This is a genomic window from Flavobacterium panacagri (assembly GCF_030378165.1).
GTDB classification, from domain to species: domain Bacteria; phylum Bacteroidota; class Bacteroidia; order Flavobacteriales; family Flavobacteriaceae; genus Flavobacterium; species Flavobacterium panacagri.
In genome coordinates, this window is sequence record NZ_CP119766.1 from 2,595,218 (window position 1) to 2,825,903 (window position 230,686).

Annotated in this window: 209 protein-coding genes and 1 pseudogene (1 of these 210 only partly in view); 76 read left to right on the plus strand and 134 right to left on the minus strand. The window is 32.9% G+C overall.

Features of this window, described 5'->3' with window-relative positions; genetic code table 11:
* The 3 genes from P2W65_RS11555 to P2W65_RS11565 all read left to right on the plus strand — a co-directional run.
* Positions 1–1,006 carry the 3' portion of a glycoside hydrolase family 10-like protein gene (locus P2W65_RS11555; RefSeq protein ID WP_289665702.1) on the plus strand. Its footprint begins 476 nt before the window's first position, so the window shows 1,006 of its 1,482 coding nt (coding positions 477–1,482); its start codon lies beyond the left edge, outside the window; its stop codon occupies positions 1,004–1,006.
* 10 nt (positions 1,007–1,016) lie between these two features.
* Complete coding sequence (locus tag P2W65_RS11560; protein ID WP_289665703.1) at positions 1,017–2,321, plus strand: serine hydrolase domain-containing protein; 1,305 nt, start codon at positions 1,017–1,019, stop codon at positions 2,319–2,321.
* A 227-nt stretch (positions 2,322–2,548) separates the two neighbouring features.
* Positions 2,549–5,452: an FAD-binding and (Fe-S)-binding domain-containing protein gene (locus P2W65_RS11565; protein ID WP_434783362.1), complete on the plus strand. Its 2,904-nt coding sequence runs from the start codon at positions 2,549–2,551 to the stop codon at positions 5,450–5,452.
* Positions 5,453–5,592: 140 nt separating this feature from the next.
* On the opposite strand, the gene P2W65_RS11570 is transcribed toward P2W65_RS11565, so the two are convergent.
* Positions 5,593–6,750: a Gfo/Idh/MocA family protein gene (locus P2W65_RS11570; RefSeq protein WP_289665704.1), complete on the minus strand. Its 1,158-nt coding sequence runs from the start codon at positions 6,748–6,750 to the stop codon at positions 5,593–5,595.
* Positions 6,751–7,135: 385 nt separating this feature from the next.
* Here P2W65_RS11570 and P2W65_RS11575 point away from each other — a divergent pair, with 385 nt between their 5' ends.
* Both P2W65_RS11575 and P2W65_RS11580 read left to right on the plus strand, forming a co-directional pair.
* The gene (locus tag P2W65_RS11575; protein ID WP_289665705.1) at positions 7,136–9,070 is read left to right on the plus strand and encodes an amino acid permease; all 1,935 of its coding nucleotides are present in this window, start codon (positions 7,136–7,138) and stop codon (positions 9,068–9,070) included.
* A 141-nt stretch (positions 9,071–9,211) separates the two neighbouring features.
* The gene (locus tag P2W65_RS11580) at positions 9,212–10,309 is read left to right on the plus strand and encodes a DUF695 domain-containing protein (protein ID WP_289665707.1); all 1,098 of its coding nucleotides are present in this window, start codon (positions 9,212–9,214) and stop codon (positions 10,307–10,309) included.
* A 252-nt stretch (positions 10,310–10,561) separates the two neighbouring features.
* On the opposite strand, the gene P2W65_RS11585 is transcribed toward P2W65_RS11580, so the two are convergent.
* Positions 10,562–11,791 (minus strand): aminotransferase class I/II-fold pyridoxal phosphate-dependent enzyme, encoded by a 1,230-nt coding sequence (locus P2W65_RS11585; RefSeq protein WP_289665708.1) that lies wholly within the window; start codon positions 11,789–11,791, stop codon positions 10,562–10,564.
* Between the two features lie 355 nt (positions 11,792–12,146).
* On the opposite strand from P2W65_RS11585, the gene P2W65_RS11590 reads away from it, so the two are divergent.
* From P2W65_RS11590 to P2W65_RS11610, 5 genes are all read left to right on the plus strand, one after another.
* Positions 12,147–12,605 (plus strand): Lrp/AsnC family transcriptional regulator, encoded by a 459-nt coding sequence (locus P2W65_RS11590; protein WP_008462051.1) that lies wholly within the window; start codon positions 12,147–12,149, stop codon positions 12,603–12,605.
* A gap of 112 nt (positions 12,606–12,717) precedes the next feature.
* Positions 12,718–12,963: a hypothetical protein gene (locus P2W65_RS11595; RefSeq protein WP_289665709.1), complete on the plus strand. Its 246-nt coding sequence runs from the start codon at positions 12,718–12,720 to the stop codon at positions 12,961–12,963.
* Positions 12,944–13,243 carry a type II toxin-antitoxin system RelE/ParE family toxin gene (locus P2W65_RS11600; RefSeq protein ID WP_289665711.1) on the plus strand — a complete coding sequence of 100 codons (300 nt, stop codon included), beginning with the start codon at positions 12,944–12,946 and terminating at the stop codon, positions 13,241–13,243. The genes P2W65_RS11595 and P2W65_RS11600 overlap by 20 nt, the downstream gene beginning before the upstream one ends.
* A 368-nt stretch (positions 13,244–13,611) precedes the next feature.
* The gene (gene lpdA, locus P2W65_RS11605; RefSeq protein WP_135221143.1) at positions 13,612–15,015 is read left to right on the plus strand and encodes a dihydrolipoyl dehydrogenase; all 1,404 of its coding nucleotides are present in this window, start codon (positions 13,612–13,614) and stop codon (positions 15,013–15,015) included.
* Positions 15,016–15,175: 160 nt separating this feature from the next.
* The gene (locus P2W65_RS11610) at positions 15,176–15,721 is read left to right on the plus strand and encodes a lipocalin family protein (RefSeq protein ID WP_289665713.1); all 546 of its coding nucleotides are present in this window, start codon (positions 15,176–15,178) and stop codon (positions 15,719–15,721) included.
* A gap of 59 nt (positions 15,722–15,780) precedes the next feature.
* On the opposite strand, the gene P2W65_RS11615 is transcribed toward P2W65_RS11610, so the two are convergent.
* Positions 15,781–16,155, minus strand: a complete 375-nt coding sequence (locus P2W65_RS11615; RefSeq protein ID WP_179006764.1) for a DoxX family membrane protein — start codon at positions 16,153–16,155, stop codon at positions 15,781–15,783.
* A gap of 211 nt (positions 16,156–16,366) precedes the next feature.
* Positions 16,367–17,263 (minus strand): DUF4349 domain-containing protein, encoded by an 897-nt coding sequence (locus P2W65_RS11620; RefSeq protein ID WP_289665715.1) that lies wholly within the window; start codon positions 17,261–17,263, stop codon positions 16,367–16,369.
* Positions 17,264–17,537: 274 nt separating this feature from the next.
* Here P2W65_RS11620 and P2W65_RS11625 point away from each other — a divergent pair, with 274 nt between their 5' ends.
* The 3 genes from P2W65_RS11625 (at position 17,538) to P2W65_RS11635 (ending at position 22,345) form a co-directional block, all read left to right on the plus strand.
* On the plus strand, positions 17,538–18,824 hold the full coding sequence (locus P2W65_RS11625; RefSeq protein WP_289665717.1) for an anthranilate synthase component I family protein: 1,287 nt from the start codon (positions 17,538–17,540) through the stop codon (positions 18,822–18,824).
* 120 nt (positions 18,825–18,944) lie between these two features.
* Positions 18,945–20,255, plus strand: a complete 1,311-nt coding sequence (gene tilS, locus P2W65_RS11630; protein WP_289665719.1) for a tRNA lysidine(34) synthetase TilS — start codon at positions 18,945–18,947, stop codon at positions 20,253–20,255.
* Positions 20,255–22,345: a protein-disulfide reductase DsbD family protein gene (locus tag P2W65_RS11635; RefSeq protein ID WP_289665721.1), complete on the plus strand. Its 2,091-nt coding sequence runs from the start codon at positions 20,255–20,257 to the stop codon at positions 22,343–22,345. The genes tilS and P2W65_RS11635 overlap by 1 nt, the downstream gene beginning before the upstream one ends.
* A 392-nt stretch (positions 22,346–22,737) precedes the next feature.
* On the opposite strand, the gene P2W65_RS11640 is transcribed toward P2W65_RS11635, so the two are convergent.
* The 3 genes from P2W65_RS11640 to P2W65_RS11650 all read right to left on the minus strand — a co-directional run bounded on the left by P2W65_RS11640 (position 22,738) and on the right by P2W65_RS11650 (position 28,740).
* Complete coding sequence (locus P2W65_RS11640) at positions 22,738–24,054, minus strand: ammonium transporter (RefSeq protein ID WP_091496157.1); 1,317 nt, start codon at positions 24,052–24,054, stop codon at positions 22,738–22,740.
* Positions 24,055–24,395: 341 nt separating this feature from the next.
* On the minus strand, positions 24,396–25,703 hold the full coding sequence (locus tag P2W65_RS11645; RefSeq protein WP_289665724.1) for an amidohydrolase family protein: 1,308 nt from the start codon (positions 25,701–25,703) through the stop codon (positions 24,396–24,398).
* Positions 25,704–25,740: 37 nt separating this feature from the next.
* A complete protein-coding gene (locus P2W65_RS11650) occupies positions 25,741–28,740 on the minus strand; it encodes an amidohydrolase family protein (RefSeq protein ID WP_289665725.1) in 3,000 nt (999 codons plus the stop codon).
* A gap of 135 nt (positions 28,741–28,875) precedes the next feature.
* Between P2W65_RS11650 and P2W65_RS11655 the strand changes: the two genes are divergently transcribed.
* Positions 28,876–29,856: a Gfo/Idh/MocA family protein gene (locus tag P2W65_RS11655; RefSeq protein WP_289665727.1), complete on the plus strand. Its 981-nt coding sequence runs from the start codon at positions 28,876–28,878 to the stop codon at positions 29,854–29,856.
* Positions 29,857–29,875: 19 nt separating this feature from the next.
* Here the strand turns inward: P2W65_RS11655 and P2W65_RS11660 are convergent, their stop codons facing one another.
* A complete protein-coding gene (locus P2W65_RS11660; protein WP_289665729.1) occupies positions 29,876–30,967 on the minus strand; it encodes an ankyrin repeat domain-containing protein in 1,092 nt (363 codons plus the stop codon).
* 192 nt (positions 30,968–31,159) lie between these two features.
* Here P2W65_RS11660 and P2W65_RS11665 point away from each other — a divergent pair, with 192 nt between their 5' ends.
* A complete protein-coding gene (locus P2W65_RS11665; RefSeq protein ID WP_289665732.1) occupies positions 31,160–32,695 on the plus strand; it encodes a YifB family Mg chelatase-like AAA ATPase in 1,536 nt (511 codons plus the stop codon).
* Between the two features lie 76 nt (positions 32,696–32,771).
* Here P2W65_RS11665 and P2W65_RS11670 read toward each other — a convergent pair whose 3' ends face one another.
* The 23 genes from P2W65_RS11670 to gltB all read right to left on the minus strand — a co-directional run bounded on the left by P2W65_RS11670 (position 32,772) and on the right by gltB (position 56,095).
* Positions 32,772–33,641, minus strand: coding sequence for an alpha/beta hydrolase (locus tag P2W65_RS11670; RefSeq protein ID WP_289665734.1), 870 nt, complete (start codon positions 33,639–33,641; stop codon positions 32,772–32,774).
* Positions 33,641–34,027, minus strand: a complete 387-nt coding sequence (locus P2W65_RS11675; RefSeq protein WP_289665736.1) for a hypothetical protein — start codon at positions 34,025–34,027, stop codon at positions 33,641–33,643. Before P2W65_RS11675 ends, P2W65_RS11670 begins: the two co-directional genes overlap by 1 nt.
* Positions 34,028–34,130: 103 nt before the next feature.
* Positions 34,131–34,631 (minus strand): SRPBCC family protein, encoded by a 501-nt coding sequence (locus tag P2W65_RS11680; RefSeq protein ID WP_289665738.1) that lies wholly within the window; start codon positions 34,629–34,631, stop codon positions 34,131–34,133.
* A gap of 48 nt (positions 34,632–34,679) precedes the next feature.
* Entirely contained in the window at positions 34,680–35,177 is a 498-nt protein-coding gene (locus P2W65_RS11685) for an SRPBCC family protein (RefSeq protein ID WP_289665739.1), read from the minus strand.
* Positions 35,167–35,493, minus strand: a complete 327-nt coding sequence (locus tag P2W65_RS11690) for an ArsR/SmtB family transcription factor (protein ID WP_091496143.1) — start codon at positions 35,491–35,493, stop codon at positions 35,167–35,169. The genes P2W65_RS11685 and P2W65_RS11690 overlap by 11 nt, the downstream gene beginning before the upstream one ends.
* Before the next feature lie 151 nt (positions 35,494–35,644).
* Positions 35,645–36,832: a hypothetical protein gene (locus P2W65_RS11695; protein ID WP_289665742.1), complete on the minus strand. Its 1,188-nt coding sequence runs from the start codon at positions 36,830–36,832 to the stop codon at positions 35,645–35,647.
* A gap of 234 nt (positions 36,833–37,066) precedes the next feature.
* The gene (locus P2W65_RS11700) at positions 37,067–37,825 is read right to left on the minus strand and encodes an ankyrin repeat domain-containing protein (RefSeq protein WP_289665744.1); all 759 of its coding nucleotides are present in this window, start codon (positions 37,823–37,825) and stop codon (positions 37,067–37,069) included.
* Between the two features lie 15 nt (positions 37,826–37,840).
* Positions 37,841–38,548, minus strand: a complete 708-nt coding sequence (locus P2W65_RS11705; RefSeq protein ID WP_289665745.1) for a M949_RS01915 family surface polysaccharide biosynthesis protein — start codon at positions 38,546–38,548, stop codon at positions 37,841–37,843.
* 25 nt (positions 38,549–38,573) lie between these two features.
* Positions 38,574–39,062 carry a YegJ family protein gene (locus tag P2W65_RS11710; protein WP_289665746.1) on the minus strand — a complete coding sequence of 163 codons (489 nt, stop codon included), beginning with the start codon at positions 39,060–39,062 and terminating at the stop codon, positions 38,574–38,576.
* Positions 39,063–39,107: 45 nt separating this feature from the next.
* Entirely contained in the window at positions 39,108–39,815 is a 708-nt protein-coding gene (locus P2W65_RS11715) for a PA3715 family protein (protein WP_289665747.1), read from the minus strand.
* Positions 39,812–40,549 (minus strand): hypothetical protein, encoded by a 738-nt coding sequence (locus P2W65_RS11720; protein ID WP_289665748.1) that lies wholly within the window; start codon positions 40,547–40,549, stop codon positions 39,812–39,814. Before P2W65_RS11720 ends, P2W65_RS11715 begins: the two co-directional genes overlap by 4 nt.
* Positions 40,550–40,568: 19 nt before the next feature.
* Entirely contained in the window at positions 40,569–41,558 is a 990-nt protein-coding gene (locus P2W65_RS11725) for a hypothetical protein (protein ID WP_289665749.1), read from the minus strand.
* Between the two features lie 57 nt (positions 41,559–41,615).
* Positions 41,616–42,086, minus strand: coding sequence for a DUF1572 domain-containing protein (locus P2W65_RS11730; RefSeq protein WP_289665750.1), 471 nt, complete (start codon positions 42,084–42,086; stop codon positions 41,616–41,618).
* 47 nt (positions 42,087–42,133) lie between these two features.
* Positions 42,134–42,685, minus strand: coding sequence for a hypothetical protein (locus P2W65_RS11735; RefSeq protein WP_179006841.1), 552 nt, complete (start codon positions 42,683–42,685; stop codon positions 42,134–42,136).
* 15 nt (positions 42,686–42,700) lie between these two features.
* On the minus strand, positions 42,701–43,267 hold the full coding sequence (locus P2W65_RS11740) for a hypothetical protein (RefSeq protein WP_289665752.1): 567 nt from the start codon (positions 43,265–43,267) through the stop codon (positions 42,701–42,703).
* Between the two features lie 70 nt (positions 43,268–43,337).
* Positions 43,338–44,105: an ankyrin repeat domain-containing protein gene (locus P2W65_RS11745; protein WP_289665754.1), complete on the minus strand. Its 768-nt coding sequence runs from the start codon at positions 44,103–44,105 to the stop codon at positions 43,338–43,340.
* A gap of 124 nt (positions 44,106–44,229) precedes the next feature.
* Positions 44,230–45,390: an acetyltransferase domain-containing protein gene (locus P2W65_RS11750; protein ID WP_289665755.1), complete on the minus strand. Its 1,161-nt coding sequence runs from the start codon at positions 45,388–45,390 to the stop codon at positions 44,230–44,232.
* A 241-nt stretch (positions 45,391–45,631) separates the two neighbouring features.
* Entirely contained in the window at positions 45,632–45,994 is a 363-nt protein-coding gene (locus tag P2W65_RS11755; protein WP_289665757.1) for a hypothetical protein, read from the minus strand.
* Between the two features lie 57 nt (positions 45,995–46,051).
* Positions 46,052–46,504 (minus strand): hypothetical protein, encoded by a 453-nt coding sequence (locus tag P2W65_RS11760; protein ID WP_289665758.1) that lies wholly within the window; start codon positions 46,502–46,504, stop codon positions 46,052–46,054.
* A gap of 82 nt (positions 46,505–46,586) precedes the next feature.
* A complete protein-coding gene (locus P2W65_RS11765) occupies positions 46,587–47,633 on the minus strand; it encodes an acyltransferase family protein (protein ID WP_289665759.1) in 1,047 nt (348 codons plus the stop codon).
* Between the two features lie 361 nt (positions 47,634–47,994).
* Positions 47,995–49,218, minus strand: coding sequence for a diaminopimelate decarboxylase (lysA, locus tag P2W65_RS11770; protein ID WP_289665760.1), 1,224 nt, complete (start codon positions 49,216–49,218; stop codon positions 47,995–47,997).
* Positions 49,219–49,954: 736 nt separating this feature from the next.
* Positions 49,955–51,409, minus strand: coding sequence for a glutamate synthase subunit beta (locus tag P2W65_RS11775; protein WP_289665762.1), 1,455 nt, complete (start codon positions 51,407–51,409; stop codon positions 49,955–49,957).
* Positions 51,410–51,577: 168 nt separating this feature from the next.
* Complete coding sequence (gene gltB / locus P2W65_RS11780) at positions 51,578–56,095, minus strand: glutamate synthase large subunit (protein WP_289665764.1); 4,518 nt, start codon at positions 56,093–56,095, stop codon at positions 51,578–51,580.
* Positions 56,096–56,511: 416 nt separating this feature from the next.
* Here gltB and sucC point away from each other — a divergent pair, with 416 nt between their 5' ends.
* Entirely contained in the window at positions 56,512–57,705 is a 1,194-nt protein-coding gene (gene sucC / locus P2W65_RS11785; RefSeq protein WP_179006863.1) for an ADP-forming succinate--CoA ligase subunit beta, read from the plus strand.
* A gap of 414 nt (positions 57,706–58,119) precedes the next feature.
* Here the strand turns inward: sucC and P2W65_RS11790 are convergent, their stop codons facing one another.
* Positions 58,120–58,917: a DUF5694 domain-containing protein gene (locus P2W65_RS11790; protein ID WP_289665766.1), complete on the minus strand. Its 798-nt coding sequence runs from the start codon at positions 58,915–58,917 to the stop codon at positions 58,120–58,122.
* 220 nt (positions 58,918–59,137) lie between these two features.
* On the opposite strand from P2W65_RS11790, the gene P2W65_RS11795 reads away from it, so the two are divergent.
* Together P2W65_RS11795 and P2W65_RS11800 are read left to right on the plus strand one after the other, a co-directional pair.
* Positions 59,138–60,178: a sensor histidine kinase gene (locus P2W65_RS11795; protein WP_289665768.1), complete on the plus strand. Its 1,041-nt coding sequence runs from the start codon at positions 59,138–59,140 to the stop codon at positions 60,176–60,178.
* 3 nt (positions 60,179–60,181) lie between these two features.
* Positions 60,182–60,889, plus strand: a complete 708-nt coding sequence (locus tag P2W65_RS11800) for a LytR/AlgR family response regulator transcription factor (protein WP_289665769.1) — start codon at positions 60,182–60,184, stop codon at positions 60,887–60,889.
* 300 nt (positions 60,890–61,189) lie between these two features.
* Here P2W65_RS11800 and P2W65_RS11805 read toward each other — a convergent pair whose 3' ends face one another.
* The 4 genes from P2W65_RS11805 to P2W65_RS11820 form a co-directional block, all read right to left on the minus strand.
* Entirely contained in the window at positions 61,190–61,654 is a 465-nt protein-coding gene (locus tag P2W65_RS11805) for a DUF1456 family protein (protein WP_289665771.1), read from the minus strand.
* 97 nt (positions 61,655–61,751) lie between these two features.
* Positions 61,752–62,774: an aminotransferase class I/II-fold pyridoxal phosphate-dependent enzyme gene (locus P2W65_RS11810; protein WP_289665772.1), complete on the minus strand. Its 1,023-nt coding sequence runs from the start codon at positions 62,772–62,774 to the stop codon at positions 61,752–61,754.
* A gap of 2 nt (positions 62,775–62,776) precedes the next feature.
* Entirely contained in the window at positions 62,777–63,787 is a 1,011-nt protein-coding gene (locus tag P2W65_RS11815) for a dipeptide epimerase (protein ID WP_289665773.1), read from the minus strand.
* Between the two features lie 28 nt (positions 63,788–63,815).
* Positions 63,816–64,613 carry an alpha/beta hydrolase gene (locus P2W65_RS11820; RefSeq protein WP_289665775.1) on the minus strand — a complete coding sequence of 266 codons (798 nt, stop codon included), beginning with the start codon at positions 64,611–64,613 and terminating at the stop codon, positions 63,816–63,818.
* Positions 64,614–64,670: 57 nt separating this feature from the next.
* Here P2W65_RS11820 and P2W65_RS11825 point away from each other — a divergent pair, with 57 nt between their 5' ends.
* A complete protein-coding gene (locus P2W65_RS11825) occupies positions 64,671–65,072 on the plus strand; it encodes a TerB family tellurite resistance protein (protein WP_289665777.1) in 402 nt (133 codons plus the stop codon).
* Here P2W65_RS11825 and uvrB read toward each other — a convergent pair.
* The 12 genes from uvrB to trmD all read right to left on the minus strand — a co-directional run bounded on the left by uvrB (position 65,069) and on the right by trmD (position 78,621).
* On the minus strand, positions 65,069–67,060 hold the full coding sequence (gene uvrB, locus P2W65_RS11830) for an excinuclease ABC subunit UvrB (protein ID WP_179006882.1): 1,992 nt from the start codon (positions 67,058–67,060) through the stop codon (positions 65,069–65,071). The genes P2W65_RS11825 and uvrB overlap by 4 nt on opposite strands.
* 46 nt (positions 67,061–67,106) lie before the next feature.
* The gene (locus tag P2W65_RS11835; protein ID WP_289665779.1) at positions 67,107–68,045 is read right to left on the minus strand and encodes an alpha/beta fold hydrolase; all 939 of its coding nucleotides are present in this window, start codon (positions 68,043–68,045) and stop codon (positions 67,107–67,109) included.
* An 85-nt stretch (positions 68,046–68,130) separates the two neighbouring features.
* Positions 68,131–68,367 (minus strand): uroporphyrinogen decarboxylase, encoded by a 237-nt coding sequence (locus tag P2W65_RS11840; RefSeq protein WP_289665780.1) that lies wholly within the window; start codon positions 68,365–68,367, stop codon positions 68,131–68,133.
* Between the two features lie 133 nt (positions 68,368–68,500).
* Complete coding sequence (gene rlmF / locus P2W65_RS11845) at positions 68,501–69,589, minus strand: 23S rRNA (adenine(1618)-N(6))-methyltransferase RlmF (protein ID WP_289665781.1); 1,089 nt, start codon at positions 69,587–69,589, stop codon at positions 68,501–68,503.
* A 146-nt stretch (positions 69,590–69,735) separates the two neighbouring features.
* Positions 69,736–70,398, minus strand: a complete 663-nt coding sequence (locus P2W65_RS11850) for a thiamine diphosphokinase (RefSeq protein ID WP_289665782.1) — start codon at positions 70,396–70,398, stop codon at positions 69,736–69,738.
* An 89-nt stretch (positions 70,399–70,487) separates the two neighbouring features.
* Entirely contained in the window at positions 70,488–70,934 is a 447-nt protein-coding gene (locus P2W65_RS11855) for a DinB family protein (RefSeq protein ID WP_289665783.1), read from the minus strand.
* Between the two features lie 43 nt (positions 70,935–70,977).
* Positions 70,978–71,463 (minus strand): GyrI-like domain-containing protein, encoded by a 486-nt coding sequence (locus tag P2W65_RS11860; RefSeq protein ID WP_353511554.1) that lies wholly within the window; start codon positions 71,461–71,463, stop codon positions 70,978–70,980.
* Positions 71,463–72,284, minus strand: a complete 822-nt coding sequence (locus P2W65_RS11865; protein WP_289665784.1) for a DUF4249 domain-containing protein — start codon at positions 72,282–72,284, stop codon at positions 71,463–71,465. Before P2W65_RS11865 ends, P2W65_RS11860 begins: the two co-directional genes overlap by 1 nt.
* Positions 72,285–72,314: 30 nt before the next feature.
* Positions 72,315–74,693, minus strand: a complete 2,379-nt coding sequence (locus tag P2W65_RS11870; protein WP_289665786.1) for a TonB-dependent receptor — start codon at positions 74,691–74,693, stop codon at positions 72,315–72,317.
* Between the two features lie 144 nt (positions 74,694–74,837).
* Positions 74,838–77,057: an NADP-dependent isocitrate dehydrogenase gene (locus P2W65_RS11875; RefSeq protein ID WP_289665788.1), complete on the minus strand. Its 2,220-nt coding sequence runs from the start codon at positions 77,055–77,057 to the stop codon at positions 74,838–74,840.
* A 281-nt stretch (positions 77,058–77,338) separates the two neighbouring features.
* Positions 77,339–77,689, minus strand: coding sequence for a 50S ribosomal protein L19 (gene rplS, locus P2W65_RS11880; RefSeq protein ID WP_111423834.1), 351 nt, complete (start codon positions 77,687–77,689; stop codon positions 77,339–77,341).
* Positions 77,690–77,940: 251 nt separating this feature from the next.
* A complete protein-coding gene (gene trmD / locus P2W65_RS11885; RefSeq protein WP_289665789.1) occupies positions 77,941–78,621 on the minus strand; it encodes a tRNA (guanosine(37)-N1)-methyltransferase TrmD in 681 nt (226 codons plus the stop codon).
* Positions 78,622–78,883: 262 nt separating this feature from the next.
* Between trmD and P2W65_RS11890 the strand changes: the two genes are divergently transcribed.
* The 8 genes from P2W65_RS11890 (at position 78,884) to P2W65_RS11925 (ending at position 84,627) form a co-directional block, all read left to right on the plus strand.
* Positions 78,884–79,222: a hypothetical protein gene (locus tag P2W65_RS11890; protein WP_289665790.1), complete on the plus strand. Its 339-nt coding sequence runs from the start codon at positions 78,884–78,886 to the stop codon at positions 79,220–79,222.
* Between the two features lie 84 nt (positions 79,223–79,306).
* The gene (locus tag P2W65_RS11895) at positions 79,307–79,843 is read left to right on the plus strand and encodes an NADPH-dependent FMN reductase (protein ID WP_289665791.1); all 537 of its coding nucleotides are present in this window, start codon (positions 79,307–79,309) and stop codon (positions 79,841–79,843) included.
* Between the two features lie 31 nt (positions 79,844–79,874).
* The gene (locus tag P2W65_RS11900; RefSeq protein WP_289665792.1) at positions 79,875–80,747 is read left to right on the plus strand and encodes a sugar phosphate isomerase/epimerase family protein; all 873 of its coding nucleotides are present in this window, start codon (positions 79,875–79,877) and stop codon (positions 80,745–80,747) included.
* A gap of 14 nt (positions 80,748–80,761) precedes the next feature.
* Positions 80,762–81,619, plus strand: coding sequence for a Zn-dependent protease (locus P2W65_RS11905; protein ID WP_289665793.1), 858 nt, complete (start codon positions 80,762–80,764; stop codon positions 81,617–81,619).
* Positions 81,620–81,621: 2 nt separating this feature from the next.
* Entirely contained in the window at positions 81,622–81,963 is a 342-nt protein-coding gene (locus P2W65_RS11910) for a cupin domain-containing protein (protein WP_179006914.1), read from the plus strand.
* A 142-nt stretch (positions 81,964–82,105) separates the two neighbouring features.
* Positions 82,106–83,260 carry an MFS transporter gene (locus tag P2W65_RS11915; protein ID WP_289665794.1) on the plus strand — a complete coding sequence of 385 codons (1,155 nt, stop codon included), beginning with the start codon at positions 82,106–82,108 and terminating at the stop codon, positions 83,258–83,260.
* 42 nt (positions 83,261–83,302) lie between these two features.
* Entirely contained in the window at positions 83,303–84,235 is a 933-nt protein-coding gene (locus P2W65_RS11920; RefSeq protein ID WP_289665795.1) for a peptidylprolyl isomerase, read from the plus strand.
* A 92-nt stretch (positions 84,236–84,327) separates the two neighbouring features.
* Entirely contained in the window at positions 84,328–84,627 is a 300-nt protein-coding gene (locus tag P2W65_RS11925) for a c-type cytochrome (RefSeq protein ID WP_289665796.1), read from the plus strand.
* A gap of 104 nt (positions 84,628–84,731) precedes the next feature.
* Here P2W65_RS11925 and P2W65_RS11930 read toward each other — a convergent pair whose 3' ends face one another.
* The 3 genes from P2W65_RS11930 to P2W65_RS11940 all read right to left on the minus strand — a co-directional run bounded on the left by P2W65_RS11930 (position 84,732) and on the right by P2W65_RS11940 (position 87,079).
* Positions 84,732–85,127 carry a GreA/GreB family elongation factor gene (locus P2W65_RS11930; RefSeq protein WP_289665797.1) on the minus strand — a complete coding sequence of 132 codons (396 nt, stop codon included), beginning with the start codon at positions 85,125–85,127 and terminating at the stop codon, positions 84,732–84,734.
* A 377-nt stretch (positions 85,128–85,504) separates the two neighbouring features.
* The gene (locus P2W65_RS11935; RefSeq protein WP_289665798.1) at positions 85,505–86,059 is read right to left on the minus strand and encodes a thioredoxin family protein; all 555 of its coding nucleotides are present in this window, start codon (positions 86,057–86,059) and stop codon (positions 85,505–85,507) included.
* A gap of 126 nt (positions 86,060–86,185) precedes the next feature.
* Positions 86,186–87,079, minus strand: a complete 894-nt coding sequence (locus P2W65_RS11940; RefSeq protein WP_289665799.1) for an alpha/beta fold hydrolase — start codon at positions 87,077–87,079, stop codon at positions 86,186–86,188.
* 131 nt (positions 87,080–87,210) lie between these two features.
* Between P2W65_RS11940 and P2W65_RS11945 the strand changes: the two genes are divergently transcribed.
* A complete protein-coding gene (locus P2W65_RS11945) occupies positions 87,211–87,546 on the plus strand; it encodes a tRNA-binding protein (protein WP_289665800.1) in 336 nt (111 codons plus the stop codon).
* A 79-nt stretch (positions 87,547–87,625) separates the two neighbouring features.
* Here P2W65_RS11945 and P2W65_RS11950 read toward each other — a convergent pair whose 3' ends face one another.
* The 4 genes from P2W65_RS11950 to P2W65_RS11965 all read right to left on the minus strand — a co-directional run bounded on the left by P2W65_RS11950 (position 87,626) and on the right by P2W65_RS11965 (position 91,386).
* Complete coding sequence (locus tag P2W65_RS11950) at positions 87,626–88,174, minus strand: RBBP9/YdeN family alpha/beta hydrolase (protein WP_289665801.1); 549 nt, start codon at positions 88,172–88,174, stop codon at positions 87,626–87,628.
* Between the two features lie 25 nt (positions 88,175–88,199).
* Entirely contained in the window at positions 88,200–89,024 is an 825-nt protein-coding gene (locus P2W65_RS11955) for an alpha/beta hydrolase (RefSeq protein ID WP_289665802.1), read from the minus strand.
* A gap of 146 nt (positions 89,025–89,170) precedes the next feature.
* On the minus strand, positions 89,171–89,539 hold the full coding sequence (locus P2W65_RS11960; protein WP_091496046.1) for a PUR family DNA/RNA-binding protein: 369 nt from the start codon (positions 89,537–89,539) through the stop codon (positions 89,171–89,173).
* Positions 89,540–89,607: 68 nt separating this feature from the next.
* Positions 89,608–91,386, minus strand: coding sequence for an ABC transporter ATP-binding protein (locus tag P2W65_RS11965; protein WP_289665803.1), 1,779 nt, complete (start codon positions 91,384–91,386; stop codon positions 89,608–89,610).
* 204 nt (positions 91,387–91,590) lie between these two features.
* Here P2W65_RS11965 and P2W65_RS11970 point away from each other — a divergent pair, with 204 nt between their 5' ends.
* The 3 genes from P2W65_RS11970 (at position 91,591) to yajC (ending at position 94,240) form a co-directional block, all read left to right on the plus strand.
* Positions 91,591–92,697 (plus strand): Glu/Leu/Phe/Val family dehydrogenase, encoded by a 1,107-nt coding sequence (locus tag P2W65_RS11970; RefSeq protein ID WP_289665804.1) that lies wholly within the window; start codon positions 91,591–91,593, stop codon positions 92,695–92,697.
* Positions 92,698–92,975: 278 nt separating this feature from the next.
* Complete coding sequence (gene nusB, locus P2W65_RS11975; RefSeq protein ID WP_289665805.1) at positions 92,976–93,887, plus strand: transcription antitermination factor NusB; 912 nt, start codon at positions 92,976–92,978, stop codon at positions 93,885–93,887.
* A 77-nt stretch (positions 93,888–93,964) separates the two neighbouring features.
* Positions 93,965–94,240 carry a preprotein translocase subunit YajC gene (gene yajC / locus P2W65_RS11980; protein WP_091496041.1) on the plus strand — a complete coding sequence of 92 codons (276 nt, stop codon included), beginning with the start codon at positions 93,965–93,967 and terminating at the stop codon, positions 94,238–94,240.
* A 248-nt stretch (positions 94,241–94,488) separates the two neighbouring features.
* Here the strand turns inward: yajC and P2W65_RS11985 are convergent, their stop codons facing one another.
* From P2W65_RS11985 to P2W65_RS12010, 6 genes are all read right to left on the minus strand, one after another.
* Positions 94,489–95,076, minus strand: a complete 588-nt coding sequence (locus tag P2W65_RS11985; RefSeq protein WP_289665806.1) for a YdeI/OmpD-associated family protein — start codon at positions 95,074–95,076, stop codon at positions 94,489–94,491.
* Position 95,077: 1 nt separating this feature from the next.
* Positions 95,078–96,355 carry a peptidase T gene (gene pepT / locus P2W65_RS11990; protein ID WP_289665807.1) on the minus strand — a complete coding sequence of 426 codons (1,278 nt, stop codon included), beginning with the start codon at positions 96,353–96,355 and terminating at the stop codon, positions 95,078–95,080.
* Between the two features lie 117 nt (positions 96,356–96,472).
* Entirely contained in the window at positions 96,473–97,612 is a 1,140-nt protein-coding gene (locus P2W65_RS11995) for a formylglycine-generating enzyme family protein (RefSeq protein WP_289665808.1), read from the minus strand.
* 100 nt (positions 97,613–97,712) lie between these two features.
* Positions 97,713–98,696: a DUF6515 family protein gene (locus P2W65_RS12000; protein ID WP_289665809.1), complete on the minus strand. Its 984-nt coding sequence runs from the start codon at positions 98,694–98,696 to the stop codon at positions 97,713–97,715.
* A gap of 88 nt (positions 98,697–98,784) precedes the next feature.
* A complete protein-coding gene (locus P2W65_RS12005) occupies positions 98,785–100,002 on the minus strand; it encodes an OprO/OprP family phosphate-selective porin (RefSeq protein ID WP_289665810.1) in 1,218 nt (405 codons plus the stop codon).
* A gap of 38 nt (positions 100,003–100,040) precedes the next feature.
* Positions 100,041–100,637, minus strand: coding sequence for a hypothetical protein (locus tag P2W65_RS12010; protein WP_289665811.1), 597 nt, complete (start codon positions 100,635–100,637; stop codon positions 100,041–100,043).
* Between the two features lie 291 nt (positions 100,638–100,928).
* Between P2W65_RS12010 and P2W65_RS12015 the strand changes: the two genes are divergently transcribed.
* A complete protein-coding gene (locus tag P2W65_RS12015) occupies positions 100,929–101,963 on the plus strand; it encodes a quinone-dependent dihydroorotate dehydrogenase (RefSeq protein WP_289665812.1) in 1,035 nt (344 codons plus the stop codon).
* Here the strand turns inward: P2W65_RS12015 and P2W65_RS12020 are convergent.
* The gene (locus P2W65_RS12020; RefSeq protein ID WP_289665813.1) at positions 101,949–102,662 is read right to left on the minus strand and encodes a DUF3307 domain-containing protein; all 714 of its coding nucleotides are present in this window, start codon (positions 102,660–102,662) and stop codon (positions 101,949–101,951) included. The genes P2W65_RS12015 and P2W65_RS12020 overlap by 15 nt on opposite strands.
* On the minus strand, positions 102,659–103,273 hold the full coding sequence (locus tag P2W65_RS12025; protein WP_289665815.1) for a hypothetical protein: 615 nt from the start codon (positions 103,271–103,273) through the stop codon (positions 102,659–102,661). Before P2W65_RS12025 ends, P2W65_RS12020 begins: the two co-directional genes overlap by 4 nt.
* A gap of 208 nt (positions 103,274–103,481) precedes the next feature.
* Between P2W65_RS12025 and P2W65_RS12030 the strand changes: the two genes are divergently transcribed.
* The 5 genes from P2W65_RS12030 (at position 103,482) to guaB (ending at position 108,503) form a co-directional block, all read left to right on the plus strand.
* On the plus strand, positions 103,482–104,348 hold the full coding sequence (locus tag P2W65_RS12030; RefSeq protein WP_289665817.1) for a hydroxymethylglutaryl-CoA lyase-like TIM-barrel protein: 867 nt from the start codon (positions 103,482–103,484) through the stop codon (positions 104,346–104,348).
* Between the two features lie 13 nt (positions 104,349–104,361).
* Positions 104,362–104,688, plus strand: coding sequence for a hypothetical protein (locus P2W65_RS12035; protein WP_179006960.1), 327 nt, complete (start codon positions 104,362–104,364; stop codon positions 104,686–104,688).
* 117 nt (positions 104,689–104,805) lie between these two features.
* Positions 104,806–105,357 (plus strand): hypothetical protein, encoded by a 552-nt coding sequence (locus P2W65_RS12040; RefSeq protein WP_289665820.1) that lies wholly within the window; start codon positions 104,806–104,808, stop codon positions 105,355–105,357.
* Positions 105,354–106,754: a DUF5723 family protein gene (locus tag P2W65_RS12045; protein WP_289665822.1), complete on the plus strand. Its 1,401-nt coding sequence runs from the start codon at positions 105,354–105,356 to the stop codon at positions 106,752–106,754. Before P2W65_RS12040 ends, P2W65_RS12045 begins: the two co-directional genes overlap by 4 nt.
* 276 nt (positions 106,755–107,030) lie before the next feature.
* A complete protein-coding gene (guaB, locus tag P2W65_RS12050; RefSeq protein ID WP_289665823.1) occupies positions 107,031–108,503 on the plus strand; it encodes an IMP dehydrogenase in 1,473 nt (490 codons plus the stop codon).
* A 75-nt stretch (positions 108,504–108,578) separates the two neighbouring features.
* Here guaB and P2W65_RS12055 read toward each other — a convergent pair whose 3' ends face one another.
* The 20 genes and pseudogenes from P2W65_RS12055 to P2W65_RS12150 all read right to left on the minus strand — a co-directional run bounded on the left by P2W65_RS12055 (position 108,579) and on the right by P2W65_RS12150 (position 130,561).
* Positions 108,579–109,718, minus strand: a complete 1,140-nt coding sequence (locus P2W65_RS12055) for an FAD-dependent oxidoreductase (protein WP_289665824.1) — start codon at positions 109,716–109,718, stop codon at positions 108,579–108,581.
* A 67-nt stretch (positions 109,719–109,785) separates the two neighbouring features.
* Positions 109,786–110,376: a TetR/AcrR family transcriptional regulator gene (locus tag P2W65_RS12060; RefSeq protein ID WP_179006970.1), complete on the minus strand. Its 591-nt coding sequence runs from the start codon at positions 110,374–110,376 to the stop codon at positions 109,786–109,788.
* A 142-nt stretch (positions 110,377–110,518) separates the two neighbouring features.
* Positions 110,519–111,403 carry a L,D-transpeptidase gene (locus tag P2W65_RS12065; protein WP_289665826.1) on the minus strand — a complete coding sequence of 295 codons (885 nt, stop codon included), beginning with the start codon at positions 111,401–111,403 and terminating at the stop codon, positions 110,519–110,521.
* Between the two features lie 89 nt (positions 111,404–111,492).
* Positions 111,493–112,431 (minus strand): alpha/beta hydrolase, encoded by a 939-nt coding sequence (locus tag P2W65_RS12070; RefSeq protein WP_289665828.1) that lies wholly within the window; start codon positions 112,429–112,431, stop codon positions 111,493–111,495.
* Between the two features lie 50 nt (positions 112,432–112,481).
* Positions 112,482–113,279: a DUF4261 domain-containing protein gene (locus P2W65_RS12075; protein ID WP_289665830.1), complete on the minus strand. Its 798-nt coding sequence runs from the start codon at positions 113,277–113,279 to the stop codon at positions 112,482–112,484.
* Positions 113,280–113,384: 105 nt separating this feature from the next.
* Entirely contained in the window at positions 113,385–114,848 is a 1,464-nt protein-coding gene (locus P2W65_RS12080; protein WP_289665831.1) for a tetratricopeptide repeat protein, read from the minus strand.
* An 87-nt stretch (positions 114,849–114,935) separates the two neighbouring features.
* A pseudogene (locus tag P2W65_RS12085) lies at positions 114,936–115,300 on the minus strand (NUDIX domain-containing protein); the annotation flags it as partial.
* Positions 115,287–116,780, minus strand: a complete 1,494-nt coding sequence (locus P2W65_RS12090; protein ID WP_289665833.1) for a S41 family peptidase — start codon at positions 116,778–116,780, stop codon at positions 115,287–115,289. The gene P2W65_RS12090 and the pseudogene P2W65_RS12085, both read right to left, overlap by 14 nt.
* Before the next feature lie 38 nt (positions 116,781–116,818).
* Positions 116,819–117,403 (minus strand): NUDIX domain-containing protein, encoded by a 585-nt coding sequence (locus P2W65_RS12095; protein WP_289665835.1) that lies wholly within the window; start codon positions 117,401–117,403, stop codon positions 116,819–116,821.
* A gap of 51 nt (positions 117,404–117,454) precedes the next feature.
* Positions 117,455–118,726 (minus strand): adenylosuccinate synthase, encoded by a 1,272-nt coding sequence (locus P2W65_RS12100; protein ID WP_289665836.1) that lies wholly within the window; start codon positions 118,724–118,726, stop codon positions 117,455–117,457.
* 100 nt (positions 118,727–118,826) lie between these two features.
* Positions 118,827–119,285, minus strand: coding sequence for a Fur family transcriptional regulator (locus P2W65_RS12105; protein ID WP_029268726.1), 459 nt, complete (start codon positions 119,283–119,285; stop codon positions 118,827–118,829).
* An 88-nt stretch (positions 119,286–119,373) separates the two neighbouring features.
* The gene (locus P2W65_RS12110) at positions 119,374–121,596 is read right to left on the minus strand and encodes a RelA/SpoT family protein (RefSeq protein ID WP_289665839.1); all 2,223 of its coding nucleotides are present in this window, start codon (positions 121,594–121,596) and stop codon (positions 119,374–119,376) included.
* A gap of 275 nt (positions 121,597–121,871) precedes the next feature.
* On the minus strand, positions 121,872–122,660 hold the full coding sequence (locus P2W65_RS12115) for a TrmH family RNA methyltransferase (RefSeq protein ID WP_179006986.1): 789 nt from the start codon (positions 122,658–122,660) through the stop codon (positions 121,872–121,874).
* Between the two features lie 168 nt (positions 122,661–122,828).
* The gene (locus P2W65_RS12120) at positions 122,829–123,758 is read right to left on the minus strand and encodes a DUF2167 domain-containing protein (RefSeq protein ID WP_289665841.1); all 930 of its coding nucleotides are present in this window, start codon (positions 123,756–123,758) and stop codon (positions 122,829–122,831) included.
* Between the two features lie 42 nt (positions 123,759–123,800).
* Positions 123,801–124,880, minus strand: a complete 1,080-nt coding sequence (locus tag P2W65_RS12125) for an alkaline phosphatase family protein (RefSeq protein WP_289665842.1) — start codon at positions 124,878–124,880, stop codon at positions 123,801–123,803.
* A gap of 148 nt (positions 124,881–125,028) precedes the next feature.
* A complete protein-coding gene (locus P2W65_RS12130) occupies positions 125,029–126,360 on the minus strand; it encodes a DUF58 domain-containing protein (protein ID WP_289665843.1) in 1,332 nt (443 codons plus the stop codon).
* 113 nt (positions 126,361–126,473) lie between these two features.
* Positions 126,474–127,487, minus strand: a complete 1,014-nt coding sequence (locus P2W65_RS12135) for an AAA family ATPase (protein WP_289665844.1) — start codon at positions 127,485–127,487, stop codon at positions 126,474–126,476.
* A 109-nt stretch (positions 127,488–127,596) separates the two neighbouring features.
* Positions 127,597–128,802 carry a DUF4350 domain-containing protein gene (locus tag P2W65_RS12140; RefSeq protein ID WP_289665845.1) on the minus strand — a complete coding sequence of 402 codons (1,206 nt, stop codon included), beginning with the start codon at positions 128,800–128,802 and terminating at the stop codon, positions 127,597–127,599.
* Complete coding sequence (locus P2W65_RS12145) at positions 128,795–129,571, minus strand: DUF4129 domain-containing protein (protein ID WP_289665846.1); 777 nt, start codon at positions 129,569–129,571, stop codon at positions 128,795–128,797. The genes P2W65_RS12140 and P2W65_RS12145 overlap by 8 nt, the downstream gene beginning before the upstream one ends.
* 9 nt (positions 129,572–129,580) lie before the next feature.
* Positions 129,581–130,561, minus strand: coding sequence for a stage II sporulation protein M (locus P2W65_RS12150; RefSeq protein WP_289665847.1), 981 nt, complete (start codon positions 130,559–130,561; stop codon positions 129,581–129,583).
* A 20-nt stretch (positions 130,562–130,581) separates the two neighbouring features.
* Here P2W65_RS12150 and P2W65_RS12155 point away from each other — a divergent pair, with 20 nt between their 5' ends.
* The 8 genes from P2W65_RS12155 (at position 130,582) to P2W65_RS12190 (ending at position 137,639) form a co-directional block, all read left to right on the plus strand.
* Complete coding sequence (locus P2W65_RS12155) at positions 130,582–131,325, plus strand: RDD family protein (protein ID WP_289665848.1); 744 nt, start codon at positions 130,582–130,584, stop codon at positions 131,323–131,325.
* Between the two features lie 100 nt (positions 131,326–131,425).
* Positions 131,426–132,274 (plus strand): hypothetical protein, encoded by an 849-nt coding sequence (locus P2W65_RS12160; protein WP_289665849.1) that lies wholly within the window; start codon positions 131,426–131,428, stop codon positions 132,272–132,274.
* A 14-nt stretch (positions 132,275–132,288) separates the two neighbouring features.
* Entirely contained in the window at positions 132,289–132,699 is a 411-nt protein-coding gene (locus P2W65_RS12165; protein WP_289665850.1) for a PH domain-containing protein, read from the plus strand.
* Between the two features lie 50 nt (positions 132,700–132,749).
* Positions 132,750–133,352: a trimeric intracellular cation channel family protein gene (locus P2W65_RS12170; protein ID WP_289665851.1), complete on the plus strand. Its 603-nt coding sequence runs from the start codon at positions 132,750–132,752 to the stop codon at positions 133,350–133,352.
* Between the two features lie 6 nt (positions 133,353–133,358).
* Positions 133,359–134,306 carry a GNAT family N-acetyltransferase gene (locus tag P2W65_RS12175; RefSeq protein WP_289665853.1) on the plus strand — a complete coding sequence of 316 codons (948 nt, stop codon included), beginning with the start codon at positions 133,359–133,361 and terminating at the stop codon, positions 134,304–134,306.
* On the plus strand, positions 134,303–135,403 hold the full coding sequence (locus P2W65_RS12180; protein WP_289665854.1) for a DegT/DnrJ/EryC1/StrS family aminotransferase: 1,101 nt from the start codon (positions 134,303–134,305) through the stop codon (positions 135,401–135,403). Before P2W65_RS12175 ends, P2W65_RS12180 begins: the two co-directional genes overlap by 4 nt.
* A 39-nt stretch (positions 135,404–135,442) precedes the next feature.
* Positions 135,443–136,906: an oligosaccharide flippase family protein gene (locus P2W65_RS12185; protein ID WP_289665856.1), complete on the plus strand. Its 1,464-nt coding sequence runs from the start codon at positions 135,443–135,445 to the stop codon at positions 136,904–136,906.
* Positions 136,893–137,639, plus strand: coding sequence for an acyltransferase (locus P2W65_RS12190; protein ID WP_289665857.1), 747 nt, complete (start codon positions 136,893–136,895; stop codon positions 137,637–137,639). The genes P2W65_RS12185 and P2W65_RS12190 overlap by 14 nt, the downstream gene beginning before the upstream one ends.
* Positions 137,640–137,706: 67 nt before the next feature.
* Here P2W65_RS12190 and P2W65_RS12195 read toward each other — a convergent pair whose 3' ends face one another.
* Complete coding sequence (locus P2W65_RS12195; protein WP_289665859.1) at positions 137,707–138,606, minus strand: glycosyltransferase family 2 protein; 900 nt, start codon at positions 138,604–138,606, stop codon at positions 137,707–137,709.
* A gap of 45 nt (positions 138,607–138,651) precedes the next feature.
* Here P2W65_RS12195 and P2W65_RS12200 point away from each other — a divergent pair, with 45 nt between their 5' ends.
* The 3 genes from P2W65_RS12200 to P2W65_RS12210 are packed head-to-tail and all read left to right on the plus strand — an operon-like array spanning position 138,652 to position 141,238.
* Positions 138,652–139,749: a glycosyltransferase gene (locus P2W65_RS12200; protein WP_289665860.1), complete on the plus strand. Its 1,098-nt coding sequence runs from the start codon at positions 138,652–138,654 to the stop codon at positions 139,747–139,749.
* The gene (locus P2W65_RS12205; RefSeq protein ID WP_289665862.1) at positions 139,722–140,156 is read left to right on the plus strand and encodes a sugar 3,4-ketoisomerase; all 435 of its coding nucleotides are present in this window, start codon (positions 139,722–139,724) and stop codon (positions 140,154–140,156) included. Before P2W65_RS12200 ends, P2W65_RS12205 begins: the two co-directional genes overlap by 28 nt.
* Positions 140,153–141,238 carry a glycosyltransferase family 4 protein gene (locus tag P2W65_RS12210; protein WP_289665863.1) on the plus strand — a complete coding sequence of 362 codons (1,086 nt, stop codon included), beginning with the start codon at positions 140,153–140,155 and terminating at the stop codon, positions 141,236–141,238. Before P2W65_RS12205 ends, P2W65_RS12210 begins: the two co-directional genes overlap by 4 nt.
* Before the next feature lie 103 nt (positions 141,239–141,341).
* On the opposite strand, the gene P2W65_RS12215 is transcribed toward P2W65_RS12210, so the two are convergent.
* Positions 141,342–142,202, minus strand: a complete 861-nt coding sequence (locus P2W65_RS12215; RefSeq protein ID WP_289665864.1) for a glycosyltransferase family 2 protein — start codon at positions 142,200–142,202, stop codon at positions 141,342–141,344.
* Positions 142,202–142,885: a cell division ATP-binding protein FtsE gene (locus tag P2W65_RS12220; protein ID WP_289665865.1), complete on the minus strand. Its 684-nt coding sequence runs from the start codon at positions 142,883–142,885 to the stop codon at positions 142,202–142,204. Before P2W65_RS12220 ends, P2W65_RS12215 begins: the two co-directional genes overlap by 1 nt.
* 292 nt (positions 142,886–143,177) lie before the next feature.
* Between P2W65_RS12220 and P2W65_RS12225 the strand changes: the two genes are divergently transcribed.
* The 11 genes from P2W65_RS12225 (at position 143,178) to P2W65_RS12275 (ending at position 161,644) form a co-directional block, all read left to right on the plus strand.
* A complete protein-coding gene (locus P2W65_RS12225) occupies positions 143,178–146,192 on the plus strand; it encodes a tetratricopeptide repeat protein (protein ID WP_289665867.1) in 3,015 nt (1,004 codons plus the stop codon).
* Positions 146,193–146,378: 186 nt separating this feature from the next.
* Positions 146,379–147,242 carry a PhzF family phenazine biosynthesis protein gene (locus tag P2W65_RS12230; protein WP_289665868.1) on the plus strand — a complete coding sequence of 288 codons (864 nt, stop codon included), beginning with the start codon at positions 146,379–146,381 and terminating at the stop codon, positions 147,240–147,242.
* A gap of 146 nt (positions 147,243–147,388) precedes the next feature.
* Entirely contained in the window at positions 147,389–149,143 is a 1,755-nt protein-coding gene (locus P2W65_RS12235; RefSeq protein ID WP_289665870.1) for a TonB-dependent receptor, read from the plus strand.
* Positions 149,144–149,276: 133 nt separating this feature from the next.
* Positions 149,277–149,807, plus strand: a complete 531-nt coding sequence (locus tag P2W65_RS12240; protein ID WP_289665871.1) for a GNAT family N-acetyltransferase — start codon at positions 149,277–149,279, stop codon at positions 149,805–149,807.
* Positions 149,808–149,872: 65 nt separating this feature from the next.
* Positions 149,873–150,322 carry a hypothetical protein gene (locus tag P2W65_RS12245; protein WP_179007051.1) on the plus strand — a complete coding sequence of 150 codons (450 nt, stop codon included), beginning with the start codon at positions 149,873–149,875 and terminating at the stop codon, positions 150,320–150,322.
* 513 nt (positions 150,323–150,835) lie between these two features.
* Positions 150,836–152,512 (plus strand): asparagine synthase B, encoded by a 1,677-nt coding sequence (gene asnB / locus P2W65_RS12250; RefSeq protein WP_289665873.1) that lies wholly within the window; start codon positions 150,836–150,838, stop codon positions 152,510–152,512.
* A 316-nt stretch (positions 152,513–152,828) separates the two neighbouring features.
* Complete coding sequence (gene asnB, locus P2W65_RS12255) at positions 152,829–154,445, plus strand: asparagine synthase B (protein WP_289665874.1); 1,617 nt, start codon at positions 152,829–152,831, stop codon at positions 154,443–154,445.
* A 292-nt stretch (positions 154,446–154,737) separates the two neighbouring features.
* The gene (gyrB, locus tag P2W65_RS12260; protein WP_179007060.1) at positions 154,738–156,678 is read left to right on the plus strand and encodes a DNA topoisomerase (ATP-hydrolyzing) subunit B; all 1,941 of its coding nucleotides are present in this window, start codon (positions 154,738–154,740) and stop codon (positions 156,676–156,678) included.
* Positions 156,679–156,788: 110 nt separating this feature from the next.
* Positions 156,789–157,724, plus strand: coding sequence for a malate dehydrogenase (gene mdh, locus P2W65_RS12265; RefSeq protein WP_179007063.1), 936 nt, complete (start codon positions 156,789–156,791; stop codon positions 157,722–157,724).
* A gap of 225 nt (positions 157,725–157,949) precedes the next feature.
* Complete coding sequence (gene secDF, locus P2W65_RS12270; RefSeq protein WP_289665876.1) at positions 157,950–160,943, plus strand: protein translocase subunit SecDF; 2,994 nt, start codon at positions 157,950–157,952, stop codon at positions 160,941–160,943.
* 86 nt (positions 160,944–161,029) lie between these two features.
* Entirely contained in the window at positions 161,030–161,644 is a 615-nt protein-coding gene (locus P2W65_RS12275; protein WP_289665877.1) for an acyloxyacyl hydrolase, read from the plus strand.
* 58 nt (positions 161,645–161,702) lie between these two features.
* Here P2W65_RS12275 and lgt read toward each other — a convergent pair whose 3' ends face one another.
* From lgt to P2W65_RS12300, 5 genes are all read right to left on the minus strand, one after another.
* The gene (gene lgt / locus P2W65_RS12280; RefSeq protein WP_289665878.1) at positions 161,703–162,662 is read right to left on the minus strand and encodes a prolipoprotein diacylglyceryl transferase; all 960 of its coding nucleotides are present in this window, start codon (positions 162,660–162,662) and stop codon (positions 161,703–161,705) included.
* Positions 162,663–162,723: 61 nt separating this feature from the next.
* Complete coding sequence (gene yidD, locus P2W65_RS12285; protein ID WP_289665880.1) at positions 162,724–162,972, minus strand: membrane protein insertion efficiency factor YidD; 249 nt, start codon at positions 162,970–162,972, stop codon at positions 162,724–162,726.
* Positions 162,973–163,077: 105 nt separating this feature from the next.
* Positions 163,078–164,559 carry a cysteine--tRNA ligase gene (gene cysS / locus P2W65_RS12290; RefSeq protein ID WP_289665881.1) on the minus strand — a complete coding sequence of 494 codons (1,482 nt, stop codon included), beginning with the start codon at positions 164,557–164,559 and terminating at the stop codon, positions 163,078–163,080.
* Between the two features lie 133 nt (positions 164,560–164,692).
* Positions 164,693–165,364: a GTP cyclohydrolase I FolE gene (gene folE, locus P2W65_RS12295; protein ID WP_091495932.1), complete on the minus strand. Its 672-nt coding sequence runs from the start codon at positions 165,362–165,364 to the stop codon at positions 164,693–164,695.
* Between the two features lie 185 nt (positions 165,365–165,549).
* A complete protein-coding gene (locus P2W65_RS12300) occupies positions 165,550–166,746 on the minus strand; it encodes a pyridoxal phosphate-dependent aminotransferase (protein ID WP_289665883.1) in 1,197 nt (398 codons plus the stop codon).
* 123 nt (positions 166,747–166,869) lie between these two features.
* Here P2W65_RS12300 and P2W65_RS12305 point away from each other — a divergent pair, with 123 nt between their 5' ends.
* The 5 genes from P2W65_RS12305 (at position 166,870) to P2W65_RS12325 (ending at position 174,681) form a co-directional block, all read left to right on the plus strand.
* Positions 166,870–168,195: a PDZ domain-containing protein gene (locus tag P2W65_RS12305; protein ID WP_289665885.1), complete on the plus strand. Its 1,326-nt coding sequence runs from the start codon at positions 166,870–166,872 to the stop codon at positions 168,193–168,195.
* Positions 168,196–168,330: 135 nt separating this feature from the next.
* On the plus strand, positions 168,331–170,955 hold the full coding sequence (locus P2W65_RS12310; protein ID WP_289665887.1) for a T9SS type B sorting domain-containing protein: 2,625 nt from the start codon (positions 168,331–168,333) through the stop codon (positions 170,953–170,955).
* Positions 170,956–170,985: 30 nt separating this feature from the next.
* Positions 170,986–171,912, plus strand: coding sequence for a PorP/SprF family type IX secretion system membrane protein (locus P2W65_RS12315; protein ID WP_289665889.1), 927 nt, complete (start codon positions 170,986–170,988; stop codon positions 171,910–171,912).
* A gap of 10 nt (positions 171,913–171,922) precedes the next feature.
* The gene (locus P2W65_RS12320; RefSeq protein ID WP_289665890.1) at positions 171,923–174,052 is read left to right on the plus strand and encodes an OmpA family protein; all 2,130 of its coding nucleotides are present in this window, start codon (positions 171,923–171,925) and stop codon (positions 174,050–174,052) included.
* Between the two features lie 146 nt (positions 174,053–174,198).
* Positions 174,199–174,681, plus strand: coding sequence for a hypothetical protein (locus tag P2W65_RS12325; RefSeq protein WP_289665892.1), 483 nt, complete (start codon positions 174,199–174,201; stop codon positions 174,679–174,681).
* Positions 174,682–174,805: 124 nt separating this feature from the next.
* On the opposite strand, the gene P2W65_RS12330 is transcribed toward P2W65_RS12325, so the two are convergent.
* Positions 174,806–175,186: a DUF1573 domain-containing protein gene (locus tag P2W65_RS12330; RefSeq protein ID WP_289665894.1), complete on the minus strand. Its 381-nt coding sequence runs from the start codon at positions 175,184–175,186 to the stop codon at positions 174,806–174,808.
* A gap of 241 nt (positions 175,187–175,427) precedes the next feature.
* Here P2W65_RS12330 and P2W65_RS12335 point away from each other — a divergent pair, with 241 nt between their 5' ends.
* The 3 genes from P2W65_RS12335 (at position 175,428) to P2W65_RS12345 (ending at position 181,729) form a co-directional block, all read left to right on the plus strand.
* Positions 175,428–178,061 carry a valine--tRNA ligase gene (locus P2W65_RS12335; protein ID WP_289665896.1) on the plus strand — a complete coding sequence of 878 codons (2,634 nt, stop codon included), beginning with the start codon at positions 175,428–175,430 and terminating at the stop codon, positions 178,059–178,061.
* Positions 178,062–178,392: 331 nt separating this feature from the next.
* Positions 178,393–179,418 (plus strand): hypothetical protein, encoded by a 1,026-nt coding sequence (locus tag P2W65_RS12340; RefSeq protein WP_289665898.1) that lies wholly within the window; start codon positions 178,393–178,395, stop codon positions 179,416–179,418.
* Positions 179,378–181,729, plus strand: a complete 2,352-nt coding sequence (locus tag P2W65_RS12345) for a hypothetical protein (RefSeq protein ID WP_289665900.1) — start codon at positions 179,378–179,380, stop codon at positions 181,727–181,729. The genes P2W65_RS12340 and P2W65_RS12345 overlap by 41 nt, the downstream gene beginning before the upstream one ends.
* 48 nt (positions 181,730–181,777) lie before the next feature.
* Here the strand turns inward: P2W65_RS12345 and P2W65_RS12350 are convergent, their stop codons facing one another.
* The 6 genes from P2W65_RS12350 to P2W65_RS12375 form a co-directional block, all read right to left on the minus strand.
* Positions 181,778–182,404, minus strand: coding sequence for a putative polyvalent protein kinase domain-containing protein (locus P2W65_RS12350; protein ID WP_289665901.1), 627 nt, complete (start codon positions 182,402–182,404; stop codon positions 181,778–181,780).
* A gap of 59 nt (positions 182,405–182,463) precedes the next feature.
* Positions 182,464–183,780 (minus strand): APC family permease, encoded by a 1,317-nt coding sequence (locus P2W65_RS12355; protein WP_289665903.1) that lies wholly within the window; start codon positions 183,778–183,780, stop codon positions 182,464–182,466.
* A 144-nt stretch (positions 183,781–183,924) separates the two neighbouring features.
* Positions 183,925–186,153: a TonB-dependent siderophore receptor gene (locus P2W65_RS12360; RefSeq protein ID WP_289665905.1), complete on the minus strand. Its 2,229-nt coding sequence runs from the start codon at positions 186,151–186,153 to the stop codon at positions 183,925–183,927.
* Positions 186,154–186,385: 232 nt separating this feature from the next.
* Complete coding sequence (locus tag P2W65_RS12365; protein ID WP_289665907.1) at positions 186,386–187,111, minus strand: DUF4198 domain-containing protein; 726 nt, start codon at positions 187,109–187,111, stop codon at positions 186,386–186,388.
* A gap of 223 nt (positions 187,112–187,334) precedes the next feature.
* Entirely contained in the window at positions 187,335–188,486 is a 1,152-nt protein-coding gene (locus P2W65_RS12370) for a PepSY-associated TM helix domain-containing protein (protein WP_289665909.1), read from the minus strand.
* Between the two features lie 77 nt (positions 188,487–188,563).
* On the minus strand, positions 188,564–190,882 hold the full coding sequence (locus P2W65_RS12375) for a TonB-dependent receptor (protein WP_289665911.1): 2,319 nt from the start codon (positions 190,880–190,882) through the stop codon (positions 188,564–188,566).
* Between the two features lie 253 nt (positions 190,883–191,135).
* On the opposite strand from P2W65_RS12375, the gene P2W65_RS12380 reads away from it, so the two are divergent.
* A complete protein-coding gene (locus P2W65_RS12380; RefSeq protein WP_289665913.1) occupies positions 191,136–192,296 on the plus strand; it encodes an MFS transporter in 1,161 nt (386 codons plus the stop codon).
* Between the two features lie 196 nt (positions 192,297–192,492).
* Here P2W65_RS12380 and P2W65_RS12385 read toward each other — a convergent pair whose 3' ends face one another.
* The 4 genes from P2W65_RS12385 to P2W65_RS12400 form a co-directional block, all read right to left on the minus strand.
* Positions 192,493–192,996, minus strand: coding sequence for a DUF6265 family protein (locus P2W65_RS12385; protein WP_289665915.1), 504 nt, complete (start codon positions 192,994–192,996; stop codon positions 192,493–192,495).
* A 324-nt stretch (positions 192,997–193,320) separates the two neighbouring features.
* Positions 193,321–193,779: a hypothetical protein gene (locus tag P2W65_RS12390; RefSeq protein WP_289665917.1), complete on the minus strand. Its 459-nt coding sequence runs from the start codon at positions 193,777–193,779 to the stop codon at positions 193,321–193,323.
* 34 nt (positions 193,780–193,813) lie between these two features.
* Entirely contained in the window at positions 193,814–194,290 is a 477-nt protein-coding gene (locus tag P2W65_RS12395; RefSeq protein ID WP_289665919.1) for a DUF6265 family protein, read from the minus strand.
* A gap of 306 nt (positions 194,291–194,596) precedes the next feature.
* Positions 194,597–196,906 carry a type IA DNA topoisomerase gene (locus P2W65_RS12400; protein ID WP_289665921.1) on the minus strand — a complete coding sequence of 770 codons (2,310 nt, stop codon included), beginning with the start codon at positions 196,904–196,906 and terminating at the stop codon, positions 194,597–194,599.
* A 226-nt stretch (positions 196,907–197,132) separates the two neighbouring features.
* Between P2W65_RS12400 and P2W65_RS12405 the strand changes: the two genes are divergently transcribed.
* Positions 197,133–197,924: a DUF5995 family protein gene (locus tag P2W65_RS12405; protein WP_289665922.1), complete on the plus strand. Its 792-nt coding sequence runs from the start codon at positions 197,133–197,135 to the stop codon at positions 197,922–197,924.
* Between the two features lie 9 nt (positions 197,925–197,933).
* On the opposite strand, the gene P2W65_RS12410 is transcribed toward P2W65_RS12405, so the two are convergent.
* Positions 197,934–198,347, minus strand: coding sequence for a DUF3997 domain-containing protein (locus P2W65_RS12410; RefSeq protein ID WP_289665923.1), 414 nt, complete (start codon positions 198,345–198,347; stop codon positions 197,934–197,936).
* Positions 198,348–198,425: 78 nt separating this feature from the next.
* Positions 198,426–198,860 (minus strand): copper resistance protein NlpE N-terminal domain-containing protein, encoded by a 435-nt coding sequence (locus tag P2W65_RS12415; RefSeq protein ID WP_289665924.1) that lies wholly within the window; start codon positions 198,858–198,860, stop codon positions 198,426–198,428.
* Positions 198,861–199,370: 510 nt separating this feature from the next.
* Between P2W65_RS12415 and P2W65_RS12420 the strand changes: the two genes are divergently transcribed.
* On the plus strand, positions 199,371–199,748 hold the full coding sequence (locus tag P2W65_RS12420) for a GreA/GreB family elongation factor (RefSeq protein ID WP_289665926.1): 378 nt from the start codon (positions 199,371–199,373) through the stop codon (positions 199,746–199,748).
* Positions 199,749–199,860: 112 nt separating this feature from the next.
* Here P2W65_RS12420 and P2W65_RS12425 read toward each other — a convergent pair whose 3' ends face one another.
* The 9 genes from P2W65_RS12425 to P2W65_RS12465 all read right to left on the minus strand — a co-directional run bounded on the left by P2W65_RS12425 (position 199,861) and on the right by P2W65_RS12465 (position 208,416).
* Positions 199,861–200,625: a hypothetical protein gene (locus P2W65_RS12425; RefSeq protein WP_289665928.1), complete on the minus strand. Its 765-nt coding sequence runs from the start codon at positions 200,623–200,625 to the stop codon at positions 199,861–199,863.
* Positions 200,626–200,746: 121 nt separating this feature from the next.
* A complete protein-coding gene (locus P2W65_RS12430; protein ID WP_289665930.1) occupies positions 200,747–202,645 on the minus strand; it encodes a phospholipase D-like domain-containing protein in 1,899 nt (632 codons plus the stop codon).
* A 412-nt stretch (positions 202,646–203,057) separates the two neighbouring features.
* Positions 203,058–203,357: a hypothetical protein gene (locus P2W65_RS12435; protein WP_289665932.1), complete on the minus strand. Its 300-nt coding sequence runs from the start codon at positions 203,355–203,357 to the stop codon at positions 203,058–203,060.
* Positions 203,318–203,887, minus strand: coding sequence for a hypothetical protein (locus P2W65_RS12440; protein ID WP_289665934.1), 570 nt, complete (start codon positions 203,885–203,887; stop codon positions 203,318–203,320). Before P2W65_RS12440 ends, P2W65_RS12435 begins: the two co-directional genes overlap by 40 nt.
* A 20-nt stretch (positions 203,888–203,907) precedes the next feature.
* Complete coding sequence (locus P2W65_RS12445) at positions 203,908–204,384, minus strand: DUF3592 domain-containing protein (protein WP_289665936.1); 477 nt, start codon at positions 204,382–204,384, stop codon at positions 203,908–203,910.
* Positions 204,385–204,499: 115 nt separating this feature from the next.
* Positions 204,500–205,030, minus strand: a complete 531-nt coding sequence (locus P2W65_RS12450) for a hypothetical protein (RefSeq protein ID WP_289665938.1) — start codon at positions 205,028–205,030, stop codon at positions 204,500–204,502.
* 55 nt (positions 205,031–205,085) lie between these two features.
* Positions 205,086–205,790 (minus strand): hypothetical protein, encoded by a 705-nt coding sequence (locus P2W65_RS12455; protein WP_289665940.1) that lies wholly within the window; start codon positions 205,788–205,790, stop codon positions 205,086–205,088.
* 648 nt (positions 205,791–206,438) lie between these two features.
* Complete coding sequence (locus tag P2W65_RS12460) at positions 206,439–207,149, minus strand: hypothetical protein (protein ID WP_289665942.1); 711 nt, start codon at positions 207,147–207,149, stop codon at positions 206,439–206,441.
* Between the two features lie 172 nt (positions 207,150–207,321).
* Positions 207,322–208,416 (minus strand): phage tail-like protein, encoded by a 1,095-nt coding sequence (locus P2W65_RS12465; protein ID WP_289665943.1) that lies wholly within the window; start codon positions 208,414–208,416, stop codon positions 207,322–207,324.
* 270 nt (positions 208,417–208,686) lie between these two features.
* Between P2W65_RS12465 and P2W65_RS12470 the strand changes: the two genes are divergently transcribed.
* Together P2W65_RS12470 and P2W65_RS12475 are read left to right on the plus strand one after the other, a co-directional pair.
* Complete coding sequence (locus P2W65_RS12470) at positions 208,687–209,079, plus strand: helix-turn-helix transcriptional regulator (RefSeq protein ID WP_289665945.1); 393 nt, start codon at positions 208,687–208,689, stop codon at positions 209,077–209,079.
* An 18-nt stretch (positions 209,080–209,097) separates the two neighbouring features.
* A complete protein-coding gene (locus tag P2W65_RS12475; RefSeq protein WP_289665947.1) occupies positions 209,098–209,355 on the plus strand; it encodes a hypothetical protein in 258 nt (85 codons plus the stop codon).
* Positions 209,356–209,435: 80 nt separating this feature from the next.
* On the opposite strand, the gene P2W65_RS12480 is transcribed toward P2W65_RS12475, so the two are convergent.
* From P2W65_RS12480 to P2W65_RS12520, 9 genes are all read right to left on the minus strand, one after another.
* Positions 209,436–209,912: a hypothetical protein gene (locus tag P2W65_RS12480; protein WP_289665948.1), complete on the minus strand. Its 477-nt coding sequence runs from the start codon at positions 209,910–209,912 to the stop codon at positions 209,436–209,438.
* Positions 209,913–209,965: 53 nt separating this feature from the next.
* Positions 209,966–210,634, minus strand: a complete 669-nt coding sequence (locus tag P2W65_RS12485; RefSeq protein ID WP_289665950.1) for a hypothetical protein — start codon at positions 210,632–210,634, stop codon at positions 209,966–209,968.
* Between the two features lie 191 nt (positions 210,635–210,825).
* Entirely contained in the window at positions 210,826–211,146 is a 321-nt protein-coding gene (locus P2W65_RS12490; protein ID WP_289665952.1) for a hypothetical protein, read from the minus strand.
* A gap of 128 nt (positions 211,147–211,274) precedes the next feature.
* Positions 211,275–212,339, minus strand: a complete 1,065-nt coding sequence (locus tag P2W65_RS12495) for a restriction endonuclease (RefSeq protein ID WP_289665954.1) — start codon at positions 212,337–212,339, stop codon at positions 211,275–211,277.
* A gap of 195 nt (positions 212,340–212,534) precedes the next feature.
* A complete protein-coding gene (locus P2W65_RS12500; RefSeq protein ID WP_289665956.1) occupies positions 212,535–213,095 on the minus strand; it encodes a hypothetical protein in 561 nt (186 codons plus the stop codon).
* A gap of 383 nt (positions 213,096–213,478) precedes the next feature.
* On the minus strand, positions 213,479–213,922 hold the full coding sequence (locus tag P2W65_RS12505) for a hypothetical protein (protein WP_289665958.1): 444 nt from the start codon (positions 213,920–213,922) through the stop codon (positions 213,479–213,481).
* Between the two features lie 248 nt (positions 213,923–214,170).
* Entirely contained in the window at positions 214,171–215,463 is a 1,293-nt protein-coding gene (locus tag P2W65_RS12510; RefSeq protein WP_289665960.1) for an SIR2 family NAD-dependent protein deacylase, read from the minus strand.
* Positions 215,464–215,660: 197 nt separating this feature from the next.
* Complete coding sequence (locus tag P2W65_RS12515; protein ID WP_289665962.1) at positions 215,661–215,846, minus strand: hypothetical protein; 186 nt, start codon at positions 215,844–215,846, stop codon at positions 215,661–215,663.
* A 70-nt stretch (positions 215,847–215,916) separates the two neighbouring features.
* Positions 215,917–216,684 (minus strand): hypothetical protein, encoded by a 768-nt coding sequence (locus P2W65_RS12520; RefSeq protein ID WP_289665963.1) that lies wholly within the window; start codon positions 216,682–216,684, stop codon positions 215,917–215,919.
* A gap of 172 nt (positions 216,685–216,856) precedes the next feature.
* On the opposite strand from P2W65_RS12520, the gene prfA reads away from it, so the two are divergent.
* Positions 216,857–217,933 (plus strand): peptide chain release factor 1, encoded by a 1,077-nt coding sequence (gene prfA / locus P2W65_RS12525; protein ID WP_289665965.1) that lies wholly within the window; start codon positions 216,857–216,859, stop codon positions 217,931–217,933.
* A gap of 769 nt (positions 217,934–218,702) precedes the next feature.
* The gene (locus P2W65_RS12530) at positions 218,703–220,034 is read left to right on the plus strand and encodes a DUF5723 family protein (RefSeq protein WP_289665967.1); all 1,332 of its coding nucleotides are present in this window, start codon (positions 218,703–218,705) and stop codon (positions 220,032–220,034) included.
* Between the two features lie 470 nt (positions 220,035–220,504).
* On the opposite strand, the gene P2W65_RS12535 is transcribed toward P2W65_RS12530, so the two are convergent.
* The 11 genes from P2W65_RS12535 to P2W65_RS12585 form a co-directional block, all read right to left on the minus strand.
* Positions 220,505–220,876, minus strand: a complete 372-nt coding sequence (locus tag P2W65_RS12535) for a hypothetical protein (RefSeq protein ID WP_289665969.1) — start codon at positions 220,874–220,876, stop codon at positions 220,505–220,507.
* 32 nt (positions 220,877–220,908) lie between these two features.
* Positions 220,909–221,265 carry a hypothetical protein gene (locus tag P2W65_RS12540; RefSeq protein ID WP_109192512.1) on the minus strand — a complete coding sequence of 119 codons (357 nt, stop codon included), beginning with the start codon at positions 221,263–221,265 and terminating at the stop codon, positions 220,909–220,911.
* 44 nt (positions 221,266–221,309) lie between these two features.
* The gene (locus P2W65_RS12545) at positions 221,310–221,594 is read right to left on the minus strand and encodes a YtxH domain-containing protein (protein WP_091491518.1); all 285 of its coding nucleotides are present in this window, start codon (positions 221,592–221,594) and stop codon (positions 221,310–221,312) included.
* Between the two features lie 51 nt (positions 221,595–221,645).
* The gene (locus tag P2W65_RS12550) at positions 221,646–221,798 is read right to left on the minus strand and encodes a lmo0937 family membrane protein (protein WP_109192514.1); all 153 of its coding nucleotides are present in this window, start codon (positions 221,796–221,798) and stop codon (positions 221,646–221,648) included.
* 39 nt (positions 221,799–221,837) lie between these two features.
* Positions 221,838–222,485: a porin family protein gene (locus tag P2W65_RS12555; protein WP_289665974.1), complete on the minus strand. Its 648-nt coding sequence runs from the start codon at positions 222,483–222,485 to the stop codon at positions 221,838–221,840.
* A 32-nt stretch (positions 222,486–222,517) separates the two neighbouring features.
* Positions 222,518–223,087, minus strand: a complete 570-nt coding sequence (locus P2W65_RS12560; RefSeq protein WP_289665976.1) for a DUF4142 domain-containing protein — start codon at positions 223,085–223,087, stop codon at positions 222,518–222,520.
* A gap of 278 nt (positions 223,088–223,365) precedes the next feature.
* Positions 223,366–225,150, minus strand: coding sequence for a sensor histidine kinase (locus P2W65_RS12565; protein ID WP_289665978.1), 1,785 nt, complete (start codon positions 225,148–225,150; stop codon positions 223,366–223,368).
* 10 nt (positions 225,151–225,160) lie between these two features.
* Positions 225,161–225,610: a response regulator gene (locus P2W65_RS12570; protein ID WP_091491512.1), complete on the minus strand. Its 450-nt coding sequence runs from the start codon at positions 225,608–225,610 to the stop codon at positions 225,161–225,163.
* Between the two features lie 21 nt (positions 225,611–225,631).
* Positions 225,632–226,183, minus strand: a complete 552-nt coding sequence (locus P2W65_RS12575; RefSeq protein ID WP_289665981.1) for a helix-turn-helix domain-containing protein — start codon at positions 226,181–226,183, stop codon at positions 225,632–225,634.
* Between the two features lie 157 nt (positions 226,184–226,340).
* Entirely contained in the window at positions 226,341–226,526 is a 186-nt protein-coding gene (locus P2W65_RS12580; protein WP_091491509.1) for a CsbD family protein, read from the minus strand.
* A gap of 166 nt (positions 226,527–226,692) precedes the next feature.
* Entirely contained in the window at positions 226,693–227,166 is a 474-nt protein-coding gene (locus P2W65_RS12585) for a Dps family protein (RefSeq protein ID WP_289665983.1), read from the minus strand.
* 236 nt (positions 227,167–227,402) lie between these two features.
* Here P2W65_RS12585 and pyrF point away from each other — a divergent pair, with 236 nt between their 5' ends.
* Both pyrF and P2W65_RS12595 read left to right on the plus strand, forming a co-directional pair.
* Entirely contained in the window at positions 227,403–228,224 is an 822-nt protein-coding gene (gene pyrF / locus P2W65_RS12590; protein WP_289665985.1) for an orotidine-5'-phosphate decarboxylase, read from the plus strand.
* 126 nt (positions 228,225–228,350) lie between these two features.
* Positions 228,351–229,151: an ABC transporter substrate-binding protein gene (locus P2W65_RS12595; RefSeq protein WP_289665987.1), complete on the plus strand. Its 801-nt coding sequence runs from the start codon at positions 228,351–228,353 to the stop codon at positions 229,149–229,151.
* Positions 229,152–229,325: 174 nt separating this feature from the next.
* Here the strand turns inward: P2W65_RS12595 and P2W65_RS12600 are convergent, their stop codons facing one another.
* Positions 229,326–229,697, minus strand: coding sequence for a hypothetical protein (locus P2W65_RS12600; protein WP_289665989.1), 372 nt, complete (start codon positions 229,695–229,697; stop codon positions 229,326–229,328).
* Between the last annotated feature and the right edge of the window lie 989 nt (positions 229,698–230,686).

Genomic DNA, 230,686 nt, shown 5'->3' on the forward strand with positions numbered 1-230,686 from the left:
TTTTAATCCGGGTTACAAAGAAACCAGAGATTTTGTGGCTTCTGTAGTAGGCGAGATTGTTCGAAATTATGATATTCAGGCTGTTCATATGGATGATTATTTTTATCCATATAAAATAGAAGGACAAGAATTTCCAGATGAAAAAGCTTTCGCTAAAGAACCTCGTCAGTTTAAAGACAAAGACGATTGGCGAAGAGATAATGTTGATTTAATCATCAAGCAAATCAGAGATACTATTATTGCCAATAAACCAGAAGTTGAATTTGGAATTTCGCCTTTCGGTGTATGGCGTAATATTGCGAAAGATTCTCAAGGTTCTAATACCAAGGCAGGAGCGACTAATTATGACGATTTATATGCCGACATTTTAAAATGGCAGAAAGAAAACTGGATCGATTATGTAACACCGCAGTTGTACTGGCATATTGGTTTCGACAGGGCTAATTTTGAAGTTTTGGCAAAATGGTGGGCAGAACATAAATATGGTGCAAACGTTTATGTTGGTCATGGCGATTATAAGATTTCAAATACCGCAAAAGAGCCAGAATGGAGAAGTCCAGATCAAATTGTAAAGCAGATAGAGATGATTCGCAAAATGCCGTTAATAGACGGTTCGATGCATTTTACAGCAAATTCATTTTTCAAAAAAGGCGATACGTTAAGAAATGCTCTTGTTGAAAAACCATATAAATACATTGCCCTAACTCCTGAAGCAAACAGAATTACAAGAATAAAACCAAATGCGCCAACCAATGCGGTAATTGCTAAAAAAGGCGATACAGCAGTTTTAAGCTGGAAAGCCGAAATGCACGATAAGAAATATGTAATTTATAGATTTCCAAAAGGGAAAATTACAGATTTCTCCAATTCGGCAAATATTTATTACGTGACTGCGCTTACAAAATTGGAAGTTCCAAATCCTGATTTAGAGAATTATGTTTATGCTGTTTCAGCTTTAAGTCAGACACAGACAGAAAGTATTCCAGTAGAATTTACAACAAAATAAAAATGTAATAATGGAAAATAGAACATTTAAAATTGTATTCGCTTTTTTGATTTTTTTGGGAATCAGCAGTTATGCGCAGAAAAATTCCAAAAAATCTTTTGATGTAAAACGAAATGAAGTTTATATCGATTCAATGATGACCAACGCGCTGGAAAAAGGATTCTTTCCTGGAGCTCAGGTTATGATGGGAAACAAGGATGCTGTTTTTATTTCGAAAAATTATGGTTTTCAGGATTATTCAAAAAAACAAGCTGTAAAAAATGAGGATGTTTACGATCTGGCTTCGATGTCTAAAGTTTTAGGTGCAACGTTAGTAACCATGCGTTTGGTGGACGAGGATAAAATAAAATTGACGGACAGAGTAGGCGATGCAGTACCTTTTTTTAAAAATACTCCAATTGCAGATTTAACACTTTTTGAATTATTAACACATACTTCAGGATTAAAAGCCAGCATTACTTTTTATCAAAGTCTGCTTTCAACACCTGATGGAGCCCCGCTTTTGAGTGATAAAAAATCCGCAGAATATCCGGAATTGTTTGATACCATGTATGTAAACAAGAATATAATTTACGATGTCAATTATCTTTCGTTTACACCCAAAGAAAATTGGATTCAGGTTTATAAAAATATGTGGCTGAATCCTGAATTTCACAAAACAGTTTATGATCAGATTGCTAATGCAAATGTTAATCCGCGAGGAAAATATGTGTACAGCGATTTGAATTTACTTTTGGTAAAGGAAATGATCGAAGCCAAAACAGGAAAGAAATTAGATCAATTGACTAATGAAATTTACACAGAATTGGGTATTTCTAAAATTGGATACAATCCTTTAAAATGGACATCTATTGAAAATGTAATACCGACAGAATTGGATAATTTCTTTAGAAAAGACACTATTAGAGGTTATGTTCACGATGAAGCCGCAGCGATTTTTGGAGGTGTTTCAGGAAATGCAGGTTTGTTTGCCAATGCTCAATCCATTTCTGTTATCTGTCAGATGTTATTAAATGATGGGAAATTTCAAGGGAAACAAATTCTGAAAGCAAAAGTAGTAAAGGAGTTTACGCAATCGCCTTTAGCAAAAGGGGGCATCTACCGCGGACTTGGTTTTGACAAAAGAAAACCAGATGAATTTTTCAAAGCAGATGATTTTGGTCACACAGGTTTCACAGGAACTTTTTTCTTTATGAACCCAGACAATAACAGATTTCTCATTGTTCTAACCAATCGCGTAAATCCAACAAGAACCAACAGAATAATGTACAAGGATGATTTTATGGCAAAAATCTGGAAGCAGATTAATAAGTAAAAGTTTTTTTTGCCACGAATTCACGAATTAATTTGAAAATCTGTACGTGAAAATAATTTTGAATTACACCAATTTATTTGAAATAATTCGTGAATTCGTGGCGGAAAAACTTTGATTCATACTTTTATTTTAATCACATATAATAGAATATAACTATTGAAATTACAGTAATTTTGTAATCTCATCAACAAAAAATAAATCAGTTTTAGACAACAAATTAGAATATAATGTCAAACCAAGAGTTACAGCAGTTATCCGAATCATTAGAAGGAACACTTTTATATGATGATCTTCATAAAACACTTTATTCTACCGATGCATCAGTATACAGAATTAGGCCAAATGCTGTTGCATTACCAAAAACTACGGCAGACATCAGTAAATTAATTCAATTTGCGTCGAAACACAATATTTCTGTTACGCCAAGAACAGCCGGAACTTCATTGGCAGGTCAGGCAGTTGGAGACGGATTGGTAATAGATGTTTCGAAACATTTCACTAAAATACTTGGATATGACGAAGCAAAGAAAACCGTTACGGTGCAGCCAGGTGTGATTCGTGATGAACTGAATTTATTCTTAAAACCTTATAATGTATTTTTTGCTCCAATCACTTCGACTTCAAACCGAGCTATGATTGGCGGAATGGTGGGGAACAATTCTTCTGGAACCACTTCGATTCGTTACGGTGTAACGCGTGATAAAATTGTTGAGGTAAAAACGATTTTGAGTGACGGAACAGAAGTAGCTTTTGGCGAACTGACTTCTGCTGAATTTATGGAGAAAACGAAAGGAGATACTTTAGAAAATAAAATCTACAAAAGCGTTTACGACGAACTTTCCATAAAAGAAAATCAGGAAGAAATTATAAGAGAATTTCCAAAACCGGAAATTCACAGAAGAAACACGGGCTACGCTGTTGATATTCTGCTAAAATCAGAATTATTTGGAGGAACTGAACCAACTGTAAATCTTGGAAAATTACTTTGCGGAAGTGAAGGAACTTTAGCTTTTACAACCGAAATCACTTTAAAAGTAGATGATTTACCGCCAGCACATAATATTATGGTGGTGGCACATTATCATACTATTCAGGAATCATTGGAATCAGTTGTCGTGGCAATGAAACATCATTTGTACACTTGTGAAATGATCGACGACACGATTTTAGATTGTACTAAAACGAATCGAGAACACATTAAAAATCGTTTCTTTTTAGTTGGAGAACCAAAAGCGATTATGTTGTTTGAAGTGGCGTCGCACAATTTGGAAGATGCAGAAAAACAAGCGAATGCTTTAATTGCAGATTTAGAGAAACACAATTTTGGTTACGCCAGTGTCAAAATTTACGGAGCAGATATTGATAAAGCTAACGAACTTAGAAAAGCTGGATTAGGTCTTTTAGGAAGTATTGTTGGAGACGATAAAGCAGCCGATTCTATCGAAGATACAGCAGTTGAATTAAGTGATTTGCCAGCTTATATTGCAGAGTTCTCAGCTATGATGTTAAGCCACGGACAAGAAGCGATTTATTATGCTCATGCTGGAGCAGGAGAATTACACCTTCGTCCTGTTTTGAACTTGAAAAAAACATCTGACTTAAAATTATTCAGAACCATTGCGACGGATGTGGCGCATTTGGTTAAAAAATATAGAGGTTCATTAAGTGGCGAACACGGAGACGGAATTGTACGTGGTGAGTTTATTCCGTTTATGATTGGGGATAAAAATTACGAACTACTGAAACGACTTAAATTAGCGTTCGATCCAAACTCAGTTTTAAATATAGGAAAGATTGTCAATGCTTTGAAAATGGACGAAAATCATCGTGTGATTTCGGGAAGGGTAGAACCAGATATTAAAACGTTTCAGGATTTTTCAGATAGTTTAGGAATTTTACGTGCTGCGGAGAAATGCAACGGTTCAGGAGATTGTCGAAAAATGCCGTCGGCAGGAGGAGCAATGTGTCCGAGTTATCGAGCAACTAGAAATGAGAAAGAAACCACTCGCGCACGTGCAAACGCTTTAAGAGAATATTTGACGTATTCTGAAAAAGAAAACAAATTTGACCAAAAGGAATTATACGAAGTTTTTGAGTTGTGTGTAAGCTGTAAAGCTTGCGCAAGCGAATGTCCAAGTAACGTTGACGTTGCGACTCTAAAAGCAGAATTTTTATATCAATACCAAAAAGCAAATGGATTCTCAACTCGAAGTAAAATCTTTGCCAACAATGCCAAACTGAATAAAATGGGAAGTTTGTTCCCGTCAATTACGAATTTTATTTCGAATCAGTCCTTGGTTAAAAAATCAATGGGAATTGCTCCTGAAAGACAGGTGCCGCTTTTAGCGAAAAAGACTTTTAGAAAATGGCATCAAAATCATAAACCAACAGCTGCAGATTTTCTAAATGGAAGATTGTATTTATTTGTAGATGAATTCACGAATTATTACGACGTAAACATTGGAATTGATGCTTTCGAATTATTAACCAAATTAGGGTATCAAGTTTTGGTTGTAGATCATGAAGAAAGCGGTAGAACGTATTTGTCAAAAGGTTTTTTAGAAGAAGCCAAGAAAATTGCCAATCATAATGTAAATGTGTTTAAAGATTTGGTTTTAGCCAATGCACCTTTAATTGGAATTGAACCTTCGGCTATTTTGACTTTCAGAGACGAATATCTCCGTTTGGCAGATGATAAAGAAGCTGCGGAAAAATTAGCTCAAAATGCGTTTACAATTGAAGAATTCTTTAAAAAAGAAATCATAGACGGAAAGATAACTCCAGATTCATTTTCAGAGGAAACGAAAGAAATTAAAATTCACGGACATTGTCATCAAAAATCTCTAAGTTCTGTTGAAGCTACTTTTGCCATGCTGAATTTACCTAAAAATAATACAGTTACTATTTACAATTCAGGTTGCTGCGGAATGGCAGGTTCATTTGGATACGAAAAAGAGCACTACAAAGTGAGTATGCAGATGGGAGAAGATACTTTATTCCCGAAAGTGAGAAACACTGCAGAAAATGTAAAAATTGCCGCTGCAGGAACCAGTTGTCGTCATCAAATTTATGATGGAACAAAACGTGAAGCACAGCATCCGGTTAGTATTTTGAGAGATTGCTTGAAGTAGATTTAACTGGAAAGAGCGCTAAGAATTACGAGAAAAGGACGCAAAGTTTTTCTCTCGCAGATTTGGCAGATTGAGCAGATTTATTTTTGTATAATCAAAAATCCGCGGAATCTGCCAAATCTGCGAGAGAAATATAACTATTACAAACTTATTTTTTTGCCTGTTTCAGCAGCTTTATAAATTGCATTAATAATCCTAACATCTTTGATGCCTTCTTCGCCAGTAATATGATTTGGAAGTTTTTTATTGGCTAAAATAACTTTACAAATTTCATCCATTTGGGTTTGCTGTTGGTTGATAACGGGGAAATTAAATGGTTTTCCATCAGATCTTTTCCCTATAAAAGGGCCATAGCTCACAGCAGGACTCATCTCGAAGAAACCTTCATCTGCAGCAGCGTAAAATCTATCAATGCCAAAGCCACAAGAACTGCTGCAATTCGCAACAGCACCGCTTGGGAATTCCATTTGCCAAGTGATATTTTCCTCAACTTGAGAAAACATATTTTTATTATTGACATGTCCAAATTGTGCCGTAACTGAAATTGGTTCTTCGCCTAAGACATAACGCGAAACCTGAATGCAATAAATTCCTAAATTAATCAAACAACCGCCTCCAGCCCATTTTTTAGTCAGTCTCCATTCGTTACGGGCATTTAAATCGACTGGTTTATTTATGTCACGAACATCATAGGTACTATAGCCCAGTCCAGTTTCTATGTAACGAACCTGTCCCATAACCTTTTCTTGTCCCAATCGTTTTATCTCTAAATGATTTGGTTCATAATGCAAACGATATCCCATTGCTAATTGCACATTATTATCATTGCAAACTTTAATCATTTCTTCACAATCTTCGGCTGTAATTGCCATTGGTTTTTCAACAATAACATGTTTTCCAGCCTTTGCTGCACGAACAGTAAATTCTTTATGCAATGCATTTGGAGTTACAACATAGACTAAGTCAATGTCTTTGTTTTTGACAATTGAGTCAAAATTTTCATAATTGTAAATATTTTTTTCAGGAATATTGTATTTCTTCTTCCATGTTTCAGCTTTAGCGGGAGTTCCAGTAACAATTCCGGCAAGTTGACAATATTCAGAAACCTGAAGTCCCTCAGCCAGTAAAGAAGCATAGTTTCCTAAACCGCATAAAGCAATATTTAATTTTTTTCCAGTGTAAGGCACATGAGTTTTTTCTGTTTCAGTCATAAAAGAAGGAAGTGTGGTCATTACTACCGAAGCGCCAACACCCAGACCAAATATGTTTACAAAAGAACGTCGTGAAATTTTTTCCATAAAATGATTCTTTAAAATTAAATACTACTTAATTAGTAAGCTCATTTTGAGAAATGTTACATTTGTTATTAATTTAACCGCAAAGGCGCTAAGAATTACGCAAAGTTCACAAAGAATTTTTTAGCCACAGAATTTATGGGTTAAATAGGTTAAAAAAATCGGTATTAATTTGTGAAATCAGAGGCAATAATTAATTAGAGAAAATTCGTGAATTCGTGGCCAAAAACCTTTTCGCTTATCGTCTTTGTGGCAGAAAAAATAATTTGTGAATTCGTGGCAGAAAAAAATCACGTTTCATAAATTTGATTTACCGATAAAATTTGCATTATTTGCAAAATAAAACAAAAACGACTGAATTAAATTAATTTATAACAGCAAAACATATATGGCATTTTCAAGTTTATTCCGAAAGAAAACAGTGCAAGATATTCTGAAGCAGGTTGCACAGAACGAAACAGACGGTCATAATGCATTAGGAAAACATTTGACTACAAGAGATTTAACAGCTTTCGGAATAGCGGCTATTGTTGGAGCAGGAATTTTTAGTACAATTGGAAAAGCCAGTGCAGATGGTGGCCCAGCGGTAATCTTTTTATTCTTATTTACGGCTTTAGCATGTAGTTTTGCCGCTTTCGCTTATGCCGAATTTGCGTCCATGGTACCCGTTTCAGGAAGTGCCTATACCTATTCGTATGTAGCTTTTGGAGAATTAATTGCCTGGATCATTGGTTGGGCATTAATTATGGAATATGCCGTCGGAAATATAACCGTTGCCATATCGTGGAGTGATTATTTTACAGGATTACTCCAAAGTGGTGGTATTCATTTACCGCAATGGATTCAGATGGACTACCTAACGGCTTCAAACGGATTTAATGATGCCGAAGCTTTAATGCGAGGCGGAAAATCATTCGGAAATTTAAGCACAGCTTTACAACAGGCACACACAGCCTGGACAACAGCACCAACAATTGGATCTTTCCATTTTGTAACCGATTTGCCAGCTTTGTTTATCATTATCTTGATTACAGCTTTGGTGTATAGAGGAATGAAAGAATCTCGTAACGCCAGTAACTTAATGGTTGTAGTAAAACTTTGTGTGGTACTTTTGGTAATCGCAGTGGGAATATTTTATGTAGATACAGCAAATTGGGATCCGTTTGCGCCAAATGGAGTTGGAGGAGTTTTAAAAGGAGTTTCTGCCGTTTTCTTTGCTTATATTGGTTTTGACGCGATTTCAACCACTGCCGAAGAATGTAAAAATCCACAGCGTGATTTACCACGCGGAATGATGTGGGCGATTATCATTTGTACAATACTTTATATTGCCATTGCTTTAGTTTTAACAGGAATGGTAAAATATCACGAATTAAATGTTGGAGATCCTCTAGCATTCGTTTTCGATAAATTAGACTTAAAATGGATGTCAGGAATTATTGCGGTAAGTGCAGTAGTGGCAATGGCGAGCGTTTTATTGGTTTTCCAAATGGGACAGCCTCGTATCTGGATGAGCATGAGTCGTGATGGTTTACTGCCAAAGAAATTTTCTACCGTTCATCCAAAATTCAAAACACCATCTTTTGCAACTATTGTTACAGGTTTTGTAGTGGCAGTTCCAGCATTATTCTTAAACTTAACAATGGTAACGGATTTATGCAGTATCGGAACTTTATTTGCCTTTGTATTAGTTTGTGCAGGAGTTTTGGTTTTACAAAACAAACCTGAAATTCCGAGAGGGAAATTCAAAACGCCTTATGTCAATTCAAAATTCATTTTGCCAGTTTTAATGATTGCAGGCTTGTATTATGCTTTTGCTTTCAACAACAAAGCAACAATGGCGTTTATCAATAATGAACCACAGATTTATGATGCGACTTCGATTGTAACCTCTTTAGATAAATCAGAATCTGAGAAAGTTTTCAAATATTTAGAAAGCATCGAAGTAAATAATAAAACGGCTGAAACATCAGATTTAGAGCATTTATTAGGACAATATCAAGATGACGAAACTAAATATGCTGAAGTTGTAAAAGGATTGCCAATTGCGGACTCTGCGAAATATGAATCAGGTTTTAGCTTATTCAAACACAAGATTCCAATGTGGATTTTCTTATTTGTTTTGGTTGGATTAGCGGTTTGGGCATTCAGAAAAAATCTGTCTTTGATTCCGCTTTTGGGCTTAATATGCTGTTTGTACATGATGGCTGAATTAAGTGTATGGAACTGGATTTATTTTACAGTTTGGTTAATAATCGGATTGCTGATTTATTTTGGCTACAGCCGAAAAAACAGTAAACTGAATACTGAAAATATAGTTTAAAAAGTAAAATTTTTATAGAAAAGCCGTTCTAAGTACTTCAGAACGGCTTTTTGTTTTTTGTATATTTTTGTAGAAATATTCTTATTTTTTAAAAGTTTTTTTATTAGGTTTGTTTTTTGTGAATTTTAATTTTTTTTAGATATGAATTTTGTGGATAAGTTGTTGGGCAAAAAAGACTCTTCAATAGATGTTTATAGTGATTTTTGGAATTGGTTTTCGAAAAACGAAAAGCAATTTTTTGAAATTGTAAAAAAGGGTAAGAACATAAATAAAGATTTCTTTGACAAACTAGCTCCTAAACTAGATAAAATTCATGAAGATATTTATTTTGTAACTGGAATGTTTGATGATCAAACAGCTGAGTTAATTTTGACTCCAGATGGAGTACTTCAAAATATTTATGTAATAGAAGAATTAGTAAATGCTGCTCCACAAATGGAGGGTTGGAAAATTACGGCTCTTAAACCAGCATTAGATATTGATGATGTAAGAATAAGCTATGAGAGTTTTGAATTTGATAAAAATAATTTAAAATTTTTCGCTAACCTGCATAAAGACTATCCTGATGAAATCGATTTGACAATAGTTTATGACCATTTTTCAAAAGATAAAAAAAAGTTAGTAACTAGTGGAGTATATATTTTTCTTGACAATTATTTAGGCGAATTGCATTCTGTTACCTTAATAGATAATATGAAAGTGGTTGGGCCAAATGATATTTCTGGAGAGTTAATTCCAATCGAAAAGCTAAAAGATTATTTGATATGGAGAGAAAAAGAATTTGTAGAGAAATACGAAGGTACTAGACATAATACAGAAAATGATGGTTATTCAAGTTTTGAAGGGACTACAAAAGAAGGTGGAGTCGTCATAGCAATAGTTAATAGAGATCTTCTAACATGGGATAAAAAAGCATCTCATCCATGGTTGTTTTTAATTACAATTCCTTTTGATGGAAGTAACAATAATAATGGAATGCCAGATCAAGACACTTATCAGTTGTTAAATAAAATCGAAGATGAAATAACATTCCAACTTAAAGATTTAGATGGTTATCTAAACGTAGGAAGAGAAACCTTAGCCAATAAAAGAGAAATCTATTTCGCCTGCAAAGACTTCAGAAAACCGTCAAAAACAGCAGACCAAATAATTAAAAAATACAGTAACTCGTTAGATATAAGCTACGAAATCTACAAAGACAAATATTGGCAAACGTTTAGACATTACGAGCCAAGATAAAGTACAGAAAGCCGTTTTGATAACCTTCAAAACGGCTTTTTTATAAAAAATCCGCTTAGAGAAAAATCTCCAGCGGATTCAAACAAGCTAATAAAAAATGTGCAAATTTATTTATAGAGGAATGTTTATTTTTATTTTGAATAATTTTTCTCGCGCAGATTCCACAGATCTAGCAGATTTTTTTTTATAGTTTCTATATAAATCGGCATAATCAGCCAAATCTGCGAGAGAAAAGTTTTAGTGAATCTCTGTTCAAACTTCTTGGAGAATGGCTACGGAATTCAAAACTCCAACTTCAACCATACAAGCCCTCATCATTTCGTAAGTACGCTGAATATCATTATCCAAACCAATAGAAAAACGAATCAAGCCATCTGTCAATCCCATTTCTTTCTGTTCTTCCAACGGAATCTCGCTAGAAGTTGAAGTCCCAGGCGCGCTGAATAATGTTTTATAAAAACCTAAACTTACCGCCAGATATCCAAGATTTCGTTCCTGCATTAATTCCATTAATTCATTGGCTTTTTCCAAAGAACCAACGTCAATCGTCAGCATTCCTCCAAAACCATATTCAGGATTAATCATTGTTTTGTATAATTCATGGCTTGGATGGCTTTTTAATCCTGGATAAACCGTTTTTAAACCGTCTTTTTCAAATTGATCAGCCAGAAAATGTGCATTATGACTGTGTTGTTTAATTCGGATATGAAGTGTTCTAAGGTTTTTCATCACACTTGCAGAACGCAAACTGTCCATCGTAGGCCCTAAAAGCATGCTCGCACCAGAATTTACATTTTTCAACGAATTAATAAATTCTTTCGAAGCGCAAGTAACACCGCCAACCGTATCACTACTTCCATTAATGTATTTGGTCAAACTGTGAATTACAATATCAGCGCCTAATTTTGCTGGAGAAACAGAAAGTGGCGAAAATGTATTATCGACAACCAATTTCAAATTATGCTTTTTAGCAATTTTAGCCAAACCAGAAATATCCGCCACTTCCAAAAGTGGGTTACTAACCGTTTCGCAATACAAAACTTTCGTTTTTGGCGTAATCGCAGCTTCAACAACATCCAATTTAGTAATGTCAACAAAGCTCGTTTCGATTCCGAATCTCGGTGCAAAATTTTTCAGGAAAGCGTAAGTCCCACCATAAATAGTTCGGCTCGAAACGATGTGGTCGCCCGCACCGCAAAGCTGTAATAGAGTAGGCGTAATTGCTCCCATTCCCGAAGCCGAAACATTTGCTGTTTCTGTTCCTTCCATCGCTGCCAAAGCCTGATCTAAATACAAATTACTTGGCGACGAATGACGTGAATATAAATAACATCCTTCCATGTTTCCTTCAAAAGTATCAAACATGGTTTTAGCCGAAAGAAAAGTGTAAGTCGAAGAATCAGAAATTGACGGATTCACACCGCCAAATTCACCAAAGTATTGCAAATCCTGAATTTTATCTGCTGGGTTAAAATCGTTCATTAGTTTTTAGTTTGTTGTTTGTTGTTTGTTGAAATTGCTATTGAAATTGATTTTTGAAATTGAGATTTTTTAGGAGCTATTTCCTGCTATCCGTTTCAATCTTTTGTGTCTCGTTAAAGAAACGAGACACAAAAGGCTTTCCACTTCTATCAGGGCTAGGGCACTCATTTTCAAAAGAAATTCTATTCAAAATAAGATCTAATTAGAAAATTAATCAACTATAAAATTGATAATTAGATTTTAAAACTATAAAAATGTATTTATAATGATTTTTAATCTAAATTTGATATAAGAAATATAGTTTAGTAGATTTTCTTTCATCTCAGCAACAAACCAAAAACTATAAATAGAAACCATGACTTTAGACGCCATAGATAAAAAACTGCTCGTTTTACTACAAACCGATAGTAAAAAAACAACCAAAGAATTATCATTAAAACTGGATCTTTCTGTCACAGCGGTATACGAACGAATCAAAAAACTAGAACGAGAAGGCATAATAAAAAACTACGTCGCATTAGTCGACAAATCTAAAATCGAAAAAGGATTTGTAGTTTTCTGCCATTTAAAATTGATTCAACACACCAAAGAATTCCTAACCAAATTCGAAAGCGAAGTCATCAAACTAAACGAGGTTTTAGAATGCCATCATGTAAGTGGCGATTATGACTATATTTTGAAAGTTCTGGTAAAAGATATGGAAGCTTACAGAGAATTTCTAGTAACCAAACTAACTTCACTACAGCATATTGGAAGTACGCAAAGTATGTTTATGATTAGTGAAGTGAAGAATTCGACTGTAATTTCTTTCTAAGATGCTAAGGTTCTAAGTTTTTACTTTGAGACTTTGTGCCTTTGTGGCAAAAAAAAGTTTTAACAGAATTGAATCATTATAAATCTTAAATTTGAGTTTAAATAAAAGCAAAATGGAAACGAAGGAATTAAGACGTAAGCTTATAAAAGATTTTGGAAAATTTATTGACGACGATTCTAAATTAGAAATTTTGGAAAGCGTTTTCGATGCTATAAATCATGACGAAAAAGATTCAATTGTTCCTGATTCACATTATAATTTAGTTGCTGAAGAAAGAGAAAAATATCCGTCTGGAGAAATACAGGCGAGTTCTTGGGAAGAAACAGAAAAGCGATTGAATGCGAAATATGGTTTTTAAAATCAAAATTTTACCATTAGCAGAAAATGAAATTGATGCATCTATTGAATTTTACGAAAGCAGGAGTAAAGGTTTAGGAAAGCACTTTCTAACTTATTTAAGATCTTATCTCAAGGTTTTAAAAACAAACCCAGAATTATTTGAAATTAAAAGACAACCGGGCTACAGAGAAAGGACTTTGGTTAAATTTCCATTTGTTATCATTTATGAGATTATAGGAAATGAAATAATTATTTATTCAGTATTTCATACTTCAAGAAATCCAGAAAGAAAACCTTAGTAAAGAGGCCCAAAGTAACAGGTAGAAAAAGATTCAAAGGTTTTTTTGTAGAGATGCACTGCAGTGCGTCTACGTCCAGTTTGTCATCCTGAGGAACAAAGGATCACACACGAAACTCTACAAAGATTGGCGATCTTGCATGCGGAGCTTCTAGTGTGATCCTTTGTTCCTCAGGATGACAAGCTTGTGGATAAACTTTGTGGCTCTGCGTCTTTGCGAAACAAAAAAACAAAAAAAAACTTTGTGCCTTAGAGCCTTCGTGGCAGAAACCCATCGCCTCAAATTTCACACAAAAAACATTGAAAATTAAACTTTAAACAAAACTTTATTGCTTAATTTTGTAACCGCTAAAATAAAAACAAAATACTATGAGTTCATTTGACGTAGTCATTATAGGTTCAGGTCCTGGAGGATATGTATCAGCAATTCGTTGCGCACAATTAGGTTTCAAAACTGCAATTGTAGAAAAATATAATTCATTAGGCGGAACTTGCCTTAACGTAGGTTGTATCCCTTCAAAAGCATTATTATCTTCTTCACATCATTATTCAGAAATCGCTCATTTCGCAGATCACGGAATCGAAGTTTCTGGCGATGTAAAAATCAATTTAGAGAAAATGATTGCCCGCAAACAAGCTGTTGTTGATCAAACTGTAGGCGGAATCAATTATTTAATGGATAAAAACAAAATCACTGTTTTCAATGGTTTAGGATCTTTCGTAGATGCAACTCACATTGCTGTTGCAAAAGCTGACGGAACATCTGAAACTATCGAAGCAAAATATACTGTAATTGCTACAGGATCAAAACCATCTTCTTTACCATTCATCAAAATTGATAAAGAAAGAATCATCACTTCTACTGAAGCTTTGGCTTTAAAAGAAGTTCCAAAACATTTAGTAATCATTGGTGGTGGAGTTATCGGAATCGAGCTTGGACAAGTTTATCTTCGTTTAGGCGCTCAGGTTTCTGTAGTAGAATTCATGGACAGAATCATTCCAGGAATGGACGGTGCTCTTTCTAAAGAGTTGACTAAAGTATTGAAAAAACAAGGAATGAAATTCTATGTTTCTCACAAAGTAAAATCAGTTGAAAGAAACGGCGATGCTGTTGTGGTTCAGGCTGAAAATGCAAAAGGAGAAACTATTACTTTAGAAGGAGATTATTCATTAGTTTCTGTTGGTCGTCGTCCTTACACAGACGGATTAAACGCTGATAAAGCAGGAGTAAAAATCTCTGACAGAGGACAAGTTGAAGTAAACGATCATTTACAAACTAATGTTCCAAATATCTATGCTATTGGAGACGTTGTTCGTGGAGCGATGCTAGCACATAAAGCAGAGGAAGAAGGAGTAATGGTTGCTGAAATTTTAGCAGGTCAAAAACCACATATCGATTATAACTTAATTCCAGGTGTAGTTTACACTTGGCCAGAAGTTGCAGCAGTTGGACAAACTGAAGAGCAATTAAAAGCGGCTGGAGTGAAATACAAATCTGGAAGTTTCCCTTTCAAAGCGTTAGGACGTGCAAGAGCAAGTGCTGATTTAGATGGATTCGTAAAAATCTTGGCTGACGAAAAAACAGATGAGGTTTTAGGAGTTCACATGATTGGTGCTCGTACAGCAGATTTAATTGCTGAAGCAGTTACGGCTATGGAATTCAAAGCTTCTGCTGAAGATATTTCAAGAATGAGCCATGCGCACCCAACTTTCGCGGAAGCGGTAAAAGAAGCAGCATTAGCAGCAACTGAAAACAGAGCTTTACACGTATAATTTACGCTTAATACTATTTCAAACCCCGTTAGAATTAATATCTAACGGGGTTTTGTTTTGGACTAAATTTAATGCTTGAAAAATATAAACTTGAATAAAAATTTTGTAAATTAGATGTGAGATTCTGATGTTATCTTTATGATAATAAAAAGATTACATCATGAAAAATAAATATATAGCTCCTGTTTTACTTGGAGCAACAATCGCTTTCCTATTGTATTCCTGTAGTAGTTCGACTATTCCTAAAAATGCAACAGCAGTTGTTGATTTTGATAAAGCCAAATATTTAGGCAGATGGTACGAAATAGCAAGGTTAGATTACAAATGGGAAAGAGATTTAGATAATGTTACTGCCGAATATTCTCTTAACGAGAATGGAACCATAAAAGTCGATAATAAGGGCTATAATGTCAAAAAAGACAAATGGGAACAAAGCATCGGGAAAGCTAGATTTGTCAAAAAAGACAATATTGGTATGCTTAAGGTCTCATTTTTTGGTCCTTTTTATTCTGGATACAATGTAATCGCAGTAGACGATGATTACAAATATGCTCTTGTTGCTGGAAAAAGTTTGGATTATATGTGGATTCTTTCCAGAGAAACCAAAATGCCGGAAAGCATAAAAGCTGATTTTTTAATTAAAGCTCAGGAAATAGGATACAATGTATCTAATTTGGTCTGGGTAAAACACGATAAAGCACATTAAACAATAAACCCGACAGCTCTTTAACTGTCGGGTTTATTGTTTTTTTGAAACGGTTTAAATCAAGGTGTAAAAACACTTTTATAATTATCCCAATATCTGTATATCAAAAATATATTGCCTATGAAGAGCAGAACCGCAATAGGAAGACCTTCTGGCGCTAAGAAATAGTTGATAAAAAGGATATTGATTGTGATTGGTAAAATCAGAATATTGGCAAGAGTTACAAAACGACCGCTGACGAAGGCGAGTCCGCAAAGTAATTCTACTGATTTTGCTAAAGGCATTAAATATGTCGCAGCCATTAAACCAACATTAAAGGCTTTGAAATTTCCGGTGGTTTCCGGTTCGGGCATCAGGTGGAAAAAATAACTGATCGATGCAAAAAGCAATAAAAGACCAATTAAAACACGGACAATAATGGTGGCAATTTTCATATTACTTAGGATTTTTTAAGGTTAAAAAATATAATTAAGTTATTGGAAAAGATGCGTGTTCAAGTCTCAAATTAAAATCACAAATTATATTTTTTGTGGTCTGTTTTTAAGAAATTTACAATCAAATCAGGTTAATTTTGGTATTAATCTAATTGTATATCAAATATAACGAATTTTTTCTTATTAAACAGTAGTGTTTTTACCATTTTTCTTATTTCTTAAGGTATCTTTTGTAGAGAAAAAAACCGCCTAAACCAATAAGAATAATAGGCCACAGATTAAGAATAAAAATTAGAATAGCTTGCAAAATATTCAAGCCACTTTTTAAAGCATCGATAATTTGAATTCCTAAATTAGGTTTGTAATAGGTGCTGTCTTTTTCACTTGCAATGATTTCCTGTTTTATAGTTTCGTTTTGATAAAGCTGCAATGTTACAGTGCTAAAATTAATTTGATCTTGCAATGATAAATTTGCTATTGTGCGGTTGTCGCTAGCTTCTTTTTGATTGGCTAAAGTATTTTCGGCATCTATAATATCATTTATTTTTTTGCCTTTAGAATCAATTGCATTTTCGACTCTTTGTGCAGAAACAGTACTTCTTTTTTGAGAAAGCTCATTAGCGAGAAATTTTAGTGAAACATCATCCGCTTTGATGATTCTAAAATCTAAAAAGTCAATTTGTTTGGCAATGCTTTTAATAATAGTATCGAGTTGGGTGTTTGGAACACGAATGGTAATATTGTTTTCTACAGCATATTTAGTAGTTTCTAATGTACTGTCCTGACTGATCTTAGTTTTAATCTGATCGATAATATTGCTTTGAAGATTAGTATAAGTAACAAAACCTCCAAATTTTTGAACTGCATTTTCAATTGCATAAGTAGATTTGACGACATTTTTGACTTTAAATTTTAGTTCAGCTGTTCGAATAAATTTCTGTTTGCTGTCTTTTTTTTCCACTGCGGCCGATGATGATATGGCTGTGCTGTCTGATAACATTTTGGAGTCTGAAGTTGTTTCGGCAGGATTATAGTCTGCTTTTTTACAAGAAAGTAATATTAAAGTAATCATCAAGGAAGTCAATCCTAATTTTGCAATTGTTTTCATAAAGGTTTTAAAATTTGATTAGTAAATGATATTGTACCTGTTATTCAGGTTAACTTTTTAAGCGACGGATTAAAAGGTTTTCAATGATTTTATTTAAAGCTTAAAAAATAATCTGCGTCATTTTTTAATGAGTGAGTTTTTAAATAAAACGAAAGAAAAGTTTTAATAATTAGCACTAATTCGATATACTAAAAAGTGTGCCAATATTTTTTTCGTATTACTTTATTGAAGGATATTTTTTGTCGTAATTTTGAAGTTTAAAATTTATTCGTTTTTGAGAGTATCCATCCATAAAAATATTACCAATCCCGAACTGTTTAAAGAACAGCTTTTAAATTGGGCACAGCAGTTTCGAGAAGTCGTTTTTTTAGACAGTAATTCCTATCCACAACAATATTCTGATTTTGATTGTCTATTGGCTGTTGATGCTTTTACGTCTTTAAAAACAGATTATTATAATGCTTTTGAGGATTTAAAACAGTATCAGCAAAATACAAAAGACTGGCTTTTGGGATATCTTTCTTATGATCTTAAAAATGATGTAGAAAACCTTCAGTCCAATAATTTCGACGGATTAAATTTTCCCGATTTGTTTTTCTTTCAACCTAAAAAGATTTTTATTCTGAAGGGAAATCAGCTTGAAATTCAATATTTAATGTTTTGTGATGATGAAGTCGAAGAAGATTTTGAAGAAATTATAAAAATTCAAAACGAAACATTTGTCACACTAAACGGAGTTGAAGTGCAACAACGTATTTCTAAAGATTTATATATTGAAAAAGTAAATAAAATGCTGGAACATATTCATATTGGAGATATGTACGAAGCTAATTTCTGCATGGAATTTTATGCTGAAGATGTAGTTATAAATCCGTTGGAAAAGTTTCAGAAACTGAATGAAATTTCAAAAGCACCTTTTTCGGTTTTCTTTAAAAATCACAAACAGTATTTACTTTCTGCTTCGCCGGAGCGTTATATTAAAAAAGTGGGAGATAAAATTATTTCCCAGCCAATTAAAGGAACTTCTAAGCGTTTTGAAGATCCAGTTGAAGATGAAAAGTCAAAAGCAATTTTGGTTTCAGACGAAAAAGAACGCGCTGAAAATATCATGATAACCGATTTAGTTCGAAACGATTTATCGCATACAGCACAAAAAGGTTCCGTTGAAGTCGAAGAACTTTGCGGAATTTATTCGTTTCTGCAGGTACATCAAATGATTTCTACGGTAACTTCAAAATTGGATCCGCAATATTCGGCTGTAGAGGTATTGAAAACAACATTTCCAATGGGAAGTATGACTGGTGCGCCTAAAATTTCGGTAATGCAAATAATTGAAAACTTAGAAGAAACAAAAAGAGGATTATACAGCGGTGCCGTAGGCTATTTTACGCCGACAGGGGATTTTGATTTTAATGTCGTGATCAGAAGTATTTTATACAATCAGGAAAATAAGTACGTTTCATTTTCAGTTGGAAGCGCCATAACAGCACAATCTGTTCCTGAAAAGGAATATGAAGAATGTTTATTGAAAGCCAAAGCAATGCACGAGGTTTTACAGTAATTTTTTTGCGCCACGAATTATTCTCAAAGATTATCAAAATAATTCGTGAATTCGTGGCAAAAAAACTCGCTTAACATTTCATTTAAAAATAGATCGAATTTAATTTTTTACTTTTATCGGATGTTTTCAAAATTTCAAAGCCATATCATTTCTAGGTTTCCATTCTTAGCCGAAAAAAAGCTTTTTCTGGCTGTAAGCGGTGGATTAGATAGTATGGTTTTACTGCATTTATTGCATAAACTGCCGTATGAAATTGCGGTTTTGCATTGTAATTTTCAGCTTCGCGGATTAGAAAGTTTTGGAGATCAGGAATTTATTCAAAACTATTGCAAACAAAATAATATTCCAATTTTTACCACACATTTCGATACAGAGGCTTTTGCTAAAGATTATAAATTGTCTACTCAAGTTGCGGCAAGAGAACTTCGTTACAGCTGGTTTTATGAAATGTTAGAAGAAAAAAACTTCGATTATATTTTAACCGCGCATCATGCCGATGATAATTTGGAAACTTTTATAATCAATCTAACCCGCGGAACTGGTTTGGAAGGTTTAACTGGAATTCCAGAACAAAATGATAAAATCATTCGTCCGCTTCTGCCGTTTTCTAGAGATGAAATCTTGAAATATGCAGAAGAAAATGAAATCGAATGGCGTGAAGATAGCAGTAATGCTTCAACAAAATATTTAAGAAATAAGATTCGTCATAATTTGATTCCCGTTTTAAAAGAAATCAATCCTAACTTTTTAGATGCTTTTCAAAAAACACAATCGTTTCTTCAAGAGTCAAAAGAAATGGTGGAAGATGCTTCAATTATGATTTATCAGCAGGTGGCAAAAGAAGCAGAAGAAGATATTCATTTCGATTTAAATCAATTGAAAAAACTACCTAATTATAAATCGTATCTGTATCAATGGTTAAATGAATTTGGTTTTTCTGCTTGGAAAGACATTTATGATTTAGTCGAAGGACAGTCGGGAAAACAAATCTTTTCGGGAGAATTCAGGTTGTTGAAAAATAGAGAAACATTGATTTTAAGTCCATTTTCTGAAACATCAGAAAAAGATGAATATCAAATTAATGAAAACGATACAGAAGTTAATTTTCCCTTAAAAATGTCTCTTTGTAACGTTAGTCACATAACATTAGATTCAAATAAGGTTATATTTGTCGATGCCGATAAAATCCAGTATCCTTTAATATTACGTAAATGGAAAGATGGCGATGTTTTTCAGCCTTTCGGAATGAATGGGAAATCAAAAAAAGTTAGCAAGCTTTTTAAAGACGAAAAATTATCATTGATTGAAAAAGAGAAAATCTGGCTTTTATGTTCTGATGATCAAATAATTTGGGTTGTTGGAATGAGACAGGACGAACGTTTTAAAATAAAGAAAACCACAAATAATATACTAAAAATAGAATTGCAATAATGAACTTTACTCAAACTCTAAAGGACAATCAGTTTAAAAACGTTTGGACTAAAACTATTTTACTTTTCTTGTTTTTCTTTGCTTTTGCAAATAGCAACGCTCAAATATTAGAACCAGTAAAATGGACATCTAAAATTGAAAAGAAAGGGAATAATGCTGTATTAATTTTCGACGCAGTTATCGAAAAAGACTGGCATATGTATTCACAATTTACTCCAGAAGGCGGGCCTCTTGCTTTGGAAATTACTTTTAAAAATCAAAAAGGAAATTACGAATTAGTTGGAAAAGCAAAAGAAGGAAAAACGAAAACTTCTTTCAACGATGTGTTTGGTGTAGATGAAACTTATTTTGAAGGAAAAGCTCATGTAGAGCAGGAAATAAAAATCATTAATCCAAACTTAAAAACGGTTGATGTAGATTTTGATTTTCAGGTTTGTAAAGAAGTCTGCATCAATTCGAGCAAAAAATTCTCGATTGCAATTCCGCCCACCTTTAAAGTAGAGGATGTTCCAGTTGTAAAAGAAGATAAATTAGACGAAACTAAAACGGTTGGAATTGCAGTAGATACTGTAAAACCAGTTGTCGCAGAAACAGCAAAATCTGATGTTAAAAAAGCAGATAGCGAAGTGACTTCCAAAGAAGAAGTTCCTGCTCAGGCACCTGCAAGAAGTTTATGGTCTATATTTTTTATCGCATTTTTATCAGGATTCGCAGCATTGTTAACACCATGTGTTTTCCCAATGATTCCTATGACGGTAAGTTTCTTTACTAAACAAAGTAAAAGCAGAGCAAAAGGAATTAGAAATGCTATTTTTTATGGACTTTCAATTATTGCTATCTATGTAATTTTAGGTTTGATTGTAACCAAAATATTCGGAGCCGATGCTTTAAATGCTTTATCGACAGATGTTTGGTTTAACTTGATTTTCTTTGTAATTCTAATCATTTTCGCGACTTCATTCTTAGGAGCTTTCGAAATTATGCTTCCAAATTCATGGGCTAATAAAGCAGATCAGCAAGCGGATAGAGGCGGAATAATTGGAATATTATTTATGGCTTTGGCTTTAGCAATTGTATCTTTTTCTTGTACAGGACCAATTGTTGGGACTCTATTGGTTGAAGCTGCTTCAAACGGAGGAATTGCACCAGTTGTTGGAATGTTAGGATTTTCATCTGCATTAGCACTTCCATTTATGTTATTTGCAATGTTCCCAGGTTGGTTGAATTCATTACCAAAATCAGGTGGCTGGTTAAATACTGTAAAAGTAGTTCTAGGATTTTTAGAATTAGCTTTAGCATTCAAATTCTTATCAAATGCCGATTTGGTTTTACAGTTACATTTCTTAGAAAGAGAAGTTTTCATTGCAATTTGGATTGCTATTTTTGGAGCACTTACATTATATTTATTCGGGAAAATTACATTACCTCACGATAGCCCGATACAGCATATTTCTGTTGGAAGATTGTATTTAGGATTGTTAACTTTAGTGTTTACAATGTATTTGATTCCAGGACTTTGGGGAGCGCCATTAAAATTAATTAGTGCTTTCCCACCGCCACCGCAATATAGCGAAAGTCCGTTTGGAGTTGGAGGATCAGGTCATGCAGCTGTAAATACTGATCCCAAAGGTTTACCTGCAGGAGCAGAATTAGGCCCACATGGAATTATGGTTTTCCATGATTATGAAGATGGTTTAGCTTATGCAAAAGAAATCAATAAGCCAATCATGCTCGATTTTACAGGTTATGCTTGTGTAAATTGCAGAAAGATGGAAAATAATGTTTGGTCAGAACCAGAGGTTTTGCCAATTCTTAAAAATGATGTTGTGTTAATTTCGCTTTATGTTGACGATAAACGTGAGCTTCCAAAAGAAGAACAATTCACTACAGCTGCAGGAGATAAAATTATTACAGCAGGAGATAAATGGACAGATTTTATGATTTCTAAATATAAAACGAACACACAGCCTTTGTATGTGATTACAGATTTAGAAGGAAATAATTTAAATAATACTAAACCAACAATCAGTTACGTTAGTACAGAAGAATATCTGCAATGGCTGAAAGAAGGGATTTCTAATTTTAAATAATGTTTTTAGAATATAGAATATAGAATATAGAATATAGAATATAGAATATAGAATTAGAGCTTTATTCTAGCAAATTAATTTTTCTTTGGGGGTTAAAATTAATTCAAATAAAAAGGCTGTCTCGATTTTTGAGACAGCCTTTTTTGCATAATTATTTTGTTCGCATTTAAAGAAAACTATTTACTTCGATTTGTTATTCGGTAGGACTGTTTCATTGATGAAAAAAGTAAAACAAAAAGAGTAGTTCTTGATTTTTAGAATATCCTTTTGGCTATATTTTAATGAAAACCATTTAAATCGATTGTCATTTCATAGGAATATTTCATCGGTAACTAAAAAGCGCTCTAAGTAATTAGAGCGCTTTTTTAAATATGAATATGAAAATTAATATCTTATAAGAATTCTCCGTGTTGAGAGATATCTAATCCTAAGTCTTCTTTTTCTTCAGTAACTCTTAAAGGAGTAATTTTGTTTACGATAAAGAATAAAACATAAGAAGCAACAAAAGCAAAGATCGATACCACAACTAGAGCAGTTAATTGGTTTAGGAATAAAGTTGGTGTTCCGAAGATTAAACCTTGGTTATCTCCAACAGCTGGGTTGATCGCTTTTGATGCAAAAACTCCAGTTAAAAGCATACCAACCATACCGCCAACACCGTGACAAGCGAATACATCTAGTGCATCATCAATTTTTCCTTTAGGGAATTTGCTTACTACAAGGTTACTCACAATTGCAGAGAATAAACCGATGAAGATAGCGTGAGAGATACTTACGAAACCAGCTGCAGGTGTAATAGCAACAAGACCTACAACAGCTCCGATACAAGCTCCAAGAGCAGATAATTTGTGTCCTAAAATTTTATCAAGGAATACCCAAGCCATCGCAGCAGCAGCAGCAGCAACAGTAGTTGTACCTAATGCTTGTGCCGCAAGACCGTTAGCTCCTAATGCAGATCCAGCATTAAAACCAAACCATCCGAACCAAAGTAAACCAGTGCCTAATAATACATAAGTAATTCTCGCAGGGTTAACTTTTTGAACTTTTCTTTTTCCTAAGAAGATTGCTCCAGCCAACGCAGCCCATCCGGCACTCATATGTACTACAGTTCCACCAGCGAAGTCAAGAACTCCCATTTTGAAGAAAATTCCATCAGGATGCCATGTCATGTGAGCAAGTGGAGTGTATATGAATAAGATAAATAAAACCATGAATAATAAATAAGCCCAGAAACGTACACGTTCTGCAAAAGCACCTGTAATTAATGCAGGAGTAATGATAGCGAATTTAGCCTGAAATAATGCGAATAATATAAAAGGAATAGTTGGTGCTAAGCTCCAAGCTGTATTAGTTCCAACTCCCTGAAAGAATAAATTATAAGATGGATTTCCGATAATTCCTCCAATGGTTGGTCCAAAAGCTAATCCAAAAGCAACAACAGTCCATAAAATAGTAACAATTACCATTGCCATAAAACTTTGAAGCATAGTACTAATTACGTTTTTCTTACCTACCATTCCTCCGTAGAAAAATCCTAAACCGGGAGTCATTAACAATACAAAAGCAGTTGCAACGATCATCCAAGCCGTATCTCCTGTATCAAATTTTACAGCTTCAGCTGGAATTGGGTTATCAGCAATGATAAAATTTGAAATAAAGGTTAGTACCAAAATAGTGATAAGAATCACACTTAAAATAATTTTTCGCATAGTTATTTAGTTTTAAAATTTTTGATAAAAGTATAAAATGATTTAATACCCCCTTAAAAAATATGGTTTAGTGTTTAATTTTTGTTAATTTTTCATTTTAACCCCCTCTGTTTTGAGTGTATCTGTTAAAAATGACTTAAATTTTACAATTTCTTAATCGAAAATAGAGCTAGTTTGTGTTTTTTGATGTTTTTAGAGATTAAATGAAGGTAATAATGAAGAGTTTTTGGTTAATTGTTGAAGTATTCTTTGTGATTTTCTAAAAATGATTATTTTTATAAAAGAAAATGGCATCAAACGAATAATTCGCCTGATGCCATTTCTTAAATTGAAATTTATAACTATTTCTGATTGTATTTTGCCTTGAACTTATCGCTAAGTTTAACCTGAAAAGTTTCTAAATTGATGTTTCTTCCTTGAATAAAAGCTGTAGAGAGTTTGTTTGTTCTCATGTCCAGAGCATCGCCTTCAGAAATAAATAAAGTAGCATCTTTGCCTGTTTCCAAAGTACCGCATAAAGTATCAATCCCTAAAAGTTTTGCGGTATTTGATGTTATTAATTGTACTGCTTTTTCTTTGTCTAAACCAAAGGCTGCACAAGTTCCAGCAAGAAAAGGCAGGTTTCTTGCACTCATACGTTCCATATCACCGCTGTTTTCTAACCCAACTAAAATGCCTTTGTCTGTTAGTATTTTGGCCATTTTATAAGGTAAATTAACATCTTGATCTGCACTTGTAGGCATGTCGTGAACACGTCTTAGTAATACGCCAACATTATGTTTTTGCAGTGTCGAAGCCGCTTTGTAAGCTTCAAAACCGCCTATGATCACAATCTTTTTTATACCATTATCAACAGCTAACTGAATAGCATCTACGATCTGTTTTTCTTCGTCTGCGTGAATGTACAATATCTGTGTTCCATCAAACAATCCTTTTGTAGCTTCAAGTACAATGTTTCTTTCTTTAGGAGCGGTTTGATTATACGCTTTAGCATTTACAAAAAAAGCATTGATTTCTTCAGATTGTTTCGGATAATCTTTATTGGCCTCAATAATTCCAGGTTCAAACCAGTTGCCAGATCTTTTAAAACTAGAGGGAAAATTAAGATGAATTCCGTCATTTTCTTTCAAGATAGCGTCTTTCCAGCTCCATGCATCTAATTGTACAATTGAAGATGTTCCAGAGATTCTTCCGCCTCTTGGAGTAACTTGTGCAATTAAAATTCCATTAGGACGAGCGGTTTCTACAACTTTAGATTCAGAATTATAAGCAATAATACTTCTAACATTCGGATTAAAACTTCCAATTTCTTCTTCATCACTAGAAGCTTTTACTGCATCAATTTCTACTAAACCAAGAGTCGAATTAGGCGAAATAAAACCAGGATATACATGTTTTCCTGCTGCATTAATTGTAGTATCATAAGCATTATCGGCTAATCTTATTGTTGACGCATCGGCCACTAATGTGAGTTTTCCATCTTTAAATCCAATAGCGCTGTTTTCAATAATATTTCCGTTTCCTAAGTGTGCGGTAGCATTTAAAATTAAAACCGATTTAGATTGTTTTGGAGCAGGTATCTGCTGTGCATTCAGCTGAACTGAAGCAAAAAATAGTAAAAACAGCTTAAATATATTTTTATGTGTCATCTTTTCTTTATTAATCATTATGAATTTTCTAAAGTTTCTACCATTGTTCTAAAGTATCACAGTGGTATTCCTTTTTCTCTTTTTTGGTTGGTTGCTGTGTGTTGTTTCCTTTATTCTTTTCTTGCAGCATTTGCCCAATTAATTCATTTCTTTCTTTGCTGATAGCTGTTTGTTTTTCTGCATCTTTTTCAAGGTCAAAATATACTACGCCCTCAATAATTGTTTTTTCAGCCTTAGCATAAATAGATAACGGGTTTTCGCTCCATAAAACAACATCAGCGTCTTTGCCTACTTTTAAACTTCCTACTTTATCATCGATATGTAATAATTTTGCAGGGTTAAGTGTAACAAATTTCCAAGCATCTTCTTCAGAAATATTTCCATATTTTACTGCTTTTGCAGCTTCTTGATTCAAACGTCTAGACATTTCTGCATCATCGGAGTTGTAGGCTACAACTAATCCTTCATTATGCATAATTGGTCCATTGAACGGAATGGCGTCATTTACTTCAAATTTATAAGCCCACCAATCTGAGAATGTGGAAGCCCCAACACCATGTTCTTTCATTTTATCTGCCACTTTATATCCTTCCAAAATATGAGTAAAAGTATTGACTCTGAAATTGAATTTTTCAGCAACATTCATCAGCATTAAAATTTCAGATTCAATATAAGAGTGACAAGTAATAAAACGTTCCTTGTTGATGATTTCAGCCAAAGTTTGTAATTCTAAGTCAACTCTTGGCGCTTTTCCTTTTTTATTTCCCGAATTGAATTTTTTCCAATTTTCATCATATTCTTTTGCTAATTGGAAATAATCTGTAAAAACCTGTTCGACACCCATTCTAGTCTGCGGAAAACGAGTAGGATTGTCGATTCCCCAGTTGGCTTGTTTTACGTTTTCACCCAAAGCAAACTTGATAAATTTAGGCTGGTTTTTATATAACATATCTTCTGGAGCTGAACCCCATTTCCATTTTACAATTGCAGAACGGCCTCCAATAGGATTTGCTGATCCGTGTAATAACTGCGAAATAGTAACGCCTCCAGCTAAATCTCTGTAAATATTAATGTCTTCAGAATTTACAACATCTTGAATCGTTACTTCGGCAGTAGAATTATGGCCGCTTTCATTTACACCTTTTGAAATGGCAATATGCGAATGCTCATCAATAATACCGCTTGTAATATGTTTTCCTTTAGCATCTATTACAGTGGCAGATGCATCAGAAAGATTTTTGCCGACAGCAGCAATTTTTCCATTTTTGATTAAAACATCGCTTTCTGTTAGAATACCTTCTTTTTCATTTGTCCAAACGGTAGCATTTTTAAATAATAAAGTCTGGGCAGTTTGTTTTTTTGTGTCTCCAAAAGCCACGTTTGGATAGGTTACTGGCATTATAGGATTTGGTTTCTCTGCTTTTGTCGAATCTTTGACAACTGTAAAAGGACTTGTTTTTACAGCATTCCAAACCAATTCTTCTCCGTTAGACAAAGTCGCCTTACCAGATAAATTCTGCTGATTTTCAATAAATCCAGTCAAACGTGTAAAGCTTGAATTGATGGTGTCGGCAGGTTTAATTACTAGTGTAATCCAGTTTTTAGCGATTGAGAAAGTACTTTTAATCTTTTTTGAATCGGCTGTTGTAATTTCAGATTTCTGAGCTTCAGCAGTTCCATCGATTTTCCATTTATAAGTATCCTTGCCAACTGTTAAATCATAATTACCGCGAATATCTTTGGCATTAAGATCATTTACTATAAATTTAGATCCTTGAACCCAGTTTTCGTATAAAACCGTTTTTTCGTCAAAAATTTCTCCAGAAGTAATAATAAAGTTGGCATAACTTCCCGTTTTTAAACTTCCTATTTCATTGCTTTTTCCTAAAAGAGCAGCAGGAATTGTTGTTAAGGATTCTAAAGCCTTTGTTTTGTCAAAACCATATTTAATAGCTTTTAACAAGTTAGGCTTAAAGTCTTCTATTTTTTTCAGTTTATCTGTAGTTAATGCAAAGATAACTCCGTTATCAGACAGGACTTTTAAATTAGTTGGTGCTTGGTTCCAGAAACGCATATCCGCCAATTCAATTTGATTGGATAGATACGGATTTGAAACATCATAAGCATCAGGGAAATTTACTGGAATAATAAATTTAGCATTCGTGTTTTTGATTTCTTCTATTCTTTCAAATTCGTTTCCGCTTCCTTTTAAGATATAATTTAAGCCAAATTCTTTGGCAATTTTATTAGCTCTTAAGCTGTTTAATTTGTCTTCTGTAGCGAATATTTGTACTAGTTTTTCATTAGCTGCCAATGCTTCCAATGATAAATCTTTAGTTTCAGAGTTTCCTTTTTTATACCAATCTAAATCCAGATACATTTGACGCAGTAAAGCCATCATTCCCATTAAAGAACTTGGATAGGCTTGATTGGTCAAAGCGCTTTTTGTAAAGGCAAAATGATTGGTAAGTTTATTAGCAATGATTTGTTTGCTGTTGTCTTGATTGTTTAAGGCAACCAAAACACCAGTTCCTTGAGCAACTCCATCAGGAATATGTGTCCCAACAACTCCAAAGCCAGCTTTTAGCAATTCATCTGCTTTGGGCTGATCGTATTTAAAAGATTCATACCCATTTACTTCAGGTCTGATGCTTTCATTCCAATAATAACCAGATTTTTTAGTATCATAAGTTTGATTTCGGCTTCGTCCTGGCGACATGTTGTTTTTGGGGTTTTCAATTCCAAAAGAAGTATAAATATCAATAAAAGACGGATAAATTGTTTTTCCTGTAAGATCAATAGTGATACTGTTTTTAGGAATGGTGATGTTGGTTCCAGCAGCAATTACTTTTCCGTCTTGAATAAGTAAAGTTCCTTTTTCAATTTTTTGACTTGGAGTGACATAAATTGTGGCATTGGTAAAAACGGTGTAGTTTTTATTTTTGTTATGCACACTTTCATTAACCGGAAAGTAGTCTTGAGCATACGTTTTTGTTAAAAAAACGCTCAAAAAGAATAGTAGTAGGGCTTTTTTCATATAGTATTTACAATTTTGCTGCTAAAAATATGAAATATATGTTATACCAGTTTTATTTTTTTGTAAATGGTTTTTCGATTATTTTTAGAGAATTGATTTAAAAGCATGTTTATTAGTAAATCCGAATCTGATTAAATGAAAAAAGTAAATAAGATAAAGTGGGGAATTATAGGTTTAGGAAATATCGCAAGCCAGTTCGCAGCTGATTTATTGCTGTTGGAAGACGCGGAACTTACAGCAGTTGCTTCCAGAAATTTTACCAAAGCGGAACAGTTTGGAGAAAAATTTAATGCCTCAAGAATTTATAATTCATACGATTTGATTTTAGAAGATAAAGAAGTTGAAATTATATATATCGCAACACCTCATAACTCACATGCCGAATTAGCAATAAAAGCTCTGGAAAAAGGGAAACATGTTTTATGCGAAAAACCTATGGCTTTATCGTATGAAGATGCTGAGAGAATGATCACGGCGTCTAAAAAACACAATAAGTTTTTTATGGAAGCATTTTGGACACGTTTTATTCCATCTATTCAAGATGTTTTAGAAAAGGTAAAAAGCGGAGCAATTGGAAACATAAATTATATAAACGCCGATTTTGCTTTTTACGGAAGTGAAACCGAAAACAAAAGGCTTTTTGATAAAGAACTTGGTGGCGGTGCTTTGTTTGATATTGGAGTTTATCCTTTATTTCTCTCTTATATATTATTAGGAAATCCAAAGGAGATTATAGCAAAAGCAATCATGCATCAAAACAAAGTTGATTTACAGACTTCTATAATCTTGCAATATGAAAATGCCCAATCAATTCTGCATGCTTCTATTGTTTCAGATTCTGAAATGAAAGCTTCTATCAGCGGAACAAAGGGAAAATTTCATTTAAATTCTCCTTGGTACATAGCAGATGGATATTCTTTGTTTGAAAATGGAGTAGAAGAAGCAGTTTTTAGTCTGCCGGCTTTAGGAAAAGGATATACACATGAAGCGATAGAATGCCATAATTGTATTAGAAATAATAAAATTGAAAGTGAACTTTGGTCACATCAAAACAGTTTGGATTTGAGTAAGATAGTTGAAGAAATTAAAACACAAATCGGATTAAGTTTTGCCTAATCCGATTTAGAATATTCTTTTACTTTAATAGTGCTGCTATTTCATGCTGGTTCATCATAACGGCAAGTGAAAGTGCGGTATGACCTTGGGTAGAAATTGATTTATCGGCGCCGTTTTCTAGTAAAAATTTTACCATATCAATGTATCCTCTTTCGGCAGCTCGGTGTAAAGCCGTAAAGCCTCTGTAATCTTGTATGTTAACTAATGCACCCGATTTCAGAAGTAATTTTAGTTTATCCATTTTATTAGATTGAACGGCATTCATTATCGGAGTTGCACCTTCGCTAGTCAATGAATTTGGATTGGCTCCTAATTCAAGTAATTTAATCAAAGAGTCATTAGTTTCAGGAGCAATTGACCAATGCAAAGGTGCTAATCCATCTCCTGCCAAAGTTTCTAATGAAGTTCCATTATTAAATTGGTTTTCGATCTCATTTATTTCTCCACGTGCAACAGCTATATGAAGTAAGGAATGACTGCGTAAAGGAGAATCTGATGGAAAACTTTTATCACGATCAAATATCCCTACTTGAGCCATATTCCCATAAGTTGAGAATGCCCATTTAGCAGTATAGTCAAGATCACTTTTAAAGGATTTTGGTATGGGAGCAGGAATTACTTCGCCAATCGCATGGCTGATCAAAAGAAAATTCAGAACGGCTTGTGTAAATACTGGACTTTCGTTTTCAGTAAATTCTCCAGTAATGGATTCTATTATAAGTTCATTATTTTTTTGAGTGGTTTTAGCAACAACAAAAACTTCTCTGAGCCAGCTTCGAATAAAAATCAAATATTCACCATCAAAGTAAATTGCCCATTTGTTTTCCATTGTATAGGGCGTAAACAAAACTCCAGGATAAAGTGTTTGATCAATTTTATAAGAGAGATTTGTGACTATCGTCTTTTCATTCTGAGGACGTTTGCCAAAAAAAGAAGTACCGCTTTCGCCATTATAGGAAACAGCATTCTGAGCCATTATTGGATTCTCTGAAGTCGAAATCATAGTTTGTGTAAATGGCCGTAAATCTAAAAGTTCACAACCCCAAGGATTTTCTTCTGCCTTGATCCATGCTAATTTTGTTTCGTTTGATTCTTCTTGTGAAAGTGACATTTTTTAAGTTTTAGTTTATAAAAGAGTTGGGTTAAAAAAACTAATATAGTAATTAAAAATTATAATGAGCCATCAGAGAATTAGTTAAAATAATAATATTGACAAGTTCTTAAAAGTAATAAAATATTTACAAATAATAATGATTTTGTATTGTCTTTTGAATACTTTTACATTTTTTATAAGAATTTATTTATGTTAGTAAAAGTTTACGGAAGTGCCGTTTTTGGAGTAGAAGCTACTACCATTACCATTGAGGTTCATATGGATAAAGGGATTGGTTATCATTTAGTAGGATTGCCGGATAATGCTATAAAAGAAAGCAGTTTTCGAATCGCAGCGGCTCTTAAAAATAACGGTTATAGTCTGCCTGGAAAAAGAATCACAATCAATATGGCACCGGCAGATCTAAGAAAAGAAGGTTCTTCGTATGATTTGACTTTGGCAATGGGAATTCTGGTTGGTTCAGATCAAATAAAAGCTCCAGAAATTGAACGTTATATTATAATGGGAGAACTTTCTCTAGATGGAAGTTTACAGCCTATTCGTGGAGCACTTCCAATTGCAATTAAAGCAAAAGAAGAAGGGTATAAAGGCTTCTTTCTTCCCATTCAAAATGTAAAAGAAGCAGCAATTGTTACGGGACTTGAGGTGTATGGTGTTACCAATCTTAAAGAGATAATCGATTTTTTTTCTGGAAAAGGAATTCTCGAGCCAACTGTTATCGATACAAAAGCAGAATTCTACAAAAGTTTAGATTTTCCAGAGCATGATTTTTCGGATGTCCGCGGACAGGAAAGTATCAAGCGTTGCATGGAGATAGCGGCTGCTGGAGGTCATAATATTATTTTAATTGGTCCGCCGGGAGCAGGAAAAACAATGCTTGCCAAGCGAGTTCCAAGTATCCTGCCTCCAATGACTTTGCGTGAAGCGTTAGAAACGACCAAAATTCATAGTGTAGCAGGAAAACTAAAAGAAGTTGGTTTGATGAATCAACGCCCATTTAGAAGTCCGCATCATACGATTTCTAATGTAGCGCTGGTTGGCGGAGGAAGTTATCCGCAGCCGGGAGAAATTTCGATGGCACATAACGGTGTTTTGTTTTTAGATGAACTTCCAGAATTTAAACGAGATGTCTTAGAAGTGATGCGTCAGCCATTAGAAGATCGCGAAGTGACTATTTCGCGTGCTAAATTTACCATTACTTATCCATCTTCATTTATGCTTGTGGCAAGTATGAATCCAAGTCCAAGTGGTTTTTTTAATGATCCGAGTTCGCCCAATACGACTTCTCCACATGATATGCAGCGCTATATGAGTAAAATTTCGGGGCCTTTATTAGATCGAATTGATATTCATATAGAAGTGACACCAGTTCCTTTTGAAAAATTAGCCGATGACAGAAAAGCAGAAAGCAGCGTCGAGATCCGCAAACGTGTAACCGCAGCAAGAGAAATACAAACCAAACGATTTGAGGTTGTAGAAAATGTGCATTACAATGCTCAAATGAGCAGTAAACTAATCAGAGAATATTGTGTTTTAGATGAAGCTTCAAAAGAACTACTCAAAACGGCTATGGAAAGATTAAATCTTTCTGCCCGAGCGTATGATAGAATTTTAAAAGTTTCCAGAACAATTGCTGATTTGGACAATTCAGAAAGTATTGTTTCGCATCATATTTCAGAAGCAATTCAATATAGAAGTTTAGATAGAGAAGGATGGTTGGGGTAAAATTTTTACTTTTGAGATGAAAAATCTGAGATGCCAATATCTTCATTTCGCATCTCAGATTTTTAATATATAAGGACTATTTGTTATTTTGAGGATAAAAGAATTTAAAAGAATTGGCTACTGCTGGATGCAGAATAGTTCCATGGTTTTCTTCAGGGAAATAGTCGAAATAGACTTTAATGTTTTTACTCTTAGAAGCTTTAATTTTTTCTGCCAAAACATTAGCATCAACTTCCATAACTCGCGGAATGGTTGTTGGTGTTAATCCTTCCTTTCCAACGGCGATATAAATGTCAGTTTGCTGATTGAAATTTTCCTTCAGGATTTCAGAATCTAAATCTAATAAAGAACCATTATTCCACCAAATACTTGGGCTTACAATAACATATTTATTAAAAAGAAATGGTTTTTTAAGTAAAATTTCGGTTTCTAATAATCCGCCTAAAGATTGTCCTATTATGGTTTTTGATTCATTAGTCTTGTATTTTTTATCAATAAAAGGCTGTAACTCTTTTTCGATAAATGCAATGAACTGATCAGAATGACCAGTAGTTGGAAAACGGGTTTTATCATTTTCAATGCTTGTCGGAAATGTAAAATCCCTTCTTCTGTCCACAGTTGCAATTCCCACTACAATAGATTTTGGAACCTGATTGATCCATTCAAAACTATTAAACTGAACTAGACCGGAAATATGAATAAAATCTTCATTTGCAGAACCATCCAATAAATAGATTACGGGATATTTTGTAGATTCTGCTGGATTGTAACCTTCAGGAAGATAAATGTTTAAAATTCTTTTTTCATTTAATTCTTTGGATTGAATTTCATCAATAACACCTAAAACAAAAGGTTTAGAAGTTTCTGTGGATTTATTTTTATTTTTTTGGCTGAATGCTAAACTAGAGGTAAAGAGTAAAAAGGAGAGGATAATAAGTTTGTTCATTAATTTTTAAAATTTTGTGGTATTGATTCTGGTCGTACTTCTTGTTCTGCTTTATGGTAGCTGTTTCTATTTGTAGTTACAATTAAAACTCCAGCTTCAGCATAATTTCCATAGATACTAATGCCAGCTTGTTTTTCAAGAGCAATAATTTTTTTGATTTCAATTTTTGAAAGTGCAAGTTTTTCTTTTTCTAAATCCTCATAACGATGCGGAATACCGTCAACAACCACTATTGGATGATTTGTAATTTTCCCTGCCTTGGCAAGTTTTGAAATAGAATCCGAAAGAAAGACTCTGTCTTTGCCTTTATCTGCAAGCTCATATCTATTTTGAGAAAAAACTGTAATTGAAATCAATAAAAACAAGAAAGTTATGAGTTTAATCATAGGTTTCAGTTTTTTTTTAAATTATAAAAACAATTTACAAATCGAAAATACAAAAAAATCCTGCATTTCTGCAGGATTTAACAAGTTGTATTGATTATTAATTTTAGGCTTTTTCAGCAAAAATAACATCCAGACCTTCCATAGCAATCGTAAAACCTTCTTTAAAGCCCATTTGAATAATCATTTCCAGATCAGAAAGTTTTTCGTGTTTGATTGCAATGTCAACAAAAGTCGAATTTCCTTCTTCAGAAAATGTCACATCCCAGTCAGAACGCGGAAACTCTTCATTCAAATTTCCTTCGCTGTCACAAAAAGCATCCAGCCATTTTACATTTGTTTTCGGATGGATAGAAGTATAATCGGCAAGAGCCCAATGTTCTTCACCTTCAGGGCCAACCATCGCATATAATCTTCTTCCGCCTTCTTTAAATTCCATACTTTTTGTTCTGGATTTCCATGGAGCAGGTGCCCACCACTGATCTAGAATTGCAGCTTCTGTCCACGCAGACCAAACATTTGGCAAGGATGCACTGAATTCTCGTTTTACATTTACAGTATTATTTTCTTTATCTACTGTAAAATTCATTAAAAGATTTGATTTCATTTTTCTTTAGATTTTAAATTCATTAAAAAATTAGCTTATTGAATCATTTTATTTTGCTTCGAGAATTTTGTCGAGAGTTTGCAACGTCATGGTAAAGCCTTCTTTGAATCCCATCTCGATTACTTTTTCCAATTCGGCTAAACTGTCTCGTTTTATGGAAATGTCAACAGTCGTTAAATCGCCATTTTCAGAAAACGTTAAATCCCAATATGAACTTCCAATCTCAGAATTCGGATTTCCTTCAGCATCACAAAAAGTAGAGGAATGTTTGAAATTGGTTTTCGGAGAAATCGAAGTATATTCAAAAACAGCCCAGCGTTCTTCTCCTTCCGGACTTACCATGGCATACAATCTTTTGCCTCCTTCTCTAAAATCCATAAATTTTGTTTTGGATTCAAATGGAGCAGGCGCCCACCATTTATCCAGGATTGAAGCTTCTGTCCAAGCAGACCAAACGTTTGGCAATGATGCGTTAAATTCGCGTTTGATGTTCACCCTTTTATTTTCCTTGTCTACAGAAAAATGCATTAAAAGATTAGATTTCATTTTCTTTAGATTTTAAATTAAGTAATACTTGATCCAGCTGATCAAAACGCTGTTCCCAGATTTTCTTGAATTGTTCCAGCCAATGATCTATTTCTTTCATTTTATCAATTTTGAGCTGATAATAAATTTCTCTGCCCAATTTTTTTTCTTCCAATAAATCACATTCATTTAATATTTTAATGTGTTTAGAAACAGCTTGTCTTGTGGTTTGAAATTGTTCTGCAATCGCATTAGGTGTCAATGCAGTCGAAGAAATCAAAACTAAAATCGCTCTTCGCGTTGGATCGGCAATTGCCTGAAAAACATCTCGTTTCATTGTTGTAAATTTATTACGCAACTAATCAGTTGTAAATATATGCAACTTTTTGGTTGCGTAATCAAAAAAAAGAGTTTTTTTTAAGAAAAGAACTTAAACAAAAAAAGGCGCATCAAAATTGCGCCTTTTTCTAGAATTATATGTTACATAATTATCGTCTAAATTTATTCTTGACAATAATATCTTTAAGCTTAGCTTTCAAATCTTCACCTGTATCAAAAACCATTTGTTCATTGTTCGGAAACGGAACAGCACGTTTAGAAAAATAGTTTTGATAATTATCTTCGCAGGCATTACGGTCTCCTTTGTAATTAGAATAAATATTCTCGAAAACAAATTCGCTGCTAATTGGAAAAGTCTGAACCAGCTGATTCGTTTTCAAATCTACATAATCAATTTTTGCTGTTACCTGACAAGATTTAAATTGTCTGAATTCATAAACCGTAGCACGAAGAGTTTTAATATTATCAACTTTAATTTCCTTACCTAGACTATCTTTCACAGGTCTTCTACGACTGTCCAAAAGTGTTTTTACGCCATCTTTTACCTGTCTTTCTTTAATGAATTCTTTCTCTTTAATCTGTTCTGGCGAAATCAAAATATCTCTAAAATTAATAATCAGACTATAATCGTAAGTTGTATTTTTTTGTCTTGTGCTATGATAAACTGTCCATTTATCATTTAAACCATAGGTTTTAAAATCCAATAAACCCTCCTGAAGTATTTTCGGAATCACCATATTGGTTTCGTTTTTCGCATAAACATCTACAAAATCTGTCCCTTTAAAAAGAGCATCATCCATTAATTTCTTGGTGTTTTTATAGCCAGGATTGATGCTTTCCAAATAAGCAAAATCATCATAAGCTTTTCTAAAATCCATTTTATTGTTCGATTTCAAAAGAGCAGAAGCGTTTTCATACAAATATTTTGATAGTACATTTTTACTGTTTACAATCTGGTCTGAATAGTTGTCAAAAGGGAAATAGGCATTTTTGCCTTGCTTGATTAACTTCAAAGGTAAAATAGGTCTGATTTTTTCCTGACGATTATGCAGTTGTAAATAAGTATTATAAATACGTTCAGCATTAGCTGGATTAGCATCTTTAGAAAGCATTTCCAAATCACGTAAATCTCTTTCTTTCGCTTTAGCAAAAGCTTCTTCCAGCAAATAAACATAATCTTGCTTTCCCTTAGAATCTTTGTTGGATCTTAAGGCTTCGACAGCACGATCAATTGCACCATCATAGTTTCCATCACTTATAAGCGCTTGAGTTGTTTTTACGCCACAAGAAGAAAGAATCAAAAAGAATATAGAAAAGAGTAAAGTAGTTTTTTGCATAGTGTTTCTTTTGAAGGTGTAAATATATTTCATTTAACTTTCAACAACTATGCCTTTTTTAATTTTTTTTAAGGAGCAGAAACTATCATTTTCAGAAGAAATTTCAGTCCCGCTTTCGCCTTTATCTCTCCATTTCATTACGAGGATATCGGCTCTATCGGGGCTAGATTAGAACATTTAGTTTTTATAATAAATATACTGGCTGAATATTTAAAATTAATTTGAGATCTTTCTTTATTTAAGCAGTTTGATAATCTCTGTTAGTTTCATTTTAGTAGCAATCTGAATAGGTTTTTTACCATACGAAATATCGTCTCCAGCATCAAAAGTTTCGGGTTTATTTTTGTCAGCTCCTTTTTTCAGAAGGTATTTGACCATTTCGGTATTTTTGTTTTTAACAGCAATTATTAAAGCAGTTTGCCCGTCATAATTATGAGAGTTGATTTCTTCTTTATCTAATTTCAACGCATTCAAAACCTCATAATCCGATTTTCGAACCGCTTGTTCAAACACCCAAAGTTTTCCTCGAATGTCTCCTTTTTCCTGACTGGCACCTTTCAATAATAATAATTTAGCAGCATCATAAAACTGATTAAATCCGGCAGTATTAAAAGCTTTGTTAGAAATAGAACCGCCTTTTTGAATTAGATAAGATAAAATTTCAAGAGTTCCTTTTTCGGCTGCGACTTCAACAGCTTGAGAATTTGAACTGTTGATATTGGCTCCTTTTTCAACTAATGCTTTTACAAGCTCTAAATTGTTTTGCCAGATTGCTGCTTGCAGTGGTGTTACTTTATTCTGTGGTTCATAATTGGCTGGAAATTTTGTACCAATCATTTTAAGGGCTTTTGGAGTATCATTTGCAAAAATGGCATCATAAAATTCTTCCACCGTTTCTCTTGAAAGTACAGCCGATTTTGTTTTGGTCTGTGAGACCGATTTACTTCCAAAACATATCGTCAGAAATAAAAAAAGTATTTTTATATTTTTCATTTGTATTTTATGTTTTTAATTATCCCAAGTTTCAATCAAATTATCCTTCCATAATTTTTGGGCAAATTCTTTAAAGACATTTGGTGCTTTTTTAAAATTTTCATCCAGCTTGTATTCTCCTCCGCTAAAATGCTGTTTTCCATTATCCTCAATACCATCCATAACTTTATTAGTTCCTCGCATTGCATATTTCTGATTTCCTTCGTACATAATAACTTTCATGTTGGACGGACTTACATCACCGTGGCAGACCGTTTTGTACATCAACCAAGTTTCGGCAATTCCGTTATGGTTCAAATCAGTAACCTGAAAAGTGTTTTTGACAAACGAAGCCACAATATCTACAGGACAATCTGAGATATAATCGTAAACCCGCCAGGTTTGTTTGACTTTATTTCCCGAAACAATGTAATGATATGCAAATAATTCGGCATCAGAACCGTCAGAGTCGTGCTCAAATTTGGGATTAATATGATAACCTGTTTCAGTTGTAATTACAATATTATCGCCTAGTTTGTCTTTCCATCGAACGGCATTTTTGATAAAACCTTCGTACTTAATTGAAGCTGGAAATTGTGTAGAATCAATTTTTTCAACCTTTAGAATAAAAGGAGTTTCTTCTGTTGTCGCCTCTTTTAAGGTAACTGTGTTTTCTTCTTTTTTGTCTGATTTACAGTTTGAAAAGAAAAGAAGAAATAGAAATAAAAATGGAATATTTTTCATGCAATAGTTTTCAAAAGCCAATAAATTAATCAATCTGCATACCGCTTTCTTCGTCAAATTGTTTTCGTTCTTCTTCGCTCATTCTGTTTCGAAGCACTTTTATAGTATAACCGCCATATAATTTTCCATTTTCAATATACATCCAATCACTAATTTTTGATGGATCAACTTCTATTTGATCACCAGATCTATACTCTTTAACGTATTCAGGATCATTGTTTAAAATCCCGGAGTATTTACCATTTTTTAATATCACATCTCCAACCCACATATGTTCGATTCCGCTTGAATTTGAAAACTGAACTTTCAAAGCCTGACTTTCAGCTTTAGGATTTGTTAATCCAGAATTAAAACTATCTAAAGTTTCATTTGCTTTTAATATTGCAGCATTCATTTCTTCATCTTGACTTTCTACGCCATAAATTGGCGGTTCGTTTTCTCTTTCAATTTTATTCGATTCTTTGCAGCTTATTAGGCAAAATAGACTTATTAAGATTACAATTTTTGTTTTCATGTGTTTAGTGGTATTTCGTTAGGCTTAAAGGATAATTGTTTTGCTTTATTTGTATTCTTTTCCATTAAAAATCAATTTGACAGTTTCTTTTTTAATTGTTTCTTTAGACACACAATCCTCATCTTTAAAGGTGTTTTCTGTTTTAGTAATCTTTGTTTTTATAATAAGATTATTAAAATTATTGTTTTGTAATGTATCAATATCAATAGTAGAATCAATGTCTTCAAATTTGCCATCACACTTCATATCCCACTCACCGCCATATTTATAAATTCTATAATTATGAAGCACAGGTTTTAAAGTGTTTTTTTCGACAATATACAGTGATAAGTTGGTTTCGCTGTAGGGGTTAGGTTGGCTCTGTGTACGATAATCTGCCCTGATTCCAAATGCTCTTGTGGTTTTGTTTAGATGATACAAACCAGTATCAATAGTAATGTCGGTTAAAATTAGAGCATCAGATGTCCAGGCATTGGGTTCAATAAATTTGGAAATTATTTTTCCTGTCTCATTATCGATTATCAATATATAAGCGTCCAATACGAAAGAACCTTCTTCTATAGCAGAAGCATATTTTGGAATGACTAAAACGCTTTTACCTTTATCGTATGGTAATACTTTTTCAGTAAAAAGTTCAATTCTTATTTGGCTTTCTTTTAGTTTTAGCTGTTTCAGAACTGTGTTTAGATGATCCCCATTCTGTGAAAATAAAGACTGTACACAAAGCAATAAAGTGAAGAGATATCTCGTCATGATTTTGTGTTTTCTATATTTATTAATTCGAATCTTTTCATTTCTGGGTTAAATTCATAATTTAAAGTGTTTCCTTTAAAACAACTTTTGGCTTCTTCTAATAAAGAATTAGTGATATGTATTTTTTTTGTTCCAATAAAATCATACTCAAAACCGATGTAATTGTCTTTAAAGTATTCAAGGCATTTTTCATCGTTTTCATTAATAAGTAATGTTGTAAAAAACTGATCAAATACATCTTTGAATGGTATATAAATTAATTCTCCATTTAGATACTCGAAAGCCATAAACTCATTTCCATCACCTACTTTATCATCCGTTAGGACAATGTAATTATTGGGCTTTATTTTGTAGATAGACAAAATCCAGCTTCCATCTACAACTCCAATGTGAAGTGTATTAGGAGCTATAAGTGCGATACTGGAAAAATGATCTTTTGGCGGAAGTGTATAATTGTTTTGTTTTATTTTTTGGACATATTCGATTCTATCTGTTTTTTTCCATTCCCAGCTTCTCATACAACTGTCTGGAAGAATAGTAAGAATATTTAAGAGGTTTTTATGCTCGAGATAATTTATTTTTAAAGTATCAGGCTTTTCAATATCATCGTTTTCTGTTTGTACTTTTAAGGTGTCTTGCCCTTTTTGATTCGTAATTTTTGGGCCATTTTTTTCTTCATTCTTTTTGCAGGAGAATAAAAACAGAATTAATAGTAATAACGCTGATTGTTTCATTAGATTTTCTCTTTGTTTTTTAAAATTCATATTCCTCACGTTCTTTTTCATATTCAGAAGTAAAGACGCCGCTTACTTGTTCGCTGTATTTTTCTACCCATTTTTTATAATAGTACTGAACATGTAAAACATTGTTTTTAAGTGTAAGTTTTGAAAAAGGCTTTCCAAGTTGTGGAATCTCTTTTAACCCAAAAGTTTCATCTGTGCCATTATCAAATTTACAATCCATTTCTTTGGCCCAGATCATTTCAAATTCGGTATCGCTTATTTTACGAACCGGATAAAAGTAAACGCACTGTCCGTGATATTCAAATGCCAATGACTTGTTTCCAATATTTAGCGCAACCATATCATTTTTCCATCTCCCAGTAAAATCATTTGTTTTCTGAAAACTTTCGACAAAACTATCATAATCAAAACCTTCCAAATATGATATTTTCCATTCGTTGTTTTCTTTTACAGCTTTAACATTATATACAGTTCCATCGCCCCAGCTCCAATTGTAGAATGCTTTGTTGTTTTCTATTGAAAGGTGCATAATCCAGATTTTATCTAGAAAACGATCGGGCTTATCTTGACAATTACACCACGGACTCGCTCCTGTACCAAATGGAGGAAGCTCGCCAACATTCCATTTTAAAGCGCCACTTTTAAATTCACTGTCAATTTTTAATGCGATTTTATTATAGTTATCAATAAAATCTTTTGAAAATAAATGAGTGTTTTCGAGTTCTTTAAGTCTGGCTTTATGAAGCTTCATATCAATTCCGCTGTAAATGCTGTCGACATTTTTATCTTCAACAGGGCTAAAATCACTGCCGGTACTTTTTTTCTCTTCCCATTCGTAAAGTTTCTTAGTTAATGCTAATAAAGCTATACTGTCATTTTTAGAATCTACAATATTGGTTGTGTCTTCAACAGCATTATTTTCTTTTTTCTGAGATTGTTTGTCTTTCTTACAGCTTATAAATACTAGTAATAAGGATAAAAGTAAAATTAGGTTCTTCATTTTTTTAACTGGGAGGGCTTATAAAAATTAATAATTCGTTTGTGTTTTGAAGAACTGTTATTGATTAGTCAGTAATTTTTTTATCAAAACAATTTGTCCTAAATGATAATAACTGTGCTCAATCATAGCGTCGATATTTCTTTGGTAGCTTCCATACTTTTCGTCCACAAAAAACTGATTTAGTTTCTCGTCAGACATTTGTTCAACAAAAGAAGCAAACTCTTCGGTTGCATTCCAAAATCGTATCAAAAACATTTCCCAGTTTTCTTGTGAAGAGATAGGAGGAAAGTTAAAACTGAATTTGTCTTTTATGTCAAGTGTTCCGCCTTTAAAAACATTGTTTATTCCTTCAATATAATAATGAATATGTTGTGCCAGAAGCGCAATGGTATTTAAATTCTGAACAGTAGTAACAGCAATTTTCCAATCTAGATTTTCGAGTTGGTCTTTGTAATTGGTATTGGCAATCCAGGTTCCGTTTAAAATAGTTTCTCTAAAACGATTGGCAATTTCTAATGCATTTTTCATTTTTCAATATTTTAGAATTTTATACAATTTTATAGAATTAGAAAAATTTATTCTTGCTGAATCCAGTCGTATTTTCCATTCTTTAGGTAAATAATACCGCCTCCGCAGCTTTCTTCGGCATGAATAAAGATTCCATCATTTGGGAGTCTTATTTTGTCCTCTTCTTTTATTTCTTCATCTCCCATAATTTCACCATCATCATTTACATTGTTCCAAACAATTTCTCCTTTTGGCGCTTTTTCAAATATTCCGGCCCAGTCGATTTCGTCAAATCCCTGATTTAAAACATTTTTTCCTAATCCAAGATAATCCGTTTTTTTTCCGTTTCCATACGTTATTTTCAAACCACTTTTGTAGGTATTTGTACTTCTAACGATTTCTACAATCTCGTTTTTCCCGTCACCATCCAAATCGCAAACGATTTGATTGATTTTATGTTTTTTAGAAATTATAATAGTATCCGTTTCCTCTACTTTAGTTTCAGGTTTTGGAGCAATTTGTCTGGTATCTTTTTGAGTAATTTGTGGCTTCTCGGTTTGGGTTTCCTTTTTACAAGAAATAAGAATTAAGGCAGATAGAAACAGAATGCTAATTTTCATAATTTAAGATTTTTTTCAGTATTCAAGATAAGAGTTTATACGATAATAATAGCGGTCTTTAATTTTAATAACGGCGCTGGGTGTATCATCATCGTTGTCCTCAATTTTAAATGTCTGAAGAGGTTTGGTCGTATAAATAATATTATGTTTAAAAAGTGTGTATCCAGCCTCTTCGTCCTTCGTGTTGCTTCTCATGTAATAATCAGCTGCGCTGTATGGTTCAAATATAATAGTGGTGTCCTTGCCTTCAATTAACATGTTATAAAGGCTTTCGCCAGAAATAAATCGCAGTTTTAGCCTTTCTTTTTGTATTTGCCGGAGACTATCAATAATACTATATTTTATCATAAGAGAACCTCTGTTCTTTTTGTTCGGATGATTTATTTCGTGATAAATCTTGCTCCAGTTTTTCAGAATTAACTGTGTAGCTCTTTCATACCCAGCAATGTTTTGAATTTCTTTTTGAATTGGAACCAGATCTCCTTCATAACCTTCTTTATCTGGGTTTTTTGTGTAAACATTATTAAAAATTATGATAATGATGAATATAGCTGTAAGTACAATTATTGTTTTTTTGTTCAATTTTTGATTATCATTTTAAACGCGTATTGTGATAAGCGATGATTAGAACTGGTTTTTTATTCAAAAAAAATTATTTCAGCAGTTTTGCAATTTCTGTAAATTTCATTTTTACAGCAATTTGAACAGGTTTTTTTCCATACGAGATATCGTCTCCAGCATCAAATGTCTCCGGTTTGTTTTTATCAACACCTTTTTTTAAGAGGTATTTTACCATTTCGATATTATTCTTTTTTACAGCAATTATTAGGGCAGTTTCTCCATCATAATTATTAGAGTCTAGTTCGGCTTTATCTAACTTTAAGGCATTCAAAACCTCATAATCCGATTTTCGTACAGCTTGTTCAAATACCCAGAGTTTACCTCTGATATCTCCTTTTTCCTGATTTGCGCCTTTTAAGAGCAATAGTTTTGCACAGTCATAAAAATGACTGAAACCTGCCGTATTAAAAGCTTTTGAATTGGTTATATTACCTCCTTTTTGGATTAAATACTGAACTATTTCTAAGGTGCCTTTTTCAGCTGCAGTTTCAATATAAGATTCATCACTTTTTGGCTTATTGATAACTGCTCCGCCTTCTACAAGAGCTTTAACCAGTGTGAGATTATTTTGCCAGATCGCCGCCTGCATTGGTGCTATTTTATTGCTTGGCTCATAGTTTGCTGGAAATTTAGTGCCGATCATTTTTAATGCCTTTTGTGTATTATTGGCAAAAATGGCATCATAAAATTCTTCAACAACTTCTCTTGAAGGTACAGTTTGTTTTGGTTTTGACTGAGAAAAAGAAGCGTTTAAAGCAGAAAGAAAAACTGTCAGAACAATTAATTGTAGTTTTTTCATTGTAAGTGATTTTGGCTTAGAAAATTCAAAATGCTAATATAAAAAAATACGTACAAAACATAATTATTTTTTTACTCTTTTAATAAAAAAGTAAAGCTTGCAATTCTTAATTTTTGAATTGATTCTAAATGTACTTCAACCACCAATGCTGATTTTCAGCTTTATATTTTCCATACCATTGACAAGGTTTGTATAGAAGAGCCACAACGAAAATCCAAATGAGATAAATTGTCCACAGAGGGAAACCGCTTTTCATTCCTTTTGGTCTTCCAAAAGTTCCTGTTTCAAATTCAAATTGCGAAAAGCTGAAACCTTGCGTAAAAAGCATAAGAAGTGTTAGGATATGAATGACATAAAAATGAACTACAAAATAAAACAAGGGTACTTTGCCATAAACTAAAGTGACTTTTTGGATTTTGTTTGAGAAGTTTTCAGCAACGGCAAGAAGTAAAAACATAATGCCTAAAGTAACCAAACAGAATAGGAGTGAAGGCGGATATTTAGTCACATTCATAAATGACAAAAAGGTAAAAACAGCATTTTTTTGTGTTGTCCATAAAGCAGGATCTCCGTAAATATTCACTAACCGAATTATAGTAAATAATGCTAAAGCACTCCAACCAATTTTTGCGAATAGTTTTTTTCTTTTCTCTTTAGACAATTCAAAGAATTTTCCTGTGGCAAAACCAAACAACATAATTCCGAACCACGGAATTGGCGGATAACCCATAATGAATGCTCGTCCAGAAAACGGAAACACAACCGGACTAAAAAGCGGCGCTAAAACAGCTTTAAGAATCGAATTTTCGGCAAAAGGAATAATCGGTAGAAGATTGTGGAAAAAGAGTATTAAGAGTCCAATAAAACCTAAAGTTTGAGAGCGAATTTTCAGCAACAAGCTTAAAGCAATAAATCCAAAACCTATTGTGGCTATTACTTCAAACAAAAGGGAATGAAAACCAATGTCAAAGAACAATCCAAAATTGACAATGGTAAATTCGAGCACAAGTAACCAAAGCCCTCTTTTGAATAAAAACTTTCTCGTTTCGGCCAAATCTTTTTTGCTCTGAAGTGAAAGATAAACTGAAGTTCCAGCCAAAAAAACAAATGTTGGTGCGCACAAATGGGTAATAAAACGCGTAAAAAACAACAAAGGCGAAGTAGTCGATAAGTCGGTTGGACTTTGTGTAATCGAATCAACATGCATCAAATCTCGAACATGATCCAGAGCCATAATAATCATTACAATTCCTCGAACAATGTCGATTGATGGTTGTCGTTTCATAAGTTTGATTTTTAACTGCTTATGAGTAAATCTAGTGATTTTTTTTTAAATGTTTTTATGCTCATGAAATACATTAAGTTTTAAAGAAATAGTTTTAAAATGAATAGCCTCCAGCTTTAGCTGGAGGAATATGTAGAAAAAGAACAGGGCTTTAGCCAAACTTACAAGTTTTTGGCTAAAGCCCTATTCGAAAGATTTTTATTTACCTCCATCTAAATCTGGAGTTAATTGATATTGATTTTTAGGATTTCCTAATCTTCACTTGATACACAATTTCCCAAAAAATTATAGAGAAAATTGCATTAGCAAATATGGCAGTCTTTACTTGATATGGATCGTAATCTATCAATAAATGCAGATTGGTAAACTGTAAAGCCAAAAATAACGATAGAGCGGAAATTCCAATAGCAAAAATAATATTTAAAAGCGGTTTCCATTTTAAGGCTAAAAAAGCATAAATAAGATTAAAAACAGCAAAACCACAACCTAAAGTGATGTATGGATCTGTTTTTAACTTTTGCCCTATAGAAAGAAAAAAGGTAGTCGAAGTTAGGTATAAAAAGAAAAGTATAGAATAAATTAGAATTCGTATTTGTGGTTTCATTTTGTAATGTTTTTATGAAGCAAAATTAAGCATTTAAAATGAAGCGAAGATTAGGATTTACTCTAAAATAGCCTCTACTTTAGTTTCAGATTTTTCCTTTAGCGGACTATCCGCCTTCAAACTCCAAATCACTAGGAATTTACCTTTCGCAATATATTCTTCCGGATGTTCAGCGGTTGGTTCGCCAGCTTTTCCCCAAAGTAAACCTTGCAGGAAACGATCACCTTTGAAAACATGATCAAATTCAAAATACATAATAGAACCACGGTCTGCTTTGCTTTTAAAACTTTGAATTGCTTTACTTTTTACGGTTCCCACAATGTTGCTATACGTTTCAATATCGTTATAAAACGAACAGGCTTGTGGCGTAATGCAAACATTACCGTCGCTTACCATATAACCGCCTTTTGGAATTTCTTTTGGTTTTAGTTTTAAATCGGCGATGGTTTGGCTGAATAGATTAATTGTTGATAGGACGAATAATGTTGTTAGGAAAATTGTAGGTTTCATGATTTTGGGAATTTGGTTTTTAGTACTAAATTAATTTTTTTGTAGCCATCTACAATCAAAAAATATAGAGTTTATTTCTTTGTTATTTTAATTTTGGCTGTCTATAATTCTTAATTAGATTTCTCATTGGTTTTTCAAAATACAAATAGCTTATAATAGATGCTAGAAGTAAAATGACTAATCTGATAAAAAAAGTTAAGCTGTAGTCTTCTTCTCGATCTGTTCCTAAAAACTTAGTCAATCTAAAATCTGAAAAAATTGTCCATACGGGAAATTGAAGGATATAGATTCCAAAACTTATTTCGCCTAAAAAAACAAATTCTTTTCTGCTAAAAAACGTAGTTAATCCGTCTGTACTTAGCGAAATAAAAATAATTAAAGGAATGAAAACTATGGCAAATAAACCATTATGAAAGTCTAGTTGTGTTGGAAATCGTAACGCCAAAACTAGCATTAGCAAACAAATTAATATGGGAATTAAATAATTTCCTTGTTGATTTTTAAGTTTTTGAATATAAAAAAGACCTGCCAGATTTCCTATCAAGAACGTATTTAAATACATCACCGGATGATAAGCAATACTATTTGGAGGAAAGTTTTTTATGGAAATAATGCTATATATTAAGCAATTGAAAACGATAATACTGATAATCCAAAATAAGATGATCCATATTGCATTTGTTTTTAATTTTTGTTTTGAATAAAATCTGTTTGCAAAGAAAGGAAAAGTTATATAAAAGAATAATTCAGCAGATAGCGACCAACCTGGCGGATTTATTTTTGGAGCTTGACCTGGTATCCAAGTCTGCAACATTGAAAAATGTATTAAAACATTCGAAAAATTAATGTTTATAAAGCGATCTGAAGCAATAACTAACAATGCAGCAAACACATACAACGGATAAATTCTAGCTAATCTGTTTTTTATATATTGAAAAAAGTCTATTTTTTCTAAATTCCCATATGAGATGATCATTACAAAACCCGACAACATAAAAAAGTAGCTTACGCCAACGCTTGCTTGTTTGAAGATAAAATTATCCAATAAAAAAGTCTTTGTTCCGTAATGAAAAATTACAATTGAAATGGCAGCAATAAATCTTGTAAATGTTAGTTGTTGAATTTTCAAAATCGATTATAAATTTAGTTTTGGGTATTATAATAAATTGCAAGAAGACAGCAAGAGTTTTTATAAGACATTTTTTTTACAATAAAAGTTCTGTAAAGCTATATTTTGCTGTGCTAAAATATTACATTATTAAATAGAAATAATGAAAAAAGTATATAATATTTGTGGCTTTGAATTATAATAGATTATTCCAATTATTCTTAATCTTGTCATTCCAAATGAAAAATTTTGGGGTACTTTGTGAGTATTGAACTTATCTCAGCCTAAAAAAACAAATAATCTAAACTCAAAAATCTACAATAAAAAAATCCCGCCTCAATTAAGAAACGGGACTTCGATGATATTCCTTTTTTTTCTATTGTTAAACCGTAGCAGCAACTTCTTCTGGTAACGGAATTTGATTTTTAAGTAAATCTTCGAATGTTTCGGCTTGGCGAATTAAGATTCCCTTTCCGTTCATCCAAAGAACTTCAGCTGGTTTGTATCTTGAATTATAGTTCGAAGACATTGAGAAACAATATGCTCCTGCATTTCTGAATTCTAAAATGTCACCTTCTGTGATTTCTGCTATTCTGCGGTTGTTGGCAAAAGTATCAGTCTCGCAAATGTATCCTACAACTGAGTAAAAACGCTCTTTTCCTTTTGGGTTAGAGATGTTTTCGATATGGTGTGAAGATCCGTAAAACATTGGACGGATTAAGTGGTTGAAACCACTATCGATTCCAGCGAAAACTGTTGAAGTCGTTTGTTTTACTACGTTTACTTTTACTAAGAAATGACCTGCTTCACTTACCAAGAATTTTCCTGGTTCGAAAATCAACGTTAAATCTCTTCCGTATTCAGCACAGAAAGCATTGAATCTTTTAGATAATTTTTTACCTAATTCTTCGATGTCTGTTTCGATATCGTCTTTTTTATAAGGCACTTTGAAGCCACTTCCGAAATCTAAGAATTGTAAATCTTTGAAATGTTTAGCTGTATCAAATAAAATTTCAGCAGCATACAAGAATACTTCGATATCTAAGATATCTGATCCTGTGTGCATGTGAATTCCAACAATGCTCATTTTTGTATTTTCGACAATTCGCAAGATATGCGGAATCTGGTGAACAGAAATTCCGAATTTACTATCGATATGTCCAACAGAAATATTTGCATTTCCACCCGCCATTACGTGTGGATTGATACGAATACATACTGGAATATGTGGATGTTTTGTTCCGAATTGCTCTAAAATAGATAAATTGTCGATATTAATTTGTACACCCATTGCGGCAACTTCTTCGATTTCTTCAAGAGAAACGCCGTTTGGTGTAAAGAAAATTCTTTCGGGTTCATAGCCAGCGTGAAGCCCTAACTGAACTTCCTGAATTGATACAGTGTCTAAGCCAGACCCCATGTTCTTTAATAACTGTAGAATCGCAACGTTTGACAATGCCTTCATGGCGTAATTAACTCTTAAGTTCTCCACCTTAGAGAAAGCTTTAGTTAATCGGTTGTACTGTGATTGGATTTTTTCAGCATCGTAAACATACAATGGACTTCCAAATTGGTCTGCTAACTGCAGTAAATCTTTTGCTTGCATTTTTAAACTTATTTTGAGCAAAGTTATTACACTTTTGATTACCAGCAAATAAAATGTAGAAAAATAACAAATTGTAACAAATTGTTTGTTTTTAAACAAAAAGTTGCTGTTTTTGGAATTTTGTAACCTTTTTAAAGATACTGAGGTTCTAAGATGCTAAGATACTAAGTTTTTTTATTGCCACGACCCGAGCGATAGCGAACAGGCGAAGCAATTCACGAATTTAGCTAATTCTTAAATGCTGTTGAAATTAATTTTTTTGCAAAATATTACACGAATTAAAATGCATTTCTTTTTTATTGCAAATTTTTAAGAGAAGCCAAATGTTTGAGTTTAGCCCCGATTACTTCACTAAAAATATATTTTAATTTGTGTTCAGTGAACTTCGTTTGAGGCGATATCCTCGCAGTGGAACGGAGAGATATAGCCGAAAGCGGGAACTTATGTTTATTAAGATGCCAATTGTGATGCTTTAAAATGAGAAAATTTTTCCGCCACGAATTATTTTAATTTTTATTCTGAATGACTATTGGCGTGTTTAGAATATAATTCGTGAAATTTAAAGAAAAGAATAGTTTTAAACAGCATATATAAATTAGAGTAATTCGTGAATTGCTTCGCCTGTTCGCTATCGCTCGAGTCGTGGCGAAAAAAATAATCTGTGACTAAAAAAACAAAACCCCTGAATAGTAATTCAAGGGTTTGTTGGTAGTATGTGTTGTATTTTGTTTGGTTTTTATAGGCTAGGAAGATCTCCTTTTCCTTTAGTAGGCAAGTTTGTAGATCCCATAAGGAATAAATCTACTTCTCTTGCTGCTTCGCGACCTTCTGAAATAGCCCACACGATTAATGATTGTCCTCTTCTCATATCACCTGCAGTGAAAATGTGAGGTACATTTGTCTGATAGTTATGCGCTTTGTAGTTGCTTCTCATATCAGTTTCGATTCCTAATTGTTCGCTTAAAGTTTTCTCCGGACCTGTAAATCCAAGAGCCAATAAAGCTAAATCACAAGGCCAGATTTTCTCAGAACCTTCTTTTTCGATTAATTCAGGACGTTGACCTGGAGTCATTTTCCATTGCACTTCAACTGTTTTTAATCCAGTTAATTCGCCTTTATCGTTAGAAATGAATTCTTTAGTATTGATTAACCAGTTTCTGTCGCAACCTTCTTCGTGAGAAGAAGATGTTTTCAACTGCAACGGCCAGAAAGGCCAAGGAGTTGACTCGCTTCTTCCAACTGGAGGTTTTGGTAAAATCTCAAAGTTAGTTACTGATTTAGCTCCGTGTCTGTTTGAAGTTCCAATACAGTCAGAACCAGTATCTCCACCACCAATAACGATTACATCTTTACCAGTTGCTTTAACCTGATCTGGGATTGATTCTCCAAATAAAACTTTAGTTTGCTGTGTCAAGAAATCCATTGCTTGAACAACGCCTTTGCTTTCGATTCCTTTAGTTGGCAAGCTTCTTCTTTCCGTTGCTCCTCCGCATAAAACGATAGAATCGAATTGGTTTAATTCTTCAACACTGAAATTAACACCAACATTTACGTTGGTTTTGAAAGTGATTCCTTCTGCTTCAAGAATAGCTACACGACGATCAATAATTCCTTTTTCTAATTTGAAATTTGGAATTCCGTAACGTAATAGACCTCCAATTGCGTTGTCTCTTTCAAAAACAGTAACGGTGTGACCCGCTCTGTTTAATTGTTGAGCAGCCGCAAGACCTGCAGGTCCTGAACCAATAACGGCAACTGTTTTTCCAGTTCTTGTTTTTGGTGGCTGTGGTTTAATCCATCCTTCAGCAAAACCTCTTTCGACAATGCTTTTCTCGATGTTTTCGATAGAAACCGGATCTTTGATGATTCCTAATACACATGATTTCTCACATGGAGCAGGGCATAAACGACCTGTAAATTCAGGGAAGTTGTTAGTAGATTGTAAAATCTCTAACGCACTCTGCCATTCTTCCTGATGCACCATGTCGTTGAAGTCAGGAATTAAATTTCCTAATGGACAACCACTGTGGCAAAAAGGAATTCCACAGTCCATACATCTTGATCCTTGTTCTTTTAATTTATCTTTTGGTACCGGAATAGTAAATTCGTTGTAGTTCGAAACACGTTCTGCTACTGCTAAATTACTTTCGTCGGCTCTGTTATATTCTTTAAATCCGCCTATTTTACCCATGACATTTTAATTAAATGTAAATGATCAATTCTAAAGTTCTAATTTTTTTAACCGCAATCCCGATAGCTATCGGGAGCAAAGGCTTTTTGCTTTTTTGAGTGTTTTAAGTTCGCAAAGCTTTGCGGTTAAGTTTTAATCTAAAATCTGAACTCTAAAATCTAAAATCATTTATCCCGCTATTAATTCTTCTATTTTTTTCTCTTCTGCAATTCTTTGTAATGCTTTTTTGTAATCCGTTGGCATTACTTTTACGAAGTGCTGTTGTTGGTTTTCCCAGTCTGCTAAAATTCTTTTTGCTAATGGACTGCTGGTGTACAACGAATGATTTTTGATCAGTTTTCTTAGTTTCGTAAGATCTTCTTCTTCCATTGGATCGAATGCAACCATTTCCATGTTACAAACGGTAGAATCGAATTTCTTATTTGGATCGTAAACATAAGCTACACCACCGCTCATACCAGCTGCGAAGTTTCTTCCTGTTTTTCCTAAAACTACTACTGTACCACCGGTCATGTACTCGCAACCGTGATCTCCAATTCCTTCAACAACTGCTGTTGCTCCAGAATTTCTAACACAGAAACGCTCTCCGGCCATTCCATTAATATAAGCCTCTCCGGTAATAGCTCCGTAAAGGGCAACGTTTCCAATAATGATATTGTCTTCAGGTTTGAAAGTTGCAGTAGGAGGTACTTTTACAATTAATTTTCCTCCAGAAAGACCTTTTCCTAAATAATCATTACAGTTTCCGTGAATTTTAAATGACAATCCGTTTGTTGCAAAAGCACCAAAACTTTGTCCGGCAGAACCTTCAAAATCAACTAAAATAGTGTCATCAGGTAATCCTTGTGCGCCGTAGATTTTTGAGATTTCGTTACTCAAAATCGCACCTACAGAACGGTCTGTATTTTTAATTTTAAAGGTTACTCTTGTTTTCTCTTTTCTATAGATAGACGGAATCGCTTCTTTGATGATATCAAAATCCAATACATTTTCAAGTTGGTGATCTTGAGTAGTTGTATTATGATTTGGCTCTGTTTTCGCTTTTTCCGGTTTGTATAGAATTGATGACAAGTCTAAACCATTTGCTTTATAATGTTTGATGGCTTTGTTCACATTTAATTTTTGTGACTGGCCTACCATTTCTTTTAAAGTTCTGAAACCTAACTGCGCCATGATTTCTCTTAACTCTTCAGCAATAAAATACATGAAGTTGATTACGTGCTCTGGAGTTCCTTTGAAATTTTTTCTCAATTCAGGATCCTGAGTTGCAATACCAACTGGGCAAGTATTTAAGTGACAAGCTCTCATCATGATACATCCAGAAGCTACAAGCGGAGCAGTTGCAAATCCGAATTCTTCAGCTCCTAATAAAGCTGCAATCGCAACGTCACGACCTGTTTTTAACTGTCCGTCACACTCTAAAACTACACGGCTTCTTAAGTCGTTAAGAATCAAAGTTTGTTGTGCTTCAGCTAAACCAAGTTCCCATGGAATACCTGTATGTTGTAAAGATGTTAATGGTGCAGCTCCCGTTCCTCCGTCGTAACCTGAAATTAAGATTACGTCAGCTTTTGCTTTGGCAACACCGGCGGCGATGGTTCCAACTCCAACTTCAGAAACTAATTTTACGTTAATACGAGCTTCACGGTTTGCATTTTTCAAATCGTAAATCAACTGAGATAAATCCTCAATTGAGTAAATATCGTGGTGAGGAGGAGGCGAAATTAAACCTACATAAGGCGTAGAGTTTCTAGTTTCAGCAATCCAAGGCACAACTTTTTCTCCAGGCAACTGTCCACCTTCACCAGGTTTTGCTCCTTGAGCCATTTTGATTTGGATTTCTTTAGCGTTTGTCAAATAGTTGATCGAAACACCAAAACGTCCTGACGCCACTTGCTTAATTGCAGAGTTTCTAGAATCTCCGTTAATTTCTTTTTGGAAACGTTTTGGATCTTCTCCACCTTCTCCAGAGTTACTTTTTCCGCCAATTCTGTTCATGGCAATCGCTAAATTCTCGTGTGCTTCTCTAGAAATAGATCCGTAAGACATTGCACCCGTTTTGAATTTCTTTACAATTTCTGTCCAAGGTTCTACTTCATCAATAGAAATTGGATCTAAATTATTAAATTCAAATAAACCTCTAATTGTCATTAAGTTTGAGCTTTGCTCGTTAACGGCATTAGAGTATTCTTTATAACTTTCTGGGCTGTTTAAACGAACCGCTTGTTGTAATTTAGAAATAGTGGTTGGGTTGAACATGTGTTTTTCGCCACCACGTCTCCATCTGTAAATACCTCCAATTTCAAGAGAAAGCAAGTTTGCAATTTTTGAATTTGGGAAAGCTTTTTGGAAACGTTTTTTAACCTCTTTTTCCACTTCCATTAAACCAATACCTTCAATTCTTGATGGCGTGTAAGGGAAGTATTTAGATGTAAATGTTTTGTTTAATCCTAAAATCTCGAAAATCTGAGCAGCTCTGTACGAATGTAAAGTAGAGATACCAATTTTGTTCATGATTTTTACGATTCCTTTTGCAATCGCTTTGTTGTAGTTTACAACAGCGTAATCCGCTTTTACTTTTGTAATGAAACCTTTTTCAACTTGATCGTGAATGATTTCGTTTACCATGTAAGGGTTGATGGCACTTGCACCGTATCCAAACAATAAAGCAAAATGATGAGGTTCTCTAGGTTCAGCAGATTCGATGATGATTCCGAATTTAGAACGAACCTGTAAAATGTTCAAAGAGTGATGAATATAAGAACAAGCCAATAACATTGGAATTGGAGCTAATTCTTCGCTCACACCTCTATCAGATAAGATAATGATGTTGCATCCTTCTTCAACTGCTTTAAAAGTAGCCTGAACACATTTTTCAAGAGCACGCTCTAAACCGTTAACTCCTTTTTCTATTTTATATAAAGTAGAAATAGTAGCCGATTTGAAATCTGGGTGATCTATATTTCTGATTTTATCCAAATCTTCGTTAGAAACAACTGGGTTTTGGATTTTTAATTTTTTACATTGTTTCGATTCAATTTCGAAAATATTGAAATCTCCGCCAATCGCTAAACTGATATCAGTAATAATTTCTTCACGAATACCATCCAACGGCGGGTTAGTAACCTGAGCAAACAATTGTTTGAAGTAATTGTACAACAATTGAGGCTGATCAGATAAAACAGCTAAAGGCGTGTCATTACCCATAGAACTGATTGCTTCAGCTCCGTCGCTACCCATTGGGTTGATGATCGTTTTTAAATCTTCAATTGTGTAACCAAACAAACGCTGTCTTGTTAAGAAATCTAATTTTTCAACAGGAGTAGGGTTGTTTGTGTAAGGAACACTAGCTAATGGCAATAAGTTTTCGTCAACCCATTGCTGGTAAGGACGTTTTGTAACTATCGCTTTTTTAACTTCTTCGTCTTCGATGATACGACCTTCGTTCATATCAACCAAGAACATTTTTCCTGGCTCTAAACGTCCGTGCTGAATTACATCTTCTGGATCGATATCTAATACACCAATTTCAGATGACATAATTACGAAACCACTCTTAGTTAAAGTATAACGAGAAGGACGCAATCCGTTTCTGTCTAGTAAAGCTCCAATTACGTTTCCATCTGTAAACGGAATAGAAGCAGGGCCATCCCAAGGTTCCATGATACAGGCATTGTACTCATAGAAAGCCCTTTTCTCAGGAGACATAGTTTGGTGTTTTTCCCAAGCTTCAGGAACTACCATCATCATTGCCTCTGGAAGCGAACGGCCAGTCATTAATAAAAGTTCAACCACCATATCCATAGAAGCAGAATCTGATTTTCCTTCTAAGATAATTGGGAATAATTTTTTGATATCATCGCCAAAAACTTTGCTCTGCATAAGCTCTTCACGAGCACGCATACGGCTTACGTTTCCACGAAGTGTATTGATCTCACCATTATGACACATGTATCTAAACGGCTGAGCTAAGTCCCAAGATGGGAATGTATTGGTAGAGAAACGTTGGTGTACAAGTGCTAAACGCGTCACCAAGTCTGGATCTTTCAAATCTATATAATAACGGCTGATGTCTTCCGGCATCAATAGACCTTTATATATTATAGTAGTTGTCGATAAACTAGTAAAATAAAACATGTGGCTTTCAGAGGTTTTAGATCCTCTTACGGCATGTTCAGCAATTTTTCTAGCTGCAAAAAGTTTTGCATTAAATTCTTGTTCAGTTAAATCTTGTCCGTTTTTAGAAACGAAAACTTGTTTAATTGTTGGTTCTTTTTCTGCGGCAATTTCACCTAAATTTTCAACGTCAACTGGCACATCTCTCCAACCTAAAACTTTTAAGTTTTGGTCTTTAATAGTTGCCTCAAATGCATTAATACAAAAAGAAACCTGGTTTTTGCTTTTTGGTAAAAAAACCATTCCTACTGCATACTCACGCGCTTCTGGGATTTCAAAGTCACATACTTTCTTAAAAAAATCATGAGGAATGTCGAATAAAATTCCGGCCCCGTCACCAGTTCTTCCATCAGAACTAACGGCACCACGATGTTCCAATTTAATTAAGATGTCTAATGCTTTGTGAATAATATCATTTGACTTAATACCATTCAAATTACAAATAAATCCTGCACCACAATTGTCGTGTTCAAATTCAGGCAGATAAAGCCCTTGTTCTTTAACTCTCATTCTTGATATTTTTTCTACAAAAATAAAGATTTCGTTAAACATAATGTAGTGAAATTATATATTCGCTTTCATTTTTATAGTAATATTAGAAAAAGGGTTCTTAAATAATAATATTATTAAAGAAAGCATTGCGAATTATCAAAATCATAATTAAGGATAAAATATATTAAGAAAAATCGTCGGTTAGGTCTTGAATCCAGTGAATTTTTTGTTAAATATCAAACGTTTTGCGCAGTTTGTGTTAACATTAACAAATTATTCCGTTAACGATTTGTTTGCTTTGAAAAAATCTCAACGCTCAATACCTACATATAACATTTATTTAATTGAAAAAGATTTTCCTATTAAGTTGTTATTTGTTACTTTTGTCGCACTTTTATTCTGAAATAAATTCAGAACCAGACAAATTCTATATTATGAACATACACGAATATCAAGGAAAAGAAATTTTAGCGAGTTACGGAGTACGCGTACAACGCGGAATTGTGGCTAACAATGCGGTTGAAGCTGTAGCTGCTGCAAAACAATTAACTGCCGAAACTGGTACAGGATGGCATGTAATAAAAGCACAAATTCACGCAGGTGGTCGTGGAAAAGGTGGTGGAGTTAAGCTGGCAAAAAACTTACAACAAGTTGAAGAGTTAGCAGAACAAATCATCGGAATGCAATTGATTACGCCTCAGACTCCGCCAGAAGGTAAAAAAGTAAACAAAATTTTAGTAGCTGAAGATGTTTACTATCCTGGAGAAAGCGAAACTTCTGAATTTTATGTTTCTGTTTTATTGAATAGAGGTACAGGACGCAACATGATCATGTATTCTACTGAAGGAGGAATGGATATCGAAGAAGTTGCTGAGCACACTCCACACTTAATCTTTACTGAAGAAGTTGATCCTTCTGTAGGATTACAAGGTTTCCAAGCAAGAAGAATTGCTTTCAATTTAGGTCTTTCTGGAAATGCTTTCAAAGAAATGGTGAAATTCATCGATGCACTTTACAATGCTTACATTGGTTCTGATGCTTCTATGTTTGAAATCAACCCAGTTTTAAAAACATCTGATAACAAAATCTTAGCTGTTGATGCTAAAGTTAACATCGACGATAACGCTTTATACAGACAACCTAAATATGCTGAAATGAGAGATATCCGTGAGGAGAATCCAATCGAAGTTGAAGCTAAAGAAGTTGGTCTAAACTATGTTGACCTTGACGGTACTGTAGGATGTATGGTAAACGGAGCTGGTCTTGCAATGGCAACTATGGATTTAATTAAATATGCTGGTTTTGAGCCTGCTAACTTCCTTGACGTAGGAGGAACTGCTGACGCAAAACGTGTTGAGACAGCTTTCAGAATTATCTTGAAAGATCCAAACGTAAAAGCTATTTTGATTAACATCTTCGGAGGTATCGTTCGTTGTGACCGTGTTGCTCAAGGTGTTGTTGACGCTTACAAAAACATGGGTGACGCTATTAAAGTGCCAATTATTGTTCGTTTGCAAGGAACAAATGCTGAAATTGCAAAAGAATTAATTGACAATTCTGGTATGCCAATCTTATCTGCAGTTCAATTTCAAGAAGCTGCTGACCAAGTTAAAGCTGCTCTTTCTTAATTAGAAATAAGAAATCAATTTATATTAGAAAATCCATTCCGAGAGGAATGGATTTTTTTTGTTTAACCGCAAAGCACGCAAGGATTTTTACCAAGTATTGTGAGTACAAATGCAAAGTTCGCAAAGCTAAATCAATAAAATTTTGCGAATTCTATTTAAATATAGCCCGTGGTTTCAACCACGGGAACGTTATGTAATGTGTAGATTGTAATATGCATTGTGTCCCGTGGTTGAAACCACTGGCTATATTGAAAAATGGATTACTTGTTATAGTGCAAAGCCATATGTTGAAAATAGCCACGAATTCACAAATTTTATTTTTGATAATCTTTGAAAATAAAATTTGTGAATTCGTGGCAAAAAAACTTTGTGAACTTTGCGTAATCCTTTGCGTGCTTTGCGATTAAAAAAAAATTATTTCAAAACAGTTGCCAAATCTACAATTTCGAATGTAGGATCATGTTCTATAAAGCCTCTAATAATCGCAGCATGACCAGCGCCAACTAAAATCATTATTTTATTATCTGTGCTTTCCGTCAATTTCTGAATTAAAGAATACATATATAAATTTCTTTTGTACCAATTTGAAACTAAAGATGGCCCTGAGAAATCATCTGGATTTCCTGCTCTGTTTGCTATTTCCAAATACCATTGAAGATTTTCATTTTCGGCTTGTTTTGTATTGTAATACAACATCATTTCCTGTAACGAGCTTTTTCTAATTCTTTCGTTATGTTGTTTTTCAAAATTTTGAGTCATCAATTTATTTTTCTCCATTAAGTCCTTTTGGTTTGCTTTTTCCATTGCCATCATTAAACTATCATACGGAAAAGAAGTATAAAGATTCATCCCATATAATTTTTTATGATTCAGTTTCTTAGCAGTGCGAAGTGCTAGTTGTGTTATTTCGTTTTTGTTGGTTTTAAAAAGACTATCGGTGTTTTTGTTGTACAACTTATCTAAATCGGATTGTTTACTAAATTCCCATTCTACAAATATTTTATCAGGCCCAAATTTTTTGATTTTGTCACTCATTGTTTCGAGTTCTTTTTGACTTTTTTCAGACATGATATTGAAATTATTTAGCTGAGCAACATCAAGACCTGGATTTGCATAATGAAAAGTTCCAACCAATAAGATCTGTTTTTTCTTGGTTTGAGCAGAAGTTAAGTTTAATGTAATAATTGCTAGTAATAAAATGATTTTTTGCATGATGTTTTGTTTTAAATTCATGGCAAATGTATCAGCAGATTTTAAGCTTTATTTTCATTTTTGATGAATACTGAATTTCATTTGACTAACTATCAAAATATGGCTTTCAAAATGTTTGTGTAACGTTTTGAGATGTTCATCATTAAAAAAATGAGGTTTCATATAAATACCATTTTCTTTTAAAGTCATAATCGTATTTTTGATCTTACAATTGATTTATATGAAACTTAAAATACCTTTTTACTACCATATTATTCTTTTCCTCGGATTGTTTTTGACCTATTGTCTTTGGGATTACGGAATAAATAACCGAATTGCAATGATACAGCAGACTGAGCTTTATTTATGGGTCATGTCTACCTTTATGTTATCTGTTTTTGTAGTTTATATATTGAACTTCTATACCGTTTGTGATTGGTTTCTGAATAAAAAGAAAATCCACTTTTACTTTTTAAGTATTCCAGTTTCTTTGCTGATTTTTGCAGGTGTGAGATATTTTTTGCAGGAAATAATTATGTTCAAAATTACTGGAGAGCATAATTATTTTGAAGAAACCAGAGAAATAACCTATTATATAAAAGATAATTTTTTTTATGGATTGCCAGCTATCATTCTTAGTGCCTTAAGTTATTTATTCTGGCAATCTCAATACTCTCAGAAACAAAATCAGGAATTGCTTTTGGAGAATAAAAAAGCAGAATTTCAAATGTTGAAAGCACAGGTAAGTCCGCATTTTTTATTTAATACGCTGAATTCGTTTTACAGTCAGTTGGTTTTAAAAGAAGATGAAATGGCGGATGATATTTTGGTGCTTTCTGATTTGCTTCGATATGTAATTACCGAAACGGACAAAGATGAAGCGGTACTTTCAAAAGAAATTCAGTTTATTCAGAACTATATTCATTTACAGAAAAAACGTTTTGAAGATCAGTTGTATCTGGATTTTTCTGTTGAAGGAGAATATTCAAATGAAAGAATACTTTCTTCGGCTTTAATTCATTTTGTGGAGAATGTTTTTAAACATGGAAAATTTAATAATAAAGAAGAAAAAGCTATTATTTCAATTCGAATAAAAGATGATTTTCTAGAAATCTCAACTTTCAATTATTTCATTGAAGGAGAAAATTATTCATCTACAGGAATTGGTTTTGATAATTTGACAAAAAGGTTAGAATACATGTATAAAGACCAATTTATTCTTGAAAAAACAGAAGAAAATAATACCTTTAAAACCTACTTAAAAATACCACTAAAAAAATAATTTATGGCTTTTAAATGCATTATTGTAGATGATGAACCGCCTGCAACTAGAATATTGGAAAATTATATTGGAAAAGTAAATTTTCTTGAAAAAGCTGGAGTCTTTAATGATTCGTTAAAAGCATTAGAATTCTTAAATAAAGAATCTGTTGATGTGATTTTCCTGGATATTCAAATGCCTCAGTTAACGGGTTTACAGCTTTCAAGAATTATTTCGAAGAATATAAAAATCATTTTTACGACAGCTTATCCTGATTTTGCTTTAGAGGGTTTTGAGTTGAATGCAGTAGATTATTTGCTGAAACCCATTTCGTTTGAACGTTTCTATCAAGCTGTTTCAAAATTGAATTCTGAGCCTAAAATAGAAATTTCAAATCAAAGTAATCTGCCTGATTTTCTTTTCGTTAAAACAGACGGAAAAAATAAATTTCAGAAAGTATTTTTGACGGATATTTTATATGTAGAAAGTCTCCAGAATTATGTTTGTATTCACACTTCAAAACAGCAGATTATAACGCATTCATCCTTGAAAAATGTAATTGAATCGCTTCCGGATAATGAGTTTATCCAGATCCATAAATCGTATGTTGTTTCACTAAAACATATCGAATCAACGGATAATTTTTCTGTTTTTATTAATGGAAAAGAACTGCCGATTGGAGCAACGTTTAAAGATGCCTTTTTTGATAAAATTGAAAAGAATAAGATATAGATTTTTTTTACCGCAAAGCACGCAAGGATTTTTATAAAGGATTGTAGCCACAAACGCAAAGTTCGCAAAGCTAAATCGATAAAATTTTACGATTTTTATTTCAGCATAACCCGTGGTTTCAACCACGGGTACACAACGTATATCACGAAATGTATTTCTGGACGTTCCGGCGGTTGAAACCGCGGGCTATATTTCAGAGTCAGATCGTAATTAGAGTCTTTTTAAAACACAAAATTCGCAAAGCTTTGTGAATAAAACTTTGCGAACTTTGCGTAAATCTTAGCGTGCCTTGCGGTTAAATTACTTTTTATTTTTCCCGTTTTTAAAAACCACTTTTTCTACAACAACTGGTTTTCCATTTCCTTTTGGGAATGCTTTCTTTTTAGGCTTTCCAGTTGATGAACCTGATTTTGATGCACTTTGATCGCCTCTATATTTTTCTGAATCTTTTGGCGTGGCTTTAAATTCTGGCCTTTCTTTAGAAGTTTCTTTCTTCGGAATTTCAGCTTTATGCTTTGCTAAAACTTCATTTGGATTTTTAGGATTTTCTTTAGTTCCTCTTAAATGAATTACTAGTCCGTTTAAGAAGTTTCTTAAAACCTGATCGCCGCATTCCATATAATTTGGATGATCTTCGGCTCTAAAAAAAGCACCCAATTCTGATTTTGAAATTCTGAAATCTACTAATTCTAAAATTTCAACTATTTGGTCATCACGGAGCATCAAAGCCACGCGAAGTTTTTTAAGTATATCGTTATTTGTCATTGTTTATTTTTTACAAAGGTACGGTTTATTTTTTAGCCACGAATTCACGAATTATTTTTGATAATCTTTTGAGAATAAAAAAAATGTGAACTTGTAGCTAATTTTTATTTAAAACGCTAACTAATTTATCCAAATCTTCTTTTAAATGATTGGCAGTAACAACAATTCGATTTAATGGTTCAGCTTCTTTTTTGTATCTAAAGCTGGCAATAATGATTTTTTCCTGTTTTAGTTTTTCAACTAACTCATTGGATAATAAATAAATCAGTGGATAAGTTTTATCAAATTTTACATTGCCGTCTTTAACTAAAATCGAATCAATGTAATTTAAATTATCGAGCAGTTTTTGATGTTGCATATTATAAATTGCTGAAGCATCAGAAAGTGTTTGCACAAAAGCAGGATTCATTCCAGCAGCGCTCGTAAAAGTTTCCAGTTCTTTTATTTGATTAATGAATTCTAAATCTCCTGCAATAACGCCGCCGGTTAATCCAAAAGCTTTTCCTAATGAAGAAACCATTATTTTTCTTTTTAGAGGAAATGAAATTGATGAGTAGATTCCACAGCCATTTTTATTAGTAATTCCTAACGAATGTGATTCATCAATTACTAAAGTAATTTCTTTGCTTTTTGAAATGTTTTTTAAAAAAGATAAATCGGCAGGTTTTGTTTCAAAAGAAGGAACACCGTCGGTTAAAATTGTTATTCTTTCAGTTTTTGAGTCTAATAAACGATTATTTAAATTTCCATTTAAGAATACAGGAAGACTATTTTCAGTTTGAATAGCGTTGTGCGTATCGTTCAAATGAAAAAAACAATCGGTTTGTTTTTTCATTAAATCAACAACCAATTTTCCAGCAAGCATTCCAGAAGAAACAGTAACAGTGCTTTCTGAGCTAATATGAGAAGCTAAAAAGCTTTCGCCTGCATCATAAGCGGTTAATTGGATATTCGCAGTTCTTGAGCTTCCGTAAGTAGTTCCCCATTTTAAAATGTTTTGAACGACTAAATTCTGAAATGATGCATTTGTTGGAAGTCCCAAATAGGCAGTTCCGCCAAAATACAAATACTGTTCTTGGTCAATTTCAATAATGCGATCGGGAAATTTATCGACTTTCATTTTTATAAAAGTGTAACTCCTGTTCCGTTTAAATCAGAATAGCTGACAACGCCATCTTTTATGGTTACTCCGGTTGCAATATCTTCTGCTAAAAGAAGTGCTCCATCCATATCGACATAATCGAGTTGAGGGAGCAAATGTGCAATGGCAGAAATTCCAACAGTCGATTCTGTCATACAGCCCACCATTGTTCTTAATCCTAGTTTTTTAGCTTCTTCAATCATGCGTTTTCCGGGAGTTAAACCACCACATTTAACTAATTTTACATTTACACCATGAAAATGATTATGACATTTTTGAACATCTTCTTCAATAATACAGCTTTCATCTGCAATGACAGGAAGAACAGAATGTTTGAAGACTTCTTTGTGACCTTCCCAATTATCTGCTTTCATAGGTTGTTCTAAGAATTCAACACCTAGTTTTTTTAGTTCAACTGCGTTGTTTATTGTTTCTTCAACACTCCAGCCACAGTTCGCATCGATTCTAAAAACGGCATTGGTGTGTTTACGAAGTTCTTTTACAATTTCAATATCTTCTTTGGTTCCTAATTTTATCTTATAAATCGGCCAAGGAAGTTCCTGCATTTTAGAAACCATTTTATCTATAGAAGCAATTCCGATTGTATAATCCGTCATCGGATTTTTTTCGGTTGTGTAATTCCACAATTCGTAAAGTTTTTTGCCTTTTTTGCGAGCATACAAATCATTATAAGCCAAATCTAAAGCGCACAAAGCAAACATATCATCTTGTAAATACGGATGCATTTTGTCCCAAAATATTTCTGGAGTTTCATTTTCTATACTTTCAATAACACTTCTGATTTTTTCTAAATCCTGCATCATCATTGGAACTGTAATGTTGTAATACGGATTTGAAGTCGCTTCTCCAAAACCAGAAAAACCTTCGCTTTGTAATTCCACAATTAAAGAAGGCTGAAAATCTATAGATTCTCTTGAAATGGTAAAAGTATGTTTGAGTTTGAGATTGTATTCTCTTAAAATTAGTTTCATTTTTATAGAAGTATTTTTTATTCGTTAATTAATAACCCAGCCAAAGCAACGCTTCAACAAAATGATCGCGCCAAAGTTTTTCGTTATGTTCTCCGCCTTTTACAATTTTAGTTTTATCAAGATGAAGGCAATAACAGCGTTTGGTGTCTAATAAACGTTTCATCTTGTTTAAATCGTTTACCATATCGTCACTTTCTTTATCGCCACACAGGAAATAGATTTTAGTCTTAATTTTAGGCTGTTTTTCTGTAAAAGTATAAATCTCGGGAGAAAACCAAAAAGAAGGCGAAAAAACACCCGCTTTTCCAAAAACTTCAGGATATTTTAAAGCACCATAATAAGAAACTAATCCGCCCAGAGAACTTCCAAAAAGAATGGTGTTTTTGGCTTTTGTTTTGGTTCTGTAGTTTTTGTCAATATAAGGTTTGAGTATTTTTACAATGAATTCTAAATAATTATCGGCATTTCCTCCGCCGTATTTTTCATTTTTAAAAGGAGTCAATTCGTCAATTCGTTTTTCATTTCCATGTTCGATTCCTACAATAATTACAGGAGCTTTCAAACTGTCTAATTTTTCGTCAACATTCCATTCGCCAGAAAAAGAAGTTTTGGCATCAAACAAATTTTGAGCATCATGCATGTAAATAACGCTGTACTTTTTTCGAATGTTTTTAGAATAATTTTCGGGAAGGTAAACCCATATTTTTTTTGAAGTATTTAATTGAGGCGCTTCAATTGTAAAAGTAGATACATTTTTTGAAGCAGTGTTTTGTGCTTTGCCAATAAGAGTAAATAGAAGTAAAACTGCCAAGAAAATCCTCTTCATTATCCGTGTTTTGTATTTTTATTTAAAAGCAATATTTTAGCTAAAAATAATAAATTGATGAATACAGAAGCAGAAAAAAGAAGTTTACTTTTAGAAATGATTACGCTCGCCACTGTAGATGGACATTTGCATAAACGAGAGCTTGAATTTTTAAGAATTGTCGCTGTTGAGTTGAATATCACAGAAGAAGAATTTCAGGATTTATTTCATCAAGAGGCAAAGTCACTTCCGATACCGTCTGAGATACAACGCATCAATCAATTTTACAGGCTGGCTTTACTAATGCATTGCGACGGTATTTTGCACGAAAGAGAATTTCAAACCATTCAGCAGATTGCTTTACAGATGGGATTAAATATGTCTGCTGTAAAACGAGTTTTAGAAATGATGAAAAAAGCTCCGAACACAGTAATTAATCCAATTGTATTAATGGAAATTTTTCAGGAACAGCACAATTAAGCAAGCTGTTCCTGTAGTTTTTTGATTTCGTCACGAAGTTTAGCAGCTTGTAAGAAGTCTAATTCTTTAGCAGCTTTTTCCATTGTTTTACGCTTTTCGCGAATCATTTTCTCCAATTCGGCTTTAGATAAATAAGCTGTTTCAGGTTCTGCCGCCACAGGAATTGGATGGCCTAATTCATATTCCACCAAAGGATTTTTCGTAAAGGCACTGTCGATTTTTTTGTTTAAAGCCTGAGGAGTTATATTGTTTTGAACATTGAAATTAATCTGTTTGGTTCTTCGGTATTCGGTTTCGTCAATAGTACGCTGCATACTTGCCGTAATTTTATCAGCATACATAATTGCTTTACCATTTAAGTTTCTTGCCGCACGTCCGATAGTCTGTGTTAAAGATCTGTGATTTCTCAAGAAACCTTCTTTATCCGCATCTAAAATCGCAACAAGAGAAACTTCAGGTAAATCCAAGCCTTCACGAAGTAGGTTCACTCCAATTAAAACATCAAAAAGACCTTTTCTTAAATCCTGCATGATTTCAATTCTTTCCAAAGTATCCACTTCAGAATGTATATAACGGCATCGAATATTTACTTTTGTCAAGTATTTAGCCAATTCTTCTGCCATTCTTTTAGTTAAAGTGGTTACCAAAACTCTTTCGTCCAATTCGCAACGAACCTGAATTTCTTCAATCAGATCATCAATCTGATTTAAACTTGGTCTCACTTCAATAACGGGGTCTAACAAGCCAGTTGGACGAATAATCTGTTCGACATAAACACCGTCTGTCTTTTGCAATTCATAATCAGCTGGAGTTGCAGAAACGTAGATTACCTGATTTTGCAAAGCTTCAAACTCTTCAAATTTTAAAGGTCTGTTGTCCATTGCGGCAGGTAAACGGAAACCATATTCCACAAGATTTTCTTTACGACTGCGATCGCCTCCGTACATAGCATGAACTTGAGAAACCGTTACGTGACTTTCGTCAATAATCATTAAATAATCACTTGGAAAATAATCTAATAAGCAGAAAGGTCTTGTTCCAGCTTCACGTCCGTCAAGGTAGCGCGAGTAATTTTCAATTCCAGAACAATAGCCTAGTTCGCGAATCATTTCTAAGTCAAAATTGGTTCTTTCTTCCAGACGTTTCGCTTCGAGATGTTTTCCTATTTCTTTAAAATAATCTACTTGTTTGACCAAATCCTGTTGAATCTGCCAAATAGCACCTTGTAAAACTTCAGGAGAAGTTACAAACATATTGGCAGGGTAAATAGTCAATCTTTGAAATTTCTCTATTACCTGTGATGTTTTTGCATCAAACGCTTCGATCTCTTCAATTTCATCTCCAAAAAAGTGAATTCTGTATGCATCGTCAGCATAGCTTGGATAAACTTCTACAGTATCTCCTTTTATTCTAAAAGTTCCCGGATTAAAATCGGCTTCAGTTCTGGCATATAAACTCTGCACTAAACTGTGTAACAATTTAGTTCTGGAAATAACCTGATCTCTTTTAATTTCGATTACGTTTTTCTGGAATTCAACGGGGTTTCCAATACCATACAAACAAGAAACAGAGGCTACGACCAAAACATCACGACGTCCCGAAAGTAGGGAAGATGTGGTGCTTAAACGCATTTTTTCTAATTCTTCATTGATAGACAAATCTTTTTCAATGAAAACTCCTGTCACAGGCATAAAAGCTTCTGGCTGGTAATAGTCGTAATAAGAAACGAAGTATTCAACCGCATTATTAGGGAAAAACTGTTTGAATTCAGAGTACAACTGTGCCGCCAAAGTTTTGTTATGAGCCAAAACTAAAGTCGGTCTTTGTACTTCTTGTATCACATTGGCAACCGTAAATGTTTTTCCGGAACCTGTAACTCCTAATAAAGTTTGATATTTTTCTCCGTCGACTACGCCTTGCGCCAATTTTTGTATGGCTTGAGGCTGATCTCCTTTTGGACTGTATTCTGAAGTTACGTGGAAATTCATTTGTTGCTGATGAAAATTAGGTTTGTAAAGATACGAAGTTTGTACGCTAATCTAAAAAATTAATAACGGCATCATTAATGATTTTAGGCTGGTCGATTGTTAAAAAATGTCCAGCATCTTTTACTGTTTTGGTTTTACAATTGACCAGATATTTTTGTGCTCTTTCTAAACTTTCTTCCGAATTAATTACATCTTTATCTCCAATTAAAACCAAAACTGGATTTGTAATGGATTCTAATTCTTTTTGAGAAAAAGGCATCATTTTAAGCATGCTTGAATTCGATTTTGAATATTTATTGGCTAAATAAAACTGTCTTTTATAAATAACACTAATGTTTTCCGGATGTGTAGAAAAAGTCTTTAATGTTTTTCCGAATTTCTTTTCACTTGGAAAAAGTTTCAGCATTAAAGCCGAAGTCGTTTTTCCGACTTGATCAATAAATTTAAAAGTCTGCGCCGGACTTAATAAAACGATTTTATCAATAGAATTTGGTTTTTGAGTTGCTAATAATGTAGCAATCCAGCCACCTCTTGAAGCACCAATAATATCAAATTTCTTTAATTTATAGTGATCAAAAACTTCATTGTAAAAAGCAAGAATATCTTTTGATGAAAGTGGTTTTGCTGTTAAATTGGATTTGTTGGGTTCCATTATAAAATCAATGGCATAGACCCGATGATTTTTGGTAAAAGCTTTAATATTTGGATACCACATCGTAGAGCTGGCGTCCATTCCGTGGAGTAAAACCAGATCTTTTCCATTTTTAGGGCCAGCAATAATAACATGTGCTGTTCCAAAAGTTGTCTTTACATCTTCTTCTGTATAAGGAATATTCCAAAGTTTTAGGGCTTTGTCGTAGGCAGTTTGGTATTTCTGTTCTTCGCTTTTGGTTTTAAAAACATAATCTTCAAATTTTACTTTTTTAGAAGCACAACTTGTGATTAAAAATAATACGATAATTAGTCTGGAATATTGTTTTAACATAGTAATAAAAATCTGTTTTAAGCTTAAAGTTACGATTATCGTAAGCAGAAAACGTATCAGAATTTTATTTTAAAATATCATAATTTTAAGATTTTTCGTTTTTGGAAGTCAGATAATAAATCTGTACAAAAGCTAAAGTGGCATTTGGAATAATTACCGGCCAAAGCCATTGATGGAAATCTCGATAATCGTTTAGAAAGATGCCATAAATAACAAAGCAGATACAGCCAAACATATTAATAAATCGGATTGTTCTAAGGTTTTTCAATAAGAAACCTCCAACAATAAAAACAGATGCGAGATAACCAATGTATTCTGCCATAATCTTGATTTTAAATAGTTTACAATAAATGTAGCAAAAGCTAATAATAAAATCAAGGTTTTGTTTTGGAAATCAATAGTATACGTTTTTTAGAGTAATGAATGAGAATGGAATTTTTAGAAACGCTACTAAATTATTTTTTCTTCCATTGTTCAATTTTATCTTTGATTTCAGAATGTGAATAAGATTTTCCTTTTTTTATATCTTTTTCGGCAGAATTTAGATCGATATTATATTGATCTAAATCGTTGATTTTAGTATTGGTTAGGTTTTTTAAAACCCAAGACTTTTGTTCAGTAATACTTAAAAAACTCCAAGCCACAATACGACTCGTTTTTTGTCCCTGCGACATTTCGATTGTTTTTACCGAAAGAGCATTTACTTTTTGCAACGTTTTATAAATAGATGAAAGATTTTCTTTTTTAGAAACCAAAGTCGTAAACCATAAAACCTGTGAAGTGTATTTGACACTTTCGTAAATCATTTGGGTTATAAAGCCGATTTCGCCGCCATTGCACCATAATTCGGCATTTTGACCACCAAAGTTTAAAACAGGATTGATGTTTCTTTTTTCTTTCGGATTAAGATTAGAAACTTTTCGAGAAGTGCTTTTGTTCGTTTCTTCGGCTGAAGCATGAAAAGGCGGATTGCACATCGTGAAAGCAAAACGATCTTCGGGTGTGATAATATTTTTAAAAATAAATCTCGATTCTGTCTGCTGTTGTAAACTTATTGAATCTATGAGTTTTGGATTGGCTTCGATAATTTTACTGCAATTTTCAATCGCTTTTTGATCAATATCGGTTCCAACAAAACTCCAGTTGTAAATCGAATTTCCTAATATCGGATAGATTAAATTAGCACCTGTTCCGATGTCTAGACCTAAAACATGAGGCGTTGCAGGAATTTGATTGTTGTTGCTTTGTGCTAATAAATCGGCTATATAATGAATATAATCTGCTCGTCCAGGAATTGGCGGGCAAAGATAATTTTTAGGAATATCCCAGTTTTCAATTCCGTAATACGTTTGAAGTAAAGCTTTATTCAAAGTTTTTACGGCAAGCGGATTACTAAAATCAACCGTTTCAATTCCGTGTTTATTGACAGAAACAAAAGCTTTTAATTCAGGACAATTAGAAATAAGTAATTCAAAATCATAACGCGAACGATGAAGATTTCTTGGGTGTAAATTGTCTTTTTGTGAACTGTTTTCTGCTTTCATTTCTATTGATTTCCGTGCAAAGATAGGTATTCCTTTTCTTAGAAAATTATATTATGAAAACGATTGCCCTAGCCCTGATGGAAGCGGCATCCTTTTTCTGGCTTCTTTAGCCAGGAAAAGATATAGCGGACAGCAGGAAATAGCTGCTAATCAAAACACTCCATTAATAGTAAATCACCATTTGTATGTGAAATAGTTACAATTCCATCTTTTTCTACAGAGTTGCTGCTTCCGGTTCTATAACCCATTGTAAGCGTGTCATTGTTTAATTCGTATTTTAAATTATGAGAATAAATTCCGTTTACCACGCCAATTGGAATTAATGAAATTGGAGTTTTGGCGGTATACCATTTTTCAAATTTGGAAGGTAAAAGAAATATTTTAGAATGATCGTCGAGAATTACAATCTTTAATAAATTGCGGTATCGAACAATATTGGTAAGATTTGTAATCGTATGATCGGCACGTTTTCCAGTTGCCCAAACTACATTTACGGCTGGAATTTTTCTTTCAATTAAATAATCAAAAGCTTTTTCTAAATCGGTTTTGTCTTGGTCTGGTGTGTGAACGATTTCGATTGGAAATTGCGATGTTTTATAGATTTCTGGATCAAAGCCACGATCAAAATCGCCCAAAAGAACATCGACTTTTATGCCTAATTCAATCACTCTTTCAATAGCCGAATCTAAAACTACAACCAAAGGCGACCACTCCAACAATTGTCCTAATAATTCAGGGTCACATGCGGCTCCGTTGGCAATTATTAAGGCAGGTTCCTGATCGTCTCGGACTATATGATGTGATGACATAAAAGTATTTTTGAATGTGGTGCAAAGGTAAGGTTTACAATTTTAGATTTCAGATTTTAGAATTTAGATTTTTTTGAGAATCTTTAAACTCAGAAATCCAAAAGTCTTCTGTGGTAATTAATTTGCCCTAAATGATAAGCCAAATGAGTAGCAAGATGAACGAGAAAAAATCCAGTTGTCATTTCTTTTTCAAAAACAATCTGAGGATAAATTGATTCTAAATCTGCTTCTGTTAAAGTATCTAGGGCATTATTTACTACAATGATTGTGTCTTCGATTTTCTGGATTAATTCTGATCTTGGAATATCTTTTAAAGAAAATTCTAAAGGACGATTTCTAATATATCCTGTTTTTCCAATTTCTGCTCCAATATAAGTATTTAGGTTTCCCATTAAATGAAGACAGAGATTTCCTGCTGAATTGGATATGTTTTTATCGATAATCCAAATAGAGTTCTCATTTTCATAAGATTCAATTTCGAATTTTAGTTTATCCAAATCTCGATTGAAAAGTATTTTTAAGGTATGAATTAGCATATTTTTTTAGCTGTAAATTAAGAAGAATATTTGGAGCAGAAAATCAATTTCTGTTTTTTATTGGAATCCATACTTCTTCTTCCGAATTAGGATCATCTTTTTTGTATTTTTCATCCATTACGGCAAAATGGGGTCTTTCATCTACCACATATTCTGAATTTGGAAGCCATTCTGCAAAAATATGATGATACGTTTTATGAGCTTCGGTTGCAGGTCCCAAATGAAGAAAAACAGCGTATAAACCAGTTGGAATAGTTAAAGTTTTCATTTCTTCGGGGATATTTTCAAAATCAGAAACCTCTACAGCTGCCCATTTTTCAAAACTTTCGTTAGGATCAAAATTGTCAAAATGATTTTCGTTATAAACTTCTAAAGAATATAAATTAGCATTTGTGGCATTTTTTATTTCTTTTCTTTTTGGCATAAAACCGTTCCATAATTGAAACGTTTTATTTTCGATAAAAGACATTTCAATAGAGTGGCCGATAAGCTTTTTTTCGGCTAAGGTTTTGATAAGTGGCTGTATCATTATTTTATAGTATATTTTTGTGAATGGGTTTCGCTAAGGGAAAAATAACCTAAAGGGTAATTATCCTTGTTTGTTGTATTGATAATATTTCCTCTTACGGTGGCAGGAGGCGACTGAAATGGACCGCCGACATTTGTTCCAGCAATACTTACGAGAATGTTCATATAATTGTAGTATTGTTTAGAAATCCCATAATGCGTTACTTCAATTTCGTCGCCTGCTTTTAATTCATCATCGTCGACACTGCTGTACGTTTCATTTCCTTGATAAAATTTGTCTTCTGAGACATAAAAATTGGCAGTTACTTTGCTGGAATAAAAATATTTAAACATATAATAATTTTCTTCGTCACCAGGATCTGTAAAATAAGATCTTATTTCGATGTCTTTTCCGGTAAAACCGCCATCATTTTTTTGTTCTACTCTTGTGATTGGAGTGACTGATTTTAGGGTTTCTGTTGCTGTGTAAGTGTTGCCATCATTTATAACCGTTAGCGTGTATTGCTCGTTAAGTGCTGGCCTGAAATTGCTGCAAACATAACGGCCAGATTTGTTAAGTTCAGCAAAATTAAACTTTTGGTTTCTGCTGTTTCTGATATACACTTCAGCTCCCGAAACTATGGGGATCAAACTATCAAAATAACCCGTTGTTGTGGTTAATTTTATAACCTGCTGTCTGCCAGTTGAACCTTTTTCCCAGTTTATAGAAGCTTCAATTACCAATTTTGGAGAAGCGGTATCTAAATCGACATCAACAACATCTTCACAGCTTGTCGAGGTGAGAGAGACAAAAAATGCGATTAAAAAAACTAATTTTTTCATGCGTATATTTTTAGTGCCTAAATTGATTTTTTAAAATTTAAAATTATAACTTACCGCTGGAACTACTCCAAAAATAGACAATTGCACCGCTTCGTTGACTCCTGTATCTGCATTTTGACGAAAGTTAATTGAAGCCGCATTCATTCGGTTATAAAGATTATAAATACTGAACACCCATTCGCCTTTCCAATTTCGGTCTTTATTTTTTCTAGGTGTCAAAGTTGCAGAAATATCCAAATGATGATAAGCCGGAAGCCTGTTTTCATTTCTCAAGCCATAACTGGGAACCACAATTCCAAGATATTCGTACTGCCCATTTGGATATGAAACGGGCTGTCCCGACTGTAAAGCAAAATTAGCCCCAAATGACCATTTTTCATTTAAATTATAAGCGGAAGTAATGGCTAAATTATGAGTTTTGTCGTAAGCAGAAGCGTACCACTGACCGTTATTGATTCCTGTTTCTTCTGGTGTTCTGCCAGGAGTCTGTTGTTCAGATTTGGAAATGGTATAAGCTATCCAGCCGTTAAACTTTCCTTTGTTTTTCTTAACCATAATTTCCAATCCATAAGATCTCATTTGTCCATTTAGAATAACCTGTTCGACCGCATTATTGGCAATTAAATCGGCTCCATCAATGTAATCAAGTCGGTTTTGGATTTCTTTGTAGTAGGTTTCTACTTCTAATGAATAAGAACCATTATAAATATTTCTGAAATAACCAAGGGCTACTTGATCTGCAAGCTGTGGTTTGATATACTGATCACTCGGCATCCAAACATCCAATGGAGTAGGAGAAGAAGTGTTTGAAATTAATTGAAGATACTGTGCCATTCGATTGTAGCTTGCTTTTAGCGCCTGATCTTCATTTAATTGATAAGAAATAGAAAATCTGGGTTCAAAATTATTGTAACTCTTAATCGCTTTATTTTTACCAAAATATTTTGTAGAAGTTGGCGTACCTTTCTCATAAATCTGCATATCTGTATTAAAAGTTACGGCCTGATTGTTTTCGTAATAATTGATGGTTGATGCGCCTAATCTGTAAAAAAGGCTGTAACGCAATCCATAAGAGATATTGATTTTATTAGAAAGCTGACTTTCGGCATCTAAATAAACAGAAGGTTCAAAAGCATGTTTTTTATCTAGCTGATCCGGATTAATTCCAGAATCTTCTCCTGTTGGTTTTATGGTTCCTGGATTAAATTCATAATAAGTTCCATTTAATCCGTAATTCAGTTTGAATTTGTCAGACAGATAATGCTTAAAATCGTATTTGATATTGTAGTTTTTAATACCAGAATCCCAGTTGAAACCAACATAATCAAGGTCTAATCCGTAATAATAATCACTGTAAATTAAAGATAAGTTGGCAAATAGCTTATCAGAATACAAATGATTCCATCTCAAATTTAAGATCGAGTTTCCGTAAGTATTGGTGAAGCTTTTATTTAAGCTGAAAACATCGCGTCCAAAATAACCAGATAAATATAAACTGTTGTTATCGTTAAGTTTGTAAGTCAATTTAGTATTTAAATCATAAAAGTATGCTGAGTTGTCTTTATCTTCTTCAGAAAATTTTAGAAATAAATGAGCATAAGAAGCTCTTCCGCCAATTAAGAAAGAACCTTTATCTTTCACAATTGGCCCTTCGGCAAGCAGACGACTCGAAATTAACCCGATACCGCCATTCATATGGAATTCTTTACTGCTGCCGTCTTTTTGGTAAATATCCAAAACAGATGAAGCTCTTCCGCCGTATCGCGCCGGAATACCGCCTTTGTACAATTTTAAATCTTTAATGGCATCTGGATTAAAAACGGAAAAGAATCCGAAGACATGCGAGGAATTAAATATTGTGGCTTCATCTAAAAGTATTAGGTTCTGGTCTGCACCGCCTCCACGAACATTAAATCCTGAAGCGCCTTCGCCAGCATTGGTTACACCTGGAAGCAATAAAATAGATTTCAAGACATCTACTTCTCCCAAAACAACAGGCATTTTTTTTATGGTTGAAATAGAGAGTTTATTAACGCTCATTTCGGGCGACTTCACATTTGTTTTTCCTTTATTTTCTGTAATGACAACTTCCTGAAGCTCTTCGCCAGAACTGATAGAAAAGTTGGTCTTTGTATTTTTATTTAGAATAATAGTCTTTTGAATGGTCTGATATCCTACATAACTGATTTCAATTTCATATTCTCCTTTAGGTGCAGAGAGCGAATAAAAGCCATATTCGTTTGTGGTGGTTCCAATTTTTAGGCTTGGGATGTAGAGGTTAACGCCAATTAAAGTTTCGTTATTTTTACTGTCAATGATTGTACCGCTTAACGTAAATTTTTCCTGAGAGAAAGAACTGAAAATCGTTAAAATAAAAATAAAAAAGGTGCAGGTACTTTTAATAATCATTGCATTGATTTTGATTTACATAGATAATCAATTCTCGCTAAATATTTCTTCGAAACTACTGTTAAACATAAGTTAAGATAAAAAAAGGACAACCTTTAGAGTTGTCCTTTTCGTGTTTATTCTAAAAACGCAAGTGCGTCTGAATTATTTAATTTTTGCAATAATTGCGTTGAATGTTTCACTAGGACGCATTGCTTTACTTACTAACTCTGGAGTTGGCTGGTAATAACCGCCAATATTTTGAGCTTTTCCTTGAGCACCAATTAACTCAGTATCAATTTTAGCTTCATTAGCTTCAAATTCTGCTGCAATTGGAGTAAAGATCGCTTTTAGTTCAGCATCTTTAGTTTGAGCGGCTAAAGCTTGAGCCCAATAGAATGCTAAATAGAAATGAGATCCACGGTTATCAATCTGACCCACTTTACGAGCTGGAGATTTATCATTTGCTAAGAATTTATCATTAGCCTGATCTAAAGTTTCAGATAAAACAATCGCTTTTTCATTGTTTAAAGTTTGTCCTAAATGTTCTAATGAAGCACCAAGAGCTAAAAACTCTCCAAGAGAATCCCAGCGTAAGTATCCTTCTTCTGTAAATTGCTCAACGTGTTTTGGAGCAGAACCTCCAGCACCAGTTTCGAACAATCCGCCACCGTTCATTAAAGGAACGATAGACAACATTTTAGCAGAAGTTCCTAATTCTAAGATTGGGAATAAATCTGTTAAATAGTCACGTAAAACGTTTCCTGTTACAGAAATAGTATCTAAACCTTTGATGATTCTGTCTAAAGTAAATTCAGTTGCAGCAACTGGGTTTAAAATACGGATGTCTAAGTTTGTAGTATCGTATTCTTTAAGGTATTTTTGAACTTTTACGATTAATTCTCTATCGTGTGCTCTATTTTCGTCTAACCAGAAAACAGCAGGAGTATCAGATAAACGAGCTCTGTTTACAGCCAATTTAACCCAGTCCTGAATAGGAGCGTCTTTTGCTTGACACATTCTGAAAATGTCATTAGCTTCAACGTTTTGTTCCATTAAAACAGTTCCGTTTGCATCAATAACACGAACAACTCCGTCAGCTTTCATTTGGAAAGTTTTGTCGTGAGATCCATATTCTTCAGCTTTTTGAGCCATTAATCCAACATTTGGAACACTTCCCATTGTTTTAGGATCAAAAGCACCGTGTTTTTTACAGAAATCAATAGTTGCTGTGTAAACTCCAGCATAAGATCTGTCAGGAATAACAGCAAATGTATCTTGTGCTTTTCCTTCTTTGTTCCACATTTGTCCAGAAGTACGAATCATTGCCGGCATAGAAGCATCAACAATTACGTCAGATGGAACGTGTAAGTTTGTAATTCCTTTATCAGAGTTTACCATTGCTAAAGCTGGTCCATTAGCGATTGCTTGATCGATAGCCGCTTCAACTTCTGCCTGCTCAGGTCTTCCAGCGATTTTAGCGTAGATGTCACCTAAACCGTTTCTTGTGTCAACATTTAATTCTGCGAATAAAGTTTCGTATTTTTTGAAAACATCTGCAAAATATACTTCAACGATAGCGCCAAAGATAATTGGATCAGAAACTTTCATCATAGTCGCTTTTAAGTGTACAGAAAGTAAAACTCCTGCAGCTTTAGCTTCAGCGATAACATCAGCAGCAAAAGCTTTCAATTTGCTTACGCTTAAAACAGAGCTATCAATGATTTCGCCTGTTTTTAATGGAGTACTTGCTTTAAGAACAGTTGTAGTTCCGTCTTTAGCAACAAATTCGATTTTTACATCATTTGCTTCATTTACAGTTAATGATTTTTCACTACCGTAAAAATCACCACCTGACATAGAAGCCACTTTAGTTTTTGAGTCAGCAGACCAAGCACCCATTGAGTGTGGATTTGCTTTTGCAAAGTTTTTAACTGCTCTTGGGGCTCTACGGTCAGAGTTTCCTTCACGTAAAACTGGGTTTACAGCAGAACCTAGAACTTTTGCATATTTAGCTTTGATTTCCTTTTCAGCATCGTTTTGAGGATCTTCAGGGAAATTTGGTACATTGTATCCGTGCGATTGTAATTCAGCAATAGCCGCTTTTAATTGCGGTACAGATGCTGAAATGTTTGGTAATTTGATAATGTTAGCTTCTGGCTGAGTTGCTAATTGACCTAATTCTGCCAATGCATCTCCAGTTTTTTGAGCATCAGTCAAAGATTCTGGGAAGTTTGATAAAATTCTTCCTGCCAGCGAAATATCTCTGGTCTCGATTTCAATTCTAGCTGTAGCTGTAAATGCTTGAACAATTGGTAACAAAGAGTAAGTGGCCAATAACGGCGCCTCATCAGTTAAGGTGTAAAAAATTTTTGATTTTGTCATTTTCTTTTTTTTTTATAATCGTATCGTCAGGAGTTAACGATGGCAAAGATATATTCGGCTCAAAATGAGCGGAGCAAATATAATAAAATCACAACGAAATCGGTTGAGTTTTCGCGAGAAAAGGCGAAATTAACAGATTGTTATTTCATATCCGATATATTGCTAAATCGATGATTTTGGTATTAAAAAATTACGGTTTTGATATTGGTTAAAAATAAGGCATAAAAAAAACTCGTTTCAAATGGTATGAAACGAGTTTTTTATAACAACTAGATAAATGATTATCTTCTTTTATCTTTAATCTTAGCTTTTTTACCAGTAAGTTGTCTGAAGTAGAAAATTCTAGCTCTACGTACAGCACCTTTCTTGTTGATTTCAATTTTTTGTAAAGCTGGTAAGTTTACTGGGAAGATACGCTCAACACCAACAGAACCAGACATTTTACGAATAGTAAAAGTTTCTGTAACACCAGAACCTCTTCTTTGAATTACAACTCCTTTAAAAAACTGAGTTCTTGTTTTTTCACCCTCTTTAATTTCGTAGAAAACAGTAATTGTGTCTCCAGCTCCGAAATCTGGGAAATCTTTTTTAGCAACGAATTCGTCTTGAACGAATTTTAATAAATCTGCCATGATAATTTAAATTATGGTTTTATATAAGATCAACATTCACGGATCTCGCCAGAGGTTGGTCAAATTCGGGTGCAAATGTAGATAAAAAAAATTAAATTCCAATAAAAATAAATCCAAATTTTATTTTTTTAAAATGCTGATAAAATGGGAGTTAAGTGTAGTTTGCAGTGTTCAGTTTTTTAGTATTCAGTCTGTTGAGGTAGTTTGCAGTAATTCTGAAAACTGAATACTAAAAAACTGAACACTGAGTACTATTTATCTTCCAGTAAATCTGGCCGTCTATTTTTAGTATGTTCAAACGCCATATCTTCACGCCATTTATCAATTTTTGCCGCATGTCCGCTGGTTAAAACTTCTGGGACTTTCCAGCCTTTATAATCTGCAGGTCTCGTGTAGATTGGACCTGATAATAAATTGTCTTGAAAACTATCTGTCAAGGCTGAGGTTTCATCACTTAAAACTCCAGGAATTAATCGTATTAAGGCATCAGATAAAACTATTGCGCCTAATTCTCCTCCAGACAAAACATAATCGCCAATCGAAATCTCTTTCGTAATGAAATGATCTCTAACTCTTTGGTCAACACCTTTATAGTGACCACATAAAATAATAATGTTTTCATACATTGACATTTTGTTGGCCATTTTCTGATTTAGTGTTTCTCCATCGGGTGACATATAAATTATTTCGTCGTATTCACGCTGGCTTTTTAAATGCGTAATACAATCGTCAATAGGCTGAATTGTCATAACCATTCCAGCTCCACCTCCAAAAGGATAATCATCAACACTTTTTTGACGATTAGTGCTATAGTCACGAAGATTGTGAAAATGAACTTCAACCAAACCTTTATCAATGGCACGTTTCATAATCGAAGCCTCAAAAGGGCTTTTTAATAATTCAGGCAAAAGTGTAATAATGTCAATTCGCATTTTTTATTCAATAGTTTTCTTGTTGGCAAAGATACAAAGTTAATTTTTGGAAATTTTCAAAGATTTATAAGTTGCTTTTTGTCAGTATGTTATAGGATTTTACATTAATCCATGCATTTCATCGTATAAATCGTGCACTTTATCGGATTTAATGTTGTAATAACATTTTAGCTGGTTTATTTGGTAGAATAGTGTTAAATTTATAGGAATTTACTACTTAATCTAAAAACTACCAGACTTAATTATGAAAAAAACTTTACTATTGCTCGTTATTGCAGTTTTGCATACTTCGTGTTCCAGCACTAATAAAACCAATGAAAAATGGCTTGGAGAGACCAGGCAGAAACTAATGAGGAGTTGGGGGCCTCCCGTGAGAATACTTCATGATGATCAAGACAATGAAATACTTCTTTATGCTGATCAAGTTTTTACAAAAGATCATAATGACGATGCGGGAATTGCAGGTCCATCTTACTGGAAATATGATTATATGTATGTTAATAAAGAAGGGAAAATTTATTTATGGCATAGTGAAAATCAAAAATTCCCTCCACAGTCAGTTGACTCAAAAAATTTAGCGGGTGTAAATTCTAAGAGATAAAAACATTTTGTTTCAGATTTACATTCACAAATAAATAGTATTTTTAAAGTATCGCTTTAGAAATACTATTTATATTTTATAACAATGCCTTCAACAAAAATAAAGATACTTGCCATAACGGGAAGTACTAGAAATAACTCCAGTAATTTTAAAATTCTGCAATACATTTCCAATCATTTAAAAGCAGAATTTGAAGTTGCAATATTCGAGAATATTGCAACACTTCCTCATTTTAATCCAGATTTGGATACCGAAAATCCTCCGCAGGAAATAATTTCATTCAGAAATAAAATAGAACAATCAGATGGTGTTTTAATTTGCACGCCCGAATATGTATTCAGTCTGCCCGGAAGTCTTAAAAATGCTTTCGAATGGTGTGTTTCTACAACAATTTTTTCAAATAAAATGACTGGCTTAATAACAGCTTCAGCTTCTGGCGAAATGGGACACGAGCAGCTTTTGTTAATTATGACAACTTTGGGAGCTAAATTTGATGATAAAACCCAGCTTTTAATTCAGGGTGTTCGAGGTAAAATCAATGTTGACGGAGAAATTATAGGAGAAGAAACAAAACATGCACTTCAAAATTTTATAAAAAACTTTGAGAATCATTTTTTATGATAAATTTACTTTCTGAAACTTATCTAACCACATGATTACAAGAAGAAATTTTATAGTAACCACAGGACTTGCCACAACTGCTGTTTGGGCTCGGCCATCATTAGCATTTTGTATGAGAAAAAAAGAAATAGGGCTTCAATTGTATACCCTTCGCAAAGAACTTCCAAAAGATGTAAAAGGAACTTTAGAGAAAGTAGCAAAGGCAGGATATACCACAGTTGAAACGTATGGCTTTTCAACTAAAGATCAATTTTGGGGATTGACTCCTAAAGAACTTAAAAAGATTTTGGATGATAATGGTCTTAAAGCGTTAAGCGGCCATTATAATTTAGGGAGTTTTTTATATGATGGAAATAAAGACGAATTAATTGCGTCGATAGAAGCAGCAAAAATTCTAGAAAGCGAATTTTTAACCATTCCCTGGATTGATGAACCTTTTAGAAGAAATATTGACGATTATAAAAAGATTGCCACTCGACTAAATGAAGCCGCAGTCATGTGCAAAAAAGCAGGTTTGAAACTGGCTTATCATAATCATGATTTTGAGTTTCAAAAACACGATGGAACTACGGGTTACGAGATCTTATTAAAAGAAACAGATAAAGATTTGGTTTATTTCGAATTGGATTTATATTGGGTAATTCATTCAGGAAATGATCCTTTAAAATTATTCAAGGAAAATCCTGGACGTTTTAAAATATGGCACGTGAAGGATAAAGACAAAAACAGCAATGATTTAAATACAGAAATAGGTTCTGGAACCATCGACTTTAAATCTTTGTTCCAAGAAGTAAAACAATCTGGAATGGTTCATTTTTTTGTAGAACAGGAAAATAATTTTGCGAAAGATTCTTTTGAATCGATTAAACAGAGCTGCGATTTTATCTCTAAAAACATACTCTAATTAAATTTTTATTTATGAAGAAAGTCCTTTTGCTTGTAGCAGTGATTCTTTTGTCTTGTCAATCTGAGAAAAAAGATTACTTTGATAGTATCGCAGAAAATGACGTTAAACTTTTTCCTCCAAAGCCCGGTGATTGGTTGTATTCACATAAAGAAAAAGGACAAACTTTTGATCAATTTACTAAGTCTAAACATATAGTTCCAACAAAAGAAAATAATATAATTTATTTAAAGCCAATAGGTGGATTTGATTCCTTGCAAGTTAAACAAATTGAATTGGTTCGTCAATATCTAAAAATATTTTTTCAGCTTGAAACCAAAGTTCAGGAGGAAGTATCAAATGATATTATTCCGAAACATGCGAGAAGAATCGGTTCAGAAGGGCAAGATCAATTTTTAGCGGGTTTTATTTTGGATAGTGTTTTGAAAAAAGAAAGGCCTCAGAACGGAATTGTATTAATGGCTTTAACAGAGAAAGATTTGTATCCAAAACCGGAATGGAGTTTTGTTTTTGGCCTGGCTTCTTACAGAGATAAAATTGCCGTAAGTTCTATTTATAGAATGCAAAAAGAAGCCGATTTTAATTTAGGTTTAGAAAGATTATTGAAGATATGTTCTCACGAAATAGGTCATATGTTTGGTCTTTATCATTGTATTGAGGCTAATTGCGTTATGAATGGAACTAACAGTATGTCAGAAACAGATTCTCATTCTATTAGATTATGTTCGCTGTGTCAAAGAAAATTGAATTCAGGAATTAAATACGATAATCTAAAAAGACTAAAAGAATTAGAAAAATACTTTAAAGAAAATAATTTGACCAATGGATTAACTCTAATGGAAAAAGATTTCGAAAAAATTAAAAATAAATAGAAATGAAAACAAGTAAAGAGTTTTTAAAAGGAGATGAAATAGAGTGGGAAGTAGTTGGAGAAGGAATCAAACGCAAGATTTTGGCTTTTGATGAAAGAATAATGCTTGTCAATGTTCATTTTGAAAAAGGAGCAATAGGTGTTTTGCATGAACATTATCACACACAAGTTACTTATATAGCGAGCGGAAAATTTGATGTTACCATAAATGGAGTTACGCAGGCTTTAAAAGAAGGGGACAGTTTTTACATTCCTCCTCATGCAATTCATGGAGTTGTATGTCAGGAAACAGGAATGCTGACAGATGTTTTTAGTCCAGCTAGAGAAGATTTTTTGAATTACTAAACGGTTCAAAATCAATTGAAATTTGATCTCAAAATTCTGATCTAATCTTAAAATTAAAAATTTTATAACTTTTTTAAAGTTTCAATTAAGATTAGATCGGTATTTTTGCAGCATGAATTTATCCAAAACAAATGTACTTTTTATGGCAGTTTGCACTGGTCTTATAGTTGCAAATCTTTATTACTGCCAGCCTTTGATTGTTTTAATTGCCAACGAATTTAAAATTCAAGAAGCCAATGCCGGAACTATAACTTATTTAACTCAGGCAGGTTATGCAATTGGTTTATTTTTTATGGTGCCTCTTGGTGATAAAATAGAAAGAAAAAGGCAGATTTTAATGACCACTTTTGCAACAGTACTTGCTTTGCTGATTGCGGCCACAGCCAAAAGTTTTCTAGTCTTGCAGATTGCTTCTTTATTAATTGGAATTACTTCCATTGTACCACAGCTTATTTTACCATTAGCAGCTTCTTTGAGCGCGCCTGAACAACGTGGAAAAGTGGTTGGAACAATTATGAGTGGTCTTTTAGTTGGAATTCTGCTTTCACGAACTTTAAGCGGATTCATCGGTCAGGTTTTAGGCTGGAGATCGATGTTTTATATTGCCGCAGGAATTTGTCTTTTGATCTTTTTTGTCATTCAAAGTAAATTTCCAGTTAATAAACCGCAGTTTCAAGGAACTTACGGACAGTTAATCAAGTCATTATTTACTCTTATAAAAACACAGCCGGTTTTGCGTGAAGCAACGGCAATCAACGTTTTTAGTTTTGCTCAGTTTGGAGCTTTTTGGACTACTATGGTTTTATTGCTTTCAGGCGAACCGTTTAATTTTAATAGTGCAACAATTGGTTTATTCGGAATTGTTGGTGCTTCAGGAGCTTTAGCAGCGCCTTTAGTTGGGAAATTAGGAGATAAAGGAAACTCAAGAATTGCAGTTGGTTATGGTATTTTATTGGTTTTAATCAGCTTTTTGATTTTCTATTTTTCAATTGAAAGTGTAATCGGAATTGCAATTGGAATTGTGTTTATTGATATAGGAATTCAAGGTGTACACATTTCAAACCAAACCCGTGTGTACTCTTTGCTGCCAGAAGCTAGAAACAGACTGAACACTGTATTTATGTCACTTACCTTTTTAGGAACTGCAGTGGGATCTGCTTACGGACTATTATTATGGAAATTGGGCGGATGGCATGCAGTAACTATTGGCTGTATGGTATTGTCTTTACTATCATTAACAGTTTACGGATTGACTTATAAATCAAAATCTAAAAGGCAGAAAGCGCAAATGGATTAAAAAATTAATTTGTAAATTTGCGTTCAATTAAAAAATAACAACATGGAAAACGGAATATACGCTAAATTCAACACTAGCAAAGGTTCGATTTTAGTAAAACTAACACACGATTTAACACCTGGAACTGTAGGTAACTTTGTGGCTCTTGCAGAAGGAAATATGGAAAATAAAGTAAAACCTCAAGGACAAAAATTCTATGATGGTTTAAACTTTCACAGGGTTATTGCTGATTTCATGATTCAAGGTGGATGTCCTAAAGGAACTGGAACTGGAGATCCTGGATACAAATTTGATGACGAATTCGTGCCAAGTTTAAAACACGATCGTCCAGGAGTTTTATCTATGGCAAATTCAGGACCAGGAAGTAATGGTTCTCAATTTTTTATTACTCACGTCCCAACTCCTTGGTTAGATGGAAAACACACTGTTTTTGGTCATGTTATCGAAGGGCAAGATGTTGTAGATGCTGTTGCTCAAGGTGATACATTAGAAACTTTAGAAATTATTAGAGTAGGTGAAGAAGCTCAAAAATGGAACGCTATTGAAGCTTTCATTGGTTTAAAAGGGGCTCGTCTAAAAAGAGAAGCGGCTTTAAAAGCAGAATCTGAAGCAAAAATGGAACAATTAGCCGCTGGTTTTGATAAAACAGAAAGCGGTTTACGTTATAAAATGATTCAAAAAGGAGAAGGTAAAAGAGCTGAAGCTGGAAAAACTGTTTCTGTTCACTACGAAGGTTCTTTAGAAAACGGAAAAGTTTTTGATTCCTCTTACCCACGTAAAAAACCAATCGAATTCAAATTAGGAATCGGACAGGTTATTGAAGGATGGGACGAAGGTATTGCTTTATTACAGGTTGGAGACAAAGCTCGTTTTGTAATTCCATCTGATTTAGCTTACGGACCATCTGGTGCAGGAGGGGTTATTCCGCCAAATGCAACTTTAGTTTTTGACGTTGAATTAATGGACGTAAAATAAGAATTTAGAAGCAATTTAGTATTGTTTTAAATAGCAATCCCATATACCACGGTATATGGGATTTTTTTATATTTACTATAAAAACAAAGCTGATGAAAAATATTTTAATCGTTGCAGGGCTTGCATTATTTATGGTTGCTTGCGGATCTCAAAAAACGGCAGCCGTTGCTTCGACAACTGCTGAACCATCAAAGACAGTTGCATTGACTCCTGAATTAGAAGCAGGTAAAAACATGTATGAGAACAATTGTGCAAAATGCCACAAATTGTACGATCCGAAGAAATTTACAAAAGAAGAATGGGCTCCAATTTTAGTAAGAATGGGGAAAAAAGCGAAATTAGACGAAACCCAATTAGCATCTGTTACAGATTACATTCATTCGCAACTGTAGTTTGCGTTTTAGAAAAAGCATAAAAAAACTGTTCAGTCGAACAGTTTTTTTATTTTCAAATAGATATAAAAAAAACACCGTCAAAGAATGAGGTGTTTAAAAAGTTAGGAATGCGAAACAGCCGAATTATCTACAGCTACTACTTTTAATGTCTTAATACCAGCCGGCAGTTCCCAATCTACTTCGTCGTTTTCCTTAAAACCAATAATAGCTACACTTAAAGGTGCTAGAATTGAAATTTTAGATTGTTTGATGTCTGCAGCAGATGGTAAAACAATTTGAATTTTCATTTGCTTGTTAGCTTTTACATCTTCAATTGTTACAATCGAATTAATTCGGATTACAGAACTGTCCAGTTCGCTTTCTTTACTGATTATAGCGCGGTCTAATTCCTGCGAAAGCTGATTGGCTTCTTTAGTATTGGTTGAGTTTTTACTTTTTAAAATCAATTCTCTTAAAAATTGATAATCTGATTTACAGAAAGTGGGTGTGGGTTTCATATCTATATTGAATTTATTGTTATACTTTTTAAGTAATTTTTCTTCTTATAGGATTTATAAACAAATGCATTGTAGTCTTAAAAAAGACTGTTAAATGAAATTTTTAAATTGGAAAAACAAAAAAATATCTGACCAAAATTGATTTTTGTCAAATAAAGAAATGTTTAAGCTTGATGTAAATCCTCCGTCAAAAAGAAGAAAACTGAAGTAGACGGAGGCCTAATTAATAAAGGCCTTATTATGTGAAATAATTACAGCATCAAGCGGTTTTGCAATGCAAAACGACTTTATAGAGGCTGTAAATGGTATTTTATTTCCCATAAGGATGATTAAATTGATCTACAAAGATAGGGAATCTTTTTGGATTTAATGCGTATTTACTTCCATTTTATGCCGCAACCCAAACTTGGCTTTTGCGGTTCTTTTAAACTTCTGTTATAAATTAAGGCATCTATAGCGCCTCTTAGATCGCTTCCGCTAAGCGGAATTCCGTTGCCAGGTCTTGAATCGTCAAGCTGTCCGCGGTAAAACAAACGGTTTTGATTATCGAACAAATAAAAGTCTGGCGTACAAGCTGCCTGATAAGCTTTTGCCGTTTCCTGTCTTTCGTCGTACAGATATGGAAAATCTATTCTGTTTTCCAGAGCAAATTTGGTCATTAGCTCTGGAGAATCCTGCGGATATTTTACAACATCATTGCTTGAAATAGCGATTACTCCAATTCCCATAACGCGATAATCATTAGCAATCATAACCACTTCTTGAATAACATGATGCACAAATGGACAGTGATTGCAGATAAACATAACTAAGGTTCCTTTTGACCCTTTCAAATCTTCAAAAGTTAAAGTGTCATTAGAATTGGTATCTTTTAAATAAAAATCAGGTGCAATTGTGCCTAAAGGAAGCATTGTCGATTCTGTACGTGCCATTTTATTACAAATTTGATTTTCAAAAATAGCTTTAAAAAACTGTAAATAAAAGCGCACAAGAATAAAAAATATCCAAAGAAGCAGTTAGCTTTTCGAGCTTGCTCTTTGGATACTATTTTTATTTTTCTAAGAATTTAAAAATTGTAGTAAATCCTCATTTAGTTTTTCTCTTTCGGTATAAAATAAACCATGCGGAGCGCCTTCATAAACAATGAAGTTGTTATTTTTGATACCTTCAGCTGCTTTTTTTGACGTTAAATCCATTGAAACTACTTTGTCGTCATCTCCATGAATAATTAAAGTTGGAACTTTTATAGAACTCAACTCATCTCTAAAATCAGTTGTGTTTAAAGAGGCGGCGCATTGTAATGTTGCTCTAGGTGAAGCTGCTGAGCATAAATTTCTATAGTATTCTAATAGAGGGTTGCTTACAGGCTTATTGATGATGTTTACGCCAAAAAAGATTTTGCCAAAATTGTCCAGAAAACCAATTCGGTCTTCTTTTATGGATGTGGCTGTATTTTCGCTTTTTTCTACTGGTCTTCCATCAGGATTGTCTTCCGTTTTTAATAAAAATGGAATGATAGATGAAATTAGGGCAGCTTTTGTGATTCCTTTTCCGTGATGTCTGCTAAAGTAACGAACCACTTCGCCACCACCCATTGAGAAACCAACCAAAGTTGCTTCTTCTAATTGAAGCTGTTCGATAATTTCGCTTAAATCATCTGTCAGAGTATCAAAGTCATATCCGTCCCAAGGCTGGGAAGATTTTCCAAAACCTCTTCTGTCATAAGCGATAACTCTGTAATTATTCTGAACTAAAAACTCAATTTGATATTCCCACATTTCATTAGACAAAGGCCAGCCGTGAATTAAAATTACGGGTTTTCCTTTGCCATAATCTCGAACGTAAAGACGAACGTTTTGAGCGGTTTCTATATATTTATCAGTATTGTGATGTTTTACATCAAAGTCGTAATCTCTAAGAGAAGGATTGGCATTCATTAAACTATTTTCCATTTTGTATCTTTTTAATGTTAGTTTTTCTCCATATTCCGTAAAATTAGAGGTGAATGCCAAAAAAAAGATTATAGAATTAATCCCGATCATTACAAAATTAATAGGTTTGTAAATCTAACAACATTATAAAGATGGATTTAACCTGGAACGAATTTGAACGCACAGACATGCGCGTAGGAACTATTTTAGAAGTCAATGATTTTCCTGAGGCTAGAAAACCAGCCTATCAGTTAACAATAGATTTTGGCTCAGAAATCGGAATTAGAAAATCATCAGCGCAAATAACCAAAAGATATAAAAAAGAAGATTTGATTAATCGGCAAATTGTGGCGGTTGTTAATTTTCCTCGAAAACAAATTGGAAAATTTATGAGTGAATGCCTAGTTCTTGGAGCTGTAGGAAAGGAAGGAGATGTGATTTTATTAGCTCCGGATTTTAAAATAGAAAATGGATTACGTATAGGTTAGTGTTCAGTGTTTAGGTTTTTAGTGTTCAGTTTGCAAGAGTTTAATTATCGTTACTGAACACTAAAAATCTGAACACTGACTACTTTTTAATATTCTCAATTAACTTCTGTAATAGCAACTGTCCTTCCTCCCAATATTTTAAATCAGAATCAGAATTAATGTGTCCTTGCTGACCGATATTTACAAAATCACTCCCCCATTGCTCAGCGAAGTATTTTTTTCTTTCGAAAGAAGCATAAGGGTCATTTTCGCTTGCTACAACTACAGACGGAAAAGGTAATTTGTAAAGTGGAATCGGAGAGAAGTTTCTTGTGCACTCTGGTGTGTGTTGAGGTGAATCGACATCAGCAGGAGCAACCAAAAAAGCACCAATTATATTTGGATTATTATATTTTTCTGCCCAATGTAAAACCAATGAAACAGCCAGACTATGCGCTACAAGAACGGTTGGTTGGTCTAGTTTTAAAATGTTTTCGTTTAAGCGCGCAAGCCATTCTTCTCGAACAGGCTCGTCCCAATTGTCTTGTACAACGCGAATCGAGTTTTCGAATTTTTGATGCCAAAAGGTTTGCCAGTGTTTTTCTCCAGAATCTCCAAGTCCTGGTATAATTAAAAGTTGTGTCTCCATTGCCGTGGAATTTTTTATTTAGTGATTATTTTTTAAGTTCTTTTAAAATTCGGTTTACTTCATTAACTAAAAGTGGAAAAGCAGGTTCTGTCATGCCGTGACCGTAGCCGTCCAATTCGTAAAGTTTGGTTTGTTTGTGTCCGTTCAGTTTCATCATTCTTGCCATATAAGCGTTTTCTTCGTAACGTCCCAGCATTTCTAATTCACGATCTCCAGTAATTAATAACAAAGGCGGAGCATCGCCGCGAACATGAAATAAAGGAGCAAAAGCATCAATTGTAGGCTGTTTTTCCGGAATTCCGTTTTCTCTTCTAATTTCAAAATGCGTAATGCATTGTCCGCTAAACGGAATAAGTCCCGCAATTTGATTGGCATCGATATTTTCTTTTTGAAGCCATTTTTTATCTAAACCAATCATCATTCCTAAATAACCTCCAGCAGAATGTCCGGAAACAAAAATCTTTGATTTGTCTCCTCCATAATTGGCAATATTGTTAAAAGTCCATGCAACGGCAGCCGCCGCGTCTTCAATCGCTTTTTCGGCTTTTGCTTTAGGAGATAATCTGTAATTTACTCCAATAATTGCAAAACCTTTGTTTTTTAAAGCTTCAGGAATTTCTTTGTTGCCACCAGTCAATCCGCCCCCGTGAAACCAAATAATGGTTGCGAAATCCTTTTTGTTTTTAGGGTAATAAATATCCAGTACGCATCTTTCATTGATATACTTATCTGATTTATTTACAGACGTACTATAATATTGAATGTTATTTTTCGTTTCATATTCTATATTCTGAGCAGATAATGAAACTCCGTAAAGAAAGAAACTTAGAAGAATAATTAATTTTCTCATTTTTTATATGGTATTGTTGAATTTATTCGATTAGATAGAATCTAAAATCTGAAGTCTAAAGTCTAAAATAATAAATTAATATATAAAAAAAGTCCAAAATGCAGAACAATTTGGACTCGTACTTTATAATAAAGTTTTATTTTGAATTAAATATCATCAAAATCAATATCTGTAAAACTAGATCTTGGAGATTCAGATTTATCTGAACTATATTCTTTTTTAAAATCTTTTTGATGTCTTTCAGAAATTACTTCTTCGCCTTTGTGGTTCAAAACATAAGAAGTCATTTCCTCTAAAATTTCTGCGAAAGCACTAAAATCTTCTTTGTACAAGTAAATTTTGTGTTTTTTGAAGTGAAAAGAACCATCTTCCTCAGTAAACTTTTTGCTTTCGGTAATAGTAATATAGTAATCATCGGCTTTGGTAGCTCTCACATCAAAGAAATAAGTTCTTCTTCCTGCTCGTAATACTTTAGAAAAAATCTCTTCTTTTTCTAACATGTCATTTTCTCTCATAATACGTTCTATCATTTTTGGAATTAATAGTACTCAAAAATCATAAAAAATTATCTATTACGCAACAATTAAAGTAATTCTTTTTCCGAAAGTTGTTTTAAATATAACGATGCATAATATCCCTCCTGATTTATTAATTGATTATGAGAACCTTGTTGAATAATCTTACCATCTTCGAGTATAATAATTTTGTCTGCATTTTTAGCAGATGATACTCGATGACTCACAATTATGGTTGTTTTGTCTTTCGAAATCTCAAACAAATTGTTTAAAATCATTTCTTCGGTTTCAGTATCAACGGCAGATAAACAATCATCAAAAAGTAAGATTGCAGGGTTCTTAATAATCGCTCTAGCAATCGAAACACGTTGTTTCTGACCTCCCGAAAGTGTAATCCCTCTTTCTCCTAAAATGGTGTCGTATTGTTTGTTAAAGGCAATAATGTTGTCATGAACCACTGCATTTTTGGCTGCTTCAAATACTTCTTCGTCAGTGGTATTCTGGTTTCCGAATTTAATATTGTTTTTGATAGTATCAGAAAATAAGAAAGCATCTTGAGGTACAATTCCGATATTGTTTCGAAGATCATTTAGGTTTAAAGTACTGATTTCGTTTTCGTCAATTTTAATTTCTCCTTCAGTAACGTCGTACAATCTAGAAATCAAAGAAAGTATTGTCGATTTTCCGGAACCGGTTTTTCCTAAAATGGCGAGAGTTTCTCCTTTTTTAACGGTAAAGGAAACATTTTTTAAAGCTTCGATATTGGTATCTTGGTAAGTAAAAGAAACATTTTCGAAAGTTATATTTCCTTTTATATCGGATGAATTTTCATTGTTGTTTTTAATTTCCGGCTCGATTTTCAAAAATTCATTCAAGCGTTTTTGAGAAGCTTCGGCTTCCTGAACCATTGATGAAACCCAACCTAAAGAAGCAACCGGCCAAGTCAGCATGTTCACATATAAAATAAACTCAGCGATGGTTCCAATGTTTGGGATACTTCCGTTGATGTACATTACACCTCCAAAATAAATTACAACCAAATTACTGATTCCAATAAGCGCAATCATCAATGGGCCAAATAAAGATTGAACTCTTGCCAGACTTAAACTTTTACGTTTGCTTTCTTCTGCAAGATCAACCATATTATTCTGATGCTGATTTTCTAAAGAATACGCTTTGATTACACGAATTCCTGAGAATATTTCCTGAGTAAAACTTGAAACCTTAGAAAGGTACTGCTGAAAAGTAGTGCTTCGTTTATTGATTTCGGAACTTAGCTTGAAAATGCAATAAGAAAGAATCGGCAACGGTAATATGGTATATAAGGTAAGAAGCGGCGATACATTATACATATATAATATAACAATCGCAAAACGTATTGCTGTATTAATAGTATACATAACAGCCGGCCCAACATACATTCTGACTTTTGAAACGTCTTCACTGATTCGGTTCATTAAATCTCCGGTTCGGTTTTGTTTGTAAAAAGTCTGCGAAAGATTCTCATATTGTCTGAAAACTTCATTTTTCAAATCAAATTCAATATGGCGGGACATTACAATTAAAGTCTGACGCATCAAAAATGTTAAAAAGCCGGCTACAATCGTTGTGCCAATGATTAATAATACGTTATGGATTAAATCTTGGCGATAAGAAGCAATTATAATCTCTGATTTTTGGTTGGCAATCGGAAGTTTATCAAAATTCTCAATGGCGTTTAAAGACTTACTAATAAGCTTTGGAGTGTATAATGAAAATATTTGTGCGATTATAGTGGTTAAAATTCCAAGTGAAAAACTGTATTTATATTTGATGAAATATTTGTTTAAATAGCTTAATTCTTTCATTTTTTTAAGAAATCTGATATTGAATTGATTTGAATTTAAGAATTATTATTAAATAAAATTATAATAACTTACGATTTAATCAAAACAATTATATTGTAATATTGTTATTTTAAAGATAAAAAATTAGCACATGTGTATTTTTTAATTAAGTTTGAGTTGTCTTTTTGACGAATTCATAATTTTAACCTAATTAATACTAGCGCTATGGATGCAACTTTCGCAACTGGAAAGGAACTTCAAAAAATGGATCCTGTTTTTGGTCAATTATCTTTTGACGATCACGAACAAATTGTATTTTGCAATGACAAAGATACAGGTTTAAAAGCAATTATTGGTATTCATAATTCGGTTATGGGGCCAGCTTTGGGAGGAACCAGAATGTGGAATTATAACACAGAATGGGAAGCTTTAAACGATGTTTTACGCCTTTCTAGAGGTATGACGTTTAAATCGGCTATTACTGGACTTAATATTGGTGGAGGTAAAGCTGTTATTATCGGTGATGCTAAAACACAAAAAACACCTGAATTAATGCGTAAGTTTGGTGAATTTGTTCATTCACTAAGCGGCAGATATATTACGGCAGAAGATGTCGGAATGGAAACTAAAGACATGGATACTGTAAGAGATGTTACGCCTTATGTTACAGGTATTTCTGAAGAAAGAGGTGGTTCTGGGAACCCTTCGCCTGTTACAGCTTACGGGGTTTATTTAGGTATGAAAGCGGCAGCTAAAAGTCAGTTTGGAACTGATGTTTTAGAAGGAAAAAAAGTTTTGGTGCAAGGAATTGGACACGTAGGCGAAACTTTGGTTGAGTACTTAACTAAAGAAGGAGCGCAGGTAACGATTACGGATATTAACGAAGAAAAATTGTATCAAGTTGCTTCAAAATACAATGCAACAATCTACACTGGCGAAGATTTATATACTGCTGATGTGGATATCTACGCACCTTGTGCTATGGGAGCAACAATCAATGATAATACAGTAAATAAAATTAAAGCTAAGGTTATTGCTGGTGCGGCCAACAACCAATTAGCAGATGAAAATGTTCACGGTGCGATTTTACAAGAAAGAGGAATTTTATATGCTCCGGATTTCTTAATCAACGCTGGTGGAATCATCAATGTTTATGCTGAATTGGCAAACTACGGTAAAGCTGAAATCATGACAAAAACAGAGAATATCTACAATACAACTTTAGAAATTATAGATTTTGCTGCTAAAAATAATATGACAACGCATAAAGCGGCACTTACAATTGCTCAAAATCGTATCGATCAAAGAAGAATCGAGAACGCGGCTAAGTAATTAGTGTTCAGTGTTCACTTTTTTAGTGTTCAGGTAAAGTCTCAATTTACAGTTTGATCTGTAAATTGAGACTTTTTTTATCAGTACAATAAGACTGACCACTTAAATTCTGACCACTGCATACTTTAACTGACCACTAAATCCTGAAAACTGACTACTAAAAAGGCGACTTTTTTACGAATTAATTTTAAAATACGCATCTAAAGTTATACTTTTGCAGACTAATTTTTAAATGTTCTTACGAGGTGGTAAATAGAAGACACATACGCGTTAAAGTAATGCAATCCATTTATGCAATGCATCAAAGCGGTTCTGATAATATGGAAAAAGAAGAAAAATTTCTTTTTTACAGTATTGATAATATTCAGGACTTATATCTTATAATGCTTTCTTCATTGATAGAAATTTGTAAAAAAGAAGCCGTTTATTTACATCTGTCAAGTAAAAAACATCTTGCTACTGCAGCAGAACGTAATCCAAATGAAAAATTTGTAAAGAACAAGATTTTTCAACTTCTTGCCGAAAGCAACTCTCTTAGCATCGCTTTAGAAAATCGTAAAATCAACAATTGGTCATTAAATGACGATTATATTATTTTGCTTTTAAATGATGTAAAAGCAAGTGATATCTACAAAAAATACATGTCGAATAATGTCAATACGTTTGAAGAAGACAGACAGTTCATCATTGATTTGTTTGAAAACGTAATTGTTCCAAATGAAAAATTATATGAGTATTTAGAGGATGATAAATTAACTTGGGTTGATGATATTCCTGTTGTAAACACTCATATCATTAAACAATTGAAAGCGATTAAAACCGAAGAACCGGACGATTTTAGAGTGCCAAAATTGTATAAGGATGTTGAGGATAAAGATTTTGCTAAAGATTTGTTTAGAAGAACTGTTTTAAATGAAACGGCTTTTGCAAAAGAATACGAAGATAAAACACCAAACTGGGACAGCGATCGTATTGCAGAAATCGATACTATTATCCTGAAAATGGCGATTTGCGAGTTTCTTAAATTCCCATCGATTCCAGTAAAAGTAACTCTTAACGAATATTTAGAAATTGCAAAAGAGTATTCTACTCCAAAAAGCAGTATTTTTATCAACGGAATTTTAGATAATCTGGTAAAAGAGCTTACAGCTAATAAAAAGATGCTGAAAACAGGAAGAGGATTGATGTAAAATCTGGAAATTCCAAAAAAGAAAAGACAAATTCCAAAAAGAAAATATTAATTATAAATCAAAAACAAATTTAAATTATGGGACAATTATCTCAATTTGCGCCATTTCTTTTAATGTTCGTGGTACTTTATTTTTTCATGATCAGACCACAGCAGAAAAGAGCTAAAAACGAAAAAGAATTTGAAAGCAACCTTAAAGTAGGGGATAAAATAGTTACAAAAAGTGGTTTTCACGGTAAAATTGCTGAATTAGCAGAAACTACTGTTGTAATCGAAACGATGTCTGGAAAATTAAAATTAGAGCGTTCTGCTATCTCTTTAGAGTTGAGTGCCGCTTTGAATAAGAAAGCATAATTTTAAAAAAAAATACAATATTTAAATCCCAAATTCCAAATAGGAGTTTGGGATTTTTTTTGCGTCTTGTATTGTCATTTCGACCGAAATCGCACTCGCTTATCGACAAAGATTGGCGAAATGTTTTGCGGAGTTTCTCTTGTGATTTCTCCCTTCGGTCGAAATGACAATACTTTGCTCATAAAGAAAAACCTTAGTAAAAGTTTTAAACTTTTACTAAGGTTTCGTTTTATAGATTGGAATTTCTACTACCTGTATTTATCATTCAATCCAACATTTGCCAAAATCATCGGAACCACTTTCTCAATTCTTGCGAGTTTTGTTTTTTCTTGTTTAGCAGATTCAATATATTCTAAAAACTCGTATTGTTTATAAGGTTTGAAATTCTCAAAAGCTTCTTTTAGAGCCGGATTTTGTTCCATTTCTTTGTTTAGCAATTCTGAAATGATGACTTCTTTTTTAGAAGGTTTTATTGCTTTTCCCTGCTTTTCGATTTCAATCGCTTCTAAAATATATTCAAGAACTTCTTTTTCGTTTACTTCTTCTTTTGAAGTAAAACGCCATTGACGCATTGATTTTGTTTTATCTTCCTGAGCATTGATGAGTCTCTTTTTTTCATCTTTCAGAAAGACACCATTTAAAAACCAAATCGCAAAATAATTTTTAAAACCTCCAATTCCGATAACATTTTTCTTGTTGTAAACATAAATTGGGCCTCCCCATTTTATGGTTTCGACCAGTTCGGTTTTATCAATAATAGATTTCAGGAAAAGAAGTTCTTCTTCCCATTGATTGACTTTGTCCCAAACATGTTTTTTATCAGAATCTGTTTCCACTTTATCTTTTTCTTTTAGTTTTTTCAGGTGCGTCAAAAATCCCAGGAATAGCAGTCAATTCAGCAATTTTTACAATTACGTTTGTTGCTTTCTGAATGCTTTCAGCAGGTACGTATTCGTATTTTCCGTGGAAATTATGTCCTCCTGCAAAAATATTCGGACAAGGTAATCCCATAAATGATAATTGAGATCCATCAGTTCCGCCGCGAATAGGTTTAATGATTGGTTTGATGTTTAATTCTCTCATTGCTTTTTCGGCAATATCCACAATATGTTTTACCGGAAGAACCTTTTCTTTCATGTTGTAATATTGGTCTTTTACAACGGCAATTACAATATCTTCGCCAAATTTTTTCGCAAATCTTTTATTGAATTTCTTCGCAATTTTATGAATCAATTCTTTTCGTTTTTCGAATTTCTTTTTGTTGTGGTCACGAATAATCAATTCTAAAACCGTTTCTTCTATGTTTCCTTTGATGTGATGTACATGAAAGAATCCTTCGTAACCTTTGGTCTCTTCTGGAGTTTCTCCTTTCGGTAATTCATTGATAAATTCATTAGCCAAAAGCATCGAATTGATCATTTTTCCTTTTGCATAACCAGGGTGGACACTTTTTCCTTTGAAAGTAATTTTAGCTCCAGCAGCATTAAAATTTTCATATTCTAGCTCTCCAATCTGGCTTCCGTCCATTGTATAAGCCCATTGCGCTCCAAATTTTTCCACATCAAAATGATGAGCGCCACGTCCGATTTCTTCATCAGGAGTAAAACCAATTCTGATTTTTCCATGTTTAATTTCTGGATGCTGCATTAGATATTCCATTGCCGAAACAATTTCTGTAATTCCAGCTTTATCATCGGCACCTAACAGCGTCGTTCCGTCAGTTGTAATGATGGTTTGTCCTTTATATTGCAATAAATCTTTGAAGTAGTTTGGAGATAAAACGATGTTTTTCTCAGCGTTCAAAACAATATCTTTTCCGTCGTAATTTTCAACGATTTGAGGTTTTACATTAGCTCCGCTGAAATCTGGTGAAGTATCAAAATGAGAAACAAAACCAATGGTTGGAACCTCATGATCTACGTTGCTTGGAAGCGTCGCCATAATATAGGCTTTATCATCTATAGTAACCTCTTCAAGTCCGATTGCCTTTAATTCTTCGACTAATTTATTGGCAAGATTCCATTGTTTTTGAGTGCTTGGTGTTGTTTGTGAATTTGGATCTGATTCAGTATCAATTGTTATATAACTGATAAAACGATCTATGATATGTTGCATTTTTTTAGATTTTTAGCAAATATAGAAAAAAAATCTGCTGTGAAATTTAGCTTTATGGATCTGTTTTAATAAAAAAAGGGATTCGCTACAGAATCCCTTTCGACTATTTTGAAGTTGTTATATGCCTTTTACGCATCTAAAACCAACATGATTTGCAGCAGATCTAATTTCGCCTTTTCCTCTAGTTCCAACCATGTAGCGAGTGCAATATTGGTCAGTACATAAAAAGGAGCCGCCTCTATGTACTCGTTTTATTTCTGTAGGATCATTAGGGTCGTAATAAGCCTCTGGGCCTTTAGGGTTTTTAACTGTTTTGCCAGTTTCAGCTAATGATTTATAATAATCTACGCTGTACCAATCGTTTACCCACTCCCATACATTTCCGGCCATATCATATAAGCCATAAGCGTTAGGAGCAAATTGAGCTGTTGGTGCAATTCCTTTAAATCCATCTTCGCCTGTGTCTCCATCTTTAATAGGGAAGTGGCCTTGATAAATATTGGCTTGAAATTTTCCGTTTGGTTTTAAAGTATTTCCCCAAGCATATAGATTTCCCGTTTTACCACCGCGCGCTGCAAACTCCCATTCCGCTTCTGTAGGAAGTCTTTTTCCTGCCCATTTTGCATAAGCTGCAGCATCTTCGTAGACGACATGAACAACAGGATATTTTTCTTTTCCTTTGATGGTACTTTGAGGGCCTTCAGGATGTCTCCAGTCAGCACCAGGCTCGTAACGCCACCATTGCAAGAAATTATTAAAATTAACAGCAGATGGAGTAGGTGTAAATACAACAGAACCTGTTATTAAATCTTCTTCACTTGCCGTTGGAAATTCTTCTTTAGTTGGTTTTTGTTCTGCAACAGTTACATAACCAGTAGCTTTTACAAATTTTTCGAATTCTTCGTTAGTGACTTCTGTTTTATCCATATAATAACCATCAACATATACACGATGAATTGGAGCAGCATCTTTGGTAACACCTTTTATACTGCACAAACTTTCGTCTTCAACATTACTTCCCATAGAGAATTCTCCACCTGGAATCCAAACCATTCCTTCTGGTGTTTTTCCAGATGGTTTGTTTTTGTTTTCGATTGTTGGCTTAAATACAGATGGTTCTGAAGTATTTGGAGTTTCATGACAATCTGCAGTTGCTGCTATTTCTTTTTTAGGTACAATTAGTTTAGTGTAACCGTAAGCGAGTGAAATAATGGAAATCGTCAGTATAGCAAAAATCCAAAAGGTTTTATTTTTCATGGTTAATAGTTTTGATCTGAAATAATGGTTGTCAAATAGATGGGGTAAAATTATGAAAATAACTTTTAATAGTATATTAATTTTATAGAATTAATAAATATTACTTGTCTTTCTCAACAAGAACAACTTCGTATTTGTTTTTTCCATCTATTTGGACAGGTTGATAATACGTTTCTCCAAATTTGATGTATTTGACATCGCCAACTGTAACTTCTTCACCGCCTTCTGGTAAATTTTCTACAATTGTGCCTGCCGTTGGAGCGACTACAGTATACTTTTCGCCATCTTTTTCATAATAAGTGCCACCGTAGTAATAATTATTTACTGTTCCAGTATTAACAGTTTGTGCTCCGCTGGGGATATTGTTTACAGTTCCTCCTACAGGTGCGGGTACTGCCGTATAGCCTCCATTTGATGGCGCATACCAAACTCCTTGATCATAATGATATTGAGTGCTTTCTACGCTAACTACAATTGCTGTTACGGCTAATGTAGCAACGAAAAAACCCCAAGGATGCCAGACTGGTCCCCAATAAAAAGGTCTGTATGGATGATAATAATAAGGATGGTAGCCGTAATATCGATAACCGCCATATGCATAAGGAGGACGAGTATAAACAACTGTATTTCTTCTTACAACTGTATTGCGATTATTGTTGATTGTAATATCTCTGCTTCGGTCTACATTTCTAGTATTGCCACTTATGTTGGTGTTTCTGTTACCAGTTCTATTATTGTTATTTCTATTGGCTGTTGCAGGTCTTGCTGTTTTGTTATTAGAATTAGCAGGTCTGGTAATTTTATTGTTAGAATTGGCAGGTCGTTGTATGCCACTACCGTTTGAACCAGGTCTTGTGGTTTGTGCAGGTCTTGCAGTTTGTACAGGACGAGTTGTTTGTGTGGGTCTTGCATGTGTTGCACCGCCAATATTTCCACCTCTATTGATACCGCCTCCGCCACCACGATGAGCGGCACCTCCGCCACCGCCTCGGCGCTGTGCAAAGCTATCTATTGAAATAAGGAAAAATGTCCCAATCAGGCACATAAGTGCCATAGTTCTTATTGTTTTGGATATGTTTTTCATTTTCAGCGATTTAAGTGAATTAAAGTTATGAAAAAAAAGGTTTCGTTTTTTGAAATAGGTCAAAAGTTTGATTTAGCTTTTTTTTGTTTTAAAGTGAAATATCCCATTGTATTCTAAAACGCCAGCCCTGTTCCAATGGCAACGTTTTATCTTGAAAACTGAAATAACTAACCTCAGACGTAAGTTTGTTTTTATGGCCTTTAAAAAACCAGTTAAAAGCCAGTGTCGATTCGTCTTGTCTATTCTGTCTTATGGAATAATCTGGCCGGTAAGAGGCATGTCTTCCAGCCATTTCCAAATGTTTGGGCCACCAATGAAACACATTATGAAAGAAGAATCCAGCCTGAACATAATAACCTTTCATTACGGTCATATCATTATTGTTGTATTTATCTATAATTTCTTTGGTATGCCATTCGCTTTGCCAAGAAAAACCTTTGTACATAAAAGCCGTTTCTAAATTCCACTGATTGACTCTGTATTGCCCGGGAAGACCATCTTCAAATCCGTCTAGAGAACCTCCTCCAGCTTGAGAGAAACGAGTGTAAGGGCTTCGGTTGGTTATGGCAGAAAAGGCAATAATTGGAGTTGGTTTTTCGTGAAATTCTAAATCACAACCTTCAAAATCCAGAAATCTTCCTAGAAAATTCCATTGTGCTCTTCCAAAATACATTAGATTATTATCGTCATTGGAAGTGCTTCCGCGTCCTGTTCCTGTTAAAGCCGCGAACCAATAATTAAAATTGGCAATGCCGTTTCCTTTTAGATGACCGTACACTTCGGCTCCTAATTGTCTGTCAACCGTAAAAGGTCTATTAATAAGAGATCGTTCCACCATTTGCTGTTCGCCACTGCTAATGAAGCGTTCGCGGGTAAATTCTGTTTTCCATTGTCCGACTTTAAAACTTAAAAAATCCCATTTTTCAATCATAATTCTAAAATCAAGTAAATTAGACTGACTCAATTCATATTCCCAATAATACTTAAGCCAAGGTTCAAAAGCATGACCGCCGATTTTTAAGCGGGCACGATTTATTTTAAAAGTAGTTTTCGCATCTTGACTGTAATCATCATAAGTGAGAGGATCAGTGTCGTAAGGAGTAGAAAAACGAAATTGTAAACGGCTTTGAAGCTGAAATAAAAATTTATTATCTCTAGTTTGTAATTCAATTCCTTTACTTCCATATCGAACATTCATCAGTTTTGTAGTGTCTTTTTCTTGTTGAGATATTCCTCTCCAACTGATAAGAAGCAGTGCAAGTAAAAGAAACGCTTTAGGATGAATTGTTTTTTGCGAGTTGGACATAAGTTTATCGGATTGTATTTCTAACTTGTTTTATAAATCTATTCTTTTCCAAAGTTTTTGGCAATTCCTAATCCAATTCCCCAGCTGTCGTAAGCATTCCATTTAAAGTCATAACTTACTGTGCCGAAAATTTCCCAGCCTTTTGGCAGTTCATAACCATATTCTGCTCCAGCGCGGGTTAAGAAAAAATTTTCTTCTTTTGCAAATTCTCCTCCAAAACCTAAAAGAAAACTCCAGTGTTCATTTGGTTTATAGATTCCCATTAGAGCAGGGGCGATTGGATAACTTCTTTCAACAGTTTCTTTGTCCTCCCCACTGGCAAGATTTTTTTCGACTTTGAATTTTTCAATTATAAAGTCGGTATGAAGACCGATTGCCCATTTTTCGTGAAACTGAAAAGTATAATCCAATCCCCATGCAGGAAGGCTTAAAACTTCACGATTTCCTTCGTCATCACGACCTTCAAAAACATGCACATGATTGATCGAAAGTCCAATTTGATGATGTGGACTGAAACTCTTTTCTTTGTTTTCTTGAGCTGTAATGTTTGAATAACCGGATAAAAAGAAAAAAGTGACCAGAAGAAATATTTTTCTAAACCAATTATAAATTCTTCCTGTTGTTTCATTTAGCATAACTTTCAATTTTTGAAATGAAAAATAGTCACAAGATGTTTTTCTTAAATGTCTCAAAATTAAATAATAAAAAATCCAAAGAAGCTTATCGAAAGCCTTGAAGTGGTTTCATTTTATAATTTGCAACATCAAAAAAGTCTTTTCTGTAATGGTTTGAGCTTTAAGAAATAGTAATCTCTTTTGAAGACATTTTAAAGAATTGAACAAAATCGAAATTATTTGTTGGAGCAATTAAGTACCTTTTTAAACTATAATATTTAAATTTGCACCCAAAATAACACCAACACACTCATGTATAAATTGATAATTCGTCCGATACTTTTTTGGTTTGATCCAGAAGAAGTGCATTACTTTACTTTTTCATTCGTTAAATTCATTTCAAAAATCCCAGGAGTTTCGGCAATTATAAGATCAATTTATGAGGTAAAAGATTCTCGATTGGAAAGAGAAGTTTTCGGAATCAAATTCAAAAATCCAGTTGGACTTGCAGCTGGTTTTGATAAAGATGCAAAGCTTTACAAAGAATTAGGCGATTTTGGTTTTGGTTTTATCGAAATCGGAACGGTAACTCCGGTTGGACAAGAAGGAAATCCGAAAAAACGTTTGTTCCGTTTAAAAGAAGATCAGGCGATTATTAACCGAATGGGATTTAATAATGGCGGCGTTCTAGAAGCTGTGGAGCGTTTGAAGAAAAATTCGGGAGTTTTAATTGGAGGAAATATTGGAAAAAACAAAGTAACGGATAACGAAGATGCGGTTAAAGATTACATCATTTGTTTTGATGCTTTGTATGATCATGTTGATTATTTTGTGGTAAACGTAAGTTCTCCAAACACTCCGAATCTAAGAGCGTTGCAAGATAAAGAACCTTTGACAGCTTTATTGCAGACTTTGCAGGATAGAAATGTTGAAAAACAAAAAACAAGCACGCAGAAAGCAAAACCAATTTTATTAAAAATCGCTCCAGATCTTACAGATGAGCAATTGTTAGATATTATTGATATTGTAAAAACTACTCAGATTGCAGGTGTAATTGCAACCAATACAACCATTTCCAGAGAAGGTCTGCAATCTTCTAATCAGTCTGAAACGGGTGGATTGTCTGGAAAACCATTAACAAAACGTTCTACTGAAGTAATTCGCTTTCTTTCGGAAAAAAGCAATAAAGCATTTCCAATTATTGGAGTAGGAGGAATTCACTCCGCAGATGATGCCATCGAAAAACTAAATGCAGGAGCAAGTTTGGTACAATTGTACACTGGTTTTATTTACGAAGGGCCAGCGTTGATCAAAGCAATTAATAAGAAAGTTTTAGGAAAGCTGTAAAAGCATTTGAACCAATAATCCAGCGAGAATTGCAATTCCAAAACTGATTAATGTGCCGATTAAAACATATTCGGTCAACTTTCGGTCTTTGGCTTCTTTTAAATCGCCAAATCTAAAAATGGATTTGGCAGCCAATAAAAATCCGATTGCTTCGAAATGATTCGTCAAGATAAATCCGAAAACGAATAAACGTTCCAGGATTCCGATATAATTTCCTGCAGCGACTAATGAGTTGTCCTGATTATTGATTTTGCTCTCAGGTGCCCAGATTGAAATTATGGTTTTAATAAAAATGGACGTTGGTTTGGTAAGGAGCAAAATACCAGTCACAAAAATCCAAAACAGATTATCCTGCCAAAAATAAGGGAGACTTTTGTTTTCATATAAAAGTACAATGCCAATTAAAACTAAAATATGAGCAATTTGATCCACTACAAACCAAGTGCGTTTGTTTTTCTTTTTTTGAAAATTTAGTTTGATCAAATCAATGATGCCATGCGTTACCGAGATTAAAACGGCGTAAGGAATAAAACGGATTTCGCCGGCTAGAATTGCGGCTAAAACTCCATGCAGCAAAATGTGAATATATAAGTAAATACTTTTATGTTTTTTGGTTTCTTTATGCGCAACCCAAGTTCCCGGCTGCCAGATAAAATCACCTAATAAATGCGCTAAAAGTAGTTTTACGAATAAAATCATAAGGCTGTAAGTTGTTTTATTTGAGTTCTAAAATATCGATCTAAATTCATAACTAAATCAAATTGAGCACGTTTTTGTCTTCGGCTCACGGCAGCTTGATTGATACCCAGTTTTTGTCCCAGTTCTTCTTGCGAAAGTGTAGGATTTTCTATTGCTATGGCAACAAATTCTGCGGATTGTACTAGCCAGCTGTCCATAAAAGTTAACGCCAATTGCAGCATTAAATTGAGTTTCTCGTCAAAATTAGTATCTCCTGTTCGCAGTGCCAAAGTAACTTTCTGTTTTTTTAATGTTTCAAAAAGTTCTCCAGAATGAATAAAAGCCGAACCATTGCTTTCGGATATTTTTGCTGCATTATGTGTTTTATCTCCAAAACCAATACTCATCCTCGCGTCTGATTTTATGGCACGTAAACGAGCCTTAATTAAAATAGCAGCCAACAAGGCTTCTTCAGGATTAGAAACTTCTATCTGGAATTCATCACCGCGATATACTTCCCATTGACTTGGCGTAGCACCAAACGGAGCTAGAATCTTTTTTAAATCTTCCACCCAATGTTCTGATTTCTGCTGTCTTGATCCAATTATATCTCCCGTAATTACACTAGTCATAATCAAATATAATTAAAAAATAATAAACTTTCTATTACAAATATAAGTAATAAAATTAATTATTACGTTTTTTGGTAATATTATAAAATATTACATTTTTGTGTAATAATCTAATGTATTACGATATTGAGTAATAATAGCATTCTCTAAAATTCTCTTTTATTTCTTTAAAAAAGAAACTACCTTAGCTTTTACAAAAGAATAAGCTTTGAATAAAGAAATCAAAATCATTGAATGTCCCAGAGATGCCATGCAAGGCATAAGAGATTTTATTCCGATCCAAAATAAAGTTTCCTATATACAGGCTTTGCTTAGAGTAGGTTTTGATACGATTGATTTCGGGAGTTTTGTTTCTCCAAAAGCAATTCCGCAGATGCAGGATACTGCAGCAGTTTTAGAACAGCTGGATTTGTCTCAGACGACTAGTAAACTGCTGTCCATTATTGCTAATACGCAAGGAGCAGTAACGGCCTCCGAATACGAACAGATTCAATATCTTGGATTTCCATTTTCTATTTCAGAGAATTTCCAGATGCGTAACACACATAAAACTATTGCAGAATCATTGGTTACATTAGAAGAAATTCTGGAAGTTGCCGATAAAAAAAGTAAAGAAGTTGTAACTTATCTTTCCATGGGGTTTGGGAACCCTTACGGAGATCCGTGGAATGTAGAAATAGTAGCAGAATGGACAGAAAAGCTTGCCGGAATGGGCGTTAAGATTCTTTCACTTTCTGATACTGTTGGAACTTCTACGCCAGAAGTCATTACGTATTTGTTTTCTCATTTAATTCCGAAATACCCGAAAATTGAATTTGGAGCCCATTTGCATACCACACCAGATACTTGGTTCGAAAAAATTGATGCAGCAGCAAAAGCCGGCTGTACACGTTTTGACGGTGCAATCCAAGGATTTGGAGGCTGTCCAATGGCAACCGATAAGTTAACGGGTAATATGCCCACAGAAAAACTGATTTCCTATTTTACTGCAAACAAAGAACATACTGGTTTAAACTCTTTAAGCTTTGAAAGCGCTTATAATGAAGCCTCAAAATTGTTTGGAAAGTTTCATTAAAAAGCATTGAGATATGAATGATTTTGAACTTTGGTTAGAATTTGAAGAAGTTGATCCAGAAAATTGGAAGAAAGAGAATGACTTTTGCAATATACATGTAATAATGAAAGATGGTAGACGATATGGAATAAATGTTTGGACATACGATTTTTTAAAAACAATAGTAGAATACGATAAAAAGCAAGGAGATAATCTAAATGGCTTATATCAAGTTCCTCCTGATTTATTTGTTAAAGAATTGTCTAGGGATTGTATCGAAAAAACAATTAACGATCTATTGAAAATTGGAAATTTAGAAGAAGTATTAAATTCTAGTATAGTTTCAAAAGATAGTGAATAATTCTCACTTACTCGGAAATTGTTTGGAAAGTTTCATTAATTAATAGTTATATTTACCTACCTTAGATAATGATTGTAAACATTAAGCGTTACATTTAATGTTGAAATAGTATTTGCCATGAAATTAATTCCTTCTCATAAAATTCCAAGTCTATTTTTCTTGACTTTCCTATTTTTTTCCTGTTCCAGCGAATTAGATTTCGACCAGATAAAAGATTTAAAATTAGAGCCGGTCGTTGTGGCAAATCTTGCCTATTTTGATATTCCTGCCAATCAGCTTATAGATGACGGTACAATCAATATAGCTTATGATGTTAGAAATTTTACTGTTTTTAAAGATAAATTTTTTAATGAACGATTAAAGAAAGCAGAGTTCGATTTTGAAATCGAAAATACGATTGAGCGCACCTTTTCTCTAAATATGCTTTTGATGAACGATCAAAATGAAGTACTGCAGACGATATCTTTTCCTGTCCCTTCTTATCAAGGAGGTTCCAATGTTATAAAATATCCAACAGAAGTTTTTGAAAATGAACGCCTAGCTCTTCTAAAACAAACCACTAAAATAGGATTCGTAGTTTTAATTGCTTCAGGCGACCCCTTGAATAGCCAAAGTTTAGGAAGCCTAAAATTGAGATCAAGTGCAACAGCTTATTTAGTGATAGAATGAGAAAAGTATATCTGATTTTCTGTATCGTTTTGCAGCTCTCTTGTTTCGCTCAAAATAAAGAGTTATTGTATAATTTTACTTCAATTCCACAATCATTACTTGTAAATCCAGGAGCTGATGTTTCGTATAAATATTATTTTGGCTTTCCTATTTTATCTGGAATTTCGGCTAATGTAGGATCAAAAGGTTTTACAGCCTATGACTTATTTGCTGATAATGGTGTAGACTTTAATCAAAAAGTCAGAAACGTAATCAATAAATCTTCCCGAAACGATAAAGTAATGACGAATCAGCAATTGGAAATTTTTTCTGGTGGTTTTAGAGTAGGAGGAAGAGAAAGTAAATCGTATGTTTCATTTGGACTGTATCAGGAATTTGATTTTTTCATGTATGTTCCTAAAGATCCTGCTCTGCTTGCTTTGAATGGAAATCGTGATTATATTGGAAAATCTTTTAATCTGGGAGATTTAACTGCCAAAGCTGAGGTGCTTTCTGTATTTCATATCGGATATCATAAAAAAGTAAACGATAAATTTGTTTACGGCGGACGTGCAAAAATCTATTCAAGCGGTGCCAATGCAACTTCAACTAAAAACTCTGGTTATATTTATACAGGACAGAATGCAGGAAATCCAAATATTTACGATCAAGTTATTTCTTCTAATTTAGAATTAAAGACTTCTGGAATCTCTAAGTTTACCAAAGATGAATACGAAGGAAACGTTGCAAGTGATTTAGTAAATAATACTTTTTTCGGTGGAAGTTTAGGGCTTGGAGTAGATGCCGGAATTACCTATTATATTAAAGATAATTTACAGCTTACAGCGAGTATAATTGATTTAGGTTTTATAAGACAATCTAAAGACATCGAAACTCTTACTTACAAAGGAACCTATCAATACAATGGAGTAAATCCTGATTTTATGGGCAATGATGATCCTGAAGATGTTTTTGATGAATTCGAAAAAGCTATTCCAAGAGATACATTATATAATAAATATACGACTTGGCGTCCAACTAAATTTTATTCATCCATTCAATATTCATTTGGAGAAGCACGTCCTGATGATGAATGCAATTGCCGAGGCCAGATTAATAAATACTATAAAAATGCCGTAGGAGCACAGCTTTTTGCTATGACCACACCGCGTGAACCTATTGCAGCTTTGACGGCTTTTTATCGAAGAAATATTTTTAGAAAACTAGATGTAAAAGCAACTTATACATTTGATACATTTTCAAACAAGAACATTGGATTAGGAGTTGCAGGAACAATTGGCGCAGTTAATATTTACGCTCTTGTAAATAATATTCTCGAATATAAAGATTTGTCTAAAGCGAACAGCGCGGCATTTCAACTCGGAATCAATTTTGTTTTTCAAGATAAAGACGACTAGTCTTATTTTAGTATTAATTAGAAGCAATTCCAGCTGTACATTTCAAGCACTCAACCCAAAAAACTTTTTTTCAAGATTTAAAAAGAGCTTCCTTTGGTCGCTTTTTTAAATCAGAAAAAAAATGTTTTTTGGCTTTTCGTGGCTTTCCATTTCCATCTGGGCTAGGTAATTCTATTTGTAAGATGATTCCTGTAAAGGTAAATTTATGAATAAGTTAGTATTCAAGTTAGCAATTTATTCACTATATTTGCACGCAATTCAACTAGAAATTGCACCATGATAGCACACAACTCCAAGATTATCGGCGAAGGTTTAACTTACGACGATGTATTATTAGTACCTAACTACTCGAATGTGCTTCCCCGCGAAGTGAGTATCAAATCAAAATTCTCAAGAAACATTACATTAAACGTTCCAATTGTATCTGCTGCTATGGATACAGTTACTGAAAGTGCAATGGCAATTGCTATGGCGCAAGAAGGCGGAATCGGTGTTTTACATAAAAATATGACGATCGAACAACAAGCAGGAAAAGTTCGAAAAGTAAAACGTGCAGAAGCTGGTATGATTATCGATCCGGTAACTTTACCAATGAATTCTACAATTGCTGATGCAAAAAATGCCATGAAAGAATTCGGAATCGGTGGTATTCCAATCGTTGACGAAAACAAAATCTTAAAAGGAATTGTAACCAATCGTGACTTACGTTTCGAAAAAAATGGAGCAAGACCAATCGCTGAAGTTATGACAAGCCAAAACTTAGTAACGGTTTCTGAAGGAACTTCTTTAGAGCAGGCTGAAGTAGTTTTACAAGGTCATAAAATTGAAAAATTACCAGTTGTAAACGAAAAAAACGAATTAGTTGGTTTAATTACGTTTAGAGATATTACAAAATTAACTCAAAAGCCAATTGCTAACAAGGATTCTTTTGGTCGTTTAAGAGTTGCTGCTGCCATTGGAGTTACCGGAGATGCAGTTCAAAGAGCTGAAGCTTTAGTTGCTGCAGGTGTTGACGCAATTATTATTGATACAGCTCACGGACATACAGAAGGTGTTGTAAACACTTTAAAAGAAGTAAAATCAAAATTCCCTCAAATAGACGTAATCGTTGGAAACATTGCAACACCAGAAGCGGCTAAATATTTAGTAGAAAACGGTGCTGATGGTGTAAAAGTAGGAATCGGGCCAGGTTCTATCTGTACTACACGTATTGTTGCAGGTGTTGGTTTCCCTCAGTTTTCAGCAGTTTTAGAAGTTGCTGCAGCGATTAAAGGAACAGGAGTTCCAGTAATTGCAGATGGTGGAATTCGTTATACAGGAGATATTCCTAAAGCAATCGCTGCAGGTGCTGACTGTGTAATGTTAGGTTCATTATTAGCAGGAACAAAAGAATCTCCAGGAGAAACTATCATTTTTGAAGGTAGAAAATTCAAATCTTACCGCGGAATGGGTTCTGTTGAAGCGATGCAAACGGGTTCAAAAGATCGTTATTTCCAAGATGTTGAAGACGACGTTAAAAAATTAGTTCCAGAAGGAATTGTTGGACGTGTTCCTTACAAAGGTGAATTGAACGAAAGTATGCTTCAGTTTATTGGAGGTCTTCGCGCCGGAATGGGATACTGTGGTTCAAAAGATATTCCTACTTTACAGGAAAGAGGACGTTTCGTGAGAATCACTTCAAGCGGAATTACTGAAAGTCACCCACATAACGTAACAATTACAAAAGAAGCTCCAAATTATTCTAGATAATTTTTAGTTTCTCACTATAAAACAAAAGGCGTAAGATTTAATTCTTACGCCTTTTTGATTTATTGCTTTATAAACTTAAAATCTACTGTTCAAAATATCTTCCGCAACAATATCAGAATGCAGTAAATCTTCCATTTTCTTTGTCATGCGTTGTGCTTCTAAAGCATAGCCAAACATTTTTTGTTCATAATCAGCGATAGCTTCGTCAATAGTTTCGAATTTTCCATTGGTTAAGTTTTGAGTTAAATGAAAAGCATCAAATAATCCCATATTTACGCCTTCTCCTGCAAATGGAGGCATTAAATGTGCTGCGTCTCCCACAAGAGTTATGTTTGAATGTTTTTTCCAAGGTTCTTCCAAAGAAAATAATCGCAATGGCAAACCAGAAAATTCAGTTGATGCAGCAAAGAATTTTTTATAATCATTTCCCCAATTTTTAAAAGTTTCATTTAAAAAAGCAATAACAGCTTGATCATCCTCAAAATTGATTCCGTGATTTGAAATCCAATCTTCATTGGCTTTAAAAGAAACTCCAAAATGTACTGAACCATCACGCATGGTATGTGTATAAAACATTTTTTGTTCGCCCATCGCCATGACGTTTCCGTTTCCGTATTTAGGTTTGAATTCTGGATAATCTTGATCTGGATTTACAATTTCTCCTTGAATAATATAAGTTCCAGAAAGTTGTGGTTCCTGATCGCTTATAAATTTTCGGGCATTTGATCTTCCTCCGTTTGCTACAATAACAAAATCAGCAGTTACTGTTTTCCCGTTTTTGAATTCCAAAATATATTGATTGTCTGTTTTTTCAAGATTTATCAATTGACAGTCCCAAACAACAGTTTCTTCTTGGAGATTCTCCAACATAATTTTTCTAAGATCGTTTCGGTCAATTTCAGGACGAGAAAAAGCATTCGTTTCGTTAGGCATTTCATCAGAAGTAATATTTCCGTCAATATCAGCCATTTTCTCACCAGTTGGTCTCGCGTATTTATAAAACTCGTCCATTAAACCCGCTTTTTGAATCGCATATTGACCAGAATCTGAGTGAATATCAAGTGTTCCACCAGAAGTTCGGGCCTGGGCATTTAGATCTCTTTCATAAACCGTAACGTCAGCGCCATTTACTTGTAAAATTCGAGCAGTTGTTAACCCGACTGGGCCACCGCCAATAATGGCAATTTTTTTATTTTCTATAATTGAAGTTTTCATTGTATTTATTTTTTTTTTGTAATTGCAATTTTCATTGATTTTTGCAATTGTTATTGATATTGAAAAATTAAGGAGTAAGAGCTTTTAGAACCAGATTAAAAGTTTCGTTTTTAAGTTCGTCTGTAAACACAAAAGGTTTTCCAGACATGGATTTTCCTTCTCTATGAAGTTCCAAAAGAGAATAGAGCGAGCCATAAGCAATACTCCAAAAAACTTCAAAAGTAACTGGAATAAGTTCTTTTTTTTCGATAGCATAAAGAATGAACTGTGACATGGTTTGTTTAAAACCACCTGTAATTTCTTCTACAATAGCATCGCCGTAAGTAGATTGTTTCAAGATTTCAAAACAAGTTGCTTCAAGGGTAAAATTAAGAGTGAAATAAATACGATTCTCCCACTGATTTTTAAGTCCGTCTTTAAAAGACATTTCTGGAGAAAAACCTTCCAGCATTTTATTAAATAGTTTTTGTCCAATTTCGATTCCTATTTTTCGAATCAAATCTTCTTTGTCCGAGTAATAAATGTAAAGAGTTGCAACAGAAATCCCGCATTCTTTTGCCAAACGGTTCATTCCAAAACCTTCTACTCCTTGGTTTACGATCATTTCAATTGCTTTTTGTTTTACAATCTCTTCTTTATTAATATCTCGTGTTCTCATAATTCTAAGTAATTAGAGTACAAAGATATAAATAATAAATGAACGATCGCTTATTTATTTAATATTTTTGTTTTTTATAATAAAAAAGCCCGCAAAAACTAATGTTTTACGAGCTAAAAAAAAAATACTTCGTTTTAAAATCCTAAATCTCAGAACTCTGATTAGATTCTCTAAGATTTTGATTTTCTAAAATCTCTTTTAAAAATGGCTTTGTCTCAGTTTCAATATCAGATTCTGATATATTTAAAGCTTTTGGATCTGATGCCAATTGCAGCCAAGGTTTTGGCCCGTCAAAATCATAACCTCCAAAAACGATAACAGGAGTTCCTTTTACTTTTACATTTTCTTTGTCTTTCAAAATCCATTCATCAGCAAATTTATAAAGGAATTTTGCGTCTTTTTCTAATAATCTTAAACAGGAATGAGAAGCTGGATAACCTGGCAGTTCATATTGATGAAAACCAACTCCTAGTTTATTTTCGATATTGAAATTCCATTTTAGCTCCCATTCGTCATTAAACGTGCTGGTTGTTTTTTCGGCTTTCCAGTTTGTGAAAAACAATCCAGTTGGAGTAGGGTCTTTTTTTCTTCCCATATTGGTTGGGCCAGTACGAACTAATTCGCCATTTTCATAGGCGGCAAAAGTCTGTGTTGGATAAGAAAATAAGATGATTTTCGAAACTTCCTGCAAAGCTGCGACATGTATTGGGAATGGAAGGTAATAAACTAGATCGCCACTAAAATCTGCTGGAATTACTACTGAATCCAATTTTTTTAAATTGGCTTTATCAGTTCTGTTTATCGCATAAACAATGTTCATTTTAGTGCTGTCAGCTTCATTCGCTTTGAGCCATTCTTTCGTTTTTTGGAACTGGTAAGAAACTGCGGCTTCGGGCTCTTTATATTCAACTACTTTTTTAGTGGTTTTATTTTCTGTTATTTCAATAGTATCTGTTTTTTTGCATGAAACCATTAAAACTAATATCAATATAAGTAGGGCGTTTGCGGTGTAATATAACTTTTTCATAGGTCGTTAATTTTATGAAAATAAAGTTATACATCTGATAGCCAAAAAGGGTTACATAATTTTTGGAATTGGTTTCGGGATTTACATTTTTAGATTGATGATAAAAAAGAATTGATATCCTGACTCCATTGGAGCTTGTTTTTTATTAAGTAGTTTTCATGTCCTGTATTTTTGTAAACACGAAGTTCTTTAAAGCCATTTAGATTTTTATAAATTTCATCTATTTCTGATCTGCTGACGCTTTTATCTTTTTCGCCATAAAGCAATAATGTGGGACAGTTAATTTTTTCGGCATATTCGGAAGGATTATGGTTAAATCCCCAAAAGCCATTTTGTATGCCGCCCCAAAAAAGTAAAATTCCTGCCATTGGAAAAGTGGGTGCATGCATTTTCTTAAATCTGGCACAAACAGTTTGATACATGGAGCCAAACGGGCATTCTGTAATTATACCTTTTGGCTTTATTTGAGTATCGTTAATGCATTTCATTATGGCCACGGCTCCCATGGAAGTTCCAAATAAATAAATGTTTTTCTCTCCTGTAGATAGTATATAGTCAAAACAAGTTTTTACTTCTTCAACTTCTTTAAAACCAATAGTTGTTTGATTTCCTTCGGAGTTACCACTTCCCATAAAATCAACAAGCATAGTACTAAAACCTAATTTTAAAAACTCATTTGATTTATCTAGCATTGATGATTTCTCACCACCATAACCATGAAATAGAATAACTGTTCCTCTAGAGTTTTGATTTTTAATCAGCCAGCATTCTATTTCTTTATTGCTTTTTAGTTTTATGGTTTGATATTTCTGAGTTGGAAATTTTTTATTTAGAGGTTTTGGATTGTTTACTCCAAAGAATAAAGTTTTGACTTTTTCAAAAGAGGAGAGCTTTTCAGGGCTCTCCGTTTTTTGGGACTTAGATTCTGCAAAATGAGTAAATTTATAAGCATGGATAAATGCTATTACATTTAGACATATAAAAAGAAATGCTATTATTTTAAAATATTTGTTGCGGAATAGCTTCATTTAAAAATGTCCTAATTGTATATTTTGATTTTGTTATTTCTGATTAGAAATTACATTTCTAATTTTAAAGTTTGCCCTTCGACAAGTATTCCTTGCGAAGATGTTATTTTTATTTTTTGATCCATAGTGTAACCAAGTGTTTCCCCATTTTTAAAAGTAACATCACTATCAATTACGTAAGCAATTATATTGGAGATGAAACCATATAGTTCTTGAACTGGTAATTGAGAATTTAAAACTTCCATTTCTTGTTTTTCAAATTCTTTTAATCCATAGGTATAAATACTGTTTCCTTGCTCAGAAGTTCTGATTCCAATATAAATCCATAAATGAATTGGAGATTTTTGTTGCTGTAAATCGGGAATGTATTCTAAATACTGCGATTTAGGTATTAATAATGTTTGACTGCCTTGATAAATTCCTAATGAATTTGATGTGGAAAGGATAGAGCATAATAATTTGCTTAAAATGGTGAATCTTTCTAGCTGACTTTTTTGTCCAGACATAACAGAAACGATAGCATGTCCGTCAAGATTTTTCAAATCTTCTTCTGCTGTCTGCCAGCTATAAGTATATTTGGCAGTTCCTGTGATATCTTCCCAAGGAATGTGTGCTCCTATAAATGCGACTGCTATTACTTCACCATTTATTTTAAAAATGGCAGAATCATCATCTCCAGTGAAATCTGTCACTGATAATCCCCAAAAATCTTTTAGGTTCTGTATTACACTGTCTATGCTGTAACGCTCGTTATTCTCGAACATTGGCATAGCAAGTAGTAGGTTGCTTTCTGTTTTTTCTGTTTTTTCCGAAGTTTCTTTTTTCTTAAAAAAGTCAAATAATCCCATAAGTTAGGTTTTATGTTAGGTTTGTATTAGCTGTGTTTTTTTAAGTCTCTTTACCTAAAAGCAACATAATTATTTTAAGCTTTTTTAGAATCAAATATTGATTCTTTATTTACTTAATTTTTTCTGTAATGCACTAAACTCTTGATCTGTATAGTGTAAACTTGAGGCAATTTTTCTTAATTTCTCCTTTTTTACTTTTTCTAAAGGGATATAATAAACATATTGTCCAAATCCTGTCATTTCGGCCATTGGATTATTACTTTCTTCTTCTACTTGAGTTAATAAGGGTTTTATAATAATAAGGATTTCTGTGATCCCTCTTTCTTCATCAAACAAAACCATTTTTTCTGGAACACTTGGCGGTATCAAAGTCATTGGCATTGTCGCAATATATGGAAGGTATTTTTTCATTAACGCCCAAGAATTCTCATCTTTTATACTTGCCATAATATCGGCAAGGTTAGTAATCGTACAAGTTGAAACATTGCTTTGGAAAAGTTTATTCACTTTTTCAATTGCTTGTTTTCCAATCTTTTTTAAAGTTTCTGTTGCTTTTTCTTCTAGTCCATTTCCATGGTTAGCATGCAGTTTTAAAATCATTAAACAGACATCAATAGTGTATTGAGGATTATTTTGATTGGAAATTTCTTGAAGCTTTTTTAATTTCTTAGCAGGCTTGTTTTCATCAGTTCCAAAAAACTGTAATAATTCAAAGTTTTCTTTACTGTATTCTAAGTCGGTATCTTCAGGAACATTTTTGTAGAAGATACTTTTAGCGCCAAATTCCTCCGCTTTGATTTTGTCATTTTTTAATTCATAAATCGAAGCAAGTTTATTGTAAAATTCGCCTTCTTTTGGGTTTTCGGATAATAATGCATTAAACTCTTTTTCAGCTTTGTCGAGATCATTCAGGGCAATATAATTATCACCAATGTTATATAATGCGGCGATTTTGTATTTGGGATCACTCAAAAGCATTCTGAATGTATTGTTTGATTTGTCGTAATCTTTTAAAAGTTGCTGTATTTTGGCAGCATAATAAATTTCTTCAGTACGATTATATTTTTTAATTAGATATTCAAGATCGGCAAGTGCAGATTTTAAATTTTCATCTTTAAACTGTTCTTCATCATAATTTGAATTACCAGAATTAAAAACAGAATTTCCATCTATATTTTTTTGTCCAGTTCCAAGTTCTGCCATTTCAAGGCTCATTTCTGATTTTCGTTTTATTAATTCTGGTACACTCCCAAATTTTTTAATTCCTTCTTCGAGAACTTTAATTCCTTCAAGCCATTGTCCGTTTCTAAACAAAGCAAATCCGTAAGTTTCAAATGTGCCAAAACAATCCTGTTTAGCATCAAAGATTTTTTTAGAAATTTCTACTGCAGTAGTGCTGTTGTTTTCTTCAATTTTTAATAAAACACTTTCTAATTCTTTATTGGTGCTTTCATCACAAACAACGAAATTATCAGATTTTAATTTTTCGTATTCAAAAACGTTTCGTTGCAGTTTTTGTGAGAAGGCGAGAAGAGGTAAAAGTAAAAGTGGAAATAAAATTGATTTCATTTTTGTTATTTTTTGGCTGTTTATCTAAAGTTATAGTAAGTAAAATTATCATAAAATTTAGCCTAAAAATAGCAAAAAATACCTTATTTAAATCAAACCTTTAATTTTTGCATGCTGTAACAATATAATAGTTTTAGCATCGGTAATTTCTTTAGATTCAATCATAGCGTAAGCTTGATCAAAAGTAAATTCTAAAACTTCAATATTTTCCTGTTCGGCGTCCAATCCTCCACCTTCGCTTACTTTCATGCTTTCATCATATTCACCGACAAATAAATATAAAATCTCTGTTACAGATCCAGGAGACATATAGGTTTCAATTACTTTTCTAACTTTTGTAATCGGTATCCAGTTTCTTCTTCAGTTTCACGAATAATAGCCTGCTCAGTATTGTCTTTGTCCAAAAGACCAGCGCAAATTTCAGTCATCATTCCATCTTTATTTCTGTTCAATTAATTTCAAAGTATATTCAAACTGTGTATCCTTGTTTAGCATAAAGTCTTCAAAAGTTTGTTGGACTTCATGTTCAGGAATAATTCCTCTTCCAAAAATCTGATTTGGTTTTTTAGGTACATCCTGCTCTAAATTTACAATTGAAAACTGTGTTTTAATTTTTGTATTAGGAAGCTCATATTCAATAGGAGTGTGGCCATTATGGCCAAAATAACCGCCCATTGTTTCTTCTCCAATAATTATCGCAGCTGTATTTCCTGTAACTAAAGAAGCAAATAATGATCCTGCAGAAGCAATTCTAGGGCTTATCAGTAAAAAAATCTGTCCTTTAAAGCTATTTTTATCGGGCTGTAATAAAGGATTGAATTTTGGATCCTGATAATATTTGCTATTTTCTAATTTTGGATATTCTTCTTTTACGTCATCTTCAAAATCTTTTCTTTCTTCCAATTGTTTTTGAGGTTCGGTTTCTTCATAAACTAAATAATTTGGAAACGGAATTTCCTGAAAGTTAACATAAGCTTCTGCATTTTCACGATACGGTTTGTGTGTTAGATAAGAAAAAGTCAAGATGTCATTCGGATCTGTTCCGCCACCGTTATTTCTAACATCAACAATTAAATTTTTTATTTGCGAATTGTTTGAAAGGTATTGAAAACAGCTGTCGAGATATTTTTTATAAATGAAATGCTCTTTATCTTTTGCATTTCTTCCAATTGCAAAAGTATTAATAGTGAGTAAAGCGATGCTGGGCAAAATAACTTGAAAAGAGTATTTGTTTTTTATTTTGCCATATTGCAAACTGTCAATAGGAAGGGAGTGACGTTTTTTGAAATTCTCTTTTCGGGCATCATTAGAAATCCCAGCAACTTTTTTAATTATTTTTTCAGTTTTGTTTGGAAGGGAATATTCTATTATAAATTTCTTTTTAGATCCGTATTCCATTTCAAAATATTTAGCAAAAGAACTGCCTATTCCAATAGATTTTCCAGAAATATTATAACCGTCAGTAGTGTAATATTTATAGAAAATTTGCAATAAGTCATTGGTTTTTATTTTGTTGATTGAGTGAATTTGAGAGCCTAGTGGAATTTCGGTGTTCTGAAAATTTACGACTAATTTATTTTCAATCAATTTTACAGGGTAGGGAAAAAACAAATTTCCCGATGAATATTTCTTTTGAAAATCATCAGGAAGTGTTGTGTCATTATGCAGGCTTCCTTCAAAATCTGTAATTTTTAAAATTATTTTATAAAAGTCAAGAAGCGTTTTAGGTTTGTTTATTTTCAAAAATGCCCAGGAATAAATGCTGTCAATTTGTTTTTGAGTTCGGTATTTGTAAACTCCCGAATTTGCTTTTTCTCTTATTTCTTTAAATAGGGTAAGATCTTGTTTTAGTTTTTCAACAGATAATTTTTCATTTTGAGCATTTATGATAAACGAAAAAAATAAGAAAAAGATTATTTTAAACTTGAACATTAGAAGAGTTTTAGAATCTAAAAATACTCAAAAAACTTTTAAATCAAACCTTTTATTTTTGCATGTTGCAGTAACATAATAGTTTTAGCGTCCGTAATTTCTCGCGATTCAATCATAGCGTAAGCTTGATCAAAAGTAAATTCTAAAACTTCAATATTTTCCTGTTCAGCATCCAGTCCACCGCCTTCGCTAACTTTCATACTTTCATCGTATTCGCCAACAAATAAATATAAAATCTCTGTAACAGATCCAGGAGACATATAGGTTTCAATTACTTTTTTAACTTTTTGTAATCGGTATCCAGTTTCTTCTTCAGTTTCACGAATAATAGCCTGCTCAGCATTGTCTTTGTCCAAAAGACCAGCGCAAATTTCAATCATCATTCCGGTTTTGTTTCCGTTAAGATACGTTGGCAGACGAAACTGTCTCGTTAGAATAACTGTTTTTTTTGTTGTATTGTATAACAAAATACCAGCTCCATTTCCGCGATCGTAAACTTCACGAATATGTGATTCTACTTTTTTATCTTCTTTTTTATAGTTAAAAGTAACTTTGTTTAAGACATACCAATTGTCTGATAATAATTTGGTTTCGGTAATTTCGATTTCAGGATTTTTTCTCATGTCAGTAATATTCAAAAAAAAACGCTCTGATTATCAGAGCGTTTAAATGTATTATTTTGTTATTGTTTGCTTTCTGTCTGGTCCAACCGATACAATTTTAATTGGCACTTCGATTTCTTTCTCAATAAACTCAATATATTCTTTTAGCTCAATTGGCAATTGATCGTAAGTTGTCAATCCAGTTAAATCTTGTTTCCATCCTTTAAATTCTTTGTAAATCGGAGTAACATTTTCTGGTTCAATGTTATAAGGGAAGTGAGAAATGTTTTGTCCTTTGTAGTTGTACTCCGTGCAAACTTTTAAAGTTTCGAATCCAGAAAGAACATCTCCTTTCATCATCATTAACTGAGTAACTCCATTAACCTGCACTGCATATTTTAAAGCTACTAAGTCTAACCATCCGCAACGTCTTTGTCTTCCTGTTACAGATCCAAATTCGTTTCCTACTCTTGCCATTGTAGCGCCAACTTCGTCAAAAAGTTCAGTTGGAAAAGGTCCGCTACCAACACGTGTAACATAAGCTTTGAAAATTCCGTATACTTCTTTGATTTTGTTAGGAGCGATTCCTAAACCAGTACAAGCTCCGGCTGCAGTTGTATTTGATGAAGTTACGAAAGGATAAGTTCCAAAATCAACATCTAATAAAGATCCTTGAGCTCCTTCGCAAAGGATAGATTTACCTGCTTTTTGAGCTTGGTGCATGTATTCTTCACTGTCAATAAAATCTAATTTTTTTAATTCTTCGATAGCTTCAAAGAATTCTTTTTCTAGTTCAGCTAGATTGTATTGAATCGCAACATCGTGGAAAGCAATCATCGCTTCGTGTTTGTCAGCCAAAGCTCTGTAACGTTCTTTGAAGTCTTCTAATTCAATATCTCCAACACGTAAACCATTTCTACCCGTTTTGTCCATATAAGTTGGTCCAATTCCTTTAAGAGTAGAACCAATTTTAGCTTTTCCTTTTGAAGCTTCAGAAGCTGCGTCAAGTAAACGGTGAGTTGGTAAAATTAAGTGTGCTTTTCTAGAAATGATTAATTTACTTTTGATATCAAGGTTGAATTTCTCCAAACCTTCGATTTCTTTTTGAAAAACTACAGGGTCAATTACAACACCATTTCCGATGATATTTACTGAATTTTTATGAAAAATTCCAGAAGGGATAGTTCTAAGTACGTGTTTAATTCCGTCAAATTCTAATGTATGTCCTGCATTTGGTCCTCCTTGAAAACGTGCAATAATATCATAATTTGAGGTAAGTACGTCTACAATTTTTCCTTTACCTTCATCTCCCCATTGTAATCCTAGTAATAAATCTACGGTCATTCTTTTTTTAATTTGCGTTGGGACAATCTAAGTCGTCCTACTGATTATGTAGTTAATTTTTCTTTTTTTTTATGTTGTGAATAATTCTTTTTTTTGCGAATTATTGTTTTTGTTTTTTGTTTCCGTAGAAATAAAGCGAATGATTCGTGATTTCGATATCAAATATTTCTTCGATTGTTTTTTTGATGGTCTGAATTCTTGGATCACAAAATTCAATTACTTCTCCAGAATCAGTCATGATAATGTGATCGTGCTGTTTGTCGAAATAAGACTTTTCGTAGTAAGCCTGATTTTGTCCAAATTGATGTTTTCTAACCAAAGCGCAGTCTAACAATAACTCGATCGTGTTATATAAAGTAGCTCTACTCACACGATAGTTTTTGTTTTTCATTTTGATATACAGATTTTCGATATCAAAATGTTCCTCGCTGTCGTAAATTTCCTGAAGTATAGCATAACGCTCAGGAGTTTTGCGATGCCCTTTTTGCTCAAGATACATTGTAAAAACGTTTTTTACAATTTCTTGATTTCTAGTGTTGTCAGTTGAAATGAGTGTCATATCCGGCAAAGATAAATTTTTATTTTCAATCAATAAAAGTTTCGGGTTTAAAGTTTAGTTATAAATCCCTTATAGATAGGTTAAAAAGTTAGGTTCTATATTCTCGTGTGACCTTGTCAACACCATCAATTTTCTTAATGGCATTAATCATTTTCTTCAAAATGGTGTTGTTTTTTACAATTACAGCAATCTGTCCGTGGAAAATTCCGGCATCAGTACTCAAAGAAATACTCTGAATATTAACGCTCATATTATTCGAAATTACTCTGGTCAATTGATTTGTAAGTCCAAGAACATCCATTCCTGTGATATTGATAATCGCTTTAAATTCTTCTTGAGACGAATCAATCCACTTGGCGCTCATGATTCGGTAAGCATAATTAGACTGCATTCCAATCGCATTTGGACAATCTTTTTTATGTACTTTAATTCCTTCGTTAATCGTTACGAAACCAAAAACATCATCACCCGGAATTGGGTTACAGCATTGTGATAATTTATAATCCAGTTTATCATGCTCAGTTCCAAAAACCAGCATGTCATAATTACTGCTGATAACTGGTTTATGAATGTCTTCGGCAGCTGTAGTATCTTTGTTTCGTTTAATTTTATTTTTAAAGAAATTGATAAACGAATTGCTTTTCTGCGCCGCATAATCTTTTAACTGCTGATTTTCGATGGCGCCAATTCCAACTCTATAAAATAAATCTAAACTTGTTTTTAATTTAAAAAAGTTAACTAACTCGTTGGTTACTTGTTCATTAAAAGTAATTTTTAAATGTTTTAATTTTCTAACAAGTAATTCTTTCCCTTCTTCAGCAATTTTTTTGGTGTTCTCGTTAAGAACGTTTTTAATTTTATTTTTGGCTCTTGAAGTTGTTACATATTCTAACCAGTTTACAGTTGGTTTTTGGTTTGCAGAAGTAATTACTTCAACCTGATCACCACTTTTTAATTCGTAATTTAAAGGAACTAAACGCCCATTTACACGAGTTCCTCGAGTTTTAATTCCAATTTCCGAGTGAATACTAAAGGCAAAATCCAAAGAAGTAGCACCTTTTGGCAGAGATTTGATTTCTCCTTTTGGTGTAAAGACGAAGATTTCTTTAGAATATAAATTCATTTTAAAATCTTCAACAAAATCTACTGCATTGGTTTCAGGATTTTCTAACGCTTCACGAAGAAGATTCAGCCAAACATCTAAACCGCTTTCTTCGGTTGCTCCATTTTTGTATTTGTAATGTGCAGCATAACCTTTTTCAGCAATTTCATCCATACGTTCGCTTCGAACCTGAACTTCAACCCAGCGCCCTTTTGGTCCCATTACAGTTATGTGCAACGCTTCATAACCAGTTGATTTTGGTGATGAAATCCAGTCGCGCAAACGGCTCGGGCTCGGTCTGTAATGATCTGTTACAATTGAATAGATTTTCCAGGCCACGAACTTTTCATCGTGCGGATCTGCTTTGTAAACAATTCTAAGCGCAAATTTGTCGTAAACTTCATCAAAAGTTACGTTTTGAGCACGCATTTTTCTTCGAATAGAATAAATAGATTTTGGTCGGCCTTTAATGATGTAATCAACGCCTTCATTGTCTAAAGATTTTTTTAGGACATCGGAAATGTCTTTTATGTAAGCATCTTGTTCTTCTTTCGTTTCACGAATTTTGCTTACAATATCATTATAAATGGCAGGTTCTGTATATTTTAATCCTAAATCTTCCAGTTTGGTTTTAATGTTGTAAAGTCCCAAACGGTGGGCAAGAGGCGCATAAATGTATAAAGTTTCAGAAGCAATTTTGGTCTGTTTATATTCCGCCATCGAATCCATGGTCTGCATGTTGTGAAGACGATCCGCTAGTTTAATCAAAATTACACGAACGTCATCATTCAGAGTCAGAATCATTTTTCTGAAATTCTCTGCTTGCATGGAAGCATTCAAGTCTTTTTGAACCAATGAGATTTTAGTAAGACCTTCAACCAATTGCGCTACTTTCGGATTAAATAAGCGTTCGATATCTTCAACCGTTATAGGAGTATCTTCTACAACATCGTGCAGTAAAGCCGCGGCGATAGAGGTCGCACCCAGACCAATTTCTGAGGCAACAATTTTTGCAACTGCAATAGGATGAAAGATATAAGCTTCTCCAGATTTTCGTCTCTGTTCTTTGTGAGCATCAACGGCGACATCAAATGCTTTTCTAATTAATTTTTTGTCTGTAGGGCTTAAAGTTTGGTAGCTTATTCGAAGTAATTCCTTGTATTCGTGTGCAATAGCTTTGTTTTCTTTTTCAATATCTATTTCTGTCATAACGGCATAGTTCAAGTACTAAAAATAAGAATTAGTTTCAATATACACAAGGTATTATGATTGTAGATTTTAGAGTACAGATTTTAGATTTTTGAGGGTGTAATTTTGAGATTTTTGAATGTAAAAAAGGGCTTCGACTTCGCTCAGCCTAGAAAAAAATCCAAATTCCAATTTCAATGTCAACATCAAAAATCAATATCAATTTAAAATAGTTTAAAAAGACCTCAAATATGTAAAAGGAGCAAAGCGACTTTTAGAAAATCTAAAATCTAAAATTAGAACCCTCTCTGTCTTTTGGCTTCAAAAATTAAAATAGCAGCGGCAACAGAAACGTTCATACTGTCGATTTCTCCCTGCATTGGGATAATGATATTCTGTGTTGCTTCATCACGCCATTGTTGTGTTAAACCTGTAGCTTCAGTTCCAACAACTAAAGCAGTTGGCGTAGTAAAATTTTGGGTGTGATAGGAAGTTGAATTTTGTAAAGTCGCACTGTAGAAATTAATCTTTTTTTCTTTTAAAAAAGCGATAATTTCTTCAGAGGTTCCTGTTGCAATTTGGTTGGTAAAAAGACATCCAACACTGGAACGAACAATATTCGGGTTGTATAAATCGCTTTTCGGATTGGCGATTAAAACGGCGTCTAGATTGGCCGCATCGGCAGTTCGTAAGACGGCTCCGATATTTCCTGGTTTTTCTAAAGATTCGACAACCAGAATTAAAGGATTTTCAGATAATTTTAAGTCCGATAATTTTAAAGATTTGGTTTTGGCTACAGCCAAAATACCTTCAGTAGTATCGCGATAAGCCAATTTCTGATAAACTTCTTTATTGATTTCTATCAGTTGAAATGGATTTTGAATTAGCTTATTGATTTCATTTTCAGTAACTAATTCAGGTAAAAATAAAACTGTTTCAATTTCGTAACCGCCTTTAATGGCTAATGAAATTTCACGTTGTCCTTCTATCAAAAAAGTTCCGGTTTGTTTTCTGGCTTTGGCTTTTTCCTGAAGTAAAACCAAAGATTTAATAAACGGATTTTGAACAGACGTGATTTGTTTCATTTTTTTAAGGCTCAAAGTTGCAGAGGGGCAAAGGTAAAGAGTTTTTTTCTTCCTGCAAGGTTTTTAGAACCTTGTAGGTTTGTTAAAAAAGGTTAGCCACGAATTCACGAATTTTTTCTCACAGTTGAGTTAAAAAATAATTCGTGAATTCGTGGCTAATAAAAAATGTTACTCCTCAGTAGAATTGTTTTCTTCTAAAAGAGCGGTTTCTTCTTCAGGTCTTGTAACAACTTGATCTTTGTTTCCAAAAAGGAATTTCTTTATTGCGGCAAAAGCAGCTATAATTCCAATTACGATGAACTTTCCGAATTTTGCTAAAACAGCAAAAAATCCAACTTTTGCCAATACTTTTCCAGCCACTAAACCACCTATTGTCCAAGCGGCAACAGTATCAGTGTCAGCATCGAAATCAAGATATTTATGTCCGTCATTGAATTCAACACTTTTGATGATTCCAGGAATACTTGCTTTTACTTCTGCTAATTGATCTACTCCAGCAACAGCAGAAATATTGTACATTCCTTTTCGTCCTAAAACTCTTAAATCGTAATTTAAAGTATGATTTTTATCTGCTCCAAACTGCAATTCTTTTGCCCAGTGCAATACTTTTAAGTTATTGTCATAAAATGGTTTAGATGCCCATCCAATCAATTGAACCTCAGGATAACCTGCAGTTTTTCTTTCGGTATTCGCAGCAGCAACATCTTCTTTCATGGTTTTTAGAAGATCATCATAATCAATATCATCTGCATCATCATCTTTTACATAACCATCGCCTTGATAGCTGATTACAAACATCCAGCTGTCAGAGTGTGTAACGCCTTTTCCGTCTGGAACAAGAGAACCTAGAATCGATTTGTCTTCTGGATTTCCCCATAAATTAGTCAAGACATTTTGGGTTTGCTCGGCATTTAAAAATTTGAATCCTTTTGGTACATTTAATGATCCGTCTCCTTCAGGAAGCGTAATTTTTCCTGTTTCATACTTGAAAGATTTGTCAATTTTGTCGTAAAATGCCTTTAAAGTATCGGGTTCTTGTGCGCTGATTTTTGAAATCGAAAGGATCGATAACAATAGAAATAATAACGTTTTTTTCATTTGGGTTTAATTGGTTAAAAATTATTTATGGTTTTGGTTGTTTTAGAATAATTCTGAAATCTCTTTTTCAACAGGATGATCGGTTTTAAAATCATATCCCATTATTTTGGCGAGAGTTTTGGCAAATTGTTTTTGATAGAATTGAGATTCGGTTTTAATCTCGCCTTTTGGTGCAATTTCTGGCCCCATTGCAGCAAACCAAATTTCAGAAGCGCCTGAAACATCAGCACCGTGATCTGTCCATTGTGCTTTTACTTTGTCGCCGCGTCCATGATCTACGGTTATAAATAAGGTAGTTTTGTTTTTGTACTGCGGATCATTTTGAACAAAATTCCAAATTTCCTGAATCCATTTGTCAACCTGATTCGCTGCATCCAAATATGAACGATATTGTGCATGATGTGCCCATTCATCAGTTTCGCCATAAGCGATATAAAGCACTTTTGGTTTTTTCGTTTTTAGTTCGTCTAAAGCCTGATAATGAGTAAAAACATCTAGACATTCATCCATGTGGAATGGTTTAAACGAATTGTCACGCATTTCATTTAATAATTTTTGAGAGGCAGTTGGTTTGTTTCCGCCGACTTTATCAAAAGCAGAAATTACTGGAAATCCGCTTCTTTCTTCGTTTAGAATTCGGTCAAAAGCATCCCAAGCGCCAAAAGCAGCAACCTTTCCTTTCAGTTTAGACTGTTGGTTTAAAAACTCCAAAACATTCACATTCGGATTGGGTTTATAACTATTTGAATTGACTTTCAAATCCACATTTCCAGTCATGATTTCGCTGTAACCGGGATAACTAAACCAATACGGATTAGCAACATCAACTTTGTTTCCTAAATCTCTATTGCCGTAAATCTGTCCTTTCGAAGCGATTTCAGACCAGAAAAAAGGCATGAGTTTTTTGCGTGCCTCTTTGATATCGGCATCAGCATATTTTTTATAAATATAGGCGCTGTCTCCTTGATTGAATTTTTTATCATTGGCAATAGCAGGATCAATTCCTTTAAAAACTTCCTGCCATCTAAAACCATCAGTCGTAATAATGATGATATTTTCTGTTTTTTGAGCTAGAGATTTAAGGCTCAGTAGAATGAATAGAATAAAAAAAGCTTTTTTCATTACTTATTAATTTGAAATAGAATTCAAAACTAAGTAATTTAATAAAGCAATTTTTACGTGATAACGTAATGTAACTATAAATTAATAGAAGAGAAAAAATGAGATGATTAAAATAAGTGGTGATTAATTGGTTTAAATTTCACAACTTCTATAAAATCCCTCTCGACTTAATTTCCAAGTATTTATTAATTGCGTCAAGCGTAAGATTTTCAGGCTGTGTCAAAACCGAATGAATTCCGTATTTCTTTAATTCATTGACGATTAAACGTTTTTCAAACATGAATTTTTCTGCAATTACTTTATCGTAAACTTCCTGAATCGTAGTTGTTTTTTTATTGATGATAGAGTTCAGTTCTGTATTTTGAAAGAAAATAACAACCAATAAATGACTTTTCGCAATTCCTTTTAAGTAAGGTAACTGACGATTTAACCCATCCATCGTCTCAAAATTGGTGTACAGAATAATCAAACTTCTTTGATTGATATTTTTCTTGATATCAACATATAATCGACTGTAATCACTTTCGAAGAAATCGGTTTTTATGTTGTATAAAGTTTCGAGGATTTTCTGCATCTGCGAACCTCTTCTTTCTGCAAAAACTCTATTTTCTACTTTTTTAGAAAAAGCAAAAAGTCCGGCTTTGTCTTGTTTTTTCAGAATAACATTCGATAAAACCAAAGACGAATTAATAGCATAATCCAACAAACTCAAGCCATCAAAAGGCATTTGCATGACACGACCTTTATCAATAGCCATATAAACCGACTGTGATTTCTCGTCCTGAAACTGATTGACCATTAAAGAATTTCTTTTTGCGGTGGCTTTCCAGTTTAAGGTTCTTAAATCATCGCCTTGAACATATTCTTTAATCTGTTCAAATTCCATTGTATGACCAATTCTTCGGATTTTCTTGATTCCGTATTGAAATAGATTATTTGAAAAAGCGATTAAATCGTATTTTCTCAATTGAATATAAGAGGGATAAGTAGGAACCATCTGATCTTTATCAAAAGTAAATCTTCTAGAAATTAATCTTAACGGCGAAGAAACATACACATTTAAAGCGCCAAAATGATATTCCCCACGCTCTGTTGGACGAAGGTCATAACCAATTTCTTTTTGTGTTGCTGCTTTTATGGTTTTGATAATTTTAAAATCACGAACTTGAAACTGAAACGGAATTTCATCAATTATTTTAACTGAAACTGGAAAATTATAATGATTCTTTAAATTAATTTTTATCGGATTTAAATCTCCATTGGATAATTTTTCAGGCGTAATTCGTTCTGCTTCCAGTCCAGTTTTGGCGATGTACAGAATTAAAAGATCAAGCACTAAAAAAGTTCCCAAAGCCAAAACAACAAGCCAGACAGCATTGTACATGTTTGGGAAAATAAAAGCACAAACAAATAATCCTATTATGCCAATCAGCACATAGAAGAAGAAATTATTCAGATATAGACTTTTTATGAATTTCAAGTTTTAAATGTTTTTTAGTTCCTCCTGCAAGGTTTTCAAAACCTTGTAGGTATGAATTACTTAGAATGAAAAAATACCTACGAGGTTTTGAAAACCTCGCAGGAGACATTGAATTACCTCGGTATTTCCACCGTTTCAATAATCTGTTTAATGATTTCCGAGCTTGTAATACCTTCCATTTCACGTTCTGGCGTTACAATAACACGATGCTGTAAAACAGGAATTGCTGCTTCTTTAATATCTTCAGGAGTCACAAAATCACGTCCGCGGATTGCTGCGAAACCTTTAGACGCGTTTAAAATTGCAATCGAGGCACGAGGAGAAGCTCCTAAATACAAAAAGGCATTTTCTCTAGTGTTTACTACAATCCTTGCAATGTATTCCAATAAATTTTGTTCTACTCTAATTTGTTTTACCAAACCTTGATATTCTTTGATTTCATCAGAAGAAAGAATGGTTTTTATCGCGTCTAATTTGCCATGATCTTGCAAAGAATGTTCTCTTTGAATGATTAAAATTTCTTCATTCAATTTTGGATAATCAATAGTGATTTTGAAAAGAAAACGATCTAATTGCGCTTCTGGAAGACGATAAGTTCCTTCTTGCTCAATTGGATTTTGAGTTGCAATGACCAAAAATGGTGTTTCTAATTGATATCCAGACCCGTCAATTGTGATTTGACGTTCTTCCATCACTTCAAAAAGTGCAGCTTGTGTTTTTGCAGGAGCACGGTTGATCTCGTCAATTAAAATTAAATTAGAGAAAATCGGCCCTTTTTTGAATTCAAATTCAGAGTTTTTCAAATTGAAGATGGAAGTTCCTAAAATATCAGAAGGCATTAAATCTGGTGTAAATTGAATTCTGCTGAAACCAATATTTAAAGTTTTAGACAATAATTTGGCAGTAATTGTTTTGGCAACACCTGGAACACCTTCTAAAAGAACGTGTCCGTTTGATAAAATAGCCACCAAAAGCTGATCCACCATTTTGTGCTGTCCAACGATTACAGTTTCAATTTCTTTTTTTATCGAGTTTACATGTTCTAAAAGAGGCCCTAAATTGATTCTAGTTTCAAAATTCACATTTTCATTTGTGATTTCGCCTGATGTTGTATTGATGTCGTCCATAATTGGTATGTTTTTTTTTCCACTCCCGATAGCTATCGGGATAGAAAGATTAAGATGATTTTATAAAAAATTAATCCGTGTTAATTCTTTTAATCTGTGGCTAAATAAATTAATGTATAATTTTTTCTATTGCTGTATTTATTTTAACTAAATCTTCTTCAAGATTTCCATGATAACTGTTTCGATGATCGTTGATTAGTCTAACGAGATCTTCAATGTCCTTTTCGTCTTTTCCAGTTTTGTAATGCAATTTTTTGATAAATTCTTCATCTAATTTCGAAGTATCGATCAAATAATCAGTTCTAATTTTTTCTAAGAAATAAATAATCTTTTTATCAATAATATTGGTGTGATCTCCTTCTTGATAATATAAATTTCCAATGGTTTTCGTAAAATCTACAGTTAAATTCTGCAATGGTTTTATAATGGGTACAATGCGTTGTTTTCGTTTGGCATTAAAAATCATAAAAATTAAAATTCCCAAAAGTCCTAAAAGCCAAGCCGATTTTAAGGCAGGCTGGCTAAAAATGTAACGCATTGGAGAATTTGAAATTCGCTTATCATTTATGCTTTTATTATACCAGAAAATATTCCCTGCTGTAAAATACGAAAGTACATTTTCTGCATATTGATAATGATCTTTTTTTAGCAGATTGTAATTGGTAAAAGCCACAGGCTGTGTATGTAAATACACATAACCATTTTTATACGGAACTTCAATAAAATTAACCTGTCTTTTGTTTTTTGCACTGTTTTGATATCCTAAAACTTTTGTATTTAAAGTATCTATTTTTGAAAAATAATCACTTAAACCAGTATTAAAAGTATATTTTTTTGCACTTACATTTTTATTGGCCATCCAGATCGAAACATTTTCAGAGGGCATAAAATCGGTTTGTAATTCAATTTTTAATGAATCCAATAAGATTTTTGGAAAAGCTCTCATACTCAAAAAGGCTTTATTTCCGTGCGAAACAAAATATAAAATCTCTTTCATGGATTGTTCGTCAATATTATTGGCTTCAGAAATATTGATAAAAGTTCCTTTGATTTTATAGTTTTCTACATTTTTTCTTTCATCATATTGAGAATCTAAATATTCATAAGGTGTTTGAACCGAAATTTTTTCTACTTTTTGATTCTTAAAAAAGCCATTTACTTCATGGTCGAAAATGTATAATCCAAACGGAATCTTATCATTTACAGAGTAAGTAGGAGTCCAGTCAATAGGTTTTGGTTTTCCATTGTCTGTAAGCAGTACTAAACCGAATATTAAAACGAGAATAGCAATGTATATTTTAACGTTTTTATCCATTGCCAAACATTTTTAAAGCATTCTTAAATCTATTTTCAGTTTTTCTGAATACAATATCATCTATTTCGAATTCGCCGTACCAGATATAATTGTACAAATAAGAAAGATACATGAATTCTTCTTTGTGAATAGGCTGTTGCAATTCGTATAAATAATCAGAATTGGTTTTTTCGATATCCCATTCGATATAATTACGCTGTGCCATAACTTTTAAAAGCCACAGATAATAATAACGTACAGCAATTCTTTTCTCGCCAGACTCAATACTTTCTTTGATTAATTTTTCGAAATCTAAAAGATGAATGTTTTTCTCAGCATCAGAATAAAAAATGGCTTTTTTATTGGCGTTTCTTCCAAAAATCCATCTTCCTTCTTGTTTGGTTAAAGCTTTTGCAATAAAATAGATTAAGGCAATAACAATCAAAACCATTATAACCCTGAATAAAATAACAACAAAGTTGAGTGAGGTTTTAACGCTCTTAAAATGGAACAAATTAGCAAATTTACTTGCCAGCCAATGTTTAAAATGATCCCACCAGTTTTTTTCCGGAGTTTTATATTCGTAGATAAATTCAGGATCCGTATATTTTTTCTTGAAATTTTTATCGAAATGCTTCGCTGTTACTTTTCTAAAATCTACCTGAATATCCTTTTCGGTATATTTAATTGTACTGATTTTGGGCGGATCTATAGGTACAGCAGTAGAATCCTGAGCCTTAGAAACACAGCAGCAAAAAAGAAAAGATAAAATAAAAAATAATCTTGTCATTACTTGGTCTTAAAGATTTTCGGCGGTTAAAGAATGTAATTTTTTGTGCACTATAAACGGATAAACCAAGTAATAAAATGAAATAATGGCAAGTGTAATTAAAATGATAAAACTGCTTAACCAATTAGGCATATCAATAGAATATCTTGTAATGAAGCCTTCCAAAAATCCTGCACTTATGGTAAAAGGAAAAGTACTCAGAAAGATTTTAAAACTGTTTTTAAATCCAATTTTAAATGAGTTTAATCTTGAAAAGGTTTTAGGGAAAAGTATGGAAGCTCCTAAAATAAATCCAGCCGTAGTTTCAATCACAATCGCAAAAATTTCCATAGAACCATGAATCCAGATACCTCGAACGCTTTTCCAGAAAACGCCCTGTTCATAAAAGAAATATTGAAAAGAGCCCAGCATAATACAGTTTTGAAGGAAAACATTAAAAGTGCCAATTCCAGCAAAAATACCATAGAAATAACATTTTGCGCCAACAAAAAGGTTGTTTACCGTTATTCCGATAAAACTTCCCCAATTACTTCCAGAACCATAAACAGCCATTGGATTTCCTTTTTTAATATTCTCTAAAGTCATATTAACATATTCGTCTCCTAAAATCAAACGAACAAAATCAGGATCGTAACGGGCGGAAAGCACTCCAATAGAAACAGTGACAAAGAATAAAGCAAAAGCATAAACCAAATATCTTCTATATTCGTAAACCAGCAGTGGAACATCGATTTTAAAGAAATCGATAAATTGATTACTGTCGGTTCGTTTGGTTTTATAAATCTTTTGGTAAATCTGCGAAGCGAGATGATTTAAGTAGACAACCGTTTTACTTTTAGGGTAATACGTTTGGGCATACGCTAAGTCATTCATCATTTGAATGTACAAATTAGCTAATTCATCAGGATTTTTTTTAGCTTTACCGAAAATTGCCAGCTCGAATTCGAGCCATTTTTCTTTGTTTTGTTTTATAAAAGCGATTTCTCTCATTGTAGGCTAAAATATAAAATATGTCAGAATTATCTATTAACACGACGCAAAATGTCAAAATAAATTTTATTGCTGCTACAGTTGGCGAAAGACTAGGGGCTTTTTTCATTGATTTTGCTATCATAATTTCATACTGGTACACTATTTCTTTAGTTGTTTTTGACTTGCTGCAGGTTAATAGGTTAATGTTTAATCTGGATGGCTGGTCAAAGGGAGCTATTTATTTGATTATCTATTCCCCAATTATAGTTTATTCATTAGTTCTTGAAAGTGTATTTGAAGGACAGTCGCTTGGAAAAAAACTGGTAAAAATTAAAGTTGTAAAAATCGATGGTTATCAAGCGGGTTTTGGCGATTATTTAATTCGTTGGTTTTTTAGGGTAATCGATTTTTTTAGCCTTTTTGGACTTCCAGGATTGATAACTGTAATTACAAGTGAGAAATCACAGCGTTTGGGCGACATGGCAGCGGGAACGGCAGTGATTACTTTAAAAAATAAAATTAACATCAGTCATACCATTTTAGAAGAAATTGGAGAGGCGTATGTTCCTACTTATCCTCTGGTTATAAAACTTTCGGACAACGATATGCGAATTATTAAAGAAACGTATCAAAAAGCCGAAGCCAAAAACGATCACGAAATTCTTTATAAACTGGTGTCAAAAATCGAAAGCGTAACAGGAATAAAAAATCAGTCAGGAAACAACAGCGATTTTATTAGAGTGATTTTAAAAGACTATAATTTCTATACGCAGCACATGTGATTTTTTCTTTAAAGAATGAGAATTCATTTTCAAGGTTATGGTTTAATTTTTTATATTTAACTGATTATTAGTTAGTAGGTCTTAAAATAAAATCAGCATCATGAAAAATAGAAAACCTTTCCTTATTGTATTAATGTTGTTTGCCTTTGTTTTTGGTTTCGCTCAAGGCGGAAAAAAACTAGATAAGATTATAAAAAGAGATTATCAGATTATTGAATGCACCATTTCTAAAATGTCTGATAAAACAGTAGAATATTCACTTCCAGGAGAAACACTTCAGATTTCGCTTGACGTTTCACAAATAGCCAGAATTGACTTTTCCAGCGGAAGATCACAAACTTTTGATGTTACTCAGAGCACTAGTTCGTCCTCGTCAGGTTCTTCTTCAATTGCAGTTTCTGAAATGAAATCCAATACAATTGCGGTTCTTCCTGTTCCGTATTTAAATTCAGATACACAAGAAAGTTCAGAAGACATGGCAAAATTTGCCCAAAACGATCTTTATAATAAACTGCTCGATAAATCATCAAATATTTTTCCGCTAACGGTTCAGGATTTAAGAACCACAAACAGTTTACTGCACAAAGCAGGAATAGACCACAATAATATTGACGAAACACCAATTGAAGACCTCGAAAAAATATTGGGAGTTGATAATATTGTTGCAGCAAAAGTTTCCTATACCATTGGAACGGCGGCAACTTCAACCACTTACAACAGCGGCAATGCAAAAGTGAGTGATAATAATAAGAAGGTAAAAACCAATGATGTTTCAACCACAACATCAAACAATCAGACTTATTATTACTATACTGTTTATTTCGATATGTATAAAAATAAGGACAAAATTTATTCTCAAACCCGTAAACCTTTTTTAGCAGTAAAAGACAGCTGGATGGATTCTGTTAGTTACCTATTAAAAAGAAGTCCGATTTATGTTAAAAAATAATTCAGGAAAACGAAATGGAAAAATTCAAATCTAAAATTGACTTATGGCTGGCATTGCTATTAATTGTAATTTTTGGACTTGCATTGATGCAATTTGCTTATGATAAAAATTGGATAGGATTTTCATTTATATTTTGTGTGAGTAGTTTTATTGTCCATATGTTTGCTACTACTTTTTATACGATTGAAAGAGACAAACTAAGAATAAAATGTGGCTTTCTTATTGATTTTTCGATTGAAATTAAAAATGTAAAAAAGATTTCTGAAACGTTCAATGTTTTAAGTTCACCAGCACTTTCGTTGGACAGACTAGAAATTCTGTATGGGAAATATGATACGATTTTAATTTCTCCAAAAGACAAAAAAAGATTTATAGCAGCAATTAAAAGAATAAATTCTGAAGTAGAAATAGTATTAAAAAAATAGGAACAATACTAAAATCTCTGCACCTTTGCATCTTTGTAACTTAAGAAAAAATGTTTCACTTACTTGATATTATTGGGACAATGGCATTTGCTATGTCAGGAGCTTTAACAGCAATGCATAAAAAACTAGATCCGTTTGGGGTTTTTATTATTGCATTTGTTACAGCAGTAGGCGGTGGAACACTTCGAGATGTGCTTATTGGAAGAACTCCAGTGGGTTGGATGCGTGACATACAATATGTTTACGTAATTATTTTAGGATTTTTTTTAGCCATTCTTTTTAGAAAAAGATTTGATAAACTAAGAACTTCTCTATTTCTGTTTGATACAATTGGTCTTGGCGTTTTTACCTTAATTGGATTAGAAAGAGGAATTTTGACAGGTCTTCATCCCGCAATTTGTATTGCTTTGGGAACTATGACAGCTTGTTTTGGAGGAGTGATCAGAGATATTTTATGCAATGAAATACCAAATGTTTTTAGAGAAGAAATTTACGCGACAATCTGTATTTTTGGTGGAATTGTATTTTTTGGTTTGAGAAAACTAAATCTAAATGACGATATTGTATATCTCGTTACTTCACTGGTAATTATTATAATCCGTTTGATGGCAGTTAAATACAAATGGCATTTAAAAGCATTCGATCATAAGTAATCTAAAATGACAAAGTTTACCATAAAAAGATACAAAGAGAATGATTTTTCTATCTGGAACAACTTTGTTGCTCAAGCCAAAAATGCTACGTTTTTATTTCATCGCGATTTTATGGAATATCATAAAGATCGATTTGAAGATTTTTCACTTTTAATTTTTGAAGAAGATAAATTACGCGCTGTTCTTCCTGCCAATAAAAAAGAAAATACAGTTTTTTCACATCAAGGATTAACTTATGGAGGATTAATCTATACTGCCAAATTGAAAGTTGAAAAAGTAGAATCCATTTTAGATGAAATTTTGCTTTTTTTGAAGGAGAATCATATAAAGACTTTTTATTATAAACCAATTCCAAATTTTTATTTGTTGGAAGGAAATACAGCAATAGATTTTTTTTTATTGAAAAGGGGAGCAGTTTTAGAACGAAAAGAAATGAATTTAGCGGTTAATCTAGCTGCGCCCTTACAGATTTCAAAAAGTAAATTGAAACACTTTAGAAGAATTGAAAATCTTGATTTGGATATAATTGAAGAAGAAGATTTTGATTTATTTTGGGAAAAAATTTTAAATCCGAGATTACTGGAAAAATTCAATACGAAACCGGTGCATTCTAAAGAAGAAATGACGCTTTTAAAAGCTAAATTTCCTCAAAATATAAGACAGTATTCTGCATACAGAAATGATGAAATTATAGCAGGAATAACGATTTTCGAAACAAAAAATGTAGTGAAATCACAATATGGAGCCACTTCAAAAATCGGAGAAGAATTTAGAGCACTCGATTTTTTATTCATCAACCTGATTCATAAATACAAACGAAAAGGAAAACATTTTTTTGACATGGGAATTGTAAATTCAGATACCGAAGATTATAATGCGGGTCTTTTAAAACAAAAGGAAGAACTGGGTTGTACGGTTTACAGTCAGGATTTTTATAAAATTGAAATAAAGTGATACCATTTTTAGATCTTAAAAAAATAAACAAACCGTATGAAACTGCTTTTCGGGAAAAACTGGAATTGGTTTTAAATAATGGCTGGTATATTTTAGGACAAGAAGTGGAAAATTTTGAAGAAGCATTTGCCCAATATTGTAATTCTAAATATTGTATTGGAGTTGGAAATGGTTTCGATGCTTTAGTTTTAATTTTTAAAGGCTACATCGAACTCGGAAAACTAAAAAAAGGAGACGAAGTTATCGTTCCAGCCAATACATATATTGCAAGTATTTTAGCCATTCTACAGGCTGATTTAGTTCCTGTTTTGGTCGAGCCAAGATTAGAAACCTACAATATAAATCCTGATTTGATTGAGGAAAAAATCACGTCAAAAACAAAAGCAATTTTAGCAGTTCATTTATACGGACAATTGGCTGAAATGGAAAAAATAAATGAAATTGCAGCAAAACATAATTTAATTGTAGTGCAAGATTGCGCACAGTCTCACGGAATAATTAACAATAAACAATTAACAATAAACAATTTAAAAAGTGCTTCTGCATACAGTTTTTATCCTGGAAAAAATCTTGGTTGTTTAGGCGATGGCGGAGCGATTAGCACAAATGATGCGGAACTGGCAAAAGTGCTGTTATCTCTTCGGAATTATGGTTCTGAGAAAAAGTATCACAATGAATTTATTGGCGTAAATTCTAGATTAGACGAATTGCAGGCTGGATTTTTAAACTTAAAATTACCAAATTTAGATGCTGATAACGAAAAGAGAAGAAACATTGCCAAACGCTATTTAACCGAAATTAGAAACGACAAAATAGAATTGCCTTTTTGGGATTTTTCAAATAATCACGTTTTTCATTTGTTTGTCATCCGAACACAAAACAGAGAAAAACTACAGGAATATTTAGCACAACACAATATTCAAACGGTTATTCATTATCCAATTCCGCCGCACAAACAAAAAGCTTTTTCGGAATGGAATGATTTATCATTTCCTATTACCGAAAAGATTCATAAAGAAGTTTTAAGTTTACCGATTAGTCCTGTTTTAATGGAGCAGGAAGTCGATTTTATTATCGAAATTTTAAATCAATATTAATTCGTGTCTGATAAAAAATCATATCAGCAAATTTTTAAAATGACTTCTCTTTTTGGTGGAGTTCAGTTTTTTTCGATTATAATTTCGATTATCAGAACCAAATTAATTGCTGTTTTTATAGGCCCGGCCGGAATGGGAATAATTGCGTTGTTGAATTCGACTTTAGGTGTTTTAAGTAGTATTTCTGGTTTAGGAATTGAAACCAGTGCTGTAAAAAATATCTCTGAAAACTTTAAAAATGAAGATTTAAAAACGGTTGCCAAAACGATTCAAATTGTAAAAAAGATTGTTTTTTTTACTGGAATTTTAGGAATGGTTTTGACTTTTGTTTTTTCAAAAGCTTTGAGCATAATTACGTTTGGAAATGCGGATCAGACATTTTCTTTTGCAGTTCTTTCAATTACTGTTTTGTTTAAATTGTTAAGCTCTGGCCAGCTTGCGGTTTTACAAGGTTTACGATCTTTTCGTTTTCTAGCCAAAGCCAACTTATATGGAAACATTTTTGGACTTTTTTTTTCGATTCCCTTGTATTATTTTTTTAAAATAGATGCCATAGTTCCTACTATAATTATAACCTCTCTATCATCTGTAATTTTTTCTTTTTACTATTCAAATAAAATTAAAATTGAAAAAGAAAAAATATCAAATGCAGTACTTTTATTAGAAGGGAAATTGATTGTAAAACTCGGTTTTATGCTGACCATAAGTAGTCTTTTAACGCTTTTATCAGCTTATTTAGTTCAAATTTATGTGGGCAAAACAGGAGGACTGGAGCAGGTTGGTTTTTATAACGCGGGTTTTACATTGTTGAACTCTTATGTTGGAATCATTTTTACAGTGATGAGTACCGATTATTTTCCAAAGCTTTCGGCTATTAATACTGATAATGAAAAAGTTAGAGAAAGTGTTGAGCAGCAGGCTTATGTTTCTGTTTTAATTATAATGCCTATTATTGTTTTGTTTTTGGCACTAAGTCCATTGATTATAAAAATCATCTATACTTCAAAATTTTATGAAATAATACCAATGATAAACATTGGAATTTTAGGAATGCTTTTTCGAGCAGTTTCCTGGTCGATGGGATTTATTTTAATTGCAAAGGGCGATTCAAAAATGTTTGTCAAAACTGCTATTGGTTTTAATGTTTTGTTTTTGATACTAAATGTTCTAGGGTATTATTTTGGAGGTTTAGAAGGTTTGGGTATTAGTTTTACATTTTACTTTTTTATTCATTTTATTGGACTAAAACTCATTACCCAAAAGCGATACGGATTTTATTTTGGTAATCAGTTTTACAAAATATATTTAATTTGCATTGCGATTTGTGCTTCGGCATTCTTGATTCAATACATTATAAATCCAGTTTTGCAATTCGGATTAATGATTCTTGTAATTTTGATTTCAGTTCTCTTTAGCATCAGCCAAATTCATAAAAAAATAAATTTAAGGGAAATTATCACGTCATTTGTAAAGCGAAAAAAAGATAAAAATGATTCAGAATAGTTATAGAAAATGCCGTTCATTTTATCATAAATTCAGATTTTACTACGCAGTAAACTGGACAAAAACATTATATTTTAATTTTAAGAAACTGCCTTTTCAAACTGCAAAGAAACTACCGATTTTCTTTTACGGAAAAGTAAAATTTAGTTCTTTAGAAGGACAAATTCAAATTGATGGACAAATTCAAAAAGGAATGATTGGTTTTGGTCAGCCTTATGAATTGAATAAGGCACACAAAGGAACTGCCGAAGTTACTATTTTGGGTAAGTTAATTTTTAAAGGAAAATTCCAATTTGGTAAAGATTGCTTTGTTTTCATTGGCGAAAATGCTGTATGCCAATTGGGAAACATGGCTTCATTAGCCTCAAGCGGCAAAATAATTTGCACTGAAAAAATTGTTTTAGGAGATTATGCCCGTTTTGGATCAGAATGCCAGATTATCGATACTAATTTTCATGATTTGATAGACAAGCAAACTGGAGAAAAATTACCCAAATCAGCTCCAATTTATATCGGAAATTATAATTTTATGAGCAACAGAGTTTCTATTCTAAAAGGAACTAAAACACCCGATTTTTGCACTATTGCTTCTAATAGTTTAGGAACAAAAGATTATACTTTGCTTGGTGAAAATATTCTAATAGGCGGCGTTCCTGCTAAATTGATCAGAAATAATGTTTCTAGAGACTGGCAGGGAGAAAAAGAACTATTAGATGATTTTCTAACGATTTAAAATAGCCACGAATTCACAAATTATTTTGACAATCTTAAGATGAAAATTCGTGAATTCGAGGTTGCTTTTATTTATAAAGTATTTTAATTCGCTGTTTAAGTTCTAATAAAATATACTTAAAAACCAATTTAAAATTAGATGTTTTAAAAGCCAGGATCAACTCAAAATGCATGCGTTTTAGAATCGCTTTATGTTCTTCTTTCGTTCTATTTAAGTGAATTGCTTTTTTGATAATCAAATAAGTCGAGTAATTTATTTTTTTTGATCTTTCGTCGTTTTTAAGATGAAAATGAGTTCCAAGAGAATTTGAAGATGTTCTTTTCTGAATTAGAATTTCATCAATAAAATCGAAATTATATTTTCGCGAAGCACGAATCCAGAAATCAAGATCTTCATAAGCAAGGTTTTCATCATAACCTTGTAAATCATCGAAAACAGATTTTTTTACCATCGAAGAAACGGAGCAGATGCTGTTTCCGCCAGAAATCACACTTAAATAAATATCTTCCGTTTGGCGTTTTTCGATTGTTTTTTTTGATTCGTTTACAGCAAAATAGTAAGAATCATGCTGACCTTCTTCAGTAATCAATTCGGCATTTCCATAAACGACGCCAAGATTTTTAAACTGGCTTTCCTGAAAAGCTTTTAACTGTAATGAAATGCAATTTGGCAGTAAAATATCATCACAGGCTAAATCGATAATATATTGCCCTTTAGCCAGTTTCAGGGCTTTGTTAAACGATTTGGTACTTCCTAGATTAGTTTCGTTTTCAATAAACTGAATCTGCGGATAATTAATCAGCCAATTTTTTATGACTTGCCTAGAATTATCTGTACTAAAATCATCCACAATAATAACTTCTATAAAAGAATAATCCTGATTTACAGCAGACATTAAAGAGGCTGTGACAAAATTTTCATGATTGTAGCACAAGCAAATAATGGTGACCAATGATTTATCCTGCATTTTGTTTTAAAGAGTTATATTTGATACGAAAATAAGAAATCGTCAATGATATTGTCTCACAAAAAAAAGAAAATTGCTTTAATAGGCTACCGTCTAAGCGGAGGTGGAAGTGATAAAGTAATGGCAAATTTGTCAATCTTTTTTGAGCGCAATGGATTTGAAGTGGATATTATTATTGTTTTAGACGAAGTCAGTTTTCCATATTCAGGGAAGCTTGTAAATCTTGGTCTCTTGAAAAATGAAAGTAACGGAATATTAAATAAAATTAAAAGGTTACAGGCTTTAAGAACCTATTTGAATAAAAATAAATTCGATTTTATAATCGATTTTCGTTTTAGGACAAAGATAATTCAGGAATTAATTTTGGCTCGATTTATTTACAATACCCAAACTATTTTTACGGTTCATAGTTTTTTGATTGATCACTATATGCCAAATAATTCGTGGTTAACACGATTGATGTATAACCACTGTCTGGCAAATGTTGTGATTACGTATGAAATGAAAACACTTATTGAAAATAAACATCATTTAAAAAATGTGTTTACAATTCATAATCCCCTAAATCTTGAAGAAATTAAGGAAAAACAAAACGAAGAAATTGATTTCGATTTTAATTTTATAATTGCAGTTGGGCAATATGAAAACGGAATTAAACAATTTGAGCAGCTCATTCCTAGTTATGCAAAATCTGATTTGCCTCAAAAACAAATTCATTTGGTAATTGTTGGAAATGGCGACCAGCCAAAACTTCAAAAACTTATTTTAGAATATAAAATTCAAGACTTTTTGCATCTTACGGGCTATCAAAATAATCCATTTAAATACTTGAGAAAGGCTCAGTTTTTAGTTGTAAGCAGTAAAAATGAAGGTTTTCCAAATATTATTTTAGAGGCATTAGGTTCTGAAATTCCTGTTGTTTCATTTGATTGCGATTTTGGCCCGAGAGATATGATTTCTTCCTTTGAAAATGGTATCTTAGTTGAAAATCAAAATTGGGAAAAGCTGACAGAAGCCATGAATTTATTAGCCACTGATGAAGATTTATATCAAAAATGCAAACAAAATACATTACAAAGCGTTGAGCCCTTTTTGCTTGATAAAATAGGGAAGCAATGGTTGAATTTAGTGCAGAAAGATTAGATATGACAACTATTCAAGATATAGAATTACTTAAAATTCCAGTTGTGGAAGACTTGAGCGGCAATTTGGCCTTTATTCAAAGCGGTGTTTTGCCATTTGAATTCAAAAGGGTTTACTATCTTTTTGATGTTCCCAGCAGTGCTTTTCGTGGCGGACATTCGCATATAGAACAGCATGAAGTTTTGATTGCTTTAAGTGGCAGTTTTGAAGTTACAGTAAATGACGGAAAAAACAAAAAGAGTTTTCTTTTGAACAAGCCAAATGTTGGCCTTCATTTGCCAAAAGGAATCTGGAGAGAATTAGAAAATTTTTCTTCAGGTGCAATCTGTTTGGTTTTAGCTTCAGATCTTTTTGAAGAAACCGATTATATTCGGGATTATGAAACTTTTTTGAATTCTAAAAAATGAAACTCCTTTACATTGTTCCAAAAATAAAAAGTGCGGGAGGTGTTGCCCGAGTTTTGTCAATTAAGGCGAATTATTTTATTGAACAGTTTAATTATGAAGTACATATTTTATCTCAAAACGAAGAAGAAAACCTAACTTTTTACAGCTTTAATCCTAAAATTGTTTTTCATAATATTGCTTTAAACGGAAATGCTTTTCAGTTTTTAAAAGCATATAAAAAACAGCTTAACCAAAAAATAAGAGAAATTGATCCAGATGTAATTTTGATCGCTGACAACGGATTAAAAGCATTTGTTTTTCCGTTTTTAGTTAAAACCAAAAAGCCAATTGTATTTGAAAGCCATGGTTCTAAATTTATTGAAGAAGAAAAACAAAAACAGGATTTTTTTTCAAAATCAATCCAGAAAATAAAATATAAATTTAAAGATTTTGGAGCTCGGAAATTCACAAAAATAGTCGCTCTTTCGGAAGAAAATAAGAAAGAATGGAATGTGAAAAATGCAGTTGTGATTCCAAATCCTTCATGGATTAAAACTAAAATAGTTTCAGATTTAAAAAATAAGAAAGTCATTGCTGTAGCAAGATTTTCATTTGAAAAAGGTTTGATTCGATTGTTGTTAATTTGGAGAGAAATCTATAAAAAACACCCAGATTGGATTTTAGAAATCTATACTGATGAGTCAGAAGCTTTAAGCAGAATTGTTTCAGATTTTAGATTGAAAGAAGCAGTTTTGGTTTTTCCTTTTGTGAAAAATATCGAAGAAAAATATTTAGGAGCATCAATTTATGCCATGACTTCAAGATCAGAAGGTTTTCCTATGGTTTTGCTGGAAGCGATGGCTTTAGGTTTGCCTTGTATTGCTTTCGATTGTCCAACGGGGCCAAGAGCTATAATTAAAAATAACACGAATGGATTTCTGATTCCAGATAATGATGATGTATTGTTTGTTGAGAAACTTTCTGCTTTAATTGAAAATGAAAATTTAAGATTAGAGTTTGGAAAAAATGCTAAACAAACTTCTGAATATTATGCTGAAGAAAAAATAATGGAACAGTGGAAAAATTTTCTTGAAAATGTTTAGTTCGACTGTCCTGCAAGGTTTCCAAAACCTTGTAGGTTTAAAAACCACGTTGGATTTAAAATAATATGCTTAAAAGGTCTTGTGAAACTTGCAATAATGCAATTTATCTAGCCGAATAGAGAACACAAAAATATCCCAATTTATAAAGATCAAAATAAAAGAGTGAAGGATTTTCAGAAAGTAAATTTCGTTCTATTCGTTCTTTATTTTTATTGAAAACAAATCTGGTAAAAGTTATTAATTTGAGACTTTTAAGAACTTCAAAAGCTTTGATAATTTTACTATCCGTTTTTGAGATTTTATTCGAATTATATAATAAAACCAAATTTTCTAAAGCCGTATTAGTTTTGCTTAAAAATTGCTCTGAAGTTTCTAAATTAAGATGAAACGTTGGATTTTGTATTTGAAGGATTTCAAAATGATTCTTTTTTAAACTAGAAAAGAAAATCACATCTTCATAACCATATTTAGTAATCGATTCGTCAAAAGGATATTCAATGAAAATGTCTTTTCTAATTAATAAATTGGAGCTTAAAAGAGAAGCTGTTTCTCTTTTTTGTCCATAAATCCATCTCAAGAGCTGTTCTTTTGGCGGTTTTTTCTCTTCGTAAATAATGCCTCCAAAAATGATATTTATATTTTTTGAAAGTGCATTAACATAGTTTTGAATGAAATTATTTTGTGCAGGAAAAGTATCGCAATCTAAAATCAGCAACCAGTCGTATTTTGCTTTTTGGGCTAAAGAATTAATGTTTTTTCCTCTTCCTAAATTAAATTCATTTATAAAAAATGAAACATAAGGAAAAGAATTAACTTCTTGATTTTTAGTGTTTATTGTAGATTTTGAAGCATCATCCTGACAAAGAATTTCATGTTTAATTCCTAAATTATCAGCCTGATGCTTAAGCTCTAAAACAAGTTTAGAAACATCATAATTGTAAACCGGAATTAAAATAGAAAGCATTACACGCTTCTTTGCACCACTTCGAAGATTCTTTCATCTTCGCATTTCAGAGTTTTAGAAGGGAATTTCATCAATAAAGCATAATCGTGCGTTGCCATGATTATGGTTTTTCCGTTGGCATTGATGTTTTTTAATACTTCTAAAACCTCAGAACTTGTCTGTGGATCAAGGTTTCCTGTTGGTTCGTCTGCCAATATAAATTCAGGATCATTCAACAAAGCTCTTGCAATAGCAACACGCTGCTGTTCACCACCAGAAAGCTGATGAGGCATTTTGTTTAGGAAATTAATCATTCCAACTTTGTCCAAAACTTCATCAATTTTGTATTCCATTGCTTCTTTTTCTGTCCATCCAGTTGCTTTTAGAACAAAAAGCATATTGTCTTTAATAGAACGGTCTGGAAGCAGTTTGAAGTCCTGAAATACAATTCCAATTTTACGTCTCAAGTACGGAATATCTTTTTCTTTTAAAGTAGCCAAATCAAATTCTACAATATGTCCTTCTCCTTCAACTAACGGTAAATCAGCATATAGAGTTTTTAAAAAACTACTTTTTCCAGAACCTGTTTTACCGATGATGTAGATAAATTCACCGTGGTTAACATCCAAATTAATGTGAGAGATAATTTTTCTTCCTTCTTGATATATAGTGACTTCTTTGAGAGATAGTACGGTTTCTGACATAATAAAATTGATTTGAATGGTAAAAGTAATAAGTTAACGGTTCTATTCAAAATAAATTTCAATCATTTCTGTGAGAAATTTCAAAAATTGAAAATAGTTTCAAGCGTTTAGAAAAAATGGAATAATAGTTGTGTGCAAAAAATAATCTTTTTAGAAAGTTTGAGAACCAATCTTTTGAAGTTTTAGAGCAGCAAAAATCACAGCAGTTTAAATTTTTGTTTATAATAAAACGGCAAAACGTTTCGTTATAAACCGTATAAAATGATACATTTGAATACTAAATATAACTAAAATGCGTAAACTTTCCTGGTTCTTTTTATTCCAAATCATCCTTTTATCGACGACAGTTTCGGCACAAAAATCAGCTATATATACTTACGATTTAAAGGATTTTGACAAAGCACTGGCTTTATATAATGATAAACAATATGCTTCGGCACAGCTCATTTTTGAGCATGTTAAAAATACTGAAGTTACCGAAGAAGTAAAGTCAGATTGTGCGTTTTACATCGCCAATTGTGCGATAAGAACCAACAAAGCAAACGCCGATGCATTGGTGGAAAAATTCGTTAACGATTATCCAACCAGCACTAAACAAAATCAAGCTTACATAGAAGCAGCCCAGTTCTTTTTTGAGCAGGGAAATTATCCAAAAGCATTGCAATGGTTTGATAAAGTAGATGAAAGTTATATGAGTAAAGCCGAATCGGATAAGTTTAATTTCATGAAAGGCTACAGCTATTTTAACGCTAAAAAGAAAAAAGAAGCGACTAACTATTTTAATAAAGTGGTAAATTCTAAAGAATATGGTTCTCAAGCCAAATATTATTTAGGATTCATGGCCTATGAAGGCGACGATTACAAAGAAGCAACCAAATATTTTGATGAGGTTTCTGGAGAAGAAAAGTACAAAGAAAAACTTTCATACTATCAAGCAGATATGAATTTCAAACTTGGTAATTTTCAAAAAGCAATTGATTTAGGGCAGACAGCAATGGCTAAATCAAATGAACTGGAAAAATCGGAATTGAATAAAATTATTGGAGAAAGTTATTTCAATTTGAAGCAATACGAGAAAGCCATTCCTTATTTAGAAAAATATGCAGGTAAAAAAGGAAAATGGAACAATACCGATTTTTATCAGTTAGGATATGCTTATTATGAGCAGAAAAACTACGAAAAAGCAATTTCTCAATTTAATAAAATTATCGAAGGAAAAGATTTCGTAGCACAAAATGCTTATTATCATTTAGGTTTGAGTTATTTGAATATTGGTAAAAAGCAGGAAGCTTTAAACGCGTTTAAAAATGCTTCAGAAATGGATTTCAATGCGCAGATTCAAGAAGATGCAGCTTTAAATTATGCTAAATTAAGTTACGATATTGGAAATGCGTATCAAGCCGTTCCTGGAATTTTGTTAGATTTCTTAAAAAAATATCCAAACAATTCAAGTCGTGCCGAAGTAGAAAAACTATTGGTGGATTCTTATATTTCTTCTAAAAACTACAAAGAAGCTTTAGCTTTATTAGAAAAAAACAGAACTGCAGAAAACAAAGCGGCTTATCAAAAAGTATTGTTTTATCGTGGCGTAGAATTGTACAACGAATCGAATTATCAGGAAGCAGGTAAAATGTTCAAAAGCGCTATCAGCGAACAAAAAACACCTGAATTTACTGCTCGTGCCACTTTCTGGAAAGCAGAAACAGAATATTTAAACGATGATATGCAGAATGCTTTGCTAACTTATAAGCAATTTGCCGGAATGTCTGCTGCAAAATCTACAGACGAATATAAAAACATCAATTATAATATTGGTTATACTTATTTTAAGTTGAAAGAATATGATCAGGCTGCGAATTCTTTTCAGGCTCAAATTGATAATTCTCCATCAGATAAAGTTCGTTTAAACGATTCTTATCTTCGTTTAGGAGATTGCCGTTTTGTAACTTCAAAATACAGCGCAGCAAACGAAGCTTATGGAAAAGCAATCGCAGCAAAAGGCGTTGATGCCGATTATGCTCAGTTTCAAAAAGCACTTTCTTACGGATTCATGTCAAACAATGCTAAGAAAGTAGACGAATTGAACAACTTCCTTCAGATGTATAAAAAATCGTCTTATCGTGACGACGCTTTGTTTGAATTAGGAAATACTTATGTTGCTGAAAAGAAAAATGATCAGGCAATCAAAACCTACGATCAGTTGATTTCAGAATTCCAAAATGGATCTTTTACTTCAAAAGCAATCTTAAAACAAGGTTTGATTTATTACAATTCAGATAGAGATCAGCAGGCTTTAACGAAATTCAAAAAAGTTGCTGCTGAGTTCCCGAAAACACCGGAAGCTTTAGAAGCAGTTGCAACAGCAAGATTAATTTATGTGGATTCTGGAAAAGTAGATGAATACGCAACTTGGGTTAGAACTTTAGATTTTGTTGAAGTTTCAGATGCTGAATTGGATAATGATACTTACGATGCAGCTTTCAAACAATACAGTCAAAACAATAGCAAAGCAGCAATTACAGGATTTTCGGGTTATGTGAGCAAATTCCCAACAGGATTACATGCTCTAGAGGTGAATTTCTATTTAGGACAGCTTTATTATGCTGAGGGTTCTGAGACAAAATCAACATCAAATTATCAATATGTTGCAGATCAGCCAAGAAATGAATTTACAGAGCAGGCTTTGAATAGACTGGCTCAGATTTATTTAAAAGCGAAAGATTGTGATAAATCAATTCCAGTTTTAAAACGTTTAGAAAACGAAGCAGATTATCCGCAGAATAAAACTTTTGCTCAGGCGAACTTAATGAAATGTTATTATGACAAAAAAGATTATGATAACTCCGTTGTTGCTGCTGAAAAAGTTTTAGAAAACCCAAAATCGGATGCTGGAGTAAAAGCCGATGCTCAGATTATTGTAGCACGTGCCGCAATTCAAACCGGAAATGAAGATAAAGCAAAAACAGCTTACGCTAAATTAATGACAACTTCTAAAGGAGAATTAGCAGCAGAAGCGTTGTATTACGATGCTTATTTTAAAACAAAAGAAGGCAAGTACGATGCTTCAAATATTGCAGTTCAGAAATTAGCTAAAAGTTATTCTGCTTATAAATACTACGGAGCAAAAGGTTTGGTTTTAATGGCGAAAAACTTCTACGGATTAAAAGACAGCTATCAGGCAACTTATATTTTGGATAACGTAATCAACAATTTCACAGATTATCCAGATGTGGTAGAAGAAGCGAAAAAAGAATTGAGTGCTATTAAAGCGGAAGAATCAAAAACGAATTCGTCGATTAATAGATAAGAATGGAGAGAATAGAAAAAAGATTATAGAGAAAAGAATATAGAAAATAGAGAAAAGAAAATAGATTGAGTCAAAGATTAGAAAGTCTATTCTCTTTATTCGATGTTCTATTTTCTAAAAAAGTACAAAGATTGGAAAGTCTATTCTTTATATTCTATGTCCCATTTTCTAAAAATAAATAAATAAATGAGTTTACCTTTTTACATAGTTGATGTTTTTGCCGATAAAAAATATGCTGGAAATCAGCTGGCAGTTTTTATGGATGCAGAAAATCTAAAGACAGAACAAATGCAGCAGATTGCACGAGAAATTAATTTTGCAGAGAGCACTTTTGTTACAAAGCTAGACAGAGAAAATAATAAAGCGGAAATTAGAATATTTACACCAGCACACGAAATGCAGTTTGCAGGACATCCAATAATTGGAACTTCATGGGTTTTGATAAACAAGATTTTTGAAAATGCTCCATCTGAAATGAAAGTAGAAGTTCCTATTGGGCCAATTGCAATTCATAAATCAGAAGATTTGATTTGGTTAAAAGCAGCGCAACCAAAGTTTTGGGATGTTTTTTCAAAAGAAGATTTTACACATTTCAGTAATCTGCAAGTAAGCGATTTTGAAAATCAATTTCCTGTTCAAGAAGTAACAACAGGAAGCGCTTTTGTAATGGTTCCGCTCAGCAGTAGAAGAGCTTTAGAAAATTTGGTTTTGGATAAAGACAAAGCGGGTCTATGGATGAAACAGCATTGTAAAACCGATCACCAAGGTTTATATTTTTACTATTTTGAAGGAACAAAAGTAACCAGCAGATTATTGTACATTGAACACAATCAGTTAATGGAGGATGCTGCGACAGGAAGTGCCAGTACATGTTTGCAAGCCTCTTTGTTAAAATACAATACCAAAGAAATTGAACTAATCAACTTTCAGGGCGAGTTTATAAACAGACCTTCTGAAATCTATTTTAAAGGAAAATTAGTTGACGATCAGTATGATATCAATATCGGAGGAAAAGCTCAGTTTGTTGCCAAAGGAGAATGGGAAGCTTAAGCAAGAACATAGAATATAGAATATAGAACAAAGAAAAAAGATTTTAGAATATAGAAAGAGAACAAAGGGGTTTTAGCATAAGAATTAAGAAATAGCAAAAGTCTATTCTCTATATTCTTTTCTCTATACTCTTAAAAAGAAGAAATATGAAATTAAATTGCCAGTATAAAATTATCGTTTTACTAGTATTATTTGCTGTCCAGCTTTCGTTTTCCCAAGTTAAGAAAAATGAAAGTATCGGAACGGAAACCGTAAATGTTGTAAAACCGTATTCGCCGACTATTTCAGATGCTTTTAAAGTAAAAGAAAATCCTTCGCTTGATGACAGCGGTAATCAGCCAAAGGAAGTAATTAAATACAGTATTTTATCTGTTCCTGTGGCTTCTACGTTTACGCCTTCTAAAGGAAAAGCAGAAGGCGTTGAAAAAGCCAAAAAAGAAAGATTATTTAATAACTACGCCACTGTAGGAGTTGGAAATTATGGTACTTTGAATGGAGAATTATTTATAAATCAGGATTTAGGAAATAACGATTATGTGGCGGGAATGTTTCGCCATCATTCTTCGCAGGGCGGTATTAAAGATGTTGAGTTAAATGATGAATTTTATGATACTGCAATTAATGTTGGCTACGGTCAAAATAACAGAGATAACAATTGGAATGTCGATTTAGGATATCAAAACCAAATCTACAATTGGTACGGACTTCCAGCTGATTTTGGTTCGACAATTCCGGCACAGCGTTATGATTTAATAAACAGTATTAATTCTGATCATTCATATAACACGATTTGGTTAGGCGGAAATGCAGAATTTACAGAGAGTATTTTTAGTAATCTTGCAGCAAAATTTACTCATTTTTCAGACAGTTATTCTTCATCAGAAAATAGATTTTTTGTAAAACCGACTTTTACTGTTGACGTAATGGATCAGGCAATTAAAACCAATGTAATTGTAGATCACGTAAGCGGTTCTTTTAAAAATAATTATTTGCAGAATAATACAGAAGCTGTTAAATATGGTTTTACAAATGTTGGAATCGAGCCAAGTTTTGTAATTCATGAAAATGACTGGACGTTAGAATTGGGAGCTGGAGTTTTTTACAGCGGAGATTCTGAAAACAGTGGCAATAAATTTTATTTGTATCCAAAAGTAAATGCTTCTTATAAATTGGTGGGAGATTTAATGATTTTCTATACAGGAGTTGATGGAGGTTTAAAACAAAACTCTTATGCTGACTTTGTGACTGAAAATCCGTTTTTATCACCGACTTTAAATATGCGTCCGTCAAGCACGCAGTACAATGTTTTTGCAGGTTTAAAAGGAAAACTGGCAAACAATGTAAATTATAATTTGACAGGTTCATATTTGAATGAAAAAGACAAAGCGTTGTTTAAAGCAAATGATTACACAGAAGTAATTACGAACGAAGATTATGCTTTTGGAAACTCATTTGGAGTAGTTTATGAAGATATTAGAACTTTACGATTTTACGCAGAATTAAAAGCCGATTTCTCTCAAAATGTAACATTCGGAATCGACGGAACGTTTAATAGTTACAATACAGATAATGTAGTTGAAGCATGGAATTTACCAACAATGAAATTAAGTTCAACTTTAGACGTTACTATTACTAAGCAATGGTATGCAGGATTGAATGTGTTTTATGTTGGCGAAAGAAAAGATATGCAGGCAAATTCGGGTATTGCAGCTAATTATGCTCCGATAACTTTAAAAAGTTACTTTGATGCCAATGCGCATTTGGGATATAAATTCAACGAACGTTTGACATTTTTCTTAAAAGCGAATAATATAGGAAATCAAGCATATCAAAAATGGTTGAATTACCCAGTGCAAGGATTCCAGATATTAGGAGGAGCAAATTATAAATTTGATTTTTAGGCTTATTGCCACAAAGACACAGAGGCACTAAGATTTTATAAAAAAATAAAGTACCTTTTTTTTTCAGCCATGAACTCATGAATTTTTTGGAGTAGATTCGTGAATTCGTGGCTGTTTTTTTAATTTTATATTTATGGAAGTTAAATTACGTCAGGAAAATAAAAATGACTTTGAAAGTGTTTTTCAATTAATAGAAAAAGCTTTTGAAAAGGAAGAATTCAGCGATCATAAAGAACAATTTTTAGTAGAAAGATTAAGGGATTCCGATGCTTTTATTCCAGAATTATCTATTGTTGCTGAAATTGATGATACAATCGTTGGACATATTTTATTTACCAAACTGGAAATAAAGAATGAAACTCAAGCCTTTCAATCATTGGCGCTTGCCCCAGTTTCGGTTTTACCTGAATTTCAAGGAAAAGGAATTGGTTCCAAACTTATTCTGTATGGACATGAAGTGGCAAAAAGCTTAGATTATAAATCGATTATTTTGCTAGGACATAAAGATTATTATCCAAGATTCGGATACGAACTTTGTAAAAAATACAATATCAAAATGCCTTTTGATATTCCTGCTGAAAACTCTATGATAATTGAGCTTGCGAAAGATGGCTTAAAAGATGTAAGTGGAGAAGTAGTATATCCAAAAGCTTTTTTTGAATAAAAATTTAGACAAAGAAGAAAAACCTTAGCATCTTTGCACCTCAGAATCTCAGTACCTCAAAAAAAATGACCTTCAAAGAAAAAATATACACTCACTACACACAAATGGTTCAAGATCGAATAGATGTTTTTAGAGACATGATTTCCAACTTGACCGAAGATTCAAAAAACGATGCCAAAGGTTCTGCCGGTGACAAACACGAAACTGCATTGTCGATGATGCATATCGAGCAGGAAAAATTGACTAATAAACTGAAAGAAGCGATTGAGCAAAAAAGCATTTTAGATAAAATCGATTCGTTGAAATCTACTGAAAATATTGTTTTGGGAAGTTTAGTAAAAGCAAACGGCATCTATTTATATGTTAGTGTCGCTCTTCCTAAAATAGCAATTGATGGAATCAATGTGATTGCACTTTCTCCGCAATCTCCTTTAGGAAATCATTTAATGGGAAATAAGGCTGGATTTCAGTTTGAAATTAATAAGACGCATTATACGATTCAAAGTGTTGAGTAATCTTATTTACTAAGTCTAGAACTTTGACAAAGTTGAATTAACCTCAAAGTATTCTCCATAATCTTGTCATTTCGGAACGAGACCCGAGCGATAGCGAATAGGCGAAGCAAAGCTTCGCAAGTAACTCCGCATAGTATATTGCCAATCTTTGTTTTTTGTTAAATATAGCCCGTGGTTGAAACCACGGGCTATATTTGATAAACAATTGTGGAATTTATAATTTTAGAACAGTTTGATGTTGGCTCTTTACGAATTCTTCATTGATGTTGAAATAACTCAAAATTTAATTCAAAAAATCGTTCTGAACTTTCATTTTTAAAGCGTTTTTTGGTTCCAAATTAAAATTTTCAAGTTTCAACCTCATTTTTACTTTTAAATTTTACATTTTTAATGTAAATTGATGTTTTTGATTAATAATTGTAATTGATATTGAGGTTTGTGTTTTTCAATTGTAACTAATATTACATCTTTGCCTTATCAAATTAAAAACTTAAAATTAAAATATAGAATATTATGTGTGGAATTGTATGTGCCTTTGATCTTAAACAAAAAGCCGAAGCGTTAAGACCTCAAGTATTAGAAATGTCAAAAATCATTCGTCACCGCGGGCCAGACTGGAGCGGTATTTACAGTAATGATAAAGCGATTCTTTCTCATGAGCGTTTGGCAATTGTAGATCCAGCTTCAGGAAAACAACCTTTATTTACAGAAGATAAAAAATTGGTTCTAGCTGCAAACGGTGAAATTTACAATCACAGAGATTTGCGTAAACAATTTGAAGGAAAATATAACTTTCAAACTGAAAGTGACTGTGAAGTTATTTTAGCTTTATATAAAGAAAAAGGAGTAAGCTTTGTTGACGAATTAAACGGAATCTTCGGTTTTGCAATTTATGATGTAGATAAAGATGAGTATTTTGTTGCTCGCGACCACATGGGAATTATTCCATTGTACATTGGATGGGATCAGCATGGAACTTTCTATGTAGCTTCTGAATTAAAAGCATTAGAAGGATACTGTACAAAAATCGAATTATTTCCTCCAGGACATTATTTATCAAGCAAAGATGGTGAATTTGTACAATGGTACAAAAGAGACTGGGTTGATTATGATGCGGTAAAAGACAACGAAACAAGTATTCCTGAAATCAAAAAAGCATTGGAAGCGGCAGTTCACAGACAATTAATGAGTGATGTTCCTTACGGAGTTTTACTTTCTGGAGGTTTAGATTCTTCTATTACTTCGGCTGTAGCCAAAAAATTTGCACAAAAAAGAATTGAGTCAGATGATACTACAGATGCTTGGTACCCACAATTACACTCTTTCTCAGTTGGATTAGAAGGTTCGCCTGATTTAGCGGCAGCAAGAAAAGTAGCAGATCATATCGGAACTATTCACCACGAAATTAAATTTACTATTCAGGAAGGTTTAGATGCGGTTCGTGATGTAATTTACAACCTTGAAACGTATGATGTAACTACAGTAAGAGCTTCGACTCCAATGTGGTTAATGGCAAGAGTGATTAAATCAATGGGAATCAAAATGGTTCTTTCGGGAGAAGGAGCAGATGAATTGTTCGGAGGATATTTATATTTCCACAAAGCACCAAACGCAAGAGAATTCCACGAAGAAAACGTTCGTAAATTAGGAAAACTACACATGTACGATTGTTTACGTGCGAACAAAAGTTTGGCAGCTTGGGGAATTGAAGGTCGTGTGCCATTCTTAGATAAAGAATTTATGGATGTTGCGATGCGTATCAACCCACAAGATAAAATGATCAACAAAGAGCATCCAATGGAAAAATGGGTAGTTCGTAAAGCTTTTGAAGACATGCTTCCAGAAAGTGTGGCTTGGAGACAAAAAGAGCAATTTTCTGATGGAGTAGGATACAGCTGGATTGATACTTTGAAAGAAGTGGTAGCCAGAGAAGTTTCGGATGAGCAATTAGCAAATGCTAGATTCAAGTTCCCATTACAGACACCAACTTCAAAAGAAGAATATTACTATCGTTCAATCTTTACAGAGCATTTTCCAAGTGATGCAGCGGCATTATGCGTGCCTCAGGAAGCAAGTGTGGCTTGCAGCACAAAAATCGCTTTGGAATGGGATGAAGCTTTCAAAAACATGAACGATCCATCTGGAAGAGCAGTAGCAAGCGTTCACGATGATGCTTATGAAAAAGCCTAAATAAGAGTTTAATTTTTAGAATTAGTATATATATTGCCGAAAGACGTTCTTGAAAAAGAACGTCTTTCTTGTCTAAAATTGTTAAATTCTAGATTTCAGTTCTTTATAAAAAGTTTTTGGTAATTGGTAAGCTTACTTTTTTTATATTTGGCATTCTCCGAAATAAAATTGAATCCCCGAAGATTTTAATATGGAAAGTATTAGGAAAGCAAAAAATAATCTTTAGTTTTGCTTTTAGTGAAAATTTTTAATGATTTTTTAATGTACAGCTTGCTTTGAGTTTTGTACAATACAATATAATAATAAATAGAATAGTATGTCTGGATTGTTAGCCGTAATTGGTAAAGGAAAAGACCCCAAACTTGTTAAAGAACTTTCAGAAAGAATGTCATATCGAGGCCCTGATGAAAGTGATGTTCATATTATGGAAAATGGCAGTATATTGTGTCATGAAAGTCTATCAATCATTGATCTTAATTCGGGAAAGCAGCCAATTCAAGGCACTAATAAAGCTTGGATGGTTCATGATGGTGAGATTTACAATTATAAAGAACTTAAAGAAACGGTTTTAAAACATCATACTTTTAGAACAGAATCGGATTCAGAAGTGATTGTGCGTCTTTATGAAGAATTTGGTTATGATTTTTGTAACAAACTCGATGGTGATTTTGCTTTTGTGGTAATTGATGGTGACAAATATATTGCAGGTCGTGATCCAATTGGTGTGAAGCCTTTATATTATGGTTTGGACGAAAGAGGACGTATTTATTTTTCTTCAGAAATGAAATCTATTGCAGATCAGTGCAAATCGTTTTCAACTTTTCCTCCAGGACATTATTATACAGCAAAAACGGGTTTTGTAAAATATTACCGTCCAGAGTACGAAGATCATAAAAATGCAGACCAGCCTTTAGATCTAAATGTAGTTCGTCAGAGTTTAATCGATGCAACAAGTAAACGTTTGTTGGCAAATGTTCCTGTTGGAGTAATACTTTCGGGAGGATTGGATTCGTCTTTAACGTCTTCTATCGCTTGTCGTATATTAAAAGAAAACGGACAAAAACTGCATTCTTTTTCAATTGGTTTAGATGCAGATTCTCCAGATAATATTGTGGCGCGAAAAGCAGCTGAATTTTTAGGAACAGAGCATCATGAAATTCATTTTTCTGTAGAAGAAGGAGTCCAGATTTTAGAAAAAGTAATTTATCATATCGAAACGTATGATATTATTTCGGTAAGATCCGGAGTGCCGATGTATTTGCTTTCTAAAGCGATTGCTGAGCAAGGAATAAAAGTAATTTTGTCAGGAGAAGGAGCAGATGAGGTTTTTGGAGGTCATTTGTATTTTAGAAATGCGCCTTCAACAGAGGAATTTCAAGATGAAACAATAGAAAGAGTTCAGAAGTTGTTTACGGCAGATTTACTTCGTGCGGACAAAACCACAATGGCTCACGGATTGGAAGTGAGATTCCCGTTTTTGGATACCACATTCCTAGATACAAATATCCGAATCAAAACAGAGGAAAAACAACCTAAAACATACGATGGAATTGAAAAATACATTCTAAGAAAAGCTTTTGATACACCAGAAGATCCTTATTTGCCTTCAGAAGTTTTATGGCGTCAAAAAGAGCAATTTTCTGATGGGGTAGGTTACAATTGGGTTGATGAATTAATTGAATATTGTGCTTCTCAAGTTACAGACGAACAATTAGCGGGTGCAAATGCAGAATTTCCGTATAATTCTCCAACGACAAAAGAAGCTTATTTGTACCGCTCTATTTTTCATAAATATTATCCACAGGTCAGTGCAGCACAAACTGTGCGTAAATGGATTCCAAAATGGCAGGAAAATCTTGATCCAAGTGGAAGAGCAAATGCAGCACACTTACAGGGAAATTTTGAAAGTGTAAAATCTGGAGTGGTAGTTTAAGAGCTAAATTCAAAAAAATAAATTCCAAATTCCAAGATTGGAGTACATATAGAAAAGCCGAAATGCATTCAAATGTAGTTTCGGCTTTTTAATTTTTTACGTTATTTCCAGTTTTATAATTTATAATTTAAGAAAATTAGAATTTAAAGTTCGCTTTTGGATTTTTTTTTGGGTTTTTCAGACAATTGTGTTGATAACTTAAGTGCTTTATGTGGTATTTTACTGGGTATATAGCCTGCGTTTTCATATATTTGCCTGTTAGACAATAAATACATTTATTAGAATAAATTATATGAGCGAAGAAATCAAGAAGAACAATTATTCAGCAGATAGTATTCAGGCATTAGAAGGAATGGAGCACGTAAGAATGCGTCCATCGATGTATATTGGAGATGTAGGGGTTCGAGGACTGCATCATTTAGTTTATGAGGTTGTTGATAACTCTATTGATGAGGCCATGGGAGGACATTGTGACGCTATTAGTGTTGCAATAAACGAAGATGGTTCTGTTACAGTTGAAGATAACGGACGTGGTATTCCAGTTGATTTACATAAAAAAGAAGGTGTTTCTGCACTTGAAGTTGTAATGACTAAAATTGGTGCCGGAGGTAAATTCGACAAAGATTCATATAAAGTTTCTGGAGGTTTGCACGGAGTTGGGGTTTCTGTAGTAAATGCCCTTTCGGTTCATATGAAATCTACCGTGTTTAGAGAAGGTAAAATTTATGAGCAGGAATACGAAAGAGGAAAAGCTTTATATCCAGTAAAACAAATTGGGGAAACAGAAAAAAGAGGTACACGTCAGACTTTCTTTCCTGATGATACTATTTTTCAACAAACTACCGAGTTTTCATACGATACACTTTCAGCACGTATGCGTGAACTTTCTTTCTTAAACAAAGGAATTACAATCACATTTACGGATAAGAGAGAAGTTGATGATAAAGGTGAATTTAGAAGTGAAGTGTTTCATTCTGATGAAGGACTTAAAGAATACATCCGTTATTTAGATGGTAACCGTGAGCCAATTGTTTCTCACGTTATCAGTATGGATAATGATAAAGGTGAAATTCCGGTAGAAGTTGCCTTAATTTATAATACAAGTTATACAGAGAATATTTTCTCTTACGTAAATAATATCAATACTCACGAAGGAGGAACGCATTTACAAGGTTTTAGAAGTGGTTTGACAAGGACGCTTAAAAAATATGCTGATGCTTCAGGTTTATTAGATAAATTAAAATTCGAAATTGCTGGAGATGACTTCCGTGAAGGATTAACAGCAATTATTTCGGTAAAAGTATCAGAGCCTCAGTTCGAAGGACAAACTAAGACTAAACTTGGAAATAGAGAGGTAGTTTCTCCGGTTTCTCAAGCAGTTGGAGAAATGTTAGAGAATTATTTGGAAGAAAATCCAAATGATGCAAAATTGATTATCCAGAAAGTAATTTTAGCAGCGCAAGCACGTCACGCAGCGAAAAAAGCGCGTGAAATGGTACAGCGTAAAACCGTTATGGGTGGCGGAGGATTACCTGGTAAATTATCTGACTGTTCAGAACAAGATCCAGCGAGATGTGAGGTTTATCTTGTCGAGGGAGATTCGGCTGGTGGAACGGCAAAACAAGGACGTGATCGTAACTTTCAAGCGATTTTGCCATTACGTGGTAAGATTTTGAACGTTGAAAAAGCGATGCATCATAAAGTATTCGAAAACGAAGAGATCAGAAATATTTTTACAGCTTTAGGAGTAACAGTTGGAACTGCTGAAGATAGTAAGGCGTTAAATCTTGAAAAACTAAGATATCATAAGGTAATCATCATGTGTGATGCCGATGTCGATGGTAGCCACATTTCTACCTTAATATTAACGTTCTTCTTCCGTTTCATGAAAGAGCTTATTGAAGAAGGCCACGTGTATATTGCAGCGCCACCTTTATACTTAGTTAAAAAAGGAAACAAAAAAGAATATGCTTGGAATGATGTACAGCGTGATCAAGCTAACGAAAGAATGGGAGGAAGTGCAAACATTCAACGTTATAAAGGTCTTGGAGAGATGAACGCGGAGCAATTGTGGGAAACTACAATGGATCCAAATTTCAGAACTTTACGTCAGGTAAATATTGATAGTTTGGCAGAAGCTGACCAAGTTTTCTCTATGTTGATGGGTGATGAAGTACCGCCTCGTAGAGAGTTTATCGAGAAAAATGCAGTTTATGCAAATATTGATGCATAAAATGAAAAATTAATAATTTCAATTCGTTTAATTGTTTAAATTTACTAGACAATTAAACGAATTGCCTTTTTAAAGAATAGGCAGTATTAATAACCGATAAAGTATAAAATATGAAAGTTACCATTGTAGGAGCAGGAAATGTTGGAGCTACATGTGCAGATGTTATTTCTTATAGAGGAATTGCAAGCGAAGTAGTATTGTTGGATATTAAAGAAGGTTTTGCAGAAGGAAAAGCACTGGATATTACACAGTGTGCTACAAATACTGGTTTTAATACCAAAGTATCAGGTGTCACCAACGATTATTCTAAAACTGCAGGAAGCGATGTAGTTGTAATTACATCAGGTATTCCAAGAAAGCCCGGAATGACAAGAGAAGAATTAATAGGTATAAATGCAGGAATTGTAAAAGCAGTTGCTGAAAATGTATTAAAATATTCTCCAGATACAATTATTGTCGTAGTGTCAAATCCAATGGATACGATGACGTATTTGGCTTTAAAAGCAACAGGTCTTCCAAAGAATAGAATTATAGGTATGGGTGGCGCTTTAGACAGCTCACGTTTTAGAACTTATCTTTCTCTGGCTTTAGATAAACCTGCAAATGATATTTCGGCAATGGTAATTGGAGGTCATGGAGATACAACTATGATTCCGTTAACTCGTTTAGCATCTTATAATGGAATTCCAGTTTCAGAGTTTCTTTCAGAAGACGTGCTTCAAAAAGTAGCAGCAGATACTATGGTAGGAGGAGCGACACTTACAGGATTGCTTGGAACTTCTGCTTGGTATGCTCCTGGAGCTTCAGTAGCTTATTTAGTCGATAGTATTTTGAACGATCAAAAGAAAATGATTGCTTGTTCTGTCTTTGTGGAAGGAGAATATGGTCAAAATGATATTTGTATAGGAGTTCCATGTATAATTGGTAAAAATGGTGTGGAAGAAATTTTAGATATTAACTTAAACGATCAGGAAAAAGCATTATTTGCGAAAAGTGCAGATGCAGTTCGCAGCATGAATGATGCCCTAAAAACGATTTTAGTATAATAAAAACCGCAAAAAAGAGAAAAGGCTGCACTTTTGCAGCTTTTTTTTTGAGATTAATTAATAAATAAATTGGTTAATATTTTCGTTAATTATATATTTGCTCGGTTTAAAAAAAAATTGGTAATTCGTGATCTCGTATTTTTGTTTTAAAAAATCATGTCAGGGCTTATTTTATGGGACTTTAAAACAAAAACAAAAATAAAACATAATTAATTTTTAGTAATAATGCAGAATAAAGGACTTATTAAATTTTTCGCAATTCTATTTGCATTGGTAAGTATTTACCAACTATCATTCACTTTTGTGGCAAATGGCGTCAAAAGTGAAGCCAAAGCTTTTGCAGGAGATAATCCAGATAAAGAGCTGAAATATTTAGATTCTATTGGTAAAGAAAAAGTGTTAAACCTTGGTTTTACTGATTTCACTTATAATGAAGTGAAAAACAAACAGCTTAATAAAGGTCTTGACTTAGAAGGAGGAATCAACGTAATTCTTCAAATTTCTATTAAAGATGTATTAAAAGGTTTGGCTAATAATTCTAAAAATCCAGTTTTTAATAAATCATTAGCTGATGCATCTGCAAATTTAGAAGGAAACAAAACATATTTAAATAAGTTCTTTGAAGCTTTTGAGGCAAATTCAAAAGGAACTGTGAAATTGGCATCGCCAGATATTTTTGCTAACAGAAGTCTTCAAGGAGATGGAGGGGTAGATTTTCAAATGTCTGATGCTCAGGTTCAAAAAGTAATCAAAAGAAAAGTTGACGAGTCTGTAGAAAGTGCTTTTAAAGTATTAAGAGAGCGTATCGACAAATTTGGTGTTACACAACCAAACATCCAAAAATTAGGAGAAACAGGAAGAATCTTAGTGGAGCTTCCAGGTGCTAAGGATGTAGATAGAATTAAAAAATTATTAGGTGGAAAAGCTCAATTAGAGTTCTGGGAAACTTATAAAATTGAAGAAATTGGAAACTTCTTAGTTGCGGCTAACGAAGCATTAAAGAAAACTGAAGTTAAGAAAGTAGAAACTAAAACTGTTGCTAAAGATTCATTGAATGCCTTGTTGACAGATGATGCTAAAGATTCTACTGCAGCTAAAAAAGGAAACAATCCTTTATTTGACAAAATTGTTGGTCAAGGTGGTGGACCAGTTTTAGGTTATTTTGCACCAAAAGATACAGCAGCTATTAATGCTTATTTTAAAAGACCAGAAATTAGAGTTTTATTGGCAGCTGATCAACATTATGCAAAATTTGTTTGGAGTAAGCCAACTACTATAAAAGATCAAAAAGCAAAAGATTTAGCAAGTGCAAAAGATATTGAAGTTGTTGAATTATATGCTTTAAAAGGAAACAGAGACAATAACCCAGCAATGAGCGGTGGTGTTGTTACTGATGCAAAAGATACTTTTGACCAAATGGGTAAACCTGCAGTTTCTATGCAGATGAACAGCCAAGGTGCTAAAGTTTGGGAAGAATTAACAGGTAGAGCTTTTGCTCAAAAAAGTTATATTGCTATTGTTCTTGATGACATCGTATATTCTGCGCCTGGTGTTACAAGTGGTCCAATCGCTGGAGGAAGATCTGAAATTACAGGTTCTTTTGATGTTGCTGAGACTAAAGATTTAGCTAACGTATTAAATGCGGGTAAATTACCAGCTTCTGCAGATATTATTCAGTCAACAGTTGTTGGTCCATCTTTAGGACAAGCGGCTATTGATGCAGGTACAATTTCTTCTGTATTAGGATTCTTATTAGTTTGTGTTTGGATGGTGTTCTATTATGGTAAAGCAGGTTGGTATGCAAACCTTGCGTTATTATTGAACTTACTATTCTTATTCGGAATTATGGCAAGTTTTGGTTTTGTATTAACATTGCCAGGTATTGCAGGTATCGTGTTAACATTAGGTACTGCGGTAGATGCTAACATTATTATCTACGAAAGAGCAAAAGAAGAATTGCGTGAAGGAAAATCGCTTTCTGAAGCTGTTCAAGCTTCTTACGGATGGCATGGTGCAATGCGTTCTATTATTGATGCTAACGTTACTCACGTTTTAACTGGAGCGATCTTGTTTATCTTTGGAACAGGACCAATTAAAGGTTTTGCATTAACGTTATTAATCGGTATCGTAACTTCATTGTTTACTTCTATCTTTATCGCTAGAATTTTTATCGACAGAAATATTTTAGGAAAAGCAGATTTAACTTTCTCTACAAACATTACTAAAAACTGGTTTACTAATTTCCACTTTGACTTTATTAAAGTTAAAAAATTCACTTATATCTTCTCTTCTATTGTAACTGTAGTAAGTTTAGTTTCTATCTTCTTCGTTAACGGATTAGATGAAGGTGTTGATTTTGTTGGAGGAAGAACTTTCCAAGTTAAATTTGAGAAAGCAGTAGATGCTACTGCGGTTTCAGATGAATTATCTGCTGCTTTTGGTACTCCAGTTGAAGCTAAAATTTTAGGAGATGATGATCAATTAAAAATCACAACTAAATATAAAATTAAAGAAGATGGTGTCGCTATCGATGAAGAAGTAAACCAAAAATTATACGCTGCTTTACAGAAATATTTCCCAAATACTTCTTATGATAAATTTATCAACTCTTATAATGGTAAAACAGTTGGGGTATTGCAAGCATCTAAAGTTGGAGCTTCTATCTCTGAGGATATCAAGACAAACTCATACTGGGCAGTTCTTGGAGCAATGGCAGTTATTTTCTTATACTTAATGGTGTCTTTCCGTAAATGGCAGTATTCATTAGGTGCGATTGCAGCTGTTGCGCACGACGTTGTGTTTGTATTAGGAGTTTATTCATTATGTTATAAATTCATGCCTTTCCACATGGAAATGGATCAGCACTTTATTGCTGCGATCTTGACTGTAATTGGTTACTCAATGAACGATACTGTAATTGTATTTGACAGGGTTAGAGAGTTTATCATCGGAAACCGTAAAGGAAGTTTTGAAGATATCGTAAATGCTTCTATTAATACTACATTATCAAGAACATTGAATACTTCATTAATGATGATCATTGTATTATTAACAATGTTTATCTTTGGTGGAGAATCTATCAGAGGATTCATCTTTGCAATGTTAATCGGTATTATTGTGGGTACTTATTCTTCATTATTTATCGCAACTCCAGTATTGGTTGATACGATTTCAAATGATGAAAAACATACAATTGAAGACAAACACAATAAGGCATAATTGAAAACCTTATTTTAAATAATTAGAAAGACCCAGTGAAAACTGGGTCTTTTTTTTATGTTTGTAATTACTTTCAAAAATGATTTATGAGTCAAAAATGGATATTCTTTATTATTTTATTATTTACTCTGATGCGGTTTAAAGCGCAGGAGATTAATAACAAAGGTAGAATAGGTGTGAATTATGGTTTTGGAAGAGAATTCAATAATAAGGATTACACATTTACAAATCGTTTTTATAAAGTGCAGTTGTATTATAAACTTAAAGAAACTGGAAGTTTTCAATATGAAGTTTTAATACAGCCAGAGGTTAATTTCGGAAAACATCAATTGCTTAATTTGTATTTTGTAAAACCTGAAGTATTCAATTTTGAGCAGAAACGTATTGAATATATGAGGCTGAAGAATGTTAATGAATATGTTCTTAATATTGGTTTTCTTGTTAGAAAGCCCATTAGTAAGATTTTTTCTTGTTATGCGTTGGGAAGTATTGGTCCGATGCTTGCAGATGCTGAAACAGAACGTATGTCTAAAGGTTTTGCCTTTGCGGATGTTTTTGCTGTTGGATTTACTCTTGATTATAAGGAATTACAATTTGATGTTCGTCCTAGTCTGCGTCATGTTTCTAATGCAGGATTAGGAAGTTCAAATGCGGGCTATAATTCAAAAAATATTGAGTTTGGTATTTCGTGCCAATTATAAAAGAAAATGCCCAATATCGGCTGATATTGGGCATTCTTTTTATTTTTAAAAATATATTTTAGGATTCGGCCAAAGGATTTCTTTGCGCTCTAATCATGAAGAATAATCCGATGATAATGAATGGAATACTCAGCCATTGTCCTGTAGAAAAATAACCTAAGTTCTTTTCGATTCCCCCTTGGCTTTCTTTTACAAATTCAACAATAAATCGAACTACAAACAAAAGAACTAAAAATAATCCAAATAAATAGCCAGACTTAAGCCTTGTATTTGTTTTCCAGTATAAGAAATATAAAATGGCAAATACAAAAATGTAAGAGAACGCTTCGTATAATTGTGCTGGATGCCTTGCAGGGACTTCTGCTAGTAAATTAGCAAACTTTGGGTTTGTAGCAATAGCATTGTATGCTTCTTTTGGATCGGCGATTCCTGTTTTTTGTACAGCTTCATTTTTGTTGATTGCATCATGTAAAAAACGAATTCCGAACGCAGATGTTGTTTCGTTGCCAATAATTTCTGAGTTAAAGAAATTACCTAAACGTACAAAAATAGCACCGCTTGCAACAGGGATTACAATACGATCCAAAATCCATAAAAGCGAACGTTTTAAAATCTTTTTACTATAATAATACATTGCAACAATAATAGAAATTGCTGCTCCGTGACTAGCTAATCCTTGGAAACCTGTAAATTCCCATCCTTTGATAAAGCCAAAAAGAGTTTCGGTTTCGCTTTCTTTAATTGGTAAAACGATTTCAATTAAATGATTTCTAAAATATTCCCAATCATAAAAGAAAACATGGCCTAAACGCGCTCCGATTAAAGTAGCAAGTACTGTCCAAACAAATAAGGAATCTAATTTTTCTATTGATTCATTTTCTCTTTGGAAAATCTTTTTCATTAAAAACCAACCTAAAAGAAAGGCAATTACAAACATTAAGCTGTAATAACGAATCATAAAAAATCCTAGATTTATTCCTTCCGAAGGATTCCAAACAAAATTTAAGGCGTGTGTCATGTAAAATGTTTTATATATTGTAAAAATAAATATTTAATGTAAAGTACCGCTTTGTAAAAGGTTAATGTTTGTGATTGCATTTCTTTTCTGGTACAGGGTCATAACCGCTTCTTCCCCAAGGATGACAACTCAAAATGCGTTTAATTCCTAAAAAACCGCCATAAAACAATCCATGCATTTGTAAAGCCTGTATCATGTAAGTAGAGCAGGTGGGTTCAAATCTGCAAGACGCCGGAGTAAACGGGGAAATTGCAGTTTGATAAAAACGCACTAAGAGTACAAAAGGGTATATTAGAATTTTGGATAACATATTTTTTTTAAGTGTTCAGTGTTCGGTTTTTAGTATTCAGTTTTTTACTTTTCAGATTTAAACTTTTGCCTAACTCAACACTAAAAACTGAATACTGAACACTTTTTATTGTATGCTAAATGAAGTTCCTTCTTTTCCGTCTTTTAGCTGAATTCCTAAAGCAATTAATTGATCTCTAATTTGATCAGAAAGCGCGAAGTTTTTGTCTGCTCTGGCTTGGTTTCTCATTCCAATAAGCATATTTACTACACCTTCTAATTTGTCATTATCACCATCAGCATTTTTCTCGTCATTAAGACCTAAAACATCAAATACAAATGCTTTTACTGCTGTTGTAAAATCTGCTAAATCAGCTGTGGAAATAGTTTCTTTGCCATCTTTTAATAAATTAATGTAACGAACAGCTTCAAATAATTGTGCAATTAAAATCGGCGTGTTGAAATCATCATTCATTGCATCGTAGCAAAGTTGTTTCCATGCTGCAAAATCAATAGAGCTTGTATTTCCAGCTGTAATGTTTGGTAAAGCCTCAACAGCTTCCATTAATCTTTTATAGCCTTTTTCAGCAGCAACAATAGCATCGTCAGAAAAATCCAAAATACTTCTGTAATGTGCCTGAAGCATAAAGAACCGTGTCACAGACGCGGAAAACGGTTTGCTTAAGATATTGTTATCACCGCTAAGGATTTCGCCTGGTAAGATATTATTTCCAGTCGATTTAGCCATTTTCTTTCCATTTAAAGTCAGCATATTGGCATGCATCCAGTAATTTACCGGAGCTTGACCAGTACAAGCTTCATTTTGAGCAATTTCACATTCGTGATGAGGAAATTTTAAGTCCATTCCACCTCCGTGAATATCAAAATGATTTCCAAGATACTTGGTGCTCATAGCGGTACATTCTAAATGCCATCCAGGGAAACCATCACTCCAAGGCGAAGGCCATCTCATAATGTGTTCTGGCTCGGCTTTTTTCCAAAGTGCAAAATCCTGTGGGTTTCTTTTGTCAGATTGTCCGTCAAGATCACGTGTGTTGGCAAGCATATCATCGATATTTCTACCGCTTAGGATGCCATAATTATTAGTTTCGTTGTATTTTACAACATCAAAATACACAGATCCGTTAGCAACATATCCAATGCCTTTATCAATTATTTTTTTGATGATTTCGATTTGCTCAATAATATGTCCAGTAGCAGTTGGTTCAATACTTGGAGGCAAGAAGTTGAAAGCTTTAAGAATATTATGAAAATCTACAGTATAACGCTGTACTACTTCCATGGGTTCCAATTGCTCTAAACGTGCTTTTTTAGCAATTTTATCTTCACCTTCATCAACGTCATCTACGATATGCCCCACGTCAGTAATATTACGAACATAACGAACTTTATAATCCAGATGAAGAAAATATCTAAAGATTACATCAAAAGACATAAAAGTTCTAACATTTCCTAAGTGAACATTACTATATACGGTAGGGCCGCAAACATACATTCCAACATTTCCATCATGGATGGGTTTGAAATCTTCTTTTTCACCAGATAGTGAATTGTATATTTTTAAGGGTTGACTGCTATATAGTGGCATATTTTTAACTTAATTGTTTGTTTTAGGAGCTAATCCTGCTATCCGCTGTATCTTTTATGGCGAACCCCGCCATAAAAGGATGCCGCTTCTATCAGGGCTAGATCATAAATATAATAGAAATAATTGTAAAAAATTAAAACTGAGTGTCTAGTTTAATGTAATCAAGAAATTCTCTTTTTGTTTGTGGATCTTTAAATTTTCCACCGAATTCAGATGTTACTGTACTGCTTTCGATATCTTTAATTCCCCTTGAATTTACACAAAGATGTTTTGCATCAATAACGCAGGCAACATCTTCTGTCCCTAAGGCTTTTTGGAGTTCTTGAACAATCTGCATTGTCAAACGCTCTTGTACCTGTGGTCTTTTAGCATAATATTCAACAATACGGTTCATTTTGGATAAACCAATAACTCTTCCGCTTGAAATGTAAGCTACATGTGCGCGCCCGATGATTGGTAATAAGTGGTGTTCACAAGTAGAATAAACAGTGATGTTTTTCTCTACAAGCATTTCTCCGTATTTGTAGTTGTTGTCAAAAGTTGAAGCTTTTGGCTGTTTTGCTGGGTTTAAACCTCCAAAAATCTCTTTTACAAACATTTTTGCAACTCGGTTTGGAGTTCCTTTGATGCTGTCGTCTGTCAAATCCATTCCAAGAGTCTGCAGAATGTTTTCAACATCTTTTTTTATTTTTTCTATTTTTTCTTCGTCAGTGATATCAAAAGCATCTGCTCTTAAAGGGTTTTTTGCATTACTGCTGAAGTGACTGTCACCAATTTCGTCTAAAAAATCTTCGTTATTTATCATTAAAAACTACTATTATAATGGGTATATCTTTTTAAGGCGGTAAAGATAATTAATAAATGGGAAACCTTTTCTATGGTTTTTACGATTTAATTGTTCCTTTTTGGATATAATTTAAAATTGATTCTAAAAACAAAAGACAATAACGAAAATAGTTATTGTCTTTTGAAAGTTATGTTTGAATATTTTTATCTATTATTATAAACCAATAAAGCTTCTTTTAAGATGTTTACGGCTGTAATTAAATCTTGTTTGTTTAGAACATAAGCAATACGAACCTGATTTAATCCCATTCCTGGTGTCGAATAAAAACCTTTTGCCGGTGCAATCATTACGGTTTCGCCATTTAAATTGTAGCTTTCTAAAAGCCACTGTGCAAAATCATCTGAGTTTTCTATTGGTAATTCTGCAATGCAATAAAAAGCACCTTTTGGTTTGGTAACAATAACTCCGTCAATTTTATTTAATTCTGCAATCAAAGTATTGCGTCGTTCTTTGTATTCTGCAATAACTTCGTCAAAGTAACTTTGAGGAGTGTCTATTGCAGCTTCACAGGCAATTTGTTCAATGGTTGGCGGACTCAAACGGGCTTGAGCAAATTTCATTACTGTTGCTAGAACTTCTTTGTTTTTCGTAACCAGACAGCCAATTCTTGCGCCACACATACTGTAACGTTTAGAAACAGAATCGACCATGATTACATTTTGCTGTACATGTTCTAGATTCATTACAGAAAAATGTACATCATCTCCGTCATATAAAAATTCGCGATATACTTCATCAGCAATTAGATATAAATCGTGTTTTTTAATTAGACTCGCTAATTGCTTAATTTCTGCTTCAGAATATAAATATCCAGTCGGATTTCCAGGATTGCAAATCAGAATGGCTTTTGTTTTAGGTGTAATTAGTTTTTCCACTTCTTCGATGCTTGGTAATGCAAAAGCAGTTTCGATAGTAGAAACTAACGGAACAACAGTTGCACTTGTTGAAGATGCAAAGGCATGATAATTAGCATAAAAAGGTTCCGGAATAATGATTTCATCTCCTGGATCTGTAATTGTGGCCAGCGCAAATAGTAAGGCTTCAGAACCACCAGTTGTTACAATGATGTCTTCTGTGTTAACGTTTACATTTTGGCGCTGGTAAAATTGTGCTAATTTTTTTCTATAGCTTTCATATCCGGCAGACGGACTGTATTCTATAAGAGTCAAATCAATATTTTTTACCGCCTCGATGGCCACTTCCGGTGTCTTGATATCCGGTTGACCAATGTTTAAGTGATACACCTTGTGTCCTTTTTTCTTTGCTAAATCAGCAAAAGGAGCCAGCTTGCGTATCGGAGATTCAGGCATGTTTCTGCCTTTGTGTGAAATTGTTGGCATGAGTATAAATTATTGAAGTGCAAATTTGCATTTTTTTTTCCAATTTAACGTAAACAATAAGGGTACTTCTAAAAATGTAACAATAATAAATATATTTGCTAATTTTATAATAAAATATTGTCAATGAAAAAATATATAGTATTGTTTTTTGGGTTATTCTTACCTTTTTTGCTTTTTGGACAAGGCGATTTTTTATTACAAAACAATGCAGCTAAGGCTACAGTGCCCTTTAAATTGATTAATAACCTTATTTTTATTCCGATAAAAGTTAACGGAATAGAACTTAATTTTCTATTAGATTCTGGTGTCGAAGAAACTATTTTATTCAGCATGGAAGAAAAGCAGGAAGTAAGCTTTAATAATGTTGAAAAAATCAAACTCCGTGGATTAGGAAGTGAAGAAGAAATTGAAGGTTTGAAGTCCACCAAAAATATTTTAGAAACTCATGGCCTAAAATCTAGTGACCATATGGTTTATATTATTTTGGATCAAAGTTTTAATTTGTCTTCTCATATCGGAATTCCTGTTAATGGAATTATTGGACATAAATTCTTTAAAAATAATTTGGTTGAAATTAATTATCAAAAAAAGAAAATTATAGTTCATGCCAAGAATAATAAATTTCAAGAAAAGCTAGACAAGAAATTTAGAAAGATTCCGATAACTATAGAAAGATCAAAACCTTATTTAATAACCACAGCGACGGTCAACAATGTACAAGTACCTGCAAAACTGCTAATTGATATAGGAAACAGTGATGCTTTTTGGATTTTTGAGAATGATAAGATTAAACTTCCAGATCGAAACTTTCCAGACTTTTTAGGAAAAGGATTTAGCGGTGATATTGAAGGACACCGAGCTAAAATCGATAAATTTTCTATTGATGAATTTGATTTTAAGAAACCCATTGTATCCTTTCCCGATTCCATTTCTATTAGAAATGTAAAGATGGTTCCAGGGCGTATCGGCTCAGTTGGAGGAGAAGTTCTTAAGCGCTTTACTTTAGTTTTGGACTATAAAAATAAAGAATTATATTTAAAGAGAAACAGCAAGTTTGGAGAACCTTTTACTTACAATAAAAGTGGTATTACAGTACAGCATAATGGATTGCAATGGGTCCAGGAAACGGTTAATATGGAGACAGTCCGAGTAGCATCTTCAATTGACGAAATACAGGAGAGAGAAAGAAATAACAATAATTTTAAGTATAAATTTGCTCTTAAACCGGTCTATGAAATTGTTAATGTAAGAAAGAATTCTGCAGCAGAAAAATGCGGTCTTCGTAAAGGAGATATTATTGTAAGCATAAATAAAATACAGCCTTACAGATACACTTTACAGCAGATAAACAATCTACTAAAATCAGAAGATGATGTATGGATAAACTTGGAAGTGGAACGTAATAGTTTAGTGTTGAAATTCAGGTTTAAATTAGAAGATGAGCTTTAAGAATTTATAAATGGCTTGGATTAAAATAAGTTTTTACTCTAATTTTGAGATATATTTTATTTTTTTGTGAAAAAATGTTTGTTAAAATTAGTTTTTTGCCTAGATAATTTATTATGTTTAACAAAAATTTAATCTATGGTAAAAAACTACATTAATTTCTTACAATTTTTATTTGTTTTTACTTTCTTTTTGATCTTCTCTGCAAAAATCAATGCACAATGTGCAGGATCTAACGCACAATTAGATTTATGTACAACTATTGCGGATCCTGCAAATCAAAACATTTCGTTGTTTTCTTTATTAGGTGGAAATCCTGTTCCAGGTGGAACTTGGACTGCCAATACAAATCCACGTGGATTAACTGCTGCAACTGGAATGCTGAATGCGCAGCTTCTCAGTCAAGGAGGTGTTTATAATTATACTTATACAGCACCTGCAACAGCAGGCTGTACAAATAACAAAGCAATAGTAACTGTAACTATTGGTGCCTATGCGGGTGTTGCGGCTCCATATGCGACGGTATGTAGTGATGAAAATATTTTCAACCTCTTTACTGCTTTCAACGGTACTGTTATGGCTCCTCATACAAATGGAGTTTGGACGGATGTTGATGGAAATGTTGTGCCTCAATCAACAATTGGAGTGACTAATAAAAATGGGCAATATCAGTATACTTACACTGTTCCGCCAGTTCTTGCTTGTTCTAACGCTTCACCTTCTTCTACCGTAATTATAACGGTAGTTAGAGCACCTAGAGAAGGAACGCCTAACAATTTACTTATTTGTGCTGATACTCAGATTTCACAATATACTGCTTTAGACTTAGATACTAGACTTTCCGGGCAAGACAGCGGAGGAGAATGGAGCGGACCAGGAATAGTCTCTCCAACAGATCATATTGTGAATCTGGAAGAACAATATAATTTAAACGGACCAGGCGACTACGAATATAATTATATAGTTTATGCTACTCCTAATAATAAAGTCTGCCCAGACAAAATTGCTACAGTTAGGGTTACTATAGAACAACGTCTCGATTTTACAGGAGCAAAAGTTGATGTGGTTAAAGATATTTGCGAGCCCGAAATACCAACCGCTAGATATTCAGCTACCTTAACACAAGGAGCACAATCTATTTCTGATGGACAATATGAAGTAACTTTTAATGTATCGGGGCCAAATGGAGGTTCGCAAACCATTACTTCTAGTTTTGTAAATGGTGTACTTACTTTTCCAGTTTCGCCTTCTTATTTTAGACAAGTTGGAAAATTTACTCTAACCATTACAAATATTATTTCAACTTTAAGTAAAGGAGCCTGTGCTAATATTATTAATGATTTATCAGATATTCTAGAGATTCATCCAATTCCGCGTTTAGATGGAGCCTTGCTTACATTTGATCCGACTTGCCAAAATAAAGATGCTCAAGCTCATTTAACAAATGCAGCCCTACTGCCAGATGGAAATTATGATATTGTTTATAATGTTACAGGAGACAATTTTACATTAGGACAGAGACAGAATATTACAGTTACTGGAGGTATTTCAGATTTTATAATTCCTGGAAATTTAAGTGTAAATAGTGGAGCATCGACTATTACGATTACTAATATTACCAATACTGCTACAGGCTGTACCAATACTGCTAATATAAGAGGAAATTTAATTATAAATCCGCTTCCAAATGCTGCAACCGTGAGTGTTGTTGTAAACGATCGTTGTCTTAATGATCCCGTTACTGCAACAATTTCAGGATTAGGCAGTCTGACGGATATAACAATTACCTACATGCTATTGGGAGATAACATAGCTTCTGAAATGATAACTCTTACTGCCGCAGGAGGGAAAGCTGAATTTCAGATTCCTCCTGGATTGCTTTTAAACACTGGTTCTACAATTATTTCACTAACCAATTTAAAGAACAATGTGACAAGTTGCGATAGTAACTTGAATAATGTGTTAGATAGTTTTATTATAAATCCAATTCCAGTTGCACCAACCGTAAATCCACAATCATTCTGTAAAGTAGACGAAGCAGCAGTTTCCAATCTAGTTCCGAATGGGAATCAATTTAAATGGTATGAATCTGCAACAGCAGCAACACCGCTTGCGGGTACTGTACTTTTGCAATCCAAAACATATTATGTTAAAGAAACGTCTGCCGCAGGCTGTACGTCAGAAGCAGCAGCGGTTACAGTTACTATAGACGATTCTCCTGTTCCAGTATTAAATTCGGATGGACAGAATTTCTGCGGACTAAATAATCCAACTATTGCAGATTTGTCCAATAATACCAATGTGCCAGCAACAGTAGTTTGGTATGATGCTCCAAATGGGAATTTATTATCGCCTACAAAACCTTTGGTCGAACAAGGGAAATATTACGGATATAATTTTCCAAGCACAAACTGTTTTTCTTCAGAATATATAGAAGTCACAGTAACCTTGACAGAATGTGATAATGTGCCAAATGACTTTTTTGTGCCTGACGGATTTTCTCCAAATGGTGATGGTGTCAATGATTCATTTGTAATAAAAGATATTGAATTTTTATATCCAAATTATACTCTTGAAATTTATAACAGATACGGAAACGGAATGTATAAAGGGGATAAAAATAAACCAGCTTGGGATGGTATGAATTACGAAAAAAGCGGCATCGCTGGCGGAATTGCACCCAATGGAGTTTATTTTTATGTATTGCATTTCAATAAGGACAACAAACCGTCGAAGCAAGGCCGTCTTTATTTAAATCGATAAATCTTTTTATGTTTTTAATATAATTTTCAAATGAAAAAAATACTACTCTTTATAAATTTCCTTTTCTATTTATCAGTTGGCGCACAGCAAGATCCAGAGTATACACATTATATGTATAATATGAGTGCAGTCAATCCAGCATACGCGACAGGAGTACCCGCTATGATGAATTTTGGAGGACTGTATAGAACACAATGGGTTGGAGCGGTAGGAGCTCCAAAAACATTTACTTTTTTTGCACATAGCGCGATTACAGAAAAAATTGAGGCTGGAGTTTCATTTATATCTGATGATATTGGAGACGGTGCTAAAAAAGAAAATAATGTTTATGCTGATTTTGCGTATGTCTTAAAATTGGGAGGACAAAATAAACTTTCATTAGGATTAAAAGCTGGGTTTTCTTCCATACAGAGCAATTTTAATGGTTTTCGTTTTACAGATCCGCAGACCGATTTTGCTTTTTCAGAAAATATAAATGCAACCAAACCTAATATTGGAGTTGGAGCTTATTATTTTAGAGATAATCTTTATGTTGGATTATCCGTTCCAAATTTGTTGAAATCAAAATATATTCAAGAAAAATCAGGAATCAATGCTTTTGGCTCAGAAGAAATACATACTTTTTTAACAGCAGGTTATGTTTTTCAGCTGAATGATGCACTGAAATTAAAACCAGCATTTATGTCAAAATTTGTCAAAGGAGCACCAATAACTTTAGATGTAACTGCCAATGTTTTATACAACGAAAAGTTTGAATTTGGTGCAGCATATAGAATTGACGATTCTGTAAGTGCCTTGTTTAATATCAATGTAACGCCTACTTTGAGAGTGGGTTATGCTTATGATTATACATTGACAAATTTCGGTCAGTTTAATTCGGGAACACATGAAATTATGTTGTTGTTCGATTTAGATTTGTTAGGAAAAGGTTTTGATAAATCACCAAGATTCTTCTAAAATGAAAAATATGAAAAAACTACTCGTTATTATATTCGTATTTTCAATACAGTTTATAAAGGCTCAAAATCAGGAATTGGTAAGAGCTAAGAAATTCTTTGATAGAACTTATTATACCGAAGCAATTGTTTTGTATGAAAGACTTGCAGAAGAAAAACCTTCACAGGAAGTAATAAAAAACTTGGCCGATTCTTATTTCTACACCAACAATTTGGTTAAAGCACAACGTTATTACCGACTTTTGGTTAATAGCTACAGCAATAATTTAGATCGCGAATATTATTTTAGATATGCACAAACTTTAAAAGCAACCAATAGTTATGATGATGCAAACGTCGCTTTAAAAGAATATTATTCAAAATCGGCTAATACCGAGGATCTTGTCAATTTTGAAAAACAACTAAAAACGCTGGAAAACGTATCGGCAATTGGGAAAAGATTTGACATAAAAAATCTTCCGATAAATACGCCTAATTCAGAATTCGGTGCAGTAAAATACAATGATAATTTGGTTTTTGCAGGTGTTAAATTGAAACCTAATCTGTTTGATAAAAAGTACAAATGGGATAATGCAACTTATTTAAATTTAGTTACAATTCCACTGAAAAATATTAATTCTTCAGATTCGATTGTACATTATTTTGCTAAAGAATTAAAAACAGGAATGCATGAGTCTAATGCCGTTTTTACAAAAGATGGAAAAACGATGTATTTTACTCGAAACAATTCTAAAAACGGAAGAAAAAAGAGAGATGATAAGAAAATCTCAAGCCTTCAGATTTTTAAAGCAGAACTGGTAAATGGTAAATGGACAAATGTAACATCACTTCCATTCAATAGTCCGAATTATTCAACGGAACATCCAGCTTTAAGCGCTGATGAAAAAATCTTGTATTTTGCTTCAGATATGCCGGGATCTTTAGGATCTTTTGATATTTATTCGGTCAATATTAATAGAGGAGCATTTGATACGCCAAAGAATTTAGGTCCAGAAATTAATACAGATAAAAGAGAACAATTTCCTTTTGCTTCTTCGGATAATAAACTTTATTTTTCTTCAGATGGACATTTAGGCTATGGCTCTTTAGATGTTTTTGTTTCTGAAATAAACGGAAACGAGTATTCAAAACCAGTAAATATTGGACTGCCTTTAAACTCTAATTCAGACGATTTTGCTTTTAATGTTGATTCGAATACGAAAGAAGGTTTTTTTGCGTCCAACAGAGAGGGAGGAAAGGGAAGTGACGACATTTATCAATTCAAAGAAATCAAAGATTTAATTGTAGAGGATTGTAAACAATTCATTGCAGGAACAATTACAGATGTTGACACTCAATTGGCACTAGAAAACGCCACTGTAATTCTGCAAGATTCAGAAAATAAGACCTTAAATACAATAACAACTGCTGCTGATGGAAAATTCAGTTTTACTGTTGCCTGCGAAGCTTCTTATAAAGTTTCGGCTTTTAAAGAAAAATATACAAACGAGTCAAAAACATTAACTTTAGATAAAACAAGAGATAAAACAAATGATGCTTCATTGGCTTTAAAATCTTTAGAAGCTATCAAACTGGAAGAGAAGGAAAAAGCGGAAAAGAAAAGACAGCAGGAAATTATTATAGAAGAAGAAAACAAGAAAAAAGCTGAACTTGTTGCAATTGAATTAAAACAGAAAGAGAAAAAAGCCAAAGAGCAAGAAATTGCAGCAACTGAGGCTAAAAAGCAAGAGAAAGTAAAAGAGATTTTAGCACAGGAAAAAGATGTAATAAAAGATAAAGACCGACTAATCATCAAAACAGATCCAATTTACTTTGACTATAATATGTGGTACATCCGCAAAGAATCAAAAGTGGTCTTAGGAAGAGTAGTGGAATTAATGAAAAAATATCCAGGAATGGTAATCGAAATTGGTTCACATACAGATTCAAGAGGAAATGCTAAATTCAATGAAGATTTATCTCAAAAAAGAGCCAATTCAACTAGAGAGTTTATCATTCAATCTGGAATAGATGCTAAAAGAGTTTCTGCAAAAGGATACGGAGAATCGGTTCCAATTATAAAATGTAAAACGGATGAAGCTTGTTCTGAAGAAGACCATGAGTTAAACAGAAGATCTGAATTTGTAATTAAGAAATTATAAAGTTTATTTTTAAGACATTAAGTAAGCCTGAGAAGATTGAATTTTCTCAGGCTTTATTTTTACAGAAAAATTTTGCCAAAACATTTTAGTTGTTTTCTTTTTTATTTAATTTTATAAAATAACCTTGAAACATAAATAAAGAAAATATGAAAAATCTAGTTTTACCTTGCCTGCTTGTAATCTGTATCGGATTTCAAAGTTGTAAAAATGAAGAAAAACAAAAAGAAGCTGCTACGGCAAAAGCTGAAGGAGAAACAGTTGTAAGCACAGAATGCTACAAAGCGATCTACGAAAAAGATACGGTTGATTTGAAACTGAATACTTTGAAGAACGGAAAGTTATCAGGTGAAATGGTTATGAAAGTTGCGCCTTCAACAGTAAGAACTGGAGAAGTAGCGGGAGAATTTCACGGAGATACTTTATTTGTAGATTATACTTTTAAAGACTCGGCTACAAAAAATACTACATTTAAAAACCCAATGGCACTTTTAAAACGTGACAAACAGCTTATTTTAGGAAACGGAACTATGCAGACTACAATGGGAGTTACGTATTTGGTTAAAGACAAACCAATCGATTTTGAAAAAGTAAAATATAAATTTGATGCCGTTGAATGTACTGCTAAATAATAAAAACAACAACAATTTAGTAAACCGACATTTTTTTTAAACCTGTCGTGTTTAACTTAGAAAGATAAAAAAAAGCCGTTTCTTCAATAGAAACGGCTTTTTACAATTTATAAATTTAAGTTTTTTACAAAACTTCACCTTTAATTTTAAGAGCTACACGCCCGTCAGGATAATTTACTGCATTTGTTTCAACAGTAATGGTTTTACGAATTGGTCCTGAAACCATATTGTATTTAACATCAATTTTTCCTTTTTTGCCCGGCTGAATTGCAGCAGCAGGTTTTGTAACAACAATAGAGCTTACAGTTGATTCTGCACCTGTAATTAATAAAGGAGCGTCTCCAGTATTTGTAAATTCAAAGGAACGCAGTCCGTTATCAGTTTTAGAAATTTTTCCATAATCAATTGTATTGTCTGGGGCTGCAAATTCAATTTTAGGGCCATTTTGTGCATAACCTATTGCGCTAAACAATAAGACTGCAATAAAAGAGGCTGCATTTTTCATATGAAATCAGTTTTTAATTGTAAGTAAATATACATTCTTTTAATTAACACACAAATTATTATTTCTCTTTTTATAGTCTACTTAATTATTTACTTTTGCTGTCAATTATAATTACAAAAATTGAACCAAAGTTTTGGTTTATTTGTTTAACTGTATAATCGTTTAGCTGAAATATTCAAAACGATTAAGCAACAAAACAAATTGATAATTAAACAAATTAACGATTAAACAACCCTAGTAAATGACAATTCCAGCACAATTTGACGCTAAAGCGATCGAGAACAAATGGTATGATTACTGGATGAAAAATAACTATTTTCATTCAGAACCTGATCATAGAACACCTTATACAATTGTAATCCCGCCGCCAAACGTCACTGGAGTCCTTCACATGGGACATATGTTGAACAATACGATTCAGGATGTTTTAATTCGTCGTGCACGTTTAAAAGGTTTCAACGCTTGTTGGGTTCCGGGAACGGATCACGCATCGATCGCTACTGAAGCAAAAGTGGTAGCGAAACTAAAAGCAGAAGGAATCAACAAAAATGATTTAACCCGCGAAGAATTCCTAAAACATGCTTGGGAATGGACAGATAAATACGGCGGAACAATCTTAGAACAGCTTAAAAAATTAGGTGCTTCTTGCGATTGGGAACGCACCAAATTTACTATGGATCCAGATATGTCGGCTTCTGTAATTAAATCGTTTGTTGATTTATACAACAAAGGATTAATTTACAGAGGATACCGTATGGTAAACTGGGATCCGGAAGCTAAAACAACACTTTCTGACGAAGAAGTTATTTACGAAGAACAACAAGGAAAATTATTTTTCTTAAAATATAAAATCGAAGGTTCAGAAGATTTCTTGACGATTGCAACGACACGTCCTGAGACTATCTTTGGAGATACTGCTATCTGTATTAATCCAAACGATGAGCGTTTTACACATTTAAAAGGGAAAAAAGCGATTGTTCCAATCTGCGGAAGAGTAATTCCAATTATTGAAGATGAATATGTAGATGTAGAATTCGGTACAGGATGTTTGAAAGTAACACCTGCGCACGATATGAACGATAAAACTTTAGGTGAAAAACACAATCTTGAAATCGTTGATATTTTTAATGAAGACGCGACTTTAAACAGCTTCGGATTACATTATCAAGGAAAAGATCGTTTTGTGGTTCGTACTGAAATCGCAAAAGAACTAGAAGAAATTGGAGCTTTGGCGAAGACCGAAATCCATTTAAATAAAGTGGGAACTTCTGAAAGAACCAAAGCCATAATCGAACCAAGATTATCAGATCAATGGTTTTTGAAAATGGAAGATTTAGTAAAACCAGCAATTAAATCGGTTTTAGAAACAGGAGAAATTAAATTACATCCAAAACGTTTTGAGAACACTTATGCACATTGGTTAAACAACATTCGCGATTGGAATATTTCTCGTCAATTATGGTGGGGACAACAAATCCCAGCATACTATTATGGAGACGGAAAAGAAGATTTCGTAGTTGCAGAAAATATTGAAGATGCATTAGCTTTAGCAAAAGAAAAAACCAAGAACCAACAACTAACAACCGACAACCTTAAACAAGATGTTGATGCGTTAGATACCTGGTTTTCATCATGGTTATGGCCAATGTCTGTTTTTGGTGGAATTATGGATCCAGAAAGTCCAGATTTCAAATATTACTATCCAACAAATGACTTGGTTACTGGTCCGGATATTTTATTTTTCTGGGTTGCGAGAATGATTATTGCAGGTTACGAATATGCTGGTGAAAAACCATTTACAAATGTGTATTTGACGGGATTAGTTCGTGATAAGCAACGTCGTAAAATGTCTAAATCATTAGGGAATTCTCCTGATCCTTTAGATTTAATCGATGCTTTTGGAGCTGATGGAGTTCGTGTAGGATTGCTTTTAAGTGCTTCTGCAGGAAACGATATCATGTTTGATGAAGAATTATGTAATCAAGGAAAAGCGTTCTCAAACAAGATTTGGAATGCATTCAAATTGATTAAAGGTTGGGAGGTTTCAGAAACTATCGCGCAGCCAGAATCATCAAAAGTAGCAATCGAATGGTACGAAGCGAAATTACAGCAGACTTTAGTTGACATTGAAGATAATTTTGACAAATACAGAATTTCAGATTCACTAATGGCGATTTACAAATTAGTTTGGGATGATTTCTGTTCTTGGTTCTTAGAAATGATTAAACCGGCTTATCAACAGCCAATTGACAGCGTAACTTTCGCGAAAGCGATCGAAATGTTAGAAAGCAACTTGAAGTTATTACATCCTTTCATGCCTTTCTTGACAGAAGAGATTTGGCAGTTAATTGCTGAAAGAACGCCAGAACAAGCTTTAATCGTTTCAACTTGGCCAGAATTAAAACCATTTGACGCTAAATTAATTGCTGATTTTGAAAATTCAATTGAAGTAATTTCTGGAATCAGAACAATCAGAAAAGACAAAAATATTCCGTTTAAAGATGCAATCGAATTAAAAGGAATCAATAGCGAAAATCTTTCGACTTATTTTGATTCAGTTGTAACGAAATTAGGAAACGTTTCGGCTTTCGAATATGTTTCTGAAAAAGTAGACGGCGCCTTATCTTTCCGTGTAAAATCAAATGAATATTTCATTCCGATTACAGGAAATATCGATGTTGAAGCTGAAATTGCAAAACTGACAGAAGAATTGAATTACACAAAAGGATTCTTAAAATCTGTTGAAGCAAAACTTTCAAACGAGAAATTCGTAAACGGAGCTCCGGAAAAAGTTTTAAATATAGAAAAACAAAAACAAGCTGATGCTTTGGCAAAAATTGCTACAATTGAGCAGAGTTTGGCTGGTTTGAAATAAAATCTAGAGTTTCTATTAATTTATAGAATTAAACCCGACAGATTTTAAAACCTGTCGGGTTTCTTGTTTTTATATGCAATTTGTCATTCCGAGGAACGAGGAATCACACTAGTGGATCGACAAAGATTGGCGACTTTCTTTGTGGAATTTCGCGTGTGATTCCTCGTTCCTCATAATGACAGAAGCATTGTCTTCTTCTTTATTGACAATCAGATTTATTGTTTTTACATGTCCCATTTTTTCTAAAAAATAGTCTGATTTTTTTGATTTTTGTATTTCAAAAAGATATAAATTTAATACGATTTTACGCTATCTAAATTTTCTTTTTCAAATGAAAAAAATCTTGTTTTTTGCATTCATTTTTACTCTTTTTTTCTCTTGCTCCAACAAAATTGAGAATGTTGAGAAATCTTTTTATTACTGGAAAAGTAACAGCTGGAGTTTGAATTCAAGGGAAAGCCAGGTTTTAAAAGATTTAAAAGTCAGGAAATTGTACATTAAGTTTTTTGAGATTGATCATAATGAAGCTTATGGGGATTTTCCTGTTTCCAAAACGTCTTTGCGTTTTTATCAAAAGGAAGATTTTCTAATTGTTCCAACAGTATATATTAAAAACGAGGTTTTTAAAAATACGAATAGGGAAAGGATGGATACACTGGCCAATAATGTTGCTTTTTTGATTAATAAATATGCTAATGAAAGATTTGAAGGAGCTATTGCGACAAAGGAATTTCAAATGGATTGTGACTGGACTTTGACAACAAAAGATAATTATTTTTATTTTTTGAAGAAATTGAAGGCCGTTTCCAAAAAAGAAATTAGCTGTACGTTGAGATTATATCCTTACAAATATCCCGAAAAAATGGGCATTCCTCCTGTAGACAAAGCAACTTTAATGTGTTATAATTTGATAAATCCTTTAGGGAATCATTCTAAAAACTCCATTTTAGATATTGAAGAATTAAAACTATATCTCAATAAAAAACGAAAATATCCCTTGCATTTAGATATTGCACTTCCTACTTATTCTTGGATGCAGGTATATAAAAACGATCATTTTTATACAGTGATTTACGACGGACAGAAAGAGATTTTAAAATCTTTGAAAGAAATTAAACCTTTATGGTATGAAGTCACAAAAGATACAGTAGTTGATAATTTTTATTTAAGAATTGGAGATAAGATTAAATATGAAAATCTGACTTCAGAGAAAATTAATGAAGCCATCAAAGTAATTAAAAAAAATGTAGACTTTGATATGAACACTACAGTAACATTATTTCATTTAGACGAAGAACAATTAAGCAATTACAGCAATGAAGAACTTTCTGGGTTTTATACTAATTTTAGTAAGTAATAGCATTTTTGCTTGTGGTTTTTATCCGTTTGGAGAAGAAATCCGATATTCATTTTTTAATCCTTCCAATTTTAATTACTATTCTTATTCAGAATTTAATTATTCTTATAATTCATTCTACCCAAATATAGACGGAGTGTATCCAGAAGGCTCAATCGATGAGAATGAAAACCTTTGGATAAAATATTGTCGGAATAAAGTTTCTATCGAAGCTATACGAAGCATTTTATATGATTTTAATGAAGAAGAGATTAATGAAAAATCTTCGAATGAAATGCTTCTGTATTTTTATAAAACTAAAAATATAGAAGCTATAAATTATTTGAAGTTTGCTAAAAACTGCGAACCTCTTAATGGAATGTATGGCGATCCATGGGAAAAAAAGGAAGGAGCTGCAATGCCAAAGAGAAAAGATCTAATAGATAAAGCAGTAGCGATTTCTAACAAGGTTAAAGATAAAGAAATCCAATTGCGATATACTTTTTTGGCTATTAGACTGGCTTATTATAATAATGATTTGGAACAAATCAAATCATTGTATGATACTATTTTTAAAAACCAAAAAAAGAAAGACATCCTTAATTACTGGAGTTTATATTTTAGGACACTTGTAGAAACTGATAAAGCTTTAGCAAATTTTTATGCGGCACAGGTTTTTGTAAAAGCCCCAGATAAACGTTTTATGATTTCTCAGGTTTTCAACTCCAAAATTTCATTGGAAGATGTTTTAAAGTATGCTAAAAATGATGAAGAAAGAGCCAATGTTTACTTTTTAGCAGGTGTAAAAAAGAGCGATCAAGCCTTGTTTTGTTTAGAGAAAGTCTATCAATACAATCCAAAATTTGAAGGCCTTTCTTTTTTGTTGCTGAGAGAAATTAATAAAATTGAGGATTGGGTTTTTACACCTTATTATTCTTTATTTAATCCAGCAGTTTCAAAATATGATTATTGGTCAGACGATGCAAATAATTCGATAAAAGATGTTTTAAATAGAGTTGAAAATGATAGGGTTTATGCTGGCAAAGTGTTGCAATTTGTAAGCAATGTAAAACTTAAAAAAATCAATGACCCAATTTTATGGAAGTTAGGAAAGTCTTATTTATCTTTTGTAACAAAAAACAACCAAAGCTGTTTGAATGAAATTGCCGTTGTAGAAAAGGAAATTTCGAAAACAGATCCTCTTTATAATCAAATAAAAATTATAAAAGCATTAGCCTTAACTGCCAATCAGGAAAAAGGAAAAGCTGTTATTTTAGATGCAGTAAAACCAATTCTGCTTGAAAATCAAAAAAATAGAAAATTTTTATTTGCTATTGGAAGGGAATTAGAATACAAACAGAATACATTGGATGCCGCTTTTTTATATTCAAAGCTCAATGAAGTTGTGACAGAGCCTCGTGATTATTCTGAAAATAATACAGCGGTTTGGAAAACTTTAAAAAACAAAAGCAATTCGTATAGAGATTTTTATTCTGATTATTTCGAATATATAGATGTGATTTATTCGCCAGAACAAGTACGGGAAATAGTAGAACAGATTGAAAATAAAAGAGAGAAGCTAGATTCATTTTCAGAATGGAAGCAAAGCTATCTTAAAAAAGAAATTTCAAGATTATACGATTTGATTGGAACAAAATACATCCGTCAGAACAATCTCAAACTAGCCTCTGAATATTTTGGAAAATTGGATATTGAAGAAGTTGCCAGTTACGCAGATTGTTTTTGGGAAAAGCCAAATTGCAAAGAATCAGATATGTTTGATGCAAATCCGTTTTTTGTCCTTAAGTATACTCCTGAGTTTATTAAGCAAGAAAAGTTCTTTAGATTAAATAAAAGAAGCATTACGGAACATTTGATGTTATATCTTAAAAAGGCTTCTGATCCTAAAGAATTGAATAAGGACTATTATTATTTTTTAGCAGCGAATGCTTATTATAACATGACACAAAATGGAAATTCATGGATGATGCGCCGTTATAATTGGCATCATTATGTTGATGATACTCCTTTTGAAGATGAGAAAGAATATTTTCAAGGTAATTTAGCACAGCAATATTATCTTTTAGCGTTAAAGCATGCTAAAAATGATAAATTTAAAGCCTTATGCTTGAGAATGATAGGAAGATGCGAAAAAAACAAATTACAATATCAATACCCTGATGATTACGATAGCAAAATTGAAAATTATGATGATTTTCTTTTAAGTAAAAATAAATACTATCAGGATTTAAAATCAAAATATGCAGATGATTATGTTGATCTAATGTCTGATTGCAGTTCTTTTGAAGAATATTTTAAGGCGAGAAGATAGATTTGCTTTATGATTAAACCCGACAGGTTCTAAAAATCTGTCGGTTTTTTATATTTCGTAAAAATTATCTTTTATATAGAAAACGGTATCTATAAATTGAAGAATGCCATTTTCGGTCAATACATTTTCGTCGTGAAGATCTTCAAGAATAATCCCTAAATCAGGATTATAGTAGTCGTTATTTTTTGTATTAAAAAATCCGTTTACAAGCATAAACTTTTTTACAACTTCTAGATCTGTTGGCTCAGTTGCTTTAACAAAAGGTTGTTCAACAACTGCATATATGATGTCTTCATTTTTGAAAAAGCCTAATAAATTGTATGCTGTGTCTGGGAAAAAGAAGTTATTTAACAATAAATTATTGAAGTAATCTATCCAAGAATGATAATAAATAGAGTCATTAAGTTTGATTACATGCTTTCCATCTTTTAAATAGACTTTTTGTTCTGCTCCTTCAGAAATATAATTATCAAGATTGATATCTAAAATCCAAAGACTGTTTAATTCTATAAACTTTTCTAAGGTCTCTTTTTCTTGTTTTTTGAAATGCTTGAATTCTTTAGCCATTGTACTTGCGCTTTGGCTTCTTCTAAGGTAACTGGCTGCTGCTTGGATAGTTGTTCCATGCTTAACTTTGCTCTTTCCTGAAATGATAAGTTGTAATTCATGTTTCATATTGTTAAATACAAAAATAGTGCATTTTATCAAAAAATAAAACAAAAGTAAGTTTTGTATTACTTTTTGTTTTTGTCCAAAACCCAAAACAAAGGATAAGAAACAATCGTAATCGCAACAATAATAATAAAACTTTTAGGATCGCTGTAAATGAAACCTGCCAGTAATGCGATAGAAAATATGATCGCTAATATCGTTGTCCACGGATACCAGAATGATCGGTAAGGTCTTGGTAAATCTGGTTCAGTTGTTCTTAGTCTTAAAAGGGAATAATAGGCGAGTCCCCAAACAATTATAGAGATAAAAGCGGCGAAAGAAAACAACACTTCAAAAGAACCAATACAGATTAAAAACAAACTAAAAAGAGATGAAACCAAAAGCGCTACAATTGGTGTTCCGCCTTTATTGACTTGTGTTCCCTCTTTGATGAAAAATCCGTCTCGGCTCAATCCGTAGAGAATTCTTGGCGGAATCATCATAAACGCGTTCAGAATACTTATTAAAGAGAAAATAGAAATTATGGTAACGATTTTAGCACCATTTTCTCCAAAAAGTATTTTAGCAACATCGGCTGCAGCCAAATTTGATTTTGCCAAAGTTTCGATTGGCAATACATGAAAAAATGCAGCATTTACTAGAATATAAATTACGACAACGAGTAAAACTCCGCTATATAAAGATTTCGGAATGTTTTTGCTTGGATTATCATTTTCTTCAGCAAAAAAGCAAACGGCATTCCAGCCGTTATAAGTTCCTATAATAAGCTGTAATGACTTAAAAAAGCCAAAAATAATTCCGATTTGAAAGAAGGAACTATTGGTTTTGATTTTTGGAACTTCAACTCCTGAATACATAAAACATGCAATTACCAAAGCCACAAAACAAATCACTTTTAAGAAACTTGTGATTTGCTGAATCACACTTCCATTTTTGACACCGCTTAAGTGCAACAAAACAAATGCGACTAGTAATGAGATTGAAATTACGATGGAATAATTGGCAAGTGATGGAAATAGAATTATAGTATATTCACTAATTACAATACAGTAAAAAGCAGGAGGGATGGCATTGACAATATAATCAAACCAGCCAGATAAAAATCCAGCATATTCGCCCATAGCCCTTTTGATATAATTATAAGAACCACCAGCTTTTGGTAACATTGTTGCCAACTCAGAATACGAATTAGCTCCCAATAAAACATATAAACCTCCAAAAAGCCAAGAAGCAAGAATTAGCCAGTAATTATCTAATAGTCCTGCGATAGAACCCGGCGTACGCAGAATCCCGACACCAATTGTGCCACCAATTAATACAGCAATGTTAAAACTTAAACCCAGTGTTTTTTTTAATTGGTTTTCTTTGGAATGGGACATATGGGGAATTTAAAATTAAAATGGTTTTAAAGACAAAAGTACTTATAAATGAAGAACATTTTTTGACAAAATAAAAAACCTCACCTTTTGCAAGATGAGGTTTGACCTTTAAAAAAAAATCTAGAAAAATACTAATTCAATATTTTAGAACTTATAACGCAAACTTGTCATAACCTGACGAGGCGCTATTGGGTTCACACTGTAATTTTCGTGAACAGTATAGTTTAATTCGTTTGTGATGTTTGATAATTTACATAAAATAGAGATTTTTCTCCAAGTATATCCTGCCGAAGCATCGATTGTAGTGTATCCTTTCAATGGAATTTCTCTGTGGTAGATTCCGTCAGGATATTTGGTAAGATCTGTGCTGTATTGATCATTCCAGCCGCCCAAACGATCACCAATATAATTTCCTATTGCTCCAACAGAAACACCTTTAAGAAAACCATCTGGTATGGTGTAATAGAAGCTTAAATTTGCTGTATTTGCTGGAGTTCTTACAAGACGATCACCCTCAATAAAACTTCCGTTTAAACCAGATGTTTTAGTATAACGCATATCATTATAGCTGTAACCAGCAACAATACTTAAACCTTCAACAGGTCTTGCAGTTACATCAATTTCGACACCTTTACTTTTGGTTTCACCGCTTAACACTTTTACATTTGTATCCGTATTTAAACTTCCGTCGGCTTTAAATTCAGCTGTTTGTGCTAGATTGCTATTTGTAATTTGATAAACAGTAACGTTTGTGCTTAACATTCCTTCTAAGAAATCTGTTTTAATACCAGCTTCATATTGGTCAATAATAGATGGCTCAATTGGTTTTAAATCAGCTGTAGTTCCTGTGTTTGGAGTAAACGATGTAGAATAACTTGCAAATAACGAAACATCTTTTCTTGGCTGATAGATCAAACCAAATTTTGGAGAAAATGCATTGTCTAATTTCTTAGCACCCACTGTTGGTACTGCATTTTCAGGACTTACTGTTTGTTTTCCTGAAACCAAAGTTTCTTTATAAGTCGTAACTTCAGCTTCCTGCCATGACCAGCGTATACCAGCTAATACTTTAAATTTTTCTGTAATTGAAATCAGATCTTGGAAATAAACACCAAAACGATTGGTTTCTGTTTTTGCAATTTGAGTTGCCCTAGCATTAGGAATATCATTTCTCTGTGTTGATGGGTCAAAATTGAAAAGATTGATTGTATCATAATTCGCAGGAGTAAAAGCAAAAGTGTAAGCCGTTGCAAAAGAGTTTTCCCAGTCGGCACCTGTAAAAATTTGATGTTTGACAGATCCTGTATTAAAATTCCCCTGAAGACTTAATTGATCTCCTAATATTTGTTCTAAGTTATCATTTTGAACTAATGGTCTTGTCCAATCACCGCTTGCACTTACTGAAGATAGTTGCGCTGTAGATTTTGATGCTCTATCATAGCTTTGGAAAGAAGAGTTAAAGTTTAATTTCCAGTTTTTATTGAAATCATGATTTAATAATACAGAAGCACTTGACGATTTAGTTGTACCATTAGACCAAAGAGATCCATAAAATGTATTACGAGGTAAATCCAGAATTTTTGTGCCAATAATTCCTGTTCCAAAATCTGGAGTCCAATCTGCACTTAAATAATCTCCTTGAAGAGTAATTTGTGTTTTAGGATTGATTACGAAAAGTAAGGAAGGGTTTATATACAAACGCTCGTTTTTTACAACATCTCTAAAACTTTCCGAATTTTCATAAGAACCATTAATTCTAAAAGCAATAGATTTAGTAAGACCGCCATAAAAGTCAAAAGCTGGTTTATAATAAGAAAAGCTCCCCATTTGCATTGATACTTCGCCACCAGTTTTAAATTGAGGAGTTTTAGTAACAAGGTTAAGGATTCCCCCTGGAGCTACATTTCCAAATAATAGGGCAGAACCTCCTTTAAGAAATTCTACTTTATCTAAACCGGATACATCTGGAATTGATCCTGCATTATAGCGGAATCCATTTTTAAACATATTATTGGCAGACATATCATAACCTCTTGAGAAAAAAGATTCCTGAGCGCCACCTCGAGCAGAACCCACATAAACACCATTAGCATTTTTAAGAACTTCACTTAATCGGATAGCTTGTTGCTGCTCGATAACTTCAGAACCAATAACTTGTATTGACTGTGGATTGTCCATTGGTTTTAATCCAGAACGAACTGCCGTTACAGGTTTAGGTTCTTTGGTTTTGGTAACCACGACCTCATTCAGAATTTCTCCTTTTTTATTTTTTACAGTATCGGTTACTGAAGAAGTAGTTTCATTACTTGAATAATCTTGACCGTAAGAGACAAAGCTCAATAATCCTAGTGCTAATAGTAAATTATATTTCATGATATTTATTTAGATTCAATAAAAATTATTGACTGCAAATATAAATACACATGATCTTTAACATGAAATTATGAAGTGGTTTTCTTACTTAAACCTTGCTTAGTTCTTTCTTAAGATTTGCTTAATGTTTTTCTAATGATATTTTAATTTTGTATTAATTTTCAAAAAAAACCTTGCCGTTAAGCAAGGTTTATTGAATTGAAATTAAATCTAAGAATGAAATTTTCTAAAATTATTTTACTGCAATTTGGTAAGTAGCCATTTTCCAGATTTCATCGTATTTTTTACCATTATGATCTCCAGAAGCTTTATCAGTGTGGGCATATTCTACCATGTAATTTCCTGACCAGATTGGAGTAAAAGAGAACTCTCCTTTATCGTTTGTCCATAGTTCTTTTTCCCATCCGTTTGGAGCAATTACTTTAATCTTTGCTTCTTTGGCTATAGCACCTTCATAAGAAGCTACTCCTGTAATTTTAGTATCTTTTTTAGCTGCATCTGCATTTTCTGAGAAAACGGCAATTTTGTTTGTGTTAGCTGTAATATTATTTCCTGCAGCTTTGTTTCCAACAACTACAGTTGCACTTGAGTTATAATCTAATTTCATTGTGCCATAAACATCTTTTACAGTATGCTGCATTACAATAGTGTAAACTCCATCTTCTGTTGGAGTAAAGAATGCTTGGTATTTATTGTCTAAAGCCTTAGAAGTAAGTTTAGTTTCTTTTTTTGAAGGAGAAATAACGACTAAAGTGAAATCTTTTAAATCTGAAAACCATTTATCGGCTTTTGTAATGTCATTATCAGAGAATTCTCCAAAGTAAATAGAAATTTCCTGAGCTTTACCTTTTGTTCCTGTAGCTTTTGTTTCAATCCAAAGTGCATGAGCAAAGATTTGAGGTGTGGCAAAAAGCATTAAGAATAAAAAAGTTAATGTTTTTAGTGTATTTGATTTCATAAGATCAAGTTTAAATTAGTACAATGATATTTTTTACAAACATAAGTGTTATTTAGAATAATTAAAAATAAAAGACAAGAAAAAACCTCAAAATCATTTAGTACTAATGAATTTTGAGGTTTTTGTTGAAAATAAAAAATGGACTTAAAGTTTATTTTATGACCCTATAGATTTGAAACTAAAAACAGCAATTATAACGTTTTTATTAATAATTGCTTATTTCTTAATTATTAACAATAGATTTCTTTTTCTTGTTATTTCTTCCCCACCAAATTAGAAAGCCTGTTATAGGTAAACTAGCACAAATTAAGCTGGCAAAAAAGGCAAGTACTTTTCCTGGAAAACCTAATATGCTGCCAACATGCAGATCGTAATTTAGGAATCTGAATTTCTCACCGTTGCTTTTGTCTTTATACTTTATTGTTCGAAGAGGTTTCGCAGTATATTGATCATAATCTGTAGCGGTATCATCAAAGCGGCTTTTGTATCTGATAAAGGTGTTGTAAGTCGCAAGTGAATCAGTTTCTTTTGGAAGAAAGAAATAATAGCTTTTGGCCTCAGGATGAGTTTCTTTTACAGATGCATAAATTTTGTCAAGCGGTCTATTTTTGTTGTATTGAGTAGTATCAGAAACTACTTTTTCTCTTTTGAATGTTTTTCCTCCATTAAATAACCATTGCAAACCTTTATCATAAGATTGAAATGCCCAAACCAATCCTGTAAGTGCAATCAATAACGCAAAAAACATAGAATAAAACCCAAGAATATTATGTAAATCGTAGTTTTTTCGTTTCCATTTTGTACTGTTTTTCCATTGAAACCAAAAACGCTGTTTAACAGCCTGTTTATTTTTTGGCCACCAAAGAATAAGCCCGGTAATTAAAGAAATGATAAAGATAATGGTAGCTGTTCCTGTAATGGGATCTCCAATTTTGCTGTTTAGGCATAATGTCTGATGCAGCATTCGAACAAAAACAAAAAACTCGAAATTAACATTTTCCTGTTTTTTAACCGCTCCACTATAAGGATCTACATAGAGATAAGTGCTTTGATATTGGTTCCAATACCAAAAGGCATCTGGATTTAATTCTTCATAAAACCAGACAATTATGGTGCGGTCATCTTCATTCAGGATTCGGCATCCTGAAATAGATTCTTTTGGGTTTTTGTTGGCTTTTTTTGCAATTTCTATGATTTGGCTCAGAGGAAGTTTTTTTTCTTTTACCTGATCTACGTGATAGTAATCATGAACAATAGGACGCAGTTCCTCTTCAAAAGAATACAAACATCCCGTAATACCCAATATAACTACAATTAAGCCAGATGCTAATCCCAGCCATAAGTGAATTTTAAGAATGAGTTTTTTAAAAGTCATAAAAGTAATTCTGATTGTTATAATTAAAAGCGCCTCAATTTTATAAATTGAGGCGTCAGTTTAATTGTTTTTAGGTCTTAAAATTTGATTGTCAGGTTTGCTAACAAGTTGGCTGGTGCCATTGATGAACCCCAGAAATCCCAGTATTTTTCGTTTGTAATATTGTTGAATTTTAAACCTAATCTCCATGTTGGTTTTTCATAATATACAGTTGCATTGTAAACGGTATAAGAAGGCATATAAATTAAATTATTTGCAGTAAAGTAATTCTTGTCGATATAGTTTGCACCTGCACCAATACCTAATCCTTTCAATTTATTTTGGAAAGTATAAGTAGTCCAGAAGTTAACTACATTCTCAGGAGAACTTGTCGCTTTTTTTCCTTCAATAGTTGGATCAGATGCTCGTACAATTCGGTTGTCATTATAAGCATATCCACTTACAATACTAAGTCCGTTAAATGGAGTTGCCATTAATTCAAAATCAACACCTTTGCTTACTTGTTTACCATCTTGGATAGTATATCCAGCATCAACTCTTGTAGCATTATCAATGGTAATGTTGTAGTAACTAATAGAGCCGCTTAATTTCTTATTAGACGTTTCGGCTTTTAAACCTCCTTCATATTGTACCGCATAAATTGGATCTAAAACTAATAAGGTTTGATCAGGCTGTGTCACAGGTGCCATATTCTGGAAACCATTCATGTAATTTGCGAATACAGAAACTTGACTTTTTACAATTTCATATACTAATCCAAATTTTGGAGAAAGTGCTGTTTGGCTGTAACCCTCAACAGTTCCCACTTTTGCTCTTTCAAAATTATCCAAACGCAAACTTAACATTGCGGAGAATTTGTCTGTAAAATTGATAACATCACAAGAGTAAGCACTAATTGTTTTTTGGTCAGCAACCGCAGAAGTTGTCAGGTTAAGACCAGCATCAACTGCTTTTCTTCTAATAGGAGCAAAAGGAGTTGTAATATCAATATTATCAAGTGTAAAAGTTGATCCGCCTGAGAAGTTTGAAGTATAAAGTCTGTAGTTTACACCAGCAAGGAATTTATGTTTGATGCTTCCAGTTGAAAACTGTCCGTTAATGTTTTCCTGAATATTAGTATAGTTATTAAAGATAGGTCCCCAAAGTCCAACTCTTCTGGCTACTTGTGTTGGTGAACTCCATACTGCATAACTTTGATAACTGCGTTCTACATCTTCCCCTACAAAAGAGAATACAGTTGTAGATTTCCAGTTTTCAGATATTTGATATTCAGCTTGCCCAAAGAATTTTGTAGCCGTTGATTTGGCATCGTTATCATCATGGAACATAGACTTTTTGTAATCGATTTGAAGTTGGCTAGGGTTTGTTATCCCAGAATTTGCGTCATAAGTATTATATGTACGTCTGGTGTTGTTTACATTGTAAAGTTCTGCATCGAAGTTAAAAGTAAGTTTTTCCGATGCTTTATAAGTTAAGCTAGGAGCGAAAAGAAGCGTATTGTTGAAACCATAATCAAGGAAGCTTTTTTCTCTGTGAACTCCCATATTGATTCTGAATAAAACTGTTTTTTCCTGATTTAAAGGAGTGTTAACATCTACAGTTAATCGGTTTAAATTGTAGCTTCCAGCCGTGTAAGATACTTCGGCAGCAGTAGTTTCAAAAGGTTTTTTTGTAACAAGATTCACTACACCTCCAAAAGAAGACACTGAAGAACCAAATAAAGTTCCAGAAGGGCCTTTCATGATTTCAATACGCTCTACGTTACCAAGATCAACAGAAGAACGTCCAGAAACTGTTTCCATTCCGTTACGAGCATTAACTCCAATAGAAAATCCTCTGAAAATCATTCCAACTCCACCAGATGGGTAACTAATTGACACAACCCCTGGTGCGTTCATAACAGCGCCTTTTATATCTACGGCAACCTGCTGTAATAAAAGTTCTTTTTGGATTACACTGTAGACCTGCGGGTTTTCAATGTTGGTTAAAGGCATTCTGGCAACATAATCTGTTTTTTTAGATAATATGCTTTTTTTGCCATTTACAACAACTTCTTTTAATTCTTTGTTAGAAACTTTTAGCTGTAAATTAATATTTGATGTCTCACTTTCTGCTACAATTACTTCACTTTCTGAAGTTTCGTAACCCGTTAAGGAAACTTGTAAAGTATAGGTGCTTGGTTTAACTCTGTTGAATTCGAAGTTTCCATTTTCGTCAGAAACAGTCCAATATTTTGAGTTTTTTAAGATCACATTAACTCCAGCAGCTAATTCGCCGTCTGAAGTGGTGATGGTTCCTTTAATTTTTCCATTTTGTTGGGCAGATACGATTAAGAACGAAAAGACAAAACTAATTGTCAATAGAAGACGTAATGTCTTCGGATTAAAATATTTCATTGGTTTGTAAAATTGGTTTATAAAGATATTTTATTTAGAATAAATAAAAATAACACAAATGTATAGATAATATTTTCTTTAACAAATATTATTTTTAAGGATTCACTAAGCATTTGTTAAGATTATTTTAAGAAAAGCAAGAATATTCTTCAGGTCTTAATTGGAAAAGAAATTCAAGTTTTTGTGAAAAAAGAAAAAAGTAGAATGCTTCCCCCTAAAAAAGCCTTAATTTTGCAGTCTGAAAAACAATTTCATGATTTTATCTTTCTTTAAAAAAATTCAAAATACACCTAGAGGATATCGTATTGCTAATACAGTCTTTTTCTTTCTTTCTGGTTTTGGATATTCTTCATGGGTATCGAGAATTCCACATATTCAAGCCCAATTGCATTTATCAGAAGCTCAATTTGGAGCTGTTTTATTTGCCTTTCCAATCGGATTAATGCTGACAATGCCATTTACAGGAAAGCTTTTAAATAAATATAGCAGTCGTTATATTATGCTGTTGGGAGCAATTATGTTTAATATTGTATTGTCTCTGCCTGGATTAGTCGCTTTTGTCTGGCAGTTGGTAATTGTGCTTTTAATTTTTGGTGCTTCTCGTAATATTTTCAATTTATCGATTAATGCACAATCGCTTGAAGTACAGAAATTATATCCAAAATCGATTATTACTCGTTTTCATGCGGTTTGGAGTATTGCCGTTTTTTCAGGAGCTGGTTTGGGGTATGTTATGGTAACGCAGAAAATTGCACCCTCTCATCACTTATTAGGAGTGAGTGTTTTTATGCTGGCACTGACAGCTTGTTTTTATCCAATGAGTATTCATAATGAACCAGTACCAGTCAAAAAGAAATTCTTTTCGATGCCGGAAAAAAACTTGGTTAAGTTTGCCTTGATTTGTTTTGTTTCTATGGCCTGCGAAAATACGATGTACGATTGGAGTGGTATTTATTTTGAAAATATTTTAAAAGCTTCTCCAAAATTAACCAGTGCTGCTTTTGTATTTTTTGCTTCGGCAGTTACCTTGGGACGTATATTTGGAGATTATGGTGTAATGAAGTTTGGAACTAAAAAAATCCTTCTTTATAGCGGAATCTTAATTACCGTCGGTTTCGGAATTTGTTTTATTCTGCCTTACGCTTATCCTACTATTTTCGGATATGTACTAATCGGATTTGGAGTTTCTTGTGTAGTTCCTTTAGTGTTTAGTATTGCCGGAAGATCATCAAAATTAAGCAGTGGTTCTGCCTTGACTTCTATTTCTACAATTGGTTACCTAGGTTTTTTATTAGTACCGCCAATGGTTGGGTTTATTTCTGAATATTTAAGTATGAAATGGGCCTTTTTAATTATGGCAGTCTTAGGTATACTTATGATTTTTATGGTGAATAAGATTGGGGAGAATGAGTGATTTTTAAGGTTCTGAGATGCTGAGATGCTGAGTTGCTAAGTTTTTTTGCCACTAAGGCGTAAAGTTTTTTAAGATTAAGTTCCATTAGGAACGAATTATTTTGTAGCAACGGATTTCAATCCGTTGAAATCAATTTGTAAAAAGCTAATAGTTCCGTAGGAACGATTCATATTAATATTTTTGTTCGCTATCAGGCTCATCGCTTTTTCATGACAAATCGTTCTGTATTGGGTTTGCCTTTTTTCAAACCAGAGATTTCTGCGATTAATGAATCTTTTGCGACAAGATTGTAAATGATTTTGTTTGGATAATCGTGTTTTGGATTTTCAAAAACGATTTGATTTTCGCTTGCTGAGGTCATTTCGAAACTTACAGGTAATTCTTGATTCTGCCCAGGAACGGTTACGATGTAAGAGAGTTTTCCGTTGGCTTCTTCTAATCGAACATGTTCAGCAAAAACAATATCATTTTGACCAACAACAAAATAGGATTCACCACGATAAACGGAATCATTTTCTTTTTTCCATCGTTCGGTAAGTTCTCCTTCGGCCGATTTATTTCCCCATTCCCCAATAAACCACTCTGCTTTGGCAAGATTTGGATATGTTTTTACTGGAGCTTCGGTTTTGATTTCTTTTTTACAAGAAGATAAAACTACAATAGTAAAGATTGTGGAAAATAGAATACCTTTTGTTTTCATGATTTGTTTATTTAAAAAAATATAAAGGTAATTTAAATATTTGTTTTTTAGGTTGTTGTATTGGTTTTGGATGATTTCTAACTCAATATTTACAATTCTATTCCATATAAATTAACCGAACCTACGGCTCTTTAAAAAACTAGAATAATCTCGTTATAACCGGATTAAAATCCGGCCCTACAAAATAGGTAGAACCGATGGTTCTTTTTTTGTATTTAAAATTCCGTAGGAATGAATTATTTTGTAGCAACGGATTTCAATCCGTTTAAGAATAGACGTACGGGGAATCCAAAGTTCCGTAGGAACGGTATATGTTAATTTTGTTTATTGTAAGGATTGACAATTTTGGTCTATATGAGATTTTATTCGTTTTTTGAATTCTAAAGGCAATTGTAATTTTACAGAACAAAAATCTTCAACTGTAAATTGTTGTGTTTCTTCATTAAAGAGAATTGCTTTTGAAGAAATATAGTCACTGTTATAATACCATACATTTGCATTGTTGTCTACATATAACATCCAATAATGATACGGACTAAAAGTTTCGTCTAAGGATTGTTGAAAAAGGATTTTGGATTTTGAGTTCCTTATAGCAAATAGTAATGATCCGTCTTTTAATTCTTTTATTAATATATTTCTGTTTTTACTAGGAATAGTATAGATTCCCGCTTCATATAAAAAGCCCGATTTGATATTTTTGAGTATTAATTCATCGTTTTTACAAGATATAAGAATCATGAATAGTAACGGAAAGACTAAATAGATAAATGTTTTTTTTCTCATTTTAGATCTTTTACTTTTTACAACGACAACTTATTTACTTTTTCGTCATCACAAACTTCTCCGAACTCGGTTTCCCGTTCAAATTCCCTGAAATCTCAGCTGTCAAAGTATTATTAGCGCCTTTTGTATAAGTGATTTTTTGAGGATAATCGTGTTTAGCATTTTCAAAAACTAATTGTTTATCCGATTCAGAAGTCGCAGGAAAGGAAACAGGTTTATCGTTATTCTGTCCTTTTACGGTTGCTTTGTAAGTTAATGTTTCGCCAAGCTGTGCTAGGATAATAGTTTCAAAATGAAGTGTATCTTTTCCTTTTATAAAATAAGAAGAAGCACTAAAAGTACTGTCATTTAGTTTTTGCCAGTTTTCACTTAGAACACCTTCTGGAGAAGTATTTTCCCAGTTGCCAATAAGCCAATCTGCGATTTTGATTTTATCTTTTTCTACAGATTCTTTTTTCTGGCAGGAAACGAAAGCAATGATAAGTGCAATAAGAGTAATTTTCTGAAACATATTTTGTAAGGTTTTGATTGTACTAATGTATGAAAAAAATGGTTGCCACGAATTCACGAATTTATTTTTGAAAATTGGTGCGATGTATTGTTTCTAAACGCACGAAATTAAATTTGAAACATTTTTTGCCACTCCAGATCGCTATCGAGATAAGCTGATTAAAACAATTTTTAGCAAAGATTTATATAATTAAAATTGAGATTTGATTTTCCAAACTTGTGAAAATAAAAACAATGATATTTCGTGTAATTAAAGACAAAAATAGATTAAAGAATAATTCGTGAATTCGTGGCTAAAAAAAAAAGTTTAAACGCTTTCCTTCAAAATAGAATACACCAATTCCTTGGTAGGTTTTTGATTTTGAAGTTTGGCTCTTACTTCATCAAAAGTAACTTTAAAATCACAGCCCGATTTGTATTCTGCACAGCCGTAAGCTGTTTTGCCTTTTAAAATAGTTCCTTTATTACATTTTGGACATACTAAAGAATCTGAAGTTTCTTCTTTTACAGCTGTTTTAGGTGCTGTTTTCTTAGGTTCTAACTTGAGTCTGTAGTTTTCTTCAAAACGAATCAAACCTTCAACTGCTCCCGTATCTGTTTTAAAACCTTTAATATTTACTGTTGAACCTTTTTGAAGCAATCTTAAATACTGCGGTTCTGTAATTTTTTTATCGTGAAAGACATAAGGAAGTACAAAGTCACAACCCGATTTATACTCGCTGCAACCAAAAGCTGATTTTCCTTTTATAAAATTTCCTTTCTGGCATTTCGGACAGGTTTCTGCCAAAATTCCGCCTGAAGCTTTCTTTTTCTCTGTTTTAACTACAGGTTTCTGAACTGATGCTGCATACGAAATATTGGCGCGAGTAGTCTCGCTTCGAACTTCGTAGACCAAAGCTTCCACCATTTTTTTCATGTTCCGAATAAAAGCAGCAGCGGTAAAAGTACCTTTTTCAATGTCTTTTAACTGTTTTTCCCAAGACCCCGTAAGTTCAGCCGATTTGATCAATTCATTTTGAATCGTATCAATTAGCTGAATTCCTGCTATAGTGGGTAAAATCTGTTTTTTATTACGAACAATATACTGGCGTTTAAAAAGCGTTTCGATAATGTTAGCACGAGTTGACGGACGACCAATTCCGTTTTCTTTCATCAATTCACGTAAATCCTCGTCATCGACTTGTTTTCCTGCCGTTTCCATTGCCCTAAGCAAAGTAGCTTCGGTATAATAATTAGGTGGCTTGGTTTCTTTTTGAAGAAATGAAGGTTCATGCGGCCCTTTTTCGCCAACAACAAAACTCGGTAATAAATCGGGTTCTTTTTCCTTCGCATTCGGATCTTCAAAAACGACTCTAAAACCTTTTTTCAGGATTTCTTTTCCGGTGGCTTTAAAAGTTACATCGGCTGCTTTTCCTATCACTGTCGTATTGGCAACAAGACAGTCATCATAAAAAACAGCAATAAAACGTTTTACGATAATATCATAAACCTGCTGCTGATTATGAGGCAGATTGATTTCAATTCCTGTTGGAATAATCGCGTGGTGATCGGTTACTTTTTTGTCGTTGAAAACCTTTGGCGATTTTTTGATTTTTTTGCCTAAAAGCGGTTCTGTCAAATGAGAATAATTGGTCAGTTTTTGCAGAATTCCTGGTACTTTTGGATAAATATCTCCAGGTAAGAAAGTCGTATCAACTCTTGGATACGTGATGGCTTTCTGCTCATATAAAGTCTGTGCAATTTTAAGTGTCTCTTCTGCCGAGAATCCAAACTTTTGATTGCAATAAACCTGTAAACCTGTTAAATCAAATAGTTTAGGAGCATATTCGTTTCCGTTTTTTTTATCTACAGAAACAATTTCGAAATCACTTTCTTTAACTTTTTCAGCCAGAATTTCTCCGTCTTCTTTTTTTAAAAAGCGGCCTTCTTCGTAGCTAAAAAGTGTTTCTCTGTACAGAGTCTGCAATTCCCAATACGGTTGAGGTTTAAAGTTTTCAATTTCTTTAAATCTTTCTACAACCATTGCGAGCGTTGGTGTCTGCACGCGTCCAATAGACAAAACCTGTTTGTAACCGCCGTGTTTTACGGTGTACAAACGAGTAGCGTTCATTCCTAAAAGCCAATCACCGATTGCTCTAGAAAATCCGGCATAGAATAAATTATCGTAGTTTTCAGAAGGTTTCAGATTGTCAAAACCTTCTTTAATAGCTTCGGTAGTAAGTGACGAAATCCATAAACGTTTGATTTCGCCTTTATAGTGCGCTTCGTTCATTACCCAGCGCTGGATCAATTCTCCTTCCTGCCCGGCATCCCCGCAATTAATGACCATTTCGGCTTTTTCGAAAAGGGTTTTTATGATTTTAAACTGTTTTTGGATTCCGGAATTCTGAACTACTTTAGTCTCGAATTTTTCAGGAAGCATAGGAAGGTTATTCAAATCCCAGCTTTTCCAGTGCGGTTTGTAATCGTTGGGTTCTTTTAAGGTGCATAAATGCCCAAAAGTGTAGGTCACGGCATAACCGTTGCCTTCATAATATCCGTCATGTTTGGTATTGGCGCCCAAAACGGATGCTATTTCGCGTGCTACACTTGGTTTCTCAGCAATACAGACCTTCATTTTTTCCTTTTCTTATTGAGGAGCGAAGTTAGGATTTTTATGAGAAAGTTGCTAAGGTTCTGAGGCGCTAAGATGCTAAGTTTTTTCATTTCTTAGTAAAATTAGGTTTCTACGGAGTTGTTGAGTTTAATTTGTCAAGAAGCGAAAAAATATAAGATAATTGCTTCAAAATGTTGATTTTTAAAGGATTAAAATAAGTATATTCGTTTAACCAAAATCGATTAAAATGAGTGTAAGACAAGCATCTACGATAAATGAGGTTATTCAGATATTGGATGAAATCATTGAAACCTCAAAATTGGAGCAAAGTCCAGTTGGTTTATTTGCCATGTTATATCGTGAAGTCACAGTAAGAATAAAACAGGGAATTGCAGACGGTTCTTTTCAAAACGGAGAACGAATGGAAAAACTGGATGTTATTTTTGCCAATCGTTACATTGAAGCTTATTATTTGTATAAAGCCAAAGAAAAACCTTCGGAATGCTGGGCGTTTTCTTTTGAACAGGCCGAAAAATTCTGGCCTATTGTAATACAGCATTTACTGCTCGGAATGAATGCACATATTAATCTGGATTTGGGAATCGCAGCTGCGCAGGTGAGTACAGCCCAAAATATTGGAGACTTAAAAGCCGATTTTGACAAGATAAATTCCATACTCAGCAGTTTGGTAAAAGGTGTAGAAAAATGCTTAATCAAAATCTGGCCAACTCTTACTGTTTTACTAAAATTAGCGGGTAAAGCCGATAATTTCTTTATTGATTTTAGTATGGAAACCGCTAGAAACGGCGCTTGGCAATTTGCAAATGAATTTGTCATGCTTCCCGAAAATCAAACACAAACTTGCATATTGGAAAGAGATAAGAGAATTACAGGAATTGCACGTTTAGTTTCAAATCCAGGATATTATGTTAGCGCTATTTTCAAGTTCATTCGGTTATTTGAAAAAGGAACTGTTGCTCAAAAAATAATCGATTTGCGAATTATGGAAGAAAATATTATGAAGTGTGTTACGGTTTAGAAACCAGAATCAGTCAAAATGCCATTTCGTTGGGAAAGTTAACTTAAATTCTGGGTTTTTGATGGACAGTTCGGTGCATTTTTTTTCAAATCCGGTTTTATTGAACGGCCCAAAGATAGGTTTATCCTGAAAACCGCTTTCTGTCCTTTCGATAATGTAATAATTGATTACATTTCGATTTATTTTATCAGTTGCGTTTTCTGCAAGCGGATGCTGTTTCGAATAAATATACTTCGAATCATAGCCAACAGCAAAAACATAAGCGGGAACTAAAATTTCTCCTTTTTTTAAAGATCTGGATTCGTAAATATCAATCCACAGTGTTTCATAATCGTCTACAATGGCATCACTGCCGTAATCATATAAACCAAAACAAGATGATAATAAAATGGATACTAAGACTATAAAAATGATTTTTTTCATGAGTTTAAATTCTCTTTTTCAGTTTAATTAGAAGATTTAAAAACAGATTTGGGCAATTATTTATACAGTATTATTTTTTTATATTTTAAAAATATCAATTCTCTTCATCCAAAAAAGTCCAGATTCTAAAAATTGTAGTTTGGTTTGAACCACTTTATCGCTTTTGTCTCTAGGATTTTTGGTTACAAATCGTGCAGTAGAATTATTAAAATCTAACGTATATTTTTCATTCAGATCTTCTTTTTTGTCCGATGAAAAAGTAATTAGATTATCTTTTGCAGTCCATTTTCCTTTTCCGTATTTGTTACTTTCTGGCGGGATGCCACCTTGAATTTTGGAATACGAATGAAATTCAAATGTTCCATCTTGATTTAAAGTTAGTTTGTATTCGATTATATGTTTTCTTTCAGAATCTGAAAGTGAACGTGTGTAATCGCCCGCAACCGAATTGGATTGAGCAGCTGCTGTTATGAGATTGAAAATTAGAAGTAAAGCGGTTAATATAAGTTTCATTGGTTTTATTTTTTGGTCTTTTTAAAGCTTTTCAAAAGTAACTTCTTTAGAATCAATATCCTTACGTAAAACCGTATTTATTAAATTTTAATTAAAAGTCTGTATTGAATTCATGTTAAAAAACTAAAGACCTGTGTCTTGGTGGGAATAATCTTAATTTTTAGCTAAATTTAATTTTTACTAAAAGAATTGATGTATCTTGCCAAAAGATTACAATTATTACAATAATGGAAACTGCCAATTTATTTTTAGTAAACAGCTGTTTGATGTGCTTAATGTACACCTTATTGTATTTGCATGACGATGCTTTCTTAAAAAGCTCAAAAGACTTTATTTCTTTTGCCCTGTCAAAACTCTAGACAGGGATTCTACCATTTACAGTTCGTTTTATTTTTTAATTTTCAATTTTCATTCAGGATCAGGTATCATTGAATTAGATTAGGACTGCGAGATATTCAGTGATGAGTTGTATATCATAATTCGGTGAAAAGTGAAGCAAACAAGAAAGTCATGTCACAAAATATTATTTTAACTACAGGAACATACGATTTAATTAAAGATCACGTAAGAAGAAAAAAAGTAACCCCGCACGAAGAAGAACTTTTATTGAGTGAGCTAAAACATGCTACACAGGTATTACGAAGAAATCTGCCAGAAAACATCGTTTCAGTAAACCGAAAAGTAACTTATAAAGACCATGTGAAAAACGAAGAAAAAACAATTCTTTTGGTTGGTCCCGAAAAAGTAAAAGTAAGCAAAAACAAAATTTCTGTTCTTTCGGATGAAGGTATTGCAATGATTGGTTACAAAGTAGGCGATGTTGTAGAATGGCCGGCAAAAAAAGGTAATTTGAAACTCGAAATTTTAAAGGTAGAAGTAGAGGCTTAATAGTGTTTTGTTTTTAGTTTAAGTTTAATGAAACATCCCAAAAAGAGATTTTCTTTTTGGGATGTTTAACATTAAAGTATTTAAATATCGACTTAAAATACTAGAGAGCTTATTAATATTTTTTCCATTCAAAACTTTTAAAACCACTTTCTATAGACCATTTTTTCCATACTTCTTGTAGAATCTCGTTATCTCTTAACCCTTTAGGATATTTATAAGTTGCTAGTTTATCATCTTTATCGCGTTCATGGGTTTCAGATATATGTAGATTAATGTATTTGTTCTTATTGCTTTTCTGAGATGGAAGTCCTAAAGAATTGTTTTTAATGAGTGTTTTTGATATATCAATTTTGTTAATTGTAGAAAACTGCCTCACTTTTTCAATCTCTGAATTGCTAAAATAGAATTGACTATTTTCTTTTTTATTTTTGTATTCTAAATAGCCATCTGTAAAAACATAGATATGATTTTCATATTTTATAGATATTGTATCTAATCCATTAACTAGGATTGTGTCTTTTTTTATAATAGATTCATTCTCAATTTTTTCAATTAAAAGACTTATTAAATCTAATCCATCATTTCTTGTGTTTTCATATTTATTTTTTATCATGTTTTCAAAAAGCACTAATTTCTCTTTCAGCCCCTTATTTTTAAACCTGCCTGTAGAGTTTATAAAGGATTGCTTTTCTTCTAGGTTTTTATATTCTTCAAGATCGATAGATGTAATTGTTTTTTCTGAAAACGGAGAAAATGAAATAGATGATTTATCTCCTATTTTTTCTCCAGGTTTTACACAATTGTTCTTGAAAAACTGAATTATTTTATGAATTTCATCCAAGTCCTTTGCTTGTTTGTTATCTATTCTGCTAGACATATCTGATATAATTACAATGTTTTGGTATGTCAAGGATCTATTTTGAGACTCAGGTGTACATCCAATTAATAATGGTGTTACACAACAAAAGATTAAAAAAAACTTCATTTTAGGAATTAAATTAAATTAATATTTGTTCTATTTCTCTAACTCGAACTGCTACTTCATCTGTGGCATAATACTTTGGAAGATGTTCTATAAAACCTGATTTATAGGCAGTAATGATACTGTCAAAGATTACATCAGTAAAAATTTTGCCACTTGTTATTTTTGTATTAAACTCATCAAATATGATTTTAGTTTTTTTCTGCAAATCAGCATATTTATTATCGATTTGATTTTCGTAATTATTAATTTCAGTTTCTAGATTTAAAATTTTAGAATTGTTTTCATTTACTAAAGTTTCATTTTCCTTAATTCTGTTGCTTAATGATTCTTTTAATATATTTAACTCCAGCATTTCTTCATCCAGAAATTGGATGTTTTTGTTTTTTTCAGCATCAACCATTTCTGGCTTAGATTTTTTATAAGCCTTGACTACATAATCAACTAAAAAATGAGTTAGAATTAAAGGGAACATTCCAAATGTAAAAATTAAGTAGAACTCACCATGTTTTACAACTTCCCAAATCTGCATAGTAGATTTTTGTCCAGCCAATAAAGATTTTATTTCGTCAGTATTGATTGCCACCATGCTTGAGACCACGACATCAAATATTAATAATCCAACCCAGAACATCAAATTATTTAAGAGTTTGTTTTCGCTTCCAAGAATTTTTAGATTTGATAATAATACAGGTATTAAAAAGAAAAGAGCTGCTATAATACCGAATAGAGTTCCTTGTTGTTTAAAAATGTTTATAATAGCATTTGCATCAACTAGTTGAGGAATTCCCGGATTTATTCCCGCTTGCAAAGACGTCATTATGGCATTTCCCTCAAAAAAAACTTTATAAATTGCAGACGCAAAAAATATTGATAGATAAAAGACGAAAACTCCTAAAGCGATTAAAATCAGAACAGTTCCAATTGTCCAAAACTTTTTTATTACAAAAGACTGTTCTAAAGATCTTCTTTCTAATTTGTTTTTTTCAATTTCTTTATTGATTTGAAGTAAACCTTTTTCTCCTGTGCTTTGATTTCCGGACTCAATAATAGATTTCTCTTTTTTTAATTCAGAAATTTTATCTTTAATTTGTCTTGTTTCTAAGTCACTATTCCTTTTTTCAATTGTTATTTTTTCCTGTTTTTCAGTTTCTAAATTTGTTTTCATGCTTTCAAAAGCGTTAGAAATATTAGAAATTAAAATGTTCTTTTTACTGCCTAAACTTTCATCAGTTGCATAAGTTTTAATTTCTTCTTTTATATGGTCATATTCCGTTCTGAAAATTTCAATATTACCGTTATTATCTTTTGATTTTTCATAGCCTTTTTTTTTGTATTCTTCAGTATTAATTTGAGCTGCAGAATAAACAAGATTATGTAATTGCTGTGAAAAAGCTTCAATAATGTTTATAGGTTGAGGCTGTTCTGTTTTAACTTCTTGAGATGTAATACTGGAAGATGAAGTTGTATTCACCCCAATGTTGTGATCAATATTATATCTTAGACGCTCGAATTCTGATAAAAATTGAGAATAAATTCTAAAGTCATCTGAAACCTGAACATTTTCAACATTATTAAAGCTTGCATTTATCGAGTAATTGTATGAACCATTAATTGTGAGTCTGTTATCGATAAGGCAAAATTTATGATGCATTATTCCTCGTGTATCTCCTGTTTCGAAAGCATGGACATTAATACCAGCTCCTTTAAGCATTAATTTAACAGTTTCATTTTGAACATTTGAAGAAAGAATAATATCAATAGTTAGGTCTCTATTTTTTGCCTCGATAATAGCCATTGCAATATCTCTATCAGTAAACCAAGCCATTGCAATGTAGATAAGTTGTTTCGCGTTGTTTATTTCAGAAATAATCCTTTGCTTAATTTCTGTTCCGTTTGTTATAAGATCGTTCATGATTATGTGATATTTGTTTTGGTGAATTTGATTTGTTCTTACTTAATGATATTGAGAATTTCTTATTCAAAACTAAGGGCTTTACAATCAGTGGTTTTACGGAAATCCGTAAATAAGGGAAATAAGTACGGTTTTCCTTTTTTTAGAGCAGCAAAAAAAAAGTGTAAAAGCTTTTAGGCTTTTACACTTTTTAAGATGTTATATTTTAAATAACGATTCTAATTATTAATCATTGGATTCAAATTCTCATCTTTATTTCTCAAATCCAGTCCGCCTTCATAAACTGATTTTAAATTGGTCAAATAAAAATGCCAGCCGTTGGAACAGCCCAGTCTGATGTGTTTTTTAGACGAATCGTCTGTTGGAATATTATGATGACGAAGTTCGACTATCGTATAACCATTTGTTTCGCTTAATTTTTATCTACCAGACAATTTCCTTCAAAAGTAAACTGCAAATAATCTTTCCCATTTGTGGCAGTAATTTTTCCTTTCATGGCATCATCGTATAAATACCAAAGCCATTCGTACGAACCATTTTCTGTAACGTTTTTGTCTTTGTCAATAGGTTCTTGATTAGCATCAAAAAAAGAAACCTTTTCCAGAAACCATTTTTCCAGTTCATTCGCAATTGTCCAAGCGTTATAAATATCGCTGATTTTAGCTTTAACCGCTATTTTTTTGGTAAAAGAAGTCCAGTCGAAGTTTTCCATGGTTTACTTTTTTTTAATTGTTTGTATAAGACAGATGTTTCCAGTTTCCAGTTTGCCCTCCACCAAAAAATATTCCATCTGTATCTGATTCCTCCTAATTCCCAATTAACATCAAATTTAGCATCATCATTTTTGCGATAAGGTGGCAGTGTAATTTTGCAATGAAGCATCGACGGATTATCAGCAACTGTTTTTAAATAATCAGCATCAAGATTACTTTTTAGAAAATATTGGATTTCAATTATAGTTTGTTCTTTTTCAGCTTTATAAATATATAAATTGATGTCATAAATCAAATCATAAATTTCTTTAAGATCTGTAATTGCTTCAGTAAAATTTTTAGGTATTTTATTTTCGTTGAGTTTATTTCTATTGATTCGCTGAGTAAAAAAGTTTTCGCCTTCTATTTCCGAAATATTAGATAAAATAAATACTAAATTGTTCGAAATAGTATTCCAACATTTTAGCCTTGCCAATTCGAGTAATTGGGTTGTAAGATTTTTTATTTTTTCTTCAATGCTACTTTTCATTTCGTCTGAATTTAAGATACTTAGAAAATGTTATTGTAACCCAGCAGATTTCCAATCGAAATATAGGTAAAAACCAAACCAATAATGATTAAAAAAATAAGACCACAGCCGTTAGAATTATCTTTTAGAATAAATTTTTCAGGGTTCTTTGGATCATAAATTATTTTTATTGGTTTATCTATATTTCCTCGATAAGATCTAAATTTATCTAAATCTGAAGAGGTATGAAAAGTAGGTTTTCCTGTAATTATTGTTTCTTCAGCAGTTTGAAACTCAATAATTGGTGTTTTATATCCTTCTTCGTCTGATTCATAAGACACAATTTTCCCTGTAATTCCTATTCCGTTTTTGCTAATGTTATTTAAGAAAAAAATGCTATTAACCGCATATACTATTGCAAGCAAACCCATCATTAAGCAGCAGATTACAGGTTTATAAAACATAAAGAAGACAAAAAATATAACAAATGGTATCCCATATTTTTTATTAAAGTCCATTTAGAGTCTGGTTTTATTTAGGTTTTGAATTGGTCTTTTTACTAAACTTTAAATGAATTCTTAGATTTGGATTTTGTGTTTTTTAAGTATCATTCGAATTTAAGGCATATAGTTTCTAAATATACAATTTCCAGTTTTTATCAGCCTGAAATCCATGTTCAGGTTCAGCATGTTGTTTTATTGGTTTTCCCGCTTTTAGCAATGGAGAAAAAAGTTTTAATTGTTTTGCTTTTAAATATTCCGATTTATTTTTTTTCTTTTCATTATCCCAAGGTACATTTTCGCAGACTATACACACTTTATCCGTAACCGCAATAATACCGCAAACTTCACAAGGTTGTAGACTTTGCATAAATGTCTTAACATAATTAAAATCAAAAGAAGCAAATTTTGAAGGCACATTCTGGATAAACTCATACCAGCCTATATTGCTATTTTTTAAAACAATTTGTTTGTTTGAAATTTCAATAATTACTTCCTTTTTATTCTGAGAAAAATAAATATTCTGTATCTCATTCCAGTCAAAAGCTTTTGGTTTGCTTCCAAAAGGCTTATCTACAATAAATCCGTTTTGGGTTAGTTCGATCTCCGTTAATTCAGAAGTTAACTTTTTATAAAACACATTTTGAGTTAGGAAAGTGATCATAGAATGCTTTTAAAGTTTTATGTACTTTTAAGTTTCTGATTTTTAAATTTATGGTTTAAGAAACAAAACTAAATCCATAATAAACGGCTTCAAATACCGTTAGCGAAATGATCCATTTTAATTCCTCAGGATCAGTTGTATTCAGTGATAGTATTAGATTGGTAGGCGGCGGAAGATCGCGAAAAACCATTTCAGATTTCCATTCATCTCGTTTGCGATAACGTCTATGTCCAATGAATTTTCTATCGGAGTTTTTGAGTATCTCTGCAGCTTTTCCAAATCTAAAGTCTACAGTAAAACTAGGTTGGGACGTTTTTCGGTTACATCTTCCAATTTTATTGTTTGAGGCATCTAGAATATCAAAGTGTTTCACTATTTTTCCTAGATACACATCATTAAAAAAGAATATCTTTTCCTCATTTTTAAACTCACAATAGATTTTAAAATCCGTAGAACTTGCCAGTATTCTGCTGTTGACAAAAATTCCCCTATCTATTCTTTGGAATGCAATGATGGGTATTCCTTCATTCGAATTAATAACACCAGTTAATTTATTTGTAAAGCTTCTTACGAACGAATAGTCCATACCATTTGTGACATTTTGTAAAGAATTGTTTTTCCAGCTTGTAATATCTTTTTTTAAAGCACTTACTTTTTCTTCCATTTGTACTTTTTCATTCCTTAAAAATTCAGGCGATTTTTTGGTATACTGATGTCCAACAACAAGGACTAAAACTATAAATAGAGCAAAAAGCATCATAGGAGGAAATTGTAATCTGTTTGAAATTAATCTTAAAAAGACGTCTGACTTTTAGCCAAATATAAATTAAAAACGCATTATAATTTCTTCAGATAAATAATATTTTTCTGAGCCTTAATTTTAAAATAATCCATAAAAAGTTAGAAGATTTTTGATGAGTCTTCGACTTACAAGAAAGGTAAAACCACAAATCCCGATACATTTATGTAATTTATTAGCACTTTTTGGATAATGAGGAATAAAAAAATTGACGCCATAATTTGATTAACGCGGTATAGAATATTCCCAAAAGAAAGAATAGTAAGAAGAATAAAAGAAAAAAATCCCATTCGATTTTTCTTTGGAATAAATTTATTACACTTAAAATTCCACTATAAAATATTGAAAATACAAGGCCATTCAATAGGATTAGTATAAAATTATTTTTATTTTGTTTAAGAAGAAAATTGCCAATGACTACTTGATAAAAAATAGAAAATAAGATAAGAATGAAAACGTATGTCAAATAGGTTGTATTGCTAAGCTGATAAGTTTCGCAAATCAACCCAGGTTCAGAAAAAAAAGTTTGATTAATAAAAAAGTACCCAATAACAAGGAAAGATATAATTGTTATAGGGAAAATTGTGTCGAATACAATTTTAGGGATTTTCATGGATTTTCTTTAATGCCCTTCTTTAATTTATATTCTCGTTTGTTACTTTTCGGATTAAGGTCAACAAATTCATACTCTTCAAAATCTGCGAAACGGCTTTTAAAGAAATCGCCCGCTTTTTCTAAAGACCAGTTTTTAGGATAATAAAAACCATCAAATGCTACATTTTGAAGATTTAGTTTAAAATCATATCTAAATTCGTCGTCTCCAACATAAGTCAAAGCGATTTTTCCAGACCAGTCAATATCAAATTGGTTTAGAGCTGTGGGAGTAATTGTAATGCGATGATTGGCACAGCTGTCGTGTCCTAATAAATAAATCCCGAATGCAACATCGTCATAATCATAATCGTCATCAAGCGGAAAAGGGTCTGCCAGTAAAACGTCTTTTATAAGATCATTAAAAACGACTTTTTCAGATGGTGTGCTGATTTGAATTCCGTTATCGCCCCAAAAAGTTGAAGACATCGTACAGCGATGAAAATTTTCCCAGACAACTTTAGAATCCCAGTCGCTATCAACATCCTCATCCTCTTCTTCGTCGTTAAGTTTGGTGTCATCTTCTGCGTAATAATTTTCTGTTTTTAAATGAAAATCAAACCAAATAGATTCGTCTTCTTCAATTCTGCCGCTCCATTCAAATTCTTCTAATGCGTGACCGTTTGGATACGGATTTTCTAAAAAATAGATTCTGTTGGGTGTATTCATGTCTTTTGGATTTTCTAAAGACTAAAGATAGAAACAAAACGTATTCTTACAAATTTTTCTGATATTCTGTTTGTTATTTTGCTGTTTGGTATTTGTATTAGGTAAAAAAAGCGCAAAGTCAAAGACATTTGCGCAACTGTTTAATTGAATATTTTATTTTTTTGGAATCTACTTATGGAGTAATTTTAACATAAGAAATATTAGTTCGCCCATCGGCATTATCTTGTAATGACATGGATGATGTTGATGCCAAAGCATTTTCAACTCCTAAATAAATGGTTTGACTGCCGCTTGGAACAGTATAAATATAAGTTCCTGAATAATTTCCTCCAGTACCCGCAAAAAAAGAAGAGGACAGTGAGCATGCCAATAAAATTTCAGAATTAGGCAGTTTACTTGCCACTGTTCCAGATTTAGAAAGATAGCCTATTCCCCAAGTTGAATAATAGGAAAGAGTAGTTGAAGGCATAGTAGTGAATTGTGCTCTGATTGTATAGGTTATCAAATATGTGCCTGGCATAGGAAGGGTAATCGAAACTAAATTAGGTTTAGCCGTGCCATTTGGAAGAACAAGTGAAGTTCCAAGACTTGCACTTCCCGTAGAAGCAATAAACGCATTACCATTAACCGTAACCACATTCCCGGACGAATCAACACCAAGTGTAGCGCCGGCTGAAATTGGAGTTGCAGCATTTAGATTTGTAAATTTTAATCCTGAGGTATTTGTTGTAGAACTATTTATTTCAAGTTTCGTTGTAGGTGCTGATGTCCCGATTCCGATATTTCCATCAGAAGTAACTCGCATTTTTTCAGTGCCATTTGTTTGGATTGGCAAGTCGAAAGTATCATTAGTTCCTATAGATTTTAAAGATCCGTTGTTATTTCCATCCTGTAGCCAGGTGTTATCAGCAGAAGCAACACGGACCCATTTTGTCCCGTCATTAAAATATTCTCCAGGAATAACGGCAGTAGCTCCAAATCCTGCTGTAGCCGTATTCCAGACGTGCATACCCGCTACATTTGTAGTTAATGGTAAAGAGCTGTTTGTTGCCGTCAATTCTACTTTTGGCAATAATAAACCCTTTTCGCTAGTTCCATCTGTTCTGTTTAAATCTAAAACCGCATCTTTGTTTGGGTTATTGGTTGGCATACCAACTTGTGCATTTGCATAAGTTAGGCTAAGCCCTAAGCATAGCAGGGCTAATTTAAAAGACATTTTCATTTTCTTTTCTTTATTTAGTTTGTTTTTATTTTTTAATGTTTCCACAAATTGTAGTATTGGAAATAAACTTAAAAGGGCAGGATGCAGGGAATTGCAAATGAAAATTGTAATTTTAAATATCCATTTACTCAGCTATTGTGGTATTGCTGTGTTAATTTTTAATGGAATTGTTTTGGAAAGTTTATTTTTACAAAACAGTTGCAAAGCAAGTAAAAGATTACAAAGTGTAGAACTAAATAACCTTGTATCCTACCAAGAGATTTTGTTTTTTACCAAGTAGCTTTTCATATTACGAATTTTAAATACCTTTGATCAATGAATACAACAGCAAAAACAAGACATATCGGACGTAATATTAACCGTATTAGAGAACTAAAAGGCATGAAACAGGAAGCCTTGGCACTCGCCATTGGTGTAAGTCAGCAAACGATTTCTAACTTGGAAGCAAGTGAAACCATAGAAGAGGAAAAATTGCTTGAAATTGCCAAAGCGCTCGAAGTCACTGTTGAAGCCATTAAAAATTTTTCGGAAGAAAACGTGATCAATTATTTTAATACTTTTAATGAAGCTGTAAATAATGGTCATTTTGGGAATAACAATAATTGTACCTTCAATCCTTTAGATAAAGTAGTGGAACTTTACGAGCGTTTGATTCAGGCGGAGAAGGAGAAGAATGAGTATTTGGAAAAGCTATTGGGAGGGAAGTAGTTCCTTTTTTGATATAATATGAAAATGGGCAGAAGATGTTTAAATCTTTTGCCCATTTTTTTGTTCTTTGATTTTTCCGTTTGCTGGCGCGAGCGTCTCGCTCGTGCTCGCAAAGATTTAGATTGTGTTCACGAGCGAGACGCTCGCGCCAGCGGGGGGATAGTTTCAGATTTGCTTAAAGTCAGTATTATTCTGCTTAATACTGAAACCAAAAGTTTTTCTAGTTTTACAAAAGACGAAAATATTATTGTAATGACTTTACTTGAAATCGTCTAGCTAGCGCGAGCGTCACGCTCGTGCCTATGATTTTGCTCACGAGCGGGACGCTCGCGTCAGCGAGGGAGAGAACTGCGTATTTAGTTGTCTTCTATACTGTTTGTTTTGATCTTATTACGTTCGGAGTATTTAAAACTATTCAACATTATTACATCTTGATGCGGATAATCTATGATATCATTGTCTACATTTGGAAATCTAGCGATAATTACAAATTTTCTTTTTCGATCATATTTTATAAAATTCTGTATATCTTCAAGAATTAAATTGTTTTGAAAGGTTCCTTTTATGAATTCGTACCTACCTTCTTTATAAAAATAGAAAGAATAATTTGTCTCACTTTCTTTGACGATTGAAAATATTAACTCTTGATCTGGTAGCCAATTTTTCCATTCTTTCAAAAATATATAAGCTTTTGTACCGATACTTGGTGACGGAAAATATAAACCTAAGACGGAGTGACCAATATTGTAATTTTCAGTGTTATAAACAGAAACTCCATTCCAACTATGAATATATTCATCAACTAAATTTTGATTAAATTTTACATTATTCATGATGTGGTTTTAATTTGATTACTGTAAATATATAAATTATATTATTAAAGATTTCATACAGGTATTCTCGATATAAAATTAGTCACTCCCTGTAACATTAAATCAACTTGTTCTTTTGTATATTGATCATAAAGTCCATGAGCAGCTTTATTTCTTAAATCTAGCCAAGTAGTTATACTCTTCTGATCAAGCTTATTATACAAGTCTGAAGATGCTAGTTCTGAATTAAGTAAATCAGCTTTCTTAGGTGTCATTTTTTCATCTTTTGTTACTTCAACAGGAATTTCCTGTTTATGACATAATTGTCTTAAATGCTCTTCTAAAACGCTTCCTGTCATTACAGCTGCTGCATCCTTAAATCCTTTTTTTAGTAAATACTCTGCCATTTCTAAAAAGTCTGAAAATATTTCTGCGGATACCAAACCTTTTATTGTGAAAATCCAATCGCCATCAATTTCGTTTTTAGCAGCTTTTAAAATTCCACGTCCTTCTTCGGTATCAGATTTGTAAGTGTCTTTTACTTTTTTCTCAAACTCTTTGTAAAATATATGAGTGATTCCAAATGTTTTATCTAAAAATGAAAGAGCTGATGAGCGAAATTCTTGAAATAATTCATTGTTAACTATTTCTCCATCAAACTGACTGTATCTTGTAGTAGAAATTACGTTATCAGCTAAAGCTATAAGTTCGTTAATTCTAATTTTTAGTTTTGCTACGTCCATTTGTTTAAATTACTAGGTTTACTTTAGATTTTTAATAATAAAAAAGACTAAAAATATGATTTAGGTTTATTTTACCCCTAGCTAGCGCTAGTGTCTCGCTCGTAACTTTATGTTTTGAAATTGATTTAGATTGCGTTAACGAGCGAGACACTAGCGCCAGCAGGGGTGTTATGAGTAAGAAGAGATTACTCTTAGAAAGAATTTATTTTTTCTTTTATTTTCGTTAGTAATTTACTTAAGTCTCCTCCAAAATAATTTGGACGGCGAAATTCTTCATATATAATTGATCTTCCAAAATCATTAACATCAGAACCTCCAGTTAAAAGTTCGTAAACTTCCCAATTATTTCTGACGTGATAATCAGCTAATGCTATTGTGTTATCGACTTTTCTTTCAGCATCCCCTCTAATTTTTTTATTTTTTCCATTTTTATAAGTTGGATAAGTAAACAAAAAATCAGAAAGAATTCCATCTAAAATATTATACAAATCTTGCCATTGTTTTTTATTCATCGTTATGACATTTAATTGTTTAAAATATTATAATTTTCCTCTGCTAGCACGAGCGGTTCAGCTTGGGACTTTCAATTTGTTTCTATTTTGATTGCATGCACAATCGTGACGCTCGCGCCAGTGGGGGGCTACGATCTTGTAAGTTTAACTAACATTTCGTCAATTTTTGCTCTTAAGATTATAACTGGTTCATCACCATTATCTTTAAGTTTTAACATATTGCAAATGTCATCTGATGTTAAAATAACAATTAATTTACCAGCCTCCTTTAATGCTCCTTTTGCAGCTTTTATAGCATTGTTATCTGCTCCATTTCTTGCTATAATAAAACTAACAGAGCGCAAAGCAGTTAAGAATAAATATTTCTCTGTTGTGTAAATTTGACCTTGCTTAATTTCTTCTGTATAATTTTTAAATTCAAACAGTACATATCTTGTGTGAAAATCATAAGCAAGTTCAGTCCAAAATGTATTTTGATGAGAAGAAATAATTCTGCATAGTAAATCAAATCTATGTAAACCATCATCTGTTGTAGGTTGGGTTTCCCATAAAGTTAAATCCGTTTTGTTGTTAAATAGATATTTTAGAATATCAATACATTTATTTTCAAATTTTATTGCATCATCTTTACCCGGTTTTAAAGCATGTAAATCTTTACAAAGTTTTTCACCTTCATTTTCTGTTTTTTTTGCCTTTATTGTTGATACACTATTAAGCGATGTAATTATTGTTGATTTATAATTATTATCGACTATCATTAAATCATCTAAAGGTTCGTTAAATGCTCTTGTTAAAATATTTTCAAGATCATAGTAAAGCGTAGAATAATCAAATGCTAAAGAAAAAAGGGTTTTTGCATCCCAGATCGTCACACCAGTTTCTTTGTATATCTCTTGTTTCAAACTTGGTGTTATGTAACTAGAAACAACTAAAATAAGGATAATTTTTTCATCATCTTTTTGCGAAAGTAATCTGAGATAAGCCTTTCTTAAAAGATCTAATTTAGGAAGTTTGCTTTTGTAAAATTTAACTTCAACGTAAGCGAACTTATCGTCGATTTTAGCTGAAAAATCGTAAGCATTTTTTTTTGATGGAATTTCTGTTTTAAATCCATTATTATGAAAAATAGTTTGTACAAGTTTTTCAAATTCTACATACATCGGAGAGTCATCAAATGGTAATATTTTGTCCATGAATTTTTGAGTTATAAATTTTATAAAATTTAGATGTTTAGGATATTTAATGTTGCTAATAAAATCTTAGATTGTACATTAGGAATGTATTTTTAATTGTAAAATAGATACTTTTTAATAATTTAAAAGCAAACATCGTATTTAATCTAATTTTACCACCAAGTAAATATACCTGATTATAAAAAATCAAAAGAGTTATTTAATCTCCTTCAACATTGTAAGTAACTCAGGAATTTTATTTACCTGTGATTCTGTCCAGAAATAATGTTCGTTATCTGTAGAACCATTATCTTTTAGATAAATAGATATTCTTCTTGAACTTTTTTCAATATAAAAACTAAACGTTATTTCTCTTGAATTAAAAATGTAGGTTGTAGATTGATTTCTTTCAGTTTTTTCTTTAAGATTTGGAATAACATATGTCTCAATAAATAATATGAATTCATCCACTTCGTTTAAATCAATCCACGAAGATTTAAAGTAACTATTACTTTTTCCAAGCAATTGAGACGTGATAGTTATATCCATTTGCAATGATTTTACTTTTTGGTTAGATTTTAAATCGATTGCTTCAACAGGAAAGAAAGAAACTATTTCGCCAATTCCAGATTTAAATTCAGCTTTCACATTCCAATCTTTGTTAATTTGGGTTATCTCTGCATTATCAATGAACTGTCTAGTTTCAGAATTTTGTTTTTGAGAATAGGTTTTTGAAATTATTAGTAGCAGTAAAGATGTAAATAATAGTTTTTTCATTTTTGAATATTTTTAGAATCATTGATTAAATTATAATCAAAAATAAAAGCTAAGGAATCAATTATATTACGGAAAACCGTAAGAGTCTTAAAAAAACGAAAAGCCCATGCTGCGCAAATGTCTCTGACTTTGCGCCAATTCTTTGTCATTAATTTGAAAACATAAACATCTCAAAATCTCTGACTTTATTTTAGGAATGTCTTGTATTAATTATTTTTAGAACAGTAAGTAAAAAGTCAGGAGACTTTTGAGTGGTTTTCGGATTTATAAGAAACAAAAAAACGCAAAGTCGTAGACATTTGCGTAGCGTTTCAGTTGAAGACTTCGGAGAGCTGGGGTGTATTCCACTGGCTAGAGCGGGGACAAGATTCGAGAAAAATATTCTATTTTTCTAATTCAGCTTTTAGTTTTTCAACTATTTCCTTTTCAAATTCTCTTTTCAGCATTATATTTTGAAACAAACCCAATTCCTGATTAACTAACTGCCAACCCGTTTTTCTGTTTTTGTGTACAGCCACTAGGGCAAAGTCTGTTCCGTTATCAATACTAGGTCTTGTCCATGCTTCTATTCTCTTTCCTCCTAAATCAAAATAAATGTTATGCCAATAGTCAGTTGTATTTTCATCTTTTAAATCAAGATTTGTTAGATGCATTTTTTCCAATGCCTCCAGAATTTTCTTTTCAGGACTTTTGATGTAATAAGTTTCTGCATAAGGATATTTTCCTGCAGCATAAATATGAAATGTAGAAAAAAACGAAATTAATTTATACGAAATGAAAAGTACTATCGCGATAAGGATAACTAGTTTTAGCTTGGATCTGGCCATTTAAGTTTTAAATTTTTAATTACGTTTTCTAATTGAATAATATATTTATCTTTTGATGAGCGAATATCTTTATTTTCAGTATCGTCGATAACGCGGATTTGTAATCCGTGCCCACAAAGATTGGTTTGTTCTTTGTGTAAATATAAAACAAAAGCTACATGTTTCTCTGTAGCTTTTGTTTTAATGATCTGTATTATGTTAAACTGTTGCGGGCACGGATTGCAAATGCGCGCTATCGGGTTGGAGCATTATATTTGGTTGATATGATAGAGGATTTTTTCCCAGCCATTATCGTCCATTCTACTGATTTTTATAAATGACTTATTCATTAGGACTCTTGGAACTTCTACATCACCTATAACAACAATTACAAGTTTAATTTTTTCTTCGGTTTCTTGTAAAATTACGTATTCTAATTCTCGATGAAAAGTATTTGATTGTATAGAGTTTTTAGTAATTAAAACAAGCCCAATTTGAATTTTTTTAAAGTGTTTGTATATTAATCTTTCTTCAAAAGATTCAGCAAATAGCCAGCCACTATACTTATGACCATTACTTTGGATTCTTTCAGAAACTTGCTTTTGCAATCTTTCTTCGCCACTAGAACAAATTATTAAAATATTTTTTGATGTTTTAGGAATAATTTGTTCGTTATTAGTTTCACAATTAGTGGTAATAATTTTTAGATCGTTTAAAAAAATCTCGATTTCACCATGATTGTTTGATTTGTCATAATCAATGACTTCTAATCTTCTGTCAAGTAATAATCTTCTTTTTTCCGTTAGATTAAATTTATCAAAAGGTAAAAGAATAAAATGTTTATCTAGTGTCCTTGAAAATATTGTTGAAAGTCGATCTAAAATATAATCTAAATCTGGATCTGAACCTCCGAAACCTATAAATAGAACACTATGGGTTGTAAATAGTGTTTCTAAAAAACTTAAATATTCAGGTGTCCTAAATAGTAAATTAGTATAACTGCGACTACCTAGAATTATCGTTTCAGATCTATCTATATCACCATGTATTTTAAATATAAAGAAGTTATCCTTTCTTAGAGGAGTTGAAATCGTTTTTAAATCTTCTTGAGTGAATTTTTGTGGTATTCGACCAGCATTAGTAATTGCATATGCCCCTTCAAGCAATGCGTCATAATTACTTGTAATTAATGCTCTAAATGGAATTTCACATATTAAGTTATGAACGTTTTGAGGTTTTACATTGGCATCTCTAAAAATCTGTGACAGAAAATCACTAAACTCTCCCTTTCCAATACATTCTTGAAGTTCTTGAGCTGCCATTAAATAATTTCCTTTGTTTATCATTTCCTTTATGTGGGAAGGATCATTCCAAAATGAAATGTTTTTATCTATCCCAAAGGCAAGTAATTCTTCTAAAAAATTACCCCAATTAGGTAAGTTTTTACCATTACTTCTTTCTACTTGAGCGGATAAACCTGAACCAACAAATAAAACGCATTTGTTTTTTTTTATTGCTTCAATTAATTCCCTAGGTATAATCCCCTTAAATTTAGTTTCCATTTTTATATTTTTGAGACTTAATAGTATTTGTCTTTAAGAAGAATATATGTGAACTTCGATAGTGCAGATTTACAATCCATGTCAACAACAATTTCACAGTATACAAATCACTAAAACAAAGTATAAAGCAATCTTTGCGAGTAAGGATGGCACAATCCGCGCTATCGAAACTTGTAGATATATCTGTGCGATATGGTTTAGTTCTTTTCTAATACAATTGCAAGAGCGAACATATAACTTCCTGTTGCTGCCGTTGTAATTGGATAAACATTCACGACTTTATAACCATCTTCTAAAAGCTCATTTACGCTTGGATATTGTTCCTCGTGAAAATCGTTACCACCTTTATTAGTGTGACTGGTTACTGTAATTAATTTTTGCATAATGTGTAATTTAAATTTAAAATTGTTTTTTTTTGTTAATTTTTATATTGTCTAGAGTACAGTATTGAAACTATTCTCCTTCTAATTTTTTTACACTGTTTTGTGCTAAAACGTTTGTTTTTACGTCTTCCATTTTTACAATCAAATTAAAAGGATTATGAAGTAAGGTTGGATTTTCTTTTAATATTGCTAATTGATCTTGTGTTAATGTTTGGGCAAAAACCCTAGGTTCTCCATCAATAGTTGCTTTTGCAAATAACAAACTACCAACTAGACTTGAAAACTGAGGAATGTCTTTTGTTTGTGCTAATAAAATTGCAATTGCATTTGCTGTGTTTAAATCAACTTCCGATTGAACTTTATCAATATACTGTAATTCAATACCTCTTTCTACTTTTTCTAATCTTGTTACGATTTCTGATTTACTAAAATCTTTAGTACCAACCCAAAATTTTTTTATCCATGACCCCTTTATTGCAGGATTTTCTTTAGTTAATTCTAAATCTACCGTTTTTAAGACATTTACAAAGTTTTTGTAGAAAACTTCCGCTAGTTCATAATTATCAGTATCCAAATAAATTTCGCAAGGGATATCATTTGTTATTTTTGTTGGGTTATTATTTTTTGAATTATTGTTTTCATCTTTGATTCCAATTACTCCAATTGCTTTGCCCAGAATTCGTTTTATTATCCAATTTCTATTACGTTGATTGGAGTTTCCACCTGTTGTAATTCTAAAGTTCTTTGGTGTTCTTGGATTTCTGCCTCTTCCTCCATTTGATGTTTTTGGTTGTGAGACACTATTTGAATTTTGTGTTTTCCTCTTTTTAATTTCCATTCTTTTTTCTTTTAATCGAGATAAAAACAAAACTCGCATTTATTTTAAGTTCGCCACCACGTAAAAATACCTGATTTGAAGAAGAAAATATTTCAAAGTCGTTAAGAAAATAACCACTAGAAAAATCAATAAAAATTTTGTAATTTTGCAGTCCAATAAAAGGAATTAGAAAATGTTAGATAGACTTCAATATGTAAAGCAGCGATTTGATGAGATTTCGGATTTGATTATTCAGCCGGATGTTATTGCAGATCAGAAACGTTATGTACAGCTTAACCAGGAATATAAAAGCATAAAAGCACTGGTTGAAAAGAGAGAAGAATACATTCTTGTTTTAGCCAATATTGACGAAGCAAACGAAATTATTGCAGACGGTAGCGACGCAGATATGGTTGAAATGGCCAAAATGCAGCTGGATGAAGCAAAAGAACGCTTGCCGCAACTAGAGGAGGAAATCAAATTTATGTTGATTCCTAAAGATCCTGAAGATGCTAAAAATGTTATGGTGGAGATTCGCGCCGGAACGGGTGGGGACGAAGCGAGTATTTTTGCAGGAGATTTATTCAGAATGTATACTAAATACTGTGAAGGCCAAGGATGGAGAACATCTGTGGTAGATATGAACGAAGGTACTTCGGGAGGTTTCAAAGAGGTTATTTTTGAGGTTTCGGGAGAGGATGTTTACGGAACTTTGAAGTTTGAAGCAGGTGTACACCGTGTACAGCGTGTTCCTCAGACAGAAACGCAAGGCCGTGTGCATACATCGGCGGCAACGGTAATGGTTTTACCAGAAGCAGAAGAGTTTGATGTACAGATCGATATGAACGATGTTCGTGTAGATTTCTTCTGTTCGTCTGGACCTGGAGGACAGTCGGTAAATACTACGAAATCGGCGGTACGTTTAACGCATATTCCAACTGGATTGGTGGCGCAATGTCAGGATCAGAAATCGCAGCATAAAAATAAAGATAAAGCCTTAATCGTATTACGTTCTCGTTTGTACGAAATGGAATTGGCGAAAAAACAAGAAGAAGATGCTACTAAACGTAGTTCTCAGGTAAGTTCTGGAGACCGTTCGGCTAAGATTCGTACGTACAACTATGCGCAAGGCCGTGTAACGGATCACCGTGTTGGTTTAACGCTTTACGATCTAGGAAACATCATGAATGGTGATATTCAGAAAATTGTTGCCGAGCTTCAATTGGTGAACAATATGGAGAAATTGAAAGAAGCTTCGGAAGTTTACTAATGTAAACTTCTTAGGTTCTGAGATGCTAAGATACTAAGTTTTTTCTCTTTGAACATATATTTAAGCCGAACTTTTGTTCGGCTTTTTTTATGGGAAAAACTCAACGCCTTAGAATTAAAAAAAAAACATAGCCAGTGGTTTCAACCACTGGAACGCAACGTATATGATTCGAGTATATTTTGGAAATCTGCTGAATTTGCGAAACCAGCTGGAAATAAAAACTGCCAATCTTTGTAGAGCTTCTCGTGTGATCTTTCCTTCGTCAAGATGACAAACAACAATATATTTTTATAAATGAAAAGCATTGATTGGAAACATAGCCAGTGGTTTCAGCCACTGGAAAGCAAAGTAGAGGATTTAGTGTATGTATTTATGAAATATTACGTAAAAGAAAAAATGCAATCTTTGTAGCTTTTCGTATGTGATCTTTCATTCGTCAGTAGGACAAACAAGGTAAAACCTTTGTCTCTTTGTAACTCTGTAACTTTGAACCTCTCTTCAAAAAGTTATTTTTTCAAAAATTTAATGTAAAGTTTTCAAGTAGAAAAAATCATTCATAATGGTTTTTTCTAAATTTAAATTAAGGGCAATACTACAGCAAGTATTTAAGCAGTAAGATTTATAAGAACTTTTAGTAAAACTTAGTCTCTTAGTGTCTTAGCATCTCAGTGCCTAAAAAAAAAACTTCACGAATCGCCAGATTCGAGGAGTTTTTTTTTAACATTTTTTGTTTCATATTTGTCAAACCAACCAACCTTAAAATCTAATTATGAAGAAAACTTTACTATTATTTTGCTTCTTTGGAAGCTTTTTTTATGCGCGATCGCAATCTTATTTTGGTTTTCGGGACGACAATTATGCCGGAATTCAAGGCGTATTATTTAACCCTTCTGCTGTAGTAGATTCTAAGTATCGATCTGATGTTACGATTTTTTCTATGAGCGGAACAGGACAAAACGATTTATACGGAATAAATGTTTTAGACGCTTTAGACGGCGATTACGATCTGAATGTAGATGCGAGCAAAAACTTCAAAAGCAATAACAGAGGAAACCTAAACCTGGATATTTTAGGGCCTTCGTTTACGCTAAACATTACGCCTGTACATAGTGTTGCGCTTTTTTCGCGCGTTCGAAGCATTACCAATATGGTCAATGTAAACGGAGAATTAATCGATGAGGTCAATAAAGATATTGATGCTTCAAACAGCTTTTTAATTACCGGTGGCAGTCCAAATGGAGTTACAAATTCTTGGGCAGAGATTGGCGCTTCTTATGGAACGGTTTTATTGGACCGCGACGATCATTTTGTAAAAGGCGGAATTACGCTGAAATACCTAATGGCAGGAGCAAATGGGTACATTAACGGAAATGATATCAGTATTGCTTTCAATAAAAATAATGCCAATCCAGCGTTGAGTGAGTATTATTCGACAGGAACTCTAAGAACTGCTGCAAGTTATGATTATGAAAACGGAGATAAAATGAAGTTTGATCCGTCTTCGGCTGGAGTGGGTGTAGATTTAGGATTTACTTATGAATATCGCACGAATTGCCATACTTGCATTGGAAACCGTTATAAATTTAAAGCAGCGGCTTCGGTAACAGATATCGGAAGTGTGAATTATAAAAACATAACAGAGAATACCTATAATTTAAACGGAAGAGTAACACAGCAGGATATTGACGATGCTGAAGATATTTTTGAATTTATCGATTCTAATTACACTAAAACATCTTCAAGAAAAGCCGTTAAGGCAAATCTGCCAACAGCGTTACATACCAGTTTTGACTGGAATATCGACAATAGGTTTTACCTGAATTTAAGCGGTGATTTCAGTTTAGTCGATGCGAATAAAGTCAACGGAACTACAATTGCTAATTCGGTTACGTTTACGCCAAGATACGAAACAAGACAGTTTAGTTTTTATCTGCCAGTAACGTATATGGAATACAGCGGTACACAGATCGGAACTGGTTTTAGAGCTGGTCCAATCTTTATTGGTTCTGGAACTTTGGTTTCCAACCTATTCTCCAACAATTCAAAAGGCGCAAATGTGTTTGTTGGTTTGAAATTACCGATTTATCAGAATTACAACTAAGATGCTGAGATACTAAGATACTAAGATACTAAGATACTAAGATACTAAGATGCTAAGATGCTAAGATGCTGAGATACTGAGGTTCTGAGGTTCTGAGTGTTTTTTAGTTCTGCGAACTTTTTTAATAGGAAAACGGTCTGTTTCACTTGTGAAACAGACCGTTTTATTTAAAGTCTAGATTGTTTTTAGCTATGATTTATGGTTCAACTAAATTTCGATTTAGCGAAATAAAAAAAACTCAGAATCTTAGCATCTTAGAACCTTAGCAACTTTAAAATATAGTGAAGTTCTTGTCTTCATTAACCGCTTCCCCCAAAAGCGTATAATGAAAGTTAGACACCTAAAAATACTCTTGTGTATTCAAAACATTTATATAGGTTCGAGTAAACGTATACACCATTTTTTAATACTATTTCGCTTAACTTTTCCATAATACATAAATTTAGTTTGACAAATTACTCTTGCGATGTTTAATATTGTGATGAATCTTCTTCTTCAGAAGTTTCATTGGAAGTTTCGTTCTGTGGTTTAGAAACCAGATTGGTAACAATAAGCTGTACAATTGAGCCTAAAACTCCCTTGAACATAGAATCGCCTTTTCCGACGATAAATCGTTTAGCCAGGTAACCAATTCCAATACTAATGGCAGATTGTGCTATATGACTTTTAAAACCTACTGTTTCGTTTATTTCTTCGACAGTATTTCGAATTAAATTGATTGGTTTTAAATTCTCTTTCAAATCATCGATATGATCTTTTATAGCGCACCACTCTTTGTCTTGACGAACTTCTAATTCTTGGATTTTTTGATTTAATTGATCAATATTGATAATAGCCTCCATAGGTTAGTTTTTTGTATTAATAAATTAAATCTCTATTTCGTTTCCTTCAGAATACTTGAAATAATAGTATTCCCGATAGGTGTTTTTATGATTTTATGGTGTGATTTGACCACAATAATAGCAACTATTAAATAAAATAATGCCATAATAAAAAAACCATAGTAATACTCTCCAAGTTCTTTACCAATCCATAAACTGATCCCTACATTTAAAAACAAGGTAAAAAATGCAACAACAATCCCGATTGCTATCTTCGATGCTAATGATGAAACACCATCAGCAACTGAACACACTGTTTTTAGTTTTAGTAATTCTAAACTTGTTTTAGCATAGTTTTCAGCTTTTTCATAAAGATTAAGATCCTCGTTTGTTGTTGCATTTGGTTCCATAGTGTAGGGTTTTACGGTTTGAAAAATTCTAATTGATTTAGCTTTTAGTAGTTTGATTTTACTGCTTTAGCATCGTCTTTTAGCGTGTTAAAATCATCTTTAACTTGAGCTAGTTTAGATTTTCCATCTTCGATAATTTCTTTCCCGTTTGATTTAATTGTACTAACAATACCATCAAATTTTGTTTTAATATTATCTCCGTAATCTTTCGATTTATCTTTGATTTTTTTTCTTGTGTTTGATCCTTTGTCTGGTGCAAATAAAACACCTATTGCTGCTCCCGCCGCTGCGGCTCCTAAAATTCCTAAAATTGTTGTGCTAGTTTTCATAATAATTAATTTTAAATAGGATTAATATTGATAATTTGTTGATTTAAAGTTTTAAATTTCTCGACCTTTAATAAGTCTAAGAAGTACTGCAATAATGGCAATTACTAAAAGGATATGAATAATGCTTCCGAAACTGTATACAAAGAACCCTAAAGCCCAAAGTATAACCAAAATCACCGCGATTGTATATAATAAATTAGACATGGTTTCTTATTTTAATGGTTAATAATTAATTCTCTTTTTTTAATTCAGCTTATACGAAAGGTATAATGTTAGGTTGCTGTTTTTGGCATCTGGAAATGTGTAAGTTCCTAATGCAGTAGATCTTTCTTTTCCAACGGTTGTTAAACCATAGTTGTAACGAACTCCAATGCTTATTGGATCAAAATCTACTCCAACACCTGCAGCAATACCTGCGTCAAATTTTGCTAGATCGTCTCTGTCAATTTCTTGTTCAAACTCAACATCGCCGTTTCCTGTAACTTTAGAACTTACCAGATAAGAAGCATATCCACCAGCATGAATATTAAAGTTTTTAGTAACATTTACTCTTACTAAAAGAGGTAGCTCGATGTAATTTAATTTGAATTTAGCATCTCCATTAAACCCGGCGCCGCTATATTCTAATTTTGCACCTTTTGTAGTAAACAAAAGTTCTGGCTGAATGGCTACAATATCTGAAATAGGAAGTGTAGCATATAGTCCGGCGTTAAAACCGTATAAAACGTTGTTGTCATCTACATCGTCTCCGCTATTGTATAGATTCGACATATTGAATCCTCCTTTTACACCGAACTCGGTATTTACATTAGTGTCCTGAGCGTGCAGCGTTCCAAATGTTGCTGCTAAAAAAAGTGTGAAGGCGCATAAAAAATTGGCTTGTAATTTCATAGTTAAAAATTTAGTTAATAGATAATAGGCGTTTATACATTTTGTTTTCGTATTCTTTCGGTTTCCCTTAAAAGCTTGTATTGTTCAGGCAAAAATCTCAAGACTAGTTCCAGAATCTGTTTATCGTTTGTTTCTCTAGAAATGGTCTCAAATAATTCAATTTGGTCGCTTAAAGCTTCTTTCATGGCGTTTAAATAGACATCGTTAAAATCGCTGCCTTTTGCATCAATGAGATTGTACAGATCTCTTTTGTGTGTGGCGTTTATTTCAGTAATGACAATGAGCTTCATGGCGGCCATTTTTGATACTTCGTCCAAAACTTGATTTTCTTGGATCTCGATTCTTTTTCCTAATTCTTGGACGATGGCGTCTGAACTTTTTTGTTGTGCAATTTGACTTTTAGAAATAATTGACTTACTCGCATTTGCCGTCGAAATAAAGAAATAGGTTTCTGTCTCTTCTTTTTCTGTTATCACAAAAGCTTGGTTTTTAAAAGAATTTTCGATCGGATTAATTTTTCTGCATGACGTCATACATAGTACTAATACGATTAAGAAAAAGACTTTAAATATTGAAGCTTTTAAGGGGATAATTGCTTTCATTGTTATTTCCTCAAGTATTACATTACAAAGATGCTAACGAATGAAAGATTTTGCTTTACAGCATAAAAACGAAACGTTATATAATTCCCATAGCCGAATTATTTTTATCGTTTATCCTTTATAATTCAGTGGTTTAATTCGTTTTGGTTTGGGCGAAAAAAAAAGAAACCATAGCTTTTTCTATGATTTCTTTTCATGTTTTAGTAAAAAGAAGAGATTTTTTTTTCTTACAATTATGTAAACTCTTTTCTAATTTATGTGATGCGTATTTTTAGTTTTTAATCTGGAAGAAAAACGGTGAATTGAGAACCTTTTCCAAGCGTACTGTCGGCAATGATATGACCTTTGTGATTTTCGACAATTTTTTTACAAATCGCCAGTCCTATTCCTGTTCCAGGATAATCTGTTTTAGAATGCAGTCTTTGAAAAAGAATAAAAATAGTTTCTTTAAACTGAGGGTCAAATCCCATTCCGTTATCTGTGAAAGTGATTTTATGAAATTTCTTTACCGATTGTTCCAATATTTCTGGATAATCTGATGAATTTACTTTTTCGCTTATAATTGATATTTCAGGTTCTATTTCTGGCTGACTGTATTTTAATGAATTTCCAATTAAATTAATAAACAGCTGCTCGATCTGATAAGGGATTACTGAAAGCTTAGGAAGTTTATTGGTTTTGATCACCGCTCTTTTTTCTTCAATAATTTCTGCCAATTCAGATTCTGCGTTATCCAAAAGTTCGTTCAGGTTGATTTTGATGAACTCTTTTTTAGTGGTATTTGTTCTTGAAAATAAAAGGAGATCATCAATCAAAACACGCATTCTTTTGGCTGAGCTTTCGATTTTAGTAATGTAATTTTTTGCAGTGTCAGACATTACCGCTTTATCAGCATCAGAAACCCTTGAAATAAAAGTTTGGATTTTTCTAAGCGGTTCTTGTAAATCGTGACTTGCAACATGATTGAAAGATGCCAGTTCTTTATTGCTTTTTTCTAGTTCTTTATTACGTTCTTGAAGTTCAATATTTAATAAATGTTCGTCTGTAATATCAAAATTAATTCCAAGCAAAATTTTACTTCCTTGCTGGTCGGTTACGATTTTTGCAGTTGTTTTAAAGTAACGGACTTCATAATTAGGACGGACAATCTTATAATAAACAAACGTAAGTTGTTTTTTCTCTACAATTCCGTCCATATATTTTGCAAATGTTTCTTTATCGTCAGGATGAACAAATTTTAAAAGAGTCGCTTTATTGGGAACAAAAGAATTTGGTTCATGTCCTAACAGACGGTATTGATTGTCTGAATAATCAATTTTATCGGCATCCAAGTCCCATTGCCAAGTGCTGAAATTTCCAATACTTTCCGATTCGGCAATTAAACCGCTGGAAATTAAAAGTCTTTTATTAAACACTTTTAAACGTTCAAAATCACGGCTGATTTGTCTATAAGCTAACAAAATAAAACATAATGCAACCAAGAATAACGAAATCGAAAAAAGCGGACTTAAAGAGATTTCTGAATCGTATATCTTGAGTCTTGTTTTTAGAAAAGTCTTTTCGATATCATTCATTTCATCCACTTTAAAGCGAATGTTTTCCATCAAAATTCGACCGCCAAACATATGATTGTCTAGTTTTCTTTTGTCGTAAGTTTTAGGATCGCTGTATTTTAAACAGTTTTCAAAAGACACAAAACGCTGAGTGATAAGTTTGAATAATTTTTGAAGATTTTCCTGTTGCTGCGGATTGTCAGCAGTTAGTTTTTTTAAAGTAATAAAAGAAGTATTTACTTTATCTCTCGAATAAATATAAGGCGTAAGAAAACGGGCGTTGCGAGTTATGATATAACCTCGCTGGCCCGTTTCTGCATCTTTAATCGCCGACATTAGTCGTTCGAGCTGGATGTTTATTTCATAAGTATGCATAACCACTTTACTCGATTCATTCAAGTCCTGGTTATGCTTGTAAGCAATTGAAGAAAGAAATAACAGAATGAAAACTGCGATTACAAAAATAACTCTCAAAGAGTTTGAAGAATTAAAATTTGGTATCCACTTCATTTATGTATGCTTATTTTAGTCGCAGCAAGAAATTATCACGGTTAAGTCCGGAAGTGTGATAATGCCAGTTTACGGTCACGACCTCATTAATTATTTTTTTAAGCGTGTTGAAATCGCTTGGCTTTTTGATGTAAATATTGGCGCCCTGAATAAAGGTGTCTTCAATATCTTCTTCAGACGAAGAAGTAGAGTAGATTGCAATGATTATATCTTTTAAATGCTCTGTTTTCTTGATTTCAATTAAACATTCTTTACCTGTTTTTTTAGGCATGTTCAAATCTAGAAACAAAATATCGGGAAGTTTATTATCTGTGTTCATTAAATGATCCATCAGCTGCATTCCGTCGTGAACAAAATTTACATTTGTCTGTATTTTGATTTCTTCAAAAGCATCTTTAAAGAAAAGACGGTCATCTTCATCATCATCGGCTAATAAAATGTGTAATGCGTTTTTTTGCATTTGATCGTGGTATTTGGGTTTTTATTTTAAATTTTCTCTTCTCTTCTTAATAATTCTCTGAAAAGCAGACGGAGTAATTCCGGTTGTGTTTTTAAACTGTGTACTCAAATGGGCAACACTCGAATAATTCAGTAAAAAAGCAATTTCAGTCAGACTCATTTCATTGATAATAATCAATTGTTTTGCTCTTTCAATTTTCTGTAAAATAATAAAGTTTTCAATAGAAGAATAAGTTACTTCAGAGAAAACATTAGATAAATATCCATAACTGTGGTTCAGCTTTTCAGCCAAAAATACAGAACTTTTATAATTATTACTATCGTCCATAAAAACAAGTTCGATAATCGCATCTTTGATTTTCTGAACAAGCACACTTTTTTGATTTTCAACTACTTCAAAACCATGAGGGGCTAAATTGCTTTTTAAACGCTCAAGTGCTTCGGCATCCATATTGTCCTCAATCTCAATTTCTCCAAAACCAAGAGTTGTAAAATTTACATTATTTTCTTCCAGATTTTGTTTTAAATAAAGAGAGCAAATAGTATTTATGTCGAACTTTATAAATAGTTTCATTTTATAGAAATTTGGTTAAAGATACTTAATTTATTTGGTGTTTTTGCTTAAAAAAAGCTTAGAATTACAAGTTAAATGCATTTTAAAATAAAATTATCAAAAAAATACCGCCTAATATTTTTACTAGACGGTATTTTCCCGGTTGAGTTGTAAGGATTTACAAATCTGACAGGATTTTGTGGAATTCTTCTTTAGTTTTCCCCAATTTCTGCTGAAGTCTTCCGTACATTTCGTCTTCTTTACCTTCAGCAAACATCAAATCATCATCTGTTAATTCAGCATATTTTTGCTTCAATTTTCCTTTTAACTCGTTCCAGTTTCCTTTTATTTCAGTAGTATTCATGGTGTTTTTTGTTTGTCGTTATTAATAATGTAAAATTGCAAATTATCAATCGGTTTTTTGTTACATTACTTTTTTAGACTGTTGCATAATTTTCATTTTGATTAAAAATTAAGCACTAAAAATTGACAATTTGTAGCAACATCAAATTGATATTGCCATTGCCATATTAAATCTGATATCTTCTTAGAATCCAAGCCATTTTTTCGTGTTCTTGAAGTAGCCCCGTAACAAAATCGGCAGATCCCGCATCGTTTGTTTCATTTTCAAAAACAGGGATATAAGCTCTAAACTCGGTTACCAGTTGTTCATGGTTTTCTAAAAGCTCAGATAACATATGTTTTTGTGACGCGTATTCTTTTGGAGATTCTTTAAGAGTAGAATTTTCGATAAACTCTTTCATTGTGCCAATTGTTTTTTCGCCCAATTGATTAATTCTTTCAGCTACTTCATCGATTTGAGCCTCAAGAATTCTATATTGTTCTTCGAACAGTTTATGTAATTCCATAAAACTATTTCCCGAAATGTTCCAGTGAAATTTTCTGGTTTTTACATACAAAGTCATTTCGTTAGATAAAATCGTGGCTAATATTGTTGCGCTCTTTTTTAGGTTTTTTGGTGTAATTCCAATATTTGGGCTCATAATTGTCTGTATTAAAGGTTATTCTCAAAGATACCTTTCAGATTCAATTTTCTTTTACACAATTTTTAATAGAAGTTACAGAAATTCAATGTTGATGATATTATTTGGAGAATAAATTATTTATTATCAAAACCTGTCGGGTTTGCTTAAAACCTAAAACAACCAACAATAAACAACCAACAATAAACCATAAACAATTATAATTTGTAATTTTGCCGCACAAGCAAAAAGACAATATGACAACACAACAACTACACGAACAAATTCTTCAAAAAAAATCATTTTTATGCGTAGGCTTAGATCCAGATCTTTCAAAGATGCCGCAGCATTTATTAGACACAGAAGATCCAATTTTTGAATTTAATAAAGCGATAATCGATGCTACTCATGATTTGACTGTTGGATACAAACCGAACACAGCATTTTTTGAAGCATACGGAATAAAAGGATGGATGTCTTTGCAGAAAACAATCAATTATATCAACGAAAATTATCCTGATATTTTTACAATTGCAGACGCAAAACGTGGTGATATTGGCAATACTTCAAGCATGTATGCTAAAGCATTTTTTGAAGATTTGAATTTTGATAGTGTTACAGTTGCTCCTTATATGGGGAAAGATTCTGTTGAGCCTTTCTTGGCTTTCGAAAATAAACATACCATCATGCTGGCTCTGACTTCAAACGAAGGCGCTTTCGATTTTCAGACTTTAAATACCAACGGAAAGGAATTATATAAACAAGTTTTGGAAACGTCAAAAACTTGGAAAAACAGCGAAAACCTTATGTATGTCGTAGGCGCAACTAAAGCAGAATATTTTACCGAAATCAGAAAAATTGTTCCAGATAGTTTTTTATTAGTTCCAGGAATTGGTGCTCAAGGTGGCAGTTTATCCGAAGTGTGTAAATATGGGATGAATGATAAAGTGGGGCTATTAGTGAATTCTGCCAGAGCGATCATCTACGCTTCAAACGGAACTGACTTTGCTGAAAAGGCTAGAGAAGAAGCTTTGAAAGTGCAGAAAGAAATGGAAGAGATTATTAATTCTAGAGCATAATAACTTTATAAAGATTAACCGCAAAGTTCGCTAAGGTTTTTTGCAAGGCTCGCAAAGAAAATAACTTTGTGTTCTTAGCGTAAATCTTTGCGAACTTTGCGGTTAAAAAAATTACAATCTAAATCAATGAAACAATTTCAAGACCAATTAGGCACTTTGCATTCTTTCGAAACTACTCCCAAAAGGATTATTTCGCTAGTTCCATCTCAAACGGAATTATTGTATGATTTAGGTTTAGAAGATAAAATCATCGGAATCACGAAATTCTGTGTTCATCCATTTCATTTTAAATCTACTAAGAAGATTGTCGGTGGGACGAAGAAAATTCATTTTGAAAAAATTAAACTTCTAGAACCCGATATTATCATTTGCAATAAAGAAGAAAACACCGAAGAAATCGTAAATCAGTTAAAAGAAATCTGTCCGGTTTGGGTGACCAATATTGTTTCAATTGAAGACAATTTTCAAATGATTTCAGATTTCGGGCAATTATTTAATTGCAGAACCGAAGCGCAAAAGTGGAATAATAAATTAACTTTTGCTTTAAGCGATTTCAAAAATTATGTAAAAGATATCAAGGAAAAAAAAGCGGCTTATTTTATCTGGAAAGATCCGTATATGGTTGCTGGAAAGGACACTTATATCAATGAATTATTAAAACTGAATCATTTTAAAAATATCTACGAAGACAAAGGCCGTTATCCCGAAATCGAATTAAAGAAAGTGCGTTTAGAAGGTGATCTGGATATTGTTTTCCTTTCATCAGAACCTTATCCTTTTAAAGAAGAGGACGCTTTTGAAATAGGAAGATTTACACACCACGCCAAAACCATCTTTGTTGACGGAGAAATGTTTTCTTGGCACGGAAGCCGATTATTAAAGGCTTTTTCTTATTTTAAATTACTACACGAAAGATTGAAAAATTAGTTTCAGGTTAGCTATAGAATACGTTGATTTAACCGCAAAGAACGCTAAGATTTAACGCAAAGTTCGCAAAGTTTTATCTCAAAGCTTTGTGAACTTTGCGTTTGTATAAGCACTTACAAATAAAAAAACTTTGCGTGCTTTGCGGTTAAATTAACAAGGAAACTTGAAAGAAAATTAGTTTATACTGTCAAGCTTTATTATTTCAACACTTGCTCCATAATCAGGAGCGCCCTCCGGAACTACCTGGATTTGCAAATAATCTTCTAGTATATATTTGCCCGTTTTCATTCTTTCTTTCAAGCCAGGAGTCATTATAATAGGTTTAGGAAAAGTTGAAGGATCATAGGTATTTAAATACTTGGAATCTTCAGGATGTTTATCTAAATAGTTAACAATTCTTTTTCTTTGAGAGTGTGTTAAAGTATTTTTATCGGGTGTTTTCATGAGTCTAATGATTTCAGCATCGGCAGAAGTTTTTGTAGCTTCAGCTTCATTTGCGCAAGAAAATAACAAACCCAAAGAGAAAGTAGAAATAATTTTTTTCATCGTTTTTAAATTAATAGGTTATTAGTAATTACTCAGTACATTGTTTAAGTAAGAGCGGGAAAAACTAAAAAGGATGCAAAAAATTTTGTTAAAAAAAATAATTTTATGTAAGTTTTGTATGTAGTCTTTTGTTTGTGAGAAATTGCTAAATGAATTGTTTTTTAATGTTTTAATCTTGGACATGATTTAAGTGCAAAGAGCACTCAGATTTCATTCTAAGTTCGTAAAATTTCTATCTTCAAACTTTGCAAACTTTGCGTTTGTATAAACACTCATAAATAGAAAAAACTTTGTACGCTTTGCGGTTTAATTATGTTCAAAGTAAAATAGCCTGAAACCTGAAACAAAAGGAAAAAATTAGTTCAAAAAAAATGCCGGCATCTCGAAGACGCCGGCATTATTTAACTAACCAAAACCAAAATAATAAATAACCAGTTTATTACATTACAAAGATCCGACATAAATCAATGTAAAGCTGTTAAGATCTTGTTATTACTTTGTTGAATATAAGTTAATGTCTTATTTTTTTGTTTCAAGTTTCAAGTTTCAAGTTTCAGGTTGTTGGAACGCATGGTTAACCGCAAGGAGCACTAAGACTTCAAGCAAAGTTCGCAAAATTTTATCTCAAAGATTTGCGAACTTTGCGCTTTTTGTAAAGCCTTTAAATAAAAAACTTTGCGCTCTTTGCGGTTAAATTATGTTCAAAGTAAGGTAACCTGAAACAAATGAAACTTGAAACCTGAAACAAAACAGATATAAAAAAGAATGCCGGCATCTCGAAGACGCCGGCATCATTTAACTAACCAAAACCAAAATAATAAATAACCAGTTTATTACATTACAAAGGTCAGATATAAATCGATTTAATGCTGTTAAGGTTTTGTTATTACTTTGTTGGACATACGTTAAGATTTTTAAATACTTGCTTTTAAGCTTTTTGCAGCGTTAAATAATTTTTAGCTATTAAAATATAATGCCAATCAATTTTG

Coding starts and splice junctions, on each gene's coding strand:
- P2W65_RS12490 (WP_289665952.1), bottom strand. CDS start 211,146: ATGAATAAAAAACAATGGCAAGATTTGTATAATATTTTAGATGGAATT.
- P2W65_RS11895 (WP_289665791.1), top strand. CDS start 79,307: ATGCCTTCAACAAAAATAAAGATACTTGCCATAACGGGAAGTACTAGA.
- P2W65_RS12145 (WP_289665846.1), bottom strand. CDS start 129,571: ATGACAAGATTATTTTTTATTTTATCTTTTCTTTTTTGCTGCTGTGTT.
- sucC (WP_179006863.1), top strand. CDS start 56,512: ATGAACATACACGAATATCAAGGAAAAGAAATTTTAGCGAGTTACGGA.
- P2W65_RS11595 (WP_289665709.1), top strand. CDS start 12,718: ATGGAAACGAAGGAATTAAGACGTAAGCTTATAAAAGATTTTGGAAAA.
- P2W65_RS11905 (WP_289665793.1), top strand. CDS start 80,762: ATGAAGAAAGTCCTTTTGCTTGTAGCAGTGATTCTTTTGTCTTGTCAA.
- secDF (WP_289665876.1), top strand. CDS start 157,950: ATGCAGAATAAAGGACTTATTAAATTTTTCGCAATTCTATTTGCATTG.
- P2W65_RS12540 (WP_109192512.1), bottom strand. CDS start 221,265: ATGGAACCAAATGCAACAACAAACGAGGATCTTAATCTTTATGAAAAA.
- P2W65_RS11645 (WP_289665724.1), bottom strand. CDS start 25,703: ATGACACATAAAAATATATTTAAGCTGTTTTTACTATTTTTTGCTTCA.
- P2W65_RS12570 (WP_091491512.1), bottom strand. CDS start 225,610: ATGCAAAAAAACGCATTACACATTTTATTAGCCGATGATGATGAAGAT.
- P2W65_RS11575 (WP_289665705.1), top strand. CDS start 7,136: ATGGCATTTTCAAGTTTATTCCGAAAGAAAACAGTGCAAGATATTCTG.
- P2W65_RS12455 (WP_289665940.1), bottom strand. CDS start 205,790: ATGATGCTTTTTGCTCTATTTATAGTTTTAGTCCTTGTTGTTGGACAT.
- P2W65_RS12060 (WP_179006970.1), bottom strand. CDS start 110,376: ATGAGAACACGAGATATTAATAAAGAAGAGATTGTAAAACAAAAAGCA.
- P2W65_RS12515 (WP_289665962.1), bottom strand. CDS start 215,846: ATGCAAAAATTAATTACAGTAACCAGTCACACTAATAAAGGTGGTAAC.
- P2W65_RS12370 (WP_289665909.1), bottom strand. CDS start 188,486: ATGACTTTTAAAAAACTCATTCTTAAAATTCACTTATGGCTGGGATTA.
- P2W65_RS11710 (WP_289665746.1), bottom strand. CDS start 39,062: ATGAAAACAAAAATTGTAATCTTAATAAGTCTATTTTGCCTAATAAGC.
- P2W65_RS12020 (WP_289665813.1), bottom strand. CDS start 102,662: ATGATTTTATTCGTAAAACTACTTTTAGCGCATTTATTAGGTGATTTT.
- P2W65_RS11835 (WP_289665779.1), bottom strand. CDS start 68,045: ATGTTAAAACAATATTCCAGACTAATTATCGTATTATTTTTAATCACA.
- P2W65_RS11585 (WP_289665708.1), bottom strand. CDS start 11,791: ATGAACGATTTTAACCCAGCAGATAAAATTCAGGATTTGCAATACTTT.
- P2W65_RS11945 (WP_289665800.1), top strand. CDS start 87,211: ATGGATTTAACCTGGAACGAATTTGAACGCACAGACATGCGCGTAGGA.
- rlmF (WP_289665781.1), bottom strand. CDS start 69,589: ATGAAAGCAGAAAACAGTTCACAAAAAGACAATTTACACCCAAGAAAT.
- P2W65_RS11685 (WP_289665739.1), bottom strand. CDS start 35,177: ATGAAATCTAATCTTTTAATGCATTTTTCTGTAGACAAGGAAAATAAA.
- P2W65_RS12070 (WP_289665828.1), bottom strand. CDS start 112,431: ATGAAGCTATTCCGCAACAAATATTTTAAAATAATAGCATTTCTTTTT.
- P2W65_RS12400 (WP_289665921.1), bottom strand. CDS start 196,906: ATGAAGGTCTGTATTGCTGAGAAACCAAGTGTAGCACGCGAAATAGCA.
- P2W65_RS11955 (WP_289665802.1), bottom strand. CDS start 89,024: ATGAGAAAATTAATTATTCTTCTAAGTTTCTTTCTTTACGGAGTTTCA.
- P2W65_RS12420 (WP_289665926.1), top strand. CDS start 199,371: ATGTCACAAAATATTATTTTAACTACAGGAACATACGATTTAATTAAA.
- P2W65_RS11615 (WP_179006764.1), bottom strand. CDS start 16,155: ATGAAAATTGCCACCATTATTGTCCGTGTTTTAATTGGTCTTTTATTG.
- P2W65_RS11570 (WP_289665704.1), bottom strand. CDS start 6,750: ATGGAAAAAATTTCACGACGTTCTTTTGTAAACATATTTGGTCTGGGT.
- P2W65_RS11760 (WP_289665758.1), bottom strand. CDS start 46,504: ATGAAACCTACAATTTTCCTAACAACATTATTCGTCCTATCAACAATT.
- P2W65_RS12125 (WP_289665842.1), bottom strand. CDS start 124,880: ATGAAAAAAGCTTTTTTTATTCTATTCATTCTACTGAGCCTTAAATCT.
- P2W65_RS11850 (WP_289665782.1), bottom strand. CDS start 70,398: ATGTCATCACATCATATAGTCCGAGACGATCAGGAACCTGCCTTAATA.
- P2W65_RS11925 (WP_289665796.1), top strand. CDS start 84,328: ATGAAAAATATTTTAATCGTTGCAGGGCTTGCATTATTTATGGTTGCT.
- lysA (WP_289665760.1), bottom strand. CDS start 49,218: ATGCAAGCAAAAGATTTACTGCAGTTAGCAGACCAATTTGGAAGTCCA.
- P2W65_RS11680 (WP_289665738.1), bottom strand. CDS start 34,631: ATGAAATCAAATCTTTTAATGAATTTTACAGTAGATAAAGAAAATAAT.
- P2W65_RS12215 (WP_289665864.1), bottom strand. CDS start 142,202: ATGCTTTCTATTTTAATTCCGGTTTACAATTATGATGTTTCTAAACTT.
- P2W65_RS12485 (WP_289665950.1), bottom strand. CDS start 210,634: ATGGACGTAGCAAAACTAAAAATTAGAATTAACGAACTTATAGCTTTA.
- P2W65_RS12200 (WP_289665860.1), top strand. CDS start 138,652: ATGATATTGTCTCACAAAAAAAAGAAAATTGCTTTAATAGGCTACCGT.
- P2W65_RS12365 (WP_289665907.1), bottom strand. CDS start 187,111: ATGAAATCAAATACACTAAAAACATTAACTTTTTTATTCTTAATGCTT.
- P2W65_RS12395 (WP_289665919.1), bottom strand. CDS start 194,290: ATGTTTCAGAAAATTACTCTTATTGCACTTATCATTGCTTTCGTTTCC.
- gltB (WP_289665764.1), bottom strand. CDS start 56,095: ATGAGAGTTAAAGAACAAGGGCTTTATCTGCCTGAATTTGAACACGAC.
- P2W65_RS12275 (WP_289665877.1), top strand. CDS start 161,030: ATGAGTCAAAAATGGATATTCTTTATTATTTTATTATTTACTCTGATG.
- P2W65_RS11930 (WP_289665797.1), bottom strand. CDS start 85,127: ATGAAACCCACACCCACTTTCTGTAAATCAGATTATCAATTTTTAAGA.
- P2W65_RS12470 (WP_289665945.1), top strand. CDS start 208,687: ATGAATACAACAGCAAAAACAAGACATATCGGACGTAATATTAACCGT.
- P2W65_RS12390 (WP_289665917.1), bottom strand. CDS start 193,779: ATGAGAAAAAAAACATTTATCTATTTAGTCTTTCCGTTACTATTCATG.
- P2W65_RS11860 (WP_353511554.1), bottom strand. CDS start 71,463: ATGATACAGCCACTTATCAAAACCTTAGCCGAAAAAAAGCTTATCGGC.
- P2W65_RS12205 (WP_289665862.1), top strand. CDS start 139,722: ATGGTTGAATTTAGTGCAGAAAGATTAGATATGACAACTATTCAAGAT.
- P2W65_RS12460 (WP_289665942.1), bottom strand. CDS start 207,149: ATGAATACACCCAACAGAATCTATTTTTTAGAAAATCCGTATCCAAAC.
- lpdA (WP_135221143.1), top strand. CDS start 13,612: ATGAGTTCATTTGACGTAGTCATTATAGGTTCAGGTCCTGGAGGATAT.
- P2W65_RS11705 (WP_289665745.1), bottom strand. CDS start 38,548: ATGAAAAATATTCCATTTTTATTTCTATTTCTTCTTTTCTTTTCAAAC.
- P2W65_RS12360 (WP_289665905.1), bottom strand. CDS start 186,153: ATGAAATATAATTTACTATTAGCACTAGGATTATTGAGCTTTGTCTCT.
- P2W65_RS12080 (WP_289665831.1), bottom strand. CDS start 114,848: ATGAAATCAATTTTATTTCCACTTTTACTTTTACCTCTTCTCGCCTTC.
- P2W65_RS12560 (WP_289665976.1), bottom strand. CDS start 223,087: ATGAAAGCAATTATCCCCTTAAAAGCTTCAATATTTAAAGTCTTTTTC.
- P2W65_RS11650 (WP_289665725.1), bottom strand. CDS start 28,740: ATGAAAAAAGCCCTACTACTATTCTTTTTGAGCGTTTTTTTAACAAAA.
- P2W65_RS12230 (WP_289665868.1), top strand. CDS start 146,379: ATGAGTTTACCTTTTTACATAGTTGATGTTTTTGCCGATAAAAAATAT.
- P2W65_RS11970 (WP_289665804.1), top strand. CDS start 91,591: ATGGATGCAACTTTCGCAACTGGAAAGGAACTTCAAAAAATGGATCCT.
- P2W65_RS12595 (WP_289665987.1), top strand. CDS start 228,351: ATGAAACAATTTCAAGACCAATTAGGCACTTTGCATTCTTTCGAAACT.
- P2W65_RS12500 (WP_289665956.1), bottom strand. CDS start 213,095: ATGAAAAAACTATTATTTACATCTTTACTGCTACTAATAATTTCAAAA.
- asnB (WP_289665874.1), top strand. CDS start 152,829: ATGTCTGGATTGTTAGCCGTAATTGGTAAAGGAAAAGACCCCAAACTT.
- P2W65_RS12415 (WP_289665924.1), bottom strand. CDS start 198,860: ATGAAACTTATATTAACCGCTTTACTTCTAATTTTCAATCTCATAACA.
- P2W65_RS12385 (WP_289665915.1), bottom strand. CDS start 192,996: ATGAAAACAAAAGGTATTCTATTTTCCACAATCTTTACTATTGTAGTT.
- P2W65_RS11775 (WP_289665762.1), bottom strand. CDS start 51,409: ATGGGTAAAATAGGCGGATTTAAAGAATATAACAGAGCCGACGAAAGT.
- P2W65_RS12325 (WP_289665892.1), top strand. CDS start 174,199: ATGAAAAATCTAGTTTTACCTTGCCTGCTTGTAATCTGTATCGGATTT.
- P2W65_RS12095 (WP_289665835.1), bottom strand. CDS start 117,403: ATGAGAAAAAATCCTGAAATCGAAATTACCGAAACCAAATTATTATCA.
- P2W65_RS12055 (WP_289665824.1), bottom strand. CDS start 109,718: ATGAAAACTTCAATTATAGAAAATAAAAAAATTGCCATTATTGGCGGT.
- P2W65_RS12535 (WP_289665969.1), bottom strand. CDS start 220,876: ATGGAGGCTATTATCAATATTGATCAATTAAATCAAAAAATCCAAGAA.
- P2W65_RS12450 (WP_289665938.1), bottom strand. CDS start 205,030: ATGATCACTTTCCTAACTCAAAATGTGTTTTATAAAAAGTTAACTTCT.
- P2W65_RS12445 (WP_289665936.1), bottom strand. CDS start 204,384: ATGGACTTTAATAAAAAATATGGGATACCATTTGTTATATTTTTTGTC.
- P2W65_RS12240 (WP_289665871.1), top strand. CDS start 149,277: ATGGAAGTTAAATTACGTCAGGAAAATAAAAATGACTTTGAAAGTGTT.
- P2W65_RS12555 (WP_289665974.1), bottom strand. CDS start 222,485: ATGAAATTACAAGCCAATTTTTTATGCGCCTTCACACTTTTTTTAGCA.
- P2W65_RS11950 (WP_289665801.1), bottom strand. CDS start 88,174: ATGGAGACACAACTTTTAATTATACCAGGACTTGGAGATTCTGGAGAA.
- P2W65_RS11755 (WP_289665757.1), bottom strand. CDS start 45,994: ATGAAACCACAAATACGAATTCTAATTTATTCTATACTTTTCTTTTTA.
- tilS (WP_289665719.1), top strand. CDS start 18,945: ATGTTTTCAAAATTTCAAAGCCATATCATTTCTAGGTTTCCATTCTTA.
- P2W65_RS11810 (WP_289665772.1), bottom strand. CDS start 62,774: ATGAAAGTCGATAAATTTCCCGATCGCATTATTGAAATTGACCAAGAA.
- P2W65_RS12340 (WP_289665898.1), top strand. CDS start 178,393: ATGAAAAAAATCTTGTTTTTTGCATTCATTTTTACTCTTTTTTTCTCT.
- P2W65_RS12065 (WP_289665826.1), bottom strand. CDS start 111,403: ATGAAAAAGTTATATTACACCGCAAACGCCCTACTTATATTGATATTA.
- mdh (WP_179007063.1), top strand. CDS start 156,789: ATGAAAGTTACCATTGTAGGAGCAGGAAATGTTGGAGCTACATGTGCA.
- folE (WP_091495932.1), bottom strand. CDS start 165,364: ATGATAAATAACGAAGATTTTTTAGACGAAATTGGTGACAGTCACTTC.
- trmD (WP_289665789.1), bottom strand. CDS start 78,621: ATGCGAATTGACATTATTACACTTTTGCCTGAATTATTAAAAAGCCCT.
- nusB (WP_289665805.1), top strand. CDS start 92,976: ATGCAATCCATTTATGCAATGCATCAAAGCGGTTCTGATAATATGGAA.
- P2W65_RS11590 (WP_008462051.1), top strand. CDS start 12,147: ATGACTTTAGACGCCATAGATAAAAAACTGCTCGTTTTACTACAAACC.
- P2W65_RS12550 (WP_109192514.1), bottom strand. CDS start 221,798: ATGTCTAATTTATTATATACAATCGCGGTGATTTTGGTTATACTTTGG.
- P2W65_RS12010 (WP_289665811.1), bottom strand. CDS start 100,637: ATGCTAAATGAAACAACAGGAAGAATTTATAATTGGTTTAGAAAAATA.
- P2W65_RS12380 (WP_289665913.1), top strand. CDS start 191,136: ATGATTTTATCTTTCTTTAAAAAAATTCAAAATACACCTAGAGGATAT.
- yidD (WP_289665880.1), bottom strand. CDS start 162,972: ATGTTATCCAAAATTCTAATATACCCTTTTGTACTCTTAGTGCGTTTT.
- P2W65_RS12120 (WP_289665841.1), bottom strand. CDS start 123,758: ATGAAAAAAACGTTATTATTTCTATTGTTATCGATCCTTTCGATTTCA.
- P2W65_RS11690 (WP_091496143.1), bottom strand. CDS start 35,493: ATGAAACGAGATGTTTTTCAGGCAATTGCCGATCCAACGCGAAGAGCG.
- P2W65_RS12300 (WP_289665883.1), bottom strand. CDS start 166,746: ATGCCAACAATTTCACACAAAGGCAGAAACATGCCTGAATCTCCGATA.
- P2W65_RS12585 (WP_289665983.1), bottom strand. CDS start 227,166: ATGAGCCCAAATATTGGAATTACACCAAAAAACCTAAAAAAGAGCGCA.
- P2W65_RS12245 (WP_179007051.1), top strand. CDS start 149,873: ATGACCTTCAAAGAAAAAATATACACTCACTACACACAAATGGTTCAA.
- P2W65_RS11865 (WP_289665784.1), bottom strand. CDS start 72,284: ATGAAAAAATTAGTTTTTTTAATCGCATTTTTTGTCTCTCTCACCTCG.
- P2W65_RS12480 (WP_289665948.1), bottom strand. CDS start 209,912: ATGAATAATGTAAAATTTAATCAAAATTTAGTTGATGAATATATTCAT.
- P2W65_RS12135 (WP_289665844.1), bottom strand. CDS start 127,487: ATGGACGACATCAATACAACATCAGGCGAAATCACAAATGAAAATGTG.
- P2W65_RS12170 (WP_289665851.1), top strand. CDS start 132,750: ATGTTTCACTTACTTGATATTATTGGGACAATGGCATTTGCTATGTCA.
- pepT (WP_289665807.1), bottom strand. CDS start 96,355: ATGCAACATATCATAGATCGTTTTATCAGTTATATAACAATTGATACT.
- asnB (WP_289665873.1), top strand. CDS start 150,836: ATGTGTGGAATTGTATGTGCCTTTGATCTTAAACAAAAAGCCGAAGCG.
- P2W65_RS11825 (WP_289665777.1), top strand. CDS start 64,671: ATGAATACAGAAGCAGAAAAAAGAAGTTTACTTTTAGAAATGATTACG.
- P2W65_RS12005 (WP_289665810.1), bottom strand. CDS start 100,002: ATGTCCAACTCGCAAAAAACAATTCATCCTAAAGCGTTTCTTTTACTT.
- P2W65_RS12115 (WP_179006986.1), bottom strand. CDS start 122,660: ATGAAACAAATCACGTCTGTTCAAAATCCGTTTATTAAATCTTTGGTT.
- P2W65_RS11560 (WP_289665703.1), top strand. CDS start 1,017: ATGGAAAATAGAACATTTAAAATTGTATTCGCTTTTTTGATTTTTTTG.
- P2W65_RS11670 (WP_289665734.1), bottom strand. CDS start 33,641: ATGAACAAACTTATTATCCTCTCCTTTTTACTCTTTACCTCTAGTTTA.
- P2W65_RS12350 (WP_289665901.1), bottom strand. CDS start 182,404: ATGAAACATGAATTACAACTTATCATTTCAGGAAAGAGCAAAGTTAAG.
- P2W65_RS12410 (WP_289665923.1), bottom strand. CDS start 198,347: ATGAAAAAAATCATTTTTATAGTCTTAGTATCCATTTTATTATCATCT.
- P2W65_RS12435 (WP_289665932.1), bottom strand. CDS start 203,357: ATGGAAAACTTCGACTGGACTTCTTTTACCAAAAAAATAGCGGTTAAA.
- P2W65_RS12075 (WP_289665830.1), bottom strand. CDS start 113,279: ATGGGATTATTTGACTTTTTTAAGAAAAAAGAAACTTCGGAAAAAACA.
- P2W65_RS11720 (WP_289665748.1), bottom strand. CDS start 40,549: ATGAAACAATCAGCGTTATTACTATTAATTCTGTTTTTATTCTCCTGC.
- P2W65_RS12225 (WP_289665867.1), top strand. CDS start 143,178: ATGCGTAAACTTTCCTGGTTCTTTTTATTCCAAATCATCCTTTTATCG.
- P2W65_RS12040 (WP_289665820.1), top strand. CDS start 104,806: ATGAAATTAATTCCTTCTCATAAAATTCCAAGTCTATTTTTCTTGACT.
- P2W65_RS11610 (WP_289665713.1), top strand. CDS start 15,176: ATGAAAAATAAATATATAGCTCCTGTTTTACTTGGAGCAACAATCGCT.
- P2W65_RS12425 (WP_289665928.1), bottom strand. CDS start 200,625: ATGTCTAGCAGAATAGATAACAAACAAGCAAAGGACTTGGATGAAATT.
- P2W65_RS12405 (WP_289665922.1), top strand. CDS start 197,133: ATGAGTGTAAGACAAGCATCTACGATAAATGAGGTTATTCAGATATTG.
- P2W65_RS11920 (WP_289665795.1), top strand. CDS start 83,303: ATGGAAAACGGAATATACGCTAAATTCAACACTAGCAAAGGTTCGATT.
- P2W65_RS12160 (WP_289665849.1), top strand. CDS start 131,426: ATGAAAAATAGAAAACCTTTCCTTATTGTATTAATGTTGTTTGCCTTT.
- P2W65_RS11640 (WP_091496157.1), bottom strand. CDS start 24,054: ATGCGAAAAATTATTTTAAGTGTGATTCTTATCACTATTTTGGTACTA.
- P2W65_RS12165 (WP_289665850.1), top strand. CDS start 132,289: ATGGAAAAATTCAAATCTAAAATTGACTTATGGCTGGCATTGCTATTA.
- P2W65_RS11935 (WP_289665798.1), bottom strand. CDS start 86,059: ATGGCACGTACAGAATCGACAATGCTTCCTTTAGGCACAATTGCACCT.
- P2W65_RS11910 (WP_179006914.1), top strand. CDS start 81,622: ATGAAAACAAGTAAAGAGTTTTTAAAAGGAGATGAAATAGAGTGGGAA.
- P2W65_RS12315 (WP_289665889.1), top strand. CDS start 170,986: ATGAAAAAAATACTACTCTTTATAAATTTCCTTTTCTATTTATCAGTT.
- P2W65_RS12220 (WP_289665865.1), bottom strand. CDS start 142,885: ATGTCAGAAACCGTACTATCTCTCAAAGAAGTCACTATATATCAAGAA.
- P2W65_RS12210 (WP_289665863.1), top strand. CDS start 140,153: ATGAAACTCCTTTACATTGTTCCAAAAATAAAAAGTGCGGGAGGTGTT.
- lgt (WP_289665878.1), bottom strand. CDS start 162,662: ATGACACACGCCTTAAATTTTGTTTGGAATCCTTCGGAAGGAATAAAT.
- P2W65_RS12355 (WP_289665903.1), bottom strand. CDS start 183,780: ATGTCCCATTCCAAAGAAAACCAATTAAAAAAAACACTGGGTTTAAGT.
- P2W65_RS12000 (WP_289665809.1), bottom strand. CDS start 98,696: ATGAAAAACATATCCAAAACAATAAGAACTATGGCACTTATGTGCCTG.
- P2W65_RS12510 (WP_289665960.1), bottom strand. CDS start 215,463: ATGGAAACTAAATTTAAGGGGATTATACCTAGGGAATTAATTGAAGCA.
- P2W65_RS12375 (WP_289665911.1), bottom strand. CDS start 190,882: ATGAAATATTTTAATCCGAAGACATTACGTCTTCTATTGACAATTAGT.
- P2W65_RS12140 (WP_289665845.1), bottom strand. CDS start 128,802: ATGGATAAAAACGTTAAAATATACATTGCTATTCTCGTTTTAATATTC.
- rplS (WP_111423834.1), bottom strand. CDS start 77,689: ATGGCAGATTTATTAAAATTCGTTCAAGACGAATTCGTTGCTAAAAAA.
- P2W65_RS11750 (WP_289665755.1), bottom strand. CDS start 45,390: ATGAAACGACAACCATCAATCGACATTGTTCGAGGAATTGTAATGATT.
- P2W65_RS11960 (WP_091496046.1), bottom strand. CDS start 89,539: ATGAGAGAAAATGACATGTTAGAAAAAGAAGAGATTTTTTCTAAAGTA.
- P2W65_RS11795 (WP_289665768.1), top strand. CDS start 59,138: ATGAAACTTAAAATACCTTTTTACTACCATATTATTCTTTTCCTCGGA.
- cysS (WP_289665881.1), bottom strand. CDS start 164,559: ATGCCACTATATAGCAGTCAACCCTTAAAAATATACAATTCACTATCT.
- P2W65_RS11700 (WP_289665744.1), bottom strand. CDS start 37,825: ATGAAAAATATAAAAATACTTTTTTTATTTCTGACGATATGTTTTGGA.
- P2W65_RS12195 (WP_289665859.1), bottom strand. CDS start 138,606: ATGCAGGATAAATCATTGGTCACCATTATTTGCTTGTGCTACAATCAT.
- P2W65_RS11995 (WP_289665808.1), bottom strand. CDS start 97,612: ATGAAAAATAAAACCTTTTGGATTTTTGCTATACTGACGATTTCCATT.
- P2W65_RS12575 (WP_289665981.1), bottom strand. CDS start 226,183: ATGAAACTATTTATAAAGTTCGACATAAATACTATTTGCTCTCTTTAT.
- prfA (WP_289665965.1), top strand. CDS start 216,857: ATGTTAGATAGACTTCAATATGTAAAGCAGCGATTTGATGAGATTTCG.
- P2W65_RS12185 (WP_289665856.1), top strand. CDS start 135,443: ATGACTTCTCTTTTTGGTGGAGTTCAGTTTTTTTCGATTATAATTTCG.
- P2W65_RS12155 (WP_289665848.1), top strand. CDS start 130,582: ATGTCAGAATTATCTATTAACACGACGCAAAATGTCAAAATAAATTTT.
- yajC (WP_091496041.1), top strand. CDS start 93,965: ATGGGACAATTATCTCAATTTGCGCCATTTCTTTTAATGTTCGTGGTA.
- P2W65_RS12110 (WP_289665839.1), bottom strand. CDS start 121,596: ATGACAGAAATAGATATTGAAAAAGAAAACAAAGCTATTGCACACGAA.
- P2W65_RS11745 (WP_289665754.1), bottom strand. CDS start 44,105: ATGAAAAAACTACAATTAATTGTTCTGACAGTTTTTCTTTCTGCTTTA.
- P2W65_RS12100 (WP_289665836.1), bottom strand. CDS start 118,726: ATGACCGTAGATTTATTACTAGGATTACAATGGGGAGATGAAGGTAAA.
- P2W65_RS12530 (WP_289665967.1), top strand. CDS start 218,703: ATGAAGAAAACTTTACTATTATTTTGCTTCTTTGGAAGCTTTTTTTAT.
- P2W65_RS11820 (WP_289665775.1), bottom strand. CDS start 64,613: ATGAAGAGGATTTTCTTGGCAGTTTTACTTCTATTTACTCTTATTGGC.
- P2W65_RS11805 (WP_289665771.1), bottom strand. CDS start 61,654: ATGACAAATAACGATATACTTAAAAAACTTCGCGTGGCTTTGATGCTC.
- P2W65_RS11800 (WP_289665769.1), top strand. CDS start 60,182: ATGGCTTTTAAATGCATTATTGTAGATGATGAACCGCCTGCAACTAGA.
- P2W65_RS12475 (WP_289665947.1), top strand. CDS start 209,098: ATGAAAATGGGCAGAAGATGTTTAAATCTTTTGCCCATTTTTTTGTTC.
- P2W65_RS12015 (WP_289665812.1), top strand. CDS start 100,929: ATGTATAAATTGATAATTCGTCCGATACTTTTTTGGTTTGATCCAGAA.
- P2W65_RS11815 (WP_289665773.1), bottom strand. CDS start 63,787: ATGAAACTAATTTTAAGAGAATACAATCTCAAACTCAAACATACTTTT.
- P2W65_RS11940 (WP_289665799.1), bottom strand. CDS start 87,079: ATGGAAAATAGTTTAATGAATGCCAATCCTTCTCTTAGAGATTACGAC.
- P2W65_RS12345 (WP_289665900.1), top strand. CDS start 179,378: ATGAAGAACTTTCTGGGTTTTATACTAATTTTAGTAAGTAATAGCATT.
- P2W65_RS12495 (WP_289665954.1), bottom strand. CDS start 212,339: ATGGACAAAATATTACCATTTGATGACTCTCCGATGTATGTAGAATTT.
- pyrF (WP_289665985.1), top strand. CDS start 227,403: ATGACAACACAACAACTACACGAACAAATTCTTCAAAAAAAATCATTT.
- P2W65_RS12580 (WP_091491509.1), bottom strand. CDS start 226,526: ATGAATACTACTGAAATAAAAGGAAACTGGAACGAGTTAAAAGGAAAA.
- P2W65_RS12090 (WP_289665833.1), bottom strand. CDS start 116,780: ATGTTCAAGTTTAAAATAATCTTTTTCTTATTTTTTTCGTTTATCATA.
- P2W65_RS12335 (WP_289665896.1), top strand. CDS start 175,428: ATGACAATTCCAGCACAATTTGACGCTAAAGCGATCGAGAACAAATGG.
- P2W65_RS12045 (WP_289665822.1), top strand. CDS start 105,354: ATGAGAAAAGTATATCTGATTTTCTGTATCGTTTTGCAGCTCTCTTGT.
- P2W65_RS11875 (WP_289665788.1), bottom strand. CDS start 77,057: ATGACAAAATCAAAAATTTTTTACACCTTAACTGATGAGGCGCCGTTA.
- P2W65_RS11735 (WP_179006841.1), bottom strand. CDS start 42,685: ATGAAAATTAGCATTCTGTTTCTATCTGCCTTAATTCTTATTTCTTGT.
- P2W65_RS11840 (WP_289665780.1), bottom strand. CDS start 68,367: ATGGCAGAATACATTGGTTATCTCGCATCTGTTTTTATTGTTGGAGGT.
- P2W65_RS12150 (WP_289665847.1), bottom strand. CDS start 130,561: ATGAGAGAAATCGCTTTTATAAAACAAAACAAAGAAAAATGGCTCGAA.
- P2W65_RS11665 (WP_289665732.1), top strand. CDS start 31,160: ATGTTAGTAAAAGTTTACGGAAGTGCCGTTTTTGGAGTAGAAGCTACT.
- P2W65_RS12440 (WP_289665934.1), bottom strand. CDS start 203,887: ATGAAAAGTAGCATTGAAGAAAAAATAAAAAATCTTACAACCCAATTA.
- P2W65_RS11730 (WP_289665750.1), bottom strand. CDS start 42,086: ATGAAAAATGCATTAGAAATTGCCAATCGTTTTAGAGAAACTATTTTA.
- gyrB (WP_179007060.1), top strand. CDS start 154,738: ATGAGCGAAGAAATCAAGAAGAACAATTATTCAGCAGATAGTATTCAG.
- P2W65_RS12025 (WP_289665815.1), bottom strand. CDS start 103,273: ATGACTAGTGTAATTACGGGAGATATAATTGGATCAAGACAGCAGAAA.
- P2W65_RS11900 (WP_289665792.1), top strand. CDS start 79,875: ATGATTACAAGAAGAAATTTTATAGTAACCACAGGACTTGCCACAACT.
- P2W65_RS12320 (WP_289665890.1), top strand. CDS start 171,923: ATGAAAAAACTACTCGTTATTATATTCGTATTTTCAATACAGTTTATA.
- P2W65_RS11790 (WP_289665766.1), bottom strand. CDS start 58,917: ATGCAAAAAATCATTTTATTACTAGCAATTATTACATTAAACTTAACT.
- P2W65_RS11855 (WP_289665783.1), bottom strand. CDS start 70,934: ATGCTAATTCATACCTTAAAAATACTTTTCAATCGAGATTTGGATAAA.
- P2W65_RS12430 (WP_289665930.1), bottom strand. CDS start 202,645: ATGAACGATCTTATAACAAACGGAACAGAAATTAAGCAAAGGATTATT.
- P2W65_RS12190 (WP_289665857.1), top strand. CDS start 136,893: ATGATTCAGAATAGTTATAGAAAATGCCGTTCATTTTATCATAAATTC.
- P2W65_RS11580 (WP_289665707.1), top strand. CDS start 9,212: ATGAATTTTGTGGATAAGTTGTTGGGCAAAAAAGACTCTTCAATAGAT.
- P2W65_RS11695 (WP_289665742.1), bottom strand. CDS start 36,832: ATGCAAAAAACTACTTTACTCTTTTCTATATTCTTTTTGATTCTTTCT.
- P2W65_RS11675 (WP_289665736.1), bottom strand. CDS start 34,027: ATGATTAAACTCATAACTTTCTTGTTTTTATTGATTTCAATTACAGTT.
- P2W65_RS12600 (WP_289665989.1), bottom strand. CDS start 229,697: ATGAAAAAAATTATTTCTACTTTCTCTTTGGGTTTGTTATTTTCTTGC.
- P2W65_RS11565 (WP_434783362.1), top strand. CDS start 2,549: ATGTCAAACCAAGAGTTACAGCAGTTATCCGAATCATTAGAAGGAACA.
- P2W65_RS12330 (WP_289665894.1), bottom strand. CDS start 175,186: ATGAAAAATGCAGCCTCTTTTATTGCAGTCTTATTGTTTAGCGCAATA.
- P2W65_RS12105 (WP_029268726.1), bottom strand. CDS start 119,285: ATGACACTCATTTCAACTGACAACACTAGAAATCAAGAAATTGTAAAA.
- P2W65_RS11715 (WP_289665747.1), bottom strand. CDS start 39,815: ATGACGAGATATCTCTTCACTTTATTGCTTTGTGTACAGTCTTTATTT.
- P2W65_RS11655 (WP_289665727.1), top strand. CDS start 28,876: ATGAAAAAAGTAAATAAGATAAAGTGGGGAATTATAGGTTTAGGAAAT.
- P2W65_RS11965 (WP_289665803.1), bottom strand. CDS start 91,386: ATGAAAGAATTAAGCTATTTAAACAAATATTTCATCAAATATAAATAC.
- P2W65_RS12310 (WP_289665887.1), top strand. CDS start 168,331: ATGGTAAAAAACTACATTAATTTCTTACAATTTTTATTTGTTTTTACT.
- P2W65_RS11600 (WP_289665711.1), top strand. CDS start 12,944: ATGCGAAATATGGTTTTTAAAATCAAAATTTTACCATTAGCAGAAAAT.
- P2W65_RS12505 (WP_289665958.1), bottom strand. CDS start 213,922: ATGGCCAGATCCAAGCTAAAACTAGTTATCCTTATCGCGATAGTACTT.
- P2W65_RS11660 (WP_289665729.1), bottom strand. CDS start 30,967: ATGTCACTTTCACAAGAAGAATCAAACGAAACAAAATTAGCATGGATC.
- P2W65_RS12520 (WP_289665963.1), bottom strand. CDS start 216,684: ATGGAAATTAAAAAGAGGAAAACACAAAATTCAAATAGTGTCTCACAA.
- P2W65_RS11870 (WP_289665786.1), bottom strand. CDS start 74,693: ATGATTATTAAAAGTACCTGCACCTTTTTTATTTTTATTTTAACGATT.
- uvrB (WP_179006882.1), bottom strand. CDS start 67,060: ATGAATTTCCACGTAACTTCAGAATACAGTCCAAAAGGAGATCAGCCT.
- P2W65_RS11620 (WP_289665715.1), bottom strand. CDS start 17,263: ATGAAAACAATTGCAAAATTAGGATTGACTTCCTTGATGATTACTTTA.
- P2W65_RS12305 (WP_289665885.1), top strand. CDS start 166,870: ATGAAAAAATATATAGTATTGTTTTTTGGGTTATTCTTACCTTTTTTG.
- P2W65_RS12545 (WP_091491518.1), bottom strand. CDS start 221,594: ATGAAAACTAGCACAACAATTTTAGGAATTTTAGGAGCCGCAGCGGCG.
- P2W65_RS11635 (WP_289665721.1), top strand. CDS start 20,255: ATGAACTTTACTCAAACTCTAAAGGACAATCAGTTTAAAAACGTTTGG.
- P2W65_RS11915 (WP_289665794.1), top strand. CDS start 82,106: ATGGCAGTTTGCACTGGTCTTATAGTTGCAAATCTTTATTACTGCCAG.
- P2W65_RS12175 (WP_289665853.1), top strand. CDS start 133,359: ATGACAAAGTTTACCATAAAAAGATACAAAGAGAATGATTTTTCTATC.
- P2W65_RS12235 (WP_289665870.1), top strand. CDS start 147,389: ATGAAATTAAATTGCCAGTATAAAATTATCGTTTTACTAGTATTATTT.
- P2W65_RS12035 (WP_179006960.1), top strand. CDS start 104,362: ATGAATGATTTTGAACTTTGGTTAGAATTTGAAGAAGTTGATCCAGAA.
- P2W65_RS12565 (WP_289665978.1), bottom strand. CDS start 225,150: ATGAAGTGGATACCAAATTTTAATTCTTCAAACTCTTTGAGAGTTATT.
- P2W65_RS11725 (WP_289665749.1), bottom strand. CDS start 41,558: ATGAAGAACCTAATTTTACTTTTATCCTTATTACTAGTATTTATAAGC.
- guaB (WP_289665823.1), top strand. CDS start 107,031: ATGATAGCACACAACTCCAAGATTATCGGCGAAGGTTTAACTTACGAC.